The organism is Streptomyces sp. NPDC051576 (assembly GCF_040681835.1).
Taxonomy (GTDB): Bacteria; Actinomycetota; Actinomycetes; order Streptomycetales; family Streptomycetaceae; genus Streptomyces.
Genome location: NZ_JBFAZO010000003.1, coordinates 494,622 through 718,728 on the forward strand (window position 1 = coordinate 494,622; position 224,107 = coordinate 718,728).

209 protein-coding genes, 1 tRNA gene and 4 pseudogenes (2 of these 214 only partly in view) are annotated in these 224,107 nt (G+C 70.5%); 108 read left to right on the top strand and 106 right to left on the bottom strand.

Annotated elements, in window-relative coordinates; translation table 11 throughout:
- On the bottom strand, positions 1–434 hold the beginning of the coding sequence (locus AB0M63_RS12075; RefSeq protein ID WP_355921992.1) for an acyl-CoA dehydrogenase. It extends 1,393 nt beyond the left edge of the window; the window shows 434 of its 1,827 coding nt (coding positions 1–434); it begins with the start codon at positions 432–434; its stop codon lies beyond the left edge, outside the window.
- Positions 435–582: 148 nt separating this feature from the next.
- Between AB0M63_RS12075 and AB0M63_RS12080 the strand changes: the two genes are divergently transcribed.
- From AB0M63_RS12080 to AB0M63_RS12090, 3 genes are all read left to right on the top strand, one after another.
- Complete coding sequence (locus AB0M63_RS12080) at positions 583–1,056, top strand: SseB family protein (protein ID WP_019073480.1); 474 nt, start codon at positions 583–585, stop codon at positions 1,054–1,056.
- Between the two features lie 132 nt (positions 1,057–1,188).
- Positions 1,189–2,160 carry a pirin family protein gene (locus AB0M63_RS12085; protein WP_355921997.1) on the top strand — a complete coding sequence of 324 codons (972 nt, stop codon included), beginning with the start codon at positions 1,189–1,191 and terminating at the stop codon, positions 2,158–2,160.
- A 195-nt stretch (positions 2,161–2,355) separates the two neighbouring features.
- Entirely contained in the window at positions 2,356–3,438 is a 1,083-nt protein-coding gene (locus AB0M63_RS12090) for an AI-2E family transporter (protein ID WP_355922000.1), read from the top strand.
- Here the strand turns inward: AB0M63_RS12090 and AB0M63_RS12095 are convergent.
- A complete protein-coding gene (locus tag AB0M63_RS12095) occupies positions 3,372–5,531 on the bottom strand; it encodes a SpoIIE family protein phosphatase (protein ID WP_366019280.1) in 2,160 nt (719 codons plus the stop codon). The two genes, AB0M63_RS12090 and AB0M63_RS12095, sit on opposite strands and share 67 nt — an antisense overlap.
- Before the next feature lie 201 nt (positions 5,532–5,732).
- Between AB0M63_RS12095 and aspS the strand changes: the two genes are divergently transcribed.
- From aspS to AB0M63_RS12115, 4 genes are all read left to right on the top strand, one after another.
- Entirely contained in the window at positions 5,733–7,496 is a 1,764-nt protein-coding gene (aspS, locus tag AB0M63_RS12100) for an aspartate--tRNA ligase (protein WP_366019281.1), read from the top strand.
- A 123-nt stretch (positions 7,497–7,619) separates the two neighbouring features.
- Entirely contained in the window at positions 7,620–8,561 is a 942-nt protein-coding gene (locus AB0M63_RS12105; protein WP_366019282.1) for an intradiol ring-cleavage dioxygenase, read from the top strand.
- A 173-nt stretch (positions 8,562–8,734) separates the two neighbouring features.
- Positions 8,735–9,112 (top strand): hypothetical protein, encoded by a 378-nt coding sequence (locus AB0M63_RS12110; protein WP_355922009.1) that lies wholly within the window; start codon positions 8,735–8,737, stop codon positions 9,110–9,112.
- A gap of 130 nt (positions 9,113–9,242) precedes the next feature.
- The gene (locus AB0M63_RS12115) at positions 9,243–10,604 is read left to right on the top strand and encodes a polysaccharide lyase family 1 protein (protein ID WP_366019283.1); all 1,362 of its coding nucleotides are present in this window, start codon (positions 9,243–9,245) and stop codon (positions 10,602–10,604) included.
- A gap of 21 nt (positions 10,605–10,625) precedes the next feature.
- On the opposite strand, the gene AB0M63_RS12120 is transcribed toward AB0M63_RS12115, so the two are convergent.
- Together AB0M63_RS12120 and AB0M63_RS12125 are read right to left on the bottom strand one after the other, a co-directional pair.
- Positions 10,626–12,023, bottom strand: a complete 1,398-nt coding sequence (locus AB0M63_RS12120) for a VCBS repeat-containing protein (protein WP_366019284.1) — start codon at positions 12,021–12,023, stop codon at positions 10,626–10,628.
- A gap of 125 nt (positions 12,024–12,148) precedes the next feature.
- Positions 12,149–12,625, bottom strand: a complete 477-nt coding sequence (locus tag AB0M63_RS12125) for a hypothetical protein (protein ID WP_355922017.1) — start codon at positions 12,623–12,625, stop codon at positions 12,149–12,151.
- Positions 12,626–12,674: 49 nt separating this feature from the next.
- Between AB0M63_RS12125 and AB0M63_RS12130 the strand changes: the two genes are divergently transcribed.
- Positions 12,675–13,373 carry an AraC family transcriptional regulator gene (locus AB0M63_RS12130; RefSeq protein ID WP_366019285.1) on the top strand — a complete coding sequence of 233 codons (699 nt, stop codon included), beginning with the start codon at positions 12,675–12,677 and terminating at the stop codon, positions 13,371–13,373.
- Here the strand turns inward: AB0M63_RS12130 and AB0M63_RS12135 are convergent.
- From AB0M63_RS12135 to AB0M63_RS12160, 6 genes are all read right to left on the bottom strand, one after another.
- A complete protein-coding gene (locus AB0M63_RS12135) occupies positions 13,352–14,008 on the bottom strand; it encodes a class I SAM-dependent methyltransferase (protein WP_366019286.1) in 657 nt (218 codons plus the stop codon). The genes AB0M63_RS12130 and AB0M63_RS12135 overlap by 22 nt on opposite strands.
- A gap of 76 nt (positions 14,009–14,084) precedes the next feature.
- Positions 14,085–15,812 carry a methionine--tRNA ligase gene (gene metG / locus AB0M63_RS12140; protein WP_366019287.1) on the bottom strand — a complete coding sequence of 576 codons (1,728 nt, stop codon included), beginning with the start codon at positions 15,810–15,812 and terminating at the stop codon, positions 14,085–14,087.
- Between the two features lie 122 nt (positions 15,813–15,934).
- On the bottom strand, positions 15,935–17,581 hold the full coding sequence (locus AB0M63_RS12145; RefSeq protein ID WP_366019288.1) for a VWA domain-containing protein: 1,647 nt from the start codon (positions 17,579–17,581) through the stop codon (positions 15,935–15,937).
- 124 nt (positions 17,582–17,705) lie between these two features.
- Entirely contained in the window at positions 17,706–19,667 is a 1,962-nt protein-coding gene (locus AB0M63_RS12150) for an FUSC family protein (RefSeq protein ID WP_366019289.1), read from the bottom strand.
- 28 nt (positions 19,668–19,695) lie between these two features.
- Entirely contained in the window at positions 19,696–20,694 is a 999-nt protein-coding gene (locus AB0M63_RS12155; RefSeq protein WP_366019290.1) for an endonuclease/exonuclease/phosphatase family protein, read from the bottom strand.
- Between the two features lie 36 nt (positions 20,695–20,730).
- Positions 20,731–21,486, bottom strand: a complete 756-nt coding sequence (locus AB0M63_RS12160) for an alpha/beta hydrolase (RefSeq protein WP_355922043.1) — start codon at positions 21,484–21,486, stop codon at positions 20,731–20,733.
- Between the two features lie 92 nt (positions 21,487–21,578).
- Between AB0M63_RS12160 and AB0M63_RS12165 the strand changes: the two genes are divergently transcribed.
- Positions 21,579–22,979 carry a PLP-dependent aminotransferase family protein gene (locus tag AB0M63_RS12165; RefSeq protein WP_366019291.1) on the top strand — a complete coding sequence of 467 codons (1,401 nt, stop codon included), beginning with the start codon at positions 21,579–21,581 and terminating at the stop codon, positions 22,977–22,979.
- A gap of 123 nt (positions 22,980–23,102) precedes the next feature.
- Here the strand turns inward: AB0M63_RS12165 and AB0M63_RS12170 are convergent, their stop codons facing one another.
- The gene (locus AB0M63_RS12170) at positions 23,103–24,044 is read right to left on the bottom strand and encodes a hypothetical protein (RefSeq protein ID WP_366019292.1); all 942 of its coding nucleotides are present in this window, start codon (positions 24,042–24,044) and stop codon (positions 23,103–23,105) included.
- Positions 24,045–24,233: 189 nt separating this feature from the next.
- Between AB0M63_RS12170 and AB0M63_RS12175 the strand changes: the two genes are divergently transcribed.
- Positions 24,234–24,788: an SH3 domain-containing protein gene (locus AB0M63_RS12175; RefSeq protein WP_355922052.1), complete on the top strand. Its 555-nt coding sequence runs from the start codon at positions 24,234–24,236 to the stop codon at positions 24,786–24,788.
- An 81-nt stretch (positions 24,789–24,869) separates the two neighbouring features.
- Here AB0M63_RS12175 and AB0M63_RS12180 read toward each other — a convergent pair whose 3' ends face one another.
- Positions 24,870–25,367, bottom strand: a complete 498-nt coding sequence (locus AB0M63_RS12180) for a hypothetical protein (protein ID WP_366019293.1) — start codon at positions 25,365–25,367, stop codon at positions 24,870–24,872.
- Positions 25,368–25,523: 156 nt separating this feature from the next.
- Between AB0M63_RS12180 and AB0M63_RS12185 the strand changes: the two genes are divergently transcribed.
- Together AB0M63_RS12185 and AB0M63_RS12190 are read left to right on the top strand one after the other, a co-directional pair.
- Positions 25,524–26,705 (top strand): PP2C family protein-serine/threonine phosphatase, encoded by a 1,182-nt coding sequence (locus AB0M63_RS12185; RefSeq protein WP_366019294.1) that lies wholly within the window; start codon positions 25,524–25,526, stop codon positions 26,703–26,705.
- A 69-nt stretch (positions 26,706–26,774) separates the two neighbouring features.
- A complete protein-coding gene (locus AB0M63_RS12190; protein ID WP_366019295.1) occupies positions 26,775–28,529 on the top strand; it encodes a hypothetical protein in 1,755 nt (584 codons plus the stop codon).
- 10 nt (positions 28,530–28,539) lie between these two features.
- On the opposite strand, the gene AB0M63_RS12195 is transcribed toward AB0M63_RS12190, so the two are convergent.
- Complete coding sequence (locus AB0M63_RS12195) at positions 28,540–29,790, bottom strand: amidohydrolase (RefSeq protein ID WP_366019296.1); 1,251 nt, start codon at positions 29,788–29,790, stop codon at positions 28,540–28,542.
- 247 nt (positions 29,791–30,037) lie between these two features.
- Here AB0M63_RS12195 and AB0M63_RS12200 point away from each other — a divergent pair, with 247 nt between their 5' ends.
- Both AB0M63_RS12200 and AB0M63_RS12205 read left to right on the top strand, forming a co-directional pair.
- On the top strand, positions 30,038–34,171 hold the full coding sequence (locus AB0M63_RS12200; protein ID WP_366019297.1) for a helix-turn-helix domain-containing protein: 4,134 nt from the start codon (positions 30,038–30,040) through the stop codon (positions 34,169–34,171).
- 128 nt (positions 34,172–34,299) lie between these two features.
- A complete protein-coding gene (locus tag AB0M63_RS12205) occupies positions 34,300–35,118 on the top strand; it encodes a hypothetical protein (RefSeq protein WP_366019298.1) in 819 nt (272 codons plus the stop codon).
- Positions 35,119–35,133: 15 nt separating this feature from the next.
- On the opposite strand, the gene AB0M63_RS12210 is transcribed toward AB0M63_RS12205, so the two are convergent.
- A complete protein-coding gene (locus tag AB0M63_RS12210) occupies positions 35,134–35,283 on the bottom strand; it encodes a hypothetical protein (protein WP_366019299.1) in 150 nt (49 codons plus the stop codon).
- A 134-nt stretch (positions 35,284–35,417) separates the two neighbouring features.
- The gene (locus AB0M63_RS12215; protein WP_355916632.1) at positions 35,418–35,735 is read right to left on the bottom strand and encodes a DUF6401 family natural product biosynthesis protein; all 318 of its coding nucleotides are present in this window, start codon (positions 35,733–35,735) and stop codon (positions 35,418–35,420) included.
- A 179-nt stretch (positions 35,736–35,914) separates the two neighbouring features.
- Between AB0M63_RS12215 and AB0M63_RS12220 the strand changes: the two genes are divergently transcribed.
- The 3 genes from AB0M63_RS12220 to AB0M63_RS12230 all read left to right on the top strand — a co-directional run bounded on the left by AB0M63_RS12220 (position 35,915) and on the right by AB0M63_RS12230 (position 39,115).
- Complete coding sequence (locus AB0M63_RS12220; RefSeq protein ID WP_355916644.1) at positions 35,915–37,258, top strand: helix-turn-helix transcriptional regulator; 1,344 nt, start codon at positions 35,915–35,917, stop codon at positions 37,256–37,258.
- A gap of 127 nt (positions 37,259–37,385) precedes the next feature.
- Positions 37,386–38,345, top strand: coding sequence for a permease (locus tag AB0M63_RS12225; RefSeq protein ID WP_366019480.1), 960 nt, complete (start codon positions 37,386–37,388; stop codon positions 38,343–38,345).
- Positions 38,342–39,115, top strand: a complete 774-nt coding sequence (locus AB0M63_RS12230) for a TIGR03943 family protein (protein ID WP_366019481.1) — start codon at positions 38,342–38,344, stop codon at positions 39,113–39,115. Before AB0M63_RS12225 ends, AB0M63_RS12230 begins: the two co-directional genes overlap by 4 nt.
- A 24-nt stretch (positions 39,116–39,139) precedes the next feature.
- Here the strand turns inward: AB0M63_RS12230 and AB0M63_RS12235 are convergent, their stop codons facing one another.
- Positions 39,140–39,922: a hypothetical protein gene (locus tag AB0M63_RS12235; protein WP_366019300.1), complete on the bottom strand. Its 783-nt coding sequence runs from the start codon at positions 39,920–39,922 to the stop codon at positions 39,140–39,142.
- 251 nt (positions 39,923–40,173) lie between these two features.
- Here AB0M63_RS12235 and AB0M63_RS12240 point away from each other — a divergent pair, with 251 nt between their 5' ends.
- The 3 genes and pseudogenes from AB0M63_RS12240 (at position 40,174) to AB0M63_RS12250 (ending at position 43,343) form a co-directional block, all read left to right on the top strand.
- A complete protein-coding gene (locus AB0M63_RS12240; protein WP_366019301.1) occupies positions 40,174–40,872 on the top strand; it encodes a type 1 glutamine amidotransferase domain-containing protein in 699 nt (232 codons plus the stop codon).
- A 195-nt stretch (positions 40,873–41,067) separates the two neighbouring features.
- A pseudogene (gene thrS / locus AB0M63_RS12245) lies at positions 41,068–42,294 on the top strand (threonine--tRNA ligase); the annotation flags it as partial.
- An 86-nt stretch (positions 42,295–42,380) separates the two neighbouring features.
- A complete protein-coding gene (locus AB0M63_RS12250; protein ID WP_366019302.1) occupies positions 42,381–43,343 on the top strand; it encodes a nucleoside hydrolase in 963 nt (320 codons plus the stop codon).
- A 28-nt stretch (positions 43,344–43,371) separates the two neighbouring features.
- Here AB0M63_RS12250 and AB0M63_RS12255 read toward each other — a convergent pair whose 3' ends face one another.
- Positions 43,372–44,304, bottom strand: coding sequence for an LAETG motif-containing sortase-dependent surface protein (locus AB0M63_RS12255; protein WP_366019303.1), 933 nt, complete (start codon positions 44,302–44,304; stop codon positions 43,372–43,374).
- Positions 44,305–44,454: 150 nt separating this feature from the next.
- Between AB0M63_RS12255 and AB0M63_RS12260 the strand changes: the two genes are divergently transcribed.
- Positions 44,455–46,113 carry a glycoside hydrolase family 13 protein gene (locus tag AB0M63_RS12260; RefSeq protein WP_366019304.1) on the top strand — a complete coding sequence of 553 codons (1,659 nt, stop codon included), beginning with the start codon at positions 44,455–44,457 and terminating at the stop codon, positions 46,111–46,113.
- Between the two features lie 17 nt (positions 46,114–46,130).
- Here the strand turns inward: AB0M63_RS12260 and AB0M63_RS12265 are convergent, their stop codons facing one another.
- Both AB0M63_RS12265 and AB0M63_RS12270 read right to left on the bottom strand, forming a co-directional pair.
- Positions 46,131–46,865: a DUF4142 domain-containing protein gene (locus tag AB0M63_RS12265; RefSeq protein WP_366019482.1), complete on the bottom strand. Its 735-nt coding sequence runs from the start codon at positions 46,863–46,865 to the stop codon at positions 46,131–46,133.
- Between the two features lie 389 nt (positions 46,866–47,254).
- The gene (locus tag AB0M63_RS12270) at positions 47,255–47,728 is read right to left on the bottom strand and encodes a carboxymuconolactone decarboxylase family protein (RefSeq protein WP_355916673.1); all 474 of its coding nucleotides are present in this window, start codon (positions 47,726–47,728) and stop codon (positions 47,255–47,257) included.
- Positions 47,729–47,908: 180 nt separating this feature from the next.
- Here AB0M63_RS12270 and AB0M63_RS12275 point away from each other — a divergent pair, with 180 nt between their 5' ends.
- Entirely contained in the window at positions 47,909–48,604 is a 696-nt protein-coding gene (locus tag AB0M63_RS12275; protein ID WP_355916676.1) for a DUF6445 family protein, read from the top strand.
- Between the two features lie 37 nt (positions 48,605–48,641).
- Here the strand turns inward: AB0M63_RS12275 and AB0M63_RS12280 are convergent, their stop codons facing one another.
- Positions 48,642–49,106, bottom strand: coding sequence for an FxLYD domain-containing protein (locus tag AB0M63_RS12280; RefSeq protein WP_355916984.1), 465 nt, complete (start codon positions 49,104–49,106; stop codon positions 48,642–48,644).
- 213 nt (positions 49,107–49,319) lie between these two features.
- On the opposite strand from AB0M63_RS12280, the gene AB0M63_RS12285 reads away from it, so the two are divergent.
- The 3 genes from AB0M63_RS12285 to AB0M63_RS12295 are packed head-to-tail and all read left to right on the top strand — an operon-like array spanning position 49,320 to position 50,562.
- A complete protein-coding gene (locus AB0M63_RS12285) occupies positions 49,320–49,832 on the top strand; it encodes a hypothetical protein (RefSeq protein WP_355916679.1) in 513 nt (170 codons plus the stop codon).
- A 52-nt stretch (positions 49,833–49,884) separates the two neighbouring features.
- On the top strand, positions 49,885–50,271 hold the full coding sequence (locus AB0M63_RS12290) for a VOC family protein (protein ID WP_355916682.1): 387 nt from the start codon (positions 49,885–49,887) through the stop codon (positions 50,269–50,271).
- Positions 50,272–50,280: 9 nt separating this feature from the next.
- A complete protein-coding gene (locus tag AB0M63_RS12295) occupies positions 50,281–50,562 on the top strand; it encodes a hypothetical protein (RefSeq protein WP_355916685.1) in 282 nt (93 codons plus the stop codon).
- A 27-nt stretch (positions 50,563–50,589) separates the two neighbouring features.
- On the opposite strand, the gene AB0M63_RS12300 is transcribed toward AB0M63_RS12295, so the two are convergent.
- Complete coding sequence (locus AB0M63_RS12300; RefSeq protein WP_355916688.1) at positions 50,590–50,961, bottom strand: DUF6479 family protein; 372 nt, start codon at positions 50,959–50,961, stop codon at positions 50,590–50,592.
- Positions 50,962–50,971: 10 nt separating this feature from the next.
- A complete protein-coding gene (locus tag AB0M63_RS12305; protein ID WP_366019305.1) occupies positions 50,972–52,492 on the bottom strand; it encodes an FAD-dependent monooxygenase in 1,521 nt (506 codons plus the stop codon).
- Between the two features lie 148 nt (positions 52,493–52,640).
- Here AB0M63_RS12305 and AB0M63_RS12310 point away from each other — a divergent pair, with 148 nt between their 5' ends.
- Complete coding sequence (locus tag AB0M63_RS12310; protein WP_366019306.1) at positions 52,641–53,309, top strand: TetR family transcriptional regulator; 669 nt, start codon at positions 52,641–52,643, stop codon at positions 53,307–53,309.
- Between the two features lie 90 nt (positions 53,310–53,399).
- Positions 53,400–54,566 carry a histidine kinase gene (locus AB0M63_RS12315; protein ID WP_366019307.1) on the top strand — a complete coding sequence of 389 codons (1,167 nt, stop codon included), beginning with the start codon at positions 53,400–53,402 and terminating at the stop codon, positions 54,564–54,566.
- A gap of 6 nt (positions 54,567–54,572) precedes the next feature.
- On the opposite strand, the gene AB0M63_RS12320 is transcribed toward AB0M63_RS12315, so the two are convergent.
- The 3 genes from AB0M63_RS12320 to AB0M63_RS12330 all read right to left on the bottom strand — a co-directional run bounded on the left by AB0M63_RS12320 (position 54,573) and on the right by AB0M63_RS12330 (position 57,873).
- On the bottom strand, positions 54,573–56,522 hold the full coding sequence (locus tag AB0M63_RS12320) for an Ig-like domain repeat protein (protein ID WP_366019308.1): 1,950 nt from the start codon (positions 56,520–56,522) through the stop codon (positions 54,573–54,575).
- A gap of 305 nt (positions 56,523–56,827) precedes the next feature.
- Entirely contained in the window at positions 56,828–57,037 is a 210-nt protein-coding gene (locus AB0M63_RS12325) for a DUF397 domain-containing protein (RefSeq protein WP_355916703.1), read from the bottom strand.
- Positions 57,034–57,873: a helix-turn-helix transcriptional regulator gene (locus AB0M63_RS12330; protein ID WP_358849735.1), complete on the bottom strand. Its 840-nt coding sequence runs from the start codon at positions 57,871–57,873 to the stop codon at positions 57,034–57,036. The genes AB0M63_RS12325 and AB0M63_RS12330 overlap by 4 nt, the downstream gene beginning before the upstream one ends.
- A gap of 123 nt (positions 57,874–57,996) precedes the next feature.
- Between AB0M63_RS12330 and AB0M63_RS12335 the strand changes: the two genes are divergently transcribed.
- The 3 genes from AB0M63_RS12335 (at position 57,997) to AB0M63_RS12345 (ending at position 58,780) form a co-directional block, all read left to right on the top strand.
- Entirely contained in the window at positions 57,997–58,218 is a 222-nt protein-coding gene (locus tag AB0M63_RS12335) for a hypothetical protein (RefSeq protein ID WP_355916987.1), read from the top strand.
- A complete protein-coding gene (locus AB0M63_RS12340; protein ID WP_355916709.1) occupies positions 58,215–58,406 on the top strand; it encodes a hypothetical protein in 192 nt (63 codons plus the stop codon). Before AB0M63_RS12335 ends, AB0M63_RS12340 begins: the two co-directional genes overlap by 4 nt.
- Positions 58,407–58,564: 158 nt before the next feature.
- Complete coding sequence (locus AB0M63_RS12345) at positions 58,565–58,780, top strand: hypothetical protein (RefSeq protein ID WP_366019309.1); 216 nt, start codon at positions 58,565–58,567, stop codon at positions 58,778–58,780.
- Here AB0M63_RS12345 and AB0M63_RS12350 read toward each other — a convergent pair.
- On the bottom strand, positions 58,771–59,058 hold the full coding sequence (locus tag AB0M63_RS12350) for a GntR family transcriptional regulator (protein WP_366019310.1): 288 nt from the start codon (positions 59,056–59,058) through the stop codon (positions 58,771–58,773). The two genes, AB0M63_RS12345 and AB0M63_RS12350, sit on opposite strands and share 10 nt — an antisense overlap.
- A 236-nt stretch (positions 59,059–59,294) precedes the next feature.
- Between AB0M63_RS12350 and AB0M63_RS12355 the strand changes: the two genes are divergently transcribed.
- The 3 genes from AB0M63_RS12355 (at position 59,295) to AB0M63_RS12365 (ending at position 60,341) form a co-directional block, all read left to right on the top strand.
- Complete coding sequence (locus AB0M63_RS12355; protein WP_355916714.1) at positions 59,295–59,486, top strand: hypothetical protein; 192 nt, start codon at positions 59,295–59,297, stop codon at positions 59,484–59,486.
- Between the two features lie 159 nt (positions 59,487–59,645).
- On the top strand, positions 59,646–59,882 hold the full coding sequence (locus tag AB0M63_RS12360; protein WP_366019311.1) for a hypothetical protein: 237 nt from the start codon (positions 59,646–59,648) through the stop codon (positions 59,880–59,882).
- A gap of 81 nt (positions 59,883–59,963) precedes the next feature.
- Positions 59,964–60,341, top strand: coding sequence for a nuclear transport factor 2 family protein (locus AB0M63_RS12365; RefSeq protein WP_355916720.1), 378 nt, complete (start codon positions 59,964–59,966; stop codon positions 60,339–60,341).
- A gap of 52 nt (positions 60,342–60,393) precedes the next feature.
- Here AB0M63_RS12365 and AB0M63_RS12370 read toward each other — a convergent pair whose 3' ends face one another.
- The 10 genes from AB0M63_RS12370 to AB0M63_RS12415 all read right to left on the bottom strand — a co-directional run bounded on the left by AB0M63_RS12370 (position 60,394) and on the right by AB0M63_RS12415 (position 74,735).
- On the bottom strand, positions 60,394–61,299 hold the full coding sequence (locus AB0M63_RS12370) for a calcium-binding protein (RefSeq protein ID WP_366019312.1): 906 nt from the start codon (positions 61,297–61,299) through the stop codon (positions 60,394–60,396).
- Between the two features lie 163 nt (positions 61,300–61,462).
- Complete coding sequence (locus tag AB0M63_RS12375) at positions 61,463–62,524, bottom strand: acyltransferase family protein (RefSeq protein ID WP_366019483.1); 1,062 nt, start codon at positions 62,522–62,524, stop codon at positions 61,463–61,465.
- A gap of 111 nt (positions 62,525–62,635) precedes the next feature.
- Positions 62,636–63,463: a phosphate ABC transporter ATP-binding protein gene (locus AB0M63_RS12380; RefSeq protein WP_366019313.1), complete on the bottom strand. Its 828-nt coding sequence runs from the start codon at positions 63,461–63,463 to the stop codon at positions 62,636–62,638.
- Positions 63,464–63,479: 16 nt separating this feature from the next.
- Positions 63,480–64,406: a sortase gene (locus AB0M63_RS12385; protein ID WP_366019314.1), complete on the bottom strand. Its 927-nt coding sequence runs from the start codon at positions 64,404–64,406 to the stop codon at positions 63,480–63,482.
- 92 nt (positions 64,407–64,498) lie between these two features.
- Positions 64,499–66,490: an Ig-like domain repeat protein gene (locus AB0M63_RS12390; RefSeq protein WP_366019315.1), complete on the bottom strand. Its 1,992-nt coding sequence runs from the start codon at positions 66,488–66,490 to the stop codon at positions 64,499–64,501.
- A 119-nt stretch (positions 66,491–66,609) separates the two neighbouring features.
- The gene (locus AB0M63_RS12395) at positions 66,610–69,273 is read right to left on the bottom strand and encodes a hypothetical protein (RefSeq protein WP_366019316.1); all 2,664 of its coding nucleotides are present in this window, start codon (positions 69,271–69,273) and stop codon (positions 66,610–66,612) included.
- A complete protein-coding gene (locus AB0M63_RS12400; protein WP_366019317.1) occupies positions 69,270–71,000 on the bottom strand; it encodes a phosphate ABC transporter substrate-binding protein PstS in 1,731 nt (576 codons plus the stop codon). The genes AB0M63_RS12395 and AB0M63_RS12400 overlap by 4 nt, the downstream gene beginning before the upstream one ends.
- A complete protein-coding gene (gene pstA, locus AB0M63_RS12405) occupies positions 71,000–72,928 on the bottom strand; it encodes a phosphate ABC transporter permease PstA (protein ID WP_366019318.1) in 1,929 nt (642 codons plus the stop codon). Before pstA ends, AB0M63_RS12400 begins: the two co-directional genes overlap by 1 nt.
- 1 nt (position 72,929) lies before the next feature.
- Entirely contained in the window at positions 72,930–73,973 is a 1,044-nt protein-coding gene (gene pstC / locus AB0M63_RS12410) for a phosphate ABC transporter permease subunit PstC (protein ID WP_355916741.1), read from the bottom strand.
- 423 nt (positions 73,974–74,396) lie between these two features.
- On the bottom strand, positions 74,397–74,735 hold the full coding sequence (locus tag AB0M63_RS12415; protein WP_355916747.1) for an antibiotic biosynthesis monooxygenase: 339 nt from the start codon (positions 74,733–74,735) through the stop codon (positions 74,397–74,399).
- A 292-nt stretch (positions 74,736–75,027) separates the two neighbouring features.
- Between AB0M63_RS12415 and AB0M63_RS12420 the strand changes: the two are divergent.
- The 6 genes and pseudogenes from AB0M63_RS12420 to AB0M63_RS12445 all read left to right on the top strand — a co-directional run.
- Positions 75,028–76,056 (top strand): annotated as a pseudogene (locus tag AB0M63_RS12420) (beta-ketoacyl-ACP synthase 3); the annotation flags it as partial.
- A gap of 436 nt (positions 76,057–76,492) precedes the next feature.
- A complete protein-coding gene (locus tag AB0M63_RS12425) occupies positions 76,493–76,726 on the top strand; it encodes a phosphopantetheine-binding protein (RefSeq protein WP_355916752.1) in 234 nt (77 codons plus the stop codon).
- The gene (locus AB0M63_RS12430; RefSeq protein ID WP_366019319.1) at positions 76,726–77,961 is read left to right on the top strand and encodes a beta-ketoacyl-[acyl-carrier-protein] synthase family protein; all 1,236 of its coding nucleotides are present in this window, start codon (positions 76,726–76,728) and stop codon (positions 77,959–77,961) included. Before AB0M63_RS12425 ends, AB0M63_RS12430 begins: the two co-directional genes overlap by 1 nt.
- Positions 77,962–77,989: 28 nt before the next feature.
- Complete coding sequence (locus tag AB0M63_RS12435; RefSeq protein ID WP_355916757.1) at positions 77,990–78,985, top strand: 3-oxoacyl-[acyl-carrier-protein] synthase III C-terminal domain-containing protein; 996 nt, start codon at positions 77,990–77,992, stop codon at positions 78,983–78,985.
- A 145-nt stretch (positions 78,986–79,130) separates the two neighbouring features.
- Positions 79,131–79,835, top strand: coding sequence for a ferredoxin (locus AB0M63_RS12440; protein ID WP_366019320.1), 705 nt, complete (start codon positions 79,131–79,133; stop codon positions 79,833–79,835).
- A complete protein-coding gene (locus tag AB0M63_RS12445) occupies positions 79,832–81,025 on the top strand; it encodes a cytochrome P450 (protein ID WP_366019321.1) in 1,194 nt (397 codons plus the stop codon). Before AB0M63_RS12440 ends, AB0M63_RS12445 begins: the two co-directional genes overlap by 4 nt.
- 89 nt (positions 81,026–81,114) lie before the next feature.
- Here the strand turns inward: AB0M63_RS12445 and AB0M63_RS12450 are convergent, their stop codons facing one another.
- The 5 genes from AB0M63_RS12450 to AB0M63_RS12470 form a co-directional block, all read right to left on the bottom strand.
- Positions 81,115–82,449, bottom strand: a complete 1,335-nt coding sequence (locus AB0M63_RS12450; RefSeq protein WP_366019322.1) for an alpha/beta fold hydrolase — start codon at positions 82,447–82,449, stop codon at positions 81,115–81,117.
- A gap of 398 nt (positions 82,450–82,847) precedes the next feature.
- The gene (locus AB0M63_RS12455; protein ID WP_366019323.1) at positions 82,848–83,363 is read right to left on the bottom strand and encodes a putative immunity protein; all 516 of its coding nucleotides are present in this window, start codon (positions 83,361–83,363) and stop codon (positions 82,848–82,850) included.
- A 106-nt stretch (positions 83,364–83,469) separates the two neighbouring features.
- A complete protein-coding gene (locus tag AB0M63_RS12460; protein ID WP_366019324.1) occupies positions 83,470–83,886 on the bottom strand; it encodes a hypothetical protein in 417 nt (138 codons plus the stop codon).
- Between the two features lie 117 nt (positions 83,887–84,003).
- Positions 84,004–84,318 (bottom strand): hypothetical protein, encoded by a 315-nt coding sequence (locus AB0M63_RS12465; protein ID WP_366019325.1) that lies wholly within the window; start codon positions 84,316–84,318, stop codon positions 84,004–84,006.
- Positions 84,319–84,343: 25 nt separating this feature from the next.
- On the bottom strand, positions 84,344–85,153 hold the full coding sequence (locus tag AB0M63_RS12470) for an LppX_LprAFG lipoprotein (protein ID WP_366019484.1): 810 nt from the start codon (positions 85,151–85,153) through the stop codon (positions 84,344–84,346).
- A 445-nt stretch (positions 85,154–85,598) separates the two neighbouring features.
- On the opposite strand from AB0M63_RS12470, the gene AB0M63_RS12475 reads away from it, so the two are divergent.
- On the top strand, positions 85,599–85,952 hold the full coding sequence (locus AB0M63_RS12475) for a hypothetical protein (RefSeq protein ID WP_366019326.1): 354 nt from the start codon (positions 85,599–85,601) through the stop codon (positions 85,950–85,952).
- A 1,285-nt stretch (positions 85,953–87,237) separates the two neighbouring features.
- Here AB0M63_RS12475 and AB0M63_RS12480 read toward each other — a convergent pair.
- The 4 genes from AB0M63_RS12480 to AB0M63_RS12495 all read right to left on the bottom strand — a co-directional run bounded on the left by AB0M63_RS12480 (position 87,238) and on the right by AB0M63_RS12495 (position 90,061).
- Positions 87,238–88,446 carry a hypothetical protein gene (locus AB0M63_RS12480; RefSeq protein WP_366019327.1) on the bottom strand — a complete coding sequence of 403 codons (1,209 nt, stop codon included), beginning with the start codon at positions 88,444–88,446 and terminating at the stop codon, positions 87,238–87,240.
- A gap of 346 nt (positions 88,447–88,792) precedes the next feature.
- Positions 88,793–89,185, bottom strand: a complete 393-nt coding sequence (locus tag AB0M63_RS12485) for a hypothetical protein (protein ID WP_366019328.1) — start codon at positions 89,183–89,185, stop codon at positions 88,793–88,795.
- A complete protein-coding gene (locus tag AB0M63_RS12490; protein ID WP_366019329.1) occupies positions 89,179–89,607 on the bottom strand; it encodes an ATP-binding protein in 429 nt (142 codons plus the stop codon). Before AB0M63_RS12490 ends, AB0M63_RS12485 begins: the two co-directional genes overlap by 7 nt.
- Positions 89,608–89,653: 46 nt before the next feature.
- Positions 89,654–90,061, bottom strand: coding sequence for an NUDIX domain-containing protein (locus AB0M63_RS12495; protein WP_366019485.1), 408 nt, complete (start codon positions 90,059–90,061; stop codon positions 89,654–89,656).
- Between the two features lie 105 nt (positions 90,062–90,166).
- On the opposite strand from AB0M63_RS12495, the gene AB0M63_RS12500 reads away from it, so the two are divergent.
- Together AB0M63_RS12500 and AB0M63_RS12505 are read left to right on the top strand one after the other, a co-directional pair.
- Positions 90,167–90,952, top strand: a complete 786-nt coding sequence (locus AB0M63_RS12500) for a GntR family transcriptional regulator (protein WP_366019330.1) — start codon at positions 90,167–90,169, stop codon at positions 90,950–90,952.
- Positions 90,953–90,954: 2 nt separating this feature from the next.
- Positions 90,955–91,362: a hypothetical protein gene (locus AB0M63_RS12505; protein ID WP_366019331.1), complete on the top strand. Its 408-nt coding sequence runs from the start codon at positions 90,955–90,957 to the stop codon at positions 91,360–91,362.
- Positions 91,363–91,661: 299 nt separating this feature from the next.
- Here AB0M63_RS12505 and AB0M63_RS12510 read toward each other — a convergent pair whose 3' ends face one another.
- Together AB0M63_RS12510 and AB0M63_RS12515 are read right to left on the bottom strand one after the other, a co-directional pair.
- Positions 91,662–92,501 (bottom strand): alpha/beta hydrolase, encoded by an 840-nt coding sequence (locus AB0M63_RS12510; RefSeq protein WP_366019332.1) that lies wholly within the window; start codon positions 92,499–92,501, stop codon positions 91,662–91,664.
- Between the two features lie 142 nt (positions 92,502–92,643).
- Positions 92,644–93,171, bottom strand: coding sequence for a TetR/AcrR family transcriptional regulator (locus tag AB0M63_RS12515; protein ID WP_366019333.1), 528 nt, complete (start codon positions 93,169–93,171; stop codon positions 92,644–92,646).
- 252 nt (positions 93,172–93,423) lie between these two features.
- Here AB0M63_RS12515 and AB0M63_RS12520 point away from each other — a divergent pair, with 252 nt between their 5' ends.
- From AB0M63_RS12520 to AB0M63_RS12530, 3 genes are all read left to right on the top strand, one after another.
- A complete protein-coding gene (locus AB0M63_RS12520) occupies positions 93,424–93,891 on the top strand; it encodes a hypothetical protein (protein WP_366019334.1) in 468 nt (155 codons plus the stop codon).
- A 29-nt stretch (positions 93,892–93,920) separates the two neighbouring features.
- A complete protein-coding gene (locus tag AB0M63_RS12525) occupies positions 93,921–95,501 on the top strand; it encodes an MFS transporter (protein WP_366019486.1) in 1,581 nt (526 codons plus the stop codon).
- A 118-nt stretch (positions 95,502–95,619) separates the two neighbouring features.
- On the top strand, positions 95,620–96,372 hold the full coding sequence (locus tag AB0M63_RS12530) for a ferritin-like domain-containing protein (protein WP_366019335.1): 753 nt from the start codon (positions 95,620–95,622) through the stop codon (positions 96,370–96,372).
- Here AB0M63_RS12530 and AB0M63_RS12535 read toward each other — a convergent pair.
- Both AB0M63_RS12535 and AB0M63_RS12540 read right to left on the bottom strand, forming a co-directional pair.
- Positions 96,355–97,014: a response regulator transcription factor gene (locus AB0M63_RS12535; protein WP_355916811.1), complete on the bottom strand. Its 660-nt coding sequence runs from the start codon at positions 97,012–97,014 to the stop codon at positions 96,355–96,357. The genes AB0M63_RS12530 and AB0M63_RS12535 overlap by 18 nt on opposite strands.
- A gap of 44 nt (positions 97,015–97,058) precedes the next feature.
- Positions 97,059–98,369, bottom strand: a complete 1,311-nt coding sequence (locus tag AB0M63_RS12540) for a sensor domain-containing protein (protein ID WP_366019336.1) — start codon at positions 98,367–98,369, stop codon at positions 97,059–97,061.
- 214 nt (positions 98,370–98,583) lie between these two features.
- On the opposite strand from AB0M63_RS12540, the gene AB0M63_RS12545 reads away from it, so the two are divergent.
- From AB0M63_RS12545 to AB0M63_RS12555, 3 genes are read left to right on the top strand one after another with little or no spacing between them, the layout of a single operon-like run.
- A complete protein-coding gene (locus AB0M63_RS12545; protein ID WP_355916817.1) occupies positions 98,584–98,805 on the top strand; it encodes a hypothetical protein in 222 nt (73 codons plus the stop codon).
- Positions 98,802–99,518: an ABC transporter ATP-binding protein gene (locus AB0M63_RS12550; protein WP_355916820.1), complete on the top strand. Its 717-nt coding sequence runs from the start codon at positions 98,802–98,804 to the stop codon at positions 99,516–99,518. Before AB0M63_RS12545 ends, AB0M63_RS12550 begins: the two co-directional genes overlap by 4 nt.
- A gap of 3 nt (positions 99,519–99,521) precedes the next feature.
- Positions 99,522–102,056, top strand: coding sequence for an FtsX-like permease family protein (locus AB0M63_RS12555; protein ID WP_366019337.1), 2,535 nt, complete (start codon positions 99,522–99,524; stop codon positions 102,054–102,056).
- Positions 102,057–102,075: 19 nt separating this feature from the next.
- On the opposite strand, the gene AB0M63_RS12560 is transcribed toward AB0M63_RS12555, so the two are convergent.
- The 3 genes from AB0M63_RS12560 to AB0M63_RS12570 form a co-directional block, all read right to left on the bottom strand.
- Positions 102,076–102,384, bottom strand: coding sequence for a hypothetical protein (locus tag AB0M63_RS12560; protein WP_366019338.1), 309 nt, complete (start codon positions 102,382–102,384; stop codon positions 102,076–102,078).
- A 105-nt stretch (positions 102,385–102,489) separates the two neighbouring features.
- Positions 102,490–103,506 (bottom strand): YihY/virulence factor BrkB family protein, encoded by a 1,017-nt coding sequence (locus AB0M63_RS12565; RefSeq protein ID WP_355916837.1) that lies wholly within the window; start codon positions 103,504–103,506, stop codon positions 102,490–102,492.
- 98 nt (positions 103,507–103,604) lie between these two features.
- Positions 103,605–104,258, bottom strand: a complete 654-nt coding sequence (locus AB0M63_RS12570) for a helix-turn-helix domain-containing protein (protein ID WP_355916840.1) — start codon at positions 104,256–104,258, stop codon at positions 103,605–103,607.
- Positions 104,259–104,339: 81 nt separating this feature from the next.
- Between AB0M63_RS12570 and AB0M63_RS12575 the strand changes: the two genes are divergently transcribed.
- The 3 genes from AB0M63_RS12575 to AB0M63_RS12585 all read left to right on the top strand — a co-directional run bounded on the left by AB0M63_RS12575 (position 104,340) and on the right by AB0M63_RS12585 (position 106,498).
- On the top strand, positions 104,340–105,110 hold the full coding sequence (locus tag AB0M63_RS12575; RefSeq protein WP_366019339.1) for an MBL fold metallo-hydrolase: 771 nt from the start codon (positions 104,340–104,342) through the stop codon (positions 105,108–105,110).
- Between the two features lie 102 nt (positions 105,111–105,212).
- Positions 105,213–105,782 (top strand): cupin domain-containing protein, encoded by a 570-nt coding sequence (locus tag AB0M63_RS12580; RefSeq protein ID WP_355916846.1) that lies wholly within the window; start codon positions 105,213–105,215, stop codon positions 105,780–105,782.
- Positions 105,783–105,958: 176 nt separating this feature from the next.
- Entirely contained in the window at positions 105,959–106,498 is a 540-nt protein-coding gene (locus AB0M63_RS12585; RefSeq protein WP_366019340.1) for a hypothetical protein, read from the top strand.
- Here the strand turns inward: AB0M63_RS12585 and AB0M63_RS12590 are convergent.
- A complete protein-coding gene (locus AB0M63_RS12590) occupies positions 106,486–107,343 on the bottom strand; it encodes a hypothetical protein (RefSeq protein ID WP_366019341.1) in 858 nt (285 codons plus the stop codon). The two genes, AB0M63_RS12585 and AB0M63_RS12590, sit on opposite strands and share 13 nt — an antisense overlap.
- Before the next feature lie 406 nt (positions 107,344–107,749).
- Between AB0M63_RS12590 and AB0M63_RS12595 the strand changes: the two genes are divergently transcribed.
- Positions 107,750–109,063 carry a hypothetical protein gene (locus AB0M63_RS12595; protein WP_355916855.1) on the top strand — a complete coding sequence of 438 codons (1,314 nt, stop codon included), beginning with the start codon at positions 107,750–107,752 and terminating at the stop codon, positions 109,061–109,063.
- Positions 109,064–109,565: 502 nt separating this feature from the next.
- Here AB0M63_RS12595 and AB0M63_RS12600 read toward each other — a convergent pair.
- From AB0M63_RS12600 to AB0M63_RS12615, 4 genes are all read right to left on the bottom strand, one after another.
- The gene (locus AB0M63_RS12600; protein ID WP_355916858.1) at positions 109,566–110,174 is read right to left on the bottom strand and encodes a TetR/AcrR family transcriptional regulator; all 609 of its coding nucleotides are present in this window, start codon (positions 110,172–110,174) and stop codon (positions 109,566–109,568) included.
- Between the two features lie 318 nt (positions 110,175–110,492).
- Entirely contained in the window at positions 110,493–111,911 is a 1,419-nt protein-coding gene (locus AB0M63_RS12605) for a HupE/UreJ family protein (RefSeq protein ID WP_355916861.1), read from the bottom strand.
- A complete protein-coding gene (locus AB0M63_RS12610) occupies positions 111,911–113,020 on the bottom strand; it encodes a DUF3500 domain-containing protein (protein WP_366019342.1) in 1,110 nt (369 codons plus the stop codon). The genes AB0M63_RS12605 and AB0M63_RS12610 overlap by 1 nt, the downstream gene beginning before the upstream one ends.
- A gap of 257 nt (positions 113,021–113,277) precedes the next feature.
- The gene (locus AB0M63_RS12615; RefSeq protein ID WP_366019343.1) at positions 113,278–113,904 is read right to left on the bottom strand and encodes a TetR/AcrR family transcriptional regulator; all 627 of its coding nucleotides are present in this window, start codon (positions 113,902–113,904) and stop codon (positions 113,278–113,280) included.
- A gap of 90 nt (positions 113,905–113,994) precedes the next feature.
- Between AB0M63_RS12615 and AB0M63_RS12620 the strand changes: the two genes are divergently transcribed.
- Both AB0M63_RS12620 and AB0M63_RS12625 read left to right on the top strand, forming a co-directional pair.
- Positions 113,995–114,660: a methyltransferase domain-containing protein gene (locus tag AB0M63_RS12620; protein WP_355916870.1), complete on the top strand. Its 666-nt coding sequence runs from the start codon at positions 113,995–113,997 to the stop codon at positions 114,658–114,660.
- Between the two features lie 118 nt (positions 114,661–114,778).
- Positions 114,779–115,009, top strand: a complete 231-nt coding sequence (locus AB0M63_RS12625) for a hypothetical protein (RefSeq protein ID WP_366019344.1) — start codon at positions 114,779–114,781, stop codon at positions 115,007–115,009.
- A gap of 2 nt (positions 115,010–115,011) precedes the next feature.
- On the opposite strand, the gene AB0M63_RS12630 is transcribed toward AB0M63_RS12625, so the two are convergent.
- Both AB0M63_RS12630 and AB0M63_RS12635 read right to left on the bottom strand, forming a co-directional pair.
- Positions 115,012–116,124 carry a histidine kinase gene (locus AB0M63_RS12630; RefSeq protein ID WP_355916873.1) on the bottom strand — a complete coding sequence of 371 codons (1,113 nt, stop codon included), beginning with the start codon at positions 116,122–116,124 and terminating at the stop codon, positions 115,012–115,014.
- The gene (locus tag AB0M63_RS12635) at positions 116,121–116,789 is read right to left on the bottom strand and encodes a response regulator transcription factor (protein WP_355916876.1); all 669 of its coding nucleotides are present in this window, start codon (positions 116,787–116,789) and stop codon (positions 116,121–116,123) included. The genes AB0M63_RS12630 and AB0M63_RS12635 overlap by 4 nt, the downstream gene beginning before the upstream one ends.
- Positions 116,790–116,965: 176 nt before the next feature.
- Here AB0M63_RS12635 and AB0M63_RS12640 point away from each other — a divergent pair, with 176 nt between their 5' ends.
- Positions 116,966–118,204 (top strand): DUF418 domain-containing protein, encoded by a 1,239-nt coding sequence (locus tag AB0M63_RS12640; RefSeq protein ID WP_366019345.1) that lies wholly within the window; start codon positions 116,966–116,968, stop codon positions 118,202–118,204.
- Between the two features lie 46 nt (positions 118,205–118,250).
- On the opposite strand, the gene AB0M63_RS12645 is transcribed toward AB0M63_RS12640, so the two are convergent.
- The 6 genes from AB0M63_RS12645 to AB0M63_RS12670 form a co-directional block, all read right to left on the bottom strand.
- Positions 118,251–119,867, bottom strand: a complete 1,617-nt coding sequence (locus AB0M63_RS12645; RefSeq protein WP_366019346.1) for an MFS transporter — start codon at positions 119,865–119,867, stop codon at positions 118,251–118,253.
- Between the two features lie 91 nt (positions 119,868–119,958).
- Positions 119,959–121,377 carry a DUF2252 domain-containing protein gene (locus AB0M63_RS12650; RefSeq protein WP_366019347.1) on the bottom strand — a complete coding sequence of 473 codons (1,419 nt, stop codon included), beginning with the start codon at positions 121,375–121,377 and terminating at the stop codon, positions 119,959–119,961.
- 601 nt (positions 121,378–121,978) lie between these two features.
- Positions 121,979–122,263 (bottom strand): SHOCT domain-containing protein, encoded by a 285-nt coding sequence (locus tag AB0M63_RS12655; protein ID WP_366019348.1) that lies wholly within the window; start codon positions 122,261–122,263, stop codon positions 121,979–121,981.
- Between the two features lie 29 nt (positions 122,264–122,292).
- Positions 122,293–122,715 (bottom strand): DUF6325 family protein, encoded by a 423-nt coding sequence (locus tag AB0M63_RS12660; protein ID WP_355917003.1) that lies wholly within the window; start codon positions 122,713–122,715, stop codon positions 122,293–122,295.
- Positions 122,716–122,851: 136 nt separating this feature from the next.
- On the bottom strand, positions 122,852–123,343 hold the full coding sequence (locus tag AB0M63_RS12665) for a hypothetical protein (protein WP_366019349.1): 492 nt from the start codon (positions 123,341–123,343) through the stop codon (positions 122,852–122,854).
- Complete coding sequence (locus tag AB0M63_RS12670) at positions 123,340–123,798, bottom strand: SHOCT domain-containing protein (RefSeq protein ID WP_366019350.1); 459 nt, start codon at positions 123,796–123,798, stop codon at positions 123,340–123,342. The genes AB0M63_RS12665 and AB0M63_RS12670 overlap by 4 nt, the downstream gene beginning before the upstream one ends.
- 384 nt (positions 123,799–124,182) lie before the next feature.
- Here AB0M63_RS12670 and AB0M63_RS12675 point away from each other — a divergent pair, with 384 nt between their 5' ends.
- From AB0M63_RS12675 to AB0M63_RS12690, 4 genes are all read left to right on the top strand, one after another.
- Positions 124,183–124,914 (top strand): hypothetical protein, encoded by a 732-nt coding sequence (locus AB0M63_RS12675; RefSeq protein WP_355916895.1) that lies wholly within the window; start codon positions 124,183–124,185, stop codon positions 124,912–124,914.
- A 222-nt stretch (positions 124,915–125,136) separates the two neighbouring features.
- The gene (dacB, locus tag AB0M63_RS12680; protein ID WP_366019351.1) at positions 125,137–126,417 is read left to right on the top strand and encodes a D-alanyl-D-alanine carboxypeptidase/D-alanyl-D-alanine-endopeptidase; all 1,281 of its coding nucleotides are present in this window, start codon (positions 125,137–125,139) and stop codon (positions 126,415–126,417) included.
- Positions 126,418–126,779: 362 nt separating this feature from the next.
- Positions 126,780–127,433: a DUF4232 domain-containing protein gene (locus tag AB0M63_RS12685; RefSeq protein WP_366019352.1), complete on the top strand. Its 654-nt coding sequence runs from the start codon at positions 126,780–126,782 to the stop codon at positions 127,431–127,433.
- Between the two features lie 62 nt (positions 127,434–127,495).
- A complete protein-coding gene (locus AB0M63_RS12690) occupies positions 127,496–127,633 on the top strand; it encodes a hypothetical protein (protein WP_366019353.1) in 138 nt (45 codons plus the stop codon).
- Positions 127,634–127,907: 274 nt separating this feature from the next.
- Here AB0M63_RS12690 and AB0M63_RS12695 read toward each other — a convergent pair whose 3' ends face one another.
- From AB0M63_RS12695 to AB0M63_RS12705, 3 genes are all read right to left on the bottom strand, one after another.
- A complete protein-coding gene (locus AB0M63_RS12695) occupies positions 127,908–128,564 on the bottom strand; it encodes a DUF1326 domain-containing protein (protein ID WP_366019354.1) in 657 nt (218 codons plus the stop codon).
- 145 nt (positions 128,565–128,709) lie between these two features.
- Positions 128,710–129,546, bottom strand: coding sequence for a DUF2182 domain-containing protein (locus AB0M63_RS12700; protein ID WP_366019355.1), 837 nt, complete (start codon positions 129,544–129,546; stop codon positions 128,710–128,712).
- A 61-nt stretch (positions 129,547–129,607) separates the two neighbouring features.
- Positions 129,608–131,080, bottom strand: a complete 1,473-nt coding sequence (locus AB0M63_RS12705; RefSeq protein WP_366019356.1) for an amidohydrolase family protein — start codon at positions 131,078–131,080, stop codon at positions 129,608–129,610.
- Between the two features lie 117 nt (positions 131,081–131,197).
- On the opposite strand from AB0M63_RS12705, the gene AB0M63_RS12710 reads away from it, so the two are divergent.
- Positions 131,198–131,500 carry an antibiotic biosynthesis monooxygenase gene (locus AB0M63_RS12710; RefSeq protein ID WP_366019357.1) on the top strand — a complete coding sequence of 101 codons (303 nt, stop codon included), beginning with the start codon at positions 131,198–131,200 and terminating at the stop codon, positions 131,498–131,500.
- A 31-nt stretch (positions 131,501–131,531) separates the two neighbouring features.
- The gene (locus AB0M63_RS12715; protein ID WP_366019358.1) at positions 131,532–132,362 is read left to right on the top strand and encodes a MurR/RpiR family transcriptional regulator; all 831 of its coding nucleotides are present in this window, start codon (positions 131,532–131,534) and stop codon (positions 132,360–132,362) included.
- A 30-nt stretch (positions 132,363–132,392) separates the two neighbouring features.
- On the opposite strand, the gene AB0M63_RS12720 is transcribed toward AB0M63_RS12715, so the two are convergent.
- Complete coding sequence (locus AB0M63_RS12720; protein ID WP_366019359.1) at positions 132,393–133,433, bottom strand: Lrp/AsnC family transcriptional regulator; 1,041 nt, start codon at positions 133,431–133,433, stop codon at positions 132,393–132,395.
- 242 nt (positions 133,434–133,675) lie between these two features.
- Here AB0M63_RS12720 and AB0M63_RS12725 point away from each other — a divergent pair, with 242 nt between their 5' ends.
- The 5 genes and pseudogenes from AB0M63_RS12725 to AB0M63_RS12745 all read left to right on the top strand — a co-directional run bounded on the left by AB0M63_RS12725 (position 133,676) and on the right by AB0M63_RS12745 (position 138,257).
- Positions 133,676–134,746: a DUF3533 domain-containing protein gene (locus AB0M63_RS12725; protein WP_366019360.1), complete on the top strand. Its 1,071-nt coding sequence runs from the start codon at positions 133,676–133,678 to the stop codon at positions 134,744–134,746.
- Between the two features lie 38 nt (positions 134,747–134,784).
- Positions 134,785–135,076 (top strand): annotated as a pseudogene (locus AB0M63_RS12730) (VapC toxin family PIN domain ribonuclease); the annotation flags it as partial.
- 969 nt (positions 135,077–136,045) lie between these two features.
- Positions 136,046–136,747 carry an SDR family oxidoreductase gene (locus AB0M63_RS12735; RefSeq protein WP_366019361.1) on the top strand — a complete coding sequence of 234 codons (702 nt, stop codon included), beginning with the start codon at positions 136,046–136,048 and terminating at the stop codon, positions 136,745–136,747.
- Between the two features lie 53 nt (positions 136,748–136,800).
- Positions 136,801–137,232: a DUF1330 domain-containing protein gene (locus tag AB0M63_RS12740; protein WP_366019362.1), complete on the top strand. Its 432-nt coding sequence runs from the start codon at positions 136,801–136,803 to the stop codon at positions 137,230–137,232.
- Positions 137,233–137,732: 500 nt separating this feature from the next.
- Positions 137,733–138,257 (top strand): TetR/AcrR family transcriptional regulator, encoded by a 525-nt coding sequence (locus AB0M63_RS12745; protein ID WP_366019363.1) that lies wholly within the window; start codon positions 137,733–137,735, stop codon positions 138,255–138,257.
- A 24-nt stretch (positions 138,258–138,281) separates the two neighbouring features.
- On the opposite strand, the gene AB0M63_RS12750 is transcribed toward AB0M63_RS12745, so the two are convergent.
- Together AB0M63_RS12750 and AB0M63_RS12755 are read right to left on the bottom strand one after the other, a co-directional pair.
- Complete coding sequence (locus AB0M63_RS12750; RefSeq protein ID WP_366019364.1) at positions 138,282–138,851, bottom strand: TetR/AcrR family transcriptional regulator; 570 nt, start codon at positions 138,849–138,851, stop codon at positions 138,282–138,284.
- Positions 138,852–139,188: 337 nt separating this feature from the next.
- Entirely contained in the window at positions 139,189–140,688 is a 1,500-nt protein-coding gene (locus AB0M63_RS12755; protein ID WP_366019488.1) for an MFS transporter, read from the bottom strand.
- Between the two features lie 239 nt (positions 140,689–140,927).
- Here AB0M63_RS12755 and AB0M63_RS12760 point away from each other — a divergent pair, with 239 nt between their 5' ends.
- Both AB0M63_RS12760 and AB0M63_RS12765 read left to right on the top strand, forming a co-directional pair.
- Positions 140,928–141,110, top strand: a complete 183-nt coding sequence (locus AB0M63_RS12760) for a hypothetical protein (RefSeq protein ID WP_366019365.1) — start codon at positions 140,928–140,930, stop codon at positions 141,108–141,110.
- A gap of 300 nt (positions 141,111–141,410) precedes the next feature.
- Positions 141,411–142,289, top strand: coding sequence for an alpha/beta hydrolase (locus AB0M63_RS12765; protein ID WP_366019366.1), 879 nt, complete (start codon positions 141,411–141,413; stop codon positions 142,287–142,289).
- Positions 142,290–142,884: 595 nt separating this feature from the next.
- Here AB0M63_RS12765 and AB0M63_RS12770 read toward each other — a convergent pair.
- The 3 genes and pseudogenes from AB0M63_RS12770 to AB0M63_RS12780 all read right to left on the bottom strand — a co-directional run bounded on the left by AB0M63_RS12770 (position 142,885) and on the right by AB0M63_RS12780 (position 145,460).
- Positions 142,885–143,250 (bottom strand): annotated as a pseudogene (locus AB0M63_RS12770) (hypothetical protein).
- Between the two features lie 84 nt (positions 143,251–143,334).
- Positions 143,335–144,099: a response regulator transcription factor gene (locus AB0M63_RS12775; protein ID WP_355916929.1), complete on the bottom strand. Its 765-nt coding sequence runs from the start codon at positions 144,097–144,099 to the stop codon at positions 143,335–143,337.
- On the bottom strand, positions 144,096–145,460 hold the full coding sequence (locus tag AB0M63_RS12780) for a histidine kinase (RefSeq protein ID WP_366019367.1): 1,365 nt from the start codon (positions 145,458–145,460) through the stop codon (positions 144,096–144,098). Before AB0M63_RS12780 ends, AB0M63_RS12775 begins: the two co-directional genes overlap by 4 nt.
- A gap of 211 nt (positions 145,461–145,671) precedes the next feature.
- On the opposite strand from AB0M63_RS12780, the gene AB0M63_RS12785 reads away from it, so the two are divergent.
- From AB0M63_RS12785 to AB0M63_RS12795, 3 genes are read left to right on the top strand one after another with little or no spacing between them, the layout of a single operon-like run.
- Positions 145,672–146,379: an ABC transporter ATP-binding protein gene (locus AB0M63_RS12785; RefSeq protein WP_355916935.1), complete on the top strand. Its 708-nt coding sequence runs from the start codon at positions 145,672–145,674 to the stop codon at positions 146,377–146,379.
- The gene (locus AB0M63_RS12790) at positions 146,376–148,733 is read left to right on the top strand and encodes an ABC transporter permease (protein ID WP_366019368.1); all 2,358 of its coding nucleotides are present in this window, start codon (positions 146,376–146,378) and stop codon (positions 148,731–148,733) included. The genes AB0M63_RS12785 and AB0M63_RS12790 overlap by 4 nt, the downstream gene beginning before the upstream one ends.
- A gap of 14 nt (positions 148,734–148,747) precedes the next feature.
- Positions 148,748–150,490 carry a tetratricopeptide repeat protein gene (locus AB0M63_RS12795; protein ID WP_366019369.1) on the top strand — a complete coding sequence of 581 codons (1,743 nt, stop codon included), beginning with the start codon at positions 148,748–148,750 and terminating at the stop codon, positions 150,488–150,490.
- A 462-nt stretch (positions 150,491–150,952) separates the two neighbouring features.
- On the opposite strand, the gene AB0M63_RS12800 is transcribed toward AB0M63_RS12795, so the two are convergent.
- A tRNA-Gly gene (locus tag AB0M63_RS12800) sits at positions 150,953–151,026 on the bottom strand.
- A gap of 534 nt (positions 151,027–151,560) precedes the next feature.
- Between AB0M63_RS12800 and dcd the strand changes: the two genes are divergently transcribed.
- Together dcd and AB0M63_RS12810 are read left to right on the top strand one after the other, a co-directional pair.
- Positions 151,561–152,136, top strand: a complete 576-nt coding sequence (gene dcd / locus AB0M63_RS12805; protein WP_266770151.1) for a dCTP deaminase — start codon at positions 151,561–151,563, stop codon at positions 152,134–152,136.
- Between the two features lie 2 nt (positions 152,137–152,138).
- Positions 152,139–152,636, top strand: coding sequence for a phosphoribosyltransferase (locus tag AB0M63_RS12810; RefSeq protein ID WP_355923752.1), 498 nt, complete (start codon positions 152,139–152,141; stop codon positions 152,634–152,636).
- Between the two features lie 109 nt (positions 152,637–152,745).
- Here the strand turns inward: AB0M63_RS12810 and AB0M63_RS12815 are convergent, their stop codons facing one another.
- From AB0M63_RS12815 to AB0M63_RS12835, 5 genes are all read right to left on the bottom strand, one after another.
- Positions 152,746–153,762 (bottom strand): Yip1 family protein, encoded by a 1,017-nt coding sequence (locus tag AB0M63_RS12815; protein ID WP_366019370.1) that lies wholly within the window; start codon positions 153,760–153,762, stop codon positions 152,746–152,748.
- Between the two features lie 89 nt (positions 153,763–153,851).
- A complete protein-coding gene (locus AB0M63_RS12820) occupies positions 153,852–155,345 on the bottom strand; it encodes an FG-GAP and VCBS repeat-containing protein (RefSeq protein ID WP_355917730.1) in 1,494 nt (497 codons plus the stop codon).
- A 208-nt stretch (positions 155,346–155,553) separates the two neighbouring features.
- Positions 155,554–155,964 (bottom strand): hypothetical protein, encoded by a 411-nt coding sequence (locus AB0M63_RS12825; RefSeq protein WP_366019371.1) that lies wholly within the window; start codon positions 155,962–155,964, stop codon positions 155,554–155,556.
- Between the two features lie 52 nt (positions 155,965–156,016).
- Positions 156,017–156,427, bottom strand: a complete 411-nt coding sequence (locus AB0M63_RS12830; RefSeq protein ID WP_366019372.1) for a hypothetical protein — start codon at positions 156,425–156,427, stop codon at positions 156,017–156,019.
- Positions 156,428–156,620: 193 nt separating this feature from the next.
- Positions 156,621–158,912: a (Fe-S)-binding protein gene (locus tag AB0M63_RS12835; RefSeq protein WP_366019373.1), complete on the bottom strand. Its 2,292-nt coding sequence runs from the start codon at positions 158,910–158,912 to the stop codon at positions 156,621–156,623.
- 213 nt (positions 158,913–159,125) lie between these two features.
- Here AB0M63_RS12835 and AB0M63_RS12840 point away from each other — a divergent pair, with 213 nt between their 5' ends.
- From AB0M63_RS12840 to AB0M63_RS12865, 6 genes are all read left to right on the top strand, one after another.
- Positions 159,126–160,148, top strand: a complete 1,023-nt coding sequence (locus AB0M63_RS12840; protein ID WP_366019374.1) for an MraY family glycosyltransferase — start codon at positions 159,126–159,128, stop codon at positions 160,146–160,148.
- Positions 160,149–160,244: 96 nt separating this feature from the next.
- Positions 160,245–162,089, top strand: a complete 1,845-nt coding sequence (dnaK, locus tag AB0M63_RS12845) for a molecular chaperone DnaK (RefSeq protein ID WP_355917745.1) — start codon at positions 160,245–160,247, stop codon at positions 162,087–162,089.
- Positions 162,086–162,739 carry a nucleotide exchange factor GrpE gene (grpE, locus tag AB0M63_RS12850; protein ID WP_355917748.1) on the top strand — a complete coding sequence of 218 codons (654 nt, stop codon included), beginning with the start codon at positions 162,086–162,088 and terminating at the stop codon, positions 162,737–162,739. The genes dnaK and grpE overlap by 4 nt, the downstream gene beginning before the upstream one ends.
- A gap of 36 nt (positions 162,740–162,775) precedes the next feature.
- Positions 162,776–163,960, top strand: a complete 1,185-nt coding sequence (gene dnaJ, locus AB0M63_RS12855; RefSeq protein WP_355917751.1) for a molecular chaperone DnaJ — start codon at positions 162,776–162,778, stop codon at positions 163,958–163,960.
- Between the two features lie 7 nt (positions 163,961–163,967).
- The gene (locus AB0M63_RS12860) at positions 163,968–164,420 is read left to right on the top strand and encodes a helix-turn-helix domain-containing protein (protein ID WP_355917754.1); all 453 of its coding nucleotides are present in this window, start codon (positions 163,968–163,970) and stop codon (positions 164,418–164,420) included.
- Between the two features lie 370 nt (positions 164,421–164,790).
- On the top strand, positions 164,791–165,897 hold the full coding sequence (locus tag AB0M63_RS12865) for a substrate-binding domain-containing protein (protein WP_355917757.1): 1,107 nt from the start codon (positions 164,791–164,793) through the stop codon (positions 165,895–165,897).
- 13 nt (positions 165,898–165,910) lie between these two features.
- On the opposite strand, the gene AB0M63_RS12870 is transcribed toward AB0M63_RS12865, so the two are convergent.
- The 5 genes from AB0M63_RS12870 to AB0M63_RS12890 all read right to left on the bottom strand — a co-directional run bounded on the left by AB0M63_RS12870 (position 165,911) and on the right by AB0M63_RS12890 (position 171,794).
- A complete protein-coding gene (locus AB0M63_RS12870) occupies positions 165,911–167,908 on the bottom strand; it encodes a PQQ-binding-like beta-propeller repeat protein (protein ID WP_366019375.1) in 1,998 nt (665 codons plus the stop codon).
- Between the two features lie 2 nt (positions 167,909–167,910).
- Complete coding sequence (locus tag AB0M63_RS12875) at positions 167,911–168,303, bottom strand: hypothetical protein (protein ID WP_366019376.1); 393 nt, start codon at positions 168,301–168,303, stop codon at positions 167,911–167,913.
- Positions 168,304–168,461: 158 nt separating this feature from the next.
- Positions 168,462–169,316, bottom strand: a complete 855-nt coding sequence (locus AB0M63_RS12880; RefSeq protein WP_355917766.1) for a transglutaminase family protein — start codon at positions 169,314–169,316, stop codon at positions 168,462–168,464.
- A 1-nt stretch (position 169,317) separates the two neighbouring features.
- Complete coding sequence (locus AB0M63_RS12885) at positions 169,318–170,250, bottom strand: alpha-E domain-containing protein (protein WP_355917769.1); 933 nt, start codon at positions 170,248–170,250, stop codon at positions 169,318–169,320.
- Positions 170,247–171,794 carry a circularly permuted type 2 ATP-grasp protein gene (locus tag AB0M63_RS12890; protein WP_366019377.1) on the bottom strand — a complete coding sequence of 516 codons (1,548 nt, stop codon included), beginning with the start codon at positions 171,792–171,794 and terminating at the stop codon, positions 170,247–170,249. The genes AB0M63_RS12885 and AB0M63_RS12890 overlap by 4 nt, the downstream gene beginning before the upstream one ends.
- A gap of 262 nt (positions 171,795–172,056) precedes the next feature.
- On the opposite strand from AB0M63_RS12890, the gene AB0M63_RS12895 reads away from it, so the two are divergent.
- Positions 172,057–173,133: a helix-turn-helix transcriptional regulator gene (locus AB0M63_RS12895; RefSeq protein ID WP_366019378.1), complete on the top strand. Its 1,077-nt coding sequence runs from the start codon at positions 172,057–172,059 to the stop codon at positions 173,131–173,133.
- Here AB0M63_RS12895 and AB0M63_RS12900 read toward each other — a convergent pair.
- The 3 genes from AB0M63_RS12900 to AB0M63_RS12910 are packed head-to-tail and all read right to left on the bottom strand — an operon-like array spanning position 173,096 to position 176,117.
- Positions 173,096–174,076: a helix-turn-helix transcriptional regulator gene (locus AB0M63_RS12900; protein ID WP_355917778.1), complete on the bottom strand. Its 981-nt coding sequence runs from the start codon at positions 174,074–174,076 to the stop codon at positions 173,096–173,098. The genes AB0M63_RS12895 and AB0M63_RS12900 overlap by 38 nt on opposite strands.
- Positions 174,073–175,083, bottom strand: a complete 1,011-nt coding sequence (locus AB0M63_RS12905; protein ID WP_366019379.1) for a helix-turn-helix transcriptional regulator — start codon at positions 175,081–175,083, stop codon at positions 174,073–174,075. The genes AB0M63_RS12900 and AB0M63_RS12905 overlap by 4 nt, the downstream gene beginning before the upstream one ends.
- Positions 175,080–176,117, bottom strand: a complete 1,038-nt coding sequence (locus AB0M63_RS12910) for a helix-turn-helix transcriptional regulator (RefSeq protein WP_366019380.1) — start codon at positions 176,115–176,117, stop codon at positions 175,080–175,082. Before AB0M63_RS12910 ends, AB0M63_RS12905 begins: the two co-directional genes overlap by 4 nt.
- A gap of 294 nt (positions 176,118–176,411) precedes the next feature.
- On the opposite strand from AB0M63_RS12910, the gene AB0M63_RS12915 reads away from it, so the two are divergent.
- Entirely contained in the window at positions 176,412–176,747 is a 336-nt protein-coding gene (locus AB0M63_RS12915) for a hypothetical protein (protein ID WP_266770105.1), read from the top strand.
- Positions 176,748–176,887: 140 nt separating this feature from the next.
- Here the strand turns inward: AB0M63_RS12915 and AB0M63_RS12920 are convergent, their stop codons facing one another.
- The gene (locus AB0M63_RS12920) at positions 176,888–177,301 is read right to left on the bottom strand and encodes a TIGR03618 family F420-dependent PPOX class oxidoreductase (protein ID WP_366019381.1); all 414 of its coding nucleotides are present in this window, start codon (positions 177,299–177,301) and stop codon (positions 176,888–176,890) included.
- Positions 177,302–177,422: 121 nt separating this feature from the next.
- Here AB0M63_RS12920 and clpB point away from each other — a divergent pair, with 121 nt between their 5' ends.
- Both clpB and AB0M63_RS12930 read left to right on the top strand, forming a co-directional pair.
- The gene (clpB, locus tag AB0M63_RS12925) at positions 177,423–180,020 is read left to right on the top strand and encodes an ATP-dependent chaperone ClpB (RefSeq protein ID WP_366019382.1); all 2,598 of its coding nucleotides are present in this window, start codon (positions 177,423–177,425) and stop codon (positions 180,018–180,020) included.
- Positions 180,021–180,122: 102 nt separating this feature from the next.
- Positions 180,123–180,647 carry a YbjN domain-containing protein gene (locus AB0M63_RS12930; RefSeq protein WP_355917794.1) on the top strand — a complete coding sequence of 175 codons (525 nt, stop codon included), beginning with the start codon at positions 180,123–180,125 and terminating at the stop codon, positions 180,645–180,647.
- A gap of 26 nt (positions 180,648–180,673) precedes the next feature.
- Here the strand turns inward: AB0M63_RS12930 and AB0M63_RS12935 are convergent, their stop codons facing one another.
- The 4 genes from AB0M63_RS12935 to AB0M63_RS12950 all read right to left on the bottom strand — a co-directional run bounded on the left by AB0M63_RS12935 (position 180,674) and on the right by AB0M63_RS12950 (position 186,797).
- On the bottom strand, positions 180,674–181,738 hold the full coding sequence (locus AB0M63_RS12935; protein WP_366019489.1) for a hypothetical protein: 1,065 nt from the start codon (positions 181,736–181,738) through the stop codon (positions 180,674–180,676).
- A gap of 259 nt (positions 181,739–181,997) precedes the next feature.
- Positions 181,998–185,192 (bottom strand): NACHT domain-containing protein, encoded by a 3,195-nt coding sequence (locus AB0M63_RS12940; RefSeq protein ID WP_366019383.1) that lies wholly within the window; start codon positions 185,190–185,192, stop codon positions 181,998–182,000.
- Positions 185,189–185,500 (bottom strand): trypco2 family protein, encoded by a 312-nt coding sequence (locus AB0M63_RS12945; protein ID WP_366019384.1) that lies wholly within the window; start codon positions 185,498–185,500, stop codon positions 185,189–185,191. The genes AB0M63_RS12940 and AB0M63_RS12945 overlap by 4 nt, the downstream gene beginning before the upstream one ends.
- Before the next feature lie 94 nt (positions 185,501–185,594).
- A complete protein-coding gene (locus AB0M63_RS12950; protein ID WP_366019385.1) occupies positions 185,595–186,797 on the bottom strand; it encodes a pyridoxal phosphate-dependent aminotransferase in 1,203 nt (400 codons plus the stop codon).
- Positions 186,798–186,926: 129 nt separating this feature from the next.
- On the opposite strand from AB0M63_RS12950, the gene AB0M63_RS12955 reads away from it, so the two are divergent.
- From AB0M63_RS12955 to kynU, 11 genes are all read left to right on the top strand, one after another.
- Positions 186,927–187,241: a hypothetical protein gene (locus AB0M63_RS12955; RefSeq protein ID WP_366019386.1), complete on the top strand. Its 315-nt coding sequence runs from the start codon at positions 186,927–186,929 to the stop codon at positions 187,239–187,241.
- 332 nt (positions 187,242–187,573) lie between these two features.
- Positions 187,574–188,110: a DUF2617 family protein gene (locus tag AB0M63_RS12960; protein WP_355917809.1), complete on the top strand. Its 537-nt coding sequence runs from the start codon at positions 187,574–187,576 to the stop codon at positions 188,108–188,110.
- 103 nt (positions 188,111–188,213) lie between these two features.
- The gene (locus tag AB0M63_RS12965) at positions 188,214–189,854 is read left to right on the top strand and encodes a polyamine aminopropyltransferase (RefSeq protein WP_355917812.1); all 1,641 of its coding nucleotides are present in this window, start codon (positions 188,214–188,216) and stop codon (positions 189,852–189,854) included.
- Positions 189,855–189,935: 81 nt separating this feature from the next.
- Positions 189,936–190,730, top strand: coding sequence for an SRPBCC domain-containing protein (locus tag AB0M63_RS12970; protein ID WP_366019387.1), 795 nt, complete (start codon positions 189,936–189,938; stop codon positions 190,728–190,730).
- Between the two features lie 21 nt (positions 190,731–190,751).
- On the top strand, positions 190,752–191,540 hold the full coding sequence (locus AB0M63_RS12975; RefSeq protein WP_355917818.1) for an aldose 1-epimerase: 789 nt from the start codon (positions 190,752–190,754) through the stop codon (positions 191,538–191,540).
- 10 nt (positions 191,541–191,550) lie between these two features.
- Positions 191,551–192,099, top strand: a complete 549-nt coding sequence (gene pyrE / locus AB0M63_RS12980) for an orotate phosphoribosyltransferase (RefSeq protein WP_366019388.1) — start codon at positions 191,551–191,553, stop codon at positions 192,097–192,099.
- Between the two features lie 197 nt (positions 192,100–192,296).
- Positions 192,297–193,328 carry a class II fructose-bisphosphate aldolase gene (fbaA, locus tag AB0M63_RS12985; RefSeq protein ID WP_355917824.1) on the top strand — a complete coding sequence of 344 codons (1,032 nt, stop codon included), beginning with the start codon at positions 192,297–192,299 and terminating at the stop codon, positions 193,326–193,328.
- A 60-nt stretch (positions 193,329–193,388) separates the two neighbouring features.
- Positions 193,389–194,861 (top strand): MFS transporter, encoded by a 1,473-nt coding sequence (locus AB0M63_RS12990; RefSeq protein WP_366019389.1) that lies wholly within the window; start codon positions 193,389–193,391, stop codon positions 194,859–194,861.
- Positions 194,862–195,512: 651 nt separating this feature from the next.
- A complete protein-coding gene (locus AB0M63_RS12995; protein WP_355917830.1) occupies positions 195,513–195,926 on the top strand; it encodes a DUF3151 domain-containing protein in 414 nt (137 codons plus the stop codon).
- A gap of 155 nt (positions 195,927–196,081) precedes the next feature.
- The gene (locus AB0M63_RS13000; protein WP_355917833.1) at positions 196,082–196,921 is read left to right on the top strand and encodes a tryptophan 2,3-dioxygenase family protein; all 840 of its coding nucleotides are present in this window, start codon (positions 196,082–196,084) and stop codon (positions 196,919–196,921) included.
- A complete protein-coding gene (kynU, locus tag AB0M63_RS13005; protein ID WP_366019390.1) occupies positions 196,914–198,128 on the top strand; it encodes a kynureninase in 1,215 nt (404 codons plus the stop codon). Before AB0M63_RS13000 ends, kynU begins: the two co-directional genes overlap by 8 nt.
- Here kynU and AB0M63_RS13010 read toward each other — a convergent pair.
- Entirely contained in the window at positions 198,117–198,755 is a 639-nt protein-coding gene (locus AB0M63_RS13010) for a TetR/AcrR family transcriptional regulator (protein WP_355917839.1), read from the bottom strand. The two genes, kynU and AB0M63_RS13010, sit on opposite strands and share 12 nt — an antisense overlap.
- Positions 198,756–198,977: 222 nt before the next feature.
- Here AB0M63_RS13010 and AB0M63_RS13015 point away from each other — a divergent pair, with 222 nt between their 5' ends.
- The 3 genes from AB0M63_RS13015 (at position 198,978) to AB0M63_RS13025 (ending at position 202,005) form a co-directional block, all read left to right on the top strand.
- Positions 198,978–199,862 (top strand): alpha/beta hydrolase, encoded by an 885-nt coding sequence (locus AB0M63_RS13015; protein ID WP_366019391.1) that lies wholly within the window; start codon positions 198,978–198,980, stop codon positions 199,860–199,862.
- A 110-nt stretch (positions 199,863–199,972) separates the two neighbouring features.
- Complete coding sequence (locus tag AB0M63_RS13020; protein ID WP_366019392.1) at positions 199,973–201,340, top strand: histidine kinase; 1,368 nt, start codon at positions 199,973–199,975, stop codon at positions 201,338–201,340.
- Positions 201,337–202,005 (top strand): response regulator transcription factor, encoded by a 669-nt coding sequence (locus AB0M63_RS13025; RefSeq protein ID WP_366019393.1) that lies wholly within the window; start codon positions 201,337–201,339, stop codon positions 202,003–202,005. Before AB0M63_RS13020 ends, AB0M63_RS13025 begins: the two co-directional genes overlap by 4 nt.
- 58 nt (positions 202,006–202,063) lie before the next feature.
- On the opposite strand, the gene AB0M63_RS13030 is transcribed toward AB0M63_RS13025, so the two are convergent.
- The 3 genes from AB0M63_RS13030 to AB0M63_RS13040 form a co-directional block, all read right to left on the bottom strand.
- Entirely contained in the window at positions 202,064–202,264 is a 201-nt protein-coding gene (locus AB0M63_RS13030) for a hypothetical protein (RefSeq protein ID WP_366019394.1), read from the bottom strand.
- On the bottom strand, positions 202,248–203,117 hold the full coding sequence (locus tag AB0M63_RS13035) for a hypothetical protein (RefSeq protein WP_366019395.1): 870 nt from the start codon (positions 203,115–203,117) through the stop codon (positions 202,248–202,250). Before AB0M63_RS13035 ends, AB0M63_RS13030 begins: the two co-directional genes overlap by 17 nt.
- A gap of 94 nt (positions 203,118–203,211) precedes the next feature.
- Positions 203,212–203,610, bottom strand: coding sequence for an ATP-binding protein (locus AB0M63_RS13040; RefSeq protein ID WP_366019490.1), 399 nt, complete (start codon positions 203,608–203,610; stop codon positions 203,212–203,214).
- Between the two features lie 201 nt (positions 203,611–203,811).
- On the opposite strand from AB0M63_RS13040, the gene AB0M63_RS13045 reads away from it, so the two are divergent.
- Both AB0M63_RS13045 and AB0M63_RS13050 read left to right on the top strand, forming a co-directional pair.
- Positions 203,812–204,663, top strand: coding sequence for a helix-turn-helix transcriptional regulator (locus tag AB0M63_RS13045; protein ID WP_366019396.1), 852 nt, complete (start codon positions 203,812–203,814; stop codon positions 204,661–204,663).
- Positions 204,663–204,860, top strand: coding sequence for a DUF397 domain-containing protein (locus AB0M63_RS13050; protein WP_366019397.1), 198 nt, complete (start codon positions 204,663–204,665; stop codon positions 204,858–204,860). The genes AB0M63_RS13045 and AB0M63_RS13050 overlap by 1 nt, the downstream gene beginning before the upstream one ends.
- Here AB0M63_RS13050 and AB0M63_RS13055 read toward each other — a convergent pair.
- Positions 204,842–205,924 carry an LD-carboxypeptidase gene (locus tag AB0M63_RS13055; protein WP_366019398.1) on the bottom strand — a complete coding sequence of 361 codons (1,083 nt, stop codon included), beginning with the start codon at positions 205,922–205,924 and terminating at the stop codon, positions 204,842–204,844. The two genes, AB0M63_RS13050 and AB0M63_RS13055, sit on opposite strands and share 19 nt — an antisense overlap.
- On the opposite strand from AB0M63_RS13055, the gene AB0M63_RS13060 reads away from it, so the two are divergent.
- Complete coding sequence (locus AB0M63_RS13060; protein WP_366019399.1) at positions 205,923–207,125, top strand: cytochrome P450; 1,203 nt, start codon at positions 205,923–205,925, stop codon at positions 207,123–207,125. The genes AB0M63_RS13055 and AB0M63_RS13060 overlap by 2 nt on opposite strands.
- Here the strand turns inward: AB0M63_RS13060 and AB0M63_RS13065 are convergent.
- Genes AB0M63_RS13065 through AB0M63_RS13075 form a run of 3 tightly spaced genes read right to left on the bottom strand, consistent with a single transcriptional unit; the run spans position 207,109 to position 209,890 of the window.
- A complete protein-coding gene (locus AB0M63_RS13065; protein ID WP_366019400.1) occupies positions 207,109–207,333 on the bottom strand; it encodes a hypothetical protein in 225 nt (74 codons plus the stop codon). The genes AB0M63_RS13060 and AB0M63_RS13065 overlap by 17 nt on opposite strands.
- 53 nt (positions 207,334–207,386) lie before the next feature.
- Positions 207,387–208,991 (bottom strand): ABC transporter permease, encoded by a 1,605-nt coding sequence (locus AB0M63_RS13070; protein ID WP_366019401.1) that lies wholly within the window; start codon positions 208,989–208,991, stop codon positions 207,387–207,389.
- Entirely contained in the window at positions 208,988–209,890 is a 903-nt protein-coding gene (locus AB0M63_RS13075) for an ABC transporter ATP-binding protein (protein WP_366019402.1), read from the bottom strand. The genes AB0M63_RS13070 and AB0M63_RS13075 overlap by 4 nt, the downstream gene beginning before the upstream one ends.
- Before the next feature lie 73 nt (positions 209,891–209,963).
- Here AB0M63_RS13075 and AB0M63_RS13080 point away from each other — a divergent pair, with 73 nt between their 5' ends.
- Together AB0M63_RS13080 and AB0M63_RS13085 are read left to right on the top strand one after the other, a co-directional pair.
- On the top strand, positions 209,964–210,458 hold the full coding sequence (locus AB0M63_RS13080) for a MarR family transcriptional regulator (RefSeq protein ID WP_355917874.1): 495 nt from the start codon (positions 209,964–209,966) through the stop codon (positions 210,456–210,458).
- Positions 210,459–210,682: 224 nt separating this feature from the next.
- Positions 210,683–211,369 (top strand): SDR family oxidoreductase, encoded by a 687-nt coding sequence (locus AB0M63_RS13085; RefSeq protein ID WP_366019403.1) that lies wholly within the window; start codon positions 210,683–210,685, stop codon positions 211,367–211,369.
- Between the two features lie 3 nt (positions 211,370–211,372).
- On the opposite strand, the gene AB0M63_RS13090 is transcribed toward AB0M63_RS13085, so the two are convergent.
- Complete coding sequence (locus AB0M63_RS13090; RefSeq protein WP_366019404.1) at positions 211,373–212,218, bottom strand: helix-turn-helix transcriptional regulator; 846 nt, start codon at positions 212,216–212,218, stop codon at positions 211,373–211,375.
- An 83-nt stretch (positions 212,219–212,301) separates the two neighbouring features.
- Positions 212,302–213,798, bottom strand: a complete 1,497-nt coding sequence (locus AB0M63_RS13095; protein WP_366019405.1) for an APC family permease — start codon at positions 213,796–213,798, stop codon at positions 212,302–212,304.
- A 159-nt stretch (positions 213,799–213,957) separates the two neighbouring features.
- Between AB0M63_RS13095 and AB0M63_RS13100 the strand changes: the two genes are divergently transcribed.
- From AB0M63_RS13100 to AB0M63_RS13110, 3 genes are all read left to right on the top strand, one after another.
- Positions 213,958–215,346, top strand: a complete 1,389-nt coding sequence (locus tag AB0M63_RS13100; RefSeq protein ID WP_366019406.1) for an ethanolamine ammonia-lyase subunit EutB — start codon at positions 213,958–213,960, stop codon at positions 215,344–215,346.
- On the top strand, positions 215,343–216,152 hold the full coding sequence (gene eutC, locus AB0M63_RS13105) for an ethanolamine ammonia-lyase subunit EutC (RefSeq protein ID WP_366019407.1): 810 nt from the start codon (positions 215,343–215,345) through the stop codon (positions 216,150–216,152). Before AB0M63_RS13100 ends, eutC begins: the two co-directional genes overlap by 4 nt.
- A gap of 101 nt (positions 216,153–216,253) precedes the next feature.
- Positions 216,254–216,931 (top strand): DUF4232 domain-containing protein, encoded by a 678-nt coding sequence (locus tag AB0M63_RS13110; protein ID WP_366019408.1) that lies wholly within the window; start codon positions 216,254–216,256, stop codon positions 216,929–216,931.
- Positions 216,932–217,358: 427 nt separating this feature from the next.
- On the opposite strand, the gene AB0M63_RS13115 is transcribed toward AB0M63_RS13110, so the two are convergent.
- The gene (locus AB0M63_RS13115; protein WP_366019409.1) at positions 217,359–218,249 is read right to left on the bottom strand and encodes a diacylglycerol kinase; all 891 of its coding nucleotides are present in this window, start codon (positions 218,247–218,249) and stop codon (positions 217,359–217,361) included.
- Positions 218,250–218,436: 187 nt separating this feature from the next.
- On the opposite strand from AB0M63_RS13115, the gene AB0M63_RS13120 reads away from it, so the two are divergent.
- From AB0M63_RS13120 to AB0M63_RS13130, 3 genes are all read left to right on the top strand, one after another.
- Positions 218,437–219,720: an adenylosuccinate synthase gene (locus AB0M63_RS13120; protein WP_355917896.1), complete on the top strand. Its 1,284-nt coding sequence runs from the start codon at positions 218,437–218,439 to the stop codon at positions 219,718–219,720.
- A 162-nt stretch (positions 219,721–219,882) separates the two neighbouring features.
- On the top strand, positions 219,883–221,709 hold the full coding sequence (locus AB0M63_RS13125) for a 5'-nucleotidase C-terminal domain-containing protein (RefSeq protein ID WP_366019410.1): 1,827 nt from the start codon (positions 219,883–219,885) through the stop codon (positions 221,707–221,709).
- 258 nt (positions 221,710–221,967) lie between these two features.
- Complete coding sequence (locus tag AB0M63_RS13130) at positions 221,968–222,258, top strand: hypothetical protein (RefSeq protein ID WP_355917901.1); 291 nt, start codon at positions 221,968–221,970, stop codon at positions 222,256–222,258.
- On the opposite strand, the gene AB0M63_RS13135 is transcribed toward AB0M63_RS13130, so the two are convergent.
- Positions 222,255–222,905: a hypothetical protein gene (locus tag AB0M63_RS13135; protein WP_355917904.1), complete on the bottom strand. Its 651-nt coding sequence runs from the start codon at positions 222,903–222,905 to the stop codon at positions 222,255–222,257. The genes AB0M63_RS13130 and AB0M63_RS13135 overlap by 4 nt on opposite strands.
- 78 nt (positions 222,906–222,983) lie before the next feature.
- A protein-coding gene (locus AB0M63_RS13140; protein WP_366019411.1) for a dolichyl-phosphate beta-glucosyltransferase crosses the window boundary here: on the bottom strand, positions 222,984–224,107 show its 3' portion. The gene runs 1,315 nt beyond the window's last position; the window shows 1,124 of its 2,439 coding nt (coding positions 1,316–2,439); its start codon lies beyond the right edge, outside the window; the stop codon is at positions 222,984–222,986.

Below are 224,107 nucleotides of genomic sequence, written 5' to 3' on the forward strand. Positions count from 1 at the left end.
ACGTCGTTGCCCTCGTCGTAGAGGATCCCGGCGAAGGCCGGGCCGGAGGAGTACATCCACACGGCCGGGTTCGCGCCGAGGATCAGCTCCGCGTACGACCAGATCAGGGACGGGGGAGCCGTCGTACCGCCGATGGCCTCGGGGAGTCCCAGCCGCCAGTACTCCGACTCCATGAAGGCCTTGTAGCTCTTCTTGAAGGAGGCGGGCACCGGCGCGGTGTTCGTCTCCGGGTCGAAGACCGGCGGGTTGCGGTCGGCGTCGGCGAAGGACTCCGCCAGCTCGTTCTCCGCGAGGCGGGTCAGCTCCTCCAGGACGCTCTTCGCGGTGTCCGTGTCCATCTCCGCGAACGGACCGGTGCCGTACAGCTTGTCGCGCCCGAGGACCTCGAAGAGGTTGAACTCGATGTCGCGGAGATTCGACTTGTAGTGCCCCATGGCGACGACTCCGTAAGAGATATGTGCAACGAGATGCGTTCAGCGATGCGTCAAAGATGTGTACCAAGTAGTACCTACGATGATGCTACCCGTCGGTAATAAGAAGCAACCCCAAGCCGTCCATCTGTGACTCAGTACTCTTGCTCGCATGTACGGCTACGACCAGAACGTGGGCGCTCAGCAGGGGTACGTCCCGCCCCAGCAGCAGATGGCCGGTGGCGTGGGCGGCTACGGCCAGCAGCCGCCGCTCTACCCCGAGCCGTCCCCGCCCTCGCTCGCGGACGCGGTGCGCGCCTTCACCACCGGGCAGATGGCCGCCGAGGACTTCCAGCAGGTCTTCGCGACCTCCAAGGTCTACTGCCCGCGCGGCGACAACCCGGGCTTCCTCGCGCTGCACAACACCCAGCAGCCGGTGATCCCGATGTTCACCTCGCTCAAGGAGCTGCGCCGCTACGCCGGCAAGGAGTCCAAGTACTTCGTGATCACCGGCGCCGAGGTCATCGACCTGCTGCCGACCGGCTACGGCTTCGTCGTGGACATGGAGGGCGAGCACCGCATGGTGTTCGACGCGAAGGCGGTCGAGCAGATGGTGGAGTTCGCGATGCGCCGGATGTACGGCTGACGACGGCCGACGACGGCTGACGACGGCCCGTCGTACGGAACGCCCGGAGGGAATGCCCTCCGGGCTTCTTCTGTTGTGGGGTAGCAGAAAGTTCAACGCTCAACTAAACTCGACGCACAAGGAGGTCCCGACATGCCTGCAGTGACCGTAGAGAACCCGCTGACCCTGCCCCGCGTGGCCGCGCCGGCCGACGCCGTGGCTCGTCCCGTGCTCGCCGTCACGACCGCACCGAGCGGTTTCGAGGGTGAGGGCTTCCCGGTGCGCCGAGCGTTCGCCGGGATCAACTACCGGCACCTCGACCCGTTCATCATGATGGACCAGATGGGCGAGGTGGAGTACGCGCCGGGCGAGCCCAAGGGCACCCCCTGGCACCCGCACCGCGGCTTCGAGACCGTGACCTACATCATCGACGGCGTCTTCGACCACCAGGACTCCAACGGCGGTGGCGGCACCATCACCAACGGCGACACCCAGTGGATGACGGCGGGCGCGGGCCTGCTGCACATCGAGGCGCCGCCGGAGTCCCTGGTCGTGTCCGGCGGTCTCTTCCACGGGCTCCAGCTCTGGGTGAACCTCCCGGCCAAGGACAAGATGATGCCCCCGCGCTACCAGGACATCCGCGGCGGCCAGGTGCAGCTCCTGAGCACCCCCGACGGCGGCGCGCTCCTGCGGGTCATCGCCGGTGAGCTGGACGGCCACCAGGGCCCCGGCGTCACACACACCCCGATCACGATGGTGCACGCCACCGTGGCCCCGGGCGCGGAGCTCAACCTGCCCTGGCGCGAGGACTTCAACGGCCTCGCCTACGTCCTGGCGGGCAAGGGCACGGTCGGCGCCGACCGCCGCCCGGTCCACATGGGCCAGACCGCCGTGTTCGGCGCCGGCTCCTCCCTGACCGTGCGCGCGGACGAGCAGCAGGACGGGAACACTCCGGACCTGGAGGTCGTCATCCTGGGCGGTCAGCCGATTCGCGAGCCGATGGCGCACTACGGCCCGTTCGTGATGAACACCCGCGAGGAACTCCAGCAGGCTTTCGAGGACTTCCAGAAGGGGCGGCTGGGGACGATTCCGGCCGTGCACGGGATGTCCGAGGGCGGCCTGTAGGTCTCAGCGGACCACCGACGCCAGGGGCCCCGTCCGGAGAAGGACGGGGCCTCTGGCATTGGTCGTTCGGCCGGGGCTCGGCACCATCCCCGCCGTCCACGGAAGGGCCGGGAGCGGGCCCCAGGCCTGACCCCCCGTCACCCGGCCGGGCCGCCCCCACAGGCCCGCCCGCCGCACGCGTGATCGGCTGGGACCGTGCAGCTCCTCCCCGGTCCCGTGCGGCAGCTCGCCGCCTGGTGTGTCGTCATCCTGCTAGTCGCCGGGGTCGTCTACGTCGGGATCCGGCTCTGTGTCGAGTTCAGGACCGCTGTGACGCCCGTGCTGCTCGCGCTGCTCGGGACCGCGTTGCTCGGGCCGTTGTACCGGCGGCTGGTGAGGGCCGGGGTGAATCGGTCGGTGGCCGCCGGGGTCACCTGTGTCGCTGTTGTCGCCGTGGTCGGTGGGGCCGTGTACATCGTCGTGGCCGCGCTGATCGACACCGGGGACCAGATCGTGGCGGCGGTCAAGGACGCGGGGAACTCCGTGGCCGACCACTTCGGGGCCGCCGGGACCTCGCTCGACGACCTCGCCTCCAACGCGCAGGAACTGCTCGCCAAGTTCGGCGGGACGGCCGCCTCCAACGTCATCAGCGGGGTCAGCGTCGTCGGCGAGGCCATCGCCATGGCCGTACTGGCGCTGCTGCTGGTGTTCTTCTTTCTGCGGGATTCGCATCTCGCTACCGGGCTGCTGCGTTCCCTCGCGCCCGGTGGTACCGCCGACACCGTCGAGGCCATGGCCCGGCGGGCCTTCGAGGGTGTCGAGGGGTTCATGCGCGGGACCACCCTCATCGCCCTCATCGACGCCCTCTGCATCGGCGTCGGGCTGCTCGTACTGGATGTGCCGGGTGCGCTGGGGCTCGCCGCGCTCGTCTTCGTCGGGGCCTACATCCCGTATCTCGGCGCGGTCGTCTCCGGTGCCGTCGCCGTGCTGGTCGCGCTCGCCGACCGGGGTGCCGTCATCGCCCTGTGGGCCCTCGGGATCGTCCTCGCCGTGCAGGTGCTGGAGGGGCATGTGCTCCAGCCGATGATCCAGAGCCGGACCGTGCAGATGCATCCCGCGGTCGTGATGATCGCGATCACCGCCGGGGCCTCCGTGGCCGGCGTTCTCGGCATGCTCCTCGCCGTACCGCTGACCGCCGCAGCCTTCGGGGTCGTCCACGAACTGCGGGAGCGTTACGCGTCCCAGGACCCGAACTCCGGGTCCTCGACCGGGCCGTCCCCGGCGCCGTCGGACTCGTAGAGCTCGAACCAGATGCTCTTGCCCTCGCCCCTCGGGTCCACGCCCCAGGTCTCGGCGAGCAGTTCGATCAGGAGCAACCCGCGCCCGGAGGACGCCAGTTCACCGGGCTGCCGCTTGTGCGGGAGGTCGTCGCCGGCGTCCGTCACCTCGACCCGCATCCGCCGCTCGCCGGGCTCACCGGCCACCTCGGCGGTCAGCAGGGCGTCGGCGTCGGTGTGCACGAGGACGTTGGTGAGCATCTCGGAGACGAGCAGGACCGCGGAGTCGATCTGGTCGGCGCCGGCCCAGTCGTGGAGGAGTTCCCGCAGCTGCTGCCGGGCCTCGGCGATCCGCTCGGGCTCGGCCTGCGCGACCGTGAGCACCGTGCGGCGGATCTTCGGCGGGACGGCCGTCGTGTCGCCGCAGCCGCAGGCCTCGCCCTCCCGGGACAGCAGCAGTACGGCGATGTCGTCCTCGCGGCGGTCCGCGAGCGGCCCGGTGGTGTGGTGCGAGGAGGGCCCGTGGACGGCCTGCACCAGCGCGTCGGCCAGTTCCTCCAGGTCGCCCTTGTGCTCCTCCAGGATCGTCCGGATGCGCTGCCAGCCGGTCTCCAGGTCGTGGCCGCCGGTCTCGATCAGCCCGTCGGTGCAGATCAGCATGGTCTCGCCGGGCTCCAGGGCGAGCGTGGTCGTCGGATAGTCGGCGTCCGGGTCGATGCCGAGCGGCAGACCGCCCGCCGTGGGCCGCGTCAGCACCGTCCCGTCCGCCATCCGTATCGCGGGGTCGGGATGGCCGGCGCGGGCGATCTCCAGGACCCCGGTCGTGGGGTCGGCCTCGACGTACAGGCAGGTCGCGAAGCGCGGGTCGGTCTCCGCGTCGCCGTCGGTGATGCCGTGCAGGAAGCGGGAGGCGCGCGAGAGCACCGCGTCCGGGCGATGGCCCTCGGAGGCGTAGGCACGCAGGGCGATACGGAGCTGGCCCATCAGCCCGGCGGCCCGCACGTCATGGCCCTGTACGTCCCCGATGGCCAGCGCGATGCGGCCGGTGGGCAGCGGGATCATGTCGTACCAGTCACCGCCGACCTGGAGCCCGCCACCGGTCGGTATGTAGCGGGCGGCGACGCTCATGCCCGGGATCTCCGGGCCAAGGGTGGGCAGCATCGAGCGCTGGAGTCCGTCGGTCAGCTCGCGCTCGGACTCGGCGACTCCGGCCCGGGACAGGGCCTGTGCGAGCATCCGGGCGACCGTGGTGAGGACGGACCGCTCGTCCGGTGTGAAGGCCACCGGGTAGGTGAAGGCGGCCATCCAGGCGCCCATGGTGCGGCCCGCCACGGTCAGCGGCAGGAACGCCCAGGACTGCCGGTGGAAGTGCTGGGCGAGCGGCCAGGTGACCGGGTAGCGGGACTTGTACTGCTCGGGCGAGGAGAGATAGACGGCGCGGCCGGTCCGTACGACCTCGGCGGCCGGGTAGTCCGTCCCCACCGACATCTGCGAGAAGGGGCCCTCGTCGCCGGGCTGCTGCCCGTGATGGCCGATGATCGTCAGTCGGTCGCCCTGCACCCCGAACACGGCCAGACCGTCCGGCGAGAAGCCCGGCATCGACAGGCCCGCCGCGACCCGCAGCACCTCGGCCGTGGACCGCGCCTCCGCCAGCGCCCGGCCCGCGTCCAGCAGGAACGCCTCGCGCGACCGCCGCCAGTCCCCGGTGACCGCCGTCCGCCCGGCCGGCGTGCCCGGCGTCGGCTCGGTGACCTCCTGGAGGGTGCCGATCAGCTCGAACGACCGCTTCTCGGGGTCGTACGACGGCTTGGAGCGGCTGCGGACGACACGGATCACCCGGCCCCGCTCGTCCATGATCCGGATGCGGACCTCGGCGAGAGTGCCCTCGGCGACGGCGAGCCCGACGACCCCGGTGATCTCGTTCCAGTCGACCGGGTGCAGTCGGGCCCGTGTCTGGACCTCCGTGAGGGTGGTCTGCTCGGCGGGCAGCCCGAGCAGCCGGGCGGCCTCGGCGTCCACCGTGACCAGCTCCGAGGCGGTGTCCCAATGCCACAGACCGGTCGCGAGGGCGGCGAGTACCTCCCCCACGGCTGGCAGGGGCTCACCAGTGCGCATTGCCCCACTCTAAGAAGAGGAGATCGATAAGTGCCACCGATGGAGCCCGCCGGAGTCCGCGGTTAATGGTGGGGAGGCGATCAATGGGTGGCCGGTACCCTTGGGAGGTCCGGGCTCCGGCCTGGACGTTTCACGTGAAACAGAACGTGATGAACAGAACCGGCAAACAGACCCCGATCCGCGAAGGCTGGATGAACGACGATGCATCGGTACAGGTCCCACACCTGCGGCGAGCTCCGCGCCTCTGACGTCGGCACCGACGTCCGGCTGAGCGGCTGGCTGCACAATCGCCGAGACCTGGGCGGCATCCTCTTCATCGATCTGCGCGACCACTACGGCATCACGCAGCTCGTCGCCCGCCCCGGCACGCCCGCGTACGAGGCCCTCGACAAGGTCAGCAAGGAGTCGACGGTCCGCGTCGACGGCAAGGTCGTCTCCCGCGGCACGGACAACGTGAACCCGGACCTGCCGACCGGCGAGATCGAGGTCGAGGTCGGCGAGGTCGAGCTGCTCGGCGCCGCCGCCCCGCTCCCCTTCACGATCAACACCGAGGACGGGGTCAACGAGGAGCGGCGCCTGGAGTACCGCTTCCTGGACCTGCGTCGCGAGCGCATGCACCGCAACATCATGCTGCGGTCCTCGGTGATCGCCTCGATCCGCTCGAAGATGGTCGCCCTCGGCTTCAACGAGATGGCCACCCCGATCCTCTCCGCGACCTCCCCCGAGGGCGCGCGCGACTTCGTGGTGCCGTCCCGGCTGAACCCGGGCAAGTTCTACGCCCTTCCGCAGGCGCCGCAGCAGTTCAAGCAGCTGCTGATGATCTCCGGCTTCGACCGCTACTTCCAGATCGCGCCCTGCTTCCGTGACGAGGACGCCCGCGCGGACCGCTCGCCGGGCGAGTTCTACCAGCTCGACGTCGAGATGAGCTTCGTCGAGCAGGAGGACGTCTTCCAGCCGATCGAGAAGCTGATGACGGAGCTGTTCACGGAGTTCGGCGGCGGCCAGGAGGTCACCTCCCCGTTCCCGCGCATCCCGTTCCGCGAGTCGATGCTGAAGTACGGCTCCGACAAGCCGGATCTGCGCGCCAAGCTCGAACTCACCGACATCACCGATGTGTTCGAGGGCTCCGAGTTCAAGGCGTTCGCCGGCAAGCACGTGCGCGCGCTGGCCGTGCCGGATGTGTCCGCGCAGCCCCGCAAGTTCTTCGACCAGCTCGGCGACTTCGCGGTGACGCTCGGCGCGAAGGGCCTGGCCTGGGTCCGCGTGACCGAGGACGGCTCGCTGACGGGCCCGATCGCGAAGTTCCTCACCGAGGAGAACGTCGCCGAGCTGACCAAGCGCCTGTCGCTGGCCGCCGGCCACGCGGTGTTCTTCGGCGCGGGCGAGTTCGACGAGGTCTCGAAGATCATGGGCGCGGTCCGCGTCGAGGCCGCCAAGCGCGCCGGGCACTTCGAGGAAGGCGTCTTCCGCTTCTGCTGGATCGTCGACTTCCCGATGTACGAGAAGGACGAGGAGACCGGGAAGATCGACTTCTCGCACAACCCGTTCTCGATGCCCCAGGGCGGTCTGGAGGCCTTGGAGACCCAGGACCCGCTGGACATCCTGGGCTGGCAGTACGACATCGTCTGCAACGGCGTCGAGCTGTCCTCCGGCGCGATCCGGAACCACGAGCCCGAGATCATGCTCAAGGCCTTCGAGATCGCGGGCTACGACCGTGACACCGTCGAGGAGCAGTTCGCCGGCATGCTGCGCGCGTTCCGCTTCGGCGCCCCGCCGCACGGCGGGATCGCCCCCGGCGTCGACCGCATCGTCATGCTGCTCGCGGAGGAGCCGAACATCCGCGAGACGATCGCGTTCCCGCTCAACGGCAACGCCCAGGACCTGATGATGGGCGCGCCGACGGAGCTGGACGAGACGCGACTGCGGGAGCTGCACATCTCGGTGCGGAAGCCGCAGCCGAAGTAGTCCGCGACCGGCGGGAGTCAGGGCTCGAAACCGACGACGGTTTCGAGCCCTTTCGCGTGCGCACAGGATTCACAGCTCTTTCTCATGTTCATGTCAGGTTTCTCACCTCTACGGTCCGGGGGCATGACGGATTCCCAAGCACCCACGGATTCTCAAGTCCCCGAAGACAGAGGACGGTTGGCCCGCCGTACGGTCCTGGTGGCCGGGGGCGTGGCGGTGACGGCGGTCGGCGTCGGCGGCACCCTCGCGGCGAACGCCTCAGCGACTCAGCAGCACGAGGCCCGGGACGCCTGCTACACGCTCACCTCGGAGCTGGTCGAGGGCCCGTACTACATCGACGCCGACAAGATCCGCCGCGATGTGACGGAGGACCAGCCGGGCATCCCGCTCGTCCTCGACCTCAAGGTGATCGACGCGGAGACCTGCAAGCCGCTGCGGAACGCGGCCGTGGACATCTGGCACTGCAACGCCACGGGCGTCTACTCGGGCTATGAGTCCGGCGGCGGTGGCGGCCCCGCCCCCACGGGCGCACCGCCCTCCGGCACCCCCACCGGCGCACCCCCGACCGGCGGCCCCGGCGGTGGCGGCGGAGGCCACCAGGAACCGACCGACGACGACCGCTTCCTGCGCGGCACCTGGCACACGGACCGCCACGGCGAGGTCACCTTCCGGACCGTCTTCCCCGGCTGGTACCAGGGCCGCTGCGTCCACATCCACGTCAAGGTCCACGTCGACGGCACATGGACGGACGCCGGCTACGAGGGCGGCCACACCTGCCACACCGGCCAGTTGTTCTTCGACGAGAGGGCGGTCCTGGCCTCGGCGGCACTGGAGCCGTACGCCTCGAACACGACGACCCGCACCACGCTCACCGAGGACGGGATCTATCCCCAGAACGGCCATGAGGGCGGCCTGCTGTACCTCGCGTACGACCGGCGGCGGATCGGGCGGGGCGTACGGGCGCGCCTGACGCTCGCGGTGGCACCCGACGAGACGAACGACGGGACGGGCGGCGGCGGCCCGGCCCCCTCGGCGTCCGCCTCACCGTCGGCCACGACAGGCTGACGGGACGCACGCCCCGCACCCGACCTCGTACGTCCCCTTCGGCCCCCCGCCATGGAAACCTCGCAGCGGATGCACAGGAATATCGACATGCCCGCACAGAGGCAGGGAGTGTCATGGACGTACGAGGTCGGAACCGCCCGGCCCCATGACCGTGTGAAGGCTGGGAGGAAGCGATGGGATACATCGTGCTCGCACTGCTGTTGATCGTCGGGGCGACGTTCGCCGTCATCGTGCAGCGCCGCTCGCACGGGGAGCGGGGCCAGTCCGACCTGGACGCCGAGGTCGAGGCCAGCGGCTGGGTCCTGCGGCTCGGCGCGAGCCTGTCCGTCCCCGAGGCGCGGATCTGGGCGGGCGCCGGCGAAACGGCGACCCGCGCGCTGACCGCCGCCGCGGAGTGCCACCGCACCGCCGGACTCCAACTCACCGAGGCCCACACCGCGGACGAATACGCCCGGGCGACCCGCACGGCGCAGGAAGGCCTCGCCCATATCGCGGCGGCGCGGGCGGCGTTGGGGAGTGGGGCCGCGTACGCGGACTCGACGGCGGCCTAGGGCCTGTCACCGGCTCGCGGGATCAACTCCCGTCCCGCCGAACGAAGTTTCTCCGCGACCACGGCAACCTTCTTGATCCCGACGGCCACTGAGGAGTCGTAACCCCCTCGTCGCACCGAAGGACTCCCCCGTGGCAACCGCTTCCCCCGCCCCCTCGCACCGCCGTTCCCTCCGCAAGCGCCGCACGGTCGTCGTGACCGCCGCCGTGGCCGTCGCGGGCGTCGGCGCCGGGTTCCTCGTGCTGAACGCGAACGCCGCCAGCACCTCCGTCGACCTGTACCACCAGACGCTCGCCGCCAAGGACGGCTGGGCGTCGTCCGGTACCGGTACCACCGGCGGCACGAAGGCCGACGCCGCGCACACCTTCACCGTCTCCACCCGCGCCCAGCTCGTGAAGGCGCTCGGCTCGGCGTCCGACACCACGCCCCGCATCATCAAGATCAGCGGCACGATCGACGCCAACACCGACGACTCGGGCAAGAAGCTGACCTGCGCCAACTACGCGGCGGGCACCGGCTATTCGCTCTCCGCCTACCTCAAGGCCTACGACCCGGCCACCTACGGCACCTCCAAGCTGCCCTCCGGCACGCAGGAGACCGCGCGGGCGGCGGCGCAGGCCGCGCAGGCGAAGAACATCGTGTTCAAGGTGCCGGCCAACACCACGATCGTGGGCGTGCCCGGCACCAAGGCCGGCATCACCGGCGGCAGCCTCCAGGTGAAGAGCGTCGACAACGTCATCGTCCGCAACCTCACCTTCGCCGCCACCGAGGACTGCTTCCCGCAGTGGGACCCCACGGACGGCGACACCGGCAACTGGAACTCGCAGTACGACGCCGTCACCCTGCGCGGCGCCACCCATGTCTGGGCCGACCACAACTCGTTCACCGACGCGCCGGGCCTGGACACCGCCGACCCGACGTACTACGGCCGCCAGTACCAGATCCACGACGGCGACCTCGACATCACCAACGGCTCGGACCTGGTGACCGTCGAGCGCAACCAGTTCACCAACCACGACAAGACGATGCTGATCGGCAGCAGCGACACCGACAGCGTCGGCAAGCTGCGCGTCTCCATCCACCACAACGTGTGGAAGGGCGTCGTGCAGCGCGCGCCGCTGGCCCGGATCGGCCAGATCCACATCTACAACAACTACTACGACACCACGACCCTCAACGGCTACGTCCTCCAGTACAGCGTCAACTCCCGTGCCAAGGCGCAGGTGGTGGCCGAGGACAACTACTGGAAGACGTCCGCGAGCCAGAAGGTCAGCAAGCTGTTCAGCGGTGACGGCACCGGGTCCATCGCCGGCAGCGGCAACCTCGTCAACGGCACGGCCACCGACCTCGTCGCCGCCTACAACGCTGCCAACTCCAAGAAGCTGCTGACGACCGTGAACTGGACGCCGACCCTCACGGCCGGCCTGGAGACCTCGGCGAAGAACCTGCCGACGGAACTCGCGACCACGACCGGGGCCGGCGTCCTGTCCTGACCGACTCGCCCACGACAGCGGTCAGATCAGCCAGAGCAGCCCGTTCCCGCCCAGGAGCGTGCCGCTCGGCTGGGTGAGATCGACCGAGGCCGCCGTGAAGAGACGGCTCCCCTTGGCCACGGGACCCGAGGCGCCGCCGGGGAAGACCCACACCGCACCCGTGTAGTCGTTCTCCCCCGCCGCGCTCACGAACAGCTCGGGCCTGCCGTCCTTGTCCACGTCCCCGACCGAGACCGTCGTACCGAAGAAGTCGTCGGTCTCGGAGGCGCCGGGGACACCGGCGGTGTCCTGGGAGAAGGAGTACGCGCCGGTGCCGAGCGCGCCCGTGCGACGGCCCGGGATCACCGTCACGTTCCCGGCGCGGCTCCTGCCGGAGAGTGTTTCGTACGGGGCGCCCACGACGATGTCGGCGAGCCCGTCGCGGTTGAGGTCGGCCACGGCCAGCGCACCGCCGAAGTCGTCGTCCTTCTCGCTCGCGCCGGGCACCCCCGCGGTGTCCTGGGTGAGCTGTACGGGCTCGGTGCTCGCCGCGATGCCCTGCGCCGTGCCGTAGTAGACCAGGACACGGCCGCCCAACGCGCCGTCCACACCGGCGACTTGCGGGTCCCAGGGGTCGCCGACCACGAGGTCGGCGTACCCGTCGCCGTTGACGTCTCCCGAGGCGGTGATGAGTCCGTTGCCACGCTTCGGCCGCATGACGGTGGTGGCCGGGTCGACGTAGACCTCGCCACCGCTGAGGTCGCCGAGGCCCACGGTGGTGAGGGCCAGGTCGAGCACGGTGTCGCCGTCGAAGTCGCCGAGCGCGACGCTCGCCGGGGAGGCGGTGTTCTGGTCGGGCGCGGTCGAACCGAAGGTGCCGGTGCGGCTGAACGGTCCCTTGAAGACCAGGGTGCCCTCCGATCCGGCGACCGCGACCTGCGTCCTGCTGCCCGCGCCGATGCTCAGCGCGGCCAGGTCGGTGCCGTACCGCTCCAGGTAGTCCGCCGGCGCCGGCAGGTCGGTGGCCGTCGTCAGCCCGTTCCTCCCACCCCACAACACGGTGACCAGGCCCGCGTCCTTGCCGCGGGGCGTGTCCTCGTACGGTGTGGAGACCACCAGGTCCGCGTAGCCGTCCCGGTTGAGGTCGGCGGTGGCGGTGGCGGAGCCGAACCGGTCGTTGGACTCGGCCGCGCCCGGTACCCCGGCGGTGTTCTGGGTGATGGTCTTGCGGTGGACCGCGGAGAGGCCCGACTTCGAGCCGTACAGGACGACGACGGCGCCGGCGGCTTCCTTGCCGGACACGTTCGCACCCGGCGCGGGCAGCACGGCATCCCGGTACCCGTCGCCGTTGAAGTCGCCGGGAACCGCTCCATGGACGGCGAACGCGGGCGCGGCGGGCAGCACCGTCCCGCCGACCACGGCCGCGACGACGACCGCCACGGATCTCCATCTGCCCCTGCCTGCCCCGGACTTGGCCATACGAGTCCCCTCCCACCCCTGGCGCACCCCCTGTGCGCCGACATCCGGCGTGCAGTGTAAAGGCCCTGGCCGCAAGGGAGTTGGGCTCAGGAGTCGTACGTGCCGTCCCACGGCGGACCGAAGCAGTGCCGGTCCGGATACAGCTCGGCCCAGCTGCCCTCCTCGTCCTCCTCGACCAGGAGGCCGAACAGGACGCCGTCGACGGTGCGTTGGAAGGGCCGGATCGCGATGTCGGTGTAGCTGCGGCGGGGCAGGGCGCGGAGTAGTTTCGCCAGGTGGATACGGGCCTGCGAGAGCACCGAGCCGTCGCCGTGCGGGGCGCGCTGCTGCTCGGCCCAGGTGCCGGCGCACCAGATCTCCGAGTCGCGGTACCGGCCCGCGGCGTCGAAGGTGTGGAGCACCGTGTAGAGACGTTTCTGCTCTTCCCAGCCGTCGTCGGGACGGAAGCCTTGGGGAAACGCGTAGGTGACCGACGCCAGGAACTGACCGTCCGCGTAGCGGCCGACGGCCCCGCTGCGCTGATTCGGCTCGTAGGCGATCGGGATGACCTCGGGGACTGCCATGGCGGAACCTTACGGGTTGGCGCGAACACGTCTGCGAGGGGGTCGGACAGTGAGTCAGTATGACCTTACTGAGCCGGGCTTCGCCGTGCACGAGGGGTACGCGGTGTACCGGGGGCCTTCGGTGGAAGGCTCGTCGCACGGCCACGCCGCGTTCCAGGTCGCTGTCGCCGCCGACCGGGGTGAGGTGGCCGTGGTGGACGGCTCCGGCACCCTTCATCGTGCCGTGGCGCTGGTCGTGCCCCCGATGGCGCGGCACAGGATGCTGGCCACCGGGACCCTGCTCACGTTCTTCGTGGAGCCGCACTGTGCCTTCGCCGACCGGCTGCGCGAGCACTGCGGTGCCGGCGTCACCGCGGTGCCCGAACTGCGCGATCTGGACGAGGCGGAGGTCCACCGCGCCGTCGCGCGGCCGTCCGGCGAACTCGACCCCCGGCTGCTGGCGGCGATGGAGACGCTGGCGGAGCGGCCGGTCCCGATGCCCGAGCTGGCCGCGGGCGTCGGGCTGTCACCCCAACGTCTGCGTGCCCTGGCACGGCAGCAGTTGGGCATGCCCCTCGCCCGCTGGCGCGTCTGGCTGCGGCTGCGGCGGGCCGCCGAGGCGCTGCGCGCCGGTCGGTCGCCGGCCGACGCGGCGCTCGTCGGCGGATTCGCCGACCAGGCGCACTTCACCCGGCAGATGCGCGCGATGACGGGCCTCACCCCGTCCGCCCTACCGCGTCCGGGGCATCAGTCGCGGCGCGCGACGTAGATCGAGATCGAGCCGCTGACCGTCGACACGACCTCGGCCTCGCGCACCTCGCCGAATCCGGCCTCGGACATCAGCCGGGGCAGCACGCCGTCGGCGTTGGGCTGGGTGTCGGCGAAGCCGTCGGCGAACTGCACGACGCGGAACGCCAGCCGCATCCGCCGGGTGCGTTGCCGTCCGTAGTCGGCGACCACCAGCTTCCCGCCGGGCCGTAGCACCGTGTGCATGGAGGCGAGTATCGACTCCTTCATCGGGATCGGGCACTGATGGAGTACGAGGCTGGAGACGGCGGTGTCCACCGGTCCCGCGTCCGCCAGGACCTCGGGCAGCGCGTCGCCCATTCCGGTCCGCCAGCCAACCGCCGCGCCGGCGAGGCCGGCCTTGCGGCGGGCCGTCGCCAGCACCTCGTGGTCGGGGTCGACGCCGATGACGCGCGCACGCGGCTCGACGCGGTGCAGCAGCAGTGCCAGCGAACCCGTGCCGCAGCCCACGTCGACGATCACGTCGTCGGGCCGGGGAGCCACATGCATCGCCAGCAGGCCGCGCCACAGGCGCTCGCGCATCAGGGAGGCCACGGGGTCGTAGAGACGGGTGGGGGCGAAACGGCCCATCGCGGGGGTGAAAGCTCGTTCGGTCATGCCGAGAGTCTCAGCCCCGCGATGTCACACCGTCTTGAACGAACCGCTCGCCCAACCGCCGCTCGCGCTCGCCGTGTTACTCGGCGGGCCGGCCGCCGAACCGCTCCTTGTACGTCTCCAGGTCCTCGTCCGTGAGCTTCGCGAAGAGGACCGGGGGGACGGTGAAGGAGGTGCCGGCCGGGACGGAGGTCAGGGCGCGCGCCTCCTCCGGGGACACCCACGTCGCCGTGTCGTCGGGGAGGACGAAGGCCGCGCGCATCGCCGCGGACGAGGTCGGGATGAACGGTTCCGAGACCACCGCGTACAGGTGGATCAGGTTCATCGCGGTGCGGAGCGTGAGGGCGGCTGCCTCCGGGTCGGTCTTGATCTCCAGCCAGGGGGCCTTCTCCTCCAGGTAGGAGTTGCCCGCCGACCACAGGGCACGGAGGGCGGAGGCCGCCTTGCGGAACTGGAGGGCCTCCATCTGGGTCTCGTACTCGGCCAGCAGACCCGCGATCTCCTCGCCGAGCTTCGCCTCCGCCGCGCCCGCCGCCGCGCCGGCCGGGACCTCGTCGCCGAAGCGCTTCCTGGAGAAGGAGAGGACGCGGTTGACGAAGTTGCCGAGGGTGTCGGCCAGGTCCTTGTTCACCGTGGCGGTGAAGTGCTCCCAGGTGAAGGAGGAGTCGTCGGACTCGGGGGCGTTGGCGATCAGGAAGTAGCGCCAGTAGTCGGCCGGGAGGATGCTCAGGGCCTGGTCGGTGAAGACGCCCCGCTTCTGGGACGTGGAGAACTTCCCGCCGTAGTACGTCAGCCAGTTGAAGGCCTTGACGTAGTCGACCTTCTTCCACGGCTCGCGCACACCGAGCTGGGTGGCAGGGAACATCACCGTGTGGAACGGGACGTTGTCCTTCGCCATGAACTCCGTGTAGCGGACCGGGTTCTCGCCGGTGTCGCTCTCGTACCACCACGACTTCCAGTCGCGGTTCTCCGGGTCGAGGTCCGACCACTCCTTCGTCGCGCCGATGTACTCGATCGGGGCGTCGAACCAGACGTAGAAGACCTTGCCCTCCGCCGCCAGCTCCGGCCAGGTGTCGGCCGGGACCGGGACGCCCCAGTCCAGGTCACGGGTGATCGCACGGTCGTGCAGGCCCTCGGTGAGCCACTTGCGGGCGATGGAGGAGGCGAGCTGCGGCCATTCCGCCTCGTGGCGGGACACCCACTCCTCGACCTCGTGCTGGAGCTTCGACTGGAGGAGGAAGAGGTGCTTGGTCTCGCGGACCTCCAGGTCGGTGGAGCCGGAGATCGCGGAACGGGGGTTGATCAGGTCGGTGGGGTCCAGGACGCGGGTGCAGTTCTCGCACTGGTCGCCGCGTGCCTTGTCGTAGCCGCAGTGCGGGCAGGTGCCCTCGACATAGCGGTCCGGGAGGAAACGGCCGTCCGCGGGGCTGTAGACCTGGCGGATCGCGCGCTCTTCGATGAAGCCGTTCTCGTTGAGACGGCGGGCGAAGTGCTGCGTGATCTCCCTGTTCTGGGGGGACGAGCTGCGGCCGAAGTAGTCGAAGGCGAGCGCGAAGCCGTCGTAGACCGCCTTCTGCGCGTCGTGCGCGTGCGCGCAGAACTCGTCGACCGGGAGACCCTGCTCCTTCGCGGCCAGCTCCGCCGGGGTGCCGTGTTCGTCCGTCGCGCAGATGTAGAGGACGTCGTGGCCGCGCTGGCGGAGGTAGCGGGAGTACACGTCCGCCGGGAGCATGGACCCCACCATGTTGCCCAGGTGCTTGATCCCGTTGATGTACGGAAGGGCGCTGGTGATGAGGTGTCGAGCCATCGGGGGCTGCTCCCAGGTCGGTCTGCTGGTCGTGCTTGCGAACCTTGAAATCGTAGCCGACATGGGTATGCCGCCCGCCTCCCGTTTTACGGGGTGGGAAGCGGGCGGCACGGGGTTCGGTGTTACGGGCGCCAGTCGATCAGTACGCCGTCGTAGAGCTCGGCGTCCGTGAGCTCCAGGGGGGTCGGGCCCGCGTGGAAGAAGGCCGTGTTGTCGGTCTTCAGCTTGCGGAGGTAGTCGAAGGCCTTGTTCTCGTGGTCACCGAACGCGACGAACGAGAAGAACACCGAGGCGTGGGACTTGGCCGCGTCCGTGAGGGACTGGGTGGCCGGGGTCTTCGCGTCCGGGGCGCCGTCCGTCTGGAAGACGACGAGGGCGGGGGTGCCGGGGGTGGCGTTCTTGTCGTAGTGCGCGAGTACGGCTTCCACGGCCGCGTGGTAGCTGGTGCGCCCCATGCGGCCGAGGCCGGCGTGCGCCTCGTCGATCGCGTTCTCGGGGGAGGCCGGGGTGAGGTCGGTGGTGCCGTCCACTTCGGTGGAGAAGAAGACGACGTGGACCGTGGGGGCGGGGTCCGGGTCCAGATGGGCCGCGAGAGCGAGCGCCTGATCGGCGAGGGCCTGCGCCGAACCGTCCTTGTAGTACGGACGCATGCTCGCGGAGCGGTCGAGGACGAGGTAGAGCTTCGCCCGGGTACCGGTGAGGTTGGCCTTGGCGAGGGCGGAGGCGGCGGAGTCACTGCCGAGGGTGGCGGCGGCTGCGACGGGCTCGGGGGCTTCGGCCTCGGCTGCGGGCTCCGCGATCGTTTCTTCGACGGGCTCCGGCTGGCCAGCCGGCTGCGCCGCGGGCTCGGCTTCCGCTGCCAGGACGGGCTCGGGCTCCGGCACGGCCTCCGCGGCCGGCTCCGCCTCGGGGGCGGTCTCCGGCTCGGGTTCCGGGGTGACCTCGGCGGTGGGCTCGGGCGCGGGCTCGGCTTCGGCTTCCGGGGTGACCGGCTCGGGGGTGGTCTCCGCGACCGCTTCCGGCTCGGGGGCTACGGCAGGCTCGGTCTCCGGCTCCGGGGTGACCTCGGCGACCGGCTCGGCTTCCGTTTCCGCGAGCGGCTCGGTGGTCGGCTCCGGCTCGGGGGTGGTCTCCGCGACCGCTTCCGGCTCCGGGGCTACGGCAGGCTCGGCCTCCGGGGTGACCTCGGCGACCGGCTCGGCCTCCGTTTCCGCGAGCGGCTCGGTGGTCGGCTCCGGCTCCGGGGTGGTCTCCGCGACCGTCTCCGGCTCGGGGTCCACGGCGGGCTTCGCCTCCGGCTCCGGCGTGGCTTCCGCGACAGGCTCGGGCTCCGGGGCTACGGCGGGCTCCGCCTCCGGCTCCGGGGTGACCTCGGCGACCGGCTCGGCCTCCGGCTCCGGGGCTGTCCCCGCGGCCGGCTCCACGACAGCCTCGGTCTCGGCCTCGGTCGCTGCCGCGCCCCCCGTCCCCTCCGTCGACGTCGTCGGCTTGGGGACCGTGACGTTGTCGAAGGCCAGGGACACCAGCTCGTGCTCGTCGTCCTCCATGGTGGAGGACGGGCGGGGTTCCGGGACCTGGGGCGTTGCCGCACGGGCAGGTGCCGGGGGTGTGGTGAGGTCGGGTTCGGTGGACGGGGAGGGGACCTTCGCGTCCGGTTCCCGGGTGGTCGGCGGCTCGTGCGAAGGAGTGCGTTCCGCACTCTCTGCTTCGGCGGCACGCTCCTTGCGTGACCTGCCGAATGCGTTCCGCAGGAGAGTGAGAATGCCCATGTGCGCAACCCTTCGCGTGAGTTGATGCCCGTCAATCCCTGGCCAGGACAGACACGTAAGGTTAGCGGCCCCGAGCGGCGATCTTGGTCAGGGGCGGAACCCTGAGAGTGGCTGCCTCCGGCTGTCAGTGCGGCGACGCGATCGCCCGAGCCGCCGCCACTTCCTGCCGCAACGGCTCCAGCACACTCTCCGCCGGCCCCGTCAGATCGGTGCGGACCTCCACCAGCACCTCCGACTCGCGTACGCCCTGCGACAACTCCCTGAGCTGGAGCGCCACTTGGGTGACCTCGGCGGTCGACGGCGGGGGTGCGCCGTGTTTCACGCGTACCCGGGCCGCCGTTGTGGCGTCGACGATGCGCTCTACGGCGACGACCAGTGGGAGCCATCCCGCGGCGAGGCGGCCGGTGGGCGGGGGTTCCGTGAGGGCGCGTTGGAACTCGGTGCGGATGGTGGAGAGGTCGCGGTACAGGCGGCGGCGCATGCGGGCGCGGGCGGCCGGGTCGGTCTCCGCGCCCGGGGTGGCGGGGGCGGCGAACGCCGATTCCACGTAGCGGGCCGTGTCCGTCACCGCCGCCGCCAAGCGGTCGCCGACCCGGGTGTGCCAGCTCTCCGGCCAGAGCAGGTAGCCCGCCACCAGGGCGATCCCGCAGCCGATCAACGAGTCCACCAGGCGGGGGAGCAGCAACGCCGTGCCCTGGTGGTTGAGGACGTCGGAGAGGAGAAGGATCACGGGCGTGATCGCGGCGGTCTGGTAGCCGTAGCCGCGTGGGGTCAGGGCCGGGATCAGCGGGGCCAGGAGGAGCAGGACCAGGACGTCCCAGCCGCCGCGAGGGACCACCGACAGGACCGCCGCCGCGATCACCAGTCCTGCCACCGTGCCGAGGGCGCGCAGCAGAGCGCGGGAGAAGACCGAGCCGAAGTCGGGCTTCAGGACGAAGGTGATGGTCAGGGCGATCCAGTACGAGCGCGGGACCGGGACGGTCGACACCAGCACCTGCGCGAGGCCGATGCAGAGTGCCAGGCGCAGGCCGTAGCGCCAGGAGCCGGCGGACAGCAGGACGTTGCGGGCGGCGCGGGCGGCGCGGATGCGGAGGGCCGCCGGGCGGCCGAGGCGGTCGTCGATGCCGCGCGGGTCCACGTCCGGGGCGGTGACCACCTCCGCCGTGTGACGCAGGGCGTGATCGATCACGCGGGCGGTCTCGGTGGTGGGGGTGGGGAGGTCCAGGCCTATCGGTCCCGTGTAGCCGGTCTCGACGGCCTCGGCGAGGTGGCGGACCGTCGCGCGGATCTGCGGGGGGAGGGGGCGGCCGGACTGGTGGACCGCGGGGGCCGCTTCGACGACCGGCGTGATGGCGTTCAACTGGGCCAGCAGGCGGGTCAGTTCGGGGCTGCGGCCGTGGTGGCGGGCGCGGCGGGCGAGGACGAGGTCGTAGGACTGGTTGAGGGACTGGGTGACGGCGTGGCGGGCGGCGTCGTAGTCGGTGGTGGGGGTGTCGCCGCAGGTGGTGAGGAGGTCGGCGACGGTTCGGTAGGTGGCCGCCACCGCCGCTCGTTCCGGGACGCCGGAGCGCAGGGGCCAGGCCAGCAGGGCCAGGAGGAGGACGAGGAGGCCGCCGCCGGACATCAGCAGGGGGGCCAGCCACCAGGCGCCGGGGAGCGGAAGTCCCGCGCCGATCACCGAGTTGAGGAGCAGGAGCAGGCCCGATACGGAGGCCACCGCGCCGATCGTCGAGATCATCCCCGAGACGAGCGCGACGGCGGTGACGGCGGCGACCGCGAGCCAGCCCTGGCCGTAGACCGCCGCGCCCAGCGTGACGCCGATGGCGCCGAAGAGCTGGGGGATCGCGATGTTGAGGATGCGCATGCGGTAGGCGTCGGCGGTGTCGCCGATGACGCCGGAGAGGGCGCCCATGGAGGCGAGCGCGCCGTAGGCGGTCTGTCCGGTGGCGATGCCGACGGCGAGGGGGAGGGCCATGGCGACGGCGGCGCGGACCATGGCCGGCCGGTTGAGGGGGGCCTGCTGGGGTTGGAGGTTCCTCACCAGCCAGTCGGGGGGTGTGAGGCCGATGGGGAACTCGCGGGACATGCGCCCATTATGAGCGGCCCGGACCAGGTCATCCGTGCTGGTGGAGCGCGATGTCGACGAGCAGCGCTCGGTGGTCGGTGTCGGCGAGGTCGAGGAAGCGGGCGCTGTTCGCGGAGAAGTCCGGGGACAGCAGGACGTGGTCGATCTGGGTGCCGAAGGTGGGGGCGAAACGCTCGGGCCAGCTCGGGGTGCGGGGGTGCCCGGCGAGGCGGGCCGCGTCGCGCAGGCCGGTGTCGAGGATGCGGCGGAAGGCCGCGTGGTCCTGGGTGGAGTTGAAGTCGCCGGCGAGGACGGTGGGGGTGGTGGGGTCGGCGGCGGCGAAGGCGCGCAGCCGGTTCAGTTCGCGCCGCCACAGGCCGACCTGGTTCGGCAACGGGGGCATGGGGTGCGCGAGTTGGAGCCGTACGGAGTGCCCGCCGACGTCGGCCACGGCGCCGGGCATGCCCATCGTGCCGGTGACGCCCTTCGTGCCCTTGAGGGGGAAGCGGCTGAGGATGACCGAGCCGTGCGAACCGGCCGCGACGACGGCCTGCCGGTAGGGGAACTCGGTGCCGAAGTCCCGTCGTAGCGTGGCCTGGCAGGTGTACTCGCACTCCTCCACGAACACCACGTCCGGCCGCTCCCGCCGGATCACCGGGACCAGCGAACCGGTCCCCCGCCCGAACTCGACGTTCGACGTCAGCACCCGGAACTCCGCGACGGCCGGCCCGCTCGGATCGCCGCTCTTCCCGTACGGCTCGATGAACCACGCCAGCAGCCCGAGCACCGCCACGCCCCACACCAGGCCGAGCCGCCACCGGGTGAACAGGGAGAGAAGGAGCGCCATGCCGGTGGGGGCGAGCAACCAGGGGAAGAAGGCGAGGAGTTGGGGGATCGGGGTGATCGCGTCGGTGTCGGCCGTGCGGCAGCCGACGACCACGCTCACGCCGGTGAGGAGGAGTCCGGCGCACCAGGTCACGAAGCGGCGCCCGCGATGGCGTTCGGGCGCGAAGTCGGCGGCGGTCCACTCGGAGGTCGCGGTGCCCAAGTGATGCCCTTCCGCCCGTAGGTGCAGATGCCCGAATCATCCCACGTGTGCCAGGAACTCCCCCAGGATCTCGTTGAACTCCTTCGGGCGTTCGAGATTCGGCAGATGGGCCGCGCCGTCGATCACACGGAGCGTGGAGTCGGGGAGCGCCGCGTGCATCGCCTCCGCGTCGGAGACCGGGGTGTAGGTGTCGTCGGCGCCCGCGACCACCAGGGCCGGTACGTGTACGCGGGTCAACAGGGCGCGGTAATCGGGGCGTTGGGCGCGGGCGCGGAGTGCCGCCGCGGCGGAGGCGGGGTCGGTGGCCGTCATCATGCGGTGGACGTGGGCCTTGACCTGGGGGTCGGCGGAGGGGGCCACCATCTTCTCCAGCACCTCGTCGGCGTAGCCGCGCATGCCCTCGCGCAGAAGGCGTTCGGCCATGGCCTCGCGGACGCGGACCCCCTCCGGCGTCTCGGCCGCCGGGAAGGTGTCGGCGAGGACCAGACCCCGGACACGCTCCGGGAACCGTCCGTAGCAGTCCATCGCGATCTGCCCGCCCATGGACAGCCCGGCCAGCACGAACGTCTCCACGTCCAACTCGTCGAGCAGGGCCTCGATGTCGGTGGTGAAGTCCGCGAAGCGGGTTACGGCGGGGGTTGGGGCGGGGTTGCGGCCGTAGCCGCGCAGGTCGGGGGCGATGACCCGCCGGGTGGGGGAGAACGCCTCGATCTGCGGGGTCCACATCGTGTGGTCGAAGGGGTGGCCGTGAATGAGGACAAGGGGGAGGTATGGGTTGGTAAGGGGTGGCATGTGATCGACCTTAGATCCGGTCAACTGCGCGGTGCAATAAAATCTTTGCCCTCGGTGCAATGTGCTCCGCAGGGGAAGAGGGGTGGGGCGTCATGGCCGCCGACCACGACTACCGGCGCATCGCCGACCGTGTCGCGGACGACATCGCGTCCGGGCGGCTCCGGCCGGGCCAACAACTGCCCCCGCAACGGGCGTTCGCCCGGCGTCGCGGGATCGCCGCTTCCACGGCAGGACGGGTCTACGCCGAACTCGTGCGCCGGGGGCTGGTGATGGGGGAGGTCGGCCGCGGCACGTTCGTACGGGCCGCGGCGGTGGGCCCGAACGGACGGGCACTGGTGGAGAGGGCGACCACGGCACCGGTGAACCTGGAGCTCAACTACCCTTCCGCGCCCGGTCAGTCGGAGCTGCTCGCCCCCGCGCTTGCGCCGCTCCTGCGTGCCGACGTACTGACTGAGGCTCTGCGACCGGCGTCGGCGAGGGGGACGCGGGCGGGTCGGGAGGCGGTGGCGGAGTTGCTGGGTACGCGGGGTGGGGGTGTTCCCGTCGTCCCCGCCTGGCGCCCCGATCCCGACCGCGTTCTCTTCACCGGTAACGCTCGTCAGGCGATCGCCGCCGCCCTGGCTTCACTGGTCCGGCCGGGTGGGCGGGTGGGGGTGGAGCCACTGACGTATCCACTGGTCAAGGAGATCGCGGGGCGGCTCGGTCTCACGCTTGTCGCGTTGGAGGTGGACGGTGAGGGGCTTCGTCCGGAGTCGATCGGTGCGGCGCATCGCGGCGCGCCGCTCTCCGCCCTCTATCTCCAGCCGACGCTCCACAATCCGACCTCGGTGACGACCGGCGAGGCGCGCAGACGGGAAATCGCCGCCGCTGTGCGTGAGTTGGACCTGCCGGTCGTAGAGGACCGCATCTGGTCCTTTCTCCACCCGGGCTCCCCCGCGCCGCTCGTCGCCCACGCCCCCGGTCTCGTCCATGTCGTCGACGGGCTGTCGAAGCGGGTCGCGCCGGGGCTCACCGTCGGGTTTCTCGTCGTGCCCGAGCACCGGGTCGACGCCGTGGCCGCCGCTGTCCGGTCGGGCGGGTGGAGCGCGGGGCGCTTCGCGCTGGAGGCGGCGGTGCGCTGGATGACGGACGGGACCGTGGAGCGGTTGGTCGCCGCCAAGCGGGAGGACGCGTCCGCTCGACAGCGGCTGCTCGCCGAGGAGTTGGACGGTTTCGCCGTACGGTCCGACCCCTGCGCCTACTACGCCTGGTGGGAGCTGCCCGCACCGTGGCGGGCGGACACCTTCACGGCGGCCGCGGCGGCGCGGGGGATCGCTGTGACGCCGGGGAGCGCGTTCGGGGTTGACCCGAAGCGGACCTCGGATGCGGTCAGGCTTGGGCTCGCGTCGGTTGACGTGGCTGATCTCCGGGGGGCGTTGCGGGTGCTGGCCGGGTTGGCGCGGGGTGGTGGAGAGGGGGTGGGAACTCCCTTGCCTGGCGGGCGTATTGGGTGAGCCGGGTGGGTGCGGCGGTGCGGGGTTCGCCGTCACGCAGGGGGCTGGGTTCGGGGTTGATCCGAAGCGGACCTCGGGCGGGAAATGTCCTCGCCGGCGGCCCGAATCGGCTTCCTGCCGCAGTCAGACCTGAGCCCGAGTCGGCTGCTGCGCGTGATCCGCGGCAGGCGTCGTCACCGGCGTTCGTCGGCCCGGTACGAGGCGTAGGAGAAGGGCCGGCAACTGCCTTGCCCGGTGGGCGTAGCGGGTGAGCCAGGTTGTGGTGGCTACCGTCAGGCCCAGGGTCAGGAGGAGCCAGGCGACCTTGCGGAGGGTCGCGGTCAGGGCGTCGTAGATGGCCGCGCCCGCCGCCTGGGAGACCTCGGTCGGGAGGTCGGTGGTGGTGAAGTGGCGGCCGATCACGAGGGCCAGGCCGAGGAGGGCGCCGCCGAGGGCCGTGCCGAGGGCGGTCGCCGTGATCGCGCGGCGGCGGCGTACGGCGACGGCGATGCCGGTGACGGCGAAGACGGCGGCGGTGACGGGGAGCCAGAAGCCGGCGACCTCGAGCACGTGGAACCCCTTCCGGAGCGGGCCCAGTTCACCGGCCGGCAGAACCGCGACCTCGGTGTGCTGGACGGGGATACGGCTCGCCAACGGCACGTGGTCGTGGGCGAGTCGGTGTTTGACCTGGGCGGTGACGGGGGCGAGGTCGACGGTGACGGTGTCGTCGCGTCCCTCGTCCTGAAGGGCCCGCAGCACCGCGTCGTGGGTCGCGCGGTTGCCCTCGTCCCAGGCCAGGCGGAAGGCCTCGGTCTTGGTGAAGGAGCGCACCGCGTCCTGCACGAACGGGGCCATCGTGCCGTGCATCCCGTCCACATGGACCTCGCGCAGGATGCCCGCGCCGACCGTGTCCGCGATCACGTCCCGTACGTCCGGGTCGGCGGCCAGCGGCGCCATCGTCGTGACGTACCGGCCGGAGTCGGTCAGCCCGTACGCCGCCCAGGCCGCCAGCACGCCGAAGGGCGTGAGGAAGCACGAGAGGGCGACGAGTACGGCCGACAGGGCGCTCCGGAGACGTGGGGGCACCTCTTCAGGACACCGGCGCGGCGCGCGATGCGCGACTCCGGCGTCCCGTGTCCGGCCGCATTCGGGTGCGATGTCAAGCCGAACGACTGCCCTGACCTCGGAACCCTTGGTGGAACTGGCCCTTCCGCTCTCAGGTGGAGGGTTGACCCGAACGGGTGTTTCCTGGAACCGGGGAGAAGGAGGTCGAACATGCGCACCACTCCGGCCCTGCGGACTCTGGCCGCGGCCCTGCTCACCGGTGGCACACTCGCCGTCGCGGCGGCGGGCACCACGGCGGCGGCAGCACCGACCACGTACGCCGAAGGACATGGCGGTGGCGGCAGTCCGATCTGGGGCACGATCGTCTCCCGCACGGATCTGCACGTGCGGCAGTCGCCCACCACCCGTTCCCCCGCCGTCGACTCGCTCTCACCGGGCAGCCAGGACCGCATCCAATGCGTGGTCAGGGGACAGAGCGTCAACGGAAACCCCGACTGGTACTGGCTCGTCGGCGCCCAGGGCTGGGCCAGCGCCGCGTTCGTCGACACCGGCGGCCAGTGGGTGCCGTCCTGCTCGGACCCGTGTCCGGGCTGGAAGGACGGCAACAACTCCAGCGACTCCAACTGGAACAACGACCCGAACTGGTCCGACAACTCGAACTCGTGGAGCACCTCGGCCTCCGGGTCGTGGAGCGTCTCGGGCTCGTGGAGCTGGAGCGCCTCCGGCTCGTCGACCGGTGGCGGCATCTGGAGCTGGGCGCCGTAGGAGGACGGAGAGCGACAGCGAGCGACGGGCCCCGGCACCGAAGTTGGTGCCGGGGCCCACTGCCGCGTCCGTCGGGGTTCCTCAGCGGATGCGGTTGCCCGCTCCGTCCTCGCGCGTGTAGTAGCGGTAGAAGAACACCAGGAAGACGCCCGCGGTGACCGCGACACCGATGGCCGCCGACCGCAGCACGCTCTCGCCGGTCTGGCTGTACAGGAAGCCGAGCGCCGCGCCCGCGAAGCCGGACTTCACCAGCGAGTGCAGTTCGCGCTTCAACAGCGGCGCGAACCGCGCCACCGCCAGGCACAGCACGATGAACGCGAGCGCCGTCACAAAGCCGAACAGGATGTTCCAGCCCGTGATGGGGCCGCCGCCGCGGCGGTTGGCGGCCGCCCAGTAGCCGTAGACGAGTCCCAGGACGACCGGGATCGCCACCTTCGCCACGCGGTGCACCCGGGCGTCGAAGATGTCGGGCAGACCGCTCGGGCTGGTGAATCCGCCCGTTCCGGCGGACTTCCGGCCTGTCGTTCCGCCGGGTTTCCGGCCGGTCATGCCGCCGGGTGTGGGTGCCGCTTGAGCCATGGGAGCACTCCTCTCTCTCGCCCCCGTCCGACCCCCGTTCGTCCCCCGTCCCTCCCCATCCCCTCCCCGTCGGGCCCCTGCCTACCAATGCACACCCCGGCGGAGGCGGTGGCAAGTCGGCGTGCGTCCTCGAGTGCCCCGTGTTTCGCTGGACCGGTGCGCTACCGCGATGCCGGGCGCTCCTCGCTCGACCGGCTGCCCCGAGCCCGGGACCCCGACGCGCTGCGGCGCCAGCAACTGCTGCGGGTGCGCGGACGCAGTGTCGCCTGGGTGCCGCCGCTGCTGATGCTCGTCACCATCCTGCTGGTCGACTGGGACACCGGCGGTGAGTTCCGGACCGTCTCCTGGATCGTGCTCGTGCCCGGGATCGCCGCCGCGATCTGCGGGGTGTGGGGCACGGCCGTCTTCGGGGGGCTGGGCCTGGCCACCTACGCCCTCGCCGATCACGCCTGGCCGCGCCAGTACCAGACCGGGCTGCCCGACTTCATCCTCGTCGGCGTCGGCGGTGTCCTCGCCGTGCTGGCCTGCGCGGTCCGGGTCCGCGGCGAGCGCCGCATGCTGCACATGCGGGACGTCGCCGAGACCACCCGCCGCACCCTGCTGCGCCCGCTGCCGCCCGGCTGGGGCGGCCTCGACCACGCGGCCGTCTATCTCGCCGCGGACGCCGTCGCCCGCGTCGGAGGCGACTTCTACGACATCCAGCCGGGACCGCACGGCACCCGCGCACTCGTCGGTGACGTCCAGGGCAAGGGCCTCGGCGCGGTGGAGACGGCGGCCGCGCTGCTGGGCACGTTCCGTGAGGCGGGCTATCACGAGGCGGACCTCGCCACGGTCGCCGCGCGTCTGGAGATCCGGATGCGGCGGCACGCGGGGCACATCGCGGCCCTCGACCGCGACGACGTAGACCGCGTCGACCGTTTCGCCACGGCCGTGCTGCTGAGCTTCCCGGCCGCCGAACCGGATGTCGTCGAGGTCGTCAACTTCGGTCACGAACCACCGCTGTTGGTGGGCCCGCAGGGGGTACGGTCCCTGCCGCCCGGGCACGGACTCCCGCTGGGGCTGGGCGAGTTGGCGCACCAGGACGGCCCGCCGCCGACCCTCCGCGTCACCCTCGCGCCCGGCGAGACCCTCCTCGTCGTCACCGACGGAGTGACCGAGGCACGCGACGGCGCCGGTGCCTTCTACCCCCTCGACGACCGTGTCGCGGAAGGCGTCCTGGCCGATCCGCACACCGCGGACCCGCCCCGCCTGGTCGCCTACGTCCGCGACGGCACGCTGCGCCACAGCGGCGGACATCTCGCCGACGACACCACGATCTTCGCGGTACGACGGTCCTGAGATCACCCTTTGCAGCAGCAGAGGTTACGGTGCTGCGGTACGAAGTGACCGAGGTCTGGGGGAGGGCACATGCCCGGGACGGTGCTGCTGCTCGCGGCCTCGCCGGTCGGCAAGGGGCGGCTGGTGGACGCGGCCTCCGTGCTGCCGGTGCTGGCGGCCGTCTCCCCGGACGTGCTGTCCGGCACCGAGACCGCCAACGTCGTCGAACTCGCCGACCCGTTGGAGCCGCAGGCGGTCCTGACGCGCCTGCGCGCCGCCGCCACGGCCCCCGGCCCGCTGACCGTGTTCATCACCGGCCAACTGCAACTCGACCGGAAACAACACCTTCCGCACCTGGCGCTGGCCCGCACGACCCCGGCGACCGTCCGCTACACCGGCTTCCCGTGGGCCTGGATCCGCGAGGAGCTGCGGTTGCGGACCCCGGGCACGACGACCCTGCTGCTCGACCTCCACACCGACGCGGAGACCTGGCAGTGGCTGCGCGGCCATGTGCTCGACTCGGGCCGCACGAACGCGGTTTACGGTCGCATCGGGCCGCCGCCGGGGCGGCGCGGGGTGGCTGCGCCGACGTACATGAGGGCGGTGGCCACGGTGTTGCGAAGCGGGTATCGGCCGCCGGTGGAGCAGTTGCACCAACTGGCCCTGGCGAGACTGGGCTCCGAGGCCTACGCGGACATACTGCTGGCGTCCACCGGCACCACCGCCCCTGCGGGCTCCGCCCCCAGACCCCCATCGCCCCGGGAGGTGCCCCGTCCCCAAATGCCGGACGGGGTGGGTGAGTTCGGGCGGAGTCACTATGGCACGGGCCGAAGCCATGAGGGCGCTGGCGCGAGCCAGGTCGGCGTCGATCCGAGTCAAGAAGGCGCCGGTCGGAGTCAGGAGACTGCTGACCGAAGTCAGGGTGTTGGCGGGAGCAAGGAGAGTACCGGTCGGACTCAGGAGAGTGCTGGCTGGAGCCACAATGGTGCGGGCCTGAGCCAGGGTGCGGATCGGAGCCGCGAGGGTGTCGACGGGAGCCGTGAGGGTACCGACCGGCGCCGAGAAGGTGTCGGCGGGAGCCAAGAGGCTATCGACCGGCGCCGAGGGGGTCTCTACGGAAGCCCACTGGCCGACGGCCGGGACCCAAGGGCCGACGTCCGCGACCCACTGGCCGACGGCCGGGACCCAGGGGCCGACGTCCGCGACCCAGGGGCCGACGTCCGCGACCCACTGGCCGACAGCCGAAGCCCGAAGGTCGGCGGTCAGAGCCCACTGGTCGGCAGTCAGAGCCCACTGGCCGACAGCCGAAGCCCACTGGTCGGTGGCCGGAGCCCGAAGGCTGGTGGTCGGAGGCAGGTCGATCTCGGCCGGAGTCAGGTTGACCTCGGTCGGGGCCAAGTCAATCCCGGTCCGAGTCACGACAACGACCCCCACACCGCCGTCGCCTCCGCCGCTCAAGCCGGCCGCTACGCCGATGCCGACGCGCTGGCCGGAGAGCACGAGCAGGCCGCCGTACGTGCCCACGGGCGCGGGTCGGAAGCGGCGCTGCACTGGACCGAGGTGCGGGCGGATCTCGCGATGTTGGCCGGGGATCCGGTGCGGAGTTGCAGGGCGTGGCTCGCGGTGGCCGGTGCGCGGCTCGCGGCGGGGCAGTTGGGGGATGCTCCTGCCGTCGAGGCGGCCGTGGACCGGGCCCATCATCAGTGGGGGCAGATCCACGAACCGGCGCCCGCACGTGAACTGGGCCTCGCGCTCGCCGAGTTGAGGGGACGGGTGCCCGGGCGTCGGGCGGGGGCGTTGGACCACGTACGGAAGCAACTGCACCAACTTCAGGCGCAGGGGTAGTCAGTTGACGTCAGTTGACGGTCAGGAGCTCCAACGCGCCTGAGACCAGGGTGCGTACACCCGGCGCGACCGTCACCAGGTCCGGTGCGAACTGCGGGCTGTGGTTGCTGGGGACCGCGTGGAACTTCTCCATCAGGTCCGTGCCGGGCGCCGCGTCCCACACGTCCGCCGGGGTGCTCGTCACGAACCAGTAGGAGTACGGCACCCCGTCCGGTACCAGGTGGGGGAAGTCCTCGCTGCCCGTCGCCGGGCCGGGGTCGAAGACCGTGCCCGCGCCGAGGACCTCGGTGTGCACGGCGGCGATCCGGCGGTCGGTGTCCGCGTCGTTGACCATCGTGGGGAGGCTGGTGCCCACGGTGACCTCGGGCTCGCGCGGGCAGCCCGCGGCGAGGCACTCGCCTGCCGCGACCCGGCGGATCGCGGCGATCATCCGCTCCCGTACGTCGGCGGACTGGGTGCGCAGGTTGAGGGAGAGCCGGGCTGTGGTCGGGATGATGTTGTGCCGGGTGCCCGCCTCGATACGGCCCACGGTCAGGACGGCCGAGTCGCGGGCCGCGATCTCGCGGGAGACGACCGTCTGGAGGCGGGTGACCAGGTAGGCGGCCGTGACGACGGGGTCGACCGTCGTCTCGGGGCGCGAGCCGTGCCCGCCGCGGCCGTGCACCACGATGTCGAGGTCGGTGGAGGCCGACATGATCAGACCGGGCGAGTGCGGGTAGAAACCGGCGGGCCCGGGCGCCGCGTGCTGGGCGAGCAGTGCGTCCGGGCGCGGGACGCGCTCGTACAGGCCGTCGGCCACCATCGCCGCCGCGCCCGCACCCGTCTCCTCCGCGGGCTGCCCCACCAGGACCACCGTCCCCGACCAGGTCTCCCGCCCGGCGGCCAGCGCCCCGGCGGCGCCCGCCAGCCAGGTCACGTGCAGATCGTGCCCGCAGGCGTGCATCGCGCCGGCCACGGTGGAGGCGTACGGCAGCCCGGTCTCCTCCTGCACCGGCAGCGCGTCCATGTCGGCGCGCAGCAGCACGGTCGGACCCTCGCCGTTGCGCAGCACCGCGGCGACACCGGTGCCGCCGATGCCCTCGACGGTGTCGTAGCCCGCCTTGGTGAGGTGCTCGGCGAGCTTGCCGGCCGTGCGGTGCTCGCGTCCGGACAGCTCGGGGTGGCGGTGCAGGTCCCGGTAGAAGTCCTCCAGGCCGGGGACCGGGAGGTCGGCGGTGAGGTCCAGTGCGGTGCGCGCGGCGGCGGAAGCGGAAGAGGTCACGACGGCAGGGTATGCGGGGCGGATGTGTGTGCGGGAGCCCTGGTAGGGCCGCCGGGCGCAGGACGCTCGCGGTCACCCGGGGGTGCCGAAGGGGTAGTGGCCGTGTTCGTCGGTCACGCCGGTTCCTCCGGTGTCACGCATCCGTCACCTTGAGGCCACCCTGCCGTTTCCTGATCATCCGTATGGTCATCGTTCCCTGATGTCGCTTTCGTCAGGTGTTTCGTCAGATGTGCGGAGGTATGTGGCGATGGGCCGTCCAGAGCGACCGGTGGACCCCGAGGCCGGTGCCGTGCAGTGGCTCGCGCACGAGTTGCGGGAGCTGCGGCGGGCGGCGGGCGGACCCTCGTACCGGACGATGGCGAAGGAGGCCGGTTTCTCCGCGACCACGCTCTCCCAGGCCGCCGCCGGGGAACGGCTGCCGTCGCTCGCCGTCGTCGAGGGATACGTACGGGCGTGTGGCGGCGATCCCGCCGAGTGGGGGCCGCGCTGGAAGGAGGCCGAGGCGGAGGCGCACCGGGCCTCCGAGGGGGAACCCGGGGACGGACCGGCGCCGTATCGCGGGCTCGCCCGGTTCGAGCCGGCCGACCGGCACCTCTTCTTCGGCCGGGACCGGGTGGTCGCCGAGGTCGACGCGCTGGTCCGCGACCACCGGTTCGCGGTGCTGTTCGGGCCCTCGGGCAGCGGCAAGTCCTCGCTGCTGCGGGCCGGGCTGATCGCGCGGCTGCGGGAGGAGATCGCGGCCGGCGACTGCCCGGGGATGCTGCGCATCCTCACGCCCGGGCCGACCCCGGCGACGACCTACGGGCATCTGCTGGCCCCGGGGCCGGGCGAGCCGGAGAGCTGGGTGGTGGTGGACCAGTTCGAGGAGGTCTTCACGCTCTGCCGGGACGCGCGCGAACGGTCCCGTTTCATCGACCTGTTGCTGGCGGCCCGCGACCCGGGCACCCGTCTCAGGGTGCTGGTCGCCGTGCGTGCCGACTTCTACGCCCGCTGCGCCGAGCACCGCGGTCTGGCCGACGCGCTGCGGGGTGCCGCGCTGCTGCTCGGCCCGATGACCGCGGAGGAACTGCGCGAGGCGGTGGTCGGCCCGGCCCAGGCGGCCGGCTGCCTGGTCGAACGGACCCTGACCGCACGCCTGGTGGGGGAGGTCCTCGACGAGCCCGGCGGCCTGCCGATGCTCTCGCACGCCCTGCTGGAGACCTGGCGCCGCCGCAAGGGCCGGCTGCTCACCCTCGCCGGTTACGAGGCGGCCGGCGGAGTGCGCGGCGCCATCGCGGCGACCGCCGAGGAGGTCTACGGCGGCCTCTCCCCCGACGAGGCCGACACCGCCCGGCACCTGCTGCTCCGCATGGTCGTACCGGGCCAGGGCACCCCCGACACCCGGCGCCCCCTCACCCGCGCCGAGCTGTCCCAGTGGCCGAACCCGGCGGTACCGGTCGTCGTGGAACGCCTCACCCGGGCCCGCCTCCTGACCGCCGACGACACCGGGGTCCGCCTCGCCCACGAGGCCCTCATCACCTGCTGGCCCCGCCTCCACCACTGGATGGACCAGGACCGCGACCGCCTCCGCCACCACCGCATGCTCACGGACGCGGCCCGCACGTGGCTGGACCACGACCGGGATCCGGGGGCGCTGTACCGGGGGACGCGGTTGGCCCGGGCGGAGGAGTTGTTCGCTGAGGAGGTGGGGGGTGGGGCGGGTGAGTACGGGAGCAGCCGTGCCACCGACCGCGCGACCTACTCCGACGCCGACCCTGGCTCCGGCCCCGACATCGCTCCTGGATCCCGTTCCGGCGCTGCCTCCGGCTCTGGTTCCGGCTCCGCCATGGCCCCTGGCTCCGGTTCCGGCGCCAACCCTGGTTCCGGTTCCGACATCGCCTCTGGCTCTGGCTCTGGCGCCAACCCCAGTCCCAGTCCCAGTCCCAGCTCCGGTCCCGGCCCCGCGACCAGCCTGATGGGCGACCCCGCGACCGCCCCAGGGACCGTCCCCGGCACCGACCCCGCAACCACCTCCCCCACCACCAACGCCGCGACGACCCCCCACCCCACCCCCACCCTGACCCTCCCCGAACGCGCCTTCCTCATCGCCGCGTTGGACGCCCGTGCCGCCGAGCAGCGCGTCGCGGCGCGGATCAGTCGGCGGCATCGGATCCTGACCGTCTCGCTCTCCGCCGTGCTGGCAGTGGCGATGATCGCGGCCTACGGGGTGTGCCGTGAGCGGGCGGACAACCAGCGGCGGAGTACGCAGACCGCCGCTCGCCGGGTCGCCGACGTGGCCGACGCCTTGCGTACCACCGAACCGCGTGCCGCGCTGCAACTCGGCGTCGCCGCCTGGCGGATAGCCGGGTTGCCCGAGACCCGCCGCGCCCTGCTCGGTTCGCTCGCCCAGGTCGAGACGGACACGTTCACCGATCCCACGCCCGGTGAGGACACCCGGCGGCTGCTCACCGACGGCGGCCGGACCCTGGTCAGCGCGACCGGTCGCAGCTGGCGTACCTGGGACGTGATCACGCACCGCGCGACCGGCTCGGGCCGGGAGCCGGGCGGCGCCGTGACCGAGGTCGGCGCGTCCGCGCACGTCCTCGGAGTCGACGAGGGCGAGGGCGGGGGAGGATTCCGGCTGTGGAACACGGCCAGCAGGCACTGGAGTTGGGCCGGCGGGGCCGAGCTGCACGATGTCGGCGAGGTCGTCTTCTCCGCCGACGGCCGCTCCCTCCTGGCCACCGAGGGCGACCGGATACGGCTGCGCTCGGTCGCGGACGGCCACGTGCTGTTCGAGGCACGCGCACCGGACGCGTCGCTCGTCGCCGTCAGCGCGGACGGCCGTACGGCGGCAGCCTGTGCCGGGGACACCATGCGGCTGTGGGACACCTCCAACTCCAGCATCCTGCAAGGTACTTGGCAGAACAGCCACACCATCTGCGACACGGACTCCCCCCTTCTCGCCCTCGACGGCGACCACTTGGCCGCCGCCACCGGCACCGGGCTGCGCGTCTGGAACACCGCCACGGGCCGCAGCGTCGCCGACCTCTACGACACCGGCGTGCAGTACGCGTCCTTCAGCCCGAACGGCGCCTTCGTCGCCACGGCCGACCGCTCGGAGCTGCGCGTCTGGCGGCTCACCGACTCCGGCGCCCCCGTCTTCCGGCACGACCTCAACAACCAGCACCTCTACGGCGGACTCGCCTGGGACCGCGACGGCCGGACGCTGCGCTACCCGGAAGGCGGCACCGTCCACACCCTCGCCCTCGGCGCGGCCGTCACCCCCGACTGGCGCCCCACCGCGCTGAACGACGTCCTGTTCAGCCCGGACGGCCGCACCTACGCCACCACCCTGCGCACCGGCGACCACTACCTCTTCCGCCTCCGCGCCACCCGCGACGGCCACGTCCTGCACACCTTCCCGGCCGTCCCCGTCCCCGTCTCCACCGACCCCGCCCTCCCGACCGTCCCCGCCGACACCCTGCCGCTGATGGCCTTCGGCCCGGACGGAACCCGGTTCGCGTACGGAGTCTCGGCACCGGGCCGGGATGCGGCGGCGCAGCCGCTCCGGGTATGGGACGTGCCGCGCGGGCGGGCCCTGGCCTCACTCGACCTGCCGGGCGGGGCGGTCGTCGCCCTCACGCTCGGCCCGAGCGACGGCCATATCCTGTACGCCGCCCGCACCGACTCCATCGGCGAACTCACCGACGAGACATGGGACTTCGGGGACGGCAAGCACGGACAGCACGGACAGCACGGACAGCACGGACAGCACGGGCTGCGCGGGCGCAGGACGGCTGTCCTGACCGGCGTCGCGGGTGCCCACCTCGCCGTACGCCCCGACGGCGGGCTGCTGGTCGGCGAGGGCCGGGTGGCCCGGCTGCCCTCGGGCCGGTCCGCCGGGCGCGATCTGGTGCAGGGCGACGAGATCGGCGCGCTGGCCTTCGCCGGGGACGGTTCCCTGCTGGCGGCCGGCGACCTGACGGGCCGGGTCCACCTGTGGGACGGGGACCTCGCCCACCGCGTGGGCGTCCTGCGCAACGTCTTCCCCGCCCCGATCGGCACCACCCCGGAGGGCGTCGCGTCCCTCGCCTTCAGCCCCGACGGCCGCACCCTCGCGGTCGGCGGCGACGGCGGCAGCCTGCAACTCTGGGACGTCCCCACCCAACAGCCTCTCGGCAGCCCGCTCACCACACCCGGCGAGGCCGTCACGTCCCTCGCGTTCAGCCCGGACGGCACGACACTCCTCGCAGGCAGCGCGCACGTCCCGCTCCAGCGGTACGCCGTGGACCCGGTACGGGCCCGGGCGCGGGTCTGCGCGAGGACGGGGAACGCGGAGCTGACCCGGGCGCAGTGGCGGACGTACGTGCCGGACGCGTCGTACCGCCGTATCTGCTGAGGACGGGCGGCCTGCCGCCCTCACCCGTACGGCGCAGCCCACCCGGCCACGCCCGCACGGCACTGCTATCCACATAGGTAGGGGGACGGGAGTACCCATCGCGTTACCCACCGAAGGAAGTGCCGCTCATGGCCACCACCCTCGCCATCGACTTCACCCAGGGACTGAACGACGCCTGGTCGAAGGTCGCGCAGTTCGTGCCCCAACTCGTCGGCTTCCTGATCATCCTGGCCATCGGCTGGTTCGTGTCGAAGATGATCGCCCGCGTCCTGGACCGGGTGCTGCGGAAGGTCGGCTCGGAGAGACTCTCCGAACGGGCCGGTACGACACGGATGTTGCGGGACTCCAAGTACGACATGACCGGCATCGTCTGCAAGATCGTCTACTACGCGCTGATGCTGATCACCCTCCAGCTCGCGCTCGGCGTCTTCGGCTCCAACCCGGTCAGCACGATGATCAACGGCATCGTCGCCTGGCTCCCGCGCGGCATCGTCGCGGTGGTCCTGGTCGTCGTCGCGATGGCCATCGCCAACGCGGTCCGCGGGATCGTCGCCAGTGCCCTGTCCTCGATGTCGTACGGCCGGATGCTCGCCACCATCGTCTGGGCCTGCATCGTGGCGCTGGGCGTGATCGCCGCCCTCGGCCAGGCGGGCATCGCCACCACGGTCACCCAGCCGGTCCTCTACGCGGCCCTCGCGACCGTCACCGGCATCCTGATCGTAGGCGTCGGCGGCGGCATGATCACCCCGATGCGCCAGCGCATGGAACGCATGCTGACGGCGGCGGAACGCGAGACCACCAACGCGAAGGGCAGCCTCACGGCGTACCAGGCGGGCCGAGAGGACGCGCTGGGCAACCAGCCGGTGCGGGAGCGGACGGACATGGGTTCCGACATGCGACGGGACATGCCCGGGTCGTCGGGCATGCCGGGGGCGTCGGACAGGTGACCTGAGCGGTGTGCTCTACCGGGCCACGTGGAGATCGAGCACCCGCGTGGCCTGGTGGGCCGGACGGGGCTCGGCCGCTTTGGCCGGGCTCGCCGCCGCCGCTCCGATCAGGGCGGCCACGGCTATGACGGCGGCGCAGAATCCTCTGACGTAACGCGCGGACATACCAACCTCGCAACGACAGTGACAGCGACTACGACAGCGACGGGTTAAGCACGCTTAATGAGTGCCTAACTTAAGGGGTTGGAGTGCGCAACGGGAAGGGCTTCAGGGCGAGTTGAGCCACCGGAAACCCTTTTTCAGTCACCCCGGCGCTGCTCCGGCAGCAGTCCGTGCCGGTGCACCAGCCAACTGATGGCCGTCAGCCTGCACACCGCGTAGTCGTGCCCGACCGGCTCCCGCCAGTCCAGCTCCGCGAGCGCGTCCAGGAAACCGAGCGCGTAGTCCGTGAGGTCGGCGTGGTCCGGGGGCGGGGGCAGCAGATCCGGCCCGCCGGCCGACAGGCGTTCCCGCAGCTCCGCCACGTGCTGGTCCACCGCGGCCGTGAAGGCAGGCTCGAAGGCGAACTCCGCGAAGCGGGGCCCGTAAGCGCTGCTGATCTTGGCCAAAGGGGACATTTCTTCACCGTACGACAGCCTGGTGGTGGTCAGATACGTGATTCCTGTCACCGGCACGCGACGTGGTGGTCACGCTCGGCAACAGGCCGTAACTGCTCGGAGGGGTCCTCGTCAACTCGCTCTCCACGTAACTGAGTTACCAGCCAGTCCGTAACTCCGCTTACTGGCATGATTAACGCATGGTGAGACGGGACGACCCGGAAGTCATCGGGCGCAGGGTCCAGCAGTTGCGGCATGAACGCGGGCTCACCCAGCGGCAGTTGGCCGAGCCCGCCTACACGCCCGCGTACATCTCCACCCTTGAGGCCGGCCGGGTCCGCCCCTCCGACGACGCGCTGCGGCATCTCGCGAAGCGGCTCGGTGTCGCCTACGACGAGTTGGCCACCGGCCGCCCCGCCCACCTCGCCACCGAGCTGCGCCTACGGCTGACGGAGGCCCAACGCACGCTCGCCACCGGGGAGTCGGAGGAGGCGGCCGAGCAGTACGCCGGGCTCCTCGCGGAAGCGGAGTCGCACGGGCTGGTGGACGAGGAGGCCGTCGCGCTGCTCGGGCTCGGCGAGTGCGGCCTCGACACCGGTGACCTGTCCGCCGCCCGCCTGTACTTCGAGCGGGCCGAGCGACGGCTGGCCGACGAACCGCTCCCCGCCCGCGTACCGGCCCTGCGCGGCCGTGCCGTGGCGCACTACCTCACCGGTGAACTCCGTTACGCCGTATACCTGTTGGAGTCCACGCTCGACGAGCTGAACCGCGGCGGCCTGCACGACCCCGACGCCCTGCTGCTGCTCTACGCGAGCGCGATCGGGCCGTACATGGACATGGGCGCGCACGCGCGGGCGGCCCAGGCCGCCGAGTTGGCGCTCGCGCTCGCGCCGCAGGTGGCGGACCCTGCGCTGCTGGCCCGGATGCACCGCTCGGTGGCCAGGACCCTGATCGCCGAGGGCAGGGTGGCGGAGGCGGACGCCTCGCTGGCCAAGGCCGCCGAGCTGTACCGGCAACTCCAGTTCCGTACCGAACTCGCCAACTGCCACTGGATGCGCGGCTACGTCTACGCCCAGGACGGCGAACTGGAGCGGGCCGAGACCGAGTTGAGGCAGGCGCTGGCCATGCTGACGGCCAAGCGCGCGGCGCTCTACAGCAGCCAGGTCGCCGTCGAACTCGCCGACGTCCTGCACAAACGCGGCAAGTCAGAGGAGGCCGCCGCCCTCCTCCACGACGTCCTCAGCGACCTCAGCTCCGAACGCGGCGCCCTGCACTCCGCCGCCGCCCACCGCCTCCTCGGCATCATCGCCGAGGACGCCCGTGCCACGGACGAGGCCGAGGAGCACTACGTCCGCGCGCTCAGCCTGCTGGAACGGGCGGGCGCGGTCGGTGACCTGGCCGACCTGTGCCGGATGCTGGGCGATCTGCTCCGCCGTACCGGACGCGTGGAGGCGGCCCTCGACGCCTACCGCACGGGCCTCGGCCACCGCACGGCCCCGGGCACGACGACCCTCGGCCCGGCCCCCGCACAGCCTCCTCTTTGACGAAGCCGGGGTGCCGCACAGCACGGACGGTTACCGTGCGACGTACGAGTCGTACGAAACGGGATGAGACTGGCGCGTGCAGAACGAACGGACTGTGGTCGACGGCCTGCGCCTGGCCGTACGCGCCATGGTCTACGCCGTCCTCGGCGGCGCCGCGCTCATCGCCATCGCCACGGTCGTGTCCGTCCTCGGACCGATGCTGGCGATCGACCTCTACACCCCGCCCGTGGCGGCCTGGTGGACGGTCTTCACGGCGGTGGCGGTGCAGGGCGTGCCCTTCCTCCTGCTGGGCACGGTCGTCTCGGCGGCGATCGGCGCGTTCGTACCGGAGCGGGTGTTCACCAAGCTCCTCCCCCGCAACCAGGCGTTGGCCGTCCCCATCGCGGGCGCGGCCGGAGTCGTACTCCCCGGCTGCGAGTGCGCGTCCGTACCGGTGGCGAGCAGCCTGATGCGGCGGGGAGTCGCCCCGGCCGCGGCGCTCGCCTTCCTCCTCTCGGCCCCGGCGATCAACCCGGTTGTCCTGGTGGCCACTTCGATCGCCTTCCCGGGCCAACCGAAGATGGTGTTGGGCCGCTTGCTCGCCTCCCTCGCGACGGCGGTGGTGATGGGCTGGCTGTGGGCACGCTTCGGCAAGGAGGAGTGGCTACGGCTCCCGAAGCGCACGCGGGCCACCGCCTCCTCGCCCACGGGGGTGAAGGCCTTCGTCGCCGGGTTGCAGCACGACTTCCTGCACGCGGGCGGGTTCCTGGTGCTGGGCGCGGCAGCGGCGGCGACCTTCAACATCGCCGTACCGCGCTCGATCCTGGACGTCTTCACGGGTTCGTCCTGGCTGTCGCTCCTGCTGCTGGCGCTCCTCGCGGTGGTGCTGTGCGTGTGCAGCGAGGCGGACGCGTTCGTCGCCGCGTCCCTCAGCGGCTTCTCGCCGGCCGCGAAGCTGGCGTTCATGGTGGTCGGCCCGATGGTGGACCTGAAGCTGATCGCCCTCCAGGCGGGCACGTTCGGCCGCTCCTTCGCGCTCCGCTTCTCCTCGACGACCTGGCTGGTGGCCGTGACGAGCAGCTCGCTGGTGGGGTGGTGGCTGCTGTGAGGCGCTACGGTTCGGCGGTCCTGCTCCTGCTGACGGGCGGGGCGGTCCTGCGGATCTCCCTCTTCAGCGAGCTGTATCTGCGGTATGTGCAGGCGGCGTTGCGGCCGTATCTGGTGATCTCGGGGTCGCTGCTGATCCTGTTGGGACTGGTGGCGGCGGTCAGGGCGATGATCCACGGACACGACGAGGAAGAGCACGAGGACGAGGACAATCACGGGGGCGAGGTCGACCATGAGGATGAAGTCGACCATGAGGTCGGGGGCCACTCCCACGCCCACGGCCCCCGTATCGCCTGGCTCCTCACCCTCCCCGCCCTCGCCCTGCTCCTCTTCCCGCCCCCGGCGCTCGGTTCGTACAGCGCGTCCCGCGAGGAGGCGCGGCTCGCGGCACAGGGTGTGGGCAGCTTCCCCGCCCTCCCCACGGGGAAGGTGCTGGACATCTCGGTGGCCCAGTACAGCTCGCGGGCGATCTACGACTCCGGCCACTCCCTCAAGGGCCGCACCCTCCGCATGACCGGCTTCGTGACCCACGGCTCGAACGGCACCTGGTACGTCACCCGCCTCCTCGTCACCTGCTGCGCCGCCGACGCGACCACCAGCAAGGTCGAGGTCCGCGGCGACGACGCCCCCCAGACCGACACCTGGGTCACGGTCACCGGCACCTGGGTCCCCAAGGGCAAGCTCGGCACGGACGGGGCGTGGCCACCGGTACTCGCGGCGACGGACGTCAAGCAGGTTAAGCAGCCGGCGGATCCGTACGAGAAGCGTTGACGCGTCCGCCTTCCCACCAGGTTCCTAGATCTGCGCCCGCCCCTGCCGCTGCACATCCGTCAACCGCCGCGCGCCGATCTCCAGGGCCGTGGTGGTCGCCTCCGGGGGGACGTTCGCCAGGCCGCCGTTGGTGAGGGTGATGGTGTCGTCGCCGATGCGGACGGCGGCGGTGTCGAGGGTGAGCGTGGAGGGGGTGCCCTCGGGGGTGGTGCCGGTGAGGGTGAGGTGGAGGCCCTGGCGGGCGTCGCCGACGTTCGGCAGGGCCGCCTCCGTGACCGTCACGGTCTGCGGGCCGGAGCGGGTGGTGGCCGCCGTGAAGTGGGCGCATTTCTCGGGCAGGGTCTTCAGCCAGCCCAGGGTGCGGTTCACGTCGGCGGGTGGGAACGCGGCGACCTGGTAACGGAGTTGGGCCTCGTCGTCGGTGTCGTCGAGGCCGGTCACCGCCTGGGTGGTGGCGGGGGTGCCGAGGAGTTCGTCGGCGTACAGGGCGTCCAGGAGGCGTTGGCAGTCGGGGACGGTGGTCGTCGCCTTGAGGAGGCTGTCGCGCCAGGTCGCCGTGCCCTGGGTCGGGGTCCAGGGGGCGCCCAGGTCCGCGTCCGTGATCAGCGCGGCCTGTGCCTGGGCCGGGGTCAGGACGGGGGCGGCGGCCGGGGACGCGTGGGCGGCGGGGGTGCGCACGGCCGAGGGGGAGGGGGCGGTCGTCACCTTGTGCAGGGCGGCCTCGTTCGCACAGCCCGCCGAGGCCAGCAGTGTCCCCGCCGACAGTGCCGAGGCGAGGAGGAGGACACGGGCCGGGGAACGGGTCATCGAGGATCCCTCCTGGGGCATGCGGGCCGGGCATACGGGCAGGTGCGGAGCGCCGGACGCCAATCGCCGCGTGCTCGCTCCTACGGCACCATCGCCCGCGCCCGCCCACCAGCGAGCCGGTCCGTCCGGGTGAGGACGGGCCTCGCCGGAGCCATCGGAAAACCAATACCGGGCATTCGATTCATCATTGGCCGCCCGTCCGCGCCCGGCCTACTGTCGAAGCCGACCCACCGACCCCCTGGAGACCCCCCATGTCGAAGATCCTCTTCGTGCTGACCGGCGCCGATCACCTCACCCTGGCCGACGGCACCTCGCACCCCACCGGCTACTGGGCCGAGGAGGCCGTCGTCCCGTACGAGGCCTTCAAGGCGGCCGGTCACGAGGTCGTCGTCGCCACCCCCGGTGGTGTCGTACCGCCCGTGGACCGGGGCAGTCTCGCCGCCGACTACAACGGCGGCCAGGAGAACGCCGACCGGGTCGCCGGGGTGCTCGCGTCGAGCGCCGAGTTCCAGCACCCGGTCAAGCTGAGCGAGGTCGACCTCGCCGACTACGCCGTCGTCTACTACCCCGGCGGCCACGGCCCGATGGAGGACCTCGCCGTGGACGCCGACTCCGGCCGCCTCCTCACCCAGGCCCTGGCCTCCGGCAAGCCCCTCGGCGTGGTCTGCCACGGACCGGCCGCGCTCCTCCCGGCCACCAAGGAGGACGGCACCAACGCTTTCGCCGGCCGCCGCCTCACCGGCTTCACCAACGAGGAGGAGACCCAGGGCGGCCTCGCCCCCAAGGTGAAGTGGCTCCTCCAGGACCGACTGGTCCAACTCGGTGCCGACTTCGAGGAAGGCGAGCCCTGGGCCCCGCACGTCGTGATCGACGGCAACCTCGTCACGGGTCAGAACCCGGCGTCGTCGGGGCCGGTGGCGGACGAGCTGCTCAAGAAGCTGGGCGCCTGAAAATCCGTGGCCGGCACGGTCGTACGACTGCTACCGTCCGCCCCATGAAGCGCGCCAAGCCGTTCGTGTCCGCCTGGACGACGACGCCGGAGACTGTCCCGGCGCGCTGAGTGATGACTTAGTCCGAAGCCCCGGGGCGAGTGCCCCGGGGTTTCGTGGTGCTCGCCTCTCGGTTCCTTTGTCCGTGAGGAGTTCACCATGTACGACCACCGACGCCTCGGCCGCGAACTCGGCCTCTTCGACACCGATCCCCTGATGGGTGCGGGCCTGCCGTACTGGCTGCCCGACGGGGCGGTCGTGCGGCATGAACTGGAGGAGTATGTAAGGGGGTTGGAGCAGGCGGCCGGGTATCGGCATGTGTACTCGCCGGTGCTCGGCAAGCGGGAGCTGTACGAGATCTCCGGGCACTGGTCGCACTACAGCGACGACATGTTCCCGCCGATGAAGCTGGGCGCCGAGGAGGTCGTGCTGCGGCCGAGTCTCTGTCCCCATCACGCGCTCGTCTACCGCTCCCGGTCGCACAGTTACCGTGAACTTCCGCTCCGTATCGCCGAGTTGGGCGGCATGTACCGCTCTGAGCTGTCCGGTGTCCTCGGCGGTCTGACCCGCGTCCGTGCCATCCAGCTCAATGACGCGCACATCTTCTGCACCCTGGAGCAGGCCGTCGAGGAGGCCCGCGCCGCGCTGGCCCTCATCGCCCGCGCCTACGCCGACCTCGGTATCCGCGCCTCCCGCCACCGCCTCTCCCTGCCGGGGGAGGGTGGCGACGGCAGCAAGTACGTTGCCGATCCCGCCCTTTGGCGGCGGGCCACCGCGCTGCTGAGGGAGGTGTTGGACGGGGCCGGGATCGCCTACGAGGCCGTCGAGGGTGAAGCCGCCTTCTACGGGCCGAAGATCGACGTCCAGATCGTCGACTCGGCGGGCCGCGAGGCCACCCTCTCCACCGTCCAGATCGACTTCCACCAGCCTGAACGCTTCGATCTGCACTACATCGGCGCCGACGGCGCGAAACACCGGCCGGTCATGGTGCACCGCAGTGTCATCGGCAGCGTGGAGCGCGCGGTGGCGCATCTCCTGGAGGAACACGGCGGGGCGTTCCCGGTGTGGCTGGCGCCCGTGCAGATGGTGGTGCTGCCGGTGTCGGAGGCGCAGGAGCGGCAGGCGTACGACCTCGTGGAGCGGGCCGTGGGGCAGGGGCTGCGGGCCGAGGTGTCCGTCGAGGGCAGCCTCGGGGCCAGGATCCGGGCGGCGCGCCTTGTGCCGTACCAGGTGGTGGTCGGTGAGCGGGAGGCCGACGCGGGCCTGGTCGCCGTACGGCTGCGGGACGGTCGCCGTGTCGGGCCGTTGCCGCCCGCGGGACTCTTGGACCGCGTCGCCGCGCGGGTCGAGGCGCGCGGCGCCGAACTGTGGGCGGATGCGTAAGGTCACAAGCGAATCGAATCGAACCTAACTGAACCGACCCTGCACCGAAACGAACAGCCCTGTGCGTCAGTCGAAAGGAACCTGCCGTGAGCGGTCAGCCCATCCCTGTGATCATCGACTGCGACACCGGGGTCGACGACGCCCTGGCGCTGCTGTTCGCCGTTCGGCACCCGGGTCTCGACCTGCGCGCGGTCACCTGTGTCGCCGGGAACGCGGACGTCGACCAGGTCGTACGGAACACGCTGATCGTCCTGGACCACGCCGGGGCCGGTGACATCCCGGTCGCGCGCGGGGCGGCCCGGCCGCTGATCGAGCCGGCGCGGTCGGCCGCGCATGTCCATGGGCAGGACGGTATGGGGGACATGGGGCTGCCCGCGTCGGCGCGCAGGCCCGTCGACGTGGACGCGGTGACGCTGCTGCGCCGGGAGATCCTCGCCTCCCCGCGCCCGGTCACCCTCATCCCGACCGCGCCGCTGACCAACATCGCGCTGCTGCTGCGGACGTTCCCCGAGGTGACCCGCAACATCGAGCGGATCGTGTTCATGGGCGGCGCGGTGGAGGTCGGGAACGCCACGCCGGTCGCGGAGTTCAACGTGTGGCACGACCCGGAGGCGGCGGCGATCCTGCTCACCGCCGGGGTGCCGATCACGATGTACGGGCTGGACGTGTTCGAACGGGTCCAGGTCCCGGCCGCCGACGTACGGCGGCTGCGGGAGAGCGCGGAGCCCCGGCTGCGGCTGGCCGGCGACCTGCTCGCCCACCGCTACCCGGCCGCCTCCGGCGACCTCGTCCCCACCGGCGGGCTCGGCGACGCGGGCGCGGTCTGCGCGGTCGCCGACCCGGACGGCCTCACCACCCGCCTGCTGCCGGTCGAGGTCTCCCTCGCCCCCGGCCCGTCGCGCGGCCAGACCATCGTCGACCGCCGCACCCGCCACGGCGAGTCCGAGATCCACGACGGGGCCCGCGAACAGGCCCTGGTGGACGTGGGGTTGGACGTCGACGTGGAGCGCTACGTGAAGCTGTGGCTGACGACGGTGGAGGCCGGCTGACCTCGGGAGGCAGCCGGCCCGCCCAGGGCTACGAGTGTGAAGCCCGGCGGCGTCGTGTGGCCACCACGATCGCCGCGCCGCCGGCCAGGAGCGCCGCCGCGCCGCCGACGATCGCGCCCGTGTTGCTGCCGCCGCCGGTCTCGGCGAGGTCACCGCCGCCGCCGTTGGGCGTGGGCGCTGCCGGGGTGGTGGTCGACTCGGTGGCGGAGGGGGTCGGGGTGGACGTCGAGGTCGACTCCGAGGCGCTCGGCGTCGCCGAGGGGGTCGTGGACTCGGAGGCCGAGGGGGTGCTCGGCGGGACCGACGCGGGGGCGGAGGGGGACGGGGACTCGGTGGTCGTGCAGTCCTTCGTGCCGCCGTTCCAGGCCGCGATCAGCTTGTCCTTGATGACCGGGTGGTCGGGGCCCTTGGGCAGGTCGCCGTGGACGAGGCCGTCGCCGGCGGCGGGGTTGCCGTCGAACTTGACCGCACCCCGGTAGAGGTCGATCTGCGCGAAGCAGCCCTCGTCCGGCACCGCGATGTCGAGCGAGTCGGTCTGCCCCTTCTTCACGGTCACCGTGTCGAAGTCGACGAAGACCTGCTGCCCCGAGGTGGCGAAGGTCGGGCCGTGCGCGATGTACGAGGCGAGCGAGGCGGTGCAGGTGTCGGCGTCACCGGCGGTGCGGACCTTGATGTGGATCTTGCCGTCGTCGGTCGGCTTCAGGTTCTGGTCGTCGACCTTGACCGAGGGGTAGAAGTCGGTGCCGTCCAGCGAGAACTGGCAGCCCTCGGTCCCGGTGACCGTACCGGCACCTGAGCCGGGCCGGTAGTGGCCGCCGGAGCCCCAACCGTCACCGCCGTCGCCGTGGCCGCTGGAGGCCCAGGCGCCGGAAGCGGCGCCGACGGAGGCAGCGGCGAGGGCGAGGGAGGCGGCGCCTGTCCCCAACAGGCGACGCACGGTGACACGACTCGCTATGGACATACTTATCCCATCCTGGCCTGTGCAAGGTGTGAAGAGCGAAGGAACACCGGGCCCATTGGTCACATGCGCCACAGCGTGTACACATCGTGGGTCTACCGGAAGATGACTGTCAACTTGCCTCGTTCCAGAGGGAATTCATAAGGAGACCACGTGACCGACCTGTCCTCCCGTGACCCGAACTGGTGGCGTCAGGCCGTCTTCTACCAGGTCTATCCGCGCAGTTTCGCCGACGCGGACGGCGACGGGCTCGGCGATCTCCGGGGCATCACCGAGCGCCTCAACCACCTCGCCACGCTGGGTGTCGACGCGCTGTGGCTCAGCCCCTTCTACCCCTCGGAACTCGCCGACGGCGGCTACGACGTCGCCGACTACCGGGACGTCGACCCGCGCCTGGGCACCCTCGACGACTTCGACGCGATGGTCGCCGAGGCGCACCGGCTGGGTCTGAAGGTCATGGTCGACATCGTGCCCAACCACACCTCGCGGCTGCACAGTTGGTTCCAGGAGGCGCTGGCCGCGCCGCCCGGTTCCGCCGCCCGCGACCGGTACGTCTTCCGGGACGGGCGCGGCGCGGACGGTCAACTCCCGCCCACCGACTGGCCGTCGGTCTTCGGCGGCAGCGCCTGGCGTCAAGTACCGGACGGGCAGTGGTACTTGCACCTCTTCACGCCCGAACAGCCCGATCTGAACTGGGACAACGAGGAGGTGCGGGCCGACTTCCGCACCACCCTGAGCTTCTGGTCGGACCGCGGCGTCGACGGCTTCCGCGTCGACGTGGCGCACGCCCTGGTCAAGGACCTCGCCGAGCCGTTGCGCGACATCGGCCCCATCGCGGCGAACGCCGAGGCCGTCCTCGACTCGCTCCCGCCCGGCAGCCACCCCTACTACGACCGTGACGCGGTCCACGAGATCTACCGGGACTGGCGGCGTACGGTCTTCGACACCTACAGCCCGCCCCGGATGGCGGTCGCCGAGGCCTGGGTACCGTCCGCCCGCCGCGCCCTGTACGCCCGCCCCGAGGAGCTCGGCCAGGCCTTCAACTTCGAGTACCTGGAGGCCGGTTGGGACGCGGACGAACTGCGCGAGGTGATCACCGGCTCGCTCGCGACGGCCCGCGCGGCGGGCGCCTCGGCGACCTGGGTGCTGTCCAACCACGACGTCGTACGACACGCCTCGCGCCTGATGCTGCCCCCGGGCACCGACCCGAACGCCTGGCTGCTGTCCGACGGCCGTACTCCGCCGCTCGATACGGCGGCCGGTCTGCGCCGGGCCCGCGCCGCGACCCTGCTGATGCTGGCGCTGCCCGGTTCGTCGTACGTCTACCAGGGCGAGGAACTCGGACTGCCCGAGGTCGCCGACCTGTCCGTCGAGGTCCTCCAGGACCCCATCTGGGAACAACAGGGCCACACCCACAAGGGCCGCGACGGCTGCCGGGTGCCCCTGCCGTGGACTTCGAGCGGTCCGTCGTACGGCTTCGGGGCGGGGCCCGCGTGGCTGCCGCAGCCGGCGGGTTTCGCGTCGTACGCCGTCGAGGCACAGGACGGTACGGAGGGATCCACCCTGGAGCTCTACCGCACCGCACTGCGGCTGCGCCGCAAGCTGCTCGACGGGGAGTCGCTGACCTGGGCCGCCGACAGCCCGCCCGGCGTCCTGCACTTCGCGCGCTCCGACGGCTGGCGGTGTGTCACCAACCTGTCGGACCGGCCGGTCGCCCTGCCGCCGGGGGAGGTGCTGCTGAGCAGCAGCGGCCAACCGGTGGCAGGGGACGGGGAGTTGGGGCCGGACACGACCGTATGGCTGGGGGCGTGAGGCGCTGTACGGGGCGCTCACCCCACGGTCGGGGTGGCGCCGGCCGCGCTCTGGGTCGGTGACTCGCCCGGCAGGACCGGCGGCTGGGTGGTGCTGTTCACCGGCGGGGTGAGCACCACCTCCGGCTGGCCCGCGGCCGGGGGCGGCGGGGTCAGGTCGGTGGCCGGCAGCTTCGGCGGGGTCGTCTCCTGGAAGAGGACCTGGCTGAAGTTGACCAGACCGGTGTTCTCCATCACCGTGATGTGGTCCAGGACCGTCGCGTTGGCCTGGTCGGCGAGGGTCCGTACCAGGGTGTTCTCGGTGGTGGAGCGGATCTTCGCGATCGTGTTGAAGATCGAACCGTGCGTCACGCGCAGGATGTTGGCGAAGTCCGTGTCGAACTGCTTGCCGCTGTCCGCGTTCAGCGTGTTGATGAACCCCTGCTGCTGCGGGCTGGGCTGGTTCGGGATCGTGATGTTGAGCATGGGCGCGATCTTGCGGACGGTGGTGTCCAGCGCCGCGTGACCGTCGATCAGGTGCTTGCTCGCGGTGATGACCGCCGGGCTCGCCCCCTTCTTCAGGCCCATCTGGCCGACGGGGTATTCCCACAGACCCGCCGCGCGCACCTTGACCACGAAGTCCCGGTCGCCTTCGGTCAGCGGCCCCCACTGCGTGTTGGCGATCACGCGTGTGGAAGCGCTGGCGACCGTGTTGACGCCCAGCATTGCCGGATAGGCGAGTGCGACGAGGGTCAGGCTGAGGGCCCCTCCCACCACCATCGTTCCCGTCGCGTTCCGCGAAAAGCGCACCGTACCTCCTGTGTCGTGGACCGCCCGTCGGCGGTACGGACAGTGGGGAATACGGATCGGGGGAGCCCGCGAAGTCTTTTGTTTTGGTAAAGCCGGAGTGGGGCGCGTCACAAGTGGCGGGTGGTGCCTCCGGTTTGGGCCCGGTTTCGGGTATCCGCTTCGCGCCCCGGTTGCGGGGTGCCGTACCGCGGACGACGGCCGCCGGCGCGGAGGTGTGCCGGACCCGGCGGCGACCGTACCGCGGGAGGCGGCGGGCTCGGGGCTCCGCCTGCCCGCGACGGTCGCCGCGCACGCCGGGGTGATTCCGGACGCGGCTCGGGTCGGCGTGGAGGTGGCCGGGTCGCGACGGCCTGTCAGCCGAACTGGCCGGGCTTGTAGTCGCCGGCCGGCATCGTGAGCATGACGTTGAGGCGGTTGTAGCTGTTGATGAGGGCGATCAGCGTGACGAGGGCGATCAGTTGGTCCTCGTCGTAGTGCTTGGCCGCGTTCGCCCACACCTCGTCCGGCACGCCGCCCGCCGCGTCCGCGATGCGGGTGCCCTGCTCCGTCAGTTCCAGTGCGGCGCGCTCGGCGTCGGTGAAGACGGTGGCCTCGCGCCAGGCGGCGACGAGGTTCAGCCGTACCGCCGTCTCCCCGGCGGCCGCCGCGTCCTTGCTGTGCATGTCGGTGCAGAACCCGCACCCGTTGATCTGGCTCGCGCGGAGCTTGACGAGTTCCTGTGTGGCGGTGGGCAGCGGCGAGTCGTCGATGACCTTGCCCGCCGCCATGAAGTGCTTCAGGGCCTTGCCGGCGATCGGATTGGCGAAGGCGTTCAAACGAGCACCCATGGTGGGCTCCTCTGCGGTTCGTTGCCGTTGCTTGCTTACACAGGTCTGACGGAACGACCCGGCAGGAATGTGACAGCCCCCGATGTGACCTGGGTCTCGTCCCCGCGTTGAAAGAATGTTGACCGGGACATGGCATCACGTTGACGAAGCCCCGCCGCACCCCGCTATACGTTCGGCCCCATGCCACCACTCCCCCCACACCCCCAGCGGGCCCGCCAGGCCCAACTCCCCGTCCTCCCCTACCGAAAGCCCACCAAGGGCCGTGACTACTGGGTGCTGAACGACGTACTCCCGGACGTGGACGCCGTACGGGAGCGGTGTCTCGCCAAGGACGACTGGGTGAAGGGGTATCCGTACACCTCGGAGACCTGGCCGGGGCTGCGCACCATGCCGGGCCTCGAACCGTCCGAACTGGGGCGCATAGAACGGCTGGTGAAGCAGGCCACCGGCGCCAGGGAACTGTGGGTGCAGCAGGCGCCCGGCGGCGGGACCCTCAACCACAACTGCGTCCAGGTCGTGGGGGAGGGCGAGAGCGAGCCCCGGCCCCACACCGACTCGCGGGCCCTGTGCCGGTACGCCGCCGTGCTGTACCTCAACCCCTCCGTGCCCAAGGACTGCGGCACCAGCTTCTACCGCCAGCACCTGCCCGGCGGACGGCTCGGCGGCAATGTCGTACAGGCGCCGCACAACAACCTCGTGGAAGCGCTGGGCACACGGTTCGTGGCGCCGGACGCCTTCGAGGAGGACGTCCGCGTGCCGAACCGGTACAACAGCCTGCTGCTCTACCACGCCAACCTCGTGCACAGCGCGACCGGTTACCACGGCAGCACCCTGGACGAGAAGCGGATGACCGCCGTCTTCTTCTGGATGGCCTGACCGAGCGCGGGGGCCGCCCGCCGGCGCCGCCGGGCGGTCAGTAACGCAGTGCCCGCCCGACCTCCGCCTTCACCTCGCCCGACAGCTCGCGGTTGCTGCGGGCGGTCGCCTTGCCGGACTTTCCGGCCGCGACGTCGGAGACGGTGACGACCACGGTGTCGAGGAGATTGCCGCCCGCGTCCTTGAACTCGACCTGCACGGCGAAGGACTTGGCCGAGTCCGCGGTGTTGTCGGCGGTGATCTCGACGGTGCTGCGGCCGGCCGAGTCGGTGGCCGGTGCGCCGAGTTTCACGGCGTCCTTGGCGTCGACACCGTTCTTCACCTCGTCGAGTCTGCGGCCGGCCTCGGCGGTCGCCGACGAGACCGCGCTGGCGGCCTGTGAGCCGACGGACTCGACGGCGGACGCGGCCTTGCTGGCGACGGAGGACGGAGTGCCGTCGTCGGAACAGCCGGTCAGCCCGGTCACTCCGGTGAGGGCGAGGGCGACGACCGCCGTCAGCATCGCGCCGCCGTGCCTGTTCCAGGCCATGTCGCCTCCATGAGTCGTCGCTTCCCCGGGTCGTCCCTCCAGTGAAGGTCCGTTGCCGTGGGACCGCACGCCGACGTCACCCGATGTGCTCACCCGTACGGCGTAACTCCCCTGGTGGGGGGAGTGCCACGGCCGGATGGTCGAAGCACCGAAGCACCAGTGACCACAGAGAGGTGGGGCACGGCCATGACGCAACAGCCGCACTCGACACAGCAGCCGCACTCGACGCCCAGGGGCGAGGAGAAGCCCTCGGCCTGGGGCGACTCCGGCCAGGCCCCCGGCACGCAGGGCTACGGCGCGCCCCCGTCCGGCGGCGGGCTAGCGGCCGGCGGTGCCGTCTTCGCCGGTGTCCTGATGCTGATGAACGGCGTCATCGCCATCCTCCAGGGCATCTCCGCGCTCGCCAAGGACGACGTGTACGCCCGCGTCGGCAGCTACATCTACAGCATCAACCTCACCGGCTGGGGTGTCATTCTCGTCTGCCTCGGCGCCGTCGGCGTGATCACCGGCTGGGGCATCCTCAAAAACATGGGCTGGGCCCGCGTCTGCGGCATCGTCCTCGCGAGCCTCAGCGCGATTCTCCAGTTCATGTTCCTCCCCTACGCCCCGGTCTGGTCGGTCATCATGATCGCGGTCGACGTGTTCGTGATCTGGGCACTGGCGGTCAACCACCCCGCGCCCACCGGAGCGAACCGGTAGCGAGCCGAAGGGGGGCGGGACGGCGGTGGTAGTCGGCGCGCATGCTGTCCCGATGGCCCGACTCCACGACATCGTCATCGACTGCGCCCGTCCCGCCGCCACGGCCCGTTTCTGGGCGGCGGCGCTGGACGGGTACGCCGTAGCCCCTTACGACGAGGCCGAGTTGGCCCGCCTGCGTGCGCTGGGCATCGCGGGCCCGGAGGACGACCCGACCGTACTGATCGAACCGGGCGCCGGCGGTCCGCGGATCTGGTGTCAGCTCGTCCCCGAGCCCAAGTCGGTGAAGAACCGCCTCCACCTGGACCTGCTGGCGACGGACCTGGAGAACGAGACCGCCCGCCTGGTGCACCTGGGCGCGACCGTCCTCACCCGCTACGAGGACCACCACCTGCTGGCGGACCCGGAGGGCAACGAGTTCTGTCTGTTCCCGGCGCGGTAGTTTCTCGCCATGTCCGACATAGCCATGCTCGTCGTGGGCGTGCTCGCCGCCGCCTTGGCCGCGGTCAACGCCGTTCAGGTGCTCCTCGGGCGCCAGCTCGTCAAGCCCGAGGCCAGCAGGCGTTCGGCGCCGCAACTGCGGGCGGAGTCCGCCGCGGCCGCGGTGGCCATGACCGGGACGGCGCTGACGGCTTTCGGCTCGGCCGGCAGTGGACTGCTGTGTGTGGTGGGGGTGCCCGTGGCGGTGGGCGGGTATGCCGCGCTGTTGTCCGTCCGAAAGCGGTTCAGCTGACGGTACGCCCGCCCGGTGAGGCCCGGGTCAGACGTGGCCGATGCCGCCGCCGCCGAAGGAGCCGCTTCTTCCGGGCAGCCAGCGCTGTCGTTTCTGTTCCTTGCCCGTTCTGCTTCCGGAGTGGTGGAGCTGGTAGGGCATGAGCCGTTCCTTCTCCTCCGAGGCGACGGGCATCTCGTCGGGCTCCCGCATCTCGCGCATCTCATGGACGGCGCCGGTGACGGGGAGGTGGGGCTGCTCCTCGGGGAGCGGCCGTGGAAGTTCCTGGTCCCGGACCTTCATGCCGAAACCTACGGCCCAGACCAGCGCGCCTGCGATCACCATGCCACCGAGAAAGGCCACGGTCATGTTGAGCGCGTTGTGCGACGCGGCCAGCAGTTCATACGTTGCCATGCTCATACTCCGAGTATCACTCTTTCGGGCCGATCGTGGCGATATGGGACAGATAGTCGTTCACCTCTGCGGGGTCGCGGGTGAGCAGCGCTATGTGGTTGTCCGGGCGGACCAGCACCAGGGCCGGGTCTGTGACGCCGTACGCCCGTCGGGCATGGCCCTCGTGGTCGCGCAGGTCGGTGTCCAGCGTGAACGCCTGGAGCAGGTCCTGGTGCTCGACCGCCAACTTGCCCACCGCGTCCGCGACTTCGGTGCCGAAGCCGAGCAGTGTGAATCGCGGGTCCGCGTACACCTGGAAGAGCCGGACGGGACGGCCCGAGGCGTCGAGGCAGGGCGCGTCCGGGGCGCGGTCGCCCGGGCGCAGGACGTCGGGGTCGCCGGCGCCGGCCGGGGCGGCCAGTGAACTCCAGCGGTAGCCGGTGCCCATCGGGGGCGCGGCGGCGGCCTCGATACCGGTGCCGGGTTCCTTGACCGCCTCCAGCACCCGGGCGTACAGGTCGGTCGAGATGCCCAGGGTCCAGGCGGCCACCGGGAGGCGCTCCTCCTCGTAGGTGTCCAGGAGTCCGGGTGCCGCCCGGCCCGCCGTCACCAGGGCCAGCTTCCAGCCCAGGTTGTAGGCGTCCTGGATACCGGTGTTCATGCCGAGTCCGCCCGCGATCGGATGGACGTGCGCCGCGTCCCCGGCGAGGAGGACCCGGCCGACGCGCATCCGGTCGACCATGCGGACGTTGACCCGCCAGACGGAGAGCCAGGTGGGGTCGGTCAGCTTGATGCCGGGCACGCGGGCGTGCCGGTCGAAGATCCGCTGGAAGCTCTCCAGCGACGGCGGCAACGGCTCGCCGTCCGCGTCGAGTTCGGGGCCCGCCTGGAACTGGAAGGAGTCGGTTCCGGGCATGGGGCACAGCATCACGCCCCCGTCCGGCGTGAACCACTGATGCCAGAAGTCCCGGCTGATCCCCTCGGCCGCCACGTCACCGACGACCATCGACTGCGCCGGCTCGGTCGTACCGTCGAACCGCACCCCCATCGCCTTGCGCACCCGGCTGCGCCCGCCGTCACAGCCGACGAGACGGCCGGCCCTGATGCGCTCCCCGTCGGCCAGGACCGCCGTGACGCCGTTCTCGTCCTGCTCGAACCCGGTGACTTCCAGGCCGCGTTCGACCGTGATCCCGAACTCCGCGAGCCGGTCGCGCAGGATCTCCTCCACCTGCCACTGCCCTATGAGCACCCCTGTGTCGTACGGCGCGTCCGGTGTGGGGCGGGTGTCCGCGGCGCGGTCGGTGTCGCTCACATGCGCGCCGTCGAAGTACTTGCGGAACGGCAGCCTGGTCGTCCCGGTGGCGAGGGCGCGCTCGGTGACGCCGACGTCCTCCAGGACCTCCAGGGTGCGTGGTTGAAGGCCCTTGCCCCGTGACTCCCGGTGCGGAACGGGCGCCGCGTCCACGATCCGCACCCCCGTGCCGCGCCGGGCCAGCTCGATGGCCAGCGTGAGGCCGGTCGGCCCGGCGCCCACGATCAGGACGTCTGTGTCGCTCATGTCGGTCCCCTGCTCGTCGTTCCCTCGTCGTCGCATCCATGGAACATCGCCGGACGAGAAAATGCAACCGGGTATCAGAAGATTCTTGGTCTCTTTCTATTCCAGGCCTCATTCAAGGCCGAGTCTCGTCGTCTGTTATCCTGGCCGCATGGACGAACCCGCAGGTCTGCGCGAGCGGAAGAAGGAACGCACGCGGAACCTCATCGCGCACGAAGCCCTGCGCCTCTTCCGCGAGAAGGGGTTCGACGAGGTGTCGGTCGTCGAGGTCGCGGCCGCCGCAGAGGTCTCCAAGGCCACGCTGTTCCGGTACTTCCCGACCAAGGAGGACCTGGTCCTGCACCGCTTCGCCGACCACCTGGGCGAAGCGGCCCGGGTGGTGCGCGAGCGTCCGCCCGGCCTGACCCCGACGGCCGCCCTGCGCGACCACTTCCTGGACCGCCTCGCCGCCCGCGACCCGATCACCGGGCTGAACGACCACCCCGAGGTGCTCAGCTTCATGGACCTGCTCTACGGCACACCGAGCCTCCAGACCGGCCTGGTCCAGCGCTACCGCAGCCAGGAGATCGACGCGCTCGCCCAGGCCCTCCCGCACTCCGGCGGTTCCACCCCGCTCACCAGACGCCTGGCCGCGACCCACCTGATCGTCGCCCAGCAGGAACTGGGCGTGGAGAACTGGCGCGCGATGGCCTCCGGCCGCACCGCCGACGAGGCCTACGACGAAGCCGTCACGCTGGCCGAGCGGGCGTACGGCCAGCTCATGACGGGCCTGGACACGGTGTTCACGTCCGGGGCCGCGGGCGGGGCCACGGACGGCTGAGGCCGACGGCTGACGGTGTAGTCCGCTACACCACGCATCCGGCACCCTGCTCTCCCGCGCCGGCCGCGATCCGGTGCCAACGTGGTGGGCATGGGTAAGACAGTGCGGCAGGCGGCGCGGGCCACGGCTCACCTCTCGAAAGGTGTGGCCATGGCCTTCGGGACGTATCTCTTCGTCGTCGTGCTGGAGATCACGACCATCGGGACCGTGTTCGTGATCGGCGCCTGGATGCTGCCCGAGGCGGTCCTGCTGGTACGGCGGATCGCCGGGGCGAAGCGGCGGCAGGTGGCCGGGTGGAGCGGGCGCGGGATCGCTGAGGCGTACCGGCCGCTGGACGGGCTGCCGTTGCGCGAGCGGTTCGTCGCGGCGGTGCGGGACCCCGGCACGCTCAGGGACCTGCGCTGGATGGTCGCCCACTACGGCTACGGCCTGCTCGGACTGCTCGCCGTCCCGCTGTGGATCGTAGGACTGCCCGTCGACGGTGTGCGGTGCGGACTGCTGCGCCGGCGGGCCGTCGTGCTGCCGCTGATCGGGCGGCTCGCGGACCTCGACGCGCGCTGGTCGGCGGCGCTGCTGAAGCCGTCGCCGAAGGCATTGCTCACCGAGCGCGTCGAGGAGCTCGCCGAGACCCGGGCCGGAGTGATCGCCGCGCACGAGGCCGAACTCCGCCGTATCGAGCGGGACTTGCACGACGGCACGCAGGCCCGACTGGTGTCCCTGTCGATGCGGATCGGACTCGCCAAGCGGGCCTACGACCGGGAGGGCGGCGGCGATCCGGAGGCCGCCCGCGCCCTTCTCGCGCAGGCACAGGACCAGGCGGAGGAGGCACTGACGGAACTGCGGCTCGTCGTCCGGGGCATCCACCCGCCGATCCTCACCGACCGGGGCCTGGCCGGCGCCGTACGGGCGCTCGCCGCCAGCAGCGGGCTCGAAGTCGCGCTGGACGTGGAGGAGTTGGCGACCGGCCCGCGCGCCCCGGCGGCGGTCGAGGCCGCGGCCTACTTCCTGGTCGCGGAGGCGCTCACCAACGCGGCGAAGCACAGCGGGTCGGAGCGCGCGCAGGTCCGACTGGCCCGTGCGCCCTACGGGTTGACGGTGTTCGTGCGCGACGAGGGAAAGGGCGGTGCCGACGAGGCCGACGGCACCGGACTGCTCGGCATGCGCCGCCGGATCGCCGCCCTCGACGGGACCGCCCGGGTCAGCAGCCCCGCCGGCGGACCGACGGTCGTGGAGGCGGAGCTGCCGTACGCCTGGTAGCGGGCGCTAGTTGGAGAAGTACAGGTACTTCCAGCCGGTGTACGTCGTCGAGTTGACGTTGTCCCCGGACGAACCGTTGATGTACGCGGCCCGGACGCGGGCCTTGATGCCGGACTGGCCGGGGGCGCCCAGGTTCACGGCGACCTTGCCGTTCGTGCCCAGGCCGAAGTACTCGGAGTCGGAGTCGTACCAGCGGCCGTTGTAGTAGACCTGAAGGTCGAGCCGCTCCTGGCGGTTCTTGTAGTAGGTCATCGTCGTGGTGACGATCGGCGCGGTGTTCTTGTGGAACCAGTAGTACGACGTCGAGCCGATCTTCGCCGTCTTGTACTGCTTGCTGATCGCGGTGGACACCTTGACCTTGGCGTAGGCCGTGACCTTCACCGTCTTGGACGCGTAGCGGGCGTCACCCGCGAAGACGGCCGAGACGGCGGTGTCGCGGGTCATGTCCACGGTCACGGAGATGTTGCCGCTGGAGTTGACCTTGCCGGTCTTGACCAGCTTCTTCGGCTTGTCGGCGCCGAAGGGGTCCGTGTAGATCGCGACCGTACGGTTCTTGTAGGTCGTGCCGAGGTGCGCGGTGAACTTCACGTCGGCGCCGTAGCCGTACAGCTTGCCGTTGTTGTTCAGTGTGAGGCTCGTGGCCGCGCGCGACACGGCGACCTTGTCGGAGGCGCTGACGGCGGCGTGCCCGGCGTCGCCCGCGTAGCTCACCTTGTAGGTGACCGTGCCGCCGACCGGCGGGGTGTCCGTGAAGGAGTACGTGCCGTTCGCCGCCACCGTGACGGCGGGCAGCGCCTTGCCCTTCGTGGACTCCAGGTCGGTGCGGGTGACCGTCAGCTTGGCGCCGGCCGGCAGCGCGACAGTCGCCGAGAGCTTGCCGGTGACGGTGAGCTTCTTGGCGCGGGCGGCGGAGGAGGGGGCGTTGACCGTGAGGGTCGGGACGTTCTTCTCCGGGTCGGTCAGCGCCTTGAGCGTGTAGCCGCCGCCGGAGTTCCCGGCGAGCACGAAGAGACGCGAGTTGTCCGGGGCCCAGGTCAGGTCGGCGGTGCCGTAGGAGCCGACGCTGTACGTGCGGATCGCCTTCGTGGCGTTCGGCCTGTACGTCGTGATCGTGTTGCCATTGGCCTGGGCGACCGTGCCGTCGAGTGCGATGTCGGCCCGCTGACCACTCGGGTAGGTGCCCGCCTGACTGAACTTGCCGTCCGCGTAGGCGTCCCGCACCGTGCCGTTGACCAGCACCTGGTCCGCGCCCGCGACGAGGTCGATGTCGCCGATGCCGCTGTTCAGCGTGTAGTCGCCGTGGTACCAGGCGGTCAGCGCGGGCGTCCCGCTCGACACGTCGACCACGGCCATGGAGTCGGTGGAGATACCGGTCTCGCCGATGGCCAGTACGCCCGGCCGCAGCGGGTCGGTGTCCAGCAGGGCCTGGCCCCAGATATCGACGGAGGTGCCCTGGTTCGGGAACTGGGCCATCGTCACCGGGTCGGTGCCGCCGGCCGGGTCCACTGCCGGGTCCACGGAACCGAGGTCGCCGTCCCACTGATCGCCGTAGGTGAACCACACTTTGCCGCCGGCGAACGCGATGTGGCGCGGGCCGGTGTCGGTGGGCACCGCGTAGCGGGTCTTGACGTCGAGGGTGGCCGCGTCGATCGCCACGATCTCGTGCGTGTTCTGCACCGCTGCGTACACGGTGGCCCCGTCGTCGGACACGGTCAGGTCGGTGACCGAGCCGATGCCGCCCGCCGAGGCGAGGACGTTGCCCGAGTAGTCGGTGGCCGCGACGGTGCCGGCCGAGGTGTCGCCGACGAACACCCGCTTGAGGGCGCCGTCCACGACGAGGCCGCCGGGCGAGGCGACGTTGGCGGTCGCCGCCGAGGCCGTACCCGCCGCTACGACGCTGAGCGCCGCCGAACCGAAAAGGACCGCGAGCGCTGTCGCGGTCGAGATGCTGCGCATCCGCACTGCTGTTCCCCCACAAGGCAAACCGGTCCGGAGACCGGGAGTTGAGAGCGCCGCGCAACACCCGGACGTGACCGCGGATGAGAGACGCGGTGACGCGCGGGGCGCGGCTGCTTTGTGAAGGGTATGTCATGACTGTGACAGTTGGGAAAGGGGTTACGGGGGTGATGTGGGCGAGGCGTGAGCTCGGCCGCCGCATCAGCTCCAGCCGTCGAGGGTCGGGGATGGCGTCGGTGTCGACCCATCGGACCTGGGCGTGCTTGGCGTCTCCTACGACCAACCAGCGATGACGTCCCGGTGGTTCAGGCGGGGAAGCTCTCGCCCTTGATGCCACCGATGAACGACGACCAGGCGGCCGTCTCGAAGCCGAGCACCGGGCCGTCCGTGTTCTTGGAGTCACGGACGGGGACCAGGCCGCGCGGGGCGACGAGGTGTGCGGAGACCTCGATGCAGTCGCCGCCGTTGCTGCTGTAGGAAGACTTGAACCAGCGGAGGGTCTCGGTCGTGGTCACAGCGTGCCCTTTCGTACCTCTTTGATCATGGCCACCGATGCCGCCTGGGACAGCGATTCGGCCTGCAACTGATGGTAGGCCGCCAGTTGGGGAAGTACGAACTTCGTATCGCGCTCCAGATGTCCTCGCATCTGGGATTCCGCGTACGCGATCGCGGACAGGTCCGACATCGTCAGAAGGTTCATGGGGAGGTTGAACGGACGGCGCTCCCCCATGTCGTACGGGGCGATCTGGAGCACGGTGTTCGGCTGCTCGGCGAACTCCAGCAGTCGGTCGAGCTGAGCGCCCATGATCTCGTCTCCGCCGACCCGCCTACGGATGCAGCTTTCGTCCATCACCACCAGCATCGTGGCAGGGCGGGGCCGGACCAGTGCCTCCTGCCGCTCCGCCAGGATCGAGACGCGTTCCTCGGCCTGTTCGGGTGCGATGGCGCCCAGTCGCACGTCGTTGTCCGCCAACACCCGTGCGTACTGGGGTGTTTGCAACAGTCCGGGGATGATCCCTAGCGTAAACAGGCGGATCTCCACCGCCCGCCCCTCATGCTCGACGTACTGCGGGAACCCCTCCAGCATGCTTCCGCGCTTCAACTCGTGCCACTGACGCTCGAACGTGTCCACGGTGTCGACGATCCGGAAGGCGACGTCAGCACTGCGCGAAAAACGGAGAGTTGGAATCTTGCGACCAGTTTCCACGGCCGAGATGTGGGTGCTGGAGTACCCCATCACTTCGGAGAGGTCCTCCTGCTTCCACCCGCGGGCCTCCCGCAATGTGCGGATGCGCGCCCCGTAGGCGGCTTCCGGACTGCTCTCGGGGTCCAACTCCTTGCGATTGACCACCCGTTACCGACCTTCCCTTCGCAGCCCACAGGTTGAGCGGGTATCGACTCTAGGTCACGCTGAACTCGCTTGGTAGTGGAATCGCTACGGAGAGGAACAGTCGTGTCCGGAAATGTTCCCGGCATCCCCCAACACGTCCCGGCCGTCGGCACGATCATCGTTGACTCGCGAGGTCGGGTCGGCACGTTCCGTGGCGAGTGGTGCGGTCTGTGGTCCCTGCGTCCGATCGGCGGTGGGACCGAATGGACCGTCAATCCGGGGGACTTGACGCCGGCCGGCCCGGAGCAGCGCCTGCGTGCCGAGACCGCACGTGCCAACGCGCGAAGCCGGGGTGAGGTGCTGTGAACACCTCCCGTGACTTCGACATCAGCCGCCCGCCCGTCCCTGTCCCCGAGTGCCTGACCTGCTCCGAACTCGCCGCTCAACGCGACGCCGCGCGCGCCGAGTTCGACGGCAGCAAGGAGACGGACGCCAACGTGTTGATGCGCCAGCACCAGCGACAGGAACACCAATGGCAGGAGCAGCACGGATGACCCGTCGTGAGCAGCGTCGGCGGACTGCTGGCCGTGATCGTCGTGGCCGTAACTCAGCACCCAACGCGGTGAGTTCGCCCATGCACGTGGGTGCTGCGCGATGGGCCGGCGGACGAGTCGGCCTGGCTGCGTGCGGCCTACTCGGACATGTCACGGCAATGGACGTCGACCCCTACCTGACCACGACGGCGACAGCACGGATCGCCTCGCTCGGCATGTTCCCCCGGATGATCACCTGCGACGCCACGGGACCGCTCCCTGGCAAATTCGACCGCACAGTCTCCCTGCTGGCACTGGCCCGCATGAACGTGACCGTCACGCCGGACGGTGTCTGCCACTTCACGCGCGGCAGGTGGTCGGCCGACTACGGCTGACCGGGCCCGGCCACGAACGCGCCGCGTTGTGGAACGACGAACAGAGTCCCCTCGTCGGCAAGCACGCGAACAGCCTTCCGCGCGGTCATGCGGGCGACGCCGAACTCGTCCGCGAGGCGCTGCTCGCCCGGCAGAGGGCGCATGGGCTGCCAGTCGCCGCGCTTGATGCGGGCCCGTAGGACCCCGGCGATCTGCACGTATACCGGCACTGGCCCGCCGTGCACGATCTCGTCGTCCGGCCCGTAATCGCCCCGGGCAACGACGAGCAAGGTCGTCACCGGGGCAGAGCCCATCAGCTAATAAGGAGCTGACGAACGTGGCCGACCTTATCGCGCGCACCCTCGCGAACCTGTGCTCACTGCTGCTGCCCGCCCGGGGAAAGCACCGGGCCGCGCCTACCCCTGCCCCCACGCCACCGGAACCGGTACAGGTCCGGTGCGCGTTGCCGACCCACAGGAGTCCGTACGCTCGCGATGCCGCGGAAGGGCTCCCGTTCACGGACACCATTGACCCCGTGCGCCCGTACGTGTTCGCCGAGCCTCGTCACACGCAGCCGGACACCCCGAAACGGCGGGCGCAGGCCGAGCGGCTCTGGGCGCTCGACATGGCGGTGCGCGGTATCGACGTGGGGCCGAGTGTGATTCACGGCGTACGTGTCGGTGCGGGTGCCGGTGCCCGTACGGTCCGGGTGGCGGCGGGCGTGTGAGTGCCGCTGCCTGCCGGGGCTGTTACGCCTGGTCATCGACGCGCGGCCGGCACAGTGGTCGACCGGGCGGCGGCGAGATCCCTCGCCCTCGTCGAACAGCGCCGGGGGTTGAGCGCGGGGACTCCGTGCTGCGACCCTGCCCCCGTGTGGACAACAGTCATGGCCCTCATCCTGGCGCTCGCCGCCGCCTCGGCGATCGTCCAGGCGCGTAAAGGGCGTTGGTACGCCGCGGGTGGGGTTCTGCTGCCTGTTGTCGGGACGGACCTGATGCTGTTCGGCGCGCTGGAGCAGCACAGCATGTTGTTCTTCGGGGGCGGGGTCGGTGTGTCCGTCGTCGGGTTCGGGATGGAGTTCGTTGCTTGGCGGCGGGCGGCCAGGGTCGCTGTGACTCCCTAGTGCTGTGACCGGGATGGTCCACCGTGATCGGAATGCGGCTCGCGGGACGAGCGCACGCGCAACGGCTGGTACTACTGGGGCATGCAGGAAGAGACGGCACGCTCTGCGATCGACACGTTCATCTCCGCGTTCAACGCCTCGGACGACAGCTATGTGACCACCCTGCTCTCCCAGGCCCTGACCTCAGACGTGGTCTTCTGGGGGCCGTTGGGTCGCAGCGAAGGAATCGAGGCGGTCGAGCGGTTCGTGCTGGACATCCGGCGCCACCCGGCGGGGACCGGCACGATGGTGCGCTGCTCAGCGGTGGACATGCCTGGCGAGTGGGCCCGGTACCAGTGGGTCTTCACCACGCCGGACGGAGGCCCCCGCCTGGCGGGAACGGACGTCGTCCATCTGCGGCGGAGCCTCATCGACCAGGTCATCGTCTTTGCGGGGGAGATCGAGCCATCCGCCTCCTGAGTCGTCCCGTCGAACGGACGTCACCGCACATCCAACCGCCTGTTGGGGCGTGTCAGTTCTGGTGGACGACGTTCCGGCCCGGGCCCCCGGACAGGAAGTCCTTGCCCGCGCCGCCCCACAGGATGTCGTTGCCGGAGTTGCCGTAGAGGGTGTCGGCGCCCGCCCCGCCGTAGAGCTTGTCGTTGCCCTTGCCGCCGTAGAGGAAGTCGTTGCCGGCGTAGCCCTCGATGACGTCGTTGCCGTCGCCGCCGGACAGGATCTGGTCGCCGTCGCCACCGCGGACGGTGTCGTTGCCGTCGCCGCCGTCGGACGAGCTGCTGTCGCCGTCGGTGAAGAGCGCGTCGTTGCCATTGCCGCCCTGGGTGATGGTCAGGCCGCCGGTGGCGACGATGCCGTCGTTGCCGTCGCCGCCCCAGGCCACCGCGGCCTTGCCGATGTCGATGCTGTCGTTGCCGGTTCCGCCCGAGACGTAGTTGCCGTCCACGCGGCCGGTGTCCTCCAGTCTGTCGTTGCCGGGGCCCAGGTCGATCGAGGCGAAGTAGTACGTCTGGTTGGTCTTGTTGTTGTAGCTGACGACGTCGTTCTTGTCGCCGAGCGTCAACTTCGCGGTGGCGTACGGGTCCTGGCTGTCCACGGTGGTGACCGTGCAGGAGACCTTCGTGTGGTCCGAGGCGGTGGGGTACGCGCATCCGGTGCCCGCCTTGATCGTGACCACGTCGTCGATGACGTACGTGACCTTGTCGGAGCCGCTCACCCTGGACGCGGTGACAGTCACCTTGTTGGTCTGGCCGGCGGCGGCCTTGTACAGGACCTCCCCGCCACCGGTGCTCAGCGCGGCCGTGGCCGGAGCCGTGGCCGCGCCCGCCGTCCCCGCGAGGAGCAGCGGAACGGCCAGGCCGGTACCGAGGGCCAGGGCCACGGTCAGGGCAGAAGTGGAACGAGCTGAGCGAGCGGGCATTGCACAACCTCCGTGGGCGAGTTCACATGCGTACAAAGCGTGTGACCTCTCGTCCATCAGATCGGTTGTGGTCCTTTCCCAACTGGCGTCGTGTCACCGTGAATTGTCGGGCTGGGTTCAGGGCGAATTCATCCAGTCGTCCGTCGGTCCACCACAACCATCGCTAGGGGCGGGCCAGTTCGGTCGTGTCGCGGCGGAACGCCCATCGCATCTCCGGTTCCATCGCGAAGCGGAAGACCCGTCGAACCGGCGGTGTGCACAGGGCCGTCATGACTACGGCCGCCACCACCGTCACCGTGATCTCGCCGAGGGGCCCCCGCACCCACGCCGGGTCGTACCAGCCCCAGGACTTGGCGCCCTGTGCGAGGAAGCCGTGCAGGAGGTAGCCGTAGAGCGTGCCCGCGCCCAGGGCGGTGAACCAGGTGCGGCGGCGCGGTACCCAGGCCAGGAAGCAGGCGACGAGGAGGAGTGAGCAGGCGAACAGAGTCAGCGTCATGACCGGGCCCTCCCAGTCGGGTGCGCCGAGTTGGTCCGCGCTCGCGTTGTGGAAGAACCAGGCGTAGTCGAAGCGCGGGACCGCCCAGTAGGCCGCCGCGAGCGCGCACACGAACACCGGGACCGCCAACTGCCGTACCTCAGGCCGTCGTACGAGCTGGAAGTGCTCCGGCTTCAGGGAGAGGCCGAGGACGAAGTACGGGAGGAACTGCAGGACGCGTTGCAGGTCCAGGTCGTTGCCGATGGAGGGGGAGAGGGTGGCCAGCATCGCGATGCCCAGGGAGATCAACAGCGGATGGCGTACGTGGGTCCAGACCGGCGTGGTCAGGCGCCAGACGAACAGGGCCGCCAGGAACCACGTCAGGTACAGCGGGTCCAGCAGGCTGATCGCGCGGTCGGGGGCGTGGTCCGTCCAGCGGGTGAAGAGGGTGTACGCCGTCTCGAAGACGACGTAGGGGAGGACCACTCCCGTCAGCAGGCGTCGGATCTGGGGCGGGGTCGCGCGGAAGCTCCGCGAGAAGTAGCCGGAGATGACGATGAACGCCGGCATGTGTACGGCGTAGACGAGCGTGTAGAGCGCGGTGACGCTACGGCTGCCGGAGCGCAGCGGCTCCCAGGAGTGGCCGATCGCCACGAGGACGATCGCCAGGTATTTGGCGTTGTCGAAGAAGGGGTCACGCTGGGCGCGTTGCTTCCCGGGGGTGGGGTTCGCCGTGCCGAGGGTGGACATGGCGGTGGCGGAGGGGCGTACGGGGACCTCGGCGGAGGCGGTGGGAGAAGCGCGCATTCCGCTCGCCTCACCGCTTCCCGGCGATCCAAACCTCACACTTTCCGGTCGCGCTCAGCCGAAGCGGCCCGCCACATAGTCCGCCGTCCGCTCGTCCTTGGGGGAGCCGAAGACGTCGTCGGTGGCGCCGGCCTCCACGATCCCGCCGGGGGTGCCCTGTTCGGCGAGGAAGAAGGCGCACCGCTGGGAGACGCGCGCGGCCTGCTGCATGTTGTGGGTGACGATCACCACAGTGACCTGTCCGGCCAGCTCGTGGATCGTCTCCTCGACCCGGCGGGTGGAGGTGGGGTCGAGCGCCGAGCAGGGCTCGTCCATCAGCAGCACCCGGGGGCGTACGGCGAGCGCGCGGGCGATGCACAGGCGCTGCTGCTGGCCGCCGGAGAGGGCGCCGCCGGGCTGGCGGAGGCGGTCGCGGACTTCCTTCCACAGGCCCGCTCGGGTCAGGGACTCCTCGACCAGTTCGTCCTTCTCGCGGCGGCCCGCCCGCGTGCCGGTCAGGCGCAGGCCGGCCACCACGTTGTCGTAGATCGACATGGCGGGGAACGGGTTCGGCTTCTGGAAGACCATGCCGATACGGCGGCGGGCGTCCGTCAGGCGCCACGACGTGTCGTAGATGTCCTCGCCGTCGAAGAGGACCTCGCCGCCGAAGGCCGCCGCGGGGATCAGCTCGTGCATCCGGTTGAGGGTGCGCAGGAACGTCGACTTGCCGCAGCCGGACGGGCCGATGAGCGCGCTGACCTGGCCCGCGGGCATGGTCAGCGACACCTGGCCGAGCACCTGGTGGGTGCCGAACCAGGCCGAGACGGCGCGGGCTTCGAGGGTCGCGGGGGCGGCAACAGGCGTTGCGGGGGCGGGGAGTTCGGCGGTGTCGGTCACGGTCATCTCTGGTTGCCTCGGTTCACAGGAGGTTCGGCAGCAGTTCGGTGGTGCGGGTGGCGACCTGGAGGCCCAGGACCGCGACGAGCGGGGCGAAGACGATCCATGTCTGGTGGCGGCCCCAGCGGTGCCAGGCCCAGACCGCCGCTACGGCGGCCAGCAGCAGTGCCTGCAACCACATCACCAGGGGCCACGGCACGCCGTCGGGGCGGGCGAGGGGCTCCTCGGCGGCGGGCAGGGTGCCGGAGCGGATCACCGCGGCCGGGGTCTGGAAGGCCTTCGAGATCAGGTCGGCGTCGACCCGGAGGACGCCGGACGGCATGTAGTGCGGGCCGGTCGCGGTGACCAGGACCAGTCGGCCCTCGCCCGAGGCGATGGGCGCGGGTGCCGGGTCGCCGGCCCGCCGGACGTCGACGACCTGGTACTTCGCCTTGCCCTGGCCGGTGGTCACGGTGAAGGTGACCCCCGCGCGGAGTTCGGCCAGCCTTCCGAACGGGCCGCCGTAGGCCGCCGCCCGGCCCATCAGGACGCTGGTGCCGGCCTGTCCGGGCAGCGGGGTGTCACGGCGGTGTCCTGGGCCGTCCGTCAGGACCGTGGAGTCGGTGCCCTCCAGGACGACCTGGCTCAGGTCCAGGGACGGGATGTCGATCAGCGCGACCGGCGTGCCGGGGGCGAGGAGTCCGCCCTGCTGGTCGGTCTGGGACACCGGGGCGGTGCCCAGGGCGAGTTGGCCGCGCAGTGCGTCGAAGTCGGCGTGCTGCGCGGAGTGTTGCTGGGCGGCGCTGAACACGAGGAGCTGCGCGGTGATGCCGAGCAGCAGTGCGGCGAGGCTGAGCAGGCCGCCGCGGGCGAGGTGGCGGACGGCGGTGACGCTCCGGAGGTCACGGATGTTCCGGACGGGCGTGCGGGGCGCGGCCGGGGTGAGCCTGACGGGGGTGGCGACGGTCACGGCGGCCCGCCTCCTTCGCTGTTCGGCCGGTGGCTGCCGGGGAGACGGTGCATGTCTCCCCGACAGCCGCGCGGATCAAGGGACTTGGTGGATCAGGTGGACTTGATGACGAAGTTGGCGCCGGAGCGCGCGTTCACCGTCGAGGAGCCCGCGTAGTACGCGTGCAGGGTGTGCGAGCCCTTGCTCAGCTTCGGCAGGGTGATGGTCACCTTGCCGCCGCTCAGCGTGCCGGTCGCGATGATCTTCGTGCCCTGGTAGATGCGCACGGTGCCGGCCGGGGTGGTGCCGGTCGCGGTGACCTTGACGGTGACCTTCGCGCGGGCCGTGTGGCTGATGGTGGCGGGCGCGGTCTTGGAGATCGCCGGGGTCGCCTTGGTGACCTTCAGGGAGACCGTCGCCGAGGACGCGTTGAGCTTGGTCGCGCCGGCGTAGGAGACGGACAGGGTGTGCGTGGCGACCTTGAGGTGGTTCGACACGTTGACGGTGACCTTGCCGGAGCTGTTCAGCGTGCCGGTGCCGACGACCGTCGAGCCGTCCTTCACCGTGACCTTGCCGCTGGGGACGACACCGTGCGTGCCGGTGACGGTGACCGCGACCTTCGGGGTCACGCCGTACGCGGTGGTCGCGGTGGTCGCCTTGGTGGTGCTCGCGTACTTGACGGCGCCGGTCCAACTGGCCGCCGTACCGGAGCCGTTGACGTTGGCGCCGGTGACCGTGGCGGTGTAGGTGCCGACGGCCAGGCCGGTGAAGGCGTACGACGTGGTGGTGGCCGGCAGGTCCTTGACGGCGACGACGGCGCCGTCCGAACCGGTCAGCGTGACGCGGTAGTCGGTGAGCGGCAGGCCGGTGGCCGCCGGGGCGGTCCAGGACAGCTTCACGCTCGCGTCGCCGAGGGTGGTCTTCAGGGCGGGCGCGGCCGGCGTCGACAGGTCGACGCCGGACTCCTCCAGGCCGCCGAGCTTGGCGTGCTTGGCGAGGTTGACCGAGCCGTTGTACGACTCGTTCATGAAGCCGAAGGACGCGATGACCGACTCGGCGCTGTCGGAGGCGAGGGCCGCCTCGTGGGTGCCGCTGGTGACGAAGACGTCGTAGAGCGCCTTGTCGAAGAAGAGGCCGCTCGGGTCGATCGCGCGGCTGGGGACGACGTTGTAGACGTCGCGGCCGAAGGTGGAGTTCTCGTAGTAGCCGCTCACCGGGGTGAGCTTGCCGTTGACGGTGGTGACCGGGCTGGTCGCGCCGGTGTCGCCGGGCAGGACGACGGAGGCGAGGTGGCCGCCGGCGGTGGCCGCGGTGGTGCTGTAGTCGGGGGCGACGCCGTTGTTCTGGGCGATCCAGCTGCCGACCGAGAACGGGACGAGCGCGCCGTCCTCGGTGAGGGCCGCGTTGCCCTGGTTCTCCTGGACGACCGGGATGGACGGGGAGATGGTGCCGTCGGTCAGGCCGATCGCGGCGAGGAAGAACTTGCGGGTGCCGGAGCCGCTCTGCGGGATCTTCGGGTGCACGGTCTGGCCGTTCACCTCGGTGAGCGAACCCGCGTAGATGTCGTGCAGCTGCGCCACCGTCAGGGTGTTCAGCGCCGTGCCCCGCACCGCGACACCGACCGCGTCCCGGGCGAAGGGGATGTAGGTCAGGGCGCTGCCGGAGGCGGACGGGCCGCTGGAGGAGCGGGCGAAGTCGATCTGGCCCTTGACCGCGACACCGGAGCTGTTGGGGAACTTGTCGCCGGTCAGCGCCATGCTCAGGGCGAGACGGCCGTTGCCGGAGCCGTTCGGGCGCAGGAAGGCCGCGCCGCCGGAGCGGGTCGTGATGGTGGACGTGGTGGAGCCGGTGCCGGGCTCGATCGCGTCGTAGGAGGCGATACCGGCGCCGTCCGCCGTGACCGCGGTGGCGGCGTAGCTCTTGGCGTTCACCGTGTCGCCGGCGAGGGCGTTGAGCACGTCCTGGGTGGTGTCGGAACCCACGCCGACGAGCTGGCGGAAGGTTCCGGCGGGGGTCGGGTCGGCGGACGCGGGGCTCGCCAGAGCCAGCGTGCCGGACACCACGGCGGCGGCGACCATGGCCGCCGAAAGGCGCATTCTGCGCATTGCGGTTCTCCAGGAGAGAGGAGGTGAGGCGGATCTGGCAGGGTGGTGCGGGCCGTCCGCCCCGACTGCCTTTCGGGGCGGGCGGCCGTCCGTGGGGAGCGCCGCGCGGGCGCTCGGGGTCAGCCCCGGCCCGGTGGCAGCAGCCTTCGCAGCCGTTCGGGCAGGGCGAGTCGGGGTACGACGGTCATCGACCGGCCGCCGGGCAACGGCACCCGGAGCGGCAGCCGGGCCCGGCCGCCGCCCGCGAAGGGTGCGCCCACACCGGCCACCGCGCCGAGGGCGGCACCGACCGGCACCGCGTAGCGCAGCGGGCTCGCCGGATCGGCGGGCGTGGTGCCCGCCGCCGTCGTCTCCACGGCCTTGCCGCCGTCGTACGACGGCGAGTCACTCGGTACGGCACTCGCGGCGGCCGGGGTGGCGGCTCCGTCGCCGGTGCCCGCGCCGCCCGGGAGGACGACGACGCCCCCCTCGCCGGTGCCGATCGTCTCGCTGCCGCTGGTGGAGCCGCCCGCGCCGTTCCCGGTCGAGCCGCCGCCGGTCGCGGTGGTCGGGCCGGTGTAGTGCAGGAGCGCGGTGGCCGTGTGGTCGGCGGCGGTGCGGAACCTGGTGGGCAGCGGGGCGTAGCCGGCCGGGAGCAGGCCCGGGTCGGCGCCGCTGACCTGGCCGTTGCCGGCCGTGTAGCGCAGCAGGGCCGCGTAGTCCTTGCGGGCGGCGGCGTCCAGGGAGCCGGGGCGGACGGCCGCGTAGACGAGTTCGGCGAGCGGGTAGGCGGTCTTGGCGGTGGTGGTCGTAGGACTGACCTCGGCGACCGGGCTGCCGGTGGCGCTGTTCGCGGCGGCGGTCAGTGAAGTGGTCGTAGGAGCCACGAACTTGCCCGCGCTGTTGCGCAGCCGGGCCGTCTGGAGCCCGTAGCGGGCGGCCGAGGCCGCGTCGGTCACGGTGATCACGAAGCGGGAGCCGACGACCTGCGGACCCGGGCTCTTGAACACGGGCGGGTTGGCCAGCGAGTCCCAGGTCGACTTCCACAGAGTGTCGGCGCGGCGGGTGTGCAGGGCGCCGGCGTGCATGTCGTCGACGTACGGGTGGAAGTCGCCCATGCACTGCTTGTCGGTGGCACCGGTGCCCGGCGGGATCGTGCACCACGGGTCGCTCTTGGGGTAGTCGTCGGAGTGCGACGGGTCGAAGGCGATACCGGTCGGGTTCACATCCGCGTTGGTGGAGTAGTACGGGTTGACGCGCATGCCCCAGTCGTCGGAGATCCCGCCGAGGAACTGACGGGCCTCCTTGTCCGACATGATCCACTGCCACAGTGCGCGGGCCGTGTCGCTGTGGCCGAGCGCGGTGAGCAGATCGGTGTCGGTGGAGGGCGTCTCGGCGACCGAGAGATACGCGAACTCCGGGTTCAGGGCGATGAATTCGGGGTCGCTCGCCAGACCCGCCGGGTTGTTCTTCGCCCAGCCGTAGCCGCCGGCGGCGGTGCCGCCCAGCACCGCGCCCCAGGGGGAGTTGCGGTACGACTCGGTGAGCAGCTTGGCGACCAGGCGCGGGGTGAGGTCGATGGACTCGACCTTCGTGCCGGCGAGTCTCTCGATCGACGCGGGGGCGCCGGCCTTGGCTCTTCGCTCGATGGTGAAGCCGATGACGGCTCCGGACAGGGCGACCGGTGCGTAGGCCGTCGTGCCGGAGGGTGCCGTCGTACCGTCGTCGGCGCCCAACGCGCGGGTGGTGAAGCCGAGTCCGGAGGAACCGTCGGCGGTGAGCTTGGACCGGGTGTCGGGCTCGCCCAGCTCCGTGTAGCCGTAGACCGTGCCGGTCGGGCACAGGGCGGCCTGCCAACTTGTCATCGCGTCGGCGACAAGTTCGCTGCCGGTGGTGGCGCGTTCGTCCGAGCCGAGCGCGCAGTTGGTGCCGACCGTGTTGAAGTGCAGCGGGATCGCGACGCGGTTCTTCCAGTTGGTGGAGGAGACCGGGGAGCCCGCGTTGACCTGGCTGCGGTCGGCGTACGGCTTGCCGTCCAGGTCGAGATGGCCCTGCGGGACGATGACCAGCCAGCAACTCCGGGGCCTTGTCACGCCGTTGGTCGACACGGGGGTGCCACAGCCCAGGTGCGGGGCCTCGTTGGCGGTCTGGACCTCGAAGTACTCCTTGCCGGTGCCGTCGGCGCCGGTGCGGGCGAAGTCGACCTCGTTGGTGGTGTTGTGGTTGAACAGGGCGTTGTTCTGGGTGCCGCTGGTGATGACCGTGCCGTCGACCGACTTGAAGGGGACCTCGCCGGGGGCGTTGGGGTTGGCCGCGCCGTAGCGGTCGTCCTGGCCGTAGTTGGTCGGGTCCGCGCTGTAGAAGACCTTGCGGGTGTCGTCGTAGTCGTTGCCGGGCCAACTGCCCCGGTCGGTGGTCGGGGAGGCGCCGTACTGGCACTGGGTGCGCGACGGGCCGGGATTGGCGGGGACCGTCCCGTCGTCGTCGCCCCAGCACTGCATGATCTGCACGTAGTCGGTGTCGAACAGGGTGCCCGCGAGCGTGGTCGACGTGCCGCCCGTCCAACTCACCGTCACCGCCTGGCTGGTGAGGTGGGTGGTCTGGTCGACGGTGAACCGCATGTCCTTGAACTCACCGCGACCGGCCACCGTCACGGCGGAACTGGTCGTCGCCGCGGCGGGCGGCGCGGCCTGCGCCACGGCGAGCCCGACGAGGGCGCCGGTGGCGGCGCCGGCGAGGAGGCGGCGTAGTGCGCGGCGGAGGTGTCTGTATCGAGTTCGGCGCGCTTCGGGGGTGCCGGTCATCGTGAACTCCCCTCGTCCTGGTGGTCGTTGGTGCCGCGTGTCGTCATCAGGCGGGAGGCGATCGACGGGAGGAGCAGGAGACCCAGGACCAGGATCGCGGCGAGCAGCATCAGGGTCTGGGTGGTGGTCCAGCCCGGGTCGGCGGAGACGGCGACCGGCTGGGCGAGGGCGATCGTGCCGTCCGCGGCGGCCGCGACCGTGCCGGTGCCGCCGCTACCCGTTCCGGTGCCGGTGCCGCCCGAGGTCAGGGCCTGGCCGGTGTCGGGGTCGACGGACGGTTGCGCGGAGCCGCCGCTACCGGTGCCGCCGGCGGCGGAGGCGTCGGTGCCGCCGACCGTTCCACCGGTGGCCGTACCGCCACTGCTCCCACCGGAGCTGCTACCGGCACCACCCGAACTCCCGCTCCCCGACGACGACTTGGCGCCACCGCTGCCCGTGGTGCAGGCCGTCGAGCCCTGCTTGTCGCAGGCCGACGGGTAAGGCGCGGTCTCCGCCAGCTTGTTGCGGCCGTCGGTGGTGAAGGTCGGGTTGTTGCAGTTCTTGATGTTGATGTTCTGCGTCTGCACACCCGGGATGCGGCGGATCTGGTCGAAGCCCGCCTGCACCAGGTTGATCGGCAGGGGTGAGTAGCCGAGCGAGGGAGCCTGTTGCTGGCCCTGGCACATGAAGTAGTAGGAGAAGGCGCCCAGCGTCTTGCCCTTGGTCTTCGTGAACGTGCCCTGCACCTTCAGCGGCAGGATCATGTACGAGTAGCTGGAGAGTGGGTAGTTGCGCCGGTCCGTGTCGTTGTAGACGCCGTTGAGCTGCTGGGTGAGGTAGTCGGCGGAGCTCTTGTTCGTGTTGATCTTCGCCTTGAGGAGCGAGACCGCGACGTTCTGCGGGGTCGGCTCGGTGTAGTAGCCGGCGTGGTTGAGGACCTTGGCGACCGGATAGTGCGCGTTGAGGGCGTACGAGTAGTTGACGTAACCGATCGCGCCCTCGCCGTAGTTCTGCGCGATGTAGCCCGCGACACCGAGGTCGCCGGACTGGGCGATCATGCCGGAGACGGTCGGGTAGTACGAGGTCTGCCCGCAGGCACCCGAGCGGCCGACCTTCGCGCAGTACGCGTTCCACAACGACTTGTGCTGGGCGGCCATCCACATCGTGAACTGGGCGGTGGACCCCGAGCCGTCGGAGCGGACGACCGGCACGATGGTGCGGTGCGGGAGCTGGAGCCCCGGGTTGTCGGCCTTGATCACCGGGTCGTCCCAGGTCTTGATGACCCCGGTGAAGATCTTGGTGACGACGGCACCGGAGAGGCGGAGGTTGGTGACCCGCTTCCCGTTGACGGTCAGGTGGTACATGAACACGGTCCCGCCGGCCACGATCGGCATGTAGGCGTACGACCCGGAGCCGGGCCGCTCCGCCGCGCTGCCGTCCGTGGGATGCGTCTGGAACGGAATGTCCGACACCGCGAAGTCCACGGTCCCACTGAGGAATTGACGCCGCCCGTCGGAGGACCCGGTACCGGCATAACTGATCCGCATCCCGTACTGGTTCACCGCCCGCCGCCACTCGTCCACGGCGTTCTCCGCCCAGGTCGAACCGGCCCCGGCGATGGGCGTGTAACTGTCAGCGGCAGCGGGCCCGGCGAGGGGCCCCGCCAGTAGCGCGACGAGCGCGGCGAACACGGCACCGAGGGTTCCCAGCGCCCGTAGGGGCCGGGGGAGGGTGAGATGGCTGGGCATCATCGGTCGGTCTCTCCGGGGGCGGGGGCGGGAGGGGAGGGGGGTGCGGGTTGTTCGGCCTCGGGTGCGCCTTCGGCAGCGAATTCGGTGTCGGAGGGGCCGGTTGTGACGGGTTCGGTGTCGGGTGTGGGGGGCCCTTGGGGGCTTGGTTCGCGGTCGGTGGCTGTTGGCGGTTCGGGGATGGCTGTGGCCGGACCGGTGCCTCCGTGCGCGTGGCCCGTGGCGCCTTCGCTGTTGAGCGCGGGTGGGGCTTGCGAGGCGGATTCGGCTTCGGCGGCTGCGATTGGTTCGGGTGCGGGGGCGCTCGTGGCTGGTTCGGCGCTTCCGTGCGCGCTGCCCGTGTCGGGGGCGGGCGGTCTCGGTGCGGTGGGTTCGCGGTCGGTGGCTGTGGCCGGGGTCGGGGCTTCGGTCGAGGTGGGGACGCCACTCGTGCTGCTGTCGTTGTCGGGTGCGAGTGGGCCCTGCGAGGCGGATTCGGCGTCGGCGGCTGCCATTGGTTCGGGTGCGGTAGTGGCCATGGCCGGACCGGCGCCTCCATGCGCGCTGCCCGTAACGGGTGCGGCCGGCCCCGACACGGCGGCTTCGCCGTCGATGGTCGCGGGCTGTTCGTCGTTCTCGCGCGTGCCGCTCGCGGCCCGTGAGTGCTCGGGCGCGAACGGACCCTGCGCGCCCGTCACCGTCGCCGGGGCGTGGCCCTGGACATCCGAGGCGTCGACCAACTCCCGGTCGAACAACGACAACCTCGGCGCGTGCAACTCGTCGAACCGGTTCGCGTCCCGCCGGGATGCCCGGGCCGTGCGGCGGGCCTGGGCGCGGGTCTGTTGGCCGGGGCCCCGGCCGCCGATGATCCGGGCGATCACGAACAGCACCAGGACCAGGGCCATCAGCACCGCCGCCGCCCCGAACCCGCGGGCGATCATCGCGGGTTCGGGAGAGCGGACGAAGCTGAAGACCGCGAGCGGGAGGGAGATCATCGGGCCGTGCAGGGGGTCGTAGTTGGTGGCGGCCGTGAAGCCCGCGGTCAGCAGGACCGGCGAGGTCTCGCCGATGCCGCGGGCCGTGCCGAGGATGACGGCCGTGGCGAGTCCGGAGCGCGCGGTCGGCAGCACCACGTGCCACACCGTCCGCCAGCGCGGCGCGCCCAGCGCCTCCGCCGCCTCGGTGAGCGTGCCCGGCACCAGCCGTAGAACCACGTCCGACGCCCGGATCACGATCGGCAGCATCATCACACTGATCGCGAATCCCGCCGCCAACCCCGACTTCTCCATGCCGAGTTGGAGGACCCAGACGGCGTACACCATCAGGCCCGCCACGATGGACGGCAGCGCGGTCATCGCCTCGACGATGGTGCGGACGAACCGGGAGAACCGGCCGGGGATCTGGTTGAGGTACACCGCGCAGGCCAGCCCCAGCGGGACGGTGATCAGCAACGCGATGGTGATCATGAGGAGGGTTCCGACCATCGCGTGGGCTGTACCGCCGACGCCCAGCGGGTCCAGCGGGCCCGCCGCCTGCATGTCCTGGTGGAAGAAGTTGAGGTACGTGAGCGCCTCGTGGCCGCGCCACAGGGTGAAGCCGACGACCATCGCCAGCGCCGAGAACAACAGCCCGGCCGCCGTCCACAGCACCACCGTCATGACCCGGTCCCGTACCGCCTGCCCGTTCTCCTCCAGGCCGGTCAGCACGCCGTACACGGTGAGAAAGACGACGTACCAGGTGACCGCGAATCCCAACGCCCCCGAGAACGGCGCGAGTTCACCGAACAGCAGCACGCTCACACACAGAGCGGACACCGCCGCCCCGCACAGCGCGAGCACCCCGGAACGGGTCGGACCGCCGATCCGCCGTGGTACGTCCGGGAGTTGGACGGTGGCGGACTCCGCCTCGACGGGCGCCGCGATCACTTCTACCTCTTCTACGACCGTCATCTCATGCCTCGCTCTGCGCGCCGGACCGCGAGCGGGCCGCGATCGTGGAGGCGGTGAAGTTGACCGCCAGGGTGAGCAGGAACAGCGCCAGGCCCGCCGCCATCAGCGCCGACATCCCGAAGGAGGAGGCATCGCCGTAGTGCAGGGCGATGAGGGAGGAGACCGAGTTCGAGCCGGTCTGCAGGATGTGCGGCTGGATCACGAACACCGGCGAGATGATCATGTAGACGGCGATCGTCTCGCCCATCGCCCGCCCGAGCCCGAGCATCGTGCCGCCGATGATCCCGCCCTTGCCGTACGGCAGGACGACCGCGCGGATCATGCCCCAGCGGGTGGCGCCGAGCGCGTAGGCGCCCTCGCGTTCACCGGCCGGGGCCTGCGCGAAGACCTCGCGCATCACCGAGCACTGGATCGGCGCGACCATCAGCGCGACGACGATCCCGGCGACGAACGCGGACGCGGTGTAGACGCTCGCGGAGGCGAGCGGATCGCCCGGGTGGGTGCCGTCCACCGTGAAGAGCGGGATCCAGCCGAACCAGTCGGACAGCCAGCGCGACAGCCCGATCACGTGCGCCTGGAGGAAGAACAGCCCCCACAGGCCGTAGACCACCGACGGTACGGCCGCCATCAGGTCGACCAGGCTCACCAGGGTGCGGCGCAGCCCGCGCGGTGCCACGTCCGAGATGAAGAGCGCGGTCCCGACGGCCAGCGGCACGGAGATCGTGACCGCGACGGCGGCGATGAGCAGGGTGCCGGTGAGCACGGCCGCGATACCGAACTTGTGGACGTCCGGCTGCCATTGGGCCGTCGTCAGGAACGAGGGCCCGGTGGCGCGCAGCGCCTGCGTCGCCCTCAGCAGCAGGAACAGTCCTACGGCGGCCATGATGCCGAGGACGACGACCCCGGTGGCCGTCAACTGGAAACGGAAGACCCGATCGCCGAGCCCACGAGCGGCCTGTGGCCGCCTGGGCGGCGGATCGAGCACGGGTCTGTGGGGCTCCGGTCTACCGGAGCCCTCCTGCGCGGACACCACGTGTCCCCCCACTGACGGAAACGATGCGCTCCGCGACTCCGGGTGGATGCCGCGCGGAGTGAGTCAATGGCCGGATTCTTTCGGCGCAGAGCGTCATATGTGGAGGATCGGTGAACGGGTCATGTCACTTCAGTGGGGCTGCTGTGGAGGAGGCGCCAACGAGGGCACCCCTGGCGCCTGTGGGGTCGGTTGGACTGGCTGGTTGGGCTGGCGGGTTGGGATGGCTGGTTGGGCTGGCCGGTTGGGATGGTTCCAGGAGTTGACCGAGACGATCCGGAACCGTTCGCGCTGGAGGGTGTCTGCGGGACGGCCGACGGCCGACGGCCTCCGGGAGACCTACCGCGACGCCAACATCGCCGCAGACCACGGCAGTTGACCACGACGAGGCGGCGCGGCCGTCGCGACCGGCGGCCGCCCCGCGACGAACCTCCGTGTCTAGCCCTCCTTGGGCCCCGCCTGCTGCACCACCTCGAAGGTCCACAGCGTCGCGTCCGTCGCAGCGGGCTTCGGCCGCTCACCCTGTGCGGAGCCCTGGGGTCCGCCGCGGTGGGCGGCCTGGCCCCCCATGCCCGACATCCAGTTCTTGAAGTCCTCCTCGGCGCGCCAGCGCGTGTAGACGAGGTAGGTGTCGGTGCCCTCGACAGGCCGCAGCAGCTCGAACCACTCGAACCCGTCCGAGCTGTCCACCGTCCCGGCCCGGTTCGCGAACCGCTTCTCCAGCGTCTCGCGCTGCTCTTCGGGAACGGTGAGTACGTTGATCTTGACGATGCTCATGGGCTCATTCTCACAGTCGCCGTCTCAGTACCCCGTCAACGTCCCCTGTTCCCGTCCCGGTTCCTGAAACGTCCGCCGGAGTCGCCGGACCTGACACATCACGCCCCCTTTCGGGTGATCTGTGCGCGACGTAACAGGCGTAACGTTTCCTCACTTTGGGCGCTGAGCTGGGCTTTTGGTGCAAAACGGCCTTAACTGGTCAGTAGTTCGTATCGCGTCACGCTCCCGCCCCGATCTTGATCCGATCTACAGTCGTGGCGCTCGTCCAAGATCACTCCCGAACGAGGCGTGTGTGACCCTCCGACTGCCCAGCGCAGCCCCCCTCTTGAAGCCGACACAGACGGCCGTCCTTGAGGGCATCGCCGGTTTCGTCCCGCCGGACGCGGTGGCGAACGACGCCCTGCCCGCCGCCTGGGACGTCGACGACGCCTGGGTCCGCAGACGCACCGGCATCCGCGAACGGCGCCGCGCGGCACCGGGCGTGACCACCGGAGATCTCGCCCTGGAGGCGGCCCGCCGCGCGCTCGCGGTCGCCGGCCATCCCCTGGTCGACACGGTGATCGTCGCCACCTCCACCCCGGACCGGCCGATGCCGGCCATGGCACCCCGGCTCGCCACCTGCCTCGGACTCGGCGGGACACCCGCCTGGGACGTGTCCGCCGCGTGCAGCGGATTCGTCTACGGCCTCGCCGCCGCCGTCGGCGCCCTGAACTCGGGGTGCGCCGACCGCGTTCTGCTGGTCACCGCCGAGGTGTACTCGACGCTGCTCGATCCGCAGGACCGTTCCTCCGGAATCCTGTTCGGGGACGGCGCCGCGGCGACCGTCCTGCGGCGCGGGGCGCGGGACGAGCCGGGCGGCGTACTGGCGCTGGACCTCGGCAGCGACGGCTCGGGCGACGAGTTGATCCAGGTGCCGGGCGGCGGTGCGGTGGAACGCTCCCGGCCCGGCGACCACGGCCCGGACGACCGCTACTTCCGGATGCGGGGGCGCGAGGTGTTCCAGCATGCGGTGACCCGTATGACGCAGTCCGCCCACACCGTGCTCAAGCGCGCGCACTGGACGGCCGAGGACGTCGACCGCTTCTGCGCCCACCAGGCCAACGCCCGCATCCTGTCCGCCGTCGGCGACCGCATCCCGGTATCGCGGAACCGGCACGTCGCCAACATCGAGCGCGTCGGCAACACCGGTGCCGCCTCCATCCCGCTGGCCCTGGCCGACGCCGCGGCCTGGGGTGAACTGCGCGCAGGGGAACGGGTGTTGCTGACGGCTTTTGGGGCGGGATTGACGTGGGGTTCGGCGGTTCTGGTGTGGCCGGAGCTGCCGAACGTGCCGCAGATCGACGCGGGCGCCGCGGCCGGCGCCGACCCGGCAGTGGATGCCGTCGAGGCGGCTGCGCTCGTGCGGGCCGGTGCCTCCACCGCGCCGGCCGCGGCTGCGGCAGCGTGCGCAGCCGATCCGGCCGCGTGCGCTGCCGATCCGGTGGTGTCCGCCGGTGACTCGGTGGTGTCCGTCGCCGACCCGGCTGTAGCTGCCGCCACTCAAGTCGTACGGACCCCAGCCGTACGGACCCCAGTCGTGCGGACCTCGATCGTCTGAGACCTCGTCCGAGACCTCGCCTGTCCGCAGGCGCCCCCGCTCCCCGCTCCCCGGCGCCCCCCCGCCTGGGAAACAGGTCGAGCGCCCTCATTCCGACTCTCCGACTTTCCAACTCTCCAACACTCCGAAGATCGTCCGCTCGTCGAAAGGAAGGAACGCCATGTCCCCCGTTCAGACCGCCGTGGCCACCGTGCTCACCCGGAAGTTTGAGGTCAGCCCGGACCACATCCGCCCGGAGGCCACCCTGGAGAGCCTCGACCTGGACTCCCTCGCGCTGGCCGAACTCGCCCTGGCCTTGCAGGAGGAGCTGGGTGTTCCCGTCGCGGAGGAGGAGGCCGCCAAGGGCAGCACCGTGGGGGAACTCGTCGCCGCGCTGAACGCCAAGCGGGCGTGATGCCGGCACCCTGCGCGCCCGTCTCCGTCACCGGCCTGGGGCTCATCACCCCGGCCGGGGTCGGCCGCGAGGCGACTTGGGAGGGGGTGATGAGAGGGCGGTCCGTCGCCGCCACCGACCCCCAACTCAAGGGCTGCGCCGTCGACTTCGCCTGCCGTATTCCGGACATGACCCCGGAGCAGGCGCGGATCGGCGGCGGCAAGGCCTGGCGCATGGGCCGGTTCAGTCAGCTCGCCGTGCTCGCCGCGCGCGAGGCGGTCGCCGACGCCGGGCTCGACCCCGCCGGGTGGGACGGCGCCCGGGTCGCCGTGGTGATCGGTTCGGGGCTCGCCGGGGCCGCGCATCTGGAGGACCAGACGCTCCGCCACCACCAGGGCGGCCCGGAACTGGTCTCGCCCGCGCTCGTGCCCATGCTGATCTCCAACATGGCAGCCGGGGAAGTGCTGTTGGACCTCGGAGCCCATGGCCCGTCCATGGCGACCGAGACCGCCTGCGCCTCCGGTGCCAGTGCCCTGGCCACCGCACGCCACCTGCTGCTGGCCGGGCTGTGCGACATCGCGGTGGCGGGCGGCGCGGAGGCGGCCGTCACCCCGGTGATCGCGTCCGGCTTCCAGCGGATGGGCGCGCTGTCGTCCCGCGTCGACGAACCCGCCGCCGCCTCACGGCCCTTCGCGGCCGACCGGGACGGCTTCGTGATCTCCGAGGGAGCCGCCGTTCTGGTCCTGGAGCGGGAGGCGGACGCCCGCGCCCGTGGACAGCGGCGCTACGTCCGGTTCGCGGGTGCCGGTCAGACATCCGACGCGTATCACCCAACAGCTCCCGCACCGGACGGAGTTCATGCCGAGGCCGCGTTACGGTCCGCGCTCGCGGAGGCCGGGCTCGGCGCGACGGACGTCGACCACGTCAACGCGCACGGGACCTCGACCCAGCTCAACGACCTGACCGAGGCGGAGTTGATCCGACGGGCACTGCCGCACCGGCCAAGTGTCACCGCCGCCAAGGGAGTCCTCGGGCACAGCCTCGGCGCGGCCGGCGCGATCGAGGCCGCGCTCACCGCCCTGACCGTGCGCCGCTCCACCGTGCCGCCCATCGCCAACCTCACCCCGCACAACCTCCCCTACGACCTGGACTGCGTGACCGGCACACCCCGCGCACAGCGCGTCCGGGCCGCCACCAGCCACTCCTTCGGCTTCGGCGGGCACAACGTGGTGCTCCTCTTCACCGAAGAGAACTGACGGTCGAGGACCGACCCAGGAAGGACCAATGACCGTTCACAGCACCATCGTTCACGCCACCGTCCACATCCCCGAGGGACGGCAGAGCGTCTCCGCGGTGGAGGACCGGTTCCGGGCGGCCAGCCCCGCCGTACCGCTGTCGCGTGGCGTGCTCCAGCGCATGTACGGTCTGGCCGAGCGCACCGTGGCCGACGACCTGGAGCAACCTTCCGACCTGGCCGCGCATGCCGCCCGGCGGCTCTTCGAGGACACCGGCACCGATCCGCGCGGCGTCGACCTGCTGCTCTACGCCGGCATCCTCGCCGACATGGAGGAGCCGGCCACCGCCCATGTCGTCGCCGACAAACTCGGCCTCGGCTGTCCGGTGTTCGACCTGAAGAACGCCTGCAACGGAGTCCTCAACGCCCTTGAGGTCGCGGACGCGTTCATCCGGGGCGGCCGGTACCGCCGGGTGCTGGTGACCACCGCCGAGGTCAGCACCAGGGAGAGCCGTTGGCAGGTGGACGACCCGGCCGACCTGTCGACCGCGTTGCCAAGTCTCAGCACCGGCGACATGGGCTCGGCCCTGCTGATCGAGGCGGGTGAGCGACCCGGCATCCTCGGCTCCCGTTTCTTCGCCAACTCCTGGGGCTGGCGGGCGGCGACCCTCCCCAACCCGTACGCGCAGCACCGCAGGCTCGGCCATCTCCGTATCGACTCCGCCCAGTTGGTGGGGTCGTTCGAGGGGCTGCCGGGCAAAGTGCGGGGCGCGCTGAGGGAGTTGGGTGTCGGGGCCGACGACCTGGACCTCGTCTGTGTGCACCAGCCCTCGGTGCCGTTCACCAAGGTCGTCTGCGACTGGGTCCGGGTGGACCCGGACCGTGTCCTGGCCACCTTCCCCACCCACGGCAACGTGGCGACCAACACCATCCCCCTGCAACTGGCCACCGCCCTCGACAGCGGCCGGCTCCAACGCGGCGATCTGGTGGGCATGTTCGGCTTCGCGAGCGGGGCCAGCGCGGGAGTGGTCGTCTGCCGCTGGTGAACTACGCCAACTTTTCGTCCCGGTCCAGCCCCGCACCGCACCGCACCGCCCGTACGAACCTGAAAGCGCCATGACCAAGACCCCCGCCTCTGTCCCCCGCATTTCTCCCCTCCCTCCTGCCCAATGGCCCCCGTCCCTACGGTCGTTGCTCGCCGACTCCCACCAGGACGGCCCCGGCCGGGAGAACCTGTTCGGCACCCTCGCCCACCACCCCGTGCTGGCCCACGCCTGGCTCTCCCTCGCCCGCGTCCTCACCCACGAGGGAACCCTCGGCCACCGCAGGCGCGAACTGATCGTCCTGCGCGTGGCGCACCGGCTCGACGCGCCCTACGTCCACCGGCGGCACCGCACTCCGGCCGCGACCGCCGGGCTGACGAACGCGGAGATCGAGGCGACGGCGGCCGACCCGGACTCCCACGCCTGGACGGACGAGGACCGCACCCTCCTGGCGGCGGCCGACCTGCTGGCCGCCAACATCCCTGTCCCACAAGGACTTTGGGACCGACTGGCCCGCGCCCTGCGCCCCGAGCAGCTCGTGGAACTGCTGGTCCTGACCGGCCAGACCGCCACCATGTGCACCACCCTGAACGTCCTGCGCACCCCCTCCGACAACGAAGCCCCGCGACCGTCGTCCCTCGCCGTACTCCTGGACCGGGAACGCTGTTGCAGCGCGGGCCACTGCGTCGGCGCCGTGCCCGAGGTGTTCGACCAGGACGAGTCGGACGGCCGGGCCACCCTCCTCGTACCGGAGCCGGAGTCGCGCCATGCCGCCGAGCTGCGTCTCGCCGCCGACCTGTGCCCCAGCGGAGCCATCACGCTCGTCACCCACGAGGAGGCGGTTCGCCCATGACGACGGTCGCCCCCCTCAACCTCCCTTCTCCCTACGGCAGTTGCCCCTTCGACCCACCGCCCGCCTACACCGAGGCCGCCCGTGAGGCCGCCGTCACCCGTGCCGCGCTGCCGGACGGCACCGCGTGCTGGCTGGTCACCGGCTACGACGAGGTCCGCGCCGTACTGTCCGACGTGCGCTTCAGCGCCGACGCGCGCACTCCGGGTTTCCCCTTCCTCTCCGCCGGACAGCGTGAACTGGCCACCGCCCGGCCGAGTTTCATCCGCATGGACGACCCCGAACACGCCAGGCTGCGCCGCATGGTCAGCAAGGACTTCCTGGTCAGGCGGATCGAGGAACTGCGCCCGGGCATCCAGGACATCGTCGACCGGGCCGTGGACCGCATGACCCAGGGACGTACGTCGGCCGACCTGGTGGCGGACTTCGCCCTGCCGATCCCCTCGCTGGTCATCTGCCTGATGCTCGGGGTGCCGTACGAGGACCACGACCTGTTCCAGTCGCTCAGCCGCACCCTCCTCGACAACCGCACCACCCGACCGGAGGCGGAGCGGGCACACGCCCAACTCCTGAGCTATCTGGCGGAGTTGGCCGAGCGCAAACGCCGCCGCCCCACGGACGACATCCTCAGCCGACTCGCCGCCCGCGACGACCTGACCCCGCAGGAGACGGCCTCGCTGGGCTTCCTGCTGCTGGTCACCGGGCACGAGTCCACCGCGAACATGACGGCCGTCGCCGTACTCGCCCTGCTGCGCCGCCCCGACCAGGCGGACCTGCTGCGCGCGGAACCGGGCCTGGTGCGGGGGGCCGTTGAGGAACTCCTGCGCCACCTCACGATCATCCATCTGGGCCTGGGACGCGCGGCGACCGAGACCGTGCGGGTGGGCGAGGTGACGATCCCGGCCGGCGAGGGCGTGATCTGCATGCTGTCCACGGCCAACCGCGACGAGCAACTCTTCGGCGCGGCCCACGACTTGGACCTCACCCGCGACGCCCGCCGCCATGTCGCCTTCGGCTACGGCATCCACCAGTGCCTGGGCCAGACCCTGGCCCGCGTGGAACTCCAGACCGTCCTCACCACCCTGCTCCGCCGCCTGCCCGGCCTGCGCCTCGCGGTCCCGCCGGAGCAACTCGCGTACAACCGGGAGGCGATCGTGTACGGGCTGAGGGCTCTCCCGGTGACCTGGGCCTGACCGGTGGATCAGTCCGGGTGATCACCGGCTCGCCGTGTGCGCCCCGCGACCGGGCAGGCGACGGTGCGACACGGCAAAGGAGTTGGCGATCAGGGCTGGGCGGGCATGGTCCAGCAGTTGGAGGCGGCCGGCTTGCCGGAGAGGCGGGCGGTGAGCCAGGAGATGGCGTCGCCCTGGTCGGTCAGCAGGGGTGCGAGGTGGTTGAGGAGCGCGCTGCCGACACTTGGCAGGACGACGGGCTTGTAGATGACGTCGGCGCCCTTCGCGCACCAGTCGAGGGCGAGTTGGCGGGCCTGCGCGTGCGGTACGAGGTTGTCGCTGACGCCGGTCGCCAGCCGGACGGGCCCCGACGGTTTCAGGGTGCCGAGGCGCTGGCTGTCGAGGAAGGCCTGAAGTGCGGGAGTCGCGGCGATGATGTCGCTGATGGACTGCCCGTCCGTGGTCCAACTGGTGCTCTTCGTATAGCCGTAGCCGAGCAGCGCGTCGCCGACGCACATGGTCGACAGATCGGTGAGCGCGGCCTTTCCGGCGGCGTTGAGATGCGCCTCGGCGAGGGGTTTGAGGGCCGGGTCGGACTGGAGGAAGCCGTTGAGGGACCAGCCCAGCGCGCCCGCGAGTTCGCTGCCGTCGATGGCCTTGGTGACCGAGGTCAGATCGGCGGGCGGGGCTCCGGCATAGGTCCCGGACAGGGTGACGTCGGGGGCGTAGGAGGACGCGAGTTCGGCAGCAGCGGCGGTCGCCCCGCCACCCTGGCTGTAGCCGTAGAGCCCGACCGGTGAGGCGCTGGTGACCGAGGCTCCGCCGACCGAGCGGGCGGCGCGTACGGCGTCGAGCACCGCGTGCGCCTCGTCGACCCGGTCGACGTAGGTGTGCAGTCGGTCCGTGGCGCCCAGGCCGACGTAGTCGGTGACGACGACGGCGACGCCCTCGGCGAGGAGGCGGTAGATCGCCAGGTCCTCGTAACCCACGGACAGCGTCTGGGTGTTGACCGTGAGCGGGTGTTCCAGGCCCATGGACGCGGCGCACTGGTCGCCCTGCCCCAGGGTGCCGGGGGCGACCGCGACGAGGGGGCGCGGGCCGCTGCCGGACCAGTCGGCGGACGGTTCGAGGTAGGCGCCGGTGACGGCGACGGGCTGACCGTTGGAGTCGGTGGACTTGTACATCAGCCGGGTCGCGGTGCCGGGGAGCGTGCCGTCGAGGCCGGGCAGACTCAGGGCGAGGGGGAGGGGCTCGCTGCGGACGAGGGTGCCGTCGGCGGCGGGCAGGGTGGTCGGCGGGTTGTAGAACGCCGGGATCGTGACACCTCTGGACACGACCTCGTCCGACGCGGTGGCGGCACCGGCCGCCGTGATGGCGAGCGCCTGGGTACCGAGGCAGGCGGCGGCGGTGACTGCCGCGGCCAGTATGCGTTTGCGTGCGGGCATGGCGAACCTCCTGTGGAGCGGCCGTCAGGAAACGGCGGCGCGGGTACGCACACACGCGTCCCACGCGTGTCCGCTCGCGCCGCCCGAAAGTGGTTCGCCTGGAACTTACCTGCGGGTAAGTTACTCGTGATACCCGTTGGTAGGTTACGGTTCGGTAATGTGGCTGACTGTCAGTTCGCTGTGTGGTGGGTGGGGGTCGGCGCGGCGGTTGGCGATGGGCTGGTGGGGGCGGCGAGGGCGGCGCGTTGGATCTCGGCTACCGGCTCACCGGCGCGATGACACAACCGACACACCGGCTCACCGGCGCGGTGACACGCCGACACACCGGCTCACCGACGCGGCGGACGTGGCCCTTCCGTGTCGTAGGGCCGACCAACTTCCGCTCTGACCCGGGTACTTCAGCAGTCGAACACCGACCAGCAGATATCGTTGCGCAACCGCTGGTCGTCGAGGACGAGCTCGCGGATCGCCGCCGGGAGCTGGTCGCGCTGCCACTGGCACTCCAGTTGCCCCGCGGCCTCGCCCTCCCCTTCCGGCGCCGCCGCACGCGCGGCCTTGATCGCGTAGGCGGCCGCGCCGAGCTCGTGCGCGGCGACGTGGGCGACCGCGCCGGCCTGCCCGGCGGCGTACGCGGCATGCCGCGCCGCCCCGCGCAACTCCCTGGCCGCCCCCATCGCGCGCCCACCCGCCGCACGGGCCTGCATCATCCGGACCTCGCCCCGCACCCAGGCCCGGGCGTGCTCGATCGCTTGGCGCGGTCGCGGATCCTCGGGCCGCACCGACTCGAAGAGGCCAAGGACGTGCTCCGCGCACGAGGCGGCCCATAGGGCCAGGAGATGGTGATCCGCGTCGGTGAGGGTCCCGCCGCGGCGGATGGTCACGAAGCGGGGGTCGCGGACCTTGGGGAGGATCACGGTGGGGGTCCCTCCTGCGTTCAAGTGGGTTCACGTTCAGGTGGATTCAGGTGGATTCGGGTGGTGGTGGTCGTCCACCCTTACTGTCCTCAGCCACGCCGACGGTTCACAGGCTGCACCGGCACCGCGAAGTCGATCTCTTCGATCTCGTACCACTGGGCCACCACCATCGGTACGGCGTCCTCGGGCAGGTCGGCATGGATGTCCCGCCAGCGGTCGGGGAGTTGGGGTCGGTGGGCTCGCGTTGGGGGTACGGAGGCTCGGGCCGGATCGGTTCCGGCTTGTCCAACTGATCGGTGAAGGGTGGCGCCTCGGCGTAGGCGACCAGTTGGGCCAGGACGATGTCCGGATCCAGCCCCTTCGTATCGATCCAGCCCGCGCCGCCGCCCGTCTCTTTCAGCGACGACCCCTGGAGCCAGTTGCCTTTGGGGCCGATGGGGCCGATGGAGCAGATGGGGCTGATGGCCTGGTCCACCGCTGTGGTGTGGTCGGTCGCGTGGAAGTAGTCGTACAGCGCACCCATGTCTCGCTCCCGTCGCTCACCGGGTTCTGCGATCGAGTAGAGCAGGCGGCACTGACAAGGTCGACGAGGGTGTGGATGAGGCCGTGTGGTGCGGAGCGGTGGTCGGCCAGTGACTGATCAGCGGGGGGTTTTCCAGTCGTCGAGGCGGATCTTCACCTGACGGTTGTGGTCGGCGTGCCAGATCACCTCACCGGCGACGGTGGCGCCCAGGTCGGGCAGCTCCATGGGGTGCGGCATGGCGGTGATCTCGGCGAGGCCGACCGCGTTCGGGGCGCCGTCGAGGAGGAGGAAGACGCCGAACGGCTGTCGGCCGACGACCCGTCCGGTGACGTGACTTCCAAGGGGGAGTGCGGAGACCGTTGCCGGCCAGCTTCGGTCTATGTCTTCCGAGGCCGGCATTTGCGAGCGGTCGGGCCAACTGAACTCGGGCATGGGGCAATCATGGTCAGAGCGTCGCTCAGCCCGTCTGCGCGTCGGCCGCGAGCGGGGTGGTGTCCTTGGTCGGCGGCGCTTTGACGGTCACGGGCTGATTGATGTCGAGGAAGGTGATGGTCAGGTCGAGCGGCCCGTCTCCGGTGCCGACCATGTCGTCATTGTGCTCGGCCCGCATACGGAACTGTTTGGTGCGGTGGTCGCCGTCTATCCACAGGTCCATGGTGAGCGGGTCGGAGACTTCCAACTGCGTGAACTGATCGAGGCGCTCTCCAGCCAGGTCCTTGCTGTTGACCGTCCCCTTGTAGTGCGTGGTCTTGGCGCCGTCGACCGTCTCGGTCCCGATCAGCCGCAGGTTCTTGGACCCGGTAGGAAGCGTGGACTGGGCGATTGGGCTTGCCTGTAGCTGGCTGGGCAGTACGCCGTAGGACTGGTTGTCCACCCCACCGCGCCCCCATATGGCCGGCGCGGCGCTGAGCCAGCTCTTGCCGTTCAGCTTCTTTGTGCGCACCGCGCTTCCGCCGACGTACATCACCTTGTCGACGAACCGGATCTCCAACTGGCCGTTCCCGCCCTGGCCGGCCGCAATGGTCATCTTCAAACTCATGGCCGGCGGTTGGGTGTTCATGGAGGCCTCGCCTTCCAGCCGGCCTTTCCCCGGCACGGTCCCGCTGATCCGATAGTGGAGCGAGGTGATGCCCTCGGAGTTCTTCGCCGCCTTCGCCACGGCCGCCGCGGGAGTCACCTGGTGCGGGTCCGCCCCCACGGAGGCGTCCTTGGCACCGCCTCCGCAGGCAACCGATCCCCCTGCGAGTAGTACTGCCGCGAACGTCATGCCCGTCGCTCTGCGCGGTACGGAGACAAGGATGGACATTCCCACAACCCCCAAGGTGGATGGCAGATGCATGCCAAGGTCGCGAGCCTAACTCGGGGTGCGTGCTGAGATCTGCTGAGGCTTGTGAGGTGACTGGGTCAGACTGCTCGCGCCGTGTTCGGCGGCCGTACGCGTGGTGGGACTCTCGGCTTGGGAAACTGGGGGGTCGGTGGGTGGGTGGGACGGCGGCTCGGAGGCTGACCTGGGTGAGGGGTCGGGCGATGGCATCGTCGGGGATGCGCGCTTTCACCGTGATTCCCGGCTGTTCTCCGCTTCGTTGCGGTTGCGGTTGCGGTGGGGGTGGGGGTGCGGTGCGGTTGTAGTGCGGCGCTCGGGGCGCTCGGTCACCGAAGGCGCACGCGTGGCGTAGCGGGTCAGGCACCCCAGCCGTGGCGGGCCTCAAGTCGTGGACGAGGATGCGGGCATGGGGTCGATGCAGCCGGACATCACTTGGCCGTTCCTCGCCGGCGTTTTCCCCGCGGGGCTGCTGGCGGTGGTGCAACGCACAGTCGTGGACGCGGAGTTTCCGGCCCTGGTGGTGATCCACGATGATGAGGACGACTGGCTTCTGTGCGATGGCCTCCATGATCCGAATGCGGACGATGCCTCGATCGTGGCGCACATGGATCACGTTCTGGCCCATGACCCGTCCCTCATCGAGCTGGCCGGAATGCCGCCGGGGTACGTCGCTGAACGATCGAGCGGTGAAGTTCCGTGGGAGGTCCGATTGTGGGCGTACCCGAGCGATGTGGAGTCCTGACGTGGCGCCTACACGCTTTCCAACTGTGGTGGTTGGGTCGTGGGTTGGGTGCGGGGGTGTTCACCTTGGTTCATGGGCGGTCGGTCGCCGCTGCGGAGACGACTTAGGGTCTCGCCTGAACGGCTATGAACGGTGCTGAATGAGACGGAAAATGAGACGGCTGACCTGGCGGGTCCGTAGCGTTGCCGACCGGGTACGCCAGCGGCTCGGGTTCCGGGCTGGCTTTCAGCAAGGGCGCTTGTCGGCCGTCCGGGCAACTGTTACGTGCGCCACGGCGGTTACCCCCTGCGGTGGGCCAACGAGTACTGGCAGGCCCTCCGCGGTGAACACATGATTCACGAAGTCCGTCGCCCGTGCATCCAGCCGCCAAACGATTAGTTCGTACTGCTGCCCCTCTGGAGTGGCGGCATTGCCTACCTGGAGAGAGCCGGCGACCCAACCTGCGCCGCTGCTGTTTGGCTGGAGTTGTCGGGACAAGTAGTAACCCCGGTTGCCGACTCCGTGGACCACGAGCCAGAGTGACCCCTCTTTGGGAAGCGGTCCGGTGCCTTTGATGGCGGGGAGGCATAACCCGACCCGGTCCGCATCGTCCGGTGCCGTGATCGTGTAATCCGTGGGCGGCGTCTTGGGGGAGGCAGGGACTGCGAGGTAGACGCTCAGGGCGCCGATGACTATCAGGACCGTTCCTGAAGTCACAGTCCAGACGTTCATGGTCATCCAGGCAGGCCGTCGCCAGGTCATGTGTTCCCCCTCGCCGCGCGTTGGCCAGACGATAAGGGGGGTGTGGGCACATTGTGCCGGCATGACAGAAGTTGATTGATTTCGCGGTGTAGACGGAATTAAGTCGTCATACTTGATCTGTATCGGGTTACACCCCTCGCAGGAAGTATCAGCAGTCTTCGCTGAAGCCCTCAGCTTGGGAAGCTTGGGTTTCTTGGCGTCAGTTGCTGCGCTGACCTGCGGCGGAGTGGCCTAGAACCCTGGCCGCGCCCGGGCCAGTCCCCCGCTGTTCCCCGCGCGATCTGGCACGCGAATGGCACGGTCCCTTCGCCTCGAACGCCCTTGGTGGAGCTGGGCCCGGAGTGTCTGATCCTGAGCCGACGACAGCCAGCCACGATGGCGGGTCAGCCGACCGCACCGGCGCGCGTGTGCCTCGTTGCACCCCCCACCGGTCTCAGCCACGCCACCATGTTGTCGACCAGAGCAAGTCGCGCCGGCCGGGTCGTAGAGCCTTGCCGGGGCTGCACTATCTGCCCGGTCAAGTTGAACGACCCGTGCATCCAAATTAAGCACGCTGCCGACGCTCATTAATCATTTGGTTCGCCGCATACAGAAAATAGAGACTGTTCCCTTCGAGGTCGTCCCGTTCGCGAATTCTCTCATTCAGAGCCTTCAGGAATGGGTAGGCGGCTGTCGCGGCAGCCGGGATAAGCGTCGAGAGGCCTGCCGCGAAACTTCCTGCTGCGAGCACGATGGATGCAGCTGCCGTTGCCATTCCCGAACGTTCCGATAGCACTACGTCGATCAGCTTCTTCGGATACCTGGCAGCTGCGACAGCTCGTTTCACTTCCGTCATGGCTGGGGCTATGTCGCGATCCCATTTCTTGTTTACTTCGTAAGCAATATCGGCCGTCGAAAGATCGGCCACCTCCGAGATGGAGTCCGCCATTTTGATCATTTCCGACCTGAAGGCTGGAAGGTAATCACTAAGGGAATTCCTGACGTCGATTATCTCCGCAATCGATAGATCGTGAATTCCCGGAATATTTCCCAAAGTGTTGATGGCGACCAACCCGTGATCGATCATTGCGCCGTCGGGAACCTCAAGGATACGGTTGGCGGACCTGAGGTCTTCCATGCCGATCAGCGCTCGGGTTCCCGGATCCAGCATTGGAATCACGTGCGGGTCTTGTGCCTTTTCCAGCATTGCGCCAATAGAGCCAGCGAAATAATCGTGATCAAGCTCAGCGTGCATCTCTGCTTGACTGCGCTCCCTTGTATCCCAACGGATGCTCTCCAGGATGCCTGATTGTATCGCCGCCTTCAGTTCCCCGTCCTCAAGTTCTTTGCGCCTTTGGTCCCACATGCCATAAACGCGCCGAGCGAATTCTGCGACTTTCTCTTCGTGGCGACGCCAAAATTCGAAAAGTTCCTCCCCTCCTCTTTGTGCAGCTTTAGCTTCCTCTACCGGCGCAAGATGGTGATCGTTGACGCCTATCGAATTCATGTCGAAAGGGTGTCTCATTTCTGAGACCAGGCGGAATTGAACTGCTACCGGTAGGGGCATGCGCATTCGCGATATCTCAACGCCAGCCCAGTAGTGCATGTCATTTCTGTCGGACAGTAGGGTAATCTTGTCCGCCACTAGGAGCGCGGGCTTTACAAACTGAACGTCGTAGGCGAGTAGTTCTTTACCGTCATGCGCCCACATTGGTTTTTCAGGGTCCAGTGTGGCGCCGGGACTGCTGATCACCTGAACGTTGAACGTGCTCACTTCGCCCCCTGCAAGTGGCTCTCAAGATCCTGAAGTTGCCCCTCTGCGGCCGTTCTAGCAGAAGTGTGACGTTGACGGGGTGGGTTTGGCCGGTGGCCTACCCGGTCTGGGGTCCAGCCTGATCAGGGGGCCGTACGCTTGTTGGCGACTCGGGCAGGCTCTGGATCTGACCGCCCAGCAACGGCGTGACCCTTTTCCTGGCACCAGGCGGCTGCTTGCCAGCAGCGCGGCACGGGCGCCGGCCGGGCTGGAGCGGGGCGGAGACAGGAGCGCAGGCCCTGCCGGGGGCCGTGCCGCGCGCGGGGAGCGGAGCGAGCCGCCTTGAACCAGTAGAGAAAGTTGTAACTCAGTCGGTCGTCCGGGGCATGTGGGGCTTGAAGTCGTATGCGCATGTGGGGAGTTCTGCGTTCTGGCGGTGTGCGAGCGGCAGGAAGGTCACGGGGCTTACGGTCCAGGTGGTGAGTGTGCGGGCGTGGGGGACGGACACCGTCCAGGGAACACGGTGTAGCAGGGCTCTGCGGGTGTTGACGCGGTGGTCGTAGAGCCGTTCCCATGCCTCCTCGGAGGCGTCGGTGTCGAGTGCCGGTGAGATGGTGCGCAGGATCTCGGAGACCCAGTTGTTCGCCTCGACCTCGGTGTACGCGTCGTACGAGCCGAAAAGCGTCGGCGGCTGGCCGTCGTCCAGGTGCCGGGTCCAGCACTCGCACCAGAAGCCTGGGCTCAACGCCGTGCTCAGCATGGGTGACCGCCTCGGCGTACGTCCGTGAAGAGTTCCGCGGTGACCGTGTGGCCGCCGTCACTGTCGTGGACAACGACTCGGTGCGCGATCGCGCTGACCATGCCTAGCCCCCGGCCGTGCTCCGCCTCCTGGTCCTGGTGCTCGGCCTTCGGAGCCGTACCGGCACCCCCGCCGTCCGTCACCGACAGGGCGACCACCTGCGGCGACACCGCGAGCGCCAGGTGGAAACTGCCCGCATCCCGACCGCTCGCGGTGTGGAGGATCGCGTTCGCGCTCAGCTCGCTCACGATCAGTTCCGCGTCCTCGGCCAGGGGCGAGCCGCGCAGGATGTCCCGCGTCCAGCGCCGCGCCCTGCTGACCTCTTCGGGGAAACCTGGGCAAGTGAGTCCCCAGACCCGCGCAGTGCTCGTATACTCGTGCATACAAGTTCCTTCGTGCTGGTAGGCCGCCATGTGCAGCGGGTTCGGGCTAGACGAGTTTCACGCCGTCGTGGGCGCGGATGGCCGGCGGGGACATCGCGTCGAGTGCATCGGTGACTCGGATCGCGTATGCCTCGTCGGCGAGTTCGGTGACTTCTTCGCGGGTGGCCCAGCGCAGTGCGCGGGTCTCGTCCCCGGTGGTGGGTGTGCCGTCGGCGGCCTGGCAGCGGAAGACAAGCGAGACGATCAGGCCCGTCATGTTCTTGTAGACGCCGGTGAGGGTCGCCGGAAGGGCGATCTTGATGCCGGTTTCTTCGAGGACTTCGCGCTGGAGGGCCTCGGGGATGGTCTCCTCGCGTTCGAGGATGCCGCCCGGGGGCTCCCATTTGCCGTTGTCGCGGCGCTTGATCAGGAGGGCGCGGCCGTGGTCGTCGACGATGACTCCGGCGACGCTCACGGAGTGCGGACGGTCAGTGCTCACGTTCCTCGGCCCTCCCGGCTGGCTAGGCTCCACCGTAGCAACAACACTCGCCCACTCGTCTAGATATCTAAGGGAGTGCATGTGACGTCTCTTCCGAGCGTGCTCGGTGATCTCGACCCCACGAGTGATCGTGCGGTCTTCCGGCAGATCGCCGACCAACTGCGCGAGGCCATCGACCGGGGGCGGTTCCATGAGGGGGAGAAGCTGCCCTCCGAAGCTGAACTCGTCGAGCACTACGGGGTTTCCCGGATGACCGTCCGCAACTCCTTCTCCGTCCTCCAGGGCGAAGGGCTCGTGCATGCCGAGCACGGCAAGGGCGTCTTCGTGCGGCCCCGGCCTCCCGTACGGCGTCTCGCCTCCGACCGCTTCGCCCGCCGCCACCGCGAGCAGGGCAAGTCGGCGTTCATCGTGGAGGCGGACGCGGCCGGCAGTCATCCCCAGGTCGACAGCCTGGAGGTCAAGGAGGAGAAGGCCAGTCAGGACATTTCCACCCGGCTAGGTTCCGTACGGCGTGTGCTCGCCCGCCGGCGCCGGTATCTCCTCGACGGGAAGCCGGTCGAGTTCGCCACCTCCTACCTCCCCCTCGACATCGCGCGCGGCACGCAGATCGCCGAACCCAACCCCGGCCCCGGCGGCATCTACGCTCGCCTCGAAGAACTCGGCCACCACCTCGACCACTTCGAGGAAGAGATCCGCGCCCGGATGCCGTCGCCGACCGAGGTCAAGACGCTTCGGCTCGCCGCGGGTGTGCCCGTGATCCATCTCATCCGTACTGCGTACGACACGGAGGGGCGGGCCGTGGAGGTCTGCTACACGGTCATGGCGGCGGACTCGTACGTCCTCTCCTACCAACTCCCGGCCACGTGAGGGTGGATCACCTGATGCCGGGCGGGGCTTGGACGGGTGACGATCGTGAACACAACGATGCCTGCCACGAGCGTTGGTTGCCGGCGCGGAACAGGCCCACCGATCAGCCCGGATACCGGGACGACTGGTTCGACGAGCAGTGCGGTGGCTGTCGGTTCTGGGTCGCGCTGAGTGGAGAGCTGGGGCGGGACTGGGGCGTCTGCACCCGCTCGGATGAGTTAGCGCCGCTGGTTTACGGCCCCAACTGCAGCCTCGGCTACGGCCGTACGCTCGGCGACGCGGGAGTGCACATCCAGGGCTGCGTTTATGAGGTCACGCGCCTGTCTGGCGACATGCCGCCCGGAGAGGATCTCGATCTCGGCGGTAGCGGCGAGGAGCCCGGCGTCCTCGGAGCGGTCTCTCTGTCCTGACGTCGCCTGAACGTAGCTCGCGCTGATCGATCTCAGATACTCGGTGTAGATGCCGCGTTTCGCATCCCGGAGGGAGTCTTCGCGTTCCCATCCGTGGCTACCCCCAACAAGGTTCCGATGACACCGACGATGACGGAGCCCGTGGTCATTCTCCTGACGTGGCCGGACGACGGCTTCCCGGGATACGCAGTGATCTGCCGCGACACCGACATGCTCTGTCCACCCGGCAGTTGATCGCCACCGGCACCACAAAGGCTCAGGTCCCTGACCCGGGCCTTGTCCACGGAGCGGGCGGTCCGTCAGGCCGAGGCGTCCCGCTTCACCGTGCTCACGAACTCGCCGATCGCGTCCAGCGTGGCCCCCAGCGCCTCGATCTGCGGGAAGTGGGCCGCGTCCGTGATCGGGATGAAGTGGCCGTTGGGGAAGGCGTCGGCGTAGCCGCGGCCGTACTTCAAGGGGGCTATGCCGTCCTTCTCGCCCCAGATGACCAGGACCGGGACGGTGACGCGGTGGAGGCGGGCGCGGAGCTTCGGGTCGTAGGTGAAGTGTTCGCCGCCGTAGATGGCGAGGGACTGTTGGTTGGCGGCGGTCGTGGCGCGCTGTTCGTCGGTGAGCGAGGTGAAGTCGGGGCGGAACTCGGGCTTGGCGAAGGAGAGTTGGCTGATGTCGGCGGGGGTCATGGTGCGCGGGTCGACGACGCGGTTCTCCGCCATGTGGGCGTGGATGCCGACCGCGTTCATGAGGGTCAGCGCGGCGATCCGGCCCTGGTTGTCGCGCAGGGCCATCTCCGCCGCGATCCAGCCGCCGACGGAGTTGCCGACCACCAGGACGTCCTTCAGGTCCAGGGTGTCGAGCAGGTCCAGGTAGGCGATGGCCAGGTCGGCGACGGTGTCGAAGCGGTCCGGGCGGGGTGTGCCGTCGAAGCCGGGGTGGATCGGTGTCACGACGTAGGCGTGCTCGGACAGGGCGGTTGAGATACCGGTCACCGTGCGCGGGCCGGCGCCGCCGTGCAGCATCAGCACGCCGGTGCCCTCGGTGTTCTCGCCGAACTCCTGGATGGTGACCGAGAGTCCGCCGGGGAGGTCGACGGTTCGGGTGGAGGCGGGCGTGGGGGCCGGGGTGGAAGCAGGCGTGGTCATGGTGGGTCCCTTGTCATGTCGTTCGGGCTCGCTTGCTGAGAGCTGGCTCTCATGAAGTTAGGGGGTTCGCTCTCTTTATGCAAGTGTACTCTCATGGTGAGGGTTGACCATTCCTCGTCCCTCCAAGGGGGAGTCTTAGGTGTCAGTCAGTCGTGCCGGGGTGTGGGTGCTCGACCGGCATGCGGGCCGGAAGGCCTCGTAGGACGGTGTCCAGGAACAGGTCGAAGCGGGGGCGGGTCGTGCCCAGGTCGAGGTCCGTCTCCGCCGTGCCCAGCCACTGTGTGACGCCCAGTCCGAACACGTACCAGCTCTGCTCCGCCTCCGGCGGCTCCGCGCCGGCCGCGATGAAGGCCGCTACGACGCGTTCGCGCAGGCGGCCGAAGGAGTCGGGGTTGTGGCGGTGCGGGCGGGCCACGTAGGCGGCGTAACCGGGTACCGCGAGGAACTCGTCGTGCATGGCCCAGGCGAGCCGGGCCAGCCAGGCGCGCCAGGTCTCGGGGGTGGGGGTGTCCGGCGGCAGGATGCGTTCCACCATGACCTGGCTGATCAGGTCGAGGAGGCCGTCGCGGTCGGGGACCCAGCGGTAGAGCGCCGAGTGGGAGACGCCCAGGCGGGTCGCCAACTCCCGCATCGTGAGCGTGGCCAGGTCGCAGTCCAGCGCGGTCGTCACGATCAGTTCGCGGCTCAGTCGGGACGGGCGGCCTGGTCCTTGCCTCTGTCCCCGTCCCGGTCCCGATCCCGTTCCCGTTCCCGTTCCCGTTCCCGTTCCCGGTCTCTTCGCTTCCGTCTTGTCGGCCACCTTCAGGAGCCTAGCGGTAGGGGGCGTGGGCGGGCGGGGCTATTAGTGACCACTGGTCACTAATCATGTTAGGGTCCCCTTGCTTCAGCTGTCTGTCGCGTCGACCTTCCCAGGAGCCCTCCCATGGAACCGATCGCCGAGAACCCCGTCGCCGAGAACCCCGTCGCCGAGAACCGCGCCGCCGAGAACCCCGCCGACGAGAACCGCGCCACCGAAAGTCCCGTCGTCGAGTTGGACGCCTCCCGCGCCGGACCCGACGAGGCTCCCGACCTGGTCGTACGAGCCCTGCGGGCGGCCGTCGCGCGCGGTACGGCGTTCAGTGCCGTACTGCTGATGCCGCCGAGCGGGCCGTCGCGTCGGGCCGGGACGGCCGTAGCCACCGAACGTGTCCGGGCGCTCGCCCTGCTGCGGCCACAACTGCGCGCCCACTGCCGTGGTTTGGCCTTTGTCGTTCCCCTCGCCGTGCAGGAGGAGAAGGCCAAGGCGATAGCCGCCGGTGAACGTTTGTGGGGCTGCTCGACCTTCGTCACCGACGACCTCGATCGGGCCCGCGCGTGGGCGGCGGCCCGTCTCGGTCCGGCGGGCGTCTGATGTGGATCGCCCTCGCGGCCCTGTCCGCGATGCTGGTGAAGGCGGTGCGCGGGCGACGGCGGGCCCCGGGCGGCGACCCCGAAGGGAGGGGGCCGGGAGGGGGAGGGGGAGGAGGTAGTGGTCGCAGTCGTTACGTCATTCCTGTTCTTCTGCTCTGTGCTCTCGGGGTCGCTCTCGCCCAGGCCGTCGTCGTGCCCGCGCTTCCCTTGTTCCAGCGGCGACTTGGGCTGGACCCGCCCGCCGCCGCGTGGCTGCTCACCGCGTTCATGCTGGCCTCGGCCGTGGCCACCCCCGTCGCCGGGCGGATCGGTGATCTCGTCGGGTACCGGCGGGTGATGGTCGTGTGTCTGCTGTGCCTCGCCGTGGGCAGCGCGCTGGCGGCCGTGGCCGACCGGGGTGGCTGGTTCGCGGGGATGCTCGTGGGGCGGGTGGTGCAGGGGCTGTCCGGGGGCGCCTTTCCGGTGGCCTTCGGGCTGGCGCGGCGCCGGGTACCGGAGCGCCAACTGCCCGGCGTCGTCGCTTCGTTGAGTGCGATGTTCGGGGTGGGCGGGGCGGTCGGCATGGCGGTCGCCGGGCCCCTCGCGGACGCCCTGGGGACGGACTGGCTGTTCCTGCTCACGCTCGCCCTCGCGCTGCCCGCGCTGGCGGGCATCCTCGCGCTACGTCCCGACGGACCGAGCCGGCATCTCGGCCACGCCCGCGCCAACTTCCGTACGCAGCTTGACCTTTCGGGTGCTCTCCTCCTCGCCGCGACCCTGGTCGCCCTTCTCCTCGGTATCAGCCAGGGCCGTACGTGGGGTTGGGCCTCGCCCCTCACGGTCGGTGTCCTGTGCGGCGCGCTCGTCCTGGGCGCCGGCTTCGTGTTCACGGAGGCGCGTGCCGCCGCGCCGTTGCTCGACCTGCGGTTGCTGCGGGGCGGGGGGCTGGCCGCGACCCACACGGCCACCGTGATCATCAGCGTGGCCATGTTCGCGGCGGTCACACTGATCCCGCAGTTCGTCCAGACTCCGGACGGCGGCGATCACGGCCATGGCTACGCAAGTGGCTACGGCTACGGCTTCGGGTTCTCTGCCGCCCGGACCGGGCTGGTCATCGCCCCCATGGCCGTCTGCATGCTGCTGGCCGTGCCCGTCTCCGCGCGGCTCGCCGCTCGTACCGGCAATGGCACAACGTTCCGTATCGGCGCGGCACTTGCCGCCGCGACACTGTTGTCGTTGGGCGTGGTCCACGACCGGCTGTGGCATTTTCTGGCGGCCGGGGCCGCGCTCGGGACGGCCTACGGTTTTGCCTTCGCGTCGCTCGGTGGGCTCGTCGTCGACGCCGTGCCCGCCGCGCAGACGGGCGCGGCCACCGGCGTCAATACGATCCTCCGCACCATCGGCGGCGCGGCGGGCGCCCAACTCGCCACCGCGATCGTCGCGGGGTCGGCGGGCGGCGGCTCGGCGGTGCCCACGGAATCGGGTTACAGCGCCGCCTTTTGCGCCGCCGCGGTGGCTGCTACGGCCGCTCTGCTGATCTCTGTGGGGGCGCGGGGCGGGGGTACGGAGCGATCGGCGTCCGGCGGTTCCGGACGCGGCCGGGGTCCTGAGTGGTGCGAATGTGAACAGTGAGGCCCTGACTTCCGTCGCAAGTGCGGGCCGCCGTGGAACGGTTCGGTGCCCGCTCGGCGTCGTCCCTCTCCAGGGCACGGTGGCCGTGTCGCAGGGAGTGCCAGGGAGGGGAGACCGGGTGCGGACGGACGGATTCGCCAAGTGGACACAGCGGTTCGAGGACGAACGGGAGCGGCGGGCGGCCGAGGGGGACCCGGACTGGGAGCAGGGGGCGACGCTCCCGCCGGCGGTGTGGGCCGGCATCCAGCGCTTCCAGATCGGCGAGGACGGTGACGGTACGAACCTCATCGGCAAGGCGGACCAGGCCGGCGACGCGGACTACGCGCGGGCGGTCCGGCTGTTCGTCGCCGAGGAACAGAACCACGCCCGGCTGCTCGCCCGGTTGCTGGCCGCGGGGGGCGTGCCGACGCTGAGCGGGCACTGGAGCGACACGGTCTTCGTACGGTTGCGGCGGCTCATGGGCCTGCGGATGGAACTGCTGGTGCTGATGATCGCGGAGGTGGTGGCCCTGCGCTATTACCGGGCCCTGCGCGACGGCACCCGCGACCCGCTCACCTCGGACGTGGCGGCCCGGATCCTGGCCGACGAGCAACGCCATGTCCCGTTCCACTGCGACCGGTTGCACGCGTCCCTTGCCGAACTGCCCCGCCCGCTGCGCCGCCCCGTGATGTCCCTCTGGCGACTCCTGCTCCTCGCGGTCACCCTCGTCGTCGCCGTCGACCATGGTTCGGCGCTACGGCGGCTGGGTGTCGGGCGGGTCCGCTTCGCGGCGGACGTCGTCGCGCTGGGCGGCGGGGTGGTCTCCTCGGTACTGGCGCCGGTGCCGGACGCGTGGTCGCCGGGAGCCCGCGGCTCAGGACAGCCGTCGTAGATCCTCCAGATACCGCAGGACGGCCGCGACCCGGCGGTCCACCTGGTCCGTGGGGGACAGGTCGAGCTTGGCGAAGATGCTGCGGATGTGTTTGTGGACGGCACCGTCGGTGACGACGAGTCTCCCGGCGATGGCGGAGTTGCCCAACCCCTCGGCCATCAGGGCGAGTACGTCCCGTTCGCGGGGGCTGAGGCGGTCCAGGCGGGTGTCCTGGCGGGAGCGGGTGAAGAGCTGGGCGACGACCTCGGGGTCGATGGCGGTGCCGCCGGCGGCCACGCGCCGCAGGGCGTCCAGGAACTCCTCGACCCGGCCTACCCGTTCCTTGAGCAGATAGCCGAGGCCGTTCACCCCGCCGCCGAGCAGCTCGGTCGCGAAGCTCTGCTCGACGTACGCCGACAGCACCAGCACCGCCAGATCGGGCCGCCGACGCCGGGCCTCGACCGCGGCGACGATGCCCTCGTCGGTGTGCGTCGGCGGCATCCGTACGTCGAGGATGGCGACGTCCGGCTTGTGCGCGTCGATGGCGTCGAGCGCCTCGTCGGGCGTGCCCGCGGTGGCCACGACGTCGAGGCCCTCGGCACGCAGCAGCAGGGCGAGGCCCTCGCGCAGCAAGGGGTCGTCCTCGGCTATCACGATGCGCATGTCAGGTTCCATATCTCACGTTCCCTGGCCCGTCAGTCTCGGACTCATGAGCCGCAGGGGAGGTTCATTGTCAGGACGGTCGGGCCCCCGGGTGGGCTGCTCAGGGTCAGGGTGCCGTCGTGGGCGGCGATACGGCGGCGGATGCCGGTGAGGCCGGAGCCGTCGTCCTCGTCGGCGCCGCCTCGGCCGTCGTCCTCGATCGAGAGGAGGAGGCGGCCGTCGGCGCCGCGTGCCGTGATGGTGGCGTGCTGGGCGCCGCTGTGTTTGGCGATGTTGGTCAGGGCCTCGGCGACGACGAAGTAGGCGGTCGCCTCGACGGACGCGGCGCAGCGCTCGGGCACGTCCACGTCGATCCGGCAGGGCACCGCGCAGTTCGCGGCGAGACCGGACAGCGCGCCCGCCAGCCCCCGGTCGGCCAGTACCGGTGGGAGGATGCCGCGCGCGACCGTGCGCAGTTCGGCCAGCGCCTGTTCGGCGGCGGACTGGGCGCGTTCGAGGAGTTCGTCGGCGCCCGCCGGGTCGCGGGCCACCATACGGCGGGACGCCCCGATCAGTACGGCGACGGAGACGAGCCGGTTCTGCGCGCCGTCGTGCAGGGAGCGTTCGATGCGCCGCAGTTCGGTGGCGTGGGCGTCGAGCGCGGCGGCCCGGGTGGCGGTCAACTCCGCTACACGCAGGGAGAGATCGGCGTCCGGTCCGGCCGACAGCAGCCGCCGCCCGGGCCCCGCCTGCAGCCGGGCCATCCCGGGAGTCAGCCCCAGGATGATGGCGATCCACCCCACGCCCAGCAGCGTCACGGCTAGGGCGTCCGCCCAGGTGTGCGCGTTGCCCACGCCCACGGAGGTGGCGGTCGCGCCCTCGGGCATCAACCTCCAGTACAGGGGGAACGCGGTGTCCCGTACGGCGAGGATCGGCAGCAGGACGCCGAGCAGCCCGAGCAGCGCACCCGTCGTGGAGTGTCGTAGCAGCCAGGCCAGTTCGCGCCGGGTGGTCGTGTCTACGAGGGCTGCCCGCAGTTGGGTGGGCGGGGGTTCGGGGGCCGCGATCTCGGGGCCGAAGCGGGCGAGCCGGTCGCGTTCCCGGCCGGCCAGGGCGTGCAGCGCGCGCAGGGACGCGGGCGCCATGAGCAGTCCTACGCCTACGACGCTCGTCACGGCGGTCAGGGCCAGCCACAGCAACAACAGCACAGCCGGCAGGCCCGTGTTGAACCCGGAGACGAGCTGGGCGACGGCCCGGCCGGCGGCACTCAGCGTTCGCAGGGCGATGCCCTTGAAACTCTCGCCGCTCTCGCCGCTCTCGCGCTTCTCCGGTCGGCCCGCCGACGCACCGCCCGCCTCGCTCGTGCTCGCTGCCATGCGAACGACCCTATGCCGCGCCGGAGTTCACCGTCACCCGAGAGGCGAGGGAGTACAGCCTGCTGTACCCCGAACCGGGCGGGCTGCGGGATCGGCCGCGGGGGGTGCCGATCCATAGCGTCGGTGACGACAGCGGGAACGGCCCACGGCCCCTCACGGCCCTCGGCCCCCTCACGACCCACGGCCCCCTCACCCACTCACGGGAGCAGCCCCGATGCAGAAGACGCAGAGCACGACGACCCCCGACCCCGCCGACCGGCTCAGCTCCGGGGACATCGCCCGCACCCTGCTCTGGATGGCGGTGGTGGCCAGTGCGCTCACCAACATGGCGCTCTCCTTCGGCGGCGCCCACACCTGGGTGCACCTGGTGTGCGGCGCGGTCACCGTGCTGTGCGCGGGCGCCCTCGTCGTACGCAACCTGCGGGGCCGGCGATGAACGCCATTTCCCTGGAGCGGGTCAGCAAGGCGTACCCCGGCGGCGTACTCGCCCTGGACGACGTCTCGTTGACCGTGGAACGCGGCACCTTCCTCGCCGTGATGGGACCCTCGGGTTCCGGCAAGAGCACGCTGATGCACTGTGCCGCCGGACTCGACTCCCCGACCTCGGGCAGCGTCCGCATCGACGGTCACGAGATCGCCGGACTGAACGAGACCCGCAGGACCCGACTGCGCCGCGAACGCGTCGGGTTCGTGTTCCAGGCGTACAACCTGATCCCCTCCCTCTCCATCGAGGACAACATCACGCTGCCGCTGCGGCTGGCGGGACGTACGGCGGACCGTGACTGGCTGCGGACGCTGGTGGAGCGGGTCGGACTGGGCGACCGGCTGAGCCACCGCCCGGCCGAGCTGTCCGGCGGGCAGCAGCAACGGGCCGCCGTAGTACGGGCGTTGGTGGCCAGGCCCGCCGTCGTGTTCGCCGACGAACCGACCGGCGCGCTCGATCTGCGCAGCGCGCACGAGGTCCTCGACCTGTTGCGCGACCTCGTCGCCGATCTGGGTCAGACGGTGGTGATGGTCACCCACGACCCGGCCGCCGCCGCCCGCGCGCACCAGGTGCTGGTGATGGCGGACGGCCGGGTGGTCGAGGCCCTCAAGGCGCCCACCGCCCCCGAACTGGCAAGCCGCATGGTCGCGTTGGGAGAGGTGTGAGTCATGTTCCGTCTCGCGATACAGATGGTCGGGCACCGCGTCACGGCGCTGATCGCCGTGGCCTGCGCGGTCCTCGGCGGCGCGGCGCTGATCACCGCGACCGGCGTCCTGGCCGAGTCCGGCCTCCGCTCCCACCTGCCCGCCGGCCGGCTCGCCGGCGCGTCCGTGGTGGTCGCGGCCGACCAGGAGTACCACCCGGCCGGCGACCTGCCGCTCGCGCTCCCGGAACGCCGTAGGATCCCGGCCCAACTGGTCGGCGAACTGGGCAAGTTGCCCGGCGTCAGCGCGGCGGTCGGTGACATCGGCTTCCCCGCCGCCCTCGTCGACGCCCACGGACAGGTGGACGTCCCGGCCGGCGATCCGCAGGTGGCGGGACACGGCTGGTCCTCGACGCGGCTGCTCGCGGACGCGCACATCATCGGCAGCGCGCCGGACGCCTCCGACGAGATCGCCGTGGACCGCGCCACCGCCGAGGCAACGGGCATCGGGCCGGGCGACAGGGTCCAGGTCGTCGTCAACGCCCGCCCGGCCACCGGCTATCGGGTCTCCGCCGTGGTCGACACGCGGGGCACGGGTGCGGGCGTGTACTTCGCCGACACGACGGCCCTACGACTCTCCGGTCACGCCGGCCGCGTCGACCTGGTGGGTCTGCGCACCGCGCCCGGCGCCGAGGGGCGGGTCGCCGCCGAGGTCCGTACGGAGCTGAAGGGCACCGGCCTGCTGACCGTCACCGGCGATGGGCGGGGCGACACGGCCGCGCCCGGGGCCGGCGCCTCCCGCTCGCTGCTGGTGCTGCTCGCCGGTTCGCTGTCCGGGATCGTCGTGCTGATCACCGGGTTCGTGATGGCGAGCGCGCTGGCCGTGTCGATCGCCGGGCAGCGCCGCGACCTGGCGCTGATGCGGGCGGTCGGCGCGACCCCGAAGCAGATCCGCCGACTGGCCGCCGCCCAGTCCAGTGTCGTAGCGGCGGTGGCCGTGGCACCCGGCGTCGGACTCGGCTACCTCCTCGCCGGACAGTTCCGCGCCCTGCTCGTGGACCACGCCGTCATTCCGGCCGAACTCCCGCTCACCTTCAGCCCGTTGCCCGCCCTCGCGGCGATCGTCCTGCTGCTCCTGGCCGTCCAGGTGTCGGCCCGCTGCTCGGCCTGGCGCACTTCGCGGATGCCGGCCACCGAGGCGGTCGCCGAATCCCGCAGTGAACCGCGCGAACCGTCGCGGACCCGGACCCGGATCGGCGTGATCGTCATCCTCGCCGCGCTGGCCATGTCGGCCGTGCCGCTCTTCGTGCGGACGGTCATCGGTGCCACGGCCACCTCGATCGCCGGCATCGTCGGGGCGATCGGCCTGGCGCTGGCCGGTCCGGCGCTGGTGCGGGGCATCGGCGGCGCGGCGGCCCGCGCGACGCGGTACGGCGGTTCCGCGCCGACCTGGCTGGCGATGGCCAACCTCCGCGCCTACGCCCTGCGCAACGCGGGGATCGTCTCCACGCTGGCGATGGCGGTCGTGTTCGTGCTGACGTACACCTTCACCCAGACCACCGTCCTGGCCGCCACCGCCCACGACACCCGCACCGGCACCCTGGCCCAACTGCGCCTGAGCGCACCGGAGTTGGGAGGTCTACCCCCGGGTACCCTCACCGTCGTACGGAAGACGGCCGGGGTGCGGGCCGCCGCGCCGGTCGGCACGACGACCGTGGTGTGGGAGTACGAGCAGTTCGGCGACCCGGTGTCCGAGTCGGGTCCCGCGACGATCCTCACCCCGGACGCGGCGGGCGTCCTCGACCTCGACGTACGGAACGGCGCCCTGGACCGCCTCACCGGCGCGACCGTCGCCGTCAGCGCCGACGTCGCCCGCTCGCGCTCCGCGACGCTGGGCCACCGGGTGAACCTGGTCCTCGGCGACGGCACCCGGGTCCGCGCCAAGGTCGTCGCCGTCTACGGCAGGGGCCTCGGCTTCGGCACGGTGGTGCTCTCCCACGACCTGGCCGCCGGCCACACTACGACGACCCTCGACCAGTCCCTCCTGATCCGCACGGACGGCACGGCGAGGGCGAGGGCGAGCCTGACGGCTCTCGCCGCGTCCCACCCCGGCCTGGACCTCGCCCCCGCCAACTCCCCCTCCACCGGCGGTCTGAAGGACGCCCCGCCCGAGGTGTGGATCAACCTGGTCACCATCGTCGTCCTGCTCGGCTACCTCCTCCTGAGCATCGCCAACAAGCTCGTCGCGGCGACCGCCCAGCGCAGGGTCGAACTGGGCGCCCTCCGCCTCAACGGCACCACCCCCCGCCAGATCCGCGCGATGATGCGCCGCGAGGCCGCGGTCACCGCCGCCACCGCACTCACCACCGCCCTGCTCCTCTCCGCACTCCCCCTGGCCCTCCTCGGACAGGGCTTCCTCGGCCACCCCTGGCCCGCGGGCCCCACCTGGCTCCTCCCGGCCCTCGCCCTCACGGTCACCGCCACGGCGTTCCTGACCATCGAACTCCCGACCCGGCAGGCGCTGCGGACGGGGCCTGCGGAGGCGATTCGGGCGCAGTGAGCCTCCTTGCTCCGAGCCTTCAGGGAGCGGGTGCCGAGACGTCGACGTCCTCGGCACCCGCCTGCCGCTCCCGTCTACTCCTGACGAAGAAGCCCAACACCGCCGTGACGGCGGAGGTGAGGGCGATCCGTACGGCCCACGCGCCCACGAAGTTGTCGCCGAGGACGGAGGTGGCGGCCGGGCCGTGGAGCAGTGCGTCGCTCAGGAGCAGCGAGCCCGCCGCGCTCAACGCGTAGATCCACAGCGGAGGTTCGTTGGAGGCGATGAGGACCGAGGCGGCCACGACCACGACCGCGCTGAGTACGACGGTGAGCGAGATGATGTCCATGGCCTCCAGCATTCCGGCGGCGCGGCGGCCGGTCGTCGGCGCAGCGGAGGAAAGGGGCCTATACCAAAGGATGGAGGCGGCGGGTCGCCCACGACCCCGGGAGGGTTACGGGATCACCGGCTCCTCCGTGCTCCGGCCCCGCGGCCCGTCCAGTTCCGCCGCGAACTGGGCGCCCGTGAGCAGCGCCAGGTTCGACAGCCACAGCCAGACGAGGAAGACGACGATGCCGGAGAGCGAGCCGTACAGCCTGCTGTAGGCGCCGAGGGTCGAGGCGTACGCCGAGAAGCCCGCGGAGACGCTCAGCCACAGCGCGGCGGCCAGTGCGCCGCCGGGCAGGGTGTGGCCGTGGCGGCGGGCGGATGCCGGGCCGGTGTGGAAGACGACCACGACCAGGAGCGCGACCAGGCACAGCAGTACCGGCCAGCGCAGCAGGTTCCATGCCCAGGCCGCGGTGCGGCCCATGCCGAAGGTCCGGCCGACGACCTCGGCGAGCGGGCCGGTCAGCAGGAGGGTGAGCGAGCCGACGAGGAGCAGGCCGAGCAGGGCCAGCGCGGTGAGCACGATGCGGGGTGCTCGGCGCCAGGTCGAGCGGCGGTCCTCGGTGCGGTGCATGCGGTGCAGGGCGCGGCGGAACACGGCGAGATAGCTGGACGCCGACCACAGCGCGCTGGCGGCACCGGTCACGAGCAGCGGCCACGCCGTACCGTCCGCGTCCAGCGCGTGGGACAGGACGGCGTGCAGGTCGGCGCCGGAGCCGGCCGGGGCGTAGGCGGTGACGTGGGTGACGAACTCCTCGGCCGTCTCCGGGCTGATCAGACCGAACGCCAGGACCGTCGCCAGCATCGCGGGGAGCACCGCCAGGATCGCGTAGTACGTCAGCGCCGCCGCGTAGTCCGTGATGTCGTCGTTCCACAGCGACACCGGCGTGCGCCGCAGCGCGGGCCACCAGGCGGCGGGCGGCCGGAACCAGGCGATCCGGCGGGCCCGGCCGGTGTACGGCTCCGCCGCGCTCACGGCTTCCCCGGCAGCGGCGGGACGGCCCCAGGGGGCGTACGGATGGAGCGCGTCACAGGTCGTCTCCCGCTGGATGGACAGGCGGCGGTCGGGGTGGCTCGTGCCCATCTGCCCCTCGGGTTCCCTTGTGCCCGGACCTGGACGTCCTACTCCAGGCGGGGCGGCTCGGCGCGATGTACGGCCGAGCAGCTGAACGCCCGCGCCGCTCACCCCTCCCGGGACGGGAGCGGCAGGAGTGTGGCCGTGAGTGTGTCGGCCAGCCATTTCTCGTAGGTGGCGGCCGGCCAGCCGCGTCCCGCGGTGAGCTGGGTGAACAGTTGCGGTCCGGCCAGGGCCCAGACGGCGTCCACGACGTGTGCCGGGTCCGAGCCCGGACGCAGCGCACCGGTCTCGTCGAGGTGGGTGACGAACGCGGTGACACCGATCAGGCGCTCCTGCTCGGCGGTCGCCAGGACCTCGCCGACGTCCGGCCCGGCCTGGGTGAGCAGGGCGAACAGCGCGGCCACGCGTTCATTGAGCCCGCGCACGAACGCGGCGTAGAGCAGGAACTTGGCGACCGGGTCCGTCGTCCGCAGGACCTCGCGCATCTGGGGGCGGTCCGCCATGGCCACCGGTTCGTCGTCGCCGGCCAGCGTGATGTCCCACAGGGCTTTGACCATGCCCGGTTTTCCGCCGAAGGACTTGTAGACGGTCTCGGCGGAGACACCGGCCCGTTCGGCGACCGCGCGGATGGTCGTGGCGTGGAAGCCGTCCCGGAAGAGCAGCTCGCGGCAGGCGTCCAGTACGGCGGCGCGGTTGCGGCGCGCGGCCTCGCGCCGGCGCTCGGAGTTGTAGGGCCGGCGTGGCGTCTCGCCAGACATCGGCACACCCCCTTAATCTGTTACAGTCGACTGTATCGAATATCCGATTGCATCCGCACAGCTCCGTTGCCGGAGGTTCTCATGTCCCACCCCGCGACCGTGCAGGTGGCACCCGGCGTCCACCGCCTCGGTGATCACGGCGTCAACTTCTACCTGATCGAGGACCCCGACGGCCTCGTCCTGGTCGACGCGGGGCTGCCCGCGCATCGGGAACAGCTCGACGCGCTGCTGCACGACCTCGGTCGCCCGCTGGACGACATCCGTGCCGTGCTGCTGACCCACGGCCATCTCGACCACACCGGTCTGGCTCACACCCTTCAGCAGACCGGCGCCGACATCTGGATCCACGAGCGGGACGCCGGGATCCTGCGCGACGGCCCGCGCAGCGCCAACCGCCATGCCAAGCCGGAGCGTTCGATGCTCCCCTACCTGCTGCGCCGGCCCTCCGCGATCGCCCTCCCGCTCCGGCTGGCCCGCTCCGGAGCCTTCACCGCGCCCGCCGTGCGGGACGCGCTCGTCTTCGACACCGACCGGGTGCTCAAGGACCTGCCGGGCGCCCCACAGGCCGTCGTCATGGCCGGACACACACCCGGCAGCACCGTGTACCTCTTCGCCGACCGCGGGCTGCTCTTCACCGGCGACGCCCTGGTCACCGCCGACGCGTTCTCCGGCCGCACCGGGCCCACGCTGGTGTGCCGCTGCTTCACCCACGACAGCCGCGCCGCCCTCGCCGCCCTCGACCGGCTCGACGAACTGCCCGCGGTGGGCATGCTGCTGCCCGGCCACGGCGAGCCCTTCACCGGCGGCATCGGAGCCGCTTCCCGGCTGGCCCGCGAGTACGGCGTCCGCTGACCCGCCGCGGAACACGGCGTCACACCACACACCTCCGGGCGGCGCCCCGTCGCCGCCCGGCGCATCGATGCATCTCACGTTCCGAACTCCCAAGGAAGAGACATGAGTTCTGCACCGTCGAACAACAACACCGAGACCGTGGACCCGGAGACGGCGGACTACCTGCGTCCGCGCGTCATGCATGTCCCCGCCGAGAAGGGCGTCGTCAAGTGGATGTCCGGCGACGTCTACTCGACCCTCGCGCCGGCCGACTCCACCGGCGGCATCCTCGGCTTCACCGACTGCTGGCTGCCTCCGGGCGGCGGGCCGATCGCGCACGTGCACAGGAGCGCCGACGAGTCCTTCTACGTCATCTCGGGCGAGGTGGAGTTCCTGAACGGCGAGGAGACCTTCACCGCGAACCCCGGTGACTTCGTCTTCGTGCCCCGGGGCACCCGGCACCGCTTCCGCAACCGCACCGAGGAACAGGCGCACATGATCTCCTTCTTCACCCCCGGTGGAGGCGAGACCCTGTGGCTGGAGGGCGGGGACGACCCCGTCCCCGGCGAGGAGCCCACGTTCTGGCCGGCGGAGCGCGGCATAGCCCTGGGCCCCCTCCTCTCCCGGCCGGAGATCGACTTGGTACTGCTTCCGGAGGCCCCGGACTTCGAGGCCCCCGCCGAGCAGGACTGATCCTTCGCCGCGGTGCGCCGCGACGGCCCCGCCCTCCGCGCGGGCGGGGCCGAAGCGGACATCGCGCAACCGTCGCCGTACCGCGCGCGGGTGGTTGAACATGAGGTGTGCGATTCGATTCCGTTCCGATGCCGGCGACGGTCGAGGCCAGGCCTCGTGACAACCGTGGCTATCCCGTGCCCGCCATCACCCCGTGGGAGGGTGGCGAGCCGCAGTTCGCGATCACCGACTACGGACGCAGCGCCGAGTGCGCGCGACAGCGGCTGTGTTCCGTGTGCGACACCCTGATGCCCAGGGGCCCGGTGTGGCGGGTGGTCGGGGCCGCGGAGAGTGCCGCGATCGGTGCGGCGCTGGCCGCCGGGCGGCCGTACCGCAATATGTCGGCGACGCTGGAGGGCCCGGGGCATCGCGCGTGCATGCTCTACGCCTCGATGGTCTGCCCTTATCTGGCGCGCCCCAACGCGCGCCGGGGGCTGAGCGCGGACAGCCCGGACGACATGACCGCGCATGTCGTCCGGGGCGCCGTCCGGGGGGAGTTGGGTGCCGTGGTGGGGTTCGGCGACTACGAGTTCGCCGTCACCCGGTCCAAGGTCCTGTTCCGTTTTCTCGATGTGGTCGAGTATCTGCCGCACGACACGGCCGACGAGCACCTCGCGGAGCTACGGGCCGAACTCGCCCGCTCCGGCGGCGGGTTGGGCGGCGGTCAGCCGCGGTAGGCGGGCAGACCGGTGTGCCGGGAGACCTTGACGGGCTTGCCGAAGCCGTGGGCGGTCCTGGTGACGGTGTACGTGCCGGTGGGGGCGCGGAAGGCGATGGTCCTGCCGTTGGGCGACCAGGTCGGCTCGGTGTAGTTCGTGGTCGCGGTGGGGGTGATGTCCTTGACGACATTGGTGCCGCCGCCGAAGTCATCGACGAAGAGGTGGTCGTGTCCGTGCACGGAGCGGACGAAGACGACCTCCTCGTCGTCGGGGGAGAGCGCGGGCTCGGAGCCCTTGGCCAGCGCGCCGCCCTGCTGCCGCAGGTAGTCGTCGCGGATGTAGACCTCGCCGGTGCGGGTGTTCTCGTAGACGGCCGTGCCGTACGCCCCGCCGACGTTGGGCCAGGCGTTGTCGGTCTGCGGGACGGCGCCGTCGCCCGCGTAGCCGTTGAGGCTGATCTTCGCCGGCCTGCCGTGGTTGCTGGTGGCCTTGACGCCTTCCAGTACGGTCCTACCGTGGATCTTGGCGGCGAAGACGAGGTTGTTCTTCGCGGGGATCCCGTTCGCCCTGTCGGCCTTGGCGACCTGCCAGGTGGGGTGCGACCACGTCTGCCCGCCCGGGTTGGCGGCGACGGTGACACGGTGGCTGCCGTCGGGGTTGGACACCACGAGGTCGCCGTGGCCGTCGATGAACGCGGCCTTGCCGCCGCCGGGGTTCCAGGCCAGGTCACGGACGGTGGTGCCGAAGTCGATCGACCTGCCGCCGACGAGGACGTGGCGGGTGCCGTCGCTGATGGTCAGCCCCTGGGCACGGTGACGGCCCGTACGGACGGAGCGGCCGTCGCTACGGCGGCACCGCCGCACAGGGTGAGCAGTGCGGCGGTACCCGCGGTGACGGCGGCCGCGGTACGGCGACGGTGACGAGCGGACATCGTGGTTCCCCCAGGACGTGAATGACGCTGGCGCGGACGCTGACGCTGACGCGGCGATGAGGGGAGTCTGCCAACGGGGGGTGACGGAGCTGTGCGTTCACTGTCACAGCTGTGCAATAGCGGGCAGATGAGATGAAGAGGCGCAGGACGGGCGGTGGCCGTCCGACGGGGTCCGCGCCCGCACCTAATCCCTGTGCGCCTGTGCTGAGCGGTCGATATAAAGACGGTCGATACAAAGGCGAAAGACGAAAGACGGACGACCGGGGCGGGCGGTCCGCAGCGGGCTTCCGCCGTCTCGAACGCGTCAGAGGGTGGGGATCAGAGTGTTGTTGTGGAGGATGCGCAGATGGGTCACGGTGGCCGTCGCGGCCGCCGCGCTCGGCATGGGGGGTGTGACCGCCGCGCACGCCGCGGACCAGCCGGAGGTCACTTACGCGGGGAGCGTGTCGGAGGACCTGGGGACCCTGCAGATCGGTGCCCGGTCCGGGGCCGACATCACGAGCATCACGGCACACCTGGTCTCGTACACCACGCAGACCGAGGTCGCCGAGATCGGGACCAAGGACTTCCGGCTCTTCTCCGGCACGCGTCAGGACGGCACCTGGCGTACCCGGAAGCCGTTGAAACTGCCCGAGTTCGGCTCGTACCGCGTCGACGTGGAGGTGACGGACGCCGACGGCGGCCATGTGCGGCAGCAGTCGGCGGGGGACTTCGCCTACTTCGTCGTGGCGAAGTTCGGCGCGCTCACCGTCGATCGCACCGCCATCGACCGGGACCACCGTGACGTACGGGTCGAGGGGACGCTGTACGGGCGGTGGCCGACCCGTCAGGTGCGGCCGCTCGCGGCACGTCAGGTGGAGATCAACGTCGACTACTGGACGCAGACCACGGTGACCACCGACGCGCGCGGCCACTTCACCGCCTCGGTGCGGCTCGACGGCGCGGCGCCCGTCCAGGCCGTGTTCAGCATGGACGGCGGTACGCCGACGGTCTTGTACGGGGAGTCGGAGCCGGTGCAGATCGGTGTCGACCAGATCCCGACCCGCTTCACGTCCACGGTGAGTGCGACCGACGTCGACTTCGGTCAGCCGGTCACGCTGAGCGTCAAGGTCGAGCAGAAGACCGCGGACGGCTGGGTGCCGCTGGCCGGGCGATCCGGGGGCGTCCTGTTCGGCCCCGACGACGCGCAGACCGACACCGTGGGCCGCTTCACCACCGCCGACGACGGCACCTTCACGATGAACTACACGCCATGGCAGGGCGGTTACTTCCAGCTCGCCCTGGACACCTCGGACGATCCGTTCCTCCAGGCCGGCACCGGTACCAGCGACGTCGTCCATGTGCACCGGGCGTCGAAGTTCACCGCCTTCACAGCCGCCCGCTCCGACACCGGGCAGGTCCACGCCGAGGGGCTCATCGACTTCCCCGACGGGTGGACGCCCGCCTGGATCTACGTCCACATCCAGTACTCGCCCGACGGCGTGACCTGGTCGACGCTCACCACGGTCGAGGCGTCCTGGGGAGGCAACGGCAACGACTTCGCCGCGGACCTCGACCAGAGCGGCGCCGGCTACTACCGGGCCGTCTTCGACGCCGACAACAACTTCCAGTCGGCTACCTCGGAGACGGTCTTCGTACCGGCGTCCACGTAGGGGCTCCGTCGTCGCATCGAAGCCGGCCGACGGGTCGTGGTCCGGTGCGTCAGCCCCATGAACTGTCGGGCGCCGCACGGTAGTTGGCGCGAGCGCTGCCGGGGCGCCTGGACGGGACCGGACTTGCCGGGGCACGTGGCTGGACATGGCCACCGCCCCGGCTGTGTCGGGTCCCGCGTCACCCTGTGGCGTGGTCTGTGCGGTGTGGGTTTGTGATGTCTTGGTCGGGGGCTGCCGGCAGGTGTGTGGACTGGCCGGGAGCGGTTGGGTGCGTGGGCCGGTCTGGACTTGGTTGGGTGCGTGGCTCGGACATGGTCACCGTCCCGGCTGTGTCGGGTCCCGCGTCATCCCATGGCGTGGTCTGTGCGGTGTGGGTTTGTGATGTCCTGGTCGGGGGCTGCCCGCAGATGTGTGGACTGGCCCGGAGTGGCTGGGCGCGTGGGCCGGTCTGGACTTGCCTGGACGCACGGCTCGGACACGGCCCGGTCGCGTCGGATCTCCCTCACCCCCCGACGAGTCCCGCCCGGCGCAGATCCGCGATCCCCTCGTCGAGGGCTGCACGCAGATGCGTGGACCGGCCGGTCGACAGCAGGATCGACACGCCCCCTTGGATCGCGGCCAGCAGCGCCGCGGCCCGTGCGTCGACATCAAGCCCGTCGGAGAGTTCGCCCGCCGCCTGCAGCGCCCGGATGCCCGCCGCCAGGCTCTCCTGCCACCCGCGAAACAGCTCGACCACGATCGCCCGCGCCCCGGGGGTCGAACGCCCGACCTGAAGGAACAGCGCGCCGAGCGGACACTGGTCCCCTTGCGCCTCGTAGCGCTTGATCACCGCGTCCCGCCACCGGTCCCAGGCCTCCCAGGAATCGAGGCGTCCCAGATGGGGCTGCTGGTCCTCCAGGACCTGGTCCGCCTCGAACTGGGCCACGGCGAGGAGCAGTTCGTCCTTGCCGGCCGGGAAGTAGTGGAACAGTTGGCTCTTGCTGGCGCTTGTCTGGGCCATGATGTCGTCCAGCGTCGCCGAGGAAACACCTTTCTCCCGCAGCACCTCCGCCGCCCCCTGGACGATCCGGCCCCGCGTCGCCCGCCCCTTCGCCGTCAGCTTCCCGGACATGACCCGCCTCCTCACAGTGGCAGTGGACTGGGTGGTCCATCTTGCCCGCCTCCGAGGGATGTGAAGCCGAAGTCGAGGCCGACCCCGACCCCGACCCCGACAATCAACGTCCTGGCCCGGATCCGGCGCTCGGCGAGTGATCGCTGACGGCAGCAAATGGAGCCCTGGAGCCCTGGAGTGCAGGATCGCGCTGGTGTTGACCGTGGCGAGGAGTCCCTCTCGGTGAGTGAAGGGTCGCCGTCGCAGGAGCACATGGCGTGGGCTCGGCGGCGGCAGACCAGCATGAGGGGCATCGACCCGACGCGGGTCGAGGTCGGCTCACTGACGTGAGACCGCCTCGGCCCCGGCGGTGAACGCGGGCGGAGTACCCGCCCTCTCCTCGCTGCCCCGTCCGCGACGGTGGGTGATCATCCGGAGCGTGGCGAGCAGAGCAGTGGAGGCGAGGACGAGGAGCAGTTGCGACGTGTGCGTGCCGGCGCTGTCCGCGGCGCGGGCGACGGGGTTGGGCAGGCCCGAGCGGTCGAGCAGCCAGCCGAGGGCCAGAGCGGCGGTCAGCAGCGCGCAGGCATTGCGCACGACTGAGTGCCTGCGCAACCGGACCAGGCAGATCAGACTCGGCAGGGCGAGCAGGACCAGGAGGAGTTGCATGCATTCGATGCCCAGGTTGAAGCCGGCCAGGCTGAGGGCCAGTTGGGCCGCCGAGAGGTGCATCTCCGCCAGGACGAAGGAGAACGCCAGGCCGTGTCCGAGACCGAAGACACCGGCGATGACGGCCTCGTGTCCCGGAAAGATCGGGCGAACGGCGTGCACGGCCCCGACGAGAATGCTGAAGGCGATGAACGCCTCGACCGGCTGAGCCGGGATGTCGAGGCGACCGAAAGCGCTCACCGCCAGCGCCAGCGAGTGGCCGAGAGTGAACGCGAGAGTGGTGCGGCCGATCCGGCCGAGGGCGGTGCGGGTGCCTACCGTCCCGCGCCAGCGGTTCCCGGCCGCCTGGAGCGGTGCCGGCAGCAGCAGGATGAGCAGGAACAGCAGATGGTCGGTGCCTTCGAGGATGTGGTCGGCGCCGAGCCGGAACATGGCGTAGGTCCCGCTCCAGACACTGCCGCCGTCCAGGTCGACGGTGAGGGGGGCGATGGTCATGGACCGGGTGTCGATGCGGATGACGCCGACCTGGGTCGCGCCCTCCTGGCCCTTGCCGGCTACTTTGCCGGTGGCCCAGTCCTGACGGACGGAGACCAGGACGGTGTGCGTGACGACCTGGTGGACGATGGCGTCGTAGTCCAGGACGAACCGCCGTACGTCCCCGCCGGGAGGCGGTGTGAGGGTGGCCTGGACGGTCAGCTCCCGGTAGACGCCGGTGGAGGTCTGCTCCGCCCGGCTCAGTGCCATGGTGCCGAACGTGACGGCCCATGCCTGGCCCTTGCCCTTGCCCTTGCGGGAGGTGGGGCGGACGTGGGCGGACAGGTAGCGGCGGATCGCGGGGATCCGTGCCGACAGTTGCCTCGCCGTGGTGGTGTCGTCCAGGACTATGCCGCTGGCCCGGGAGAAGTCGCTGAGCGGCAGGTCCAGTTCGGCGGTCACCGACGCCTCGTGCACGTCGAGCAGGAGCACCGAGTGCGGCATGGGATGCGCGGCGGCCGGCGGCGCCGCCAGAAGCAGCGCCGCCAGGACCGCCACCGCCAACCCGACCGTCATGCGGAGCGCCGATGACAGGGAGAGCGGCGAGCGGTTCATCAGAAGGCGAACTCCCCGCCGTAGTCGCGGGTGTGGTCGCGGTAGACGGTGTGATAGTGCACCTGGTTGCGGTAGATGACGCCGTTCTGGCAGACGAACTCGATCCACACGCCGGGTCCGTCGATGCGCACGTAGTCACCCTGGCTGCTCAGGCCGCTGCCGCCCGAGTAGGAGATGTAGGTGCCGGCGAGCTCCGACTGGTAGGTGGCCAGCAGCGAGGCGGAGGTCGTGTCGTCCGCGACCTTGACCCACGGGGCGATGGCCGCGAGCACGAGCGCCTGCTGGGCGCTGGAGAGTCCGCTGACCGCGAGGCCCTGTTTGGTCGTCGGGAACTGGCCGTCCTTGCCCGGACCCAGCAGTACGTCGCTGAACGACGACGACAGCTTGGCCTGGGAGAGCTGGCTGCTGCTCAGGCCGGAGAGCATGGCGAGCATCGCGTCGCGCATCCCGCTCAGCGGGGCGTACGTGGTGCCGTTCGAGGTCCAGCTCGACGGCTCCACGCCGACGAAGTAGGGGGTCGTGCCCTCGACCGCGCCGTCCTTGTAGGTGAGGTTCACCGCGAGGTGGTGGCCGCCGAAGTGGAGCTGCCAGGTGCCGCTCGTGCTCGGGGTGCCCAGGAAGGCCAGGTAGTAGTTGCCGCTGCCGTAGCCGCCGGAGCTCTGCCCGAGGATGTCGTCGGCGGCCAGGATCTTGGAGACCTGGTCGTACCCGGTTCCGCTGCCCGTCCCGGTGGCCGCCTGGACCACCGCCTTGGCGGCGGTGAGCTGGGTGCTGCTGAGCGTGCTGAACTGAATGCCGACGCGGCAGGAGGAGCCGCAGGGGAGGTTCGACCAGGCCGTGGCGTTGGCCTCCGTGAAGCCGAGGAGCACCTGCGATTTCTGGCTCGTGGACAGGGTGTTCAGGAACGCGTTGGCCGCGGTGACCACGTCCGAGACCGCCGCGGTCGACACGGTCGTGGTCGCCGCGGCGCTGGACGAGTCGCTCTGGGCGGTGGCGGCGTTCGCGTGGACGTAGGCCCCTCCTAAGAGGAAGACGGTGGCCGCCGTGAAGGCCACGCCCGTCCGCTGCCAACTCCCCGCCAGTCTGCTGCGTGTGCTGTTTTCTGGCACCTTAGGGTCCGTTCGGTAGTAGTCCGCAGGGCTTCCGAATACCGCCTCACCAGCTGTTTTGTCATGGATCTGACAACTATTGCCGCATGTTGGGCCGGTGAGGGGATCCGGAAGTCCTGTGTCGTTGTCTGAACGCACTGGAGCGCAGAAAACGGTGCTGCGCATCGCCCCGAAAAGCAATCTGAGCAACCTGTGAATCACCCAGGAATCGAGAGTGGCTGTTTTTGACCGTCCTCGTACCGCCGGATGCGGCCTGCTCAGCGCCCGGTAAGGGTGTTCAGCGTCATGCTCACCAACTGGCCTTCCATCTCTGCCTGTTCGGGCATGAAGGCCGCCCGGAAGGTGCGGGCGTGCAGCAGGGACAGCAGCCACCAGGCGGCCGCCTGCGGTTCGAGGTCCCGGCGCAGCGTGCCCTCCCGCTGTCCCTCGCGGACCAGTTCGGCGAAGGTGTCGGCGAAGCGCTGGTGCGCGGCCCGGACCGCCTCCCGCAGCTCGGGCTCGCCGGTGAGTGTGAAGGCGTCCGCGAAGAGGAAGCCCAGCGAGCCCCGGGAGTGGAAGCGGGCCATGTGGTCGGGCTCCAGGAAGCCGGTCAGCAGCTCGCTGACGGACTGGCCGTCCTGTACGGCCTCGGTGAGCATGGCGCAGGCGTGGGAGACGGCCCGGTCCAGGACCGCCTGGTACAGCGCGGCCTTGGTGCCGAAGTTCTGGAAGACGACCGGTTCGCTCACGCCGACCCTGGAGGCGACGGCGGACATCTTGGTGCGCTGGTAGCCGGTGTCGGCGAAGACCTCCGTGGCCGCCGTCAGGATCGACTCCCGGCGCTGGGCCGGGGTCAGTCTGACGCGCTTGGTGCTCGGTTCCGTGCGCTTCGTCGACTCGCTCACCTTCGCATCGTACGACCTCTTGCCGCCCTTACTTAGTCGTGACTAAGCTGAAGTCATAGACTTAGTCGTGACTAAGTAAGGAGATCGGTCGTGAAGAATCTCGGACAACTGCTCCAGCACGGAAATCCGCATCCCGACACCGAGGGCCTGACCATCGCCCACGCCCGGGGCTACGAACTCTGCGGCGCCCTCTGCTTCGGCGGGATGCGTCCCCGCGCCTACACCCGCCTGGCCCGGCTCAGCGGTGCGCGCCCCGGTGACCGGGTGCTGGACGTGGGCTGCGGCACGGGCTATCTGACCCGGCGCATGGCGAAAGCCGTCGGCCCGAACGGGTCGGTGCTGGGCATCGACCCGTCCGCCGAGGTCATCGGGTACGCGCGCGGCAGGACGGACGAGGCGCACTGCTCGTACGAGACCGGTGTCGCCGAGGCGCTCACCGCCCCCGACGCCTCCTTCGACGTCGTCGTCACCAGCCTGGCCGTCCATCACCTGCCCGAAGACGTGCGGCCCCTCGCGCTCCGCGAGATGTACCGGGTGCTCCGCCCCGGCGGGCGGCTGCTGGTCGCCGACTTCCGACCGCCGCGCACCCGGGCCGTGCGGCACCTGATCGCCGCCAGTGCCGGGCATGTCATGGCGGAGTACCGCGTGGACCTGCTCGACGGGCTCGTCGCGGACGCGGGCTTCGCGGTACGGGGTCGCGGGGACGTACGGCCGTGGCTGCGGTACGTGCAGGGAGTGCGTCCGGAGAGGCCGTAGCGGCGGGATGCCGCGTGGAGCCGGTGGCGGCTGCCCGGGCGGGGCTGTTCTCCGTACTCGGTACGGCGGTCGCGTCCACGGTCCATCAGCCGGCGTTCGACTCCAGCCCCTCGTGCCGGTGTACGGGCTCTCGCCGCCCTGGTGCTCTTCGGCGTCGCGCTGCCCGGCCCGGGTCACGACAGGCCGCTGGTACGGCAGTTGGCGCCGGCGGCTCGCGCGCAGGCGGTCCTGGGCCACGTCCTGCGACGCGGGCCAGCCGGTCGAGATGTTCGTGCGGTACGGGCGTTGGTTCGCCGAGGAGTTGGTGCCGGAGGTGGAGCGGGACTGGACCCGTCCCCCCCGCCCGTGATTTCAGGACGCGTCCTGAACCGGAAGCTCCAGCCCCAACTCGTATCCCCCCTCGGCCGTGGGGCCGGCGGTGACGCTGCCGCCCAGGAGTTCGGCGCGCTGGCGCAGGCCGACCAGGCCGTGGTGGGCGCCGGGGAGGGAGAGGGCGGGGCGGTCGGGGGCGGAGTTGGTGATCACTGCGTAGAGGGTTTCGTCCGTGTGCCCGATACGGATCGTGGCCCGGGCTCCGGGAGCGTGTTTGCGCACGTTGGTCAGGGCCTCCTGGACGGTGCGGTAGACGGCGCGCTGCACCGTGGGCGGGAGGTCCTCGGGCAGGTCGGCTCGCAGTTCGGCCTCGATGCCGCTGCCGCCGACCAGTTGTGGGAGGTCGGCGAGCAGCGGCTGGGGGGTGAGTTCGGTGGGGCGGCTGGCGGCGGCTCGCAGCACGCCGACCATGTGCCGCAGTTCGTCCAGGGTCTGCACGGCGAGCCGCCGTATGTCCGCTGCGGCTTCCTTCGCCTCCACCGCCCGGCTGCTCACCTGGAGTGCTCCGGCCCGTACCGCGATCAGGCTGACCTGGTGGGAGACGACGTCGTGCATCTCCCGGGCGAGCTGGGCGCGTTCCTTGGCCAGCACGCTCTGGGAAAGCAACTGGCGTTCGCTCGCGCGTGCTTCGGTGATCTCGTCGAGCCGCAGCGCGAGTTCACGGCGGGCCTGGCCGAGCTGGCCGAGGAAGACGGGCGCGGCGGCCGTCGCCAGGCTGTAGGTGAGCGTGATCAGGTCGAACGGGTCCGTGGGGTCGGCGAGTTCCGGCGTGGGCCACCACCAGGCGGTGGTGTCGCTGACCGTGAACGCGAGGGCGCAGCCGGCCAGCAGAACACGATGGCGGCTGTGGGAGGCGAGAGTGAAGAGCGCGACCAGGGTGGCGAGCACCGCGTCCGTGACGAGCGTGGACGGCAGCGCGAGCAGATACGTCAGCAGCGGCAGTCGGCGGCGCAGGGCGAGCGCGAAGGCGCCGAGCAGGGCGCAGGCCGTGGCCGGGCGGTTGTCGGGCTCGACGTGCACCCAGACGTCCAGCAGGGCGAAGGCGATCAGGGCCGCGTCGATCAGGGCGGCGGGCGGGCGGCGACGGTTCATCGGCCCTCCGGCACCGGAGGCGGCTCCTTGAGCAGACCCGCGCGGTCCGCGAGCAGCGCCGCCTGAACACGGCTGCCGACCTCCAACTTGGTGAGAACCGCGCTCACATGGTCCTTGACCGTCGCGGTGCTCAGATGCATCCGCCGCGCGATCTGCGTGTTGGACAGACCCTCGGCGACCAGGACGAGCGCGGTCCGCTCCCGCTCGGTCAGCCGTTCCACGACGAGGGCGGCCGGGTTGCGGGGATCGGCGTCCAGATAACCGTCTACGACGGTACGGGTGACCTTGGCCGACAGCACGACCCCACCGTCGGCCAAGGAACGTATCAAGTACGGCAGTTGCTCCGGATCGGTGTCCTTCAGCAGAAAGCCGGACGCCCCCGAACGCAGGGCCGCGGCCACGTACTCGTCCATGTCGAAGGTGGTCAGCATCGCCACCACCGGCGGCTGAGGCAGGCGCCGCAGCTCGGCCAGCACGGTGAGCCCGTCCACGTCCGGCATCCGGATGTCGAGCAGCACCACGTCCGGCCGCGCCTCCCGCGCCGCACGGACCGCCTGGCCACCGGAGACCGCCGCGACGACCTCGATGCCGTCACCCGCGTCGAGGATGTGCCGGAACCCCGTACGGATCATGGCCTCGTCGTCGACCACCAGAACCCGGATCATTCGTGCTCCGCTCACCGCCCGACCACCGCTGGATCGCTACGACGCCCGGGACCGGCCGGCGGTTCCTGACAGGCCCGTTCGTCCACCGGCGGGGGTAGGTCCCGCCGGTCGGCGGGGGCGACTTTGGCCGGCCGCCGGATGGGCCGGAGCCCCGCCGGGACCCGACGCTGGAGCCCATGACACAGGAAGCACCAGCCGCCCTGCCCCCTCCGTCGCCGGCATTACTCCAGCGGAAACCTCTGTTCCTCTCCCGCACCGCGTCGCCGGGACGGCTGGTCGGCATCGACCTGGCCCGAGGCCTCGCGGTCCTCGGCATGTACGCGGCCCACGTCGGCCCGGACCCCACCATCGGCGGCCCGCTGGGCTTCGTACTGGAACTGCCGCGCGGCCGTGCCTCCGCCCTCTTCGCGCTGCTCGCCGGCTTCTCGCTCGTCCTCATCACCGGCCGCCCGCACCCGCGTACCGGGCGCGCGGGACGGCAGGCGGTGGGCAGGGTCGTCATCCGCTCGGTGGTCCTGATGGCGCTGGGCTACGCCCTGACCGCCCTGCACACCGACGTCGACGTGATCCTCTCCTTCTACGGCCTGCTCTTCCTGGCCGTCCTGCCGCTGTACCGGCTGAGCGCACGGACGCTCGCCGTCATCGCCGGGGCGGGCGCGCTGGTCCTGCCCCAAGTGCTGTACGTGATACGCCGGTCCATCGAGGGCGGCGACTGGGCGGACACCGTCATCGCCGGTGACCCGCTGGCCCGGATCACCGGCACGGACGGCTTCATGGAGCTGCTGTTCACGGGCGAGTACCCGGTGCTCACCTGGATGTCGTTCGTGGTGGCGGGCATGGCGGTGGCCCGCCTCGACCTCGCGGGAGGCAGGACGTTGGCCCGACTCGCATGTACCGGCGGCGCGTTGGCCCTGATCGGCTACGGCGGCTCCTGGCTCGCCCTGCACTTCGTCACGCATGCTCGCGGCACCGTCGCGGCCGCCACGGACGGTGTCTCACCGGGCTCCGCCTGGTGGTCCGACACCGTCGGCCAACTCATCGACGGCACCCCGGCCGACTGGTTGCTGGTGGGCGCGCCACACAGCCAGACGACGTTCTCGATCCTCGGCAACACGGGCGTGGCACTCGTCGTCGTGGCCGCGTGTGTGGCCGCCGCGGACCGGATGCCGCGCCTTCTCCGCCTGGCCACCCCGGTCACCGCGCTCGGCATGGTCGCGCTGACCGCCTACGTCCTGCACATCGTCGCCATCCGCGTCGTCGGCATGCGGGAGGAGACGGGCCCGGCCCTGCTCGCCCTGCTCCTCTTCACGGCGACCGCCCTGCTCTTCGCCACGCTGTGGACCCGGCACTTCCGACGCGGCCCACTGGAGCAACTGCTCCATGCCACCACCCGGGCCGCCTGTCGCGTCAGGTGATGTGCGGGGTCGGGGGCCTCCGGAGTCGTCGTGCCACCGCCGGGTGCTACCGCCCCGTCGACCGGGGTTGGGCCGTCGGGATCCGTGAGGTGAAGAACAGGGCGAGCAGCGCGGTGAGGGCGAGTACGGCGAGTGCGGCGCGCAGGCCGTCGAGCCGGGCCTCGGTGTTCGCGTCGAGCACCTTCCGGGATGCCTCCGCGCTCACACCGGCCTTATCGAGAGCGGTCTCCAGCTGAGCGTCCGACAGAAAGGGCGCGCCGCTCTGGAGTTCGACGGATGCCCGGCTCTTGACGTCGCCCGGCACCGCCGGGTTCTGCTCGACAGCGGTCAGGAACGACGATGTGAGCGCGGCGATGAGGATCGACCCGGCGAGTGCCGTGCCGATCGAGGCGCCGAGGTTGGTGACGGCGTTCTGGACTCCCCCCACTTCCGGACTCTGTGCCTCGGGCACCGCGGACACGGTGACCGAACCGAGCTGGGACGCGAGCGCGCCCATACCGAGCCCGATCAGCAGGAGGGGGATGGTGACGATCTCCCCACCGGCGTCCGCGTCGAGCGCGGCCATCAGGACCACCGCGCCCGCGAGCAGCGCGAGGATCCCGAGCCGTACCACCCGTCGCGGTGAGACGTCCGGGAAGAAGCGGGGGATCAGGACCGCGGCCGCCAGCAGCGTCAGCGAGAGGGGCAGAAGGCGGGCGCCGGTCTTGAGCGCGGACAGGCCCAGGGCGACCGACAGATACAGCGGTACGACGAAGAACACCCCCATCTGCACGAGGTACTGGAAGAAGAACATCGTCAGACCGCCGGTGAGCTGCTTGTTCTCCAGCATGGCCGGGTCGACGAGCGGCTCCCCGGACCGCCGCACCACGCGTGCCTCCCAGCGGAGGAAGAGCCAGAGCAGAAGCAGACCGGCCAGCATCAGCCACACGACCAGCGACACCCCGAGCCACGAAGGCGCGTCGGGTTTCGGCTGGAACCAGCCCCACTCGTCCGAGCGGAGGACCCCGTAGACGAAAACCCCGAGCCCGGCGGCGGAGAGCACGACACCGACGAGATCGATACGCGCGCGTTCACCGGTCGGCGCGTCGGCGATCCGGCGGGCGAGCAGCAGGATGCCGAGCACCACGACGACCTCGCCGGCGAACACCCAGCGCCAGGAGAAGTACGTGGTCGCGACACCGCCGATGAGCGGCCCGACCGCGATCGCCACCGCTCCTGCCGCCGTGACGAGGCCGTAGGCGGCGGGACGGCGTTCCACGGCGAAGTTGCTCGCCACGAGCGTCACGATCGCGGGCAGGATGAGCGCGGCTCCGATCCCCTCCAGGAACGCCCAGCCGATCATCAGGACGGTCAGGTTCGGTGCGAGCGCCGTGGTCAGGGAGCCGCAGCCGTAGATGCCGCAGCCGATCATGAACGCGCGTCTGCGGCCGATCAGCGCGCCGACCTTGCCGCCCGGGATCATGAACATCGCCATCACCAGGGTGTAGGCCGTGATGGCCCCCTGGATGTCGGTCACCGTCGAATCGAGGTCCTCGGCCACGGTGGCGATCGAGACGTTCATGACCGAGCTGTCGAGAGCCATCAGGAACTGCCCCGCCCCGAGTGTCAGCAGGACGACTCGCGCTCTCACCGGGTGTGGGGCGGCTTCTGCGATGGGTGCCATGAGCGAATCGTGACGGTTGTGCCGAGGGCGGGCACTCGACGCGCCACCGGGGTCGACCGGTTGGCGGCGACGGGGCGAGCGCTCAGGTCCTTCAGGCCGATTCGGCGGGAACCCGGCCCATGCGGACGGCGTCGACGAGTGCCTGGTGGTCGTGCTCGTTCTGGTCGGCATAGCGTTCGGCGAACACCGCCAGCGCCCGGTCGAAGGTGTCTCCAGCGCCGAGGTAGGCGGCGATGGCGATCCGGTCACCGGACCGGGCGTGGGCCCGTGCCAGCGTGGCACCGCACACCTCGCCGAAGGCCCGCATGTTGTCGGGCGTCATGGTCTCCGGCTCGGCGATGCCCTTCCAGTCCCGTAGCTGCCGTATGTAGAAGTCCCGCCGTCGGCCGTCGATGCCCTCGACACGTTCCCAGCCAAGGAAGATGTCGCTGGTGGCCTGCATCAGGCGCTGGCCGGACACCACGCGCTCGCCCTGCGTCCGGTGGGCGCTGGCCCCGGCATACGGTGCGAGGACGGACTGGTCGGCCTCCTTGGCCTGCAGGAACAAGGGGTCCTCGTCGTCCCTGCCGAGCAGGAGCAGGATCCAGCAGCGGGTGCCCACGCTGCCGACTCCGACGACCTTGCGCGCGATGTCGGCCAGCCGGTACTGCTCCAGCAGGAAACGCCGGTCCGACTGCAGGGTCTGTCCGTAGCGCTCGATCAGACGGTGGAGGTCCCGCTCCAACTGGTCGCGCTCGCCGCCGGGAAGGAGGTCCTGCAGGGGCATGATCAGCGGCGGGTCCGGGGCGATGCGTCGATGGCCGTCGACGACGGTGGTGAGTCTGTCGAAGGCCTGGAGTGTGTCCCGCCGCTTCGCCTTGGCCACCGTACGGGCGAAGCGCTTACGGATCCGCCGGTCGACCTGGGGCGAGTACCGCTCGGCGATCGACTCCACGTCGAACCGGGCGTACCAGACCGGCAGATTGCCCATCCCGGCGTAGACGCGCATCTGCTCACGGTACGAGCGGACGGTCGCCCGTACGATGGCGGCCCGTTCCCCGGCGCTGAAGCCGTTGGCCCGGCCGGCGATGACGAAACTGGCGGACAGACGCTTCACGTCCCATTCCCACGGGCCGGGCAGGGTTTCGTCGAAGTCGTTGATGTCGACCATGAGACGGCGTTCGGGCGAGGCCAGCAGCCGGAAGTTCAGCATGTGCGCGTCGCCGCAGAGCTGTGTTCTGAACCCGGTCTTCGGTGTGTCGGAGAGATCACCGGCCATGATGGCCGCGGCACCCCGGTAGAAGCGGAACGGCGACTCGGTCATCCTGCCGTAGCGGATCGGCACCAGTTCGGGCACCCGCGTCGCCGACTGCTTCTCGATGACTTCCACCGGGTCAGGCCGCTTCCCCCGGGGTTCGTACTCGGCGTGGCTGGAACGCGGAACCGCGGACCGGGCGTCCTTGCCCCGCGCGGCACGTTCCTGAGGTGTGCGGTGGAGTACGTCCTCACTCAACGTGTGGTCCATGGCCATTGCAGAGGCTCCCCTCAGGGCGCCGACGCGTGGGCAGGAACTCGGCTTGACCACATGGGGGTTCGGCGGTCCGGACGGTGAATCCGTCTCGCGGCCGACGCCACCCGGTCGGCGAGTGGCTCTCCCCACAACTTATCGCCGGTGGGAGACCTCTACCAGTCGGCGAGGGACCGTCCCGGTGCGCTCCGGACCGCGCCGGGCGCGGCTGCGGCGGACCCTGGAGCGTGGGAGCGCGGCCGGGCGAATCACGACCAGGGGCCGGCCCGCACAAGCTGCCACTCCGGCATGACCGCCGGTGGACCGCTCCTCGCGTCGGATCGGATGAGGGAGGGCCCTCATGACCGATTACCCGCCCATCGCCGACCACGGCATGGTGGGCGATGGGCAGACCGCCGAGCTGGTGTCCTCAGGGGGCACGATCGACTGGTGGTGCACGCCCCGTTTCGGCTCGGCCAGCGTCCTCGTCGGCGAGCGCGTCCCAGTCCCACTCCCACGAGCAGGACGCTCTGAGCCGGGCGTTTCCTCCCCTGCGCTGCCGTCCGCAGGCGACCTCCCGCGTGCGGACGCCCCCTCGCATCGGAGTGCCGGAGTGCCGGAGCGCTCAGGAGGCGAGGAGCTTGCGCTTCTCGTCCTCGAACTCGGTTTCCGTGAGAACGCCCTGGGCCTTGAGATCACCCAGCTGCTTCAGCTGTTCGATCTTGCGGGTCATGTCGGCGGCCGGCGGAGCGGACTGCTCGGCAGGGGGCGCCGGCTGCGGTGCGGCCGCCTGGTGCCCCTGTTGGTCCGCCCATCGACCCTGCTGACGACGGGATACGCGGTTCGACACGGCGGTCGCCGTTCCGGCGACGACGGCCGTGCGGGCGACGCCCCGGAGGAGTCCAGGCACGGCGATCTCCCTTCTCGCTGGCTTGCTCTTCAGGACGCGGACTCGGTCGCGTCGAGCGCGGCCAGAATCGCGGGTACCGGGATTCTCCCGGAGGCGACCAGCTCGGCACCGCCGCGCCGAAGGGCGGCGGCGAACGGCGCGGCCCAGACGTTCTCGTAGACCAGGACGCCGGCGGAGCTGCCGGGTTCCAGGGCGGCGGCTGCCTCTTGGAGGTCGTCCTCGCCCAGTAGTCCGGAGGACGCTCCCTCGAAGACGGCGAGGTCGAGCCGGCCGTCACCGGTGAGATCGCCGATCTCCAGGCCGGTCACGGATCCGTCGGTCTCCTTGCGGATGAACGTCAGGTCGAGGATGCGGATGAGGCCGCGGTCCACGAGGTCGACCAGAAGGGGCAGGCCCTCGCCGGTCATACGGTTGCCGGGGAACTCGACGACCAGATAGTCGATCGGTCCCATCCCGCCGGCTGCGTCGACTTCATCGAATGTGTCGCTCACGGGCGTCACCTTCCGGACTCGTGCGTGCTCCCCCATGTCATTGCCTGGCCGGTCCACGGGTCCTGCGGACCGGCGCCGCTCCCTGAGGCCGCTGTGCTCACGCGGGCCCGTGCGGCATGTACGTCGTCCTGTGCGCCTGACGCTCCTCGGACAGCGGACGTTCCTCGGACAGGGCGAAGAGGTTGTCGCGCGGGACCACGCACAGGGCCCAGATGATGAAGCCCGAGAGCGCGATCATCACCACCGACCACACGGGGTAGTACGGCAGCGAGAGGAAGTTGGCGATGATGACGAGCCCGGCGATGGCCACGCCGACGACGCGCGCCCAAGTCGATGTCCGGAGCAGCCCGATGCTGACGATCACGGCGAGCGCGCCCAGCGCGAGGTGGATCCAGCCCCAGCTGGTCAGGTCGAACTGGAACGTGTAGTCGCGTGTGGTGACGAAGATGTCGTCCCCGGCGACGGCCATGGTGCCCCGGAATATGTCGAGCAGGCCGACGAGGAAGAGCATCACTGCCGCGAAGGCGGTCAGGCCGCTTGCCCATTCCTGCTTCGCCGTGTTGGCCGGCGATGTGTGTGCCGCAGTCATCCTGCGCCTCGATTCGTGTCGTGCTCCGCCGGACCGTGCCCGGTCAGGACCAGTTCCTTGGCCCTGCGGAACTCGTCGTCCGTGATGTCGCCGCGGGCGCGGATCTCGGACAGCTTGGCGAGTTCGTCGACGCTGCTGGGCCGGGCCTGTGCCCCGGCAGCCTCCCTGATGTGGGCGTCGAAGGCCGCCTGCTGTGCTCGGGCCTGGGATATCTCCCGGCGGCCCATGTTCTTGCCGCGTGCGATCAAGTAGACGAAGACGCCGAGGAAGGGCAGCACGACGGTGAGCACCAACCAGCCCGCCTTCGCCCAGCCGCTCATGCTGTCGTCACGGAAAATGTCGACGACGACCCGGAGGAGCAGGACGAACCACATGATCCACAGGAAGAACCAGAGCATGCTCCAAAAGACGCTCAGCAGTGGATAGTCGTACGCGAGGTACGTCTGCGCGCTCATGTCTCTCCTCCGTCCCGGCCGCTCGCCCAGCCGTTGTTGCTGCCGTCCTCAGCGTGGGCACAGCCGGAGCCGGTGGCCTCACCCGACGCGGGTGACCTTGCGGGCGGCCCGGCTCGGGCACCGCGGACGGCGACCGGCACGCAACCCCCGAATCGGACCGGACAACAAACAAACCCCAGGCTGCGCCCGTGCCGTCCCCGTCCCGGAACGGCATTCCAGGGCAGGACCGTTCCCGCAGGTCAAAGGGCATCTTTCCATTCCACTGTCCCGTACCTGTTGAAGATCATTGCCTACCTCGGGGCAGTCATCACACGCTGTTGTCCAGCAGCGGATCCGGGCCGTCCGGATTCCACGGAACAGACCTGTGAACGGGGAAGAACACCCATGCGCCAGCACCGCATCCGTACCACCGCCCTGGCAGCCACCACCCTCCTGGCCGCCCTGTCGCTCACCGCCTGCAACGGCTTGAACGACAGCGCGTCCCCCGCCTCCACGTCCGGCGCCTCCAGCACTTCGGGCAAGAACACCAGCGGCACTCAGGGCACGGGCGCGAACGGCGCCACCAGCACCGGCGGCACCGGCAGCACCGCGGGGAAGGGGACGGCCGCCGGTGGCTCGTCGTCCGGCTCCGCCTCCTCTTCCACCGGCGGGTCCTCTTCCACCGGCGGGTCCTCCTCCGGCAGCGGTGACAAGAGCGGCTACGGACAGAGCTGCGGCACCAACGACCTCACCTGGAGCACCCGCTCCGAGACCCAGGCCGGCGGCTACATCCTCATCATGGCCAAGGCCAAGCCCGGCATCACCTGCGTCCTGCCCGCCGGCCTCCCCGTCGTGGCCTTCGGCTCGGACGGCACCGAGGCGACCAACGCCGAACAGGTCGTCGGCAACGAACTGACCCTCAGCGGCTCCACCATCGCCTACGCCGGCGTCAACCCCAAGACCACCAACAACAACGACGGCAAGGAACTGACCAGCATCATCGTCAGCGTCAGCGACAACGACCCCCACCCCGTCTCCCTGAAGACCGGCCCCATCACCGTCGACAAGCCCATCGTCACCGACTGGCACACCTCACCCGCGGACGCCGTCCCCGGCGACGGCGGCACCGACGACTGACGCCTCCCACACGGGGGTCCGTGGCCCGCGGGCGGCATGTGCAAGGCATCGGTGCCGTCATGCCGCCCTTCGGCATCGCCGCTCTTGCCGCTTCCCCTTTCCACATCTTCCGGTTCGTGTTCGTTGGTTCTTCGACCCCAGTCTTGAGGCTCACCTGTGCCCAGATCCTTGCCCGCCGCCACTGCCGCCACCATCCGCGGCCGTCACCGCAAGCCCAGAGCGATGAGCCCGGCGGTCCGCCGAGCACTCGTGGTCGTGGCGACCGGCCCCATCGCGGGGTCGATCCTGGCCGCCCCGTCAGCCTTCGCCGCCGGCAAGGCCGTCCCGAAGAGCACCGTCACCGAACTCGATGCCGCCGAGCAGAAGATCGCGGACAATCTCAACACCCGCAGCCAGGACGCACGGCTCGGCAGCACGCTCAGCGGTGTCGTGATCGACGCCAAGTCCGACAAGGTGGTCTGGGGCCATGACGCGACCACCGCGCTCATGCCCGCTTCCAACACCAAACTCGCCACCTCCACCGCCGCGCTGACCGTGCTCGGTCCCGACCATCGGTTCACCACCAAGGTCGTCTACGGCGACGGCACGCTCACCCTCGTCGGCGGGGGCGACCGCACGCTGTCCACCGAGGACCTCGACGCACTGGCCAAGACCGCGGTGGCGGGTCTGAGGAACGCCGGTCTCAGCTCGGTGAAGGTCCGCGTCGACGACAGCCTCTTCCCCGAGCCCACACTCGCGGGCGGCTGGAACACCGGCTACTACCCGACCGAGGTCGCGCCGGTCCGGGCCCTGGTGGTGGACGGACACGCCGTCACGGACACCTCCTTGGACGCGGGGCAGGCCTTCGCCAAGCTCCTCGCCGACGGGGGCGTCACGGTCACCGGTGAAGTCACCCGCGGTGTGGCCGGGTACGCAGACGTCCCCGTGGCCCAGCACCGGTCCGAGAAGCTGTCCGCGATCGTGAAGCACATGCTGAAGGTGAGCGACAACAACATCGCCGAAACGCTGCTGCGGATGACCGCGCTCGGCGCGGGCCGCCCGGCCACGTTCGAGGACGGAACGGCGGTGGTACGGGAGGTACTCGGCCACACGTACGGCGTCTCGCTGGACAACTTCGGGATGTACGACGGCAGCGGGCTCTCCCGCTCCACCCGGATCCCGGCCCGGACCCTGGCCGACATCCTCGATCTGACCACCGACCCCCGCTACCGCCGGACCCTGAAGTACATCGCGGACGGACTGCCCGTCGCGGGCGAGGCGGGAGCCACCCTGGGGCCCGAGTGGGGCCGGTTCGACACTCCGGACTCCCAGTGCGCCGTCGGAAAGGTCAAGGCCAAGACCGGCACCCTCACCGGCGCCATCGCCTTGAGCGGCATGACGAAGGCACAGGACGGGCGCTGGAAGATCTTCTCCTTCGTCGAGAACGGTTCCCCCGCCGCTCCGGGCGACATCAAGGACGCCTTGGACGGTCTCGCCGCCACCGTCAACGGCTGCTGGGCGTGACACGCGGCAGTGCTCCGGGATCCGTCAGCACCCGGGCTATCTTCGGCGCGGGCGGCCCGTCCTGTCACCTCTCCCGTTTGATCCACTCGCTGCCGCCCAGCGGGTAGTCGTATCCCGCGCGGCCCGCATCCGCGCTGGTACGGAACGCGGTGCCGTTGTTGTCGATGTTCCAACACCCGTTTCTCCATGCCCCGGTGTTCCAGTCACGCGTTCCAGGGCCAGTGCGTTCTCCCTGTTCAGGGCGTATTTCGCCGTTCCAGTGTCCCCACCTGCCCGCCCGGCGTGGCGGCCGGGACGGATCACCTCACAAGCTTCGGTCATCCAAACGTCACCCCACCCGAAGACCGAAGGGGATCAGTCACATGTCCGACATCCGGACCTCCCGCACCCGTCTCGTCGCCGCCGCCGCGACCGTCGTACTCGCCGCGCTCTCCCTGACCGCGTGCAACGACGGAACAGGCACCAAGGACGCCGACGCCAACGCCTCCTCCTCCTCGGGCTCGGACACGGACGCCAGGTCGGCCCCCGCCGGTTCGACGACCGCCACGCGCACTCCCGCCGCGAAGAGACCCGCCGTCTCCTCCGGCAAGCCGGTCACCTGCGAGGGGTCGAACACCAAGGCGGTCGCGGTCCAGCTGACGCGCCCCGTGAACCACATACTGCTCACGGTGACCAACACCGGCAGCGAGAGCTGCTTCCTCTACGGCTACCCGGCCGTCCGCTTCGGCGAGGCCCAGGCCGTGCCCCCGGCCATCGACGCCTCGCGGCCGCAGGCGGTCGTCACGCTCGAGCCAGGCCAGTCCGGCTACGCCTCCGTGATCCTGTCCGCCGCCGACGGCAGCAGTTCGAACGGCCACACCGCGAAGTCCCTGACCGTCTCCTTCTACGGCCCCTCCCTCAGCGGAAGCGTCGGCGCGGCCGCCCGTCCCTCGTTGCCCGCGAAGGGCGTCCACGTCGACGACTCGCTCAAGGTCACGTACTGGCAGCAGTCGATGGACGACGCCATCAGCTGGTGATGTCCGAGAACGCGTTCGAAGAAGCACAGCGGCCCACAAACCCGGTCAGGCAGGTACCTCACATGAGCAGCACTCGCAAGATCTCCCGTCTCGTGACCATCTTCGTCGGCGCGGCCTTCCAGGTGATCGTCCTGGGCGGCACCGGCGACCTCGCGGAGGAGGCAGGGGTCGTCCGGCGGCGCCCCGCTCATCGCCGGTGACCTGGAGAACGGCACGCGAAGGGCACGCACCCCAGAAATTGGACTAGACAACAAACAACCCCCGGGCCAATGACCTGGGGGTTCGAAACGGAGCGGGTGACGTGAGTCGAACTCGCACTCTCAGCTTGGGAAGCTAGGACGCTTCCCAAGCTGGATGGCCTCTGACCTGGGCATACGTTCTCTGGCGTGGTGCCCGGGAGCGCATGATCGAACCGTAGTCGACCGTGGTGTGGGCGGAGGGGGCTCGGAGCAGCCCCTGCAACGCCGGCCTGCGTCAGTCGGGGCCGCTCCAGTCGAAGGGGAAGTGCTTGCTCGACTTGCCGGAGCGATCCCAGGAGAAGCCGAACGCGTTCGCCTGGTCGACGGTGGCCCGGCCCCAGGTGGCGACCTGGCCCGGCCCGACCTCGGCGCCCGGGGCGTTGTGGACCTGGACGCGCCCGCCGTCGGTGGTGGTCGGGCCGGTGAGTGCCTCGGCGACCGCCGTGACCCGGCCGGGGACCTCGGCCCGCCAGGTGGCGAGGTCATCGTCTATTTCCACGTGGATGGGAGCGACATCCATCCCGCGCATCTCGGGGTGGAGCATCTCCCCGAACTGCGCAGGCCAGCCGCCCGCCTCGCCGCCGAAGACGGCCCCGAGAGCACCGCGCTGCTGTTCGTCGGCGCGTTCGTCGAGGAACACCGCGGCGTAGGGGTCGCTGTGCTCGCCGGCCCAGACGTTGCCCGTGAAGGAGCCGAGCATCAGGACGTTGAGGCCGTCGAGCCGGACATCGCCGTAGCTGCCCTCCCAGATGTGCCAGACCAGGACGCCTTCGCAGTCGCCGTAGGTCGGGGGTTGTGCGAAGGTGCACGGGCAGGGGATGGCGCACTTGCACACATCGAACCAGTCGCCGGTCAGATGCCAGCGCGTCGCAGTCGTGGCCTGTTCTGTCATCTCGCTTCCCTCCTGCCGAGCTCCAGGGAGCTCACTCGGAGTGGCGAGACCGCGTGCCCCGAGCCCGGTCCCGGGGACGGGACACGGTCTCCCTTCCAGCTTGCACCTCCCGCCCCCCTGCGCGGAACCCGGTTACGCGCAGGGATCACATGTCGTCCATCGACGGCATCGAGCCCTGCAGCCCGGGCAGCAGCCAGTCCTGGAAGGGCGCGAGCACGGCCAGGACGAGGAACGCCACGCCCACGACGCGCCCCAGCAGCACACCCCGGGGCGACAGCTTCTCCAGGAAGATCACCAAGGCCAGCCCCGCCATGGCCGCCACGTTCATCACGCCCAGCGGAACGAGGACGACCATCAGCCCGGCGCAGCAGCCGACGCAGTAGGCGCCGTGGTGGAGGCCCACCCGCAGGTCGCGGGTCGGCCCCCGGAAGCCGGAGTAACGCACCAGGTGGCCCAGGGGGTCGCGGCAGTGCCGCAGGCAGACGTACTTCAAGGGGCCGAGCTGGTAGAGGCCCGCGAGCAGGAAGGCGACCGAGCCGATCCAGCGACCGGCTGTGGCGTGGTCGTCCACGAGGCTGCCGGAGAGGGCGAGTGCGACGTAGGCGAGCAGCCCGAACGCCGTCCACACCAGCAGATATCCGGCGACGAACTCGACGGTGCGGACGGTCCGGGCCCAGCCGGAGGACTGTCGGCCGATGCCCCGGACCCAGGTGATGGCCACCGGCGCCATGGACGGCAGCATCATGGCCGCCATCATCGTCACCCAGAGCACCAGGAACAGCGGCAGCGCCATCCCCATCGTGCCGGGCTCGACCCCCATGTCCTGGGCCTGCCCGATCGTCAGCACCCAGGCGGGGACGGCGATCAGGACCACGAGGAACCAGGCGGCCGTGAGATCCCGCGTGGGCAGCAACCCACCACCCGATCCGGTCGGGGCGACCGACCGGCCGGCTGTGAGAGCGAAACCCCGGCTGTGACGCATCGGCGTGTTCTCCTGTGGCTCCTTCCAGGAGAGCATTTCCCCGCCCTCGGCGCGAGCTGGTTCAGATGACGGTTCCGGCCTTGATGACGTGGCGCAGGTTGTGCCCGGGGCGGGTGAGGACGCTGATGTCGTTCAGGGGGTTGCCGTCGACGACGAGCAGGTCGGCGTGGGCGCCGATGGCGAGTGTGCCGATCTCTCCTTCCATGCGCAGCAGCCGGGCGGCGGTGCTGGTGGCGGAGCGGAGGATGTCGGCGGGGGGCTGGACCTGGGCGCGCAGGGTGAACTCCTCTAGTTGGGCGGTGTGCAGGGGGCCCAGCAGGTCGCTGCCGTAGACGAGGTTGACGCCTGCCTTGTGGGCGCGTTCGAGGGCGCTCAGGCCGGCTTCGTGGACGTCGGCGACCTTTCGGTAGGACTGTTCGGCCATGCCGGACTGCCTGCCGAGCCGTGCCATCTGGTCGTAGGTGACCAGCGTCGGGACCAGGAAGGCGTCGTGCTCGAGCAGCAGGCTGATGGTCTCGTCGTCGAGGAGGTTGCCGTGTTCGACGCAGCGGACGCCTGCCCGCAGGGCGCGGTTGACGCCGCGGGGGTGGTAGCCGTGCACGGTGACGTAGCGGTTGTGGTTCTCGGCCTCGGTGACAGCGGCACGGATCTCCTCGTCGGTGTACTGGACGGCCGAGACCTCGTCGTGGGGTGAGGCGACGCCCCCGCTGATCAGCATCTTCAGGTGGGCGGCGCCCTTGCGGAACTCGTCGCGGGCGGCGGCGCGCACCGCATCCACGCCGTCGGCGACGCGAGCGAAGGCGGGGCGGCTCTGGCAGCAGGGCAGGGTGTCGTCACTGAGCGGGCGGACGTCTCCGTGGCCGCCGGTCTGGGAAAGGGCCTTGCCGCCGAACACCAGTCGCGGTCCGAGGGCGAGGCCCTCGTCGATCGCCCGGGCCATGCCGTGGTCGGCGCCGCCGACGTCGCGCACGGTCGTGAACCCGCGCCGCAGCATGCGCTCGGCTTCCCGCAACGCGCGGACGGTGGCGTATCCGGCCGTCCACGTGGTCGCCTCCCTCGCGTCGAAGGTGGTCAGCAGGATGTGGACGTGGGCGTCGATGAGGCCGGGCAGGACGGTGGCCCCGGCGGCGTCCAGGACCGGCACGTCCTCGGGGGCGGCGGGCGGGCGTCCGGTGCGGTGGTCGGCGATGCGGCCGTCGGCGACCTCCAGCCATGAGGCGTCGGTCAGTTCGCCGCTCTCGGGGTGCAGCAGACGGGCGTTGGTGATCAGCAGGCGGGCGGCGGCGGGGGCGGTCATGCCGGGAGTTCCTTCCAGTTGTTCCAGGTGTTCCAGACTGCGGCCGGAGGTCTTCTCGCCGAGGAGGGTGGTGACGATGACGGCGGCCAGGGCGAGGGCGGTGACCAGCACGAGAAAGACATTGCTGAAGCCGATGTCGTCGTACAGGGCCCGATGGTGATCAGGGCGGATATGGCACCCAGACGGTTGATCGCGTAGGCCGGTCGGCGCCGTACGGGTGTCCTGGATGGCCACCATGCCTCCAGCGGGGACGGAAGAGCGGGACGGGAGGAGAGGGAGCCAGAAGGGCGCGGGGCGGAAGAGCGGGGTGTGCAACGTTAAGTGCACATGAAGCGTCTGTGCAATAGTTGATGCATGACGTTCACCGCACTGTCCCTCCGCCCTGCGCCCGGCCGCCGGGACGAACTGGTCGCGTACTACCGCTCAGCCGGCATCCTCGAAGCGTCCGGCGCACTCGCCTCGCAGGTCCTGATCCCCGAGGACGACCCGGAATCCGTCGTCGTCACCGCCTTGTGGGCCGACGACGACGCCCGTGCCGCCTGGCAGAATTCGCCCCGGCGTCTGGAATTCGCCCGTGGCATGGCACCCTTCTTCGACTCGGCCGACGCGGCGAGCACCCGTGCATTCCGCGTCGCCCACCATCACGTCACGCGGTGAACCCGCCCGGCCCGCTAGGAGAATCGGCGCAGTGACCATCGAGGCGTGGCTCACCGACCGAACCCGTGGGACGCTCGGCCTCCAGGCCGGGCGCGTCGTCCATGTCCTGGCCCGCGCACCCCAGTTCGCCGGCTATTCCTCGGCCCGCGAGGTCGCCGAGCGGGCCGGGGTCAACGTCTCCACCGTGGTCCGTACCGCCCAGCAGCTCGGCTTCGACGGCTGGCCCCAACTGCGCGAAGAGCTACGGGCTCGCTTCCTCGCCTCGGTCTCCTCGGGAGACCTCACCCCCGGCCCGGCAGCCGACCCCGCGGCCCAGACCCTGCGCCAGGACGCCCACAACATCAACGCGCTCGCCACCCCCGAGACGCTGGACGCCATCCGCGCCATGGCGCGGGCCGTCAAGGCGGCCCGCCGCACCCTCGTCGTCAGCTCCGGCAGTGGCGCGGGCCCCGCTCACATCCTCAGCTACCTGGGGACCATCGCCGGCCACGACATCCAGCTCGCCCTCGGCTCCCCCACCACCCAGGCCGTCCAGGTCGCGCGCCTGGAAGAGGGCGACTGCCTCATCGCCGTCAACGTCTGGCGCCTGACTCGGACCCTGCGCGCCCTCACCCACCTCGCCCATCAGCGCGGCGCCACCGTCATCGTCCTCACCGACCTGCGCTCCTCGCCTCTCGCCGAAGACGCCGACCATCTGATCGTCACCCCCATCGAAGGAGTCCACGGCGGCCCGTCCCTGACTGCCATGGTCGCCACCGTCCAAGCCGTCCTCAGCGAACTGAGCGACGACGACGCCCTCCGCTCAGCAGGCCACATCCAGCAGATGTGGGACGAACTCGACCTGATGGACGACCAGCCCTGAACGGCCGGTCCGCCGTGCCCGCTCCGCTGATCACGGCGGCGGCAGTGCGAAGGGCACGCGGCCCGCGGACCGGCCCTGAAGGTCGAGCAGCCGGTCCATGCGCTTGGCGGAGTGGAGCACCACGGTACGGTCCCGCACCTCCAGCTCCGGGAAGCGGTCGGCGAGCAGCGCCTCGAACGGGTCGACGGCGGCCAGCCCGTGGAGCCACACCACGACGAGCAGGTTGTGCGGGCCGCTCACGGAGACACACGTGCGCACCTGCTTCACACGGGCCAGGTCGTTGCCGGTCGCCTCGCGCCGGGAGTGGGGGACCGAGGCGCGGTAGATCATCGCCGTAGGCAGTCCCGCGAGGGGCCGGGCCAGGTCGCAGCGGAGGGTGATCCCGCCCTCGCGCAGCATGCGCTGGAGCCGTCGGCGGGCGGTGTGCTCGCTCATGCCCGTCATGGCGGCCAGTTCGGTGTAGCCGAGTCTGCCGTCGTCGCCCAGCGCGGACAGCAGGGCCTGGTCCTCGGGTGCCGGGCGGTCGTGCATGTCCGTGGTGAAGACGGCCCGGGTCGGCGCCCGCGGCGCGGACAGGGTGGCGCGGTCGGCCGGTTCCAGCGCCCGGATCCGCCAGTCGCTGCCCTCCCCGTACTGGGTGATGGCCAGCCGGGTGCGGAGGCCACGGACCCCGTCCAGCCGGCCGATCGTCTCGTGCACCGAACGGCCGAGCGCGGGCAGATCGGCGGCCACCACCCCGAGGAACAGATCGAAGTCGCCGGCGGTCTCGTCGACGTTGAACACCCAGGGCAGCCGGGCGGCGGAGGCGCTGACGGACGCCAGATATCCGGGGCGGCACCGCACTTCCACATAGGCGACCGTGGCGGTCTTCGCGGCGTCATGGGCCGTGATCCAGGCCAGTCCGGATCCACGCAGGCGCTCCCAGTGCCGGGCCGCGGTGGTCGCGTCCACGCCGAGCGCGCGGCCGATCCGGGACCAGGGCGCACGGGGAGAGGTCTGGAGCGCGTCCAGGAGAGCCAGATCCAGCTCGGAGAAGCCGTGCCGGGCGTCCTGGGTGTCGGAATCCGGCACGGAGGGCTTTGTCGTGAGGCTTTCCTGTGATTTCCCGGGTCTTTCGCTCACAAGCAGGAGCGTAGTAGGCAATCCCGGCGGCCGGAGTCTGTCGTCCACCTGGTCTGCAGTGGGCTTCCGGCCCCGGGCTCTCCTGTATGGCCGGTGCCCCCGGCCGTGCCTGTGCCCGGCCACCGGCTCCCGCCGCCTCCGGTCCCGCTCCCTGGGACACACCGCACCATCGAGCAACGAAAGACCCGACCGTGACTTCCTCTCCTGCCCACCCCGCCCAGGACCCGCCTCCCGCCCCCGCACCACGGGGCTTCACCGCCGAACTCCGCGATGCGCTCAGCCTGCGCGGAATCCTGCTGATCGTCGGCGTCTTCGCCCTCCAGCTGGGCTTCGTCCTGTCCTACATCGGCGCCTTCCACGCGCCCAAGCCCCACCACATTCCCGTCGCGGTCGTCCCCCCCGCACAGGTGTCGGGCCAGGTCGTCCAACAGCTCAACGCCCTGGAGAACGACCCCCTCGACGCCCGCGCCGCCATCACCGCGAAGCAGGCCCGCGCCCTCATTCTCGACCGCACCGTCGACGCAGCGGTCCTCATCGACCCGAAGGGCACCACCGACACCCTGCTGGTGGCCTCGGCAGGCGGTCCCGCCGTCTCCTCCACGGCCCAGCAGATCGCCCAGACCATCGAGACGGACCGCCACCGCCAGGTGACGATCACCGACATCCGCCCGCCCGCCGACAGCGACGGACGCGGGATGTCCTCCTTCTACCTCGTCATGGGCTGGATGGTCGGTGGCTACATGGCCGCCACGATCCTCGGCATGGCCGGCGGTGCCCGCCCGGCCAACCTCCACCGCACCGTCATCCGCCTGGGTTCCCTCGCCCTCTACGCGATCGCCTCGGGTCTGGGCGGGGCGATCATCGCCGATCCCCTCCTGGGCGCTCTGCAGGGACACTTCGCCCAGTTGTGGGCGCTGGGCGCGCTGATCGTCTTCGCCTCGGCCGCCACCACCGTCGCCTTCCAGGTGTTGTGGGGCGTCATCGGCGTCGGGGTGACCGTCCTCCTCTTCGTCGTCCTGGGCAACCCCAGTGCCGGGGGCGCCTATCCCTCCGTCCTGCTGCCGCCGTTCTGGGCGGCGACAGGTCAGTGGCTCCCGCCGGGCGCCGGCACCACCGCCGTACGCAACACGGTCTACTTCTCCGCCAACGCCATCGCCCAGCCCCTGTGGGTGCTCGCCGGTTATGCGGTGGTGGGCACCGCGGTGGCCGTCACAGCATCTGCCCTGCACCTGCGTCGCCGTCAGCGACTTGAGGGCGCATGACCGGCCACTGACCCGGCAGTCGGGCGGTTGTTTGCCTGGAGTTTCTCCACAGCGCCCGGACCGATCGCGAGCGCGACGAGATCGTGGCGATGTTCATCGACCTCTACCCCGACGTGTCCGTGCCGAAGAGCGCAGGTCGTTGGGTCGGTGCGGTGCAACACCGAATGGCTCGGGCCGGGGGAGCATCACAGTGTCTCGGCAGTGGACCTCATCATCGCCGCCACAGCGGCCCACCATGGCCCGACCGTTCTCCACGACGATGCCGATCACCGCGCAATCGCCCGCCACGCATCGGACCTGGCCGAGCACAACATCCACGACATCGCCTGAGCGGTCTCCACCGCGCCTCCGTCGGGCGAGGGGGCGAGCCACGTCGTCGGGCGGAGATCACGGAGCATCCCCTGGGCGTCGCCGGCCCGTCAGCATCCGCTGTGGCGCCCTCGTTGAAGTCCTGTGCACTGGACAGGGGCTGGGCAGCCAATACTGCCGCAGCGTTCGCAAACACCAACCGTCTGTCCCAGGGGGCAGGCAAGCTGAGGGCTCACAGGTGCGACCGATGCGGTTGATACAGCGAAACCGCGGGTCAGGGGCGCTGTTCTGTGCCAGGACCGGTGAACCTGCCAGGGCCGCCGAGCGCTCGTGACCTCCACGTGCCCAATCTTCGTGCGCCTGAGACCGGATCCGGCTGAAAGTGCCCCGCCAATGCACAAGCCCCAGGCCACTGGCCTGGGGCTTCAAAAAGAGCGGGTGACGAGAATCGAACTCGCACTCTCAGCTTGGGAAGCGACGGCGCTTGATGGGTCGCGTAGCGTCTGAACTGGGCATACGTACTCTGGCGTGACGCCCGGGAGCGCACGATCGCACCGTGGTTGACCGTGGTTCACCGGTCTTATGGGCACGCCGTGGGCACGGCACTCGGCGAGGTGTGGGTGCCGCGCTGAAGTGGCCCGCGGTTTGCATGGGTCGTCCGTGCCAGGGCCGACTGGGCGGAGCCGTTGCGTGTGCACGCGGATAGCCGGCCCCTTCGGGGGTGTCGCCCGCCATCGCCCGCGAGGTGGAGCTTGTTCCATGGGCCAGTCCATGCGGCCCTCCGTGTCGGCGTCAGCCAAGAGGGCCGCGAAGTGCCTGCCCCCGGGTGTCGTCTGCCGACCAGCATCCGTGCCTCTCGTAAGCGGTCTTCCTCGCCCGGAGCTCACCTGCCGATGCGGCGGGGGTCGGCAGGACGCTTGAGCTTGCGTCGGGAAAACGATCGGTTTACTCTCCTGGAAACCGATCGGTTTCTCGTTTGTGGAGGCAGTCATGACCGCACTCAAGGGCGCAAGCGTCTTCGTCACCGGCGGCAGCCGCGGCATAGGCAAGGCCCTGGTGGAGGAGCTCTACGCACGCGGCGCCGGCAAGGTCTACGCCACGGCCCGCGACCCGCGCAGCGTGACGCATCCCGACGCGGTCCCGGTGGCGCTGGAGGTCACCGATCCGGCCTCCGTGACGGCCGCCGCCGCGCGGGCGCAGGACGTCACCGTACTGATCAACAACGCCGGCGCCTCGGTCGGCGCGTCCTTCCTCGACTCCCCGGTCGACGACGTCCGCAGGGAGTTCGAGACCAACTTCTACGGCCCGCTCCTCCTCGCCCGGTCCTTCGTGCCGGTCATCGAGCGCAACGGCGGCGGCCACCTCCTCAACGTGCACTCCGTGCTGTCCTGGATCGCGCTCGGCGGCTCCTACAGCGCCTCCAAGGCCGCCCTGTGGTCGCAGACCAACTCCCTGCGCCTCGAACTCCAGCCGCGCGGCATCGCCGTCACCGGACTGCACGTCGGCTACGTCGACACGGACCTGGCGGCGAACGTCGATGCACTCAAGTCCGACCCCCGCGAGGTCGCCGCACTCGCTCTCGACGGCGTCGAGACGGGAGCGTACGAGGTGCTCGTCGACGACATCTCCCGGCAGGTCAAGGCGGGCCTGGCCGGAGACCTGGCGGGGCTGTACCCCCAGCTCGCCAAGTAGACGGGCGCCGGCGAGGGCCCGGCGCCGCGCGTTCTTCACGGTCTGTCCCTGAGGTGGCGTATATCGCGACTGGCGTCATCATCAACAACAATTCACTGGAGAGGGTATTGGCAATGGGTGTGAATGCGGAGAAGAAGAAGTTTTACGCCCTGAATATGTTTGATGTGGTCGACGTGGAGAAATACCTTTCGTATTTCAGCCGCTTGCCCGAAGTGGCTCCGCAGTATGGTGGTCGAATGGTGGCGTTCGGCCGCTTCCGGGACAACGTGGCCGGTGACCTCGCACCGCGACAGGTTCTGTTCCTTGTCGAGTGGGAGTCCGAAGAAGCGTTCAACAGTTTCCGGGACGATCCGGAATTGGCCGACTTGCATCCGCTGCGGACAAGTGGGACGACGTCCTATATCTGGCAGACGTTCGATGGTGCCGATATGAGTGACCCCGCCGACGTATCACTCGACGATGTACTGGCGGTGCTCAAGCCTTAGCCTCGATCCTTTGCGAGGGCCGGCCGGCGGAGTCGGCGGGCCCTTTCGCTTTCTGGAGCTGATGGTGGGCAGGCCGGGTCCTGGTGGCCCACATCGGCGGGGGCGTCGCAGTCCCTGACGGCCTCCGCCATCGCGCGGTCGACGGTCCGGCGCTGCTTGGTGTAGGCGTGCAGGGGGGTGTCGGGTTTCGTGCTGTTGGCCTCGAATCCGGTCCCGGTGGAGGTGGGTTGGACGATGAGCGGCCCGGACGCCGTGGTCGAGGAACGTCACGCCGTCCAGCGAGGTGACATGCGAGGTGTCGCGATTTGTGCCGGACGCGTGGAAACCCGCTGCGGCCAGCGCGAGCGCGGTTTCCTTTCCGATACCGGACGACGCACCCGTCACGAGTGCCACCGGCCGATCTGTCGTCAGCCTGGACTCCCGCACAACGCGAAACCGATCGGTTTCCGCTAGAGTAAACCGATCGGTTTCATGTGCAAGGTCAAGCGGGAGATGGAGTCATGGGCGGGATCAGTGCGCAGGAGCGGCGTGAGGACGTTGTTCGCGCGGCGATCGCCGAGTTCGCGATCGCCGGCTACCGCGGCACCACCACCACTGCGATCGCCGAGCGGGCCGGCATCAAGCAGCCGTATCTCTTCCGGCTTTTCCCGGACAAGAAGGCGATCTTCGTCGCCGCTCTGGTGCGGAGCGCGGAAGACACCCGCCTGACTTTCGAGAGGGCGGCCGACGGGGTGGAGAGAGGCGAGCGGGCCCGGCAGGTGATGGCGGATGCCTATGCGCGACTGATCTCGACGCGCCCCGAAACGCTCCTGATGCAGATGCAGGGATACCTCACCGTGGCGGCTGCCGAGGCGAGCGGCGACGACCTGATCGGTGAGGTCGTCCGAGCCGGCTGGATGAGTATCTGGGAAACCGTGCACCTGTCGCTGGGCGCAGATGCCGAGAAGGCCGCAAGCTTCTTCGCCTGCGGCATGCTCGGGAACACGCTTACGGCCATGGGGCTTCCCGTGGGTGCCGGGAGGTGAGGGGGTCTTCTGGGCGGCGATGCGTCAGTGCACGCCTGCCGAGTCGAGCAGGGTGGTCACGGTGGGGACGATGAGCCCTGCCTGCGTGTCGGCTTTGATTCCCGCGCGGGCGCTGGCGCCGTCGAAGACCAGGATCAGCTGACGGGCCAGCAGGTCCGGGTCGCTCGCCCCGCCCTGTTCGGCCTCGGCGCGGAAGAAGGCTGTCAGGTTCTCCTTGACCCGATGGGCCACCCGGCTCGCGGGGTGGCCCGGGTCCTTGAGCTCGATCTGCACGACGAGGTACCGGCAGCCCTGGAAGTCGGGTGCACCCGCCTGCGTCTCCGCCCGATCGAAGACGTGCAGGATCCGCTCGCGGGGTGGGCGGTTGTCGTCCGCCGCGGGAAGGAGCGCCGTCACATAGGCGGAGGCGCGTTCCTCCAGGCTTGCAGCCAGCAGTTCGCCTTTGCTCTCGAACAGCTTGTACATGGAGCGCTTGGATACCCCCGCCGCCTTGCACAGCGCGTCGACGCCGATGTTGACGCCGTCTCGGTAGGTGAGCGTGGCCGCTGCCTCCAGCAGTCGCTCTCGGGAGCTTGGGATTGTTTCGGTGGTCATATTGCGAGGTTAACTCGATTCCGACCCATTGGAAACCGATCGGTTTACGGTGAATGCCGCGAGGAAGCGGTAGAGGCCGGGCGGCGCCTTGACGGGGGTGGCGTCCGGGCGCCGGCACCCTCGTCGCGGTCTGCGGAATCGGTGCGCTCACCCTCCTTGCCGCGCCCGGTGCGCCCGGCATCGCTCGCCTGCCGCTGCTGTGAGCCGCTGTGACTTCCCCCGGTGGCCCCCCGATGGCCGTCGTGTCCAACGGCCTCGGAAGTTCAGCCCGCATCGTGCGTGCCTCCACCGGCGATGATCGGAGCGCAGGACATTTCTCGCCACGGCGGATTCAGACTCAGTGGGCGATCACGGGCTCGCCCTCCGACGGCGCCAGAGCCGCATTCGGCATCAGGAACGCCGTGAGCACCGCACCGACCACGAAGATCCCGGCGCCCCACGCCAGGGTGGCCGTGTAGCTCTCGACCCCGGCTTGGGCCACGGTCAGCGCGCCGGGCTTGTGCGAGGACAGGTAGTCGGTCGCGGCGGATGAGGCAACGGTGGTCAGTAGTGCCGTGCTGATCGAGCCGCCCACCTGCTGGCTGGTGTTGATCAGCGCCGAGGCGACGCCCGCGTCCTCGTGGTGCACGCCTGCGGTCGCACCCTGGAACGCGGTGGTCATCACCGCACCGATGCCGAGGCCCAGCAGGATCATGCCCGGCATGATGTGCGCGACGTAGGTGCTGTCCAGTGTGAGCCGGGTCAGCAGGGCCATACCGGATGCGGAGACCAGGAAGCCGGCGCTGACCACGGCCTTCGGGCCGATCTTGGGCAGCAGCAGCGAAGGCACCGTGGTCGATGAGGCGACGATGCCGCCGACCATCGGCAGGAAGGACAGACCGGCCTTGATCGGCGAGTAGCCGATGCTGGCCTCCAGGTAGTAGGTCAGGAACAGGAAGATCGAGAACATCCCCATGCCCAGGACGAACACGGCCAGGAACGAACCGCCTCGGGTCCGGTCCAGCACGACTCGCAGCGGCAGCAGCGGATGCGCGACCCTGAGCTCCAGCCAGACGAATACCGCGAGCAGCACCACGCCGCTGATCATGGAGCCGAGGGCGACCGGGTCGGTCCAACTGGTGGATTCGACGTGCGCGAATCCGTAGACGACGCCGAACAGTGCGGCGCTCACCACGACGGTGCCGGGAATGTCGATCTTAGGTCGTTCGGTGACCACGGGCTTGGCCAGCAACAGCAGCGCACCGACCAGTGCGACGCCCGCGAAGACGACGTTCACGTACATCACCCAGCGCCATGACGCCCACTCGGTGAGCATGCCGCCGAGCAGAAGTCCGACCGCGGCGCCCGCACCGGACAACGCACTGAAGATGCCGAACGCCTTCGGCCTTTCCGCCGGGTCGGTGAAGGTCACGCTGAGCAGTGAGAGCGCCGCGGGCGCGAGCAGCGCGGCAAAAAGGCCCTGGGCCACGCGGGCCGCGACGAGGATCTCGAAGCTGCCGGCCGCACCGCCGACGACGGATGCGGCCGCGAAACCGATCAGGCCGGTCACGAAGGTCGTACGTCGGCCGAACAGGTCACCGAGTCGGCCCCCGAGCAGCAGCAGGCTGCCGAACGCCAGGGCGTAACCCGTGATGACCCACTGCCGGCTGCCGTCGCTGAAACCGAGGTCGTGTTGCGCTTGGGGCAGCGCGATGTTCACGACGGTCGCATCGAGCGTGACCATGAGCTGCGCCACACCCAGCACGACGAGCACCAACCAGCGCACGGCGTGTGAGCCGCGGCGGCCCGAGTCTGTTTTCCCGGAGGCGGGTGCCCCGCGGTCGAAGGTGGTACTCACGTTTCCCCTTAGTCGCTGGTCATGGGCCGACCATTGGTCGGAAACCGATCTGTTTCCAATCAGGAAAACAGATCGGTTTCCTGGGCGCAAGTCACAACGGATCTCTTCTGGCCCGGGAGCGACCCGACAGGGCCGACGCCGGCGCAGGCCGATGGCGTTGCCTCGGCAGGCGACTGATCGCCCGGCGTCGCGGCACGGCTGTTCTGTCGACGGAGCGTCCATATCGGCGCCGGCAACGTGTGCCGTACCGCCAACACAGCGGGACGCCCGGCCCGTACTTGGCCGGTGGGTCGGCCATCTACGGCGACACTCTGGACGCGCCCGGCTCGCTGCTGCTGCCGCTGAAGGCCGTCTGCGGCACGGCAACCGCGGCGGCCGGGCCGCAGGACGTCGGCCGTCTGGCCGTGAGTGCGCGCTGCTGATGTTCACGTCAGGGGGAGCCCCTGAAGGTGGCCGTACCCGGCGGCCCGCAGTGCCGCCCGTGCATCGACGGTGCACCCGGCTCGACGTCCCCGCTGCGAGGCGACCTCTCTGGCCGTCCGGCTCCACCTCACGCCCGGCATCGTCCCGGAGTGGCTCTACGGCACGGTCGGACCGTGAACCTGCGGGCTTGCGCTGGGAAACCGATCGGTTTAGCCTGCTGGAAACCGATCGGTTTCTCATTCTCTGGTGAGAGTCGTGACCGTTTTGGTAATCCCCCTCACCCACCAGGAGTCGGCGAGATGCCCAGCCAAGAGTCACGTCCCACGATCCACATTCCGGGGACCACCAGCCACACCATCGCCCCGCGCGCAGGACTTGACGGCCGCGAGGGAACGCTGCGGTACCTCAAGGCGGGTACCGGTGCCCCCCTGGTCCTGCTGCACACCGTGCGCACCCAGGCCGAGCACTTCCGCCACCTCATCCCGCTGATCGCGGACCGGCACACGGTGTACGCCCTCGATCTGCCGGGGATGGGCTACTCCGAGATCGTGCCCGGCGCCTCGTACGACGAGCCGGCCATGCGCGCGGGCGTCGAGCGGCTCCTGACCGAACTCGACCTCCACGACGTGACGTTGGTCGGGGAATCCATGGGTGCGGTGCTCGCCCTGACCACCGCTGCCGAGTTGCCGGAGCGCGTCCGGCGCGTCGTCGCGGTGAACGCCTACGACTTCCGCGGCGGAATCGCCCGCTCCAGCCTCCTCGCCCGCGTGGTGGTCACCGGTGTCCTCGCCCCCGTGGTGGGCCCGGTGATCGCCGGGGTGGAGCCCAAGCCCGTCCTCCGTAAGATCCTTCAGGGCGGCCTCGGCGACAAGAGCGCCCTGCGGACGGACTACGTGGACGAGCTCCTCCAGGTGGGCGCCCGCCCCGGCTACCCGACCGTCGCCCGGGGCGTGTACCAGGCCCTGCCCAGCCTCATCGCAGCCCGCCCGCGCTACCCCGAGGTCAAGGCGCCCATCCACCTCGTCTACGGCGAGAAGGACTGGTCCCGAACCTCGGACCGGCAGGCCAACCAGCGACTGATGCCGGCCGCCGACTTCACCCAGGTGCAGGGAGCGGGCCACTTCATCGCCCTGGAGAGGCCCGACGTGCTGGCCGACCTGTTGAACGCGGTGGCCTGACCCCCGGGAGCGCCGACCCGAGGAGGAGCGCGGCGCGCAAGGCGTCGGGGCCGGGGTCCGGATCCGGGTCGGTGAGAGTGCCGTCGTCGGGGAGTTCGCACCAGCCGCCGAACCAGTCGTCCATCAGCTCCGGGCCCGGTGCCACGAGCCAGGAGTTGCTGGACAGATGCCGTACCGGCAGGCCGTCCGGCCTCGGCTCAGGGCACACCAAGGGCACGACACCCTCAAATTGCACTCTCAGCTTGGGAAGCGACGGCGCTTGCGCGGGTGGATGGCTTCTGACCTGGCCATACGCGCTTGAGCGCGGGCCTGGATGGGGCGGGAACGGACCCTTGTTCCCACGCCCGGCTACGGGTTACGGGCTGCAGGCTCCGGCGCAGCGGCAGGGCCGTGGCGACGACGAAGACGCCGAAGACGGTGATGGGCAGCAGCCCGACAGGACGGAGGAAGGCCATCGGGGCGTAGCTGTAGGTGCTCAGCCCGCCCGTCGCCAGAAAGTACGCGTGTGCTCCCGTTCCGTCCAGGAAGCCGATGGCGTACGCCGCCACACAGCACCGGACCCACGCCGAACTACCTGATCGCACCGCTGTCCCGGTCATAGCCGGCCCGTCAGATCCTCCGCGAACACCTGCGACAGAGGCTGGGGTCCCACGTACTGCTGGCAGTCGCACTGGCCGGCCTCGTAGCGCAGCGGCTTCTTGTTCTCGTCTCAAGCTGTCGGTACCTTGACGCGCTCGTGGCAGTGGCCCTGTTTGTCGTGCTTGACGAGGTGGTGCGTGCAATCGCAGACCGGCTCCGGCGGCTTGTTCGCCGTTTCGACGGCCAGGCGTTCCTGTTGCTCCGCCTCCGTCAACTGCAGTTTCCGCTCATGCCGGTTGCGCAGTGCGGTGCGGACGGTGTCGGCCGCCCACGCGAAGCCGCCCGTCCAGAAAATGATGAGCACCCACCAGAACCAGTCCACCGGCTGACCTCCCCCTTGTCCTGCCGAGCGCCGGCATGGATGGCGTCTTCGAGGAGCCTCGGTCCGGTCGTGGTGGGCGCGAGGTCAGGGGTTTTCGCCGGCGCCGGTCGTCCAGTCGTCCGCGCCGGTCGGCGTGATCCGGTGCGAGGTGGGGCTGACCAGTCCTGTCTCGTAGGCGAGGACTACGGCCTGGACGCGGTCGCGGAGTTGGAGTTTGGCGAGGATGCGGCCGACGTGGGTCTTGACGGTGGTTTCGGCCAGGTGGAGGTGGTGGGCGAGTTCGGCGTTGCTCAGGCCCTGGGCGAGCAGGCGCAGGACTTCGAGTTCGCGTCGGGTCAGCATGGTCAGGTCGTGGTGGAGCGCTGCGGCGGCGGAGACCGGGGCCTGCCGTACGGCTGCCGTGTCGGAGCCCGCGGCATGGCGGGCGTATCTCTCGACGAGGCGGCGGGTGATGGCGGGCGCGAGCAGTGCGTCGCCGGTGCGGACCATGCGGACGGCGGAGACCAGGTGTTCGGGGGTGACGTCCTTGAGGAGGAAGCCGCTCGCCCCGGCGGAGAGGGCAGCGTAGACGAGGTCGTCCAGGTCGAACGTCGTCAGGATGATCACTCTGGGGGCGCCCGTGGCGTCGGCGTTCAGGATGCGGCGGGTGGCCTCCAGGCCGTCCAGCTCGGGCATGCGGATGTCCATCAGGACGACGTCGGGCCGCAGACGCTGAACCACGTCGACGGCTTCGACTCCGTTGGTCGCCTCGGCGACGACGTCGACGCCGTTCGCGGTGAGGATCATCCGGAAGCCGGTGCGCACCAGCGCTTGGTCATCGGCGACGACTACACGCAGGGGGGTGGTCACGCTGTCTCCGGAGGAGCCAGCGGGATGAGCGCCGTCACCCGGTAGCCGCCGGTGAGGCGCCGGCCGGTGTGCAGGGTGCCGCCGTAGACGGCCAGGCGGTCGCGCAGGCCGGTCAGTCCGCGGCCGTTGCCGTTCGCCGCGGACGCCGAGGGGCTTCCCCCGGTGTCGGTGACCTCCACGCGGAGGCGGTCGGCCTCGTGGGTCACGGTCACCGTCGTGCTCGCGCCGGTGGCATGCTTGACCGTGTTCGTCAGGGCTTCCTGTACGACGCGGTAGGCGGCCAGACCGATGCCGTCGGGCACGTCGTGCGGCACGCCGGTGACGGACAGCGTGACCTGGACGCCGGTCTGGCGCACGCGCGCGACCAGAGACTCCAGCTGGTCGAGGCCGGGCTGGGGGGCGAGATCCACGGTGGCGGCCGGAGTGGGGGCGTCGTCGTCCGTGTCCATGGTGAGCAGGCCGAACGCGTGCCGCAGTTCGGCCAGGGCCGCCCGGCCGCCGGCCTCGGCCGCGAGCAGAGCCTCACGGGCCTGGTCGGGGGCCGTTTCCATGACCGTTCGGGCCGCACCGGTCTGGATCACCATCATGCTGACGTTGTGGGTGATGACATCGTGCAGTTCGCGGGCGATGCGGGCGCGCTCGAGTTCGGCCGCGCGACGTAGTTCCTCGGCCCGTTCGCGTTCGAGTGCCGTCATCCGCGCCCGGCTCTCGTCGGCTCGCAGCATCCAGGTGCGCAGTCCCACGGTCGCCATGAGGAGGGGGACGAGGACCAGAAGCGGGACGTACTGGTTGGGGACGGGTGTCGACGGCGAGACCATCACCCCGTCGGTGTCACCGGCGACCGCGAGCACCAGCACCGGCAGGCTCGCCAGGGTGGCGACGCGGTAGGGGCTGTAGGCCGCGGCGCTGTAGGCGGCGATGACGCAGGCGTAGAAGACGAGCCGCCGCGCGTCGTGCGGGGTCAGGACGGCCGCGGCCGTCACGATCCACAGCACGGCCAGCGGGTACCTGCGGCGCAGGACCAGTGGGGCCCAGGCGAGCCCGCTCAGGGTCACGGCGGCGATCACGCTGCCGGTCTCCGTCGCGCGGAAGAGCGGGGCGATGCCGTCGGTGGAGTCGCGCACCAGGGCTGCCCCGCTGTTCACGGCCCAGCTGAGCAGGACGGTGCCGCAGACCACCACCAGAACCGCGTCGAAGGCGAGGCTGCGACGGCTGGGGCGCGGTAGCGGGCCGGTCGGGCGCCGCAACTGTCTGGTCCCGTCGCGCAGCAGCTGTCTCAGCCGCCCGAGTACTTCTCGCAGGGGGCGCTGCAGCCGCCCAACCCCGTCTTCCAGCCGGTGTGCCACTGCCGCGCTCGTCACCGAGGCATTCTGACCGATGCGTCGGCACAGGGGCATCCTTCGTGTTGACCAGTCCCGCCCGTTCCGTGTCCTTCCGGCGTCTACTTCTCAGGGATGACACGAGAGGCCCTCATCCCATCGAGCCACGGAGATGCCCCGGCAGACCGACGCGCCCACACCCGGAGCCCCCTTAGCGTCCGACGGGCCAGACGAACGGACCGAGGGAGCCGCCATGACAACGCCGGTGATCGAGCTGTGCGACGTGAGTCGCAGATACGACGACGGGCCCCCGGCCCTGCACGACGTGTCGTTGACCGTGCGGGCTGGAGAGGCGGTCGCGGTCCTGGGTCCGTCCGGAAGCGGCAAGTCCACGCTGCTCAACCTGATCGCGGGGCTGGACCGGCCGGACACGGGGACGGTCACGGTGGACGGCGTACGGGTGGACGGACTCGGCGAGGCCGCCTCGGCCCGCTACCGTCGGGCCAAGATCGGCATGGTCTTCCAGTTCTTCAACCTGCTCGACGATCTGACCGTCGCCGACAACGTCGTGCTGCCGGCGCAGCTGGCGGGCATGGCGCGTGGCGAGGCGGCACGGCGCGCGGCGGAGCTCCTCGACGTACTCGGCATCGGTCGGCACGCCGGCGCCTACCCGGGCCGGTTGTCCGGCGGGGAGCGGCAGCGCGTCGCGGTGGCGCGGGCGTTGATGAACCGGCCGGCGCTGGTGCTGGCCGACGAGCCGACCGGCGCCCTGGACACCGCCTCCGGTGAGGATGTCGGTCAATTGCTGGCCGATCTCAACGCCGACGGCCAGACCGTCGTCGTGGTCACCCACGACCTCGCCCTGGCCCGTGCTTGCACGACGCGCACCCTTCAGCTCGTGGACGGCCGGATCGCCGCGGACCGGGCCACCGACGCCATCGCCACGGAGCCCGTTCGATGAGCGCACTGAGCAAGGTGGTGCGCTCGGGCGTGGGACGCCGTCGGGTCCCTACCCTCGTGATCGCTCTCGCCGCGATGATGGCGGTGGCCGCGTCGGTCCTGGGCGGCACCCTGCTGGTGGTCTCCAGCGCGCCGTTCGACGATGCCTTCGCCCGTCAGCACGGGGCGCACCTGTCCCTCCAGTTCGACGCGAGCCGGACCGACGCGGAGCGACTGTCGGCCTCAGCGGAGGCGGAAGAAGTGACCGCCGCCTCCGGCCCGTTCCGCACGGCGACGGTCACGCCGCACACGGCCCTGGACGACACCGGCTGGCCGATGACCGTGGTGGGCCGCCCTAAGCCCGGGGGAGACGTCGACAGCATCACGCTGACGGCCGGACGGTGGGCCACCCGCCCCGGCGAAGTCGTCCTGTCCGTCGACTCCGCGCTCTTCCCGGTCATCGGCCAGCGGCTCACCTTCCCCGCGCTGCCCGGTGACCGGGCACTGAAGGTGGTCGGCGTGGCCCGCTCGGTCACCCACACCGCCGACCTCTGGGTGGTCCCGTCGCAGATGGACGCCCTCACCGCGCCCGGCGGCAGCGGCGGGTACCAGATGCTCTACCGGTTCGCCGCTGCCGACACCGCCGCGCAGATCACCGACGGCCGCAAGTCCGTGACAGCGTCCCTGCCCGCGGGGGCGGTGACCGGGGAGCAGTCCTGGCTGACCGTCAAGAAGACCGCCGAGCGCGACACCGCGCTGTTCGTCCCGTTCCTCCTCGCGTTCGGTCTGCTGGGCCTGGTCATGTCGGTGCTCATCGTCGGCAACGTGGTCGCCGCCACCGTCGGTACCGCGACGCGCCGGATCGGTGTCCTCAAGGCCGTCGGTTTCACCCCCGCTCAGGTAGTGCGGGCCTACGTGGGCCAGGCGCTGCTTCCCGCAGCGGTCGGGGCCGTGCTCGGCGTCGTCGCGGGACATCTGCTCGCCATCCCCGTGCTGGCCGAGACCGAGGAGGTCTACGGCTCGACCTCCCTGGCCGTCGCCCCCTGGGTCGACGCGGCCGTGCTCGCCGGGGTCCTGGGCCTGGTGGCGGCGACGGCATGGGCGAGCGCATGGCGGGCCGGGAGGCTGCGCACGGTCGACGCACTCGCTGTGGGACGTGCCGTGCGACCGGGTCGCGGCCGGCGGGCGGCCCACCTGGCCGGACGGCTCCCGCTGCCGCGCCCGGTCAGCCTGGGCCTGGCCCGTCCCTTCGCAAGGCCGGCCCGGGCGCTGGCGATGGGCGCGGCGATCGTGTTCGGCGCCACCGCCGTCACCTTCACCGTCGGCCTGGGCGCGTCGCTGGGCGAGGTGACCAAGGCCAGGGCCCACGACGCGGCCGACGTCACGGTGGCGGCGCCGTTGCCGGAGCTGGGCCCCGACGGCCCGAAGCCCCGGCGCCGGCCCGCCGCCGATCCTGCCGCGGTCGCCGCGGCGATCGAAGCCCAGCCCGGAACCGACAAGTACTACTCCAGCGCGACCGCACGGGCGACCCTCCCCGGGACACCCGGCACCACCGTCGTCATCGCCTTCACCGGTGACGCCTCCTGGGGCGGCTACACGATGATCGCCGGCCGCTGGTTCACGGAACCGGGCGAGGCCGTGGTCCCCACCCCCTTCCTGACCACCACCGGGACCCGGATCGGCGACACCGTCACCCTCAACGGCCTCGGGAATGCCGCCGCGATCCGGGTCCGGATCGTCGGCGAGGTGCTCGACACCCGCAACGACGGCATGGAGGTCCTCACCGACGCCGCGACCCTCACGGCGGCCCGCCCCGACCTGACCGACACCGCCCAGCACATCGCCGTGAAGTCCGGCACCGACGCGGCCACTTACGCATCCGCGCTGAACACGGCCCTGAAGCCACTCGGCGTCACCGCCCAGGCCGGCGGGCCGGACCGCAGCAGCTCCACGGTCCTCACCCTCAACGCCCTGTCCGCGATCCTCACCCTGATGCTCGTCGCCGTGGCCGCACTCGGCGTCCTCAACGGCGTCGTCCTCGACACCCGCGAACGCGTCCGCGACCTCGGCATCCACAAAGCGCTCGGCATGACACCCCGGCAGACCATCACGACGGTCATCGCCTCGGTCCTCGTGACGGGACTCGCTGGCGGCGCTCTCGGCGTCCCTCTCGGCCTGCTTCTCCACGGCTGGATCGTGCCCGCCATGGGGCACAGCGCCGGGCTGAATCTGCCGGACTCCGTCATCGCCGTCTACAGCCCACCCGAACTGACCGCACTCGCCCTCGGCGGCCTGACCATCGCGATCCTGGGCGCGTTGCCGCCGTCCGGCTGGGCCGCCCGAACCCGAACCGCGACTGCCCTGCGCACCGAATAGGGCAGAAGCACAGGGTGGCCGCGCGTGCCGCCCTCTTCCGCGAGGCGGACGACCCCGACGGCGAAGCCGGCGCGCTGACCAACCGGAGCAACGCGCTGGCGAAGGCCGGTCGGCACGAGGAGGCCGTCACCGTCTGCGAGCAGGCCGTCGCCTTGTACCGCACGGCGGGCAACGGTCCGCGTGAGCGCACGATGCAGAAGGTCCTCGGCACCTATCTGTTCGACGCGGGACGGCCCACAGAGGCCGTCACCGCCCTGGAGCGGGCAGTCGCGCTCTGCCAGGAGGCCGGCGACCGCCACTCCGAGGGCCAGTCGCTCTTCAGCCTCGGCTTCACCCTCGTACGCATGAAGCGGTACGCGCATGCCGTCGCCCTGTGCGAACAGGCCGCCGTCGTCTGCCGCGAGACCGGCGAGCAGGAAAGCGAGGGCATGGCACTGGAGTGCCTCGGGACCGCGCTGGCAGAACTCGACCGCAACGAGGAGGCCATCACGGCCCGTCGACGGGCCGTCGAGGCGTTCCGCGCCACGGCAAACCTCGGGATGGAAGCCTCGACGACGGGGGAACTCGGTTCGGACCTGGGCCGGGTGGGCCGGTACGCGGAAGCCGTCGTCGCCAGCAGGCGGGCCGCCGAGCTCTACAGGAGGCTCGGCGACGGCCGTCGCGAGGCCAAGGCCCTGTCGAACCTCGGTCTCGGTCTGCTGAGCGACGGGCAGTACGAGGAGTCCATCACCGTCTGTTCGCGGTCGGTGGCCCTCTCCCGCGAACACGGCGACGTATACGGCGAGGCGGACGCACTGGAGAACCTGAGCAATGCTCTGTCGCCGGTGGGGCGGATCACCGAGTCCATCGCCGCGGCACGGCGATCCATCGACTGTTTCCGGGAGTCGAGCGATGAGCGCCGTGAAGCAGTGGTGCTGTACGCGCTGGGCGAGGTCCTCCATGGCGCGAAGCGGGACGAGGAAACCGTCCCTCTCTACGAACGATGTGCCGGCATAATGCTGAAGCTCGGCATCACCGACGTCGCAGGCTCGGCTTTTCTCAACCTGGCCCGCGCCCACGAGGCACTGGACCGGCCGAACGAGACCATCGCAGCCCTCCGCCGGGCAGCCGCCGTATACGCGGACGTGCGTGATCAGGGCAGCGAAGCCAAAGCCTGCTACCACCTCGGCCGCGTACTCGTGGCAGCGGAGCGCTACGAGGAGGCCGCCGTCGCCTACCTGCGATCCGCCACGGGGTTCGGCGAGATCGGCGATCGTCGTGGCCAGGGCACCGCCCAGCTCGACCTGAGCAAGGCCCTTCTGAAGGCAGGCCGGTTGGGGTTGGCCGTCTCCTACGGCCTGCAGGCCGCCTTCCTGCACGGCCTGATTCTGGGCCGTGACTCCGAGGGCCAGGTGCTGTACCACCTCGCCCACGAGTTCATGAACGCCGGGCAGCAGCAACCGTCCCACCCGCTGCTCCAGCAGTACCTGAAGGAGTCACTCCCACTGGTCCGGCGGTACCTCACGGTCTGCGAGGAGACCGGAGACCTGCGCGGAGAAGCCGCCGCGGTGCTCCTGCTGGGAGGCCTGCTGGTGGACGTCCAGCAGTACGCGGAGGCCCTCACCGTGAACCGACAGGCCGTCAAGTTCTACAAAAGCGGCAAAGCCACCGCCCTCGCCGCCAAGGTCAACGAAGACGCCACCGCCATCGGCCTACAGATAGCGCAAAGCCAACTGGCCAAGGCCGAACGAGGCCTGAAACAGGGCCGCCACTGGTAACAGCACCCCACGCACCCCAACCGGGTCCTGCCCGGCGACCTGGCCTTCGACGCGAGTGCCCTCGCCCTCCCCATACCCGATCTCCGTGCGCCCGACGGGCCGCCGCCCGAGAAGATTCTTCGGCAACACACGAAACCCCAGGCCACTGATCTGGGGTTTCCTGCTCGGGCAGGTGGACGAATGCCGGGCCGGCGTGGAACAGGGCCGGGGCGCGGGCGGACTCGGCCGGCTTGGACACCATCGCGAGGGCGGCGGCAGGGCCGTCGGCAACGCGGGTGACCTTGGTGCGGAGCTTGACCGATCTTGCTATTTGAGACAGTCGGGCGCCGAGGTGCCCGGATTCGGCCTGGCAGCCGCCTCGAGTGGGCGCTTTACCTCGACTTAGGCATGCGGAGGCCACGCCACCCCCAAATTGGCCAAGACAACAAACAAACCCCAGGTCACTGACCTGGGGTTTCATCATGGAGCGGGTGACGAGAATCGAACTCGCACTCTCAGCTTGGGAAGCTGATGTTCTACCACTAAACTACACCCGCGCAAAACGCCGGTTGAACCGGTGTCTGAACGCCTGGTCACTCTACCGCATGTCGGGTCCCCGGTGCTGATGCCACGGGGGCCCGGTCGCGTTTCGGAGGGCGGACGGGGCTGCGGGGAGCCGGAGTTGGGGCGTACGGTGGAGGCGTGGGAGAGGGTCCGGGTGGGACCGGAGTGCCGCCTGGAGAGTCGTTCCTTTCATCCCGTAATGTGGCATTTGGCGTCCGGCGAGCAGCAGCCGGACGCGGCTCTTGGGGAAGGGACTCATGGACTTGATGGAGCGCACCGTCGTCCGTTGTGCCGATGGGCACGTGTTCAGCACCGCTTCGTTCCCGATGCAGCAGGCCGAGCGGCTCGGTCCCGGACGGCTCGTCCGGTGTCCACGGTGTGCCCGGCTCCGCAGCGCGGTGCCGGTGACCTTGGAGAAGCGGTAGATGCAGCAGTAGGGACCGCAGAAGCAGCGGTACCGGAGTAGTCGCAGGCGCGCGGGTCCGTCCGATGGTGGTCGGTCCGCGCGTCTTGCGTATCCTCGGGGCGTGCTTCTCTCAGACAAGGACATCCGGGCCGAGATCGACGCCGGGCGGGTCCGGATCGATCCCTACGACGAATCCATGGTGCAGCCGTCCAGTGTCGACGTGCGCCTCGACCGCTACTTCCGGGTGTTCGAGAACCACCGCTACCCCCACATCGACCCCTCCGTCGAGCAGGCGGACCTGACGCGGCTGGTGGAACCGGAGGGCGACGAGCCGTTCATCCTCCACCCCGGTGAGTTCGTGCTCGCCTCGACCTACGAGGTCGTCTCCCTCCCCGACGATCTCGCCTCGCGCCTGGAGGGGAAGTCCTCCCTCGGCCGGCTCGGTCTCGTCACGCACTCCACCGCCGGCTTCATCGACCCGGGCTTCTCCGGGCACGTGACGCTGGAGCTGTCGAATCTCGCGACGCTCCCCATCAAGCTCTGGCCAGGCATGAAGATCGGCCAGCTGTGCATGTTCCGGCTCAGCTCCCCGGCCGAGTTCCCGTACGGCAGCGAGCGTTACGGCTCCCGCTACCAGGGCCAGCGCGGCCCGACCGCCTCCCGCTCCTTCCTCAACTTCCACCGGACGCAGGTGTGACGGTGGAAGGCGTGCGGGAGAACCTGACCTACGAGCGCTTCGGCGTCGCCGTGCGCGAACTCGCGCAGACCATCGCCGACGACGGCTACGAGCCCGACATCGTCCTCAGCATCGCCCGCGGCGGCGTGTTCGTCGCCGGCGGCCTGGCCTACGCCCTCGACTGCAAGAACATCAGCCTGGTGAACGTCGAGTTCTACACGGGCGTCGGCACCACCCTCGACATGCCGGTCATGCTCGCGCCCGTCCCGAACGTCATCGACTTCTCCGACAAGAAGGTCCTGATCACCGACGACGTCGCCGACACCGGCAAGACCCTCAAACTGGTCCGCGACTTCTGCCTCGACGCCGTCGCCGAGGTGCGCAGCGCGGTCGTCTACGAGAAGTCGCAGTCGCTGGTGAAGTGCGAGTACGTGTGGAAGCGGACCGACGAGTGGATCAACTTCCCGTGGTCCGTCGAACCCCCGGTCGTCCGGCGCGCGGGTCAGGTTCTCGACGCCTGAGAAGCGGGACCGTGGTTTCCACGACGGCGGTGGGCTTCCGGTGCGGAACCGGGAGCCCACCGCCGTCGGTCGTGTCGGTCGTAAGCAAGCCGTCGTGGCGGAGAAGCCTCTAGAAGGTGCCGAGCTTCACGATCGACAGCAGGGCGATGAGTTGGATCGCCGAGGCGCCCAGGGCCTTGGGCCAGGGGAGGTCGTGGGAGCGGCTGACCATCATGGTGAGGAGGGCTCCGGCCGCTACCCAGGTGGCCCAGCCGAGGGCCTGGACGAAGGTCGCGTCGCCACCGAAGAACATGGCGAAGACCAGGCGGGGGGCGTCCGTGATGGACATGATCAGCATGGAGAGGCCGACCGTGGGCTGCCAGGCCCCGTCGCCGCCCAGCTGGCGGGCCAGGGTGTGGGTGACCACGCCCAGGACGAAGGAGGAGAGGACCAGCGCGACCGCCGTGATCAGGACGATCGGGACCGCGTTCGCCAGCGTGGCGTTGATCGCGTCCTCGCGGGCACCGTCGAAGCCGAAGACGGCGAGCAGGCCGTAGAGGAACGTCACGATCAGGGCGGGGGCCCACATCGTGTAGTCCCGCATCTGGAGAAAGGTCTGCTGGGGGGCGAGGACGATGCCTCTGAGCAGGTCCTTCCAGTGCAGACGGGGGCCGACCGGGCCCGCGGGTGTCTGGGCCGAGCCCGCGCGGTAGGTACCGCCCTGGGTGTACGGGTCCTCGCCCACGGAGAACGCCTGGGTGTGGCCCGGGTTGTTCGCCGCGTAGGGGTCCGGCGTGCCCGGGTGACCGCCCTGGCCGTGTCCGCCGCCGTCGCCGAAGTACTCCGGCTCGTCGCCGTAGCCGCCGCCGTTGCCCGAGTTTCCCTGGGACCACTGGCGGCCGTACTGCGGTTGTTGCTGCTGCGGGTACGGCTGCGGAGCCGCGGGGTAGCCGTACGGCTGTCTCTGCGGCGCCGGGGGCGCCTGCTGTCCGTACGGAGGTTGTTGAGGGCGCGCTTGCGGGGCCCTGCCGTCCCGGCCGCCGCGTCCGATCCTGAATCCAGCCACGTCATCGAACGTACCTGGTTCCGGAGAGTCACGTGCCGGGCCGGGGGTTTCGGAAGGGGCTTTGCTGCCGAGCTGTGACATCCCCTAAGGGCCCCCTGAGGCCCCACCAAGGAGATTCTCAGGGGGCCGCAGGGGAGCCGGTCCGTTCCCTTCCCGTTCCCTCGCGAGTCCTAGTCGGCGAAGAGGGCGCCGAACTGCGCGGTGCCCGAGGTGGAGACGCCGACCGAGGTCACGGAGAGGGCGCGGGAACCGGTCGTGCCGATCTTCGTGCCGGTGGAGGGCAGGTAGGTCACCGCTCCGTCGCCGCCGTCCTCGTACGAGCCGATGACCAGGTCGGCCTTGCCGTCGCCGTTGACGTCGTCGAGCTTGACGTCGGCGCCGAACAGGTCGTTCTTCTCGCTCGTGCCGGGGACGCCCGTCGTGTTCTGCTCGAAGGACTGGAGGCCGGTGGAGGTGTTGACGCCGCTCGCGGAGCCGTACAGGACGGTGACCATGCCGGCGTTGGTGACGGAGCCGAGGTCCTCGTTCGGGGTGGAGACCACCAGGTCCTGGTAGCCGTCGCCGTTGACGTCGCCCAGGTCCAGGTCCCAGCCGAAGGCGTCGCCCTTCTCCGAACTGCCCGGCACGTTCCCGGTGTTCTGGGTGATGCCGACGGTCGAGGCGGGGCCGGACGCGGAGCCGTAGGTGATGCTGACCTTGCCGCCGTTCGCGGCGTCGGGGACGGTCTGGCCGTCACTCGTGGTCGCGTCCCAGCCGGCGCCGCTGACGATGTCGCCGTAGCCGTCGCCGTTGATGTCGCCGATGCCGGTGACGATGCCGGGCTTGAGGGTCTTGACGCCGGCGACGCTCAGGCCGGTCGCCGTGCCGGGCACGTAGTAGTTGGTGTTCCAGCCGTTGGCGGTCTGCGTCTCGTAGCCGTCGACCACGAGGTCGGTGCGGCCGTCGCCGTTGACGTCACCGGCGGTGAGCTGCTCCGGGCCGTAGGGGAAGCCGGTGGCGCCGGGCAGGATCGGGGGCTTGACGGTGTAGCGGCCGCCGGGCTGGCCGGTCGTGCTGCTGAAGCCGCCCTTGTAGACGTAGAGGGTGGCGGCCGAGCTGCCGACCGCGAGGTCGGCCTTGCCGTCGCCGTCGAAGTCGCCGGCCGCCAGGGACAGGCCCCAGTAGTCGTGCGAGGAGACGGCCGGGTCCGGGACGTCGCTGCTCTTGCCGGTGAGGCCGCTCGCCGAGCCCCACAGGATCGCGAGGGCGCCGCCGTCGGTGTCGGTGCCGACCTTCTCCTCCGGAGAGGCCACGGCGAGGTCGTCGTACCCGTCGCCGTTGAAGTCGGCGTAGGCCGTCGCGCCGCCGAACTCGTCGCCGGCCTCGGCGGTGCCCGGCACGTTGCCGGAGTTCTGGCTGACGACCGAGCGCTTGGCCGAGGTCACGCCGGTGGTCTTGCTGCCGTAGAGGGCGACTATCTGGCCGGCGTTGGCGTGGCCGCTGACATAGGCGCCGGGGGCGGAGGTCACGACGTCGCCGATTCCGTCGCCGTTGAAGTCGGCCTTCGCGACCCTGAACGAGTCGGCGGCGGTGGCCGTCGTCGCCGAGAGCGTGAGCAGACCGCCCGTGAGCGCGGCCGCGGCGGCCGTCGCGAGGGCGAGTCGCAGGTGGTGCTTCTGGTGCATGCGGGGTTCTCCTGCGGCATGCGGGGGATGCCGGCGGGCATCCACGTCGATGGGGTGCGGACCGTCCGTGTTTGCCTGGTGTTGTCCTGGGCGACACGGTTGGTTGGCGATCAGGAGACCCCTGGTGGGGCGTAAGGGTTGTACGGGACGCCGGTGGTTTCTTCGCCGGTGTGGCACTTGCGCATCCCGTGTTCCCCTACGGCTTCCCCTAGGCCGTGCAGACGTTCTTCAGCTTGTCCGCCGCCGCGTCGATCTTGCTGGAGTCGGGGTTCGTATCGCCGTTCAGGATCGACTTGTTGTAGTCGGAGATCGCCTTGTCGAGGTCGTCGACCGCCTTGTCGACCTTGCTGTCGTCCGAGTCGGAGCCGATCTTGTCCAGGTTCTTTTCGAGCGTGCTGATGGCCTCGTCGCCCTTGGCCGGATCCTTGGCCGCGGCCACGCCGGTGTCGTGGATCTCCTTGAGGCTGTCGGAGATCGTGGTCCAACTCTTCAGGCAGCTCAGGGAGTTGGAGGCGTCGGAGGTGTCCGTGGGGTCGCAGGCCGTGAGGAGGCCGGTGGTCAGGGCCAGGGCGGCGACGGTCACGGTCAGGGTGGCCGTACGGCGGCGGTTCGTGGTCATGGGCGTGCCCTTCGAGGGGATGGAGGAGTGGCGCGGGGAGTCGATCGAGCGGTCAGGCCCAGGGCTCGCTCACGGCGGGGGACTTGGTGGCCGCCGACTTGGCACGGCGGTTGCCGATCAGGCCGCCCGCGGCGCCCAGCGAGACCAGGCCCATGCCGGCGGCGGTCGCGATGCCCTTGGCGCCGTCCATGGTCAGGTAGGCGTAGGCGGCCACACCGCCGTTGAAGAGGAACAGGAACCACAGCGTGGACGTCTTCGACAGGAACGCCTTGATCTTCGGCTTCTTGGCGATGCGCGAGCCGGTGACGAGGGAGACGGCGATACCGGTGAAGGTGGCCGCGGTCTTCGCCGTACCGTCGAGGACCTGGCCGGAGGCGGAGCTCGCGGCGAGGCCCCCGGCGAACAACGACCACAGCAGCAGGTTGGCGGCGAACGACTTCACGGCGGCGAGCAGCGACTTCACGGGAGTTCCTTCGGAGTGGTGGAAGCAGGGGACGTGATCTCTCTTGCTTCTACGATCCCGTCGCGCGCTCGCCGCCACGAGGGACCGCTCTCCCGGATCGGGGGTGTAGCCCGCTACACCATCCACGGGTACGTCGACGCCCCGCGCCCTCCGGAGAGGGGGCGGGGCGTCGTCGTAGCGGACCGGCCGGTGGTCACTTCACCGGCTGGGGCTCCGGGGCGTTCTCGGTCTCCGACTCGCCCGCCGGGGGCTCGTCGTCGGCCGGCTTCTTGACCGACTCCAGGAGGAGCTGGGCCACGTCGACCACCTGGATCGACTCCTTGGCCTTGCCGTCGTTCTTCTTGCCGTTCACGGAGTCCGTGAGCATCACGAGGCAGAAGGGGCAGGCCGTGGAGACGATGTCCGGGTTGAGGGACAGGGCCTCGTCCACGCGCTCGTTGTTGATGCGCTTGCCGATGCGCTCTTCCATCCACATACGGGCGCCGCCCGCGCCGCAGCAGAAGCCGCGTTCCTTGTGGCGGTGCATCTCCTCGTTGCGCAGGCCCGGGACGCTCGCGATGATCTCGCGCGGGGGCGTGTAGATCTTGTTGTGGCGGCCCAGGTAGCACGGGTCGTGGTAGGTGATGATGCCCTCGACCGGCGTCACCGGGATCAACTTGCCCTCGTCCACCAGGTGTTGGAGCAGCTGGGTGTGGTGGATGACCTCGTAGTCGCCGCCGAGCTGCGGGTACTCGTTGCCGATCGTGTTCAGGCAGTGCGGGCAGGTCGCGACGATCTTCTTGGCCGACTTGGGCTTCGCGGACTCCGCGACCACCTTGCCGTCGTCGTCCAGTTCCTCGCCGAACGCCATGTTCAGTGCCATGACGTTCTCCATGCCGAGCTCCTGGAAGAGGGGTTCGTTGCCCAACCTCCGCGCCGAGTCACCCGTGCACTTCTCGTCGCCGCCCATGATCGCGAACTTGACGCCCGCGATGTGGAGGAGTTCCGCGAAGGCCTTGGTGGTCTTCTTGGCGCGGTCCTCAAGGGAGCCCGCGCAGCCGACCCAGTACAGGTACTCGACCTCGGTGAGGTCCTCGATGTCCTGGCCGACGACCGGGACCTCGAACTCGACCTCCTTGAGCCACTCCAGGCGCTGCTTCTTGGCGAGGCCCCAGGGGTTGCCCTTCTTCTCCAGGTTCTTGAGCATCGTGCCCGCCTCGGACGGGAACGCGCTCTCGATCATCACCTGGTAGCGGCGCATGTCGACGATGTGGTCGACGTGCTCGATGTCGACCGGGCACTGCTCGACGCAGGCGCCGCAGGTGGTGCAGGACCACAGGACGTCCGGGTCGATGACGCCGTTCTCCTCGGCGGTGCCGATCAGCGGGCGCTCGGCCTCCGCCAGAGCCGCGGCCGGTACGCCGGCCAGCTGCTCCTCGGTCGCCTTCTCCTCGCCCTCCATGGACTTGCCGCCACCCGCGAGCAGGTACGGCGCCTTGGCGTGCGCGTGGTCGCGCAGGGACATGATCAGAAGCTTGGGGGAGAGGGGCTTGCCGGTGTTCCACGCGGGGCACTGCGACTGGCAGCGGCCGCACTCCGTGCAGGTGGAGAAGTCCAGCAGGCCCTTCCAGGAGAACTGCTCGACCTGCGATACGCCGAACACGTCGTCGTCGCCCGGGTCGGTGAAGTCGATCGGCTCGCCGCCGCTGGTCATCGGGAGCAGGGCGCCGAGCGAGGTCTCACCGGTCGCGTTGCGCTTGAACCAGATGTTCGGGAAGGCCAGGAAGCGGTGCCAGGCGACGCCCATGTCGGTCTTCAGGGCGACCGTGATCATCCAGATGAAGGAGGTCGCGATCTTCACGCCGGCGAACAGGTACGTGAGGTTCTGGAGCGTGGAGACGTCCAGGTGACGGAGTGCCGAGACCACCGGGTACGAGATGAAGAAGGAGGCCTCGTACGCGTCGACGTGGTGCTGGGCGCCTTCGAGCGCGTGCAGCATGAAGATGCAGACGCCGACGATGAGGATGACGGCCTCGACGAAGTACGCCTGGCCGAAGTTGGAGCCGGCGAAGCGGGACTTGCGGCCCGGCTTGTTCGGCTTGCTGAGCTGGCGGATCACGATCAGCGCGAGGATGCCGAGCACGGTCATGGTGCCGATGAACTCGACGAACATGTTGTACGGCGCCCACTCGCCGATGACCGGCAGCAGCCAGTCGGCCTGGAAGAGCTGGCCGATGGCGTTGACGATCGTCAGCAGGAGGGAGAAGAAGCCGACCGCGACGAACCAGTGCGCCACGCCGACGATGCCCCAGCGGTTCATCCGGGTGTGGCCGAGGAACTCCTTGGCCACGGTGACGGTGCGCTGGACGGGCTCGTCGGTGCGGGTGCCCGCGGGCACGTTCTGGCCGAGTCGCATGAAGGTGTAGATCTGCAGGACGGCGCGGGCGAACAGCGCCACACCGACCACGATCAGAACCAGCGACACGATGATCGCGGCGAGTTGCATTTCAGGGCTCCTCGGGCCTGCGAGGGGTCATTACCGAACGAAGAACATTACTAAGCGGTAACTTAATCGGTCCGACCGAGATTACCCCCATTCTCCGTCGCACTGTAGCCAGCCGTGCGGTGATCTATGTCGCTGAGGGTCGCCTTAAAAACCTGTGACGGTCTGATCGTGTTATTCGTACTGAATTGGTACATTTGCGTCTAATTTAGATCCGTGCTCTACGGGATTCTCGCCGCCACGACCGCCCTGCTCCTCTCCGCCGTGCTCGCCGCACTGCTCCGGGTGCCCGCCCTGCGTGCGCGCATCCTCGACCGCAGACGGCGTACGCGCCCGGTACCGCTGCTCGGGGGACTCGCCGTCGTGATCGCCGTCGCCTCGGTGACCTGGGGATGCGACTGGACCGGCGTCGCGCCGCTCGGCGACGACGTCGGCAGACTGCTGGTCGCCGGGTCCGCCGTGGCCGCGCTCGGGCTCGTCGCCGACGTATGGCGGCTGAAGACGAGGTTCCTGGTCTTCGGTACGGCGGTGGCGGCGGCCTGTGTCGTGCCGTACGGCGAGATCGGGGTGCCCGGCGGGCTGCTGGCAGCGGCCTGGATCGCGTTCGTGGCCGCCGCCTTCAAGGGGCTCGATCACGCCGACGGGCTCGCGGGGACCGTGGGGGTGATCACCGCCTTCGGGATCGGGGCCTGTGCCGCGATGGAAGTGATGGACGGGCTCGCGGTGTTGCTCAGTGTGCTGGCCGCCGCGCTGACCGGGTTCCTGATGCACAACTGGCATCCCGCGCGGATCGCGCTCGGGGCGTGCGGGTCGCTGTTCACGGGCTTCGTGCTCGCCTCGGCGGCCGTGGTCACCCGGAGCGGGCACGATCTCGCGTCCAGCGCGGGCGTGCTGTTCGCGCTCACCGCCGTCGCGAGCGCCGACGCCGTACTGGTGCTGCTGTCGCGGCGGCTGGCCGGGCGGGCGCTGGCGCGGGGCGGGCCCGACCATCTCGCCCACCGGCTGCGGCGGTTGGGGCTCACTCCGCAGGGGGCGGTGGTGCTGCTCTCGATCGGAGGCTTCTCCGGGGTGCTCGTCGGGGTGCTCGTGCACAACGGATGGGCGGCCGAATCCGCCGTGATGTGGGTGGTCGGCGGGGCCGCCGTGGTCGTACTGGGACTGCTCAAAGTCTCGGTCTACGGGGTGCGGCGTGCCGTATCGTCGCAGGTCAGGGCGCAGTTGCGTGTAAGGAACGGATAAGAGTTGAGTCCGCTCGACTCAGCTCTGTTGACCCAGCGATGAGTGTCGTGCACACTTGAGTCCGTTCCACTCAAGTCATTGCTGGAGGAATCAACCATGGCACGTGCGGTCGGCATCGACCTGGGCACGACTAACTCCGTCGTCAGCGTTCTTGAAGGCGGCGAGCCCACCGTCATCACCAACGCAGAGGGCGCCAGGACCACGCCGTCCGTCGTCGCCTTCGCCAAGAACGGCGAGGTGCTCGTCGGAGAGGTGGCCAAGCGCCAGGCGGTCACGAACGTAGACCGGACCATCCGCTCCGTGAAGCGCCACATGGGCACGGACTGGAAGATCGAGCTGGACGGCAAGAGCTTCAACCCGCAGCAGATGAGCGCCTTCATCCTGCAGAAGCTGAAGCGCGACGCCGAGGCGTACCTGGGCGAGAAGGTGGCCGACGCGGTCATCACCGTCCCGGCCTACTTCAACGACTCCGAGCGCCAGGCGACGAAGGAGGCCGGCGAGATCGCGGGCCTGAACGTCCTGCGCATCGTGAACGAGCCGACGGCGGCGGCGCTGGCGTACGGCCTCGACAAGGACGACCAGACGATCCTCGTCTTCGACCTCGGTGGCGGCACCTTCGACGTGTCCCTCCTGGAGATCGGTGACGGCGTCGTCGAGGTGAAGGCCACCAACGGCGACAACCACCTCGGTGGTGACGACTGGGACCAGCGGGTCGTCGACTACCTGGTGAAGCAGTTCGCCGCCGGTCACGGCGTCGACCTGGGCAAGGACAAGATGGCCCTCCAGCGCCTCCGCGAGGCCGCCGAGAAGGCCAAGATCGAGCTGTCGTCCTCCACGGAGACCTCGATCAACCTGCCCTACATCACCGCCTCCGCCGAGGGCCCGCTGCACCTGGACGAGAAGCTCACCCGGGCTCAGTTCCAGCAGCTGACGGCCGACCTGCTGGAGCGCTGCAAGACGCCGTTCCACAACGTCATCAAGGACGCCGGCATCTCCATCAACGAGATCGACCACGTGGTCCTCGTCGGTGGCTCCACCCGGATGCCCGCCGTCGCGGAGATCGTGCGCGAGCTGACCGGTGGCAAGGACGCCAACAAGGGCGTCAACCCGGACGAGGTCGTCGCCATCGGCGCGTCCCTCCAGGCCGGTGTCCTCAAGGGCGAGGTCAAGGACGTCCTGCTCCTCGACGTCACCCCGCTGTCCCTCGGTATCGAGACCAAGGGCGGCATCATGACCAAGCTGATCGAGCGGAACACGACGATCCCGACCAAGCGGTCCGAGATCTTCACCACCGCCGAGGACAACCAGCCCTCCGTGCAGATCCAGGTCTACCAGGGCGAGCGCGAGATCGCGGCGTACAACAAGAAGCTCGGGATGTTCGAGCTGACCGGTCTGCCGCCGGCCCCGCGCGGTGTCCCGCAGATCGAGGTCTCCTTCGACATCGACGCCAACGGCATCATGCACGTGACCGCGAAGGACCTCGGCACGGGCAAGGAGCAGAAGATGACCGTCACCGGCGGCTCCTCGCTGCCGAAGGACGAGGTCGACCGCATGCGCCAGGAGGCCGAGCAGTACGCGGACGAGGACCACCGCCGCCGCGAGGCCGCCGAGTCCCGCAACCAGGGCGAGCAGCTCGTCTACCAGACGGAGAAGTTCCTCAAGGACAACGAGGACAAGGTCCCCGGCGAGGTCAAGACCGAGGTCGAGGCCGCCGTCGAGGAGCTGAAGGCCGCGCTCAAGGGCGAGGACACCGCCGAGATCCGCACCGCGACCGAGAAGGTCGCCGCGGTCTCGCAGAAGGTCGGCCAGGCCATGTACGCCGACGCCCAGGCCGCGCAGGCCGCGGGCGGCGACGCCCCGGGTGCCGAGGCGCCCAAGGCGGACGACGACGTGGTGGACGCCGAGATCGTGGACGACGAGCGCAAGGACGGTGCCGCGTGACGGAGGAGACCCCGGGCTTCGACGAGAAGCCCGACGTCCCCTCCGGCGCCACCCCCGACGACGCCGAGCCGCAGGCCGCCTCCCCCTCCAGTGGGGAGGGGGCGGCCCCGGCAGGGGACGCAAGTGCTCAGATCGCCGGTCTGACGGCCCAGTTGGACCAGGTGCGCAAGGCGCTCGACGAGCGCACCGCGGACCTCCAGCGGCTCCAGGCCGAGTTCCAGAACTACCGCCGCCGGGTCGAGCGGGACCGGATCGCGGTCAAGGAGATCGCCGTGGCGAACCTCCTGACCGAGCTGATGCCCACGCTCGACGACATCGGCCGCGCGCGGGAACACGGTGAACTCGTCGGCGGTTTCAAGTCGGTGGCGGAATCCCTGGAGACCGCCGCGGCGAAGATGGGACTGCAGCAGTTCGGCAAGGAGGGCGAGCCCTTCGACCCGACGATCCACGAGGCGCTGATGCACTCGTACGCGCCGGATGTCACCGAGACGACCTGCGTGGCGATCCTTCAGCCCGGGTATCGCATCGGCGAGCGCACCATCCGCCCCGCGCGGGTGGCGGTCGCCGAGCCGCAGCCCGGCGCCCAGGCCAAGGACGAGTCCGAGGCCGAGGCCGGCGAGGAGAAGGACAACGGCCCTGAGGAGGGCTGACGCAATAGGGACCGATCGAAAGGAGGGGCGTCGAGGATGAGCACCAAGGACTTCATCGAGAAGGACTACTACAAGGTCCTCGGCGTCCCCAAGGACGCCACCGAGGCCGAGATCAAGAAGGCGTACCGGAAGCTCGCCCGCGAGTTCCACCCGGACGCCAACAAGGGCAACACCAAGGCCGAGGAGCGCTTCAAGGAGATCTCCGAGGCGCACGACGTCCTCGGTGACACCAAGAAGCGCAAGGAGTACGACGAGGCCCGCGCACTGTTCGGCAACGGCGGCTTCCGCCCGGGGCCGGGCGGCGCGGGCGGCGGCAACTTCAACTTCGACCTGGGCGACCTCTTCGGAGGCGGCGCGCAGGGCGGCGGCGCGGGTGCCGGCGGCTTCGGCGGCGGTATCGGTGACGTCTTCGGGGGCCTGTTCAACCGCGGCGGCACGGGCACGACCCGTACGCAGCCCCGGCGCGGCCAGGACATCGAGTCCGAGGTCACGCTCAGCTTCACGGAGGCCATCGAGGGTGCCACGGTGCCGCTGCGGATGTCCTCGCAGGCGCCCTGCAAGGCCTGTTCGGGCACCGGCGACAAGAACGGCACACCGCGCGTGTGCCCGACCTGCGTCGGCACCGGCCAGGTGGCGCGGGGCTCCGGCGGCGGCTTCTCGCTCACGGACCCGTGCCCGGACTGCAAGGGCCGGGGCCTGATCGCCGAGCACCCGTGCATGGACTGCAAGGGCAGCGGGCGCGCCAAGTCCTCGCGGACCATGCAGGTCCGGATCCCCGCGGGGGTCACCGACGGCCAGCGCATCCGGCTGCGCGGCAAGGGCGCGCCGGGTGAACGGGGCGGTCCCGCAGGAGACCTGTACGTCATGGTGCACGTCGACACGCACCCCGTGTTCGGCCGCAAGGACGACAACCTCACGGTGACGGTCCCGGTGACCTTCGCCGAGGCGGCACTGGGCGGCGAGGTCAGGGTGCCCACCCTGGGCGGGCCGCCGGTGACGCTCAAGCTGCCGCCGGGCACGCCCAACGGCCGTACGATGCGGGCCCGCGGCAAGGGCGCGGTCCGCAAGGACGGCACCCGGGGCGATCTCCTCGTGACCGTCGAGGTGAGTGTCCCGAAGGACGTGACGGGGAATGCTCGTGACGCGCTGGAGGCGTATCGCGAGGCGACCGCGGGCGAGGACCCGCGGGCGGAGCTGTTCCAGGCCGCGAAGGGAGCATGAGAGAGCCATGGATTCGACCGGCCGTCGACGCAACCCGTATGAGCTGACCGAAGAGACCCCGGTCTACGTCATCTCGGTGGCGGCCCAGCTCTCCGGTCTGCACCCGCAGACGCTGCGCCAGTACGACCGCCTCGGCCTGGTCTCCCCGGACCGCACGGCCGGGCGCGGCCGGCGCTACTCGGCCCGCGACATCGAACTGCTGCGCACCGTCCAGCAGTTGTCGCAGACCGAGGGCATCAACCTGGCCGGCATCAAGCGCATCATCGAGCTGGAGAACCAGGTCGTCGCCCTCCAGCAGCGCGTCGCCGAACTCCAGGCGGCGGTCGAGGGCGCGGCGGCGACCATGCAGCAGCGCGAGGCGGCGGTGCACGCGTCGTACCGCCGCGACCTGGTCCCGTACCAGGAGGTCCAGCAGACCAGCGCGCTGGTGGTGTGGCGCCCGAAACGCCCCAAGGACTGACCCGCTCGCGACGAAGGGGCCCGGAGACGAGAAACGTCTCCGGGCCCCTTCGCGTGCAACCTGGCTGGGTTCGTACGTTTCGCTGTCGGACCGTTCGTGGCGGCGCGTGGCCGTCGATGATCGCGACTCGTGCGGAAAGGAGTTGGTTGTGCCGATCTTTGCCTTCCCATGAACTCCCTTTGGATGGACGGTCCGTAAAGAGTATTTGGAGGTGATTTCGCGAGGCCTCCACATACCAAGCGGAACGTGACGTTGCCATCTCGTTAAGTGGTTCCGCTTGACGCCGGTAGTGGCAGCCGCGTTGGCTTTTCAGTCACCTGGGTTGTAACGCTGCACCCACGTCCGGACGGCACCAGAAGTGAGCTCACCAATGCGTCGTATCGCCATATCCGTGGCCGCGTCCTCGCTGGCCCTCCCCCTGGCCGCCTGTGGCGTGCTCAACTCGTCGGGGAGCAGCTCGGACGCGACTCCGGCGAAGGGCAACGACATCACGGTCGGTGTGCTCATGCCGGAGAAGACGAACACGCGGTACGCGGAGTTCGACTACCCGATCATGAAGGCGAAGATCCGGGAACTCACCGCCAACAAGGGCAAGGCCGAGTACGAGAACGCCGGTGGCGACGCGGCCGTGCAGGACAAGCAGATGCAGCAGATGATCGACGACAAGGTCGACATCATCGTGCTCGACGCCGTCGACTCGCACGCCATCCGGACCATGGTGAAGAAGGCCAAGACCGCCGGCATCCCGGTCATCGCCTACGACCGCCTGGCCGAGGGGCCGATCGACGCGTACGTCTCCTTCGACGGCGAACTCGTCGGCGAGGTGCAGGGCCGCTCGCTGGTCGAGGCGCTGGGCAGCAACGTGGACACCTCCGACAAGGTCGTCATGATCAACGGCTCGCCGACCGACCCCAACGCCGCGGTGTTCAAGGGCGGGGCGCTGTCCGAGCTGCAGGGCAAGGTGACGGTCGCCGCGAGCTACAACACCAAGGCCTGGGACCCGGACGTGGCCCAGAAGGAGATGACCGAGGCGATCGACAAGCTCGGCAAGAACAACATCGCCGCGGTGTACTCCGCCAACGACGCGATGGCGGGCGGCATCATCAAGGCCCTCAAGGCGGCGGGCGTGACGACCATGCCGCCCATCACCGGCCAGGACGCCGAACTCACCGCCGTGCAGCGGATCGTCACCGGCGAGCAGTACATGAGCGTCTACAAGCCCTACCCCGACCTCGCCGAGGCCGCCGCGAAGATCGCGGTCGCCCATGTCCAGGGCAGGGACATCGAGTTCGACGCCCTCACCCGTGACACGGTCGACAGCCCCAGCAACAAGAAGATCCCGGCGCAGTTGGTGTCCGTGGTCGCGCTGACGAAGGACAACATCAAGTCGACGGTGGTCGCGGACGGGATCTACAAGATCTCCGACATCTGCACGGCCACCTACAAGTCGGCGTGCTCGGCGATCGGGCTGAAGTAGCGGCCGAGGTCGTTCACCCGGTGGCTTCGACGGCGTAGAGCCGGCCGTCGTCGCCGCCCACGTACACGACTCCGTCGGTGACGGCGGGCGAGGACGCGACGGGTCTGCCGGTCGGGAAGCGCCAGCGCTCCTGGCCGGTGCCGGTGTCCACGGCATAGACGTGGCCGTCGTCACTGCCGAAGTAGACCGTGGCGCCCGCGAGCGCCGGGGTGGAGCGGATGGGCGCCATGGCGGTGAACCGCCACCGCATCTCGCCGGTGAGGGCGTCGAAGGCGTACATACGGTCGTCGTCGTTGCCGACGTACACCGTGCCGTCCGCGACCGCGGGGGCGGAGCGCACGGGGCCGCCGGTGTCGTAGCGCCACGCCCTGTGCCCGTCCGAGAGGTCGAGGGCGTGCAGCTCGCCGCGCCGGTCGCCGACGTAGAGATGCCGGCCGGAGAGGGCGGACGGGCCGGAGACGGGGTAGGCGCCGGCGATGCGGGTGCTCCAGCCCAGCCGCCGGGTGGAGTTGTCGACGGCGTACACGTGCTTGCCCCGGTTGCCGACGATGGTCACCGGTCCCGCCATCACCAGCCACTGGTAGTAGGACGCGCCGTTCACCGGGCCCTGCCAGTCCAGGCCGCCGTCCTCGGTGTCGAAGACCTGCACCCTGCCGGCTCCGACGTACACCCGCCGATGGGCGACGCCCACGGTCTGGGACACATCGCCGCGCAGAGTGGACTCCCAGCGGATCTGTCCGGTGTGGATGTCGACCGCGAACAGCGTCCGGGCCACGGTGGCGAACACGAGACCGTCGCCGACCGCCGGACCGCACCGGACAGGGCCGCCGCCCAGCGGGCAGCACCACCGCTGCTGCCCGGTGACCGTGTCGACGGCGTACAGGGCGCCGGTGTCGCTTCCCACGTACACGACCCTGTCGGCCACGGCCGGCGCGGACCGCACACAGCCGCCGGTCTGCAGGCTCCACCGCTCGGTGCCGGGCACCGGCCGGGCGCGAACGGGCTGGGCGGGGGCGGGAGTTGGAGCAGGGGCCGGAGCGGGTGTTTTTCCGGTTCTTTCGGCGGGCCGGTCCTGGAGGTGGGCCGTCGCCGCCCTGGACACGCTGATGCTGTCGTCGTCCGTCAACCGCCGGAGTTCCTCCTCCGCCCGCCCGCGTACCGTCTCGTTGCCGACGCGGTGCAGATGCGCGAGCGCCTCCACCGCGCCGAGCCGGTCCGTCGCGAGCGGGCTGCGCAGGGCGTGCCGGAGATGTGCGGGCAGAGTCCAGTGGATGTTCCGGGCGATGACGATACGGCCCTCGACGTTGTCCTGCCGCTTGGGCCGCTGCTGCGGCATTTCGGCTACGACCCGGTCGTGGACGTAGGCGTACAGCTCGTCGAGTGTGATGTCGCCGTCGGCGTCGAGATCGGCGGTGCCCTCGCGCAGTCCCTGGACGAGGTGCCGGGTGAAGACCGACTGCGGGGCGCTGCCGGTGACCTGGTCGCCCTCGAAGGAGTACTGCGTGGCGTCCGACGCGGTCAGCACGGTGCGTCCGCGCCCCTGGAAGGCCTCCAGGCTGTGGACCTCGCCGTCGGCCTTGGTGGCGAGCCGGGTGGCGGCCGGGAAGGCGCCGCTGTAGCAGCAGTCGAGGATCAGCACCTGCCGACGTGACATGCAGCCGCTCATCGCCCGGTCGATCTGCTCGGCGGGCAGCGAGGTGAACAGGAGGTTGTCGCGGCGGGTGTCGGTCGCGGCGAGGTGGAGCCGGCCCGCGTCGTCCTTGAGGCCGTGGCCGGTGAAGTACAGCAGGGTGAGGTCGTCGCCGCGGCGGTCGTGGAAGAACTCGCCGAGGGCCTGGCCGATGCGGTGGTGCGGTTCGTTGACGAGGATGGTGACGTCGAACCCGGCGATGTCCGGATCGCGCAGCACCTCAGCGAGCGCCTCCGCGTCATGCCCCGGCGAGGTCAACTGCCGCAGCCCCTCGTCCTGATAGGCGTACGTCGCGATCAGCAGGGCCAGTTTGCGCCCCACGCCTACTCGCTCCCCGAGCGGTGCCGGCGCACGAACGCGTCGACCAGCTCCCGGCGTTCGGCCGCGGACGCCTGCTCCAGCTCGATCGTGTCGCCGTCGATGGTCACCGAGACACGGTTCCGCGCGGACTGCCGGCCGAGCCAGTCCCGCAGCGTCTCGACGAGCGCGGTGAGCACCCCGGCGGGCGCGCTCAGCGCCAGCACCACGGCCCCGACGGTGACCGGATCGACCCCCTTGGCCCCGTCGGGCGGCACACCGTCGCCACCGGACGCGGCACTCAACCGCAGCGCGTCCAGGTCGAGTTCCCGCAACTCGGCCCGCAGCCGGGCCGCGAGCCGCTCACTCTCCTCGGGGTCCGCGTCCCCGTCCGGCGTGAGCCCCAGCAGTACGTCCATGTGTGTCCCTGCCTCCCCGTACGTCCCAGTGTGCTGAACCGGGATGACCGGCGGGGAGATTTTCCCGGAAGTCGATGTAGGGGTGGGGGACTTCGGGTGGGGGTTTTATGGTGGCGGGGCCGGGAGGCTGGGAACCCCCGGGTCCCCAGCCTCCCGGCTCACCCCACCCGCGTGAACTCCACCGTCACCTCCGGCGGCCCCCCGGCCACCCCCCGGTAGATCCCCTTGTGCGGCGTCACGTCGTCGTAGTCCCGCCCCCGACCCACCACCACGTGCGACTCGTTCGCCCGGGTGCGGTTCGTCGGGTCGTAGCCGCACCAGTCGTCGGCCCAGTACTCGATCCAGGCGTGGCTCTGGCCGGCCACCGGGCGGTGGAGTTCGGCGTCCCGTTCCGGGTGGAGGTAGCCGGAGACGTAGCGCGTGGGGAGGCCGAGGGCGCGCAGGAGGGCGATCGTGACGTGGGCTATGTCCTGGCAGACGCCCGCGCCCTGTTCCCAGGCCTCTGCCGCGGAGGTGTTCACGCCTGTGACGCCGGGGAGGTAGGCCACGCGGTCGGCGACCAGGGCCGAGACCGCCACCGCCGTCTCGTGGGGGTCCAGGTCTACGGCCGCCTTGCGCGCCTTCTTCACCAGCCTGGGCGGGACCGTCGTACGGGCCGTGGGGGCGATGAACTCCAACAGGCGGGAGTTCGTGGTCCGTTCGGTCACCTCCTGCCAGGTGGGGGCGGGGGCGAGCGGCTCCGGCGGGGACGTCTCGACCAGGCTCGACGCGGTGATCGTGAGGTCCTCGTGCGGGTCCATCAGGTCGAAGCCGGTGACCTGGGTGCCCCAGTAGTCCCAGTACGACCAGGTGGGTGTGGTCGGGTTGACCGTCACGCGGGCGTCCAGTGTGGTCTGGCCGGGGAGGGTGAGCGGGGTCATCCGGACCTCGTTGTGCGAGGAGACGGCCGCCTGGGCGTACGACACGCGCGTGGTGTGGCGGATGCGAAGCCTACGGGTCGGGGTCGGGGTCATTTCAGGCTCCTTCCTGGGCCCACTCGACGGGGCCCTGGTACGGGAAGAACAACTCCGCCACCGCCTCCGCCGAGTCCATGCAGGCGTGCTGCAAGTCCTTGAGCAGGGCGGGGAGTTGGTCTTCCAGGGCGTGCGAGTCCAGGTATTCGAGGCGGGTGCGGAGTCGGCCGATGGGGCGACGTGCCGGGTCCTGCCGGGTGCGGCCGAGCGCGGTCAGGCACTCCTCGGCCGTGGTCAGCGCGTGCAGTGCCGAGCGCGGGAAGTCCCGGTCCAGGAGGAGGAATTCGGCCACCCTGGGGGTGTCGCCGAAACCGCCGTACACGCGCGCGTACGCCTCGTCGGCGCCGCTCGCGCTGAGCAGCGTCGGCCAGTCGGGCGCGTGCGCCGCGTCCAACACCCGTACCGACAGCAGTCGTACGGTCATGTCGACCCGTTCGAGGCTTCGGCCCAGCACCACGAAGCGCCAGCTGTCGTCCCTGCTCATCGTCGAGTCCGCCAGGCCGAAGAACAACGCGGCGCGTCTGCGGACCAGTTCGAGGTAGGCGTAGGGGCCCGTGCGGCGGGCCGCCAGGCGTTGGTCGGCCAGGGCGTGCCAGGTGGAGTTGAGGCATTCCCACATCTCCGAGGAGACCGCCTCGCGGGCGCTGCGCGCGTTCAGGCGGGCCGCGCCCAGGGCGCCCTCGATGGAGCACGTCGAGCGGGCGTCGAAGGCGAGCTGGTCCAACACCTGCTGCATGTCCACGCGTTCACCGCCCGCGTCGACGCCGAGGATCGCGTACAGCGACCGGCAGGCCATGTCCTCGTCGCGCCAGGGGTCTTCGAGGAGGCGGTGGAGGTAGGCGTCGAGGATGCGGCCGGTGGCGTCGGCCCGCTCGACGTAACGGCCCGTCCAGGTGAGGGACTCGGCTATCCGGGAGAGGATCACGTCGTTCACTGCTGCTGCGCTCCTTCCTGTACGGCGGTGGGGTTGCCGTCGGGGCCGAGCTGGCGGGGGACCACCTCGGGCAGGGTGCCGTCCGGGGCCGGTGGCGCGGGGTGCTCGGCGGGGCCCTCGGCGAGCACCCAGGTGTCCTTGGAGCCGCCGCCCTGGCTGGAGTTGACGATCAGGTTGCCCTCCTGGAGGGCGACCCGGGTGAGGCCGCCGGGGAGCACCCAGACGTCGGTGCCGTCGTTCACGGCGAACGGGCGGAGGTCGATGTGGCGGGGTGCCATGCGTTCGCCCGCGAGGGTGGGGGAGGTGGAGAGCGCGACCGGGCGCTGGGCGATCCAGCCGCGCGGGTCGGCGGCGACCGCTTTGCGAGTGCGTTCGAGGGTCTTCGCGTCCGCCTTGGGGCCGATGACTATGCCCTGGCCGCCGGCGCCGTCGACGGGCTTCACGACCAGCTGGTCGATCTGGTCGAGGACCGCCTCCAACTGGCCTGGCTCGTCGGGCCGGTAGGACTCCACGTTGGGGAGGATCGGTTCCTCGGAGAGGTAGTAGCGGATGAGGTCGGGGACGTAGGTGTAGAGGAGTTTGTCGTCCGCGATGCCGTTGCCCACCGCGTTCGCGAGTGTGACGTTTCCGGCCTGGGCGGCGTTCATGATGCCCGGGCAGCCGATCACCGAGTCGGGGCGGAAGTGCAGCGGGTCGAGGAAGTCGTCGTCGAGCCGCCGGTATACGACGTGGACCGGCACCTCGCCGCGCGTGGTCCGCATCCACACCCGGTTGGTGCGGCAGACGAGGTCGTGGCCCTCCACCAGCTGCACGCCCATCAGGCGGGCGAGCAGGGCGTGTTCGAAGTAGGCGGCGTTGCTGGGGCCGGGGGTCAGGACCACGACCCTCGGGTCCTGGGTGCCGGCGGGCGCCGCGCACCGCAGGGCCGCCAGCAGCCGTCCCGCGTACCCGTCGACGGGGACCACGTGCTGCTCGGCGAAGAGCGAGGGGAAGATCCGGGTCATGGCTCTGCGGTTCTCGATGACGTACGAAACCCCGCTCGGTACCCGCACGTTGTCCTCAAGCACCCGGAACTCCCCGGCCTCGTCCCGTACGAGGTCGATGCCGGCGACGTGGATGCGGACTCCGCCCGGTGGCTCGACGCCCTGCGCGGCCCGGTGGAAATGGGCCGAGTTGAGGAGCAGCCGCCAGGGCACGACACCGTCCTCGAAGGCACGGCAGTGCGAGTAGGCGTCGGAGAGGTAGGCCTCCAGGGCCCGCACCCGCTGGGCGACACCCCGCTGGATGAGGTCCCACTCCAGCGCGTCGATGATCCGCGGCACCAGGTCCAGCGGCCAGGGCCGTTCCTCGCCGGCGAAGGCGTAGGTCACCCCGCGGTCGGTGAACGCGCGGGCCATCTGGTCCGCGCGGAAACGCAGTTCACTCGGCTCGATCGGCTGGAGTGCCGCCAGTACCGGCTCGTAGGCGGTTCTGACCTCACCCGGCCGCACAAACATCTCGTCCCACGCATCGGCCAACGCGTATGCGTCAAATATGTCCGCCATGAGGGGACGTTAGAGGCGGTACGTAACACGACGATCTCTGAGTGGTTTCCGGCAGCTCACGCGGAAAGTGATGCGACGAGACGATCGCCGACCTTGATCCACAACCCCCCAGCTTGTTGCAACGCGAGGCTCGGAGGCCAGGAGATAGCGGGCTGAATCGTAGGTATTCGGCTCCCGTTCGAGCGGGAGCCGTGTTGCGGAGCAGGTCCGGTCCGCGCATAGTTGCGCTGCGGAAGAGGCGGAGACCGGGGTGGGATGGGCGATGACCGGGCACGGGGCGGACGAGCATCCACACGGTGCTGACCGACTGTGCGATGCCGGGGACCTCGTGTACTCCCGGGCCGTACGGCGGGGCCGTGTGCCGCGCACGGACGCCGAGCCGGTGCCGTGTCTGCTGGAGCTGGCCCTTCTCCACCCCGACCCCGACGACATGGACTGGCTGGTGCCGACCTCCCCGCAGGAGGTCATGACCCGGCTGCTGCGCGGGGTCTACGACGAGGTCAGCGAGAGCCACCGGCGGGTGGGTTCGGCGGTCGAGGCCTTCGAGCGGTACGCCGGTCTCGGCCGCCGTATCCAGGCGTCCGCCTCGGCGTCGGCGTCCCTGGAGGGCGCCGCGATCCGCGTCCTGGACGGACTCTCGCGCATCCAGGCCGCGATGGACGACGCGACCGAGGCCTGCACGAGCGAGGTCCTCACCGTCCAGCCCGGCGGCATCCGCCGCGAACCGGAACTCACCGAGGGCCTGCACCGGGCCCTGGCCCTGCGCTCGCGCGGGGTGCGGATGCGCGACCTGTACACCCACGTCGCCCGGCACGGCCAAGGCCTCCTGAACTACCTGGAGTTGATGGGCGACGCGGTCGAGGCACGGACGCTCGACGAGGTCGTCGACCGCCTCATCCTCTTCGACCGTACGGTCGCCTTCATCCCCGCCAACGCCGACCACACGATGGCCCTCGAACTGCGCCACCCGGCGCTGATCGACTACTTCGTCACGGTCTTCGACCGCCTCTGGCGCCTGGCGATCCCCGTCGCGGCGGCCCTCCCGGACACCGGCATCGAGGGCATCTCGCACCGCGAACAGTCCATCGCGGCCCTGCTCGCGGACGGCCACCAGGACGCGGTGATCGCGGAACGGCTGGGCATAAGCGTGCGGACCTGCCGGGCCCATATCGCCCGCCTGTCGGAGACCCTGGGCGCGGCGAGCCGTACCCAGCTCGGGGTGCGCATCGCCCAGGCGGGCCTGGACAGCCCCTCGTCACGCATGCCGGACGTGCCGGGCCTTCCGGAGGTGCCGGCCCAGCTCACTCCCGCTGATCGAGAATCCCCGACCGCCCTATGAGGTAGCCGAGTTGGGCTCTGCTTTCGCTGCCGAGGGTGGCGGCGAGTTTGGCGATGTGGACGCGGGCGGTGCGGATGTTCATGCCGAGGCGGTCGGCGATGACGGCGTCGGTGTGGCCTTCTATGAGCAGGCTCGCTATGGCCCGCTGGCGTGGGGGGACGCCGTTGAGGGAGGGCTGCTGTACCGCTTTGGGGTACATGGGGGTGGCCAGGTGCCAGAGGCGGTCGAAGGTGGTGGCCAAGAAGGCGATGAGAGCGGGGTGGCGGACTTCGAGGGCGAGGGTCCGGTCCTTGTTGGCGGGGAGGAAGGCGACGGCCCGGTCGACGATGATGAGGCGGTCGGTGACCTCGTCGAGGGTGCGGGCCTCGGCGTCGCCACGCAACTGTTCGTAGCGGGCGAGGACGGTCGGCGCGTGGCGGAGGGTGTGCTGGTAGAGCGTGCGGATGTGGCCGCCGCGGTCGAGCAGGGCCTGGTCGCGGGCCAGGGCTTCGACGTGGACCTCGGGGTCCCGCCGGATGTGGCTGTCGTGTGGCTGTATGGCCAACAACGAGCCGGTCGCGTCATCCATGGACTCGGTGATGGCCTGGTTGATACGTCGCATGCCGCTCAGGACGGTGACCGTCGGGGCGTCCATGGCCGCCGTACGGGAGCCGTCGAGCTGCATCAGGGGGGCGAAGACGGTCTCCAGGCGCTCCTCACGGCGCCGCTCGTCCGCGATGCGCTCCGCGGACAGCCGTAGCAGCCGACGCAGTACGGAAGCGGGCGTGACCGGTCGCAGCCACCGGGGGTCCCCGAGGTCGGGGTGCACCAGTCCGAGGTCGGCCAGGCAGGGTGACGTGTCCGCGTCCTCGGCACTGAGTCGCCCGTCGCGCAGCGCGCGGACATACAGGGTCAGACCCTCCGCGCAGAGTTCTTCCACTCCGTGCGGGTGCGTCTCGGTCACAGCGGGCCATCTCCTCCCGGTGTCGGGTGGTCCTGGTTGAGGATTCCCGACTGGGCTATGAGGTAGCCGAGTTGGGCTCTGCTTTCGCTGCCGAGGGTGGCGGCGAGTTTGGCGATGTGGACGCGGGCGGTGCGGATGTTCATGCCGAGGCGGTCGGCGATGACGGCGTCGGTGTGGCCTTCTATGAGCAGGCTCGCTATGGCCCGCTGGCGTGGGGGGACGCCGTTGAGGGAGGGCTGTTGTACCGCTTTGGGGTACATGGGGGTGGCCAGGTGCCAGAGGCGGTCGAAGACCGTGACGCAGAAGGTGATCAGGGAGGGGTGGCGGACTTCCAGCGCGAGGGTGCGGTCCTCGTTGGCGGGGAGGAAGGCGACCGCGCGGTCCACGATGATGAGCCGGTCCGGGATCTCGTCCAGGGTGCGCGCCTCGACATCGCCGGTGAGTCGCTCGTAGCGGGCGAGGACGGACGGCGCGTGGCGCAGGGTGTGCTGGTAGAGCGTGCGGATGCGGCCGCCCCTGTCGAGCAGGGCCTGGTCGCGGGCCAGGGCTTCGACGTGGACTTCGGGGGCCGTGTAGGTGGTGTGCGTGATGTGCGGCTGGATGGCTAGGACCTCGCCCGAGGAGTCGGCCATCGCCCGGGTGATGGCGGTGCTGATCCGGTCGAGGCCGCTCAGCACGCCGAGAGCCGATGCGTGCTCTGTTCCCATGTGGCGGCCGTCGATCCGCAGCAGCGGTTCGAAGGTCTCGGTCAGCCGCTGCTCGCGCCGCCGCTCGTCGGCGACGCGCTCCTCCATGGTCCGCAGCATCCGGTGGAGGGCGACCGCGGGGGCGACCGGCTCCAGTCGGCGTAGGTCCCTGACGGAGTGGGTCAGCAGACCGAAGTCGAGCAGACAGGGTGCCGGTTCGGCCTCGGAGCTGCTCACATGCCCTTCGCGCAGGGCACGTTCGTACAGCTCCGTCCCCGCCGCGCAGAGGTCCTCCGCGCTGTGCGGATGCGCTGCGGTCACGGGTGGCTGTCTCCCCCGTGCGTGGAGTGGTCCTGCTCCAGGATCCCCGACTGGGCTATGAGAAAGCCGAGTTGGGCCCGGCTACCACTGCCCAGGGCCGTCGCCAGTTTGGCGATGTGGGCGCGGCAGGTGCGCACGTTCATGCCCAGGCGGCGCGCGATCGCCTCGTCGACGTGGCCTTCGATGAGGAGCTTGGCGATCGAGTGCTGGATGTCAGTGATGCCATCGGCGGCGGTCTCGTAGGGGCTGCCGGCGCTCAGCGGGACCGCGCGGCTCCACATGAACTCGAAGACCTTGATCAGGTAGCTCACGAGACCCGGGTGGCGCAGTTCCAGGGCGACCTGTCGGTCGTCGCGTATCGGGATGAAGGCGACAGACTCGTCACAGATGACGAGGCGCTCGACCAGTTCGTCGATGGTGCGGTACTCCACCTTGCCGTTGGCGAACTGGTCCACGTAGGCCAGCCGCTCGGGGATGTAGCGGGCCGTGTGCTGGTACAGCGTTCGGATGCGGACTCCCCGCTCGGTGAGGGTTTTGTCGCGTTCCAGCCCCTCGATGATCCTGCGCTCGGGATGCCGGACGCTCGGCTGGACCGTCAGCACCTCGTTCCGGCACTGGTCCGTGGCCAGGTCGAGGGCCGCGTTGATGCGGTCGAGACCCTCCAGCACGGTGATCGAGTGCGCGGGGGCCGAACCCTGGGCGGTCAGCATCATGAACGGCTCGAAGAGCTCGGCCAGCTCCATGGACGTGCGCCGGCGTTCGGAGATCTCACGTTCGAGCGGATTGAGCCGCAGAGACAGGGCCACCGAGGGGGGTACCGGCCGCAGCCAGTTCTCGTCGTCGGGATCCGAGTGCAGAAGGGAGAACTCCATCAGGCAGGGAGCGGCCTCCACCTCCACACGGGCGACTCGTCCGGTGCGTAGAGCTTTGGCGTATACGCGCCTTCCTTCCTCACACAGTTCAGCAATGGTGTGGGGATGTGTCGCTTCTGTCGGATTTGTCGTCAAATCTCCACCCCCCAGGGTCCTGAACATGCAGGAACATGATGCACTCATTGTGTGGTCATGACGTGCCTGAATGAGCCATCGTCTTATCTGACGGGGGAAGAGGGGACCTTCAAGTGAGGACGAAGCCGACTATGCGTAAGAGAATGCTTCGCTCGGTGCTTGTCGCCGCCTTCTCCGCCGTTGTGGCCTTCGGAACGCTGAGTGGCCTCTCCGGTACGAAGAGCGACACACGTGCGGACACACAGTGGTCAGTGGTGAAGGCCGATGGGGTCGTGGACAGCGTTGTTGTGGCCACGCCCGGCGATACCCAATGGTCTTGACATGACGACGCCTCCTGACGACCGCTCCTTCCGCCGCGAAATGGCCACGGCCTACCGCTCCGGCTGGCACTTCATCGATCTGGCCACCGCCATCCCCCACAGCGGTGACTCGCTCATGGTGACCGTGTTCGGCGAGCCGGTCGTGGTGACGCGGGACGAGGACGAGGACGTGCGGGCGTACCGGTGTCTGCGGCGGCCTCGGGGGGCGCCGCAGCCAGTGCGATGTGCCATCCGGTACGGAATGATCTTTGTGAATCTTGACCAGCGAGACCACCGGCTGGTGGAACCGGATGCCCCCGACGTCCAGACCATCTCAGCCACCCCCCGCAGTGCCTGACGCGATTCCCCCGTCGTAAAAGATCGCTCAGGTGCTTCCCCCCGCAGCGGCGTCACCGTGACCTGAACACGGTGACGCCGCTGCAGTTTGTGCGGAATGTTCGGGTATGGGCCCGGCGTCAGTGGCCGGAACTGATCGCTTCAGCCCTTCCCCAGGGCTCGCGTCAGCTCGATCTCGATCACCACCCGGGACGGGTTCGGCGACGGCGTCCGCCCGTAGCGCTCGGCGTACCGGCGCTCCGCCTCCGCGACCCGGTCGGGCTCCACGCGTACGAAGGCCCGGCCCTCCAGCGTCGCCCAGCGCCGCCCGTCCACCTGGCACACGGCGACCCGTGCCCCGAGGGGGCCGGCGGCCAGTACGTTCGCCACCTTTCTGCTCGACTTGTTCGCGATGACCCGAGCCAGTCGCGCCTCGGGGTCGTATGTCACTCCGACGGGCACGACATGCGGGCTGCCGTCGGGGCGCGGAGTCGTGAGGGTGCACAGATGTCGTTCCTGCCAGAAGGTGAGGTACGACGGGTCGGGATCGTCCGGGTCGACCGGATATGAGGCCATGGTCCCGGAACTTAGTCCCTCGATCCTCCCCGCCACTGCCTTGAGTGGAATAGACTCAACTTTGTGCACGTTGACCGAGTCAGTCCGTGCACGAAGGCTGTAGGAGGAGGAGTACCGGAACGTGGACGCCGAGCTGACCAACAGGAGCCGGGACGCGATCAACGCGGCCAGCAAGCGTGCCGTGACCGGGGGGCACGCGGATCTGACCCCGGCGCATCTGCTGCTTGCCCTGCTGGAGGGGCAGGACAACGAGAACATCACCGACCTGCTGGCCGCCGTCGACGCCGACCAGGCCGCCGTGCGGTCCGGGGCCGAGCGGGTGCTCGGCGCGCTGCCCAGCGTGACCGGTTCCACGGTCGCGCCCCCGCAGCCCAGCCGTGAGCTGCTGGCCGTGCTCGCGGACGCGGGCGAGCGCGCGAAGGACCTCGGCGACGACTACGTCTCGACCGAGCACCTGCTGATCGGTATCGCCGCCAAGGGCGGCGCGGCCGGCGACGTACTCTCCCAGCAGGGGGCCGGCGCGAAGAAGCTGCTGGACGCGTTTCAGAAGAGCAGGGGAGGGCGCCGGGTGACCACACCCGACCCCGAGGGGCAGTACAAGGCGCTGGAGAAGTTCGGTACGGACTTCACGGCCGCCGCGCGCGAGGGCAAGCTCGACCCCGTCATCGGGCGGGACCAGGAGATCCGGCGGGTGGTGCAGGTGCTGTCGCGCCGCACCAAGAACAACCCCGTCCTCATCGGCGAGCCCGGCGTCGGCAAGACCGCCGTCGTCGAGGGGCTGGCGCAGCGGATCGTGAAGGGGGACGTGCCGGAGTCCCTCAAGAACAAGCGGCTGGTCTCGCTGGACCTCGGTGCGATGGTCGCGGGCGCGAAGTACCGCGGCGAGTTCGAGGAGCGGCTCAAGACCGTCCTCGCCGAGATCAAGGACTCCGACGGCCAGATCATCACCTTCATCGACGAGCTGCACACCGTCGTGGGCGCCGGCGCGGGCGGCGACTCCGCCATGGACGCCGGCAACATGCTGAAGCCGATGCTGGCCCGCGGCGAACTGCGCATGGTCGGCGCGACGACCCTGGACGAGTACCGCGAGCGCATCGAGAAGGACCCGGCGCTGGAGCGCCGCTTCCAGCAGGTGCTGGTCGCGGAGCCGACGGTCGAGGACACGATCGCGATCCTGCGCGGCCTGAAGGGCCGCTACGAGGCCCACCACAAGGTCGTCATCGCGGACAGCGCGCTGGTCGCCGCCGCCACCCTCTCCGACCGGTACATCACCTCCCGCTTCCTGCCCGACAAGGCGATCGACCTCGTCGACGAGGCTGCCTCCCGGCTGCGTATGGAGATCGACTCGTCCCCCGTCGAGATCGACGAACTCCAGCGCTCCGTCGACCGGTTGAAGATGGAGGAGCTGGCGCTCGACAAGGAGACGGACGCCGCCTCCATCGAGCGGCTGGAGAAGCTGCGCCGTGACCTCGCCGACCGCGAGGAGGAGCTGCGCGGTCTCAACGCCCGCTGGGAGAAGGAGAAGCAGTCCCTCAACCGGGTCGGCGAGCTGAAGGAGAAGCTCGACGAACTGCGCGGCCAGGCCGAACGCGCCCAGCGCGACGGCGACTTCGACACCGCCTCCAAGCTGCTCTACGGCGAGATCCCTTCCCTGGAGCGGGACTTGGAGGAGGCCTCCGAGGCCGAGGAGGAGGCTGCCAAGGACACGATGGTGAAGGAAGAGGTCGGCCCCGACGACATCGCGGACGTCGTCGGCTCCTGGACCGGCATCCCCGCAGGCCGCCTCCTGGAGGGCGAGACCCAGAAACTCCTGCGCATGGAGGAGGAGTTGGGCCGTCGCCTCATCGGCCAGCGGGAGGCCGTACAGGCGGTCTCCGACGCGGTACGGCGCACCCGCGCCGGCATCGCGGACCCGGACCGCCCCACCGGCTCCTTCCTCTTCCTCGGCCCGACGGGCGTCGGCAAGACCGAACTGGCCAAAGCCCTCGCCGACTTCCTCTTCGACGACGAGCGGGCGATGGTCCGTATCGACATGTCGGAGTACGGCGAGAAGCACAGCGTGGCCCGGCTGGTCGGCGCCCCGCCCGGATACGTCGGCTACGAGGAGGGCGGTCAGCTCACCGAGGCGGTGCGCAGGCGCCCGTACTCGGTGATCCTGCTCGACGAGGTCGAGAAGGCGCACCCGGAGGTCTTCGACGTCCTGCTCCAGGTCCTCGACGACGGCCGCCTCACCGACGGCCAGGGCCGCACGGTCGACTTCCGCAACACCATCCTGATCCTCACCTCCAACCTGGGCAGCAACTTCCTGATCGACCCGGTCACCGGCGAGGACGAGAAGAAGGCACAGGTCCTCCAGGTGGTCAGGTCCTCCTTCAAGCCGGAGTTCCTCAACCGCCTCGACGACCTGGTGGTCTTCTCCGCCCTGAACCGGGAGGAGCTGGGCCGCATCGCCGGCCTCCAGATCGACCGCCTCGCCAAGCGCCTGGCCGAACGCAGGCTCACACTGGAAGTCAGCGACGAGGCCCTGGCCTGGCTCGCGGACAACGGCAACGACCCGGCCTACGGCGCGCGCCCCCTGCGCCGCCTCGTCCAGACGGCGATCGGCGACCGCCTCGCCAAGGAGATCCTGGCGGGCGAGGTCAAGGACGGCGACACGGTGCGCGTGGACGCCTTCGGGGAGGGGCTGATCGTGGGGCCGGCGACCGGCAAGACGCTCTGAGCTGAATTCTGCCAACGAGCGGTGAACCCGCGGGGGCGGGGGTTGCCACCCCCCTCCCCGCATGGGGGAGGATGGCGGAATCCGTACGAAGGGAAATACACGGTGAGCATCGACCCGTCCTCGATTCCGAACTTCGGGGGCCAGCCCGAGCCCCAAGGACCGACGGGCCCCGTCGTCCCGGATCAGGACCTCGTGAAGCAGCTCCTCGACCAGATGGAGCTGAAGTATGTCGTCGACGACGAGGGTGACCTCGCGGCGCCGTGGGAGCAGTTCCGTACGTATTTCATGTTCCGCGGCGAGGACGACCAGCTCGTCTTCTCGGTGCGGACGTTCTACGACCGTCCCCACGAGATCGACGCCAAGCCGCAACTGCTGGAGTCGATCGACGACTGGAACCGCCGCACCCTGTGGCCCAAGGTCTACAGCCACACCCATGACGACGGCACCGTCCGTCTGATCGGTGAGGCGCAGATGCTGATCGGCACCGGCGTCGACCTGAACCACTTCGTGTCCTCGACGGTCAGCTGGGTGCGCGCCGCCATCGAGTTCGACCGCTGGCTGGTCGAGCAGCTCGGCCTCACCGAGGAAGTCGACGAGGCGGAGAAGCCCGAGGACGACGAGGAGTAGTCCTCCGTCCCGTTTGACCGTTTCGGCTACAGCGGTGTGTGGGCGTACACCACCACATACGCGCCGTACGCGAACGAGAGCCCGGCCAGGGCCGCGACCACCAGGGTCGCGTGCCAGGGCCGGGCTCTCGCCGTCCGGACCAGCGCGCGGGCCGGGGGCAGCAGGAGCGGGAACGCCGGCAGCAGGAAGCGCGGCTTGGACTCGAAGAAGCCCGAGCCGCCGACCGCGATGAGGAGGAGGACTCCGCTGTAGACGAGCAGGGGGAGCGGGGGCCGGTCGGCCACCAGGAGGGCGTAGAGCAGTACGCCCGTCGCCACGATCACCATCGTCATGGCGAAGGCGAAGGGGCCGCCGTGCAGCAGTTGGTGCTTGATGGAGTGCAGTGAGCCGTGGCCGAGGTCGAAGGTCGAGCCCCACAGGCGCTGCACCCGGAAGTAGCCGTGCAGCAGGTCGCCCTCGCGCCGGCCCACCCACAGGACGTACGACCCCCAGCCCAGTGGCGCGAGGGCCGCGCCCGTCCACAGCCTGTGGGAAACCCGGCCGAGGCCGCGCCAGACCTCGTACGCCGCGGCGGCCAGGACCGCCGCCGCGACCGCGAAACCGTTCGGCCGGGACAGTCCCGCCAGCGCCGCCAGCGTGCCCGCCCACACCCAGCGGCCGGTGAGGACGGCGTACAGCGACCAGGCGGCGAACGCGGTCAGCACCGGTTCGGTGTACGCCATGGTCAGCACGACGGAGTGCGGCAGCAGGCCCCAGAGCAGGACCAGCGCGGTGGCCACCGCGCGGCCGTACAGGTGGGCGCCGATCGCGTAGATCCCGCACGCGGCGGCGGCCGCCGCGGTCCACGACACCACCAGGCCCGCCCCGCCGCCGCTCAGCGGGGTCAGCGTGGCGAGCGAGTGCACCAGGCCCGGGTACAGCGGGAAGAACGCCAGGTCGCTGCGGACGACGGAGGGCCGGACGTGCTGGGTGCGGACATAGCCGTGGGCGGCGATGCCCAGGTACCACCGTGAGTCCCAGGAACGGGCGAGCAGCGCGACCGGGTGCCCTTCGCGGGCCCAGGCGGTCGCGGCGAGCACGGCCGCGCCCATGAGCCGGGCCACGGCGAACAGCGCGAGGGCGGTACCGGCCGTCACCAGGTGGGCGTGCCGGAGGCGGGCGCGTCCACCGCCGCCGGGGCGGACGACGGTGGGAGGCGGCGGAGCGAGCGTACGGGTGCGGGTGCTGGCGTGGGTCACATCCGCACAGTGCCGGGGGAGCGCGATCTTCGCGAGCAGGGCGCGCCCGGGCGGGTGCGCTTTCGACGCGTCCGGCGTGGCGGCGTGACGGGACGGCCGCCCGCCCACTTCGTCACCGCGTACCGGAACGGGGGCCGGGCGCCACCCGGGTCAGGAACCGCAGGCGGTGACCCGGATGCCGGGGAGCGGGGGGACCGACGTGCCCGGTGGCACCTGGCGCAGGACCAGGCGGCGCAGGTCCGGGAGGGCGGCGGTCATGGCCGGCAGGTCCGCCTCCGGTGACCAGTCCACGACGACCGAGCGGACGCCCTCCACCTCGTCGAAGCGGATCCTGCGCGCGCCGGAGACCAGGCTCAGATGGCGTACCCGCAGCCCGGCCGGGAGGCGGTCCAGGTCGCGCGGGCGGGATTCCAGGCGCAGGCTGTCCAGCCGTACGCCGGACAGGCCGGCGAGGTCGACGCGGGTGGTGATGCCCTCGATGACGAGCCTGGAGAGGCGTGTCTCGCGGAGCGGGGACAGGTCCACGGGGCGGGCGCCGGCGTTTCGGGCGCACCGGTCCAGGACGAGGACCCGGAGCGAGGGGACGCAGCGAGGTCATGTCGTTGTCGCGCAGGGTGAGCCGGCGCAGGCGGGGCAGTTCGGTGAGCGGGGTCAGGTCGAAGACGCTGTTGCGCAGGGTCAGCGTGACGATGGACTTGAGGTGGCTGATGTGGTCGATGCGGCGGCCGTTCTGCAGCTCGACGTCGAACCGGCTGAAGTCGATCTGGCTGAGCACGTCCCGCGCGTATGTCTCGTAGTCCCCGTACCGGCCCCACGCCTCCAGCAGTTCGTTGATCACCCGGGGCGGGGCGCCGGGCACGGCGTACTGGAGGATCTTCTCGATGGCGCCGGCCGGGTTGTCCCAGCGGGCCGCGATCCGGGCCGCCGCGCGCACCACCAGCACGGCCTGTTCGTCGGTGATGTGGCGCGGGTCGGGCAGCAGGTCGAGGACGAAAGGACCGGCCGCGGCGAGCTGGTCGGCGGCGCCCCGGTCGCGCGGCGGGATCAGTACGGCCAGGTCGTCGTTGACCTGGTCGCGTACGTCGGGCGAGCCCTCGTCCCGCTGCGGGAGGACGTCGGTCTGCTCCAGGATGGCCGCCGCGAGCAGGAACAGGGCGTCCTTGTGGCCGGGTTCGTCGCGGCCGCGGTCGAGCAACTGCTGGAGCAGCCACATCCGTTCGGAGGGCCGGGCGTGAGCGCCCGCCATCACCGCCACGTCGTGCCAGTGCGGTTTGTCGGCGTTGTCCACCAGCAGGGAGAGGTTGTCCTCGTCGACGACCTCCTTCGCCGCGAGGTGGTCGCGGAAGGTCCGGTGGATGAACTCCAGTGACCCGTCCGGCTGTTCGCGTACGACTCCGCTCTGATGGGCCAGGTACTGCAACACCCGTTCCGGGTCGCCGTCGCCGCGCAGGCCGACCATGGACGACTGGACGCGGCGGCGGGCGAGTTCGGGGGTCAGCACCATCTGGCGGTTGGTGACCAGCCAGAACGCGATCCGCTGGAGGAGTTTCGTCATCCCCTCGCCGCGCAGCGGGGGTTCCGCGGCCTGGGCCTCCGGGGCGGCCCCGGACCCGGCCCGCTCGCCGTCGTCCGCCGCACGGTGCCTGCGCCGCAGATACGGCCAGCGCACCAACAGCAGGTCCAGGGCGGCGTCGTAGACCTGTTTACGGCTTTCCGGGAGGTGCTCGGCGCGTTCCAGGTGCAGGGCGCAGAGCAGTCCGCACAGCAGGGGGTTGTCGCTCATTCCGCGCAGGGCCGGGCGGTTGGAGAGGGTGATCAGCAACTGCCGTTCGCAGCGCGTCAGTTCCCTGCGCACCTCGTCGCCGAGGGCGGTGGCGGGCTGGTCGTCGCGGGCCGCGTCGTGCCAGGAGTGGACGTACTGGTCGATGCTGTGGCGGCTCATCGGCAGCAGGTCGTAGCGCTGGAAACCGCGGTCGGCCCACCACTGTTCGGCTACGACGGAGGGGCGGGTGGTGACGATGCAGCGGGTGCCCGGGTGGGTGTCCACGTGCTCGTCCACCCAGTCCTCGACATGCACCCGTTCGCGCGGCGGTATCTCGTCCAGGCCGTCGAGGAGCAGCAGCACGCGGCCGGCCGCCAGCATGCGGTCCACCCAGCCCTCCGGCATCCCCGAGCGCAGCACGGGGGCGATCAACTGGTCGAGGGAGGGCGGCCGCCCGCCGCCGAACCGGGCCAGCTCCAGGAGGAACGGCACCGGTGCGGGGTCCCCGGTGTCCGCCCCGGCCCGCGCGGCGCGCACGCCGAGCCAGCGCAGCAGGGTGCTCTTGCCCGAGCCGGCCACCCCGCGCACCAGGGCGCGTTCCTGGGCGCCGAGTGCCTGGTCGGCGCGGACTCCGGCGGTCACGGCGTTCTTCGGGTCGTCGCCGGTGTCACGCGGGCCCACCGTCAGGGGGACGTAGCCGGTGGCGAAGGTGTGGCGGCGCGGTATGCCGCGCGGGTCCACGCCGAAGAACTCGAAGCGGTTCAGGGTGCGGGCCACGAAGGCGCGGTACCGGTCGGTGAACTCCTCGTCCGCCTGGTCGAGGGGGCGTACGACGTCGGCGAGTTGGGCCGGCTGCACGGGGGCCTGGAGCAACTCCCGTACGTCGGGGGCGAGTTCGTCGAGGGTGAGGTCGAGGCGGGCGGCGGTCAGGATGCCCAGGTCGTCGCCCGGATGGTGCTTGGTGACCACGCCGACGATCCGGTCCTCCGCCCACAGCGCGGCCCCCGACATGCCCTCCCACGGTGACACCGCGCCGCCCGTGCCCGGGGCGAGGAGGGCGGGCCGGGCGGAGACGACCACCTCCAGGGTGTGTTCCCGCCAGTGCGACAGGAGCGCCACGGTGCCGACCACGTGCGCGCTGTCCCTGAACCAGCCTGTGGAGGCGGACGCCGTGGTGCCCGCTCCGGTGCCGCCGCGCAGCTTCCAGCGGGGGAATCCCACGGCCTGCACCGGCAGTTGGGCGGCCCGCGTCCCGATCCGCCCGTAACCGGCCTGCACCGGCGCCGGTTCGTCCGGGCGGGGCGCGATGCGTACGGCCGCCAGGTCCGAGGCGTCGTCGGCGGACCAGGACAGCGCGTCCACCGTCCACTCTCCCGGCAGATCGGGCTCGAAGCGGACGCGCACGGACACGGCGTCCTCCAGGACATGCGCGGCGGTCAGCACGGCCTCGCCGTTGACCCGGTAACCCGACCCGCGCCGCCGCCCGTTGGCGTGGATCACCACCAACTCGGCGACCCGCGCCCGGTCCAGGCCCTCGGAGCTCATCGCTCGCCGTCGACTTCCTCGCCGGAGATCAGCGGTCCGCGATCCGGTGCGCCGCCGGTCTGCCGGGGATCCAGGACCAGTTTGATCCGCTGGGTCGCGGTCCGGGAGACCTTGCCGTCGGCGCCGAGCTCCGCGACCCAGAACCTGACCTTGCCCCCGCCACCGACCTCTCGGCCCACCTCCACCGCCAACTCCAGCTCGACCGGCCCCAGTTCGAACCGCAGCCCGGCGCTCTCACCGGCCCGCATGGCCTCGGTGAGCTCCGCCCGCAACTGCGCTATCAATTCCGCCAGTTCCACACCTGGCATCACGACCACCCCCGTTCCCAGCGGTTGTCCCCGGGGGTGTGGGGCTGTAAGCGTGTTCGGGGGCGGAATCCAACGGGGTTCCAGGCAGGCGGAGTCAGCGGGCGAACGCCTTGTGCAGCCGTTCCACCGCCTCCTCCAGCACACTCACCCGCTTGCAGAACGCGAACCGAACGAAGGGCGCGCCCGCATCCCGGTGGTCGTAGAAGACCGCGTTCGGGATGGCGACGACGCCGGCGCGTTCGGGCAGGGCGCGGCAGAAGGTGACGCCGTCGGGGGTGGCGAGGGGGCTGATGTCGGTGGTGATGAAGTACGTGCCGGCCGGGGGGAAGACCTTGAAGCCGGCGTCCGTCAGGCCCTTCGCCAGGATGTCCCGCTTGGTCAACATGTCCGCGCGGAAGGCGTCGAAGTAGGAGTCGGGCAGGGACAGCGCCTCCGCCACCGCGTACTGGAACGGGCCGGACGCCACATATGTCAGGAACTGTTTCGCCGAGCGGACCGCCGTCACCAGCGCGGGCGTCCCCGTCAACCACCCCACCTTCCAGCCCGTGAACGAGAACGTCTTGCCCGCCGAACCGATCGACACCGTGCGCTCCCGCATCCCCGGGAAGGTCGCGAGCGGGATGTGCTCGGCCGCGTCGAAGACCAGGTGCTCGTAGACCTCGTCGGTGATCACCAACAGGTCGCGTTCGACGGCCAGTTCGGCGATCGCGGCGAGTTCCTCGCGGGTGAGGACGGTGCCGGTCGGGTTGTGCGGGGTGTTGATCAGGAGGAGGCGGGTGCGGGGTGTGATCGCGGCGCGCAGTTCGTCGAGGTCGAGGCGGAAGCGCGCTCCCTCCTCGAAGTGCGGGCGCAGGGTGACCGGGACGCGGGTGCCGCCCGCCATCGCGATGCAGGCGGCGTAGGAGTCGTAGTACGGCTCCAGGGCGACGACCTCGTCACCGGGTTCCAGCAACGCCAGCAGGGCCGCCGCGATCGCCTCCGTCGCGCCCGCCGTGACCAGGACCTCGGTGTCGGGGTCGTAGGACAGGCCGTAGCGGCGCTCCTGGTGGGCGGCGATCGCGGTGCGCAGCTCGGGGACGCCCGGGCCCGGTGGGTACTGGTTGCCGCGTCCGTCGCGCAGCGCGCGCACCGCCGCCTCCCGGATCTCCTCGGGGCCGTCCGTGTCGGGGAAACCCTGGCCGAGGTTGATCGACCCGGTGGTCAGCGCCAGGGCGGACATCTCGGCGAAGATCGTCGTCCCGAACTCGGCGAGCCGGCGGTTGAGGAGGGGGCGTGCGCTGGAGGTCATGCCCGTCATCCTGCGCCCAAGCTCTGGACTTGCTCAACTCTGCTTTGGCGGTCGAACGGGCCGGGCATCCCTGCTTCACGCACCAACCGGGGCGCCCACGGGGGGCCGCTTCGGGGGAATCGGAAGGAGGGTGACGTCATGTTCTTCTTCGTCATCCTGGCGGTGATCGCGGTCGTCTTCGTGGGGGCCATCGCCTCCGCGGGTCGTAAGAGCAGGATCGGCAGGGGATCGGGCCGGCGGGGCGGGGCGTACGGGGGAAGTGCCGCCGGCACGAGCAGCAGTTGGTGGGCCGGGGACGGCGGTTCGTCCTCCGGGGGCGGGCACCACGGGGGCAGCCACCATGGGGGCGGCCATCACTCATGCGGCGGCGGGCACTCGTCCTGCGGCGGCGGTTCGTCGTGCGGCGGAGGTTCGTCCTGCGGGGGCGGAGGCGGCTGCGGCGGGGGCAGCTGAGCGTCGTGGAAAGGCCGGTGTCCGGGGTCGTGGCGCCCGCCGGGAGAGGGTTTCCGGCGGGCGCTCCGGCGCGCGCCTGACACTCCTGGGCGTACGCCCTGGTTGAACAGTTGAGCTGTGGAGCCCCCTGAGGGATGGAAACCCCACGAAGTTGGGTAAAAACGCTGTGGTGGCGCCACCGCTCATGATTCCCTCTAAATCACCAACGCGGCCCCTCGGAAGTCCTGCGGACACTGTCTCCTGACTGGGCTGACCAGGCCGAACTCCCGGTGTCGACCGGGCTGCGCCGGACCCCACACTCCCCTTTCTTTGCGTGCCTGCGGAGCCGATCCATGCTCACGACCCTGAAGACCTCCTACACCGATACGCGCGCGGCCGACCTCGCCTGGGCCCTGGGGCGCGAGCCGCTTCCCGCCCTGGCCACCCTCGACCTCGAACTCACCGGTGCGAAGCTCCAGTTGAGACTGCTCGGCGCGTCCCACCAGGTACTCCTGGACGAGGAGCGGGGCGTTTGTTCGGAGACGGTCGCGTGCATGCCGGGTTCCAGCACACCGCTGCCGCTCGGGGTCGCCAAGCGGATCGGCGACTGGGAGTACGAGTTCGCGGCCCGGGTCGAAGTGCTGTCCCCGGGGCAGTTCGCGGGCCGCGCCCAGGAACTGCTCGCCCTGGTCGCCGACCATCCCAACGGACTGGCGGGGGTCTTCCCCGGCAGCCCGCACGCCTTCACCGCGATGCTCGCCCAGCGCCACGAAGGCCATGTGCACTGGCGCACCTGGCACGCCTATCCGCAGGACGGCCAGCTGGTGGCGACGCGGACACGGGTGGGGGTACGGGTGCCGCTGGGGCACTCGGTGCTGTCCCTCGCCTGAGCCGTACCAGCCATCACAGGGCGACACCGTCCCGGGCCGGTGTAAACACATTCCACACGTGTGGGTGACGAAGCGTGCCCGTCTTGTGACGTAACGTCGCAGCGTGATCGAACCGCACGCGCCGGCCCGGCCGGGTACGCAGCCGCCGTGGGCAGGCCCCGCGCGGCTGCCCGTACGGCCGGGCACGGGCCGGTTCCTGGTGCTCGCGGGGGTGTTCGTCTGCGCCGCCTGCGGACTCGTGTACGAACTCGAACTCGTCGCCCTCGCCTCGTACTTGATCGGCGACTCGGTCACCCAGGCGTCCGTCGTCCTGTCCGTGATGGTCTTCGCGATGGGCATCGGCTCGCTCGCCGCGAAGCGGCTGCGCTGGCACGCGGCGGCCGGTTTCGGCGCGGTCGAGGCGGCCCTCGCGCTCATCGGCGGATGCAGCGCGATGGCGTTGTACGCGGTCTTCGCCTGGACCGGGAACTGGGGCGGCCCGTGGGCGCAGGGCCCGCGCTGTCTCCTGGTCGCCTTCTCCCTCGCCATCGGGCTGCTGATCGGCGCCGAGGTCCCGCTGCTGATGGAGCTGATCCAGCGCATCCGCCGCCAGGACGCGGGCGGCGCGGTCGCCGACCTCTTCGCGGCGGACTACGTCGGCGCCCTGGTCGGCGGCCTCGCCTTCCCCTTCCTGCTCCTCCCCTTCCTCGGCCAGTTGACCGGCACCCTGCTCACCGGCACGGTCAACGTGGTGGCCGGCGGCTGTCTGGTCCTCGGCCTGTTCCGCCGCGACCTCAGCCGCCGGGGCCGCTGGCTCCTGGTGATCGCCAACCTCACGGTCCTCGGCCTGCTCGCCTCCGCCGCCGTCCTGGTCGACGACTTCGAGCGGGCCGCGCGGCAGGCGGTCTACGGCGAGGACGTCCGCGTCGCGCTCCAGACCGGCGTCCAGGAGGTCGTCCTCACCGGCGGCGACCACGGCCGCCCCCTCGACCTCTTCCTCGACGGCCGCCTGCGGGTCGGCGGACGCGACGAGCGGCGGTACCACGAAGCCCTCGTCCACCCCGCCATGGACGGCCCGCACGCGCGCGTGCTCGTGCTCGGCGGCGGCGACGGCCTCGCCGCCCGCGAGGTGCTGCGCCACCGGGGCGTGCGCCGCGTCGACATCGACGAACTCGACCCGGGCGTCGTCCGGTTGGCCCGCCGCGACCCCGCCCTCGCCGCGCTCAACGACCACGTCTACGACGACCCGCGCGTCCACGTCACCACCGGCGACGCCTTCGACCTGCTGCGCGGGGTCCGCCCGGGGACGTACGACGTGGTGATCGCCGACCTCCCCGACCCCGGCATCACCGCCAGCACCAAGCTCTACTCCCAGGAGTTCTACGGCCTCGCCCGCCGCGCCCTCACCGACCGGGGCCGCCTGGTCGTGCACGCCGGACCGGTCTCCTCCCGGCCCCGCGTCTTCTGGACCGTGGTCTCCACCGTCCGCGCGGCCGGCCTGCATCCCGTCCCCTACCGCGTCGGCGGCCGCGCCCCGGGCTTCGCGGCGGGCCCCGACCGTACGACGGGCACGTCCCGGGGCCCGCGCGACTGGGGATTCGTGCTGGCGACCCGGGACGCGGAGCGGCCGGAGCTGCGGCTCGATCCCCGGGGACCACGGCTACGGACGCTGACGGAGACGGGGCTGGCGGCGGACGAGCGGGCGGCGGAGCGGACGTGGGTACCGGGGCTGGCGGCTTCGACGCTGGTGCACCCGCGGTACTGAGGGGTGTGAACCGAAGGGGGGCGGACCGAGGGGTGTGATTCGCAGCCCCGGAAGGCGCCCGCACTGGGTAGGCTCGGCAAGATGGAGCATGAGGTGTACCTTCCGGTTCCACCCGAGCGGCTGCGATCCGCGCTGAGCGACCCCGCCCGGGTCGCCCGCGCCGTCCCCGGCCTCCAGCAGGACGCCGGCACGGAACCCGTGGCCGGCCGGCTGAAGGTCCGCGTCGGCAGCCACTCCATCACCTACCGGGGAACCCTCCGTATCTCCGCCCAGGACGACGGTTCCCACACCGTCGAGGGCGACGCGACCGAGGCCCGCGGCACCGGCTCCGTGAAACTCGCCCTCACCCTGCGCGTGCGCGAGTCGGACGGCGGCTCCACCCTCGCCTTCGACGGTAGGGCGACGGCGGACGGCCGGGTGACCGAACTGGCGCCGGACGCGGTGCGCGCGGCGACGACCAGACTGCTGGACCGGTTCGCGGAGAACCTGGGCGCGGAGCCGGCCGAAGAGCCGGAGCAGGTCGCCGGTGTCGCGGAGGTCGCAGATGTCGCGGAGGCCGCCGACGTAGACGATGTGGACGACGTGGATCTGGTCGGTCCGGATGTGGACATTCCGGATGTCATCGAGGAACTCCACGTCTCCGAGACCTTCGACGAGACCACCCAGCCCCCCGCCGAAGCCGCGCACGCGCGCCGCACGATGATCGGCCGCAGCGCCGAGGAGGTCGACCACGCGCCGCCGCGCGGCCGTTACGCCCCCGTCCCCGCGCCGCAGACCGTCTCGGCGAACGCCACCCTGCGCTGGGCGGCGCCCGCCGCCGCACTGGTCCTGGCGTCGGCGATCGTGGTGAACAGGGTGCTGCGCAAGCGCCGTTGATCCGCCCAGTAGGGTCGTGCCGTGAGTAACGAAGAGATCACGCTGACCGCGGGCGACGCGGAGGTGACGGTGCAGCCGGGCAACGGCGGCCGTATCGGAGGGCTCCGCGTCGGCGGCACCGAACTCCTGCGCCAGGGCGAGAAGTTCGGGTGCTTCCCGATGGTCCCCTGGTGCGGTCGGACCCGCGACGGCCGGTTCCTGGACGGCGGGACCGTCCACCAGATGCCGCTCAACTCCCCGCCGCACGCCATCCACGGCACGGTCCGCGACGGCGCCTGGCGCACCGCCCGCAGGACGGCCGACGAGGCGGTCATCACGTACGACCTCGTCGAGCCGTGGCCCTTCCCGGGCCGCGTCACCCAGGCCGTCGCGCTGACCGCCGACGCCCTGACGCTCACCATGGCGGTGGAGGCCTACGACGACTCGTTCCCGGCGCAGATCGGCTGGCACCCGTGGTTCCACCGCAGCCTCGGCGGCGAGGACGTGCGGGTCGACTTCAGCCCGGCCTGGCAGGAGGAGCGCGGCGACGACCACCTGCCCACCGGCAACCGCGTCGACATCAAGCCCGGCCCCTGGGACGACTGCTTCGGCATGCCGGACGGCGTCGACGTCACGCTGACCTGGCCGGGGCAGCTGGAGCTGAAGGTGACGAGCCCCGAGCAGTGGGTCGTCGTCTACGACGAGCAGGAGGCCGCCGTCTGCGTGGAACCGCAGACCGGCCCGCCGAACGGCCTGAACACCCTGCCGCGCCTGGTCACCCCGATCGAGCCCCTGGAAGCCACGATGACCTGGGCCTGGACACGCCTTTAAGCTGACAGGCATGACAGACGTACGCGGCACGCTGCTGCAGCAGATCAAGGACAAGGCCGTGGTGCACGGCAAGGTGACCCTGTCGTCGGGTCTGGAGGGGGACTACTACATCGACCTCCGCCGCGTCACCCTCGACGGGGAGGCCGCCCCGCTCGTCGGCCAGGTGCTGCTGGACCTGACCGAGGACCTCGACTTCGACGCGGTCGGCGGCCTCACCATGGGCGCCGACCCGGTCGCCACCTCGATGCTGCACGCCGCCGCCGCGCGCGGACAGCGGCTGGACGCCTTCGTCGTCCGCAAGGCCGCGAAGGCGCACGGCATGCAGCGCCAGGTGGAGGGCCCGGAGATCGCGGGCCGCCGGGTCCTGGTCGTCGAGGACACCTCCACCACCGGCGGCTCCCCGCTCACCGCCGTCGAGGCCGTGCGCGCGGCCGGTGCCGAGGTCGTCGGCGTCGCCACCATCGTGGACCGGGCGACCGGCGCCGCCGAGAAGATCCAGGCCGGGGCGGGAGTGCCGTACCTCTTCGCGTACTCCAAGGACGACCTGAACCTGGACTGACCGCGTCGGCCCGAGTTGTCCACAGGCCGTTGTCCACAGGCGTTATCCACAGGTCGAGACGGCAGGTCCGACCAACCGGCCATGTCTGGAAAGATGGGCACGACGACGACGTCGCACTCAAGGTCTAGGTCAGGGCCGTAGTACGCAGATCGCAGATCGCGCAGATCGCCAACCCGCACATACCAAGGAGCGGACAGATGCCCATCGCAACCCCCGAGGTCTACAACGAGATGCTCGACCGGGCGAAGGCAGGCAAGTTCGCCTACCCGGCCATCAACGTGACCTCGACCCAGACCCTGCACGCTGCGCTGCGCGGCTTCGCGGAGGCCGAGAGCGACGGCATCGTCCAGATCTCCACGGGTGGCGCCGAGTTCCTGGGCGGCCAGTACAGCAAGGAGATGGTCACGGGTTCCGTGGCCCTGGCCGAGTTCGCGCACATCGTCGCCGAGAAGTACCCGGTCACCGTCGCGCTGCACACCGACCACTGCCCCAAGGACAAGCTCGACGGCTACGTCCGTCCGCTGCTCGCCGTCTCCGAGGAGCGCGTGAAGGCCGGCGGCAACCCGCTGTTCCAGTCGCACATGTGGGACGGCTCGGCGGAGACCCTCGCCGACAACCTCGCCATCGCGCAGGAGCTGCTGGCCCGCGCCGCCGCCGCGAAGATCATCCTTGAGGTGGAGATCACCCCGACCGGCGGCGAGGAGGACGGTGTCTCGCACGAGATCAACGACTCCCTCTACACCACCGTCGACGACGCGGTCCGTACGGTCGAGGCGCTCGGCCTCGGCGAGAAGGGCCGCTACCTGCTGGCCGCGTCCTTCGGCAACGTGCACGGCGTGTACAAGCCGGGCAACGTCGTCCTGCGCCCCGAGCTCCTGAAGGAGCTGAACGACGGCATCGCCGCCAAGTACGGCAAGCCTGCCGGTTCGCAGCCCTTCGACTTCGTCTTCCACGGCGGCTCCGGCTCCACGGCGGAGGAGATCGCCACCGCGCTGGAGAACGGCGTGGTGAAGATGAACCTCGACACGGACACGCAGTACGCGTTCACGCGCCCGGTCGCGGACCACATGTTCCGCAACTACGACGGTGTCCTGAAGGTCGACGGCGAGGTCGGCTCCAAGAAGACCTACGACCCGCGCACCTGGGGCAAGCTCGCCGAGGCGTCGATGGCCGAGCGCGTCACCGAGGCCTGCGCGAACCTGCGTTCCACGGGCACGCGGATCAAGTAACCGCCTTTCACGACGAGCCCGGCGCTGTTGATAGCGCCGGGCTCGCTGTATACCTGGGGCATGTCCGACGTCCGGCTCGCCTCGCCGCAAGGCAAATGGATCCTGCTGACCACGGTGCTCGGCTCCAGCATGGCCATGGTGGACTCCACCGTCGTCAATGTGGCGCTGCCCCGCATCGGCCGCGATCTCGACGCCGACCTGGCCGCTCTCCAGTGGACGGTCAACGCGTACATGCTCACGCTGGCCGGACTGATCCTGCTGGGCGGTTCGCTCGGCGACCGCTACGGCCGCCGCAAGATCTTCGTCCTGGGTGTCGTCTGGTTCGCGACGGCCTCCCTGCTGTGCGGGCTCGCGCCGGGCGCGGGTGTCCTGGTCGCCGCGCGCGCCTTGCAGGGCGTCGGCGGAGCGCTTCTGACCCCCGGCTCCCTCGCCCTCATCCAGGCCTCCTTCCACCCCGACGACCGGGCCAGGGCGGTCGGCCTGTGGTCCGGCTTCGGCGGCATCGGCGCGGCCGTAGGTCCCTTTCTGGGTGGCTGGCTGGTGGACGGCCCCGGCTGGCGCTGGGTGTTCCTGATCAACGTCCCGCTGGCCCTGCTCTGCGCACCCATCGCCCTGCGGCACGTCCCCGAGTCCGCGGACGGCCGCAAGCACGGCGGCTTCGACGTCCTCGGCGCGGCGCTGGGCGCCATCGCGCTCGCCCTGGTGACGTACGCGCTGATCGAGGCGCGGAACGGTTCGCTGGTGGTCGCGGTGACCGCCGTCGCCGGCCTGGTCGCGGGCGTCGCCTTCGTCTACGTCGAGAAGCGCCGCCCCGATCCGATGATGCCGCTCGACATCTTCGCGTCCCGCCAGTTCACGGCGGTCAACCTGGTCACGGTCTGCGTCTACGCGGCCTTCAGCGGCTTCTTCTTCCTCGCCGCGCTCCAACTCCAGGTCGTGGCAGGCTACTCGGCGCTCCAGGCCGGCACGGCCCTGCTCCCGACAACGGCCCTGATGCTCCTCTTCTCGGCCCGCTCCGGCGAACTTGCCCAGCGCATCGGCCCCCGCATCCCGCTCACGGTCGGCCCTCTCCTCTGTGCCGCGGCGATGCTGCTGATGCTCCGCGTGGGCCCGAACGCCTCGTACCTCACCGACGTACTGCCCGCCCTCCTGGTGATGGGCACCGGCATGGTCACCCTGGTCGCCCCCCTCACGGCCACCGTCCTCGCCTCCGTGGACACCGCCCGCGCGGGCCTGGCCAGCGGCATCAACAACGCGGCGGCCCGAGCGGCCGGCCTGATCGCGGTCGCCGCGCTCCCGCTGCTCGCCGGCATGGGCCCGGACGCGTACCGCTCGGCATCCGCCTTCGACGACGCCTTCCGCCGCGCGATGCCCCTGTGCGCGGCCGTACTGGTCCTGGGCGCGATCCTGGCCTACGCGACCGTACGGCGCCCGGCACCGGGTTGTCGTCGCCCGGAGTGCCTTACGCATGGGTCGATCACGGCTCCGCCGTTGGAGCCTCGGGTGGGGAAGGGGCGTTTGGAGGCGGGGTAGGGGCGTGGCCTTGGTGTGGGGTGCCGGCCCGCTGCGGGGCGGAGGTCGCCCGGAGTGCCGCACGCACGGGCGGCGATCATGGCTCCGCCGTTGGCGCCTCGGGTGGGGAAGGGGGGCGTCTGGAGGCGGGGTAGCGGCTCGGTGCCGGGCCATGGCCTCGATACGGGGCGAAGCTCGGTGTGGGGTGACGGCCGTCCGGAGCGCGCATGCGGGGGTCGTTTACGGCGCCGTCGCTGGAGTCCTGGGAGGGGAAGGGGTATCTGGAGGCCGGCTCGCGGTGTGGTGCCGGGGCACGGCCTCGATGTGGGGCGTGGGCTCGGTGTGGGGTGACGGCCGTCGGAAGCGCGCACGCGGGGGTCGCTCACGGCGCCGCCGTTGGAGCCTCGGGTAGCTCGGGGCCGGGTAGCGGAGTGGTGCCGGGCTGCGGCCTCGATGTGGGGCAACGGCTCGATGCGGGGCGAAGGCTCGACGTGGGCGAAGGCCGTCCGGAGAAGTGCGCACGCACGGGTCGCTCACGGCGCCGCCGCTGGAGCCCCGGCTCGGGAGGGAGCATCTCGACCCGGGACAGCGGCCCGGTGCCGGGCGACGGCTGGATGCCGGGCCATGGCCTGGATGCCGGGCAATCGCCGTCCCTGGGGGAGACTGGAACCCATGACGATTCACGAGAACCTCCTCGGGGGCCCGCCCCCGACCCATCTCCCCGAAGACCCCGGCCCGCGCGACCTCCTCGCGGGCGGTACGGCGCCCGCCGATGTCGCCGCGAAGTACCCGACCTCCTCGCTGGCCTGGGCCCTGCTGGCCGACGACGCCTTCGAGCGGGGCAGCGTCGTGGAGTCGTACGCCTATGCGCGTACGGGCTACCACCGCGGCCTGGACTCCCTGCGGCGCAACGGCTGGAAGGGCCACGGCCCGGTGCCCTGGGAGCACGAGCCGAACCGCGGCTTCCTGCGCGCCCTGCACGCCCTCGCGCGCGCCGCGCAGGCGATCGGGGAGCAGGAGGAGTACCAGCGGTGCAGCCAGTTCCTGAAGGACTCCTCGCCCACGGCGGCCCAGACGCTCGGCTAGTGGCCCGGGGGCATTGATGCAGGTCCGCCTGGTGTGACCAGGCGGACCTTGCGGTCTCGGGGGACGATTGTGGAAGATGCCCGGTGGGGACCGGGGCCCCCTGTCGATAACGGCAGGGGCGGACCGCTACCCGGAGTACGCATCAGGAGACAGCGATGTCCCAACCGGCTCAGGAAACTCAGGAGCCCGAGGCCCCGCATCTCGACTTCCAGGGGACGACCCCCTACGAGGACTACGTCCAGGCGGACGTCCTCACCCACCTCCAAGCACTCCGCTCCGACGACCCCGGAGAGATGGTCTTCCTGGTCACCACCCAGGTGATGGAGCTGTGGTTCACCGTCATCGTGCACGAGTGGGAGACCGCCGCGCGGGCCCTGCGCGAGGACCGGGTGCCGGTCGCGATCGACGCGCTCAAGCGTTCCGTACGGGAACTGGAGGCACTGAACGCCTCCTGGCGGCCCCTCGGCCAGCTCACGCCGGCCCAGTTCAACTCCTACCGCTCCGCCCTCGGCGAGGGCTCCGGCTTCCAGTCGGCGATGTACCGCCGTATGGAGTTCCTGCTCGGCGAGAAATCCGCGTCCATGCTCGTCCCGCACCGCGGCGCCCCCCGCGTGCACGCCGAGCTGGAGAAGGCACTGCACGAACCGAGCCTCTACGACGAGGTGTTGAGGCTCCTCGACCGGCGCGGGCACACCGTCCCAGCAGCCGTGCTCACCCGCGACGTGTCGCTGCGCTACGAGCCGTCCGAGGCCGTCGAGACGGTGTGGACCGACCTCTACTCCGGTGACGCGGACGACGAACTCGCCCGGCTGGGCGAGGCGTTGACCGATGTCGCCGAGCTGGTGTGGCGATGGCGCAATGATCACCTGGTCGCCACCCGGCGCGCCATGGGCGCCAAGACCGGCACCGGCGGCTCCGCCGGAGTGGCCTGGCTGGAGAAGCGCGCGCAGAAGAACGTCTTCCCCGAGCTGTGGACGGCGCGCTCCCATGTCTGAACCCGAACTCGAACTCGCGATCAGGGCAGAGAAGTTGGATGCCGCTGATGAACTGGCAGGCGTGCGTTCGCAGTTCATCCTCGATGACGTGGTGTATCTGGACGGGAACTCGCTCGGCGCGCTGCCCGCGTCCGTCCCCGGCCGGGTCGAGGACGTCGTCCGCCGGCAGTGGGGCGAACTGCGCATCCGCTCCTGGGACGAGAGCGGCTGGTGGACCGCGCCCGAGCGGATCGGCGACCGGATCGCCCCGCTGGTCGGGGCGGCGGCCGGCCAGATCGTCGTCGGCGACTCCACAAGTGTCAATGTTTTCAAGGCACTTGTGGCGGCCGTGCGGATGGCGGGGGACTCCGGCTCCGGCCGTCGGGACGAGATCGTCGTCGATGCCACCACCTTCCCCACGGACGGGTACATCGCCGAGTCGGCGGCCCGCATGACCGGCTGCACGCTGCGCCCGGTGACCCCGGCCGAGGTGCCGGGTGCGCTCGGCGACCGTACGGCGGCGGTGCTCCTCAACCACGTCGACTACCGCACCGGCCGGCTGCACGACCTGCCCGGTCTCACCGCCGCCGTGCACGCGGCGGGCGCGCTCGCCGTCTGGGACCTGTGCCACAGCGCGGGCGCCCTGCCGGTCGGACTCGACGAGCACGGAGTGGATCTCGCGCTCGGCTGCACCTACAAGTACCTGAACGGCGGCCCGGGTTCACCCGCGTACCTGTATGTGCGTGCCGATCTCCAGAGCCGCTTCGACTCACCGCTGCCCGGCTGGAACTCGCACGCCGAACCCTTCGGCATGCGGCCCGCCTACGAACCGGCGGCGGGCGCGCTGCGCGGTCGCGTCGGCACGCCGGACATCCTGTCGATGCTCGCCCTCGAAGCCGCCCTGGAGGTGTGGGACGGCGATGGCGTCTCCGTCGAGGCCGTGCGCGCCAAGTCCCTCGCCCTGACGGACTTCTTCCTGGAGTGCGTGGCGGCCTACGTCCCCTCCGGGCGGGCGGAGTCGGTGACTCCGGTGGACCACGCGGAGCGCGGCAGCCAGGTCGCGCTGCGTTGTGCGGACGCCGGTGACGTGATGAAGCGGCTGATCGAGCGGGGTGTGGTCGGCGACTTCCGGCACCCGGACGTGCTGCGGTTCGGTTTCACGCCGCTGTACGTCGGGTTCGGGGACGTGGAGCGTGCGGCCCGGGTACTCGGTGAGCTACTGAGGTAGACCGTCCCCGGTCACGAACACCCCTGCTGCGGCGGCGACTTGCGCGGCGCGCGCGGCCCGTTCCGCGGCGGGGGCGTCCGGGGCGGTGCCGGTGGTCAGCAACTCGTAGTAGAGGGGCGCCGACACGGCCCGTACGACCTGGGAGGCGTCGGTGCCGACAGGCAACTCCCCGCGCGCCACGGCCTGTTCGACGCAGGGTGCCCATTCGGCGACCCGCACCTCGTAGAAGTGGCGCAGGGCATCGGCCGTACGGGCGTCGCAGGTCGCGGCGGCGATGACGGCGCGGAACAGGGCGCCCTGGCGCGGATCGGCGAGGGTGCGCTGCACCAGCAGGGCGTTGGCGCGCAGGTCGCCGAGGAGCGAGCCCGTCTCCTGGCGGGGCAGCGACTGTTCGGCCATGTCGACGAGGAGGTCCGCGACCAGCGCGGTCACCGAACCCCAGCGCCGGTACACCGTGGTCTTGCCGACCTCCGCCCGCCGGGCCACGTCCGAGAGGTCGAGCCGGTCGACGCCCTGCTCGGCCAGCACGTCACCGGCGGCCCGCAGCACCGCCGTACGGACACGTGCCGTGCGACCGCCGGGGCGCAGGGTGCCGGGTTCGGGCGCGGGTCCGGATTCGACGGACATGGCGGTCTCCTTGGCGTGCTGACGGGGTGCCGTGACGGGCACGGCGTCAGCGTAACGAAACAGCAGAACCGTTTAAGCCTCACCGAGCGTGACAAACGCGGTCTCCGTGCACGTCATCGGCCTGATAGCGTCCCGCCAACGGCCGATTTTCTCTGCGTGTCTCTCTTCTGGTCGCCGCATCCCGTTCTGTCCAAATCCGTTCTGTCGCTGAGAGGTTGGAGCATGCCGGACGACGCCGCTGCCGCACGTGCCGCCGCAGAAGAGGAGTCCGCCTTCTCGCACCCCGCCGTCGACCCCGACAGCACCGCCGCGTACGGCGACCACCCCGACCAGGTGATCGACTTCTACGCCCCGCGCGGCGAGCGGGTGCCGGCCGAGGCGGTCCCGCTGGTCGTCGTCCTGCACGGCGGCGCCTGGCGCGCGCCCTACGACCGCCGTCACATCACCCCGTTCGCCGACTTCCTGGCCCGCCGCGGGTTCGCGGTGGCCAATGTCGAGTACCGGCGCGGGGCGGCGCTGCCCGCGCAGGGTGGCGCGGGCCCGGTCGCGGGCCGCTGGCCGGACACCTTCGACGACATCGCCGCCGCACTGGACGCGCTGCCCGCGCTCGTACGGGAGGCGTTGCCGCAGGCCGACCGGCGCCGCACGGTGATCACCGGTCACTCGGCGGGCGGTCATCTCGCGCTGTGGGCGGCGGCCCGGCACGTCCTCCCGAAGGACGCGCCCTGGCGCACCGACGCCCCCGCCGCGCTGCGCGGGGTGATCGCGCTCGCCCCGATCGCCGACTTCACGGTCGCCGAGGAACTCGCGGTGTGCGGCGGAGCGGCCGGTCAACTCCTCGGCGGAGAAGCCAGGTTCGCCGAGCGACTGCCGTACGCCGACCCCGTGCTCCTGCTCCCCACAGGCATCGCGACCGCGCTCGTGCAGGGCCGCGCCGACACCACCGTCCCGCAGGCGGTCGCCGAGTCGTACGCGGACGCGGCGGCCAAGTCGGGCGAGGTGGTCGGCCTCACGCTCCTTGAGGACGTCGGCCACTTCCCGCTGATCGACCCGGTGGCGGACGCGTGCGCGGTGGTGGCGGAGGAGATCGCGCAGTTGGCGTGGTGAGCGGGGCCGGGGCGCCCGGTCGTTCCCGTACGTAGTACTTGAGACGGACGGACCAGGACCCGTCTCACAGGTGACGACGGCGGCCCGTCCCTCCGCCTACCGTTTCGAACGTGACCGAGACGACCCAGACGCAGACGACGCCGCCGGAAGGCGCGTTCGAGCTGTACAAGACGCGCAGCCCGGAGTTCCGGGCGGCAGTGGACGCCCTGCGCGGGCTGCGACATGACCTGTTCCAAGACGCCTTCGCCTACCGCCCGTTGCCGCGCATGAGCACCGACGGCCCGCTCACCCGCAGGCTGCCGGGCCGGTTGCGCGAGTACGCGCCCTGGGCGCCGTACGCCCTGATCACCGCGGGCGGTCTCCTCGCGATGTTCATCGCTTCGAACGACGGCTTCCGTGGCGCGGGTCCCAATCTGTTCCTCGGCCTGCTCGCCCTGGCCCCGGTCCTGCTGACGATGGTGCGGCCGGTCATCGCGTTCTGGCTGTCGATGGCGGCGACGCCGGTCGCCACCTACCTGGGGAGTTCCTGGGGCGGCGAGTGGCCGTGGCGGCCCGGCAGTTTCGCCTGCCACCTGCTGGTGCTCACGATCGTGGCGGTACGCACCAGGCCGCGCACGGCGGTGTGGATGTGGGTGCTGACGGCGGTGTACGGCATCCTGGCGCCGGCCGTCTTCCCGTACGGGGCTGCCTTCGGTACGGACACCCTGGAGATGCTGTTCCTCTCCGCGCTGGCCCTCCTCGCCGTCACCATCCGGCACATCCGCCGCGAGGCCCACCAGGAGGTCACCGCGCAGCAGACGGTCACGGCCCACGAACGCTCCCGGCGCACGCTCCTGGAGGAGCGCACGACGATCGCCCGCGAGCTGCACGACGTGGTCGCGCACCACATGTCGGTGGTCGCCATCCAGGCGGAGGCCGCGCCCTACCGAGTGGAGAACCCGCCCCCTGAACTGGAGCGCGCGTTCGTCACCATCCGGGAGAACGCGGTCGCGGCCCTGACCGAACTCCGCCGCGTCCTCGGCGTCGTACGCGCGGAGGACTACGAGGCACCGGACGCCCCGCAGCCCACCCTCGCCGACATCGACGCGCTGCTGGCCAATGTGCGGGATGCGGGGCTCGTCGTCGAGAAGGTCGTCACCGGCGCGGTGCGTGAACTCCCGCAGGGCGTCGAGCTGTCGGCGTACCGGATCGTGCAGGAGGCGCTGAGCAACACCCTGCGGCACGCGCCCGGCGCGAGCGCGCGCGTCGAAATCGGTTATGTGCTGGGCGGGTTGGGGCTGCGCGTCGTCAACGGCCCGATGCCCGAACCGAGTCTGGTGAAGCCGTCACCGGGCGCGGGGCACGGCATCACGGGGATGCGCGAGCGGGTCTCCATGCTCAACGGCGAGATGACGGCGACCCGGACGGACGAGGGCGGCTACGAGGTGACGGTGTTCCTCCCGGTCCCGATGGCGGCTTCGAGCGATGGTGACGCATGACGATCCGGGTCCTGATCGCGGACGACCAGATGATGGTCCGCGAGGGCTTCTCGGTCCTGCTGAACGCGATGCCGGACATCGAGGTCGTGGGCGAGGCGGTGAACGGCCGCGACGCGGTCGAGCGGGTGCGTGAACTCGCCCCGGACGTGGTCCTGATGGACATCCGCATGCCGGAGATGAACGGCATCGAGGCGACCCGGGAGATCGTCGCGGCGAACAGCACGGCCAAGGTACTGGTGCTCACCACCTTCGACCTCGACGAGTACGTCTACCAGGCCCTCCGCGCAGGCGCCTCCGGCTTCCTCCTCAAGGACGCCTCGGCCCGCCAACTGGCCGACGGCGTAAGGGTGGTGGCGGCCGGCGAGGCCCTGCTCGCCCCCTCGGTCACCCGCCGCCTGATCACGGAGTTCTCGAAGCTGTCCGAGTCACCCCGGCTGATGCCCACGGCCCAGCAGGCGGCGTACGGCGACCTCACCGAGCGGGAGACGGAGGTGCTGGTCCTCATCGCCCAGGGCTTGTCGAACGGCGAGATCGCGGAGCGCCTGGTGGTCGCCGAGTCGACGATCAAGACGCATGTCAGCCGCATCCTGGTGAAGCTGGGGTTGCGGGACCGGACGCAGGCGGCGGTGTTCGCGTACGAGGCTCGGTTGGTTACGCCGGGGTGAGCAGGTCCTGGGCGTCGGTGATCTGCCAGGCGCGGTCGAGCCAGACGCCGAGTTGTTCCTAGTCCCGGTTGGCGAGGATGTGCTGGCGCAGGGTGTCCGGTACGTCGAGTCCGCGGCGTTCCAGGATCATGACCACGGTCTGGGCGCGCTCGTCGGCGCGGACTTCCCGGCGGCCTTCCTCCCTGACTTTCTGGGCCGCCTCGGAGCGGAAGAAGACTCTGAGGAAGTAAGACTCGTCGGTCTCAGGCGTCGACGTCATCGATGAGGTCCTGGGCGTCGGTGATCTGCAAGGCGCGGTCGAGCCAGACGCCGAGCTGTTCGTAGTCCCGGTTGGCGAGGATGTGCTGGCGCAGGGTGTCCGGTACGTACAGTCCACGGCGTTCAAGGATCATGAGCACGATCTCGGCGCGCTCGACCTCCCGGACCTTCTGGGCCGCCTCGGAGCGGTAGAAGATGTCCATCGTGCTCATCAGTTGCCTCCAGATCTCGACCGCCACGGAGCCCGTGAGACCGGCCTCCACGTACTCTGCGTAGACGACCGCGTCGTCGGGGTCCATGTCATTCAGTGCCCGGGCCAGCGTGACCAGTATGTCAGCGTGCGCCGGATCGCGGCCATGGACGAGGCAGGACAGCACCCACAGGGCGATGTCGCCGCCCGCTTCGCCGACATCGCTGATCAGGGGCACGCTGGCGGGTCCGAGGACCAGTGGCTGGGTGATCAGGGAAGGCCGCGAGGAGAAGCCCGAGGAGATCGGCTGGGAAGCCCATCGCTCGGTCGCGGAGTCGTCGGTGAGCACGATCAGCACGGCGTCGGCGTCGTAGCGTTCGCCGAGGTAGGCCAGGTAGTACGGCCAGGACCGGCGCTTGTCCGGGTCAGGCTTGCCCTGGGACTCCAGGGCGACCACGTACCGTCTGTCCTCCGTGTCGAGCCGGAACAGTGAGTCGACCCGTCTCTCCATGGGGAGCAGCTCGGTGACGGCCGTGTCGAGCGGAGTGATCGCGAGGACCGGTCCGACGGAGAGGCCGAGGAGCCGCTGCATCGCGGTGACGAGCAGTTCGGTGTCCTGCTGGAAGACCTGGTGCAGGGATTCGTGGTGCGGGCTGACAGCCATGGTGGGGACGCTAGCTTTCGGTGCGGAGCAAGATCGGCGCATGGTTCCGCCATCACTCGATCGTGGGTACGGGGATCGGTTCGGCCCGTGGGCCTCACGCCGCCGCCAGTTCGCACCACACGTACTTGCCCCGGCTGCCGTTCCTGGAGTGCGGCTGCCAGCCCCACTGGTCGGCGCAGGCGCGGACCAGGGCGAGGCCGCGGCCGTTCTCCGAGCTGGTGAGCTGGTCCCACGGCTGTGGTGGTTCCGGGGGTTCGGGGTTCGCGTCCCATGCGCCGAGGCGTAGGACGCCGGCCGACCAGCGGACGCGCAGGGCTGCGGTGCCGTTCGTGTGTTGTACGGCGTTGGAGACCAGCTCCGTCGCGAGAAGCTCGGCGGTGTCGACGAGGGTGATCAGGCCGTGCATCGTGAGGATCAGGCGGAGGGTGCGGCGGCTGATCGTGACGGCGCGGGGGTCGTTGGGGATCTGGAGCGTGTACTCCCAGTCGGGCATGGGCATGGGTCAACTCCGTTCAGGTGATGGGGAGTTCGCGCGGTGGCTCTGCCTCAGCCGTCCTGGCAGGACGGAGCGGTGCACTTCCGCAGCGTGTGCGGTGCGTCACCGACGGTAGAGGAGTAATTACTCCTGACGCAACCGATTGGCATAGTCTGACGCCCGAACGAGGCATCAGTGATGGGCTGTTGAGGAGGGCGCATGGCCCCGAGGAGTCACGCCACTGCGCGGCAAGTTCGCCTGGGCACCGAGCTGCGTCGCCTGCGCGAGGCGGCCGGCCTGAAGGCGCGCGAGGTGGCCGAGCTGCTGAATTCGACCTCGGCTCAGATAAGCCAGGTGGAGTTGGGCCTCTCCGGGGCCAGCGAGGAGCGGGTGCGACGGCTTGCGGCTCACTACGCCTGCACGGACGCGGAGTTGATCGACGCGCTCGTCGCGATGGCGACCGATCGCACCCGTGGCTGGTGGGAGGAGTACCGGGGAGTGCTGCCGTCGGTTTTCCAGGACACGGCGGAGATCGAGCACCATGCCACGTTCCTGCGCGAGGTTGCGATCACTCACGTTCCGGGCCTGTTGCAGACCGCCGATTACGCCCGCGCTGTTTACACCTACGTGCACCCCGGCCTGCCGGAGAGTGAGTTGACTCCTCGGGTGGAGCACCGGCAGATGCGGCGGGCCGTGATCGAGAGCGCCGACCCGACGCCCTACGAGACGCTCATCCATGAGTGCGCCCTGCGTATCCACGTGGGCGACCGGCGGACATCCGCGTCCCAACTTCGCCTCATCCTGGATGAGATCGAGCGGGGGCACGTGACCGTACGGGTCATCCCCTTGGCTCAGCACGGGTTCGGCGGTGCCGGAATCTCGATGATGTACGCGGGTGGTCCGGTGCGACGCTTGGACACCGGTCTTCGGGATGCTCCTACCGGCGTCGCATTTGTCGATGCGGAAGCTCAGTTGGAACAGCTTCGCGCGCTCTTCCTTAGGATGCGAGAGGCGTCGCTGGAGCCTGCCGCGTCGCGCGATTTCATCCACTGCCTGACAAAGGAGTCGTAATGAACTGGCGTAAGTCGACGTATTCGGGCGGCGGCGACGGCGACACCTGCGTCGAAATAGCCACCCTCCCCACCCGCACCTCCATCCGCGACTCCAAGCTCCCCACCCGAGCCACCCTCTCCTTCCCCACCCCCGCCTTCACCGCCCTCGTCGAGCACATCAAGGCCGGTGACGTCGATCAGATGACCGCCGACTGAACCGTCAGGGTTCCCTCCGCCGTGTCGATCGTGGCCTGCGTGCCGAGCGGGATGGTCGGCGGGTGTGGGCCGTGGCCGGCTGGGAGGCCGCCGAGGACGGGAACGGCCAGGCGGGTCAGCCGGTCGCGCAGGACGTCGGCGATGCCCCAGCCTCCCAGGCTCGGGTCATCTGCATCCTGGTCGAAGCCGGTGAACTGGCCGAGCGCGACCCCGCGCAGCCCGTCCAGGGCCCCGCTGCGGGTCAGTTGGGTCAGTGCGCGGTCGACCTCGCCCAGCCCTGTTCCCCTCTTGTGTTCGAGGAAGAGGATCGCTCCGCTGAGGCTCGGCAGGCCGGCGCCCGCCTCCGTGCGGATCGCGCCGAGGTTGCCGCCGACCAGGACACCGCTCGCGGTGCCCTCGACGGTGACCGCCGCACTCGCTTCACCGGCGTCCCGGTGGATGACGACGGGATCGGTGGTCATCAGCGCGCGGCGAACGGCCTCGGCCGATGAGGGCCCGCACCATTCGTCGCTCGCGTTGGGGAACGGGCCGTGCAGGCCGGACAAGCGGCATCGGGCCCACAGCGCGAGGTGGAGGTGCGTGATGTCGCTGAAGCCGACCACGGGTTTCGGGTCACGGCGCAGCGCGTCGGTGTCGAGGTCGTCGACGATGCGGTAGGTGCCCTTGCCGCCCATGGCGGCGAACACGGCACGGACCCCCGGGTCGCGGAACGCGGAGTTCAGGTCGGAGACGCGGTCCTCGTCGCGGCCGGCCATGTATCCCCACTGGTCGAAGACGTGCTTACCCACCTCGGCCCGAAGCCCCCAGGACGTCAGTACCTCGACGCCGTGGGAGACATGCTCGCGGCTGGGGGGACAGGCCGGAGCGACGATCCGCACCGGTCGCCCGGCCGTAATCGCGGTGATCTCAAGGTCGGGAGCTTGTCGGAGGTGTCCATGCCGAGATGTTCCCACCCTCGCCGAAGCCGAAGCCGAAGCCGAAGCCGAAGCCGAAGCCGAAGCCGTGGCCGAACCGTCGAGACACCCCTGGTCAGGACGGGGACCGTCGGCATAACGTCCGTGCATGGCAGCCTTCGATCCCTGGGACCCGGCGTTCCTCGCCGACCCCTACCCCGCCTACGCCGAGTTGCGTGCCCGGGGCCGTGTGCAGTACTTCGAGCCCACGAACCAGTGGCTGGTGCCGCGCCACGCGGACGTATCGGCGCTGCTGCGCGACCGCCGGCTCGGGCGGACGTACCAGCACCGGTTCACGCATGAGGATTTCGGGCGCAGCGCACCGCCGCCCGAGCACGAGCCGTTCCACACCCTCAACGACCACGGGATGCTGGACCTGGAGCCCCCGGACCACACCCGCATCCGGCGCCTGGTCTCCAAGGCGTTCACCCCGCGCACGGTCGAGCAACTCAAGCCGTACGTCAGCCGGTTGGCCGGTGAGCTGGTGGACGGGCTGGTGGCGCGCGGCGGCGGTGATCTGCTGACGGATGTGGCGGAGCCGCTGCCGGTCGCGGTGATCGCCGAGATGCTGGGCATCCCGGAGTCGGACCGTGCCCCTCTCCGCCCCTGGTCGGCGGACATCTGCGGGATGTACGAGCTGAGCCCGTCCGAGGACACGGCGGCGAAGGCGGTCCGCGCGTCGCTCGAATTCTCGTCGTATCTACGCGAGTTGATCGCCGCCCGCCGCAAGGAACCCGGCGAGGATCTTATCTCCGGTCTCATCTTGGCCCACGACGACGAGGACCGGCTCACCGAGCAGGAGATGATCTCCACCGCCGTACTGCTGCTGAACGCGGGACATGAGGCGACCGTCAACGCCACGGTCAACGGCTGGTGGGCGCTGTTCCGCAACCCGGATCAGCTGGCGGCCCTCCGTGCGGACCACTCCCTGATCCCCTCCGCCGTCGAGGAGTTGATGCGCTACGACACCCCGCTCCAGCTCTTCGAGCGGTGGGTGCTGGACGAGATCGAGATCGACGGGACGACCGTGCCCCGGGGTGCGGAGATCGCGATGCTGTTCGGCTCCGCCAACCACGACCCGGACGTCTTCGCCGCCCCGGAGCGCCTCGACCTCACCCGCGCCGACAACCCGCACATCAGCTTCAGCGCGGGCATCCACTACTGCATCGGCGCACCCCTGGCCCGTATCGAACTCGCCGCGTCCATGGGCGCGTTGCTCGACCGCGCGCCCACCCTCCGCCTCGCCCGGGAACCGGAACGCAAGCCGAACTTCGTGATCCGGGGGTTGGAAGGGCTCAGCGTCGAGATCTGAGGCGCTGGACCAGGACCCAGGCGGCGAGCGAGACGGCGACCCCGCCCAGGACCGCCAGCGGCAGTTCGGCGTACAGGACGCTCCAGTCGGGGGCCGCCTCGAACCGCTGGAACCGGCCATGGACGTCGTACGACCACACGGCCAGTCCAAGTCCCGCGCCCAGTACGGCGGTCAGGCATCCTGCGGCGGCCTGCGCACGTTGTCCCATGCCCGGGACGGACGCGCGCGGGCCGCCGGAGGTTCCCGGGCCGCCGCCTCCGGTCAGGTCGTGAGGTCGCGTCGCCGTAGGCCCACGAGCCCGGCCGCGACCAGCGCGGCGGCGATCGCCGTCAGGACCACCACCGGTGCCCAGGCCATCTCGCCGCCCGGCAGCTTCGGGAGATGTCCGAAGGGGGAGATGTCCAGGACCGTCCGGGGGAGGTTCAGCGCGGGGCCGATCCAGCCCAGCAGCAGGGCGAGTCCGGCCGCTCCCCAGGACGCGGGGGACAGGCGCGGTGAGATTCCGTGGAGGAGGACCGCGAGCGCGCCCAGGGTCCAGACCGCCGGGACCTGGACCAGGCAGGCGGCGAGGATCGGGCCCGGTTCGGCGCCGTAGCCGAGAGTCAGGCCCAGGCCGCTGAGCAGCATGATCAGGGCCGCGCCGGCGAAGGCGATGGTCAGATGGCCGGCCGCCCAGCGCAGCCGGCCCACCGCGTTGGCCAGGACCGGTTCGGCGCGCCCGCCCGTCTCCTCGCTGTGCAGCCGTAGGACGGAGGAGACGGCGTAGAGCGCGGCGAGCATGCCGAACATGCCGACCATCGTGGCCAGGAACGCGTCCTCGATGCCGGACTGGCCGCCCATCCGTTCGATGATCTCGCGGGTCTTGGCGTTGTCCCCGACGAGGTCCGCCGCCCCCTTCGTGATGCCGCCGAACGCGACCCCGGCCGCGAGGAACCCGAGGCTCCAGCCCAGCACAGCGCCCCGCTGGAGGCGCCAGGCGAGCGCGCCCGCCGTACCGAGCCGTCCGTGGGCCGGTCCCGGCCGGGCGGGCAGGAAGCTCATGCCCACGTCCCGACGCCCGGCCAACTCGTAGGCGACCAGGCCTTGTACGAGGGCCGCCACGGCGAACAGGCCGAGCACCCACCAGCGTTCGGCCGCGAACGGGCGCAGGTTCTCCAGCCAGCCGATCGGGGAGATCCAAGTCCAGGTGGAGGAACCGTTGTTGGTCGTCGAGTCGCCGATCGCGCGCAGTACGAACGCCACGCCCACCAGTCCGCCGGTCAGGCCCTTCGCGAGCCGGCCGCTGTCGGTGAACTGCGCGACGATCGCCGCGAGCGTGGCGAACACCATGCCGACCCCGCCGATGCCGAGCCCGAGCGCCAGCGCGCCTGCCCCACCCTGCCCGGCGAGTCCGCCCGCGATCAGCAGGGCGAGTACGGCGTTGGCGACGAACGCCGTCGACAGGGCAGCCGTCAGGGGTGCGCGGCGGCCCACCATCGCCGACGACACGAGTTCCTGCCGGCCGCTCTCCTCCTCGTCACGGGTGTGCCGTACGACGACGACCAGGCTCATGATTCCGGCGAGGATCGCGGCGTAGCCGCCGATGCGCCACGCGGTGAGGCCGCCGAGCGAGTCGCTGAACACCGGGCCGTAGGTGGCGCGCAGCGAGCTGTTGGTGAGCATCTGGCGGGCGATGTCGGCGCGTTCGGCGGGGGTGGAGTACACGCTCTTCAGCGAACCGGGGAGCGACAGCACCATGAGCCCCGTGACGGCCACCCAGGCCGGGATCACCACCCGGTCGCGGCGCAGGTTGAACCTCAAGAGGGCGCCGGTGCCGGCGAGTTGGCGGGAGCCGCCGGTGCGGACGGTGAAGGCGGCGGCGGTCATCGGGACACCGCCCCTTCCACCTCTTGGTAGTGGCGGAGGAAGAGTTCCTCCAGGGTCGGCGGCTTCGAGGTCAGCGACCGTACGCCCGACTCGCTCAACGAGCGCAGTACGGCGTTGAGTTGGTCCGTCTCCACCTGGAGGCGCACGCGATGGCCCTGGACGTCGAGGTCGTGCACGCCGGGGAGGGAAGCCAACCCGTTGGGCGGGCCGGTGAGTTCGGCGGACACGCTGGTGCGGGTGAGGTGGCGCAGGTCGGCGAGCGAACCGGTCTCCACGGTACGGCCGTTGCGGATGATGCTGACCCGGTCGCAGAGTTCCTCGACCTCACTCAGGATGTGCGAGGACAGCAGAATGGTCCGGCCCCGATCGCGCTCCTCCTCCACGCACCGCTGGAAGACCTCCTCCATCAACGGGTCGAGGCCCGAGGTCGGTTCGTCCAGGATCAGCAGGTCGACGTCGGAGGCGAACGCGGCGACGAGGGCGACCTTCTGCCGGTTGCCCTTGGAGTAGGTGCGGCCCTTCTTGGTGGGGTCGAGCTCGAAGCGCTCGATGAGATCGGCGCGCCGAGCCGGGTCCAGTCCGCCGCGCAACCGGCCGTAGAGGTCGATGACTTCGCCCCCGGAGAGGTTGCGCCAGAGGGTCACGTCACCGGGGACGTAGGCGACCCGGCGGTGCAGTTCGACGGCGTCGGTCCACGGGTCGCGGCCCAGGAGCTGGGCGGCGCCCGAGTCGGCGCGGAGCAGGCCGAGCAGGACGCGGATCGTCGTGGACTTGCCGGAGCCGTTGGGGCCGAGGAAGCCGTGCACCTCACCGGTCTCGACGGCGAGGTCGAGGCCGTCGAGGGCGTGGGTGCGGCCGAAGGACTTGTGGAGCCCGACGACCGTGATTGCCTTCGTCATGGTTCAGAACGTACGCTTCTTTCAGAAATTTGTGAAGTTAAGGAAGTACGTGAAGCCCGGATAGGATGGGCCCATGACGGAAACAGCCGGTGGGCGGGACGCGGAGGCCGTGTCGAAGTTCGTCGAGTCCTTCGCGGCGCAGCTCGTCGAGGCCGGGATGCAGCGCATGCCCGCCCGGATCTTCGCCGCGCTGCTCTCCTCCGACGAGGGCGCGATGACCTCCGGCGAGCTGGGCGAGCAGCTACGGATCAGCCCGGCCGCGGTCTCCGGCGGAGTGCGCTATCTCGCGCAGCAGCACATGGTGTCGCGGGAGCGCGAACCCGGCTCACGCCGGGAGCGCTACCGGGTCCAGGGCAACCAGTGGTACGAGGCCCTCACCAACCGCGAAGCGGTCCTCAAGCGGTGGGAGACCGCCCTGAGCGAGGGAGTCACCAGCCTCGGCGCGGACACCCCGGCGGGCCGCCGCATGGCCGAGACCCTCGCCTTCTTCGAGTTCGTCGACGGTGAGATCGCGGCCATGATGGAGCGGTGGCGGGTGCATCGGGAGCGGGTGTTCGGGGCGGGGTGAGGTCGCGGCCGGGGGCACCTGACGGGCGCCGGGGGGCCTGGTCGTCGTCGTTGTCACGGTCGTTGGACGGAGAGCCGGTACACCGAGTGGCTGCGGAGCCCGCAGACACACCCCAAGGGGGTGCCCGGACCACCAGCATCAGGCGTGTCTGGATCGGGGTTCCCGGATTCCCGAGGCTGATGGGGCAAGCACAACACAGCCCTACGGAATCGGAGACGCACGCGATGCGCGTTGTGATCATGGGTGGGACGTCCGGGATCGGTCTCGCGGCAGCCGAGCGGCTGACGGCAGGCGGTGCCGAGGTGATCGTGACCGGGCGGGACCCCGAAAAGCTGGCGGCGGTCAAGGACCGGGTGGCCGGTGCCGAACAGGTCGACGGTGCCTCGGAAGCCGACGTGAGGGAGTTCTTCAGGCGGTTCGGCGTGATCGACCATCTCGTGCTGGCGTTCAGTCCGGGCGCGCTAGGGCTCGGGCCGCTCGCGGAGGTGAGCCCTGCCGATATCAGGGGCGCCTTCGACGGCAAGCTCTTCCCGTACCTGTACGCGATCCAGCAGGCCGAGGTCGCCGGCTCGGTCACGATGATCTCCGCGGCCACTGCGCGGGCCGCCCTGCCCGGCAGCGTGGCGCTCGCCGCGGTCAACGGGGCGATCGAGAGGATCGTATCCCCGCTCGCCGCCGAACTGGCTCCGGTGCGGGTGAATGCCGTGGCCCCGGGGGCCGTTGACACTCCGTGGTGGTCGTTCCTGCCGGAGGAACAGCGTGCGGCCCAGTTCACCGCCGTGGCGGCCGACCTCCCGGTCAAGCGGATCGGACGGCCCGACGACGTCGCGCACGCGATCGCGTATCTCGTCGGCGCCGACTATGTGACGGGCACGGTCCTCCCCGTCGACGGAGGGTTCACCGTCGCCTGACGGTCACGCACCGGGATTCCCGACGAACTTCAGGAACCGGCTCTCCACTTCCGAGCCCGGTGGCAGCAGATACGACACCAGCGTCTTGTCGTCGTTCGCCACATGCAGTTTGACGTAGTCGAGGGTGACCTCGCCGAGCAGTGGGTGGTCGATCGTACGGGGCTGGGGCACGAACGGCGCCAGCTCCTTGCGTCGCCACAGGCGGGCGAAGTCGGGGCTGGCGTCAGTCAGTTCGGCGATGAGGGCGGTGATCCCGGGCGTCAGGATGCCTTCGTTCGCCTGCGTGCGGAACAGTGCGACGGTGAGCGCGGCCTCCGCTTCCCAGTCCCGGGACATCTCCCGCACCTCGGGCGAGGTGAACGTGAGCCACAGGACGTTGCGCCGCGCCGCGGGCAGGGCGCCCAGGTCGCCGTAGAGGAGTTCGCAGCCGCGGTTCCACGCCAGGATGTCGAACCGCGGGTTCACGATGAAGGCCGGGTTCGGGTCGAGGTGGGTGAGCAACAGCTCGTACTGGGGCGGTAGTTCGGGGCGGGAAGGCGGGCCGTCCGGAGGTGGTTCGTCGGCGAGCCGGAACAGGTGGACGCGCTCGACCTCGTCAAGTCCCAGGGCCGTGGCCAGACTTCCGAGGATCTGGCGCGAGACACGGATGTCGCGCGCCTGCTCCAGCCACGTGTACCAGGTGATGCTCACCCCGGCGAGCGTCGCGACCTCCTCGCGCCGCAGCCCGGGAGTGCGCCGCCGCCCGAAGGTCGGCAGTCCCGCCTCCGCGGGCGTGCGGCGCGCGCGTCGGCTGCGGAGGAACTCGGCGAGCTCACGCCGCCGATCCCGCGTCGTCAACTCCGGGGACATCCGCGCACCTCCGGCCGCTCGGCCATCAAGACTCCAGGCCGATCGACCTTCCCAGCCCCAGCCCCAGCCCAACCAGCCTAAAGCTAACGCTCCTTCGTCTCCTCCAACACCGTCCGCCCGAGCAGCGCATACCGCTCAGGCGCCCGCCGCTTCAGATACTGCGCGTAGCCGATCCCCGTCGCCGCGACCAGGCCGACCAGCCACGGAGTCGCCTTCAGGACCAGGGAGTCGGACTCCGCGCCCGCCGCGACGCTCATGTTGGAGACCAGGAGTACGACGACGGCGAGCATCGCGAGGCCGCCGACCAGCGGGGCGGTGAAGGTGCGGAACCAGTGGCGGCTCTCGGGGTGGTTCTTGCGGAAGTAGGCCAGCACCGCGAAGGAGCAGACCGCCTGCACGACCAGGATCGCCATGGTGCCGAGGATGGCGAGGAGGACGTAGAGGGCGTTGGCCGGGTCCTTGCTGGTGAGCCAGAAGGCGACGATCAGGACCGCGCTGACCACGGTCTGCACCAGGCCCGCGATGTGCGGGGAACCGTGCTTGGCGTGGGTGCGGCCGATGGTGTTCTTGAGAGAGGGGAGGACGCCCTCACGGCCCAGGGCGTACATGTAGCGGCTGGCGCAGTTGTGGAAGGCCATGCCGCAGGCCAGCGAGCCGGTGATCATCAGCCACTGCATGAGGTCGACCGCCCAGTGGCCGACGTAGTGCTCGGTGGGGTTGAAGAAGAGGGCCAGCGGGTTCGCGGAGGAGGCCGCCGCGACCGCCTCCGTCTCGCCGTTGCCGATGATCGCCATCCAGGAGACGAAGACGTAGAAGACACCCACGCCGAGCACCGAGATCATCGTCGCCTTGGGGATGATCTTCTTCGGGTCTCGGGACTCCTCGCCGTACATCGCGGTCGACTCGAAGCCGACCCACGACCAGAAGGCGAAGAAGAGGCCGAGGCCGGCGGAGGTGCCCTTGAAGGCGTTGACCGGGTTGACCGGGCCGAAGGTGAAGCCGTGCAGGGCGACCGAGATCGCCATCGCGGCGAGGACGGTCACTTCCGTGCCCAGGAGTACGACCAGCAGCTTCTCCGCGACCGAGACGCCGAACCACGTGCCCGTCGCGTTGACGGCCAGCATCACCAGCGCGAACACCCACCACGGGATGTCAAGTCCCGTCTGGTCCTTGAACGTTCCGGTGGCGAAGGTCGAGAAGATGCCGATCAGCGCCGGCTCGAACACGGCGTACGCGAAGGTCGCCAGGAGTCCCGAGGCGAGTCCGGCGGTGCGGCCGAGGCCGTAGGAGATGAAGCCGTAGAAGGCGCCGGTGGAGGTGATGTGCTTCGCCATCGAGGTGAAGCCGACGGAAAAGATTGCCAGGACGACCATTGCGACCAGGTAGCTCGCGGGGGCGCCGATGCCGTTGCCGGACGAGACCATGAAGGGCACGTTGCCGGTCATCGCGGTGATCGGGGCGGCGGTCGCGACAGCCATGAAGACCACGCCCAGCAGGCCGATGGCGTTGGGCTTGAGCCGGTGAACGGCCCCGTCCTCGCTTACGTTCGCCGCGGGGGCGACTCCCTCGTCCACTGCCATCGGATGGCTCCTCTCCTGCTGCTCAGGTCGTCCTACGGTGCGGAACTCTGTCGGCGGTATGAGTCGGGCAAGGGTTGCGGCGCGTTAAATGTTTGTCAACCAGACCTTTAGAAATCTGGCGAAATCTGGGGGCAACACGCCCCTCGTACGGTCGCCGCCATGAGCACGTACACCTCGACCCTCGGCGGCCACGGCTACCGCTTCGGCTCCCTCGCGCGCCTCCTCGCCGCCGCGAGCCCCGAGCGCTCCGGCGACCGGCTCGCGGGGCTGGCCGCGTCGTCCGCGCAGGAGCGGGTGGCGGCTCGCCGGGCGCTGGCGGACGTACCGCTGACGGCCTTTCTCGCCGAGCCGGTGATCCCGTACGAGACCGATGACGTGACCCGGTTGATCCTCGACACGCATGACCCGGTGGCGTTCGCGCCGGTGGCCGGTCTGTCGGTCGGCGGGTTCCGGGAGTGGCTGCTGACCGCCGAGAGTCCTCAACTGGCCGCCGTCGCGCGCGGGTTGACGCCGGAGATGGTGGCGGCGGTGTCGAAGCTGATGGGGAACGCGGATCTGGTCGCGGTCGCGCGGAAGGTGCGGGTGGTGACGGCCTTCCGGTCGACCATCGGCCTGCCGGGCCGCCTCGCCACCCGCCTCCAGCCCAACCACCCCACCGACGACCCGGCGGGCGTCGCCGCGGCCCTGCTGGACGGTCTGCTGCTCGGCTCCGGCGACGCGGTGATCGGCATCAACCCGGCGACCGACAGCCCGAAGGCGGTACGGGACCTGCTGGAACTCCTCGACGGAGTGATCCGGCGCTACGCCATCCCCACCCAGTCCTGCGTCCTGTCCCACGTCACCACGAGCATGGACCTCATGGCCCGCGGGGCGCCCGTCGATCTCGTCTTCCAGTCCGTCGCGGGCACCCAGGCGGCGAACGCCTCCTTCGGCGTCACGCTGGGGCTCCTCGACGAGGCGTACGAGGCGGCGCGGGCGCTGGGCCGGGGCACCGTCGGCTCGAACGTCATGTACTTCGAGACCGGGCAGGGCAGCGCGCTCTCCGCCGACGCGCACCACGGGGTGGACCAGCAGACGGTCGAGGCGCGCGCGTACGCGGTCGCCCGCCGCTACGACCCGCTGCTGGTGAACACCGTGGTCGGCTTCATCGGCCCCGAGTACCTCTACGACGGCCGACAGATCCTCCGCGCGGCCCTGGAGGACCACTTCTGCGGCAAGGTGCTCGGCCTGCCGATGGGCCTGGACATCTGCTACACCAACCACGCCGACGCGGACGACGACGACATCGCGACCATGCTCACCATGCTCGGCGTGGCCGGCGCGTCCTTCGTGATCTGCACACCGGGCGGCGACGACATCATGCTCAACTACCAATCCGCCTCGTACCACGACGCGTTGTACCTCCGCGAGGTCCTCGGGCTGCGCCCGGCACCGGAGTTCGAGGCATGGCTCGACTCGATCGGACTGCTGGGCGCGGACGGCGCGATCAACGACGTGTCCGCCACGGCCCACCCGCTGACGGCGATCGGAAGGGAACTGGCCGCATGACGATCAGTCATTCGCATTTGGGTGAAGGTGAGTTGTGGCCCGCCCTGCGCCGTCACACGCAGGCGAGGATCGGTCTGGGGCGGGCGGGATCGGGCCTGCCGACCCACCACCGGCTGGAGTTGCAGGCCGCGCACGCGGCGGCGCGGGACGCGGTCCACTCGCCCTTCGAACCGGACATGGTGGCGCGGGCGTTGCGGGGAGAGCCGACGGTACGGGTGCGCAGCGCGGCTCCCGACCGGCTGACGTATCTCCAACGCCCGGACCTGGGACGGCGGTTGGATTCCGCCGACCGGGCGCATCTGCCGGTGGGGGAGTGGGACGTCGTCTTCGTGGTCGCGGACGGGCTGTCCAGCCGGGCGGTGCACGAGCACGCGGCGGCGATGGTGCGGGCGACGACGGCGCTGCTGCCGGCGGACTGGCGGGTAGCGCCGGTGGTGCTCGCGGAACAGGCGCGGGTGGCGCTCGGCGACGATGTGGCGTCGGCGATGGGCGCGGAACTGGTCGTGGTCCTCGTCGGCGAGCGTCCGGGGATGTCGGCGGCGGACTCGCTGGGCGCCTATCTGACGTACCGCCCGAAGCCGGGAGCGACGACGGACGCGGACCGCAACTGCCTCTCCAACATCCGGCCGCCGCTGGGGCTGGCGTACGAGGTGGCGGCGGAGAAGCTGGCCGGACTGATGGGCAGGGCACGGGAGTTGGGGGTGACGGGGGTGGCGCTGAAGGACGAGTCGGACGCACCCGTGCTGGAGAACCAGGGTTGCGTCGCGTCGGGTCACGGGTCTGTCCCAACGGATGGGTGCATGTAACAGGCATGTCTTGGGAGGCAGTCGGGTGGAACGGCCGACCGGGCCGGGTCGCTCCTGTAGATCGGAAACGCTCACTGCCGACCGATGTTGAGGAAATTACGATGCGCGTGCACAAGCTCACCTTCGCCGCCCTGGCCGTCGCCGCCGGTCTCTCGCTCACGGCCTGCCAGAGCGGGAACGACGACGCGGCGGGCGGCCAGAGCGACCCGTCGTCCACCTCCACCTCCACCTCCACGTCCACCCCGTCGTCCGCGACCGGCAGTTCGGGTTCGAGCGGTTCGAGCGGTTCGAGCGGTTCGACCGGGTCCGGTACGGCCGGCGGCTCGGGCACCGCTACCGGCTCGAACGCGAACGCCAAGGTCGGCAAGTGCCGTACCGCCGACCTGAAGATCACCGCGCAGGACAACACCATCGACGGAGACACCGACGGCACCGTCGTGGTCACGTTCACGAACGACAGCGGCAAGGACTGCACGATCTCCGGGTACGCGGGCGTCGACCTCCAGACCAACGCGGGGACCACGTCCGCGCAGCGCACCGGCCAGGCGGCGACCTCGGCCGTCCTCAAGAACGGCAAGTCGACGTACTTCCCCATCAGCTACCCGATCAACAACACCGGCGGCTCCGGCGTCCGCATCACCGGCCTGGTGGTGACCCCGCCCGACGAGACGAACTCGGTCACCCTCGCCTGGCCGGGCGCCGCCTCCCTCCCCGTCTCGGACAGCGCCGGCACCCCGGTGAAGGTCGGCCCGGTCGGCAGCGCGGGCCAGGGCGGCTGAGCCAGGCGACTCACGTCGACAACGCGAGCCCCTCAAGCCGCTCCTCGGTCACCGACTCCGGGCCGATCCCGGGGTGTGGCCCCGGCCCGACGATGGCTGGGCCGGATTTCGGTTGTTGTTCCGGTCCGTGGCTCGGCTTTCGTTCGGACCTGTGTGCTTGGTCGCGGGTGTGGTCCCGGTCTTCGGGCTCGGTCCTCCCAGGTGTGGTCCCGGTCTCCGGACTCGATCTCCCCGGTTGCAGCCCGGCCCGATTCCTGGGTCCGATCCCGGTCGTAGCGCCGGTCCCTGACCGGCTTCCGGTCCGCTCTCCGGGCCCGATCCAGGGCCCGATCCCTGGCGTAGTCCCGGTCGTGGAGCCGGTCGCGAACCCTGGTCGTGGAGCCGGTCCCGCACCTGGCCGCAACCCCGACCCTCAACCCCCATCCCCTCACCCCACCCGTCCCCCCGGCAACGTAAGCCCCCAAGCCCCCTCCCGAACCACCCACGTCCGCGTCCGCACCGGCCCCGCCACCACCGCGTCCGCCCGGTAGCGGAAATCCGTCCCGGACACGGTCACGGTTCGGCCGCTCGCGTACAGGGGGGACGCCTCGGCGCCGACCGAGACCGGGCGTACCTCCACCTCGGCCAGGCCCGACGCCCCCGGTGTCACCGAGATGCCCTCCACCGGCTGGTCCAGGTCCACCAGGGTCATGCCGTCGACCTCGACCCGTAGCCGCGCCGGACCGGGCTGCCGGGGCAGTGCGGAGGCGAGGGGTTCCCGGGAGGTGCGCGCGGGCACCAGGGTCCGTACCAGTGACTGGCACGTCCGCAGCCACAGATGCCCGGCACCGGAGGGTTCCGCCACCGTCTCCTCCGGCGGAGCCTCCCGCAGGAGCAGCGGGGGAATCCGCAGCGCGCCCAGCACCACCCCGTCGCTGTCGTCCACCAGCAGATCCATCCGCCGTACGACCCCGTCGAGCACCGCCCGCGCCGCCGCCACCGCGCCCGTGGGCACCCCCAGCGCCCCCGCCAGGGACAGCGCACCCCCCACCGGCACCATCGACAGCGCGCATCCGGCCAGCTCCCGCCGACGGTGCAGGAGGGACACCGCGCGCAGCAGGGCCCGGTCGTCGCCCACCACCACGGGCCGGCGCGAACCCCGCCGGGACAGGACCCGGGCGAATTCCTCGGGCCCCTCCGGCATGCACACCTTCGTCGCCGCACCCGCGCTGAGCACGTCTTTCGCGATACGGACGGACTCTCCGTCGGTGCGCCGGGCGACCGGATCGATGACGACCAGGAGCTGATCGGAAGTCGCGAAAGTCGCCACCTCGGCCATGCCTCGCTTCCTCGGGTAGCATCTTTGTGCAAGAGCCCCTTGCGCTATTGCGCCAGGGGCTTCGTCTATTCCGGGGCATCCGGTCCGACGGGTCGCGACCGACGAGGGTCGCAGGTGTACGAGGCACACGCTGTGCCGCGTACGCCCCTGACCTTGGACATGCCCCGCCCGGAAGGGGTGTACGCGCGTGCCCGCACTTGTGCTGCTCGGTGCTCAGTGGGGTGACGAAGGCAAGGGAAAGGCGACGGACCTGCTAGGTGGGTCCGTCGACTATGTGGTGCGCTACCAGGGCGGCAACAACGCCGGCCACACGGTAGTCGTGGGCGATCAGAAGTACGCCCTTCACCTGCTCCCTTCCGGGATCCTCACACCGGAGTGCACTCCGGTCATCGGAAACGGTGTCGTCGTCGACCCGTCGGTCCTGTTCTCCGAGCTGAACGGGCTGAACGAGCGCGGCGTCGACACGTCCAAGCTCCTGATCAGCGGTAATGCTCACATCATCACGCCCTACAACGTGACGGTGGACAAGGTGACGGAACGCTTCCTCGGGAAGCGGAAGATCGGCACCACCGGCCGCGGCATCGGCCCGACCTACGCGGACAAGATCAACCGCGTCGGCATCCGGGTCCAGGACCTCTACGACGAGTCGATCCTGACGCAGAAGGTCGAGGCGTCCCTCGACATCAAGAACCAGATGCTCACCAAGCTCTACAACCGCCGCGCGATCGCCATCGAGCAGGTCGTCGAGGAGCTGCTGTCCTACGCGGACCGCCTCAAGCCGTATGTCGCCGACACCGTCCTGATCCTCAACCAGGCCCTCGACGACGACAAGGTGGTCCTCTTCGAGGGCGGCCAGGGCACGCTCCTGGACATCGACCACGGCACGTATCCCTTCGTGACGTCGTCGAACCCGACCGCGGGCGGCGCCTGCACCGGCGCGGGCGTGGGCCCCACGAAGATCAGCCGGGTCATCGGCATCCTGAAGGCCTACACGACCCGGGTCGGCTCCGGCCCCTTCCCGACGGAACTCTTCGACGAGGACGGCGACGCGCTGCGCCGCATCGGCGGCGAGCGGGGTGTCACCACCGGCCGTGACCGCCGCTGCGGCTGGTTCGACGCGGTCATCGCCCGCTACGCGACCCGCGTCAACGGCCTGACCGACTTCTTCCTCACCAAGCTCGACGTCCTCACCGGCTGGGAGCAGATCCCGGTCTGCGTGGCCTACGAGATCGACGGCAAGCGCGTCGAGGAACTGCCGTACTCGCAGAGCGACTTCCACCACGCGAAGCCGATCTACGAGAACCTGCCCGGCTGGAGCGAGGACATCACGAAGGCCAAGACCTTCGCCGACCTCCCGAAGAACGCGCAGGCGTACGTGAAGGCGCTGGAGGAGATGTCGGGCGCCCCGATCTCCGCGATCGGTGTCGGCCCCGGCCGCACCGAGACGATCGAGGTCAACTCGTTCATCTAGAGCGGTGATCGATGGTCGCACTTGGGCCGGTCTTGGGAATCCTTGACCGGCCCTTGGGCTTTCCGTGGTTACGCCGGTAACGGGAGCGGGCCAGCATCTACGCGGGTAGCCCGCCGCGCCCCGCATGCCACATCGCCCTCCGCGCCCTTTCAGGAGCCCTGAATGCCCGTCAATCCCATGAACCGCCGTGAGTTCGTGCAGAAGTCCGCCGTCACCGGAGCGGCCGTGGCCGTCGCGGGAACCGTCGGTGCGGGCAGCGCGCAGGCCGCCGAGCAGGGCCACGGCAAGCCGCCGAAGGCGCCCAGGACGTGGAGCTTCTCCATCCTCGGCACCACCGACCTGCACAGCCACGTCTTCAACTGGGACTACTACACCAACGCGGCCCCGGTGGACGCCAAGGGCAACACCTACGGCATCGCCCGGATCGCCACTCTGGTGAAGAACATCCGCAAGGAGAAGGGCGCGGGCCGGGTGCTGCTGGTCGACGCCGGTGACATCATCCAGGGCACCTCCCTCGCCTCGTACTACGCGAGCGTCGACCCGATCACGGGCAAGGACGGCAAGCGCGGCCCCAAGCACCCCATGGCGATCGCCATGAACGAGATGCGCTACGACGCCGCCGCGCTCGGCAACCACGAGTTCAACTACGGCATCGAGGTCGTCCGCACCTTCGAGAAGCAGTGCAGGTTCCCGCTGCTGGGCGCCAACGCGCTGGACGCGAAGACCCTGAAGCCGGCCTTCGAGCCGTACACCGTCAAGCACATCAAGGTGCCCGGCGCCCCGGACATCAAGGTCGGCATCCTCGGCCTCACCAACCCCGGCATCGCCCTCTGGGACAAGGACAACGTCAACGGCAAGATGACCTTCACGGGTCTTGTCGAGCAGGCGAAGAAGTACGTGCCCCGGCTGCGCGCGCTCGGCTGTGACGTCGTGTTCCTCACCGACCACTCCGGCCTGGACGGCTCGACCTCCTGGGGCGACTCGCTCCCGTACGTGGAGAACGCGTCGAACCTGGTCGCCGAGCAGGTCCCCGGCATCGACGCGATCCTCGTCGGCCACACCCACGTCGACGTCCCGACGTACACGGTGAAGAACGAGGAGACCGGCGAGGACGTCCTCCTCTCCGAGCCGTACTGCTACGGCTACCGCCTCTCCGTCTTCGACTTCGAGCTGGTACTGGAGCGCGGCTGCTGGAAGATCACCAGCAAGACGGCCACGACCCTCAACAGCAACACGGTCGCGGAGGACCCGCGGATCACCGAACTCCTCACCGCCGACCACGAGTTGGTCGTGAAGTACGTCAACACCGCGATCGGTACCTGCACGACCGCGATGTCGACGGCGGAGGCCTGCTGGAAGGACGTCCCCGCCATCGACTTCATCCAGCAGGTGCAGATGGACGCGGTCAAGGCGGGCCTGTCGGCGGCTGACGCCGCACTCCCGCTGATCTCGGTCGCCGCGTGCTTCAGCCGTACGGCCACCATCCCGGCCGGCGACGTGACGATCCGCGACGTCGCGGGCCTCTACGTCTACGAGAACACCCTCTACGGCAAGAAGCTCACCGGCGCCCAGCTCAAGGACTACCTGGAGTTCGCGGCGAAGTACTACCACCAGGTCCCGGCGGGCACGACGGTCGACACCGCCACCCTCACCAACGCCAACAGCTTCTGGGACTACATGTACGACATGGCGGCCGGCGTCGACTACGAGATCGACATCGCCGCCGCCGAGGGCTCCCGCATCAAGAACCTCACCTACAACGGCACCGCGGTCGCCGACGACCAGGTCTTCGTCGTCGCCGTCAACAACTACCGCGCCAACGGCGGTTCGGGCTACCCGCACATCGCCGCCGCGGAGATCGCCTACAGCTCCACCAACCAGGTCCGCGACCTGATGGTCGCCTACGCCACGGCGAAGGGCAGCATCGACCCGTCGACCTTCTCGGCGACCAACTGGAAGCTGACGCAGGGCGGGACGCCGGTCTTCTAGACTCCGGACACGTCTTTGTGCGCACGCCGTCACCCGGGGCCGAACACGCCCCGGGTGGCGGCGTATCCACGTTCGTCGTCCGGGTCTCGTATCTGCTGCTGACCCTGTTGCTCTTGTTGCTCGCCGACCGGTAGGCGCGGAGATGACAGACGTGTCTCCTGGGCGGTGGTGGGGCCTGCGGCTGCTCTTCGGGCAGGAGTGAACATAACTCCCATATCGGGCATATTATGAAACTCCCCGAACGAGAAGGTGAGTGCGATGCGCATGTTGTTGAAGGCGTGCATGGACACCGAGAAGGGGAACGAAGCGATCCGTAATGGGACCCTCGGGAAGTTGATGGAGGAGTCCATGGCGCAGATCAAGCCCGAGGCGGCGTACTTCACCGCGGACGGTGGCAAGCGCACCGCGTTCCTGGTCTTCGATCTGAAGGACCCCTCCGACATCCCGTCGATCAGTGAGCCGTTCTTCCTGAATCTGGGTGCCGAGATCACCTACACCCCGGTGATGAACGCGGAGGACGTGGGTGTGGGACTCTCCAAGCTCCGCTAGCTGAACACGATCATCGAGCCCTGGGCCAGGCTCCGGGTCGCCGCCGCGTGCAGGCCGAGCCACACATGCCGCTCGCGCGCGAAGGGGCTCGGGTCGTACGGCGCGGGGACGGCCGGTTCCTCCAACTCCGTGGGAGCGGAGGGGGGTTGCGGAGGCGTCGGTGGGTTCGCCGGGTCGATGCCGATCGTCGACGCCACGAACTCCAGCTCGCGGAGGAGGGCCTGGGACGAGCCCAACGGGCCGCCGCCGGCGAGGAGTTCGTCGTTGGCCAGCGGGTGCGGGAAGTCGACCGGGACATAGGCGCCCGCGTGGTCGTAGTGCCAGACCAGGTGGGACTGCTGGGCTGTGGTCTCGAACATTTCGAGGAGTTGCTCGTAGTCGCCGCCCAGTTCGTCCACCGGCGTGACCGGGAGGCCGCAGACCTGGAGCAGGTAGGCCCGGCGCAGGAAGTGCAGCGCGTCGTAGTCGAAGCCCGCCACCGGGGCGACCTCGCCGGACAGACCCGGCATGTACTGGTACACCGGCACCGGAGGCAGCCCCGCCTCGGCCAGCAACGAGTTGTAGAGCGCGAGTTCGTCGGCGAAGGGATTGTCGGGGGTGTGGCACAACACGTCGACGAGCGGGACCAGCCACAGGTCACAGGCCAAAAGAGGCTCCTCGATCAGTCACTCGGTCACTCGGTCACAGAAAAGAAGTAGGGGGAAGCGTAGTCGGTTCGGCCCGGGTCAGCTTCCCTCGTGCAGGTCCCATACCCACACGCCGTCCACCCACTTACCGGGTTTGCCGACCAGCTTTTCCACAGCGGTGCGGAGCTTGTCGTCGTTGGGCTGCGGCGCGACCACCAGGGCGCCCGCGTGCCAGTACGCGAAGTCCGCCTTGGCCTGCGCCTGCCAGTTCTTGCCGATGGTGGGGATGACGCCGGTGTAGCGCACGTCCCGCAGCATGTTGGAGGTGTAGCGGGGCGAGGCGCCGTAGATGCCGACGCGGTCCTCGCCGTAGGGGCCGTTGTAGTAGCCGCCCGGCATCTTGAAGCCGAGGTCGGCGGCTGTCTGCCAGTGCAGGGGTTCCGCGGCGCCCGGGTCGGCGAGGGGGAGCGGGACGAGGGATTCGCCTGCGCGGACGTACGACTTGTAGGTGCCGTCGGTGAAGAAGGCGGGTACGGCGGCGCGGTCCACAGCCTTCAGCGGGGCCGGGATGATCGGGATCAGGGCCATGCACACGGCGAGCAGGCCGACGTACTGCGTGCCGATCTGCCGTGTCGCCGCCAGGCGCTCGACCGCGATCGCCACCAGCATGCCCAGCGCGGGGGCGCAGATCATCGCCACCCGGCCCTCGATCACCGACTCGAAGAGCGGCTTGTGGGCGAGCAGCGCCCAGGGGCCGGGGTAGACCGTGTTCGTGAGCGGGATACGGATCTTGGGGCCCATGGAGAGGATCGCCGCGGCGACCGCCGTGAACGCGAGCGCCTTGACGAGGGCGTGCTCCCACAGTCGTACGACGATGGCGAAGGCGAGGGCGACCAGCGGCCAGCCGTAGAACGCGTTCTGCTCGGTCGGGTTGAGGGAGAGGGAGCCCGCCCGGACCTCGTTGCCGGCGATCAGGGAGCGTTCGGCGAAGGAGAGCAGGGCCAGCGGGCTGTTGCCCGCGTTGTCGCCGTGCAGGACGCTCTTGTAGCTCTGCGGGCCCGCGAACTGGTACCAGAGCGGGATCAGGATGATCGGCGCGCAGACCGCCGCCGCGATGCCCAGGCCCTTGAGGAGCGGGCGCCAGGCCGTCTTCACGACTTCCCTGTGCAGGACCCCGTACGAGACCGCGAACAGGACCATGCCGATCGAGGCCAGGAGCAGCG

What these genes read in the sequence shown, in the direction of transcription:
- AB0M63_RS12080 (WP_019073480.1), top strand. Translation starts at nt 583, where the DNA reads ATGTACGGCTACGACCAGAACGTGGGCGCTCAGCAGGGGTACGTCCCG.
- AB0M63_RS12085 (WP_355921997.1), top strand. Translation starts at nt 1,189, where the DNA reads ATGCCTGCAGTGACCGTAGAGAACCCGCTGACCCTGCCCCGCGTGGCC.
- AB0M63_RS12095 (WP_366019280.1), bottom strand. Translation starts at nt 5,531, where the DNA reads ATGCGCACTGGTGAGCCCCTGCCAGCCGTGGGGGAGGTACTCGCCGCC.
- aspS (WP_366019281.1), top strand. Translation starts at nt 5,733, where the DNA reads ATGCATCGGTACAGGTCCCACACCTGCGGCGAGCTCCGCGCCTCTGAC.
- AB0M63_RS12105 (WP_366019282.1), top strand. Translation starts at nt 7,620, where the DNA reads ATGACGGATTCCCAAGCACCCACGGATTCTCAAGTCCCCGAAGACAGA.
- AB0M63_RS12110 (WP_355922009.1), top strand. Translation starts at nt 8,735, where the DNA reads ATGGGATACATCGTGCTCGCACTGCTGTTGATCGTCGGGGCGACGTTC.
- AB0M63_RS12125 (WP_355922017.1), bottom strand. Translation starts at nt 12,625, where the DNA reads ATGGCAGTCCCCGAGGTCATCCCGATCGCCTACGAGCCGAATCAGCGC.
- AB0M63_RS12135 (WP_366019286.1), bottom strand. Translation starts at nt 14,008, where the DNA reads ATGACCGAACGAGCTTTCACCCCCGCGATGGGCCGTTTCGCCCCCACC.
- metG (WP_366019287.1), bottom strand. Translation starts at nt 15,812, where the DNA reads ATGGCTCGACACCTCATCACCAGCGCCCTTCCGTACATCAACGGGATC.
- AB0M63_RS12145 (WP_366019288.1), bottom strand. Translation starts at nt 17,581, where the DNA reads ATGGGCATTCTCACTCTCCTGCGGAACGCATTCGGCAGGTCACGCAAG.
- AB0M63_RS12150 (WP_366019289.1), bottom strand. Translation starts at nt 19,667, where the DNA reads ATGTCCCGCGAGTTCCCCATCGGCCTCACACCCCCCGACTGGCTGGTG.
- AB0M63_RS12160 (WP_355922043.1), bottom strand. Translation starts at nt 21,486, where the DNA reads ATGCCACCCCTTACCAACCCATACCTCCCCCTTGTCCTCATTCACGGC.
- AB0M63_RS12165 (WP_366019291.1), top strand. Translation starts at nt 21,579, where the DNA reads ATGGCCGCCGACCACGACTACCGGCGCATCGCCGACCGTGTCGCGGAC.
- AB0M63_RS12175 (WP_355922052.1), top strand. Translation starts at nt 24,234, where the DNA reads ATGCGCACCACTCCGGCCCTGCGGACTCTGGCCGCGGCCCTGCTCACC.
- AB0M63_RS12180 (WP_366019293.1), bottom strand. Translation starts at nt 25,367, where the DNA reads ATGGCTCAAGCGGCACCCACACCCGGCGGCATGACCGGCCGGAAACCC.
- AB0M63_RS12190 (WP_366019295.1), top strand. Translation starts at nt 26,775, where the DNA reads ATGCCCGGGACGGTGCTGCTGCTCGCGGCCTCGCCGGTCGGCAAGGGG.
- AB0M63_RS12200 (WP_366019297.1), top strand. Translation starts at nt 30,038, where the DNA reads ATGGGCCGTCCAGAGCGACCGGTGGACCCCGAGGCCGGTGCCGTGCAG.
- AB0M63_RS12205 (WP_366019298.1), top strand. Translation starts at nt 34,300, where the DNA reads ATGGCCACCACCCTCGCCATCGACTTCACCCAGGGACTGAACGACGCC.
- AB0M63_RS12210 (WP_366019299.1), bottom strand. Translation starts at nt 35,283, where the DNA reads ATGTCCGCGCGTTACGTCAGAGGATTCTGCGCCGCCGTCATAGCCGTG.
- AB0M63_RS12215 (WP_355916632.1), bottom strand. Translation starts at nt 35,735, where the DNA reads ATGTCCCCTTTGGCCAAGATCAGCAGCGCTTACGGGCCCCGCTTCGCG.
- AB0M63_RS12220 (WP_355916644.1), top strand. Translation starts at nt 35,915, where the DNA reads ATGGTGAGACGGGACGACCCGGAAGTCATCGGGCGCAGGGTCCAGCAG.
- AB0M63_RS12225 (WP_366019480.1), top strand. Translation starts at nt 37,386, where the DNA reads ATGGTCTACGCCGTCCTCGGCGGCGCCGCGCTCATCGCCATCGCCACG.
- AB0M63_RS12235 (WP_366019300.1), bottom strand. Translation starts at nt 39,922, where the DNA reads ATGACCCGTTCCCCGGCCCGTGTCCTCCTCCTCGCCTCGGCACTGTCG.
- AB0M63_RS12240 (WP_366019301.1), top strand. Translation starts at nt 40,174, where the DNA reads ATGTCGAAGATCCTCTTCGTGCTGACCGGCGCCGATCACCTCACCCTG.
- AB0M63_RS12255 (WP_366019303.1), bottom strand. Translation starts at nt 44,304, where the DNA reads ATGTCCATAGCGAGTCGTGTCACCGTGCGTCGCCTGTTGGGGACAGGC.
- AB0M63_RS12270 (WP_355916673.1), bottom strand. Translation starts at nt 47,728, where the DNA reads ATGGGTGCTCGTTTGAACGCCTTCGCCAATCCGATCGCCGGCAAGGCC.
- AB0M63_RS12275 (WP_355916676.1), top strand. Translation starts at nt 47,909, where the DNA reads ATGCCACCACTCCCCCCACACCCCCAGCGGGCCCGCCAGGCCCAACTC.
- AB0M63_RS12280 (WP_355916984.1), bottom strand. Translation starts at nt 49,106, where the DNA reads ATGCTGACGGCGGTCGTCGCCCTCGCCCTCACCGGAGTGACCGGGCTG.
- AB0M63_RS12285 (WP_355916679.1), top strand. Translation starts at nt 49,320, where the DNA reads ATGACGCAACAGCCGCACTCGACACAGCAGCCGCACTCGACGCCCAGG.
- AB0M63_RS12290 (WP_355916682.1), top strand. Translation starts at nt 49,885, where the DNA reads ATGGCCCGACTCCACGACATCGTCATCGACTGCGCCCGTCCCGCCGCC.
- AB0M63_RS12295 (WP_355916685.1), top strand. Translation starts at nt 50,281, where the DNA reads ATGTCCGACATAGCCATGCTCGTCGTGGGCGTGCTCGCCGCCGCCTTG.
- AB0M63_RS12300 (WP_355916688.1), bottom strand. Translation starts at nt 50,961, where the DNA reads ATGAGCATGGCAACGTATGAACTGCTGGCCGCGTCGCACAACGCGCTC.
- AB0M63_RS12305 (WP_366019305.1), bottom strand. Translation starts at nt 52,492, where the DNA reads ATGAGCGACACAGACGTCCTGATCGTGGGCGCCGGGCCGACCGGCCTC.
- AB0M63_RS12310 (WP_366019306.1), top strand. Translation starts at nt 52,641, where the DNA reads ATGGACGAACCCGCAGGTCTGCGCGAGCGGAAGAAGGAACGCACGCGG.
- AB0M63_RS12315 (WP_366019307.1), top strand. Translation starts at nt 53,400, where the DNA reads ATGGGTAAGACAGTGCGGCAGGCGGCGCGGGCCACGGCTCACCTCTCG.
- AB0M63_RS12320 (WP_366019308.1), bottom strand. Translation starts at nt 56,522, where the DNA reads ATGCGCAGCATCTCGACCGCGACAGCGCTCGCGGTCCTTTTCGGTTCG.
- AB0M63_RS12345 (WP_366019309.1), top strand. Translation starts at nt 58,565, where the DNA reads ATGGACGTCGACCCCTACCTGACCACGACGGCGACAGCACGGATCGCC.
- AB0M63_RS12360 (WP_366019311.1), top strand. Translation starts at nt 59,646, where the DNA reads ATGGCCCTCATCCTGGCGCTCGCCGCCGCCTCGGCGATCGTCCAGGCG.
- AB0M63_RS12365 (WP_355916720.1), top strand. Translation starts at nt 59,964, where the DNA reads ATGCAGGAAGAGACGGCACGCTCTGCGATCGACACGTTCATCTCCGCG.
- AB0M63_RS12370 (WP_366019312.1), bottom strand. Translation starts at nt 61,299, where the DNA reads ATGCCCGCTCGCTCAGCTCGTTCCACTTCTGCCCTGACCGTGGCCCTG.
- AB0M63_RS12375 (WP_366019483.1), bottom strand. Translation starts at nt 62,524, where the DNA reads ATGTCCACCCTCGGCACGGCGAACCCCACCCCCGGGAAGCAACGCGCC.
- AB0M63_RS12380 (WP_366019313.1), bottom strand. Translation starts at nt 63,463, where the DNA reads ATGACCGTGACCGACACCGCCGAACTCCCCGCCCCCGCAACGCCTGTT.
- AB0M63_RS12390 (WP_366019315.1), bottom strand. Translation starts at nt 66,490, where the DNA reads ATGCGCAGAATGCGCCTTTCGGCGGCCATGGTCGCCGCCGCCGTGGTG.
- AB0M63_RS12395 (WP_366019316.1), bottom strand. Translation starts at nt 69,273, where the DNA reads ATGACCGGCACCCCCGAAGCGCGCCGAACTCGATACAGACACCTCCGC.
- AB0M63_RS12400 (WP_366019317.1), bottom strand. Translation starts at nt 71,000, where the DNA reads ATGCCCAGCCATCTCACCCTCCCCCGGCCCCTACGGGCGCTGGGAACC.
- pstA (WP_366019318.1), bottom strand. Translation starts at nt 72,928, where the DNA reads ATGACGGTCGTAGAAGAGGTAGAAGTGATCGCGGCGCCCGTCGAGGCG.
- AB0M63_RS12415 (WP_355916747.1), bottom strand. Translation starts at nt 74,735, where the DNA reads ATGAGCATCGTCAAGATCAACGTACTCACCGTTCCCGAAGAGCAGCGC.
- AB0M63_RS12425 (WP_355916752.1), top strand. Translation starts at nt 76,493, where the DNA reads ATGTCCCCCGTTCAGACCGCCGTGGCCACCGTGCTCACCCGGAAGTTT.
- AB0M63_RS12430 (WP_366019319.1), top strand. Translation starts at nt 76,726, where the DNA reads ATGCCGGCACCCTGCGCGCCCGTCTCCGTCACCGGCCTGGGGCTCATC.
- AB0M63_RS12435 (WP_355916757.1), top strand. Translation starts at nt 77,990, where the DNA reads ATGACCGTTCACAGCACCATCGTTCACGCCACCGTCCACATCCCCGAG.
- AB0M63_RS12445 (WP_366019321.1), top strand. Translation starts at nt 79,832, where the DNA reads ATGACGACGGTCGCCCCCCTCAACCTCCCTTCTCCCTACGGCAGTTGC.
- AB0M63_RS12450 (WP_366019322.1), bottom strand. Translation starts at nt 82,449, where the DNA reads ATGCCCGCACGCAAACGCATACTGGCCGCGGCAGTCACCGCCGCCGCC.
- AB0M63_RS12460 (WP_366019324.1), bottom strand. Translation starts at nt 83,886, where the DNA reads ATGGGTGCGCTGTACGACTACTTCCACGCGACCGACCACACCACAGCG.
- AB0M63_RS12465 (WP_366019325.1), bottom strand. Translation starts at nt 84,318, where the DNA reads ATGCCCGAGTTCAGTTGGCCCGACCGCTCGCAAATGCCGGCCTCGGAA.
- AB0M63_RS12470 (WP_366019484.1), bottom strand. Translation starts at nt 85,153, where the DNA reads ATGACGTTCGCGGCAGTACTACTCGCAGGGGGATCGGTTGCCTGCGGA.
- AB0M63_RS12485 (WP_366019328.1), bottom strand. Translation starts at nt 89,185, where the DNA reads ATGCTGAGCACGGCGTTGAGCCCAGGCTTCTGGTGCGAGTGCTGGACC.
- AB0M63_RS12490 (WP_366019329.1), bottom strand. Translation starts at nt 89,607, where the DNA reads ATGCACGAGTATACGAGCACTGCGCGGGTCTGGGGACTCACTTGCCCA.
- AB0M63_RS12510 (WP_366019332.1), bottom strand. Translation starts at nt 92,501, where the DNA reads ATGACCACGCCTGCTTCCACCCCGGCCCCCACGCCCGCCTCCACCCGA.
- AB0M63_RS12520 (WP_366019334.1), top strand. Translation starts at nt 93,424, where the DNA reads ATGGAACCGATCGCCGAGAACCCCGTCGCCGAGAACCCCGTCGCCGAG.
- AB0M63_RS12525 (WP_366019486.1), top strand. Translation starts at nt 93,921, where the DNA reads ATGCTGGTGAAGGCGGTGCGCGGGCGACGGCGGGCCCCGGGCGGCGAC.
- AB0M63_RS12535 (WP_355916811.1), bottom strand. Translation starts at nt 97,014, where the DNA reads ATGCGCATCGTGATAGCCGAGGACGACCCCTTGCTGCGCGAGGGCCTC.
- AB0M63_RS12540 (WP_366019336.1), bottom strand. Translation starts at nt 98,369, where the DNA reads ATGGCAGCGAGCACGAGCGAGGCGGGCGGTGCGTCGGCGGGCCGACCG.
- AB0M63_RS12545 (WP_355916817.1), top strand. Translation starts at nt 98,584, where the DNA reads ATGCAGAAGACGCAGAGCACGACGACCCCCGACCCCGCCGACCGGCTC.
- AB0M63_RS12550 (WP_355916820.1), top strand. Translation starts at nt 98,802, where the DNA reads ATGAACGCCATTTCCCTGGAGCGGGTCAGCAAGGCGTACCCCGGCGGC.
- AB0M63_RS12555 (WP_366019337.1), top strand. Translation starts at nt 99,522, where the DNA reads ATGTTCCGTCTCGCGATACAGATGGTCGGGCACCGCGTCACGGCGCTG.
- AB0M63_RS12560 (WP_366019338.1), bottom strand. Translation starts at nt 102,384, where the DNA reads ATGGACATCATCTCGCTCACCGTCGTACTCAGCGCGGTCGTGGTCGTG.
- AB0M63_RS12565 (WP_355916837.1), bottom strand. Translation starts at nt 103,506, where the DNA reads ATGGGCACGAGCCACCCCGACCGCCGCCTGTCCATCCAGCGGGAGACG.
- AB0M63_RS12570 (WP_355916840.1), bottom strand. Translation starts at nt 104,258, where the DNA reads ATGTCTGGCGAGACGCCACGCCGGCCCTACAACTCCGAGCGCCGGCGC.
- AB0M63_RS12575 (WP_366019339.1), top strand. Translation starts at nt 104,340, where the DNA reads ATGTCCCACCCCGCGACCGTGCAGGTGGCACCCGGCGTCCACCGCCTC.
- AB0M63_RS12580 (WP_355916846.1), top strand. Translation starts at nt 105,213, where the DNA reads ATGAGTTCTGCACCGTCGAACAACAACACCGAGACCGTGGACCCGGAG.
- AB0M63_RS12595 (WP_355916855.1), top strand. Translation starts at nt 107,750, where the DNA reads ATGCGCAGATGGGTCACGGTGGCCGTCGCGGCCGCCGCGCTCGGCATG.
- AB0M63_RS12600 (WP_355916858.1), bottom strand. Translation starts at nt 110,174, where the DNA reads ATGTCCGGGAAGCTGACGGCGAAGGGGCGGGCGACGCGGGGCCGGATC.
- AB0M63_RS12605 (WP_355916861.1), bottom strand. Translation starts at nt 111,911, where the DNA reads ATGAACCGCTCGCCGCTCTCCCTGTCATCGGCGCTCCGCATGACGGTC.
- AB0M63_RS12630 (WP_355916873.1), bottom strand. Translation starts at nt 116,124, where the DNA reads ATGAACCGTCGCCGCCCGCCCGCCGCCCTGATCGACGCGGCCCTGATC.
- AB0M63_RS12635 (WP_355916876.1), bottom strand. Translation starts at nt 116,789, where the DNA reads ATGATCCGGGTTCTGGTGGTCGACGACGAGGCCATGATCCGTACGGGG.
- AB0M63_RS12640 (WP_366019345.1), top strand. Translation starts at nt 116,966, where the DNA reads ATGACACAGGAAGCACCAGCCGCCCTGCCCCCTCCGTCGCCGGCATTA.
- AB0M63_RS12645 (WP_366019346.1), bottom strand. Translation starts at nt 119,867, where the DNA reads ATGGCACCCATCGCAGAAGCCGCCCCACACCCGGTGAGAGCGCGAGTC.
- AB0M63_RS12650 (WP_366019347.1), bottom strand. Translation starts at nt 121,377, where the DNA reads ATGGCCATGGACCACACGTTGAGTGAGGACGTACTCCACCGCACACCT.
- AB0M63_RS12660 (WP_355917003.1), bottom strand. Translation starts at nt 122,715, where the DNA reads ATGGGACCGATCGACTATCTGGTCGTCGAGTTCCCCGGCAACCGTATG.
- AB0M63_RS12665 (WP_366019349.1), bottom strand. Translation starts at nt 123,343, where the DNA reads ATGACTGCGGCACACACATCGCCGGCCAACACGGCGAAGCAGGAATGG.
- AB0M63_RS12670 (WP_366019350.1), bottom strand. Translation starts at nt 123,798, where the DNA reads ATGAGCGCGCAGACGTACCTCGCGTACGACTATCCACTGCTGAGCGTC.
- AB0M63_RS12675 (WP_355916895.1), top strand. Translation starts at nt 124,183, where the DNA reads ATGCGCCAGCACCGCATCCGTACCACCGCCCTGGCAGCCACCACCCTC.
- dacB (WP_366019351.1), top strand. Translation starts at nt 125,137, where the DNA reads ATGAGCCCGGCGGTCCGCCGAGCACTCGTGGTCGTGGCGACCGGCCCC.
- AB0M63_RS12685 (WP_366019352.1), top strand. Translation starts at nt 126,780, where the DNA reads ATGTCCGACATCCGGACCTCCCGCACCCGTCTCGTCGCCGCCGCCGCG.
- AB0M63_RS12690 (WP_366019353.1), top strand. Translation starts at nt 127,496, where the DNA reads ATGAGCAGCACTCGCAAGATCTCCCGTCTCGTGACCATCTTCGTCGGC.
- AB0M63_RS12695 (WP_366019354.1), bottom strand. Translation starts at nt 128,564, where the DNA reads ATGACAGAACAGGCCACGACTGCGACGCGCTGGCATCTGACCGGCGAC.
- AB0M63_RS12700 (WP_366019355.1), bottom strand. Translation starts at nt 129,546, where the DNA reads ATGCGTCACAGCCGGGGTTTCGCTCTCACAGCCGGCCGGTCGGTCGCC.
- AB0M63_RS12705 (WP_366019356.1), bottom strand. Translation starts at nt 131,080, where the DNA reads ATGGTGGCCATCCAGGACACCCGTACGGCGCCGACCGGCCTACGCGAT.
- AB0M63_RS12710 (WP_366019357.1), top strand. Translation starts at nt 131,198, where the DNA reads ATGACGTTCACCGCACTGTCCCTCCGCCCTGCGCCCGGCCGCCGGGAC.
- AB0M63_RS12735 (WP_366019361.1), top strand. Translation starts at nt 136,046, where the DNA reads ATGACCGCACTCAAGGGCGCAAGCGTCTTCGTCACCGGCGGCAGCCGC.
- AB0M63_RS12745 (WP_366019363.1), top strand. Translation starts at nt 137,733, where the DNA reads ATGGGCGGGATCAGTGCGCAGGAGCGGCGTGAGGACGTTGTTCGCGCG.
- AB0M63_RS12750 (WP_366019364.1), bottom strand. Translation starts at nt 138,851, where the DNA reads ATGACCACCGAAACAATCCCAAGCTCCCGAGAGCGACTGCTGGAGGCA.
- AB0M63_RS12765 (WP_366019366.1), top strand. Translation starts at nt 141,411, where the DNA reads ATGCCCAGCCAAGAGTCACGTCCCACGATCCACATTCCGGGGACCACC.
- AB0M63_RS12785 (WP_355916935.1), top strand. Translation starts at nt 145,672, where the DNA reads ATGACAACGCCGGTGATCGAGCTGTGCGACGTGAGTCGCAGATACGAC.
- AB0M63_RS12790 (WP_366019368.1), top strand. Translation starts at nt 146,376, where the DNA reads ATGAGCGCACTGAGCAAGGTGGTGCGCTCGGGCGTGGGACGCCGTCGG.
- AB0M63_RS12815 (WP_366019370.1), bottom strand. Translation starts at nt 153,762, where the DNA reads ATGTCACAGCTCGGCAGCAAAGCCCCTTCCGAAACCCCCGGCCCGGCA.
- AB0M63_RS12820 (WP_355917730.1), bottom strand. Translation starts at nt 155,345, where the DNA reads ATGCACCAGAAGCACCACCTGCGACTCGCCCTCGCGACGGCCGCCGCG.
- AB0M63_RS12825 (WP_366019371.1), bottom strand. Translation starts at nt 155,964, where the DNA reads ATGACCACGAACCGCCGCCGTACGGCCACCCTGACCGTGACCGTCGCC.
- AB0M63_RS12835 (WP_366019373.1), bottom strand. Translation starts at nt 158,912, where the DNA reads ATGCAACTCGCCGCGATCATCGTGTCGCTGGTTCTGATCGTGGTCGGT.
- dnaK (WP_355917745.1), top strand. Translation starts at nt 160,245, where the DNA reads ATGGCACGTGCGGTCGGCATCGACCTGGGCACGACTAACTCCGTCGTC.
- dnaJ (WP_355917751.1), top strand. Translation starts at nt 162,776, where the DNA reads ATGAGCACCAAGGACTTCATCGAGAAGGACTACTACAAGGTCCTCGGC.
- AB0M63_RS12860 (WP_355917754.1), top strand. Translation starts at nt 163,968, where the DNA reads ATGGATTCGACCGGCCGTCGACGCAACCCGTATGAGCTGACCGAAGAG.
- AB0M63_RS12865 (WP_355917757.1), top strand. Translation starts at nt 164,791, where the DNA reads ATGCGTCGTATCGCCATATCCGTGGCCGCGTCCTCGCTGGCCCTCCCC.
- AB0M63_RS12875 (WP_366019376.1), bottom strand. Translation starts at nt 168,303, where the DNA reads ATGGACGTACTGCTGGGGCTCACGCCGGACGGGGACGCGGACCCCGAG.
- AB0M63_RS12880 (WP_355917766.1), bottom strand. Translation starts at nt 169,316, where the DNA reads ATGACCCCGACCCCGACCCGTAGGCTTCGCATCCGCCACACCACGCGC.
- AB0M63_RS12890 (WP_366019377.1), bottom strand. Translation starts at nt 171,794, where the DNA reads ATGGCGGACATATTTGACGCATACGCGTTGGCCGATGCGTGGGACGAG.
- AB0M63_RS12895 (WP_366019378.1), top strand. Translation starts at nt 172,057, where the DNA reads ATGACCGGGCACGGGGCGGACGAGCATCCACACGGTGCTGACCGACTG.
- AB0M63_RS12910 (WP_366019380.1), bottom strand. Translation starts at nt 176,117, where the DNA reads ATGTTCAGGACCCTGGGGGGTGGAGATTTGACGACAAATCCGACAGAA.
- AB0M63_RS12915 (WP_266770105.1), top strand. Translation starts at nt 176,412, where the DNA reads ATGACGACGCCTCCTGACGACCGCTCCTTCCGCCGCGAAATGGCCACG.
- AB0M63_RS12920 (WP_366019381.1), bottom strand. Translation starts at nt 177,301, where the DNA reads ATGGCCTCATATCCGGTCGACCCGGACGATCCCGACCCGTCGTACCTC.
- AB0M63_RS12935 (WP_366019489.1), bottom strand. Translation starts at nt 181,738, where the DNA reads ATGGGCGCGGCCGTGCTCGCCGCGACCGCCTGGGCCCGCGAAGGGCAC.
- AB0M63_RS12940 (WP_366019383.1), bottom strand. Translation starts at nt 185,192, where the DNA reads ATGAGCTCCGAGGGCCTGGACCGGGCGCGGGTCGCCGAGTTGGTGGTG.
- AB0M63_RS12945 (WP_366019384.1), bottom strand. Translation starts at nt 185,500, where the DNA reads ATGCCAGGTGTGGAACTGGCGGAATTGATAGCGCAGTTGCGGGCGGAG.
- AB0M63_RS12950 (WP_366019385.1), bottom strand. Translation starts at nt 186,797, where the DNA reads ATGACGGGCATGACCTCCAGCGCACGCCCCCTCCTCAACCGCCGGCTC.
- AB0M63_RS12955 (WP_366019386.1), top strand. Translation starts at nt 186,927, where the DNA reads ATGTTCTTCTTCGTCATCCTGGCGGTGATCGCGGTCGTCTTCGTGGGG.
- AB0M63_RS12960 (WP_355917809.1), top strand. Translation starts at nt 187,574, where the DNA reads ATGCTCACGACCCTGAAGACCTCCTACACCGATACGCGCGCGGCCGAC.
- AB0M63_RS12970 (WP_366019387.1), top strand. Translation starts at nt 189,936, where the DNA reads ATGGAGCATGAGGTGTACCTTCCGGTTCCACCCGAGCGGCTGCGATCC.
- pyrE (WP_366019388.1), top strand. Translation starts at nt 191,551, where the DNA reads ATGACAGACGTACGCGGCACGCTGCTGCAGCAGATCAAGGACAAGGCC.
- fbaA (WP_355917824.1), top strand. Translation starts at nt 192,297, where the DNA reads ATGCCCATCGCAACCCCCGAGGTCTACAACGAGATGCTCGACCGGGCG.
- AB0M63_RS12990 (WP_366019389.1), top strand. Translation starts at nt 193,389, where the DNA reads ATGTCCGACGTCCGGCTCGCCTCGCCGCAAGGCAAATGGATCCTGCTG.
- AB0M63_RS12995 (WP_355917830.1), top strand. Translation starts at nt 195,513, where the DNA reads ATGACGATTCACGAGAACCTCCTCGGGGGCCCGCCCCCGACCCATCTC.
- AB0M63_RS13000 (WP_355917833.1), top strand. Translation starts at nt 196,082, where the DNA reads ATGTCCCAACCGGCTCAGGAAACTCAGGAGCCCGAGGCCCCGCATCTC.
- kynU (WP_366019390.1), top strand. Translation starts at nt 196,914, where the DNA reads ATGTCTGAACCCGAACTCGAACTCGCGATCAGGGCAGAGAAGTTGGAT.
- AB0M63_RS13010 (WP_355917839.1), bottom strand. Translation starts at nt 198,755, where the DNA reads ATGTCCGTCGAATCCGGACCCGCGCCCGAACCCGGCACCCTGCGCCCC.
- AB0M63_RS13015 (WP_366019391.1), top strand. Translation starts at nt 198,978, where the DNA reads ATGCCGGACGACGCCGCTGCCGCACGTGCCGCCGCAGAAGAGGAGTCC.
- AB0M63_RS13025 (WP_366019393.1), top strand. Translation starts at nt 201,337, where the DNA reads ATGACGATCCGGGTCCTGATCGCGGACGACCAGATGATGGTCCGCGAG.
- AB0M63_RS13030 (WP_366019394.1), bottom strand. Translation starts at nt 202,264, where the DNA reads ATGACGTCGACGCCTGAGACCGACGAGTCTTACTTCCTCAGAGTCTTC.
- AB0M63_RS13035 (WP_366019395.1), bottom strand. Translation starts at nt 203,117, where the DNA reads ATGGCTGTCAGCCCGCACCACGAATCCCTGCACCAGGTCTTCCAGCAG.
- AB0M63_RS13040 (WP_366019490.1), bottom strand. Translation starts at nt 203,610, where the DNA reads ATGCCCGACTGGGAGTACACGCTCCAGATCCCCAACGACCCCCGCGCC.
- AB0M63_RS13045 (WP_366019396.1), top strand. Translation starts at nt 203,812, where the DNA reads ATGGCCCCGAGGAGTCACGCCACTGCGCGGCAAGTTCGCCTGGGCACC.
- AB0M63_RS13050 (WP_366019397.1), top strand. Translation starts at nt 204,663, where the DNA reads ATGAACTGGCGTAAGTCGACGTATTCGGGCGGCGGCGACGGCGACACC.
- AB0M63_RS13060 (WP_366019399.1), top strand. Translation starts at nt 205,923, where the DNA reads ATGGCAGCCTTCGATCCCTGGGACCCGGCGTTCCTCGCCGACCCCTAC.
- AB0M63_RS13055 (WP_366019398.1), bottom strand. Translation starts at nt 205,924, where the DNA reads ATGCACGGACGTTATGCCGACGGTCCCCGTCCTGACCAGGGGTGTCTC.
- AB0M63_RS13065 (WP_366019400.1), bottom strand. Translation starts at nt 207,333, where the DNA reads ATGGGACAACGTGCGCAGGCCGCCGCAGGATGCCTGACCGCCGTACTG.
- AB0M63_RS13070 (WP_366019401.1), bottom strand. Translation starts at nt 208,991, where the DNA reads ATGACCGCCGCCGCCTTCACCGTCCGCACCGGCGGCTCCCGCCAACTC.
- AB0M63_RS13075 (WP_366019402.1), bottom strand. Translation starts at nt 209,890, where the DNA reads ATGACGAAGGCAATCACGGTCGTCGGGCTCCACAAGTCCTTCGGCCGC.
- AB0M63_RS13080 (WP_355917874.1), top strand. Translation starts at nt 209,964, where the DNA reads ATGACGGAAACAGCCGGTGGGCGGGACGCGGAGGCCGTGTCGAAGTTC.
- AB0M63_RS13085 (WP_366019403.1), top strand. Translation starts at nt 210,683, where the DNA reads ATGCGCGTTGTGATCATGGGTGGGACGTCCGGGATCGGTCTCGCGGCA.
- AB0M63_RS13090 (WP_366019404.1), bottom strand. Translation starts at nt 212,218, where the DNA reads ATGTCCCCGGAGTTGACGACGCGGGATCGGCGGCGTGAGCTCGCCGAG.
- AB0M63_RS13095 (WP_366019405.1), bottom strand. Translation starts at nt 213,798, where the DNA reads ATGGCAGTGGACGAGGGAGTCGCCCCCGCGGCGAACGTAAGCGAGGAC.
- AB0M63_RS13100 (WP_366019406.1), top strand. Translation starts at nt 213,958, where the DNA reads ATGAGCACGTACACCTCGACCCTCGGCGGCCACGGCTACCGCTTCGGC.
- eutC (WP_366019407.1), top strand. Translation starts at nt 215,343, where the DNA reads ATGACGATCAGTCATTCGCATTTGGGTGAAGGTGAGTTGTGGCCCGCC.
- AB0M63_RS13110 (WP_366019408.1), top strand. Translation starts at nt 216,254, where the DNA reads ATGCGCGTGCACAAGCTCACCTTCGCCGCCCTGGCCGTCGCCGCCGGT.
- AB0M63_RS13115 (WP_366019409.1), bottom strand. Translation starts at nt 218,249, where the DNA reads ATGGCCGAGGTGGCGACTTTCGCGACTTCCGATCAGCTCCTGGTCGTC.
- AB0M63_RS13125 (WP_366019410.1), top strand. Translation starts at nt 219,883, where the DNA reads ATGCCCGTCAATCCCATGAACCGCCGTGAGTTCGTGCAGAAGTCCGCC.
- AB0M63_RS13130 (WP_355917901.1), top strand. Translation starts at nt 221,968, where the DNA reads ATGCGCATGTTGTTGAAGGCGTGCATGGACACCGAGAAGGGGAACGAA.